Genomic DNA, 229,619 nt, shown 5'->3' with positions numbered 1-229,619 from the left:
CGATGCGCTCCTCGGTGAGGCCGGCGCTACGGTTCATGCTGCCGCTCACCGCCACCTGCCCGCTCTGCCAGGCGACGCTCACTCCGGCCAGCAGCTCGGGCTGCTGGGGGCTTCGCCTCAGCACAGCGTGGAGATCTCCGCTCGGCAGACCGCCATAAAAGCAGAGACTGTCGAGCACATGGATAAAGTCGTCGAACAGGAACTGACGCGGCAGCCCAGGCAGGGCATGCCTGTGTTTCTGCCAGTGAAGCTCGGTGAGCGGCTGGCTGCGGGCTTCGCTCATGGCAGGAAGATAGCGGCGGTTGAAGCCCACAAACAGCGGGCAATCCTGCGCCATAGCTAGGTTGGCCAGCGCCTCCACCTCGGCGGCGTTGTCACAGAGCGGCTTGTCGACAAAGGTGGGGATGCCTGCGCGCAGGCACTGCTCCGCCAGCTTGCCATGTACGGCGGTGGCGGCGTGGATCATCACGGCGTCCGGGCGGCTCGCAAGCAGCGCCTCCACCTCGGTAAAGCACTCGGCGATCCGGTACTGGCGGGCCAGCTTGTCCAGCACTTGGGGATTGCGGGTGCAGAGCAGCGGGGTGACTCGCTCGTCGCTCGCGAGCAGCGGCAGATAGGCCTTCTGGGCGATATCACCGAGGCCAATCAGGGCAATGCGCATGGGAACTCCTTGTCATGAGTGCGATGGCACAGGGTAACATCTCACTCGCACCGGGCACATCCAATGCCCTGCACACTGGCCGGTCACCGACCCCGTCAGGTGGGGAGTTTTCTTGCTGCCATCGGCTGGCTAAGATGCCCTCTTCCCGCGCTGACCCCATCAAGGAAGACCATGAACCACTCGCCCCTTCACTCTCTGTTTCGCTACAAGGCCTGGGCCAATGGCGAACTGCTGGATGCCCTCGCCACCCTGGACCAACTGCAATATCCCGAGGCGCACCACAATGCCCTGCGCATCTTCAACCATATCCATGTGGTCGATGCCATCTTCAAGGCCAATCTGCTGGGGGAACGGCACGGCTTCAGTGCCACCAATACACCGGAGACGCCGACCCTGGCGGCGCTGCGCACCGCCATCGGCGAACTGGATGGCTGGTATCTGGCATACGTTGCCAGACTGAGCCAGGCGGATGGCGAGGCCGTTCTCTCGTTCAACTTTGTGGATGGTGACAAGGGGCGGATGAGCCGCGAGGAGATGCTGCTGCATCTGGTCACCCACGGCGGTTATCACAGGGGGGCGATCGGGCGCATTCTGGTGCAGTGCGGCATCACGCCGCCGCGCGACACCCTGACCACCTTCTTGCATCGCAGCGAACCCGGGCGACGGGGTGGCTGATCGACAAAAATGCTGCTCGCAAAAACAAGAAGGGCGACTGATGTCGCCCTTCTTGTGTAACCAGCACAGATAGCCGTCCCCCATAGTGATTTAGGGTCTGCCACTTCCCACTCTCGCTACTCTGCCGATTTGGCCTGCTCTTTGGTATCCAGCCATTTACCCACTCTGGCCCCCAACTCGGAGCAGATCATGGCGCTGACCACAGCCCAGAGCAGCTGGTTGAAATCAAAGTTCGCCTGCTTCTCAAACAGCAGGGGCACCATGAGGTTGAAGGCAATGATCCCGAGCACCAGCCCGAGCCCGCTGCCAATCTTCTCTCTTCTGGATCTCGTTTTAATCGCCATCTGCTCACTCCTGTCGGGGATGACCGCTGCAATATGTATGGGGAAGAGGTCATTATCTCCTCCCCCTTAAATCAGCCGCCAAGATAGCAAAGTCACTGTCACCTGGCCGCTTTTGATTGCGTCTTGCTATGCGCTTTGATGACGCAGTTCAAAAAACGATAACTTTCTGATGGTTACATCAATTTTCATGCTCGCATAAGCGGCTTCGTTTGGCTTAGCATGACTATCGAACCTGTTGAGCTGCGATGGGTTGCTGCCCCGCTGATCAATGAAGCATGTTGGAAGCTGTCATCCACGGGCGGTAGCGTGAGATTTGGTAGCGTTACACCTTGCTCAAAAAGTGGATGTTACAGATTTCTATAGTTGAGGAATGTTATGTCTACTTGGTTAAAAACTAAAAGCGTCATATGGCAAGTGAGCCCAATAGCTGGTTTAGTTGCAGAATTAGCAGAGAAAGGGTCACAATTAATTTCGAGCGCATCTGAGAAAGGCGTTGCGGAGCTGGAAGATGAGGCCACAAAACAAACCATTCAAATGCGGTTTGCACAACAGCAGGCCAGAGTAGCTCAAGAGCTAGCAATCGCAAGACGTATCGACAATGCTGAAGAGGTCGAAATAGAAGAATATTATGACTTATCAGGAAAAGGTACTCTCGGCCTATCTTTAGATCAGAAGAAACAGACAGGAACCCTTGGTCTAGGTGGTGAAGGTCATCAGGTAACAAAGCGAATCTATCGTTTTAAGGGATGGAATCAACCTGACGGAGACGTTGAACAAAGCTTGGACAAGGAATAGCTATAGCTCAACCTAACTTAAGTATCATATAAAAATGGCACAGGAATGAGCCCCGTGCTCTCCCTACTATATCTCTGCAGCTATTAATTTAGACCCCCGCCTTTGGAACAAGCAGCTATCAGCTTGCTTGCTGAAACGATTAGGGGGAGTGGATTCAAGCTGATGCTTGCAGCAAAAAGGTTGGTGTCCCAGAGTCCCTGTCCAAGTAAAACTTAGCACACAAGAGAATCTGCTTACCTAGGCCCGATTGTCATGAGATAACGAATTAACATGCGTATTATAGACATATTTACCTTTCGGAGCGGCGATGGATATTTCTGCCAGTAAAATACTTCCCATAGATAATCTTAGTGAGTACAAAATTCATTTTGCTGTTTGGAATGGTGAAGAGCAACCACTGGATGTTTTTGTTCGAGACCCGGATGAATGGAAGGGTTGGAATAGTTGGCGCGGCAGCCGCAACGATTTTAGTAGAAAATATATATTCAGCTTAATTCGATATTATCATCAGTCCGATAAATGGCTCTTTGGTGGGATTTTCGAAGTCACCCATCGCAACTCTGAGTCATATACAGTTCAACTATGTGACCTTCACCATGAATACATTGGACGTCTCCTTCTTAACTATCCCGGTCCAGGTGTGAGAGGACGAGCCTTTTATCTCGAAAATCATTTCAACGAGCTAAAAATCGCACAACTTTTCGAAAAGACATTTGAAGGTGAAGCATTCTGTGGATACGAAAATGTTGAGCATGGCTTTTCACAAATTGAAGCAATTATCAAGCAAAGTAAGCCTGACTGGAAGGCTGCCCTTGAAAATGTAAAAGGTGTCTATCTGATAGTAGATAAAAGCAATGGGAAGAAATACGTTGGTTCTGCTTATGGTGACACTGGCATTTGGTCAAGGTGGGCTTCTTATATCAGTACAGGTCACGGAGGAAATGAGGAATTAACAAAGCTGATTAATGCCTATGGGTTCGAGCACGCACGTACAAACTTTCAGTTTTCAATACTAGAATTTCGCTCAATGAGAACAGACGACGAAACAATTAGAAATCGAGAGCAATACTGGAAGAGAGCACTTCAAACCAATGCTTTTGGCTACAACAGAAACTAAACACCTAAGACAAATTATATGTATTGAGTCTCTGGTACTAAGCCATAATATAAAAATCAAGTTCTGATATAGACAAGGGCGACCATCTGGTCGCCCTTTTTATTTTATATCACTTCCCAAATCAGGAATATCACCTTGCCGGTCGCTTGGCGCCATTGCCTTTGGCCGCGGGCTTGCCGCCATGGGCTACCGCTTTGGCACCCGGCTTGGCGGAGCCAGCACGAGTCGGGGCCTTGCCCTTATGGGCGGGTTTGCCAGCCGGTTTGCCTTGAGCTACCCCTTGAGCGGCGGGTTTGCCGTTGCCAGCCCCTTTGCTGAGCTGGGAGCCTACTGGCTTGCCATTACCCGCCTTGCCACCCTTGCTGGCGGCAGGGGTGTCGCTGCGAGGCTTGCCTTGGGCGGCGGCGGCCCCTTGCGCGCCTGCACCCTTACCGCCAGTGGCCTTATTGCCAGCCCCATTGCTGCGCTGATGGGTGATGGCGCTATGGCGGGTCAGGGCCGGTTTCAGCCCCTTGTTGATGCTGCGCTCGGCCTTGGCTTCGCCGCGCCCTTCCGGCGGCACCAGGCAGTTGGGGCCGTTACCGATGAGGTGGCCCTTGCCCATCTCGAGCAGGGCTTCGCGGATCATGGGCCAGCCAGCCGGATCGTGGTAACGCAGCAGCGCCTTGTGCAGGCGACGACGACGCTCTCCTTTCACCACGAACACATCCCCGCCCTGGCGGCTCACCTTGTTGAGGGGGTTTTTCTCGGTGTAATACATGGTGGTGGCGTTGGCGAGCGGCGACGGGTAGAAGTTCTGCACCTGATCCAGCTTGAAGCTGTTGGTCTTGACCCAGAGCGCCATGTTCACCATGTCTTCATCCGTGGTGCCCGGGTGGGCCGAGATGAAGTAGGGGATCAGGTACTGCTGCTTGCCCGCCTCTTTGGAATACTTGTCGAACAGCTCCTTGAAGCTGTAGTAGCTGCCCATGCCCGGCTTCATCATCTTGGAGAGCGGGCCCTCCTCGGTGTGCTCGGGCGCGATCTTCAGGTAGCCACCGACGTGGTACTTGGCCAGCTCCTTGATGTAGCGCGGATCTTCCACCGCTATGTCGTAGCGCACCCCGGAGGCGATCAGTATTTTCTTGATGCCCTTCACATCCCGCGCCTTGCGATAGAGATCGATGGTCGGGGTATGGTCGGTGTCCATGTGCGGGCAGATGGTCGGCCAGACACAGGAGGCGCGGCGACAGGTCTGCTCGGCCTTGGGGCTCTTGCAACGCAGCTTGTACATGTTGGCGGTGGGGCCGCCGAGATCCGAGATGACGCCGGTAAAGCCCGGCACCTTGTCGCGGATCTCTTCGATTTCTTTGATGATCGACTCTTCCGAGCGGCTCTGGATGATGCGCCCCTCGTGCTCGGTGATGGAGCAGAAGGAGCAGCCACCGAAGCAGCCGCGCATGATGTTGACCGAGGTCTTGATCATCTCGTAGGCCGGGATCTTCTCCTTGCCATAGGCCGGGTGCGGCACCCGCTGATAAGGCAGGCCGAACACGCCGTCCATCTCGTCGGTTTCCAGCGGGAAGGCAGGCGGGTTGACCCAGATGATGCGATCGCCGTGGGCCTGGGAGAGCGCGCGGGCACAACCCGGATTGGTCTCGTGGTGCAGGATGCGCGACGCATGGGCGTAGAGCACCTTGTCTTCCTTCACCCGTTCGAACGCCGGCAGCTTCACATAGGTTTTCTCCCACGGCTTCTGCTTCGGCGGCTGCACCAATACCGGCTTGGCCTCCTGCTCCACCGGCGCCGTGCCTTCGTCATCCGAGCAAGGCGCCCCTTCCATATAGGGGTTCATGATGGGGTCGATGCGGCCAATCTGATCCAGCTTGCTCGAATCCACCCCGCGCCAGCCCGGCAGCGGCTCCTTGCGGATCACGGCGGTGCCGCGAATGTCCTGCATGGTGTCGATGGTCTCGCCGTTGGCGATGCGGTGCGCCACCTCGATGAGGGGCCGCTCGGCGTTGCCGTAGATGAGGATGTCGGCCTTGGCGTCCAGCAGGATGGAGCGACGTATGGTCTCGGACCAGTAGTCGTAGTGGGCGATACGGCGAAGGGACGCCTCTATGCCACCTATGACCACGGGGACCTCCTTGAAGGCCTCCTTGCAGCGCTGGGTGTAGACCAGGGTGGCGCGATCCGGCCGCTTGCCGCCCACATCCCCCGGGGTGTAGGCGTCGTCGTGGCGCAGCTTCTTGTCGGAGGTGTAGCGGTTGATCATGGAGTCCATGTTGCCCGCGGTCACCCCGTAGAAGAGGTTCGGCTTGCCCAGGCGCATGAAGTCATCCTTGGATGACCAGTCCGGCTGGGCGATGATGCCGACCCGAAAGCCCTGGGACTCCAGCATGCGGCCGATAACCGCCATGCCGAAACTCGGGTGATCCACGTAGGCGTCACCGGTCACCAGGACTATGTCACAGCTGTCCCAGCCGAGCTTGTCCATCTCCGCTCTGGACATGGGCAGGAAGGGCGCAGTGCCGTAGCACTCGGCCCAGTAGCGGGGATAGGAGAAAAGGTGGGTAACCGGCTGCATTTTGAACACCTGGAACAATTCGGGTCGCGCATTATACCGGCAGAGACAGGCGGGGGCGATGGCTTTTTGCCCCCATAGAACAAGGGGAGAAGCGGCCGCCCTCAGAGAGAGGGGCGGGCCGGCATAAACCTGTGGTGGTGGCGCAGCAGCAGCTGATAGCCGCCGAGCAGGCACCAGATGAAGGCTGGCGCCAGGAAGATGGGGTGAGTGGCGAGGCGCAGCATCAACAGGCCCAGCAGGATGAGGGCGAAAGGGCGACTCTCGTAGAGCCACTGCGGCCAACCTCGCCGCCGTGGCTGGCGCGACTTGTCTGGCCTGCGATGGGCACTTCGCCTGAACCAGGCGAGCGACCCGGCCAGATAGAAGGCCAGCCCGGCCAGCAGCAGCGCAGGCTGCCCGGCAAGGCTCAACAGCAGCAAGCCGCTGCCCAGATAGAGAAAAGGCAACGGCTCGTAGATGGCGGATGGCAGCATGAAGGATGACCCCTGTGGGAACTGGTCATATGCTAACCAGCCCGGCCTAAGCCGCCACCTCTTTTGCATCCCGCCCCCCGGATGGGGGGCAGGATCAGGCCGCCGGCTTGTCCCGGCTCTCGGGGGCGGCCTCGCTGACCCGGGCGTTCCCCTCGGCCAACGCCTCGTCCACCAGCAGATCCCGCGCCCCCGTCATCCCCGCCCGTCTGGCGATCAGGTGATAGATGGCCGGCACTATCAGCAGGGTGACCAGGGTCGCGAGCGACAACCCGAAGAAGACCACGGTCCCCACAGCCATCCGGCTCTCATATCCCGCCCCCATGGAGACCATCAGGGGCACGGCACCTATGATGGCGGTGAGTGAGGTCATCAGTATGGGCCGCAGACGGCGCACCGAGGCGGCTATGATGGCCTCCTCGAAGGATTCCCCCCGCTGGCGCAGCTGGTTGATGAACTCCACTATGAGGATGCCGTTCTTGGTCACCATGCCGATCAGCATGATCATCCCTATCTGGCTGTAGATGCTCAGCTCCTGTCCCGTCAGCCAGAGGCCGAGCAGGCCGCCGAAGATGCCAAGCGGCACAGTTACCATCACCACGGTCGGGGTCAGCAGGCTCTCGAACTGCGCCACCAGCACCAGGTAGACCACCAGCAGGGCGAGGCCGAACACCATCACCATCTCCCCCTGGTTGTCGCGATAATCCTTGGACTCACCGGCGTAATCCACCGTCATGCCGCTCGGCAGATGCTCCCCTGCCCAGCCATCGAGGAAGTCGAGCGCCTCCCCCAGGGTGTGGCCGGGGGCCACGTCTGCGGTCAGGGCAATCGCCTTCTGACGCTGGTAGTGGTTGAGCCGCTGCGGGCTCGCCACCTGGGTGACTGTGGCCAGGGTGGAGAGGCTCACCATCTCGCCATTGGCGGCCTTGAGATAGATGCGGCTGACGTCCGAGATGCCGTTGAACTGGGTCTGGTTGGCCCTCAGGTAGACGTCATACTCCTCCCCCCTGTCCACATAGGTGGTCTGGCTGACGCCGCCGAGCAGGGCCTGCAGGGAGCTGGCTACTGTGGAGACAGGTATGCCGAGCTGGCTGGCCCGCTCCCGCTCTATGGTCACCTGCAGCTCAGGGGTCTTCTCGGCGTAGTCGAGATCCGGGGTCAGCATCAATCCGCTCTGGCCGGCGGCCTGTTGCAGCGCCAGCCCCTGCTGATAGAGTTCCGCATAGTCTGAGCCCTGCAGCACGAACTGCACGGCGGCGGTGGAGCCTCCTCTGAATCCTGGCTGGAAGGTGCGGATCATCACATCCGGAATGCCGGCCAGCCGCCCGCTCAAGCTACGGCCAAACTCGGTAGCGGTCTCGTCCCGCAGAGCCCAGTCGGTGAGCTGGATGATGACCATGCCGGTCTGATCGCCACCGCGCCCGAAGGCCGGGGTGCTGAAGCTCATGGCCTGCACCACCCCCTTGCCGAGCAGCGGCATGATGGCGGCCTCCACCTGCTGCATGTTGCGCTTCATCCGCTCTATGCTGGTGCCCTCTGCCCCTTTCACGAACACATAGATGACACCCCGGTCTTCGGTCGGGGTCAGGCTGGCGGGCAGCTTGCCAAAGAGGGCACCTATGCCCCCAAGGCAGAGCAGCAGCACCAGCGGCATCCAGACGGAGCGGCGCAGCACCCAGCCCAGCAACCGGCGATACTGTGTCTCCACCCGGCCGAGGCCCCGATCCAGCGCCGCCGTCAGGGCATTGGGCTTGTCCACGGCACGCATCAGCCAGGAGCCCATGGCCGGGGTCAGGGTGAGCGCCACCAGGGAGGAGAAGAGCACGGCTAGCGATAGCAGGATGGCAAACTCGGTAAAGAGTCGCCCGACCATGCCCTCCATGAAGGCGATGGGCACGAACACCATCACCAGCACGGCGGTGGTGGCCACCACGGCAAAGCCCACCTCCCGGGTGCCGTGCCAGGCCGCCATCAGGGGAGATTCACCCCGCTGCAGGTGGTGGTGGATGTTCTCCACCACCACTATGGCGTCGTCCACCACCAGGCCGATGGCGAGAATGAGCGCCAGCAGGGTGATGAGGTTGATGGAAAAACCGAGGTACCAGGCGCCGATGAAGGCCGAAATAAGCGACACCGGCACCGTAATAGCAGGAATGAGAGTGGTGCGCGCCTGCCCCAGGAAGAGGTAGAGCACGGCCACCACCAGCAGGGCGCAGATGGCGAGGGTCTCGTACACCTCGTCGATGGCCTGCTTGATGAAGACGGTGGAGTCATAGTCCACCTCCAGGGTGGCCCCCGCTGGCAGGAAGCGCTGCATCTCTGTCATCTTGCGCTCTATGCCCTGGGCCACCGCCAGGGGGTTGGCGGTGGATTGCGCGACTATGCCAATGCCTAAGCTCTCGCGGCCGTTGCGCTGATAGGCGCTGTCTTCATTCTTGGCCCCCACCTCAACATCGGCGATGTCCGCCAGGTAGATGCTCTGACCATTGACGGCCGTCTTCACCGGCAGGCCGCGAAAATCCTCGGCGCTGTGGTAGAGGCGGGCTATCTGCACCGCCATCGTCATGCTGTTGTTGCGGATCTCCCCCCCGGGCAGCTCTATGTTCTCCCGCTTGAGGGCATCCTGCACGTCGGCCACCGTGATGCCACGGGCCGCCATGTCGGCGGGGCGCAGCCTCACATACATCACCTGAGTCAGGTCACCGGAGAGGGACACCTCGCTCACCCCGTCCACCAGGCTCAGGGAGTCGACCAGCATGCGGTTGACGTAGTCTGTCATGGCGGTGCGGTCCATCTGGGTGCTGCTGAAGTTGAGCCAGATAGCCACGTCGCCGTTGCCGTTGTCCTTGGTGACCATGGGCTCGTCCGCCTCGTCCGGGAGCTTGGGCCGGGCGCGGGAGATGGCGTCACGCACATCCGAGGTGCCCTCCAGCATGTTCCAGCCGAGCTTGAACTCCACAGTGATGGAGGAGCGCCCCTTGCGGGTCACCGAGTTGATGTTCTTGATGCCGCTGATGCCGGAGAGCTGATCCTCGATGGGCTTGGTGACCTGGCTCTCCATCACCTCGGGGGCGGCCCCCTCATAGGTGGTGGTGATGGAGACGGACGGCGTCTGCACGTCCGGCATCTCCCGCACCGTCAGCTTGGCGAAGGCCACCAGGCCGAATACGGTGAGCAGGGCACTGATGACGACCGCCACCAGGGGGCGGCGCACTGACATATCGGAGAGCCACATCAGCCTTTTACCTCGGTCAGATCACGGACCAGGGCGCCGTCACGCAGGTTGACCAGCCCCTCGACCGCGATGCGATCGCCGACGTTCAGCCCCTTTAGCACCCACACTTCCTCGCCATGGGTATCCCCAAGCTCCACCGGAATGCGTTTCACCCGGCCGTCCGCCTCCAGGCGGTAGACGAAGCGAAGCTCCCCCGCATACTCCACCGACTGGGCGGGGATCAGGGTCATCTTCTGGGCAGGCAGGGAAAGATCTACATTCATCAGCATGCCGGGCCTCAGCTGGCCGCCGGGGTTGGGAAGTATGACCCGCGCCTTGATGTTCTGGGTTTCGTTGGAGATGCGGCTGTCGAGGGTCTCCAGCACGCCGGAGAAGGATTGATCCGGCCAGGCCGAGCTGGTAGCCGTCACCGTCATGCCAGGTTTGAGGAGGGAGAGGTAGCGCTCCGGCACCGCCAGATCGAGCCGCAATCTGGCCAGCTCGTCCAGGTGAAGCAGCACGTCGCCGCTGTTGACCAGGGCCCCTTCGCTGAGATCGATCAGGCTGACGGTGCCATCGAAAGGGGCCGCCAGGGTACGCAATGACAACTCATAGCGCGCCGCGTCGACCCTGGCCTGGGCCTGGGCCACTGTCGCCTCCTGCCCTTCCAGCTCCGAGGTGGTGATGGCACCGCGCGCCACCAGGCGGCGCATGTCCCGCAGCTTGCGGCTCTCGTCGCGCACGCTGGCACTCTGCTCGGCAAGTTCAGCCTGCTGCTTGCCCGCATCCAGGGCGATCAGGGGCTCCCCCTGCTTGACCCGCTGACCGGAGCGCACCGCAATCCTGACGATGCGCCCCGTGACCTCGGGGCTGACCACCACGGAGCGATTGGCCGCCAGCTTGCTGACCAGCTTGATGGAGGGCTCTGCCAGGCTCTGCCTGACAGTTTCCGCCCTGATGTTGACCTGTCTGGGCTCGGGCTTGCTGACCGGTTTGGCCTGCCGGAAATACCAGGTGCCGGCTCCCAGCAGCAGGAGAAGAGGAACAAGCCACAGCCATACGCGCATTTTCATCAAACAATCCATGCAAGGTAAGAGATAAGGAGAAGAGGGAACTTCATCAATGATGGCATCATGTTACCCCCTGACTATGCCGTGACTATGTATAAATGTGACAAAACGTAACAGCCCGGGGGATAGATCATCAAAATCACATCCAGTTGAGACTGCGCTTTTTTTCTGCCTTACACTGATGTGCCGCTCCCGTCATCTTCCCGGTGCCCCATGCCCACATTGCCCCATGCCTTTGCCAAATATCGGTTGCAGTGGCTGCTGCTGGGACTGAGCATGCTGTTGCTGCTGCTCGCCCTGCAGCACGCCTTGCGCCAGATCACCGAGCTGAACAGGCGTGACGTCATCAATGCCGCGGCCCAGCTCAGCAGCCAGCACCAGAGAATGGAGGCCTTTCTCGAGGCCATGCGCGGCCAGGCCGAAGAGCGGCTGCGCAGCAACCCCCAGTCGGCCCTCTCTCGCCAGCTTTATCCGGCGCTGCAAGCCGATTCGAGCGGCAACCTCAGCCTGGATCGCATCCCCGTCGATCTGCCCCCCGCCCTCATCGGCAACCTGACCGGGCTGGGCCCCTTGCCCGCCCCGGGCAGCGAACGGGAGGCCCGAATACACCTGGCGCTCAGCCTCTCTCCCCTGCTCGCGACCGCCAGCAAGCTGCTGGACAAGGCCGTGGCCTGGATCTATTTCACCAGCACCGACAACTTCATCTATCTCTACCCCTGGGTGCCCTCCAACCAATTTCGTTTCGACCCCGGCATCTACCACAAGTCTTACTGGCAGGAGGCACTGACCCGCCACCCGCCCGCCGAGCACGCCACGTTGTCGCGCCCCTATCAGGATTTTGCCGGCAAAGGGCAGATGATCACCCTGTCCCAGCCCATCACCCAGGTCGGGCAGATCATAGGCCTGCTCAGCATCGACATAGAGATAGCGACCCTGGAGCAGACCCTGCGCCGACTCTCCCCCCAGAGCGGCACCCTGTTTCTGGTCAATCAGCACCGGCAGATCCTGGCCAGCAGCCAATCCGGCACGGCGCCGCCCCTGAAACAGGAGGCATCACGGGCGGATTATCACTGGCAGCAGGGCGCCTTCCAGCTCGTCCATCCCGTCCCGGACACGCCGCTCATCCTGATCCACCGCATCGCGCTGCTGCCCCTGCTCGAGATGCTGCTGTGGCAATCGGCAACGGCGCTGCTCACCCTGCTCTGTCTGGTGGTGGCCATCTTCTCCAGCCTGCGATCCCGCCGTCTCAATCGTCGGTTGAACTACCTCTCCAGCCATGACGCGCTGACCGGCGCCTTCAACCGCCACCACTTCGATGCCTTCGAGCGCCGCCACATACTGGCAGGCAGCCGCCACATAGGCGCCATCATGTTCGACTGCGATCACTTCAAGCTGGTCAATGATCGCTTCGGTCACGGGGTGGGGGATCAGGTGCTGATCCGTCTGGTTCAGCTCTGCCAGCCTCTGCAGGACCTGGGCTGCACCCTGATCCGCTGGGGCGGCGAGGAGTTTCTGCTGCTGGTCACAGGCAAGGATCTCCCCCTGGCTCAGCTTGCCGAACAACTGCGGCTGCGCATTGCGGAACACGACTGGACCGAGATAGCCCCCGAACTGAGGGTGACCGTCAGCCTGGGCCATTGCCGCCAGGGCCCAGACGTTCGCCTGCAGGAAGTCATTCGCCGTGCCGATATTGCCCTCTATCAGGCCAAGGCCAATGGCCGCAATCGCAGCGAAGGCTGGCAGGGTGACGCACAGGAGAAGCAGGAGTAAGCTGGAACCCCAACTCACAACAGGAGACGCACTGTGGCACGAAAACCCCGCCTGGGCCTGGCCCTTGGCAGCGGCGCCGCCCGCGGATGGGCGCACATCGGCATCATACGGGCGCTGGAGCGCCTCGGTGTCAAACCGGATCTGGTGGCCGGCTGCTCCATCGGCAGTTTCGTCGGTGCCGCCTATGCCGCCGGCGAGCTGGACAAACTGGAGTCCTGGGTGCGCGGCTTCAGCCGCTTGCAGGTGATGGGGTTGCTCGATCCCGCCCTCTCCGGCGGCCTGTTCCGCGGTGACAAGGTGTTTGGCATCGCCGCCAACCACCTCGGCGATCCCGCCATCGAGAGCCTGCCGCTGCCCTTCGCCTGCGTCGCCACCGAGCTCGATACCGGCCGCGAGATCTGGCTGCAAGAGGGGCCCCTGCGCCAGTGCGTGCGCGCCTCCTGCGGCATGCCCGGCATTCTGACCCCGACCCGGGTTGATGATCGCTGGCTGGTGGATGGCGCCGTGGTCAACCCGGTCCCCATCTCCCTGGCCCGGGCCATGGGGGCCGAGGTGGTGATCGCCGTCAACCTCAACACTGACCTGCATCAGCCCTGGACAGACGAGCCGGACGAGCCCGCCCCGGGAGGGATCTTCAGCCAGTGGCTCGGCCGGGGAGAACCCAGCACCCCCGGCATGTGGGGGGTGATGACGGGCTCCATCAACATAATGCAGGAGCGGATCACCCGTGCCCGCATGGCCGGGGATCCCCCCGAGATCCAGCTCTGTCCGCGCCTTGGCAGCCTCTCCATCATGGACTTCCACCGCGCCAGCGATGCCATCAACGAGGGGGAGGCTTGCGTCGAGCGCAACCTGGACCAGCTCAAGGAGGAGCTCTCCCGACTCGGCCTACTCTGACGGCGCCATCGGGACACGCCAATGATAAAGAGCGCCATCAGGCGCTCTTTTGCTGTTCTGACCCCGGGGTCAGAACAGCCCCAGTCCCTTAAGCATGACGATCAGGATGAGCGGCGGCGACACGTAGCGGATAATGAAGAACAGGGGCTTGAGGATGGCCAGCTCCAGCTCGCCCCCATTGGTCAGCGCCGTCTTCATCCGCTCGAAGCCCCAGACCCAGCCCACGAACAGGCAAAGGAAGATACCGCCAAGGGGCATCAACACATTGGAAGAGACGAAGTCGAACAGATCGAAGAAGGTCTTGCCGGCTATCTGCACGTCCGCCAGCGTGCTGTTGGAGAGCGCACAGGTCGATCCGACCGCCCCCAGCACCAGCAAGTTGATCAGGGTCGCCCTTCTTCGGCTCATGTGGAAACGCTCGGAGAGCACCGAGACCGGCACTTCCAGAATGGAGAGCATGGCCCCCGTCGCCGCTATGGCGGAGAGCACGAAGAAGAGCACCATGAAGAGGTGACCGAACGGTATGCTGGCAAACACCGCCGGAATGGTGATGAACAGCAGGGAGGGACCGGCGGTCGGCTCGAAGCCGAAGGCAAACACCGCCGGGAAGATGGCGATCCCCGCCAGCATGGAGACGAAGAGGTCGGCGCACATCACCCGGACAGTGGTGAGCGGTATGTGCTGATCGTCCCGAAAGTAGCTGCCATAGGTCATCATGCAGCCCATGCCGATGGAGAGCTTGAAGAAGGCCAGCCCCATGGCCGTCAGCACCACGCCGGCGGTGACCTTGGAAAAATCAGGGGAGAACAGGAAACGCAGCCCCTCGCTCGCCCCGGGCAGAGTCAGACTGCGCACCCCGATCACCAGCAGCAGGATGAAGAGCACCGGCATCAGCCGCTTGGTGACGGCCTCTATTCCCTTCGACACCCCCATCAGCAATATGCCTCCCATCAGGGCCAGCACCAGCCACTGCCACAACAGGCTCTGCAAGGGATCCGTGATGAGCGAATTGAAGGCCGCGCCCGTGACGGCGGGATCAGTCGAGAGGATCTCGCCGCTGGCCGCCTTGAAGATGTAGGCAAACACCCAGGCCGCCACTTCGGAGTAAAACGACATGATGAGGAAGGCCGCCGTCACCCCCATGGCCGCGATCAGCCACCAGGGTTGCCCCTTGGGCGCCAGCTTTATGAGCCCGCTCACTGCATCGGATTTTGCCTGACGCCCCAGCATGATCTCCGAGATCATCACCGGCAGCCCCACCAGCAGGGTGGCGATGACATAGACCAGCAGAAAACCGGCGCCCCCGTTTTCCCCGGTCAGATAGGGAAATTTCCAGATGTTGCCCAGGCCTACCGCCGAGCCCAGGGTCGCGGCAAGCACGCCGAAGGTGCTGGTAAAACCATCTCTGGCTTTGGGAAGGGTATTGCTCATGCGTGTCTCGCTTTGTGGATCAGGGGCCTGAAATTAAAGGGTCGGAATTTTCCGGGGATTAATCCAGCTTGCCAAGGTGATTTAGTTGAAATCGCCACATGAAGCACACAACGCACTCTTTAATTAAATAAATGCCTGTTTTGACAAATAAAAAATGCCGCCTCGCGGGCGGCATTTTTATCAAGGCTCAGGCAATCAAGCCTTGGCAATATCGTCCGGACCGATCTGACCGATTTCGGCGACTTTCTTGTCGGCCAGCAGCCAGAGGGTGAACTTGTGCAGTTCCGGGTGATGAGCCAGGGCGACCAGGAAGGCGCCTCCAACTTCACGGTAACCCAGTTCATAGTTCTTCAGGGTAGTCGGGGGGACGCCCAGCAGATCGGCAAACTTGGGACGGCTCAGGCCAACCGCTTCGCGGATCTGACGGATCTTCTTGCCAACAGTTACGATATTTGAATTCATGTGTTCCATACTCCGTTCGGCGGATTCACTCCACCTTTATTTTTCGCGACGACTCGTAGTCAAGTGTATCAGTTTTGAACGGACTCGTTATGGTCGAGCCTCTATCTTTAATAAGCGTCTTTCGACGACAACCCTAACAAACCTCGGGGATGGTAATCGCAGAGTCGCTTCAGGTAAACAGTCTCGAAGAGAAACCTTTATTGTTGCCACGGCCATAACTCGTATAATTCGCCGGTTATCCCTTAAAGAGTATTCAGCATGGCATTTCCCGGCATCATCTCCCGACTTCACCCGGATTCAGACCCAAATTCACTCCCCCGTCAGCTCCGTCAGAGTCAGCAAACCCGGGCCGAGGCACTCTGGCTGCCCGCCGCCATGCAGAGCGAGGCCGCATCCGTACTGGCTTCCCTCCCGGACAAGTGCAGCCTCTATCTCGAGCAAGCCTCCCCGCTGCCCCTGCGCAGCCACGACGGCGTCCTGCAGCAAGATGGCAGCCTGTTGCTTGGCAATGGTAACCACATGACGCTGGCGACGGCGAAAGGGGATGGGGGACTGGTGCCCGAGCAGGGCCTGCAGGAGATGGCCCAGTGGCTGGAAGCCGGCCATCAACATTTCATCTGTTCAGCCGCGATTCAGCCGGTGGCCAGGGCCATCCTCAATATCTGGCCCCTGGACCCCTATCTCGCCCGTCATTTTTTACTCGGCTTCACACCCTTGCTGTGCGAAGCAACCGAGGCCGACTATCTCGCGGTTTTTGCGGCCAGGGACGCCATCGCGACCCCGCAGCACGCTTGGGTTGAGGCCTATATGAAGCTTGAGCGAAAGCTGCATCGCGCCTACTTGGATCACTAATAAATCCAGATAAACAGCCAGTTATCCATACGACACAATCTGCCCCACAGATTATCTGTGAGCTTGATCATGTTTTGAAATGAGCATAAAGTGCGCCACGTCATCGGAATGACATCGGCTGTTCGTGGCGAAGTATGCGCTCTCGATAGTGCAACTCGCTCACTTGTGCACCCAGATAACGTGCCTCCTGGATGGATCTAGGATCCCTGCTCGGCGCAACCCTTGTTGCCCGGCAGAGCCAGCAGCTTACATAAATTACAAAGTGCGAAGCACGTGAACAACGTGCCATCTCAACGAGGATTAATTTTATGATGAAAATGGCTCCTTCCCTGATCGCCATCGCCATGGCTGCCATGGGTGCAACTGCTGCACACGCCGCTGATGATATCTACTTCGGTGCCGGTGTCGGTGCAACTCACTTCAACGGTCTGAACAAGATCGAAGGCGTGAACGCTGGTGAAGAAGACGCGGCTGCTGCCAATGCCTTCGTCGGTTACAACTTCAACGAGTACTTCGGTTCCGAGCTGGGCTACCAGTACACCGGCCGTGGTAACACCGATGGCAACCGCTACGAGAGCCAGGGTGCCACCCTGTCCGGTATCGCTCGTCTGCCGCTGGGCAACGACTTCTCCCTGTTCGGTGAAGCTGGCGCCTACTGGGGCCACACCGACGGTATGGGCACCAGCGATACCAAGGTATCCCCGCTGGCCGGTGCCGGTGTGACCTACAAGGTCAACGACGCGCTGGATCTGCAAGCTCGTTACCGCTACATGTGGGACGTGGCTGACCTGCACGCCGACAACGTACGCTACAAGTCCAACCAGAGCGTTGCGACCCTGGAAGCCGTTTACCACCCGTTCCGTACTTCCTACGTAGCACCGGCTCCGGCTCCTGTTGTTGAAGAAGCTCCGGCTCCTGCTCCGCAGATCGTTGAGAAGAACTTCGCCCTGAACTCTGACGTGCTGTTTGCTTTTGGCAAAGACAGCCTGAAGGCCGAAGGCGTGGAAGCCCTGAACGCCCTGTACCAGCAGATCGTTGAGTTCCAGCCGAAAGACGGTAATGCCGTTGTTGTTGGTTACACCGACCGTATCGGTTCCGACGCTTACAACCAGAAGCTGTCTGAAGCCCGTGCCCGCACCGTTGCCAACTTCCTGGTCAGCAAGGGTATGGCTGCCAGCAAGGTTGCCATCGAAGGTCGTGGCGAAGCCAACCCGGTTACCGGCACCAAGTGCAACGGCGTAACCGCCAAGGCTCAGCTGATCTCCTGCCTGGCCCCGGACCGTCGCGTAGAAGTGCGCGTATCCGGCGTACAGGAAGTTCAGCAGTAATCTGATTCGCTCAGATAACGCAAAAAGGGGATGCCACGGCATCCCCTTTTGCATGTCTGTCGCCTCAAACGTCACCCTCTGTCTCATCACGCTGTACCTGCCCCCCTATCTGCTCAGGCCCCGCCCCCCCGTCGCGCCACCATAGTAGCTGCATATCTGTGCAGAAACTTGATCAAGCCGATTCAAAAGAATACAGTAGCTGCGCTTGTAAGACATTGGATGAACTATTAAAAGTGCCCATTGCCCGGTTAGTTGTCCATGGAGAAACAGCTTCATGAGAATCCAGGTTACCATCCATTTTTTATTCAAGCCGTCCGTGACCAGGTCACGGAATCGCAACATGACAACATGAAGTGTCATCTGCGATCGGTATAACAAAGAGTGCGCAGTACGCCCATAGCACGGCAACTCAACGAGGATAAAATGATGAAAATGAAAATGGCTCCAACCCTGATTGCTCTGGCTATTGCAGCCATGGGAACCTCCACCGCCCAAGCGGCCGATGACTGGTACACAGGTATGGGTGCAGGTTGGGCTTATGGCCATGACCTGGACTCCTTCGGTCTGGATGCTGACAAGGACGCCACCGCGATCTCCCTGTTCGGCGGTTACAACTTCAATGATTACTACGCGGCCGAGCTCGGCTACCTCTACGCCGGCAAGGGTGGCGTCGATGGCGTCGACTTCAAGACCCAAGGCGCGACCCTGTCCGGTCTTGCCCGTCTGCCGCTGGGTGACATCTTCTCCGTGTTCGCCGAAGGCGGTGCCTACTTCAACCATGTCAACGGCAATGGCGAGAGCGACAACGGTACCTCGCCGCTGGCCGGTCTGGGTCTGACCGCCAAGGTCTCCGACCTCATCGATCTGCAGGCCCGCTACCGCTACATCTGGGATCTGGGTGACGAGCAGAAGACCTGGAAAACCGACATGAGCGTCGCGACCCTGGAACTGGTGATGCACCCGAACCGCACCTCCTATGTGGCACCTGTGGTCGCCCCCGTGGTCGCCGAGCCCGAGCCTGTCATGGTCGACAAGAACTTCTCCCTGAGCTCTGACGTGCTGTTTGCCTTCGGCAAATCCACCCTGAAGCCGGAAGGTACTGCAGCCCTCAACACCCTGTATCAGCAGATTGTTGACGTTCAGCCGAAAGATGGCAGCGCCGTGGTGGTAGGTTATACCGACCGCATCGGTTCTGACGCCTACAACCAGAAGCTGTCCGAAGCCCGTGCCCGCACCGTGGCCGACTTCCTGGTCGGCAAGGGTCTGCCGGCAGGCAAGGTCGCCATCGAAGGCCATGGCGAAGCCAATCCGGTCACCGGCACCCAGTGTGACGGCGTCAATGGCAAGAACGAGCTGATCGCCTGCCTGGCGCCGGATCGTCGCGTCGAAGTGCGCGTCACCGGCGTGCAGGAAGTCAAACAGTAAGTTCAGCTGAATGCGGTCAATCCGCACCTGAAAAAAAGGGGCCGTACGGCCCCTTTTTTTGTTGTCCTCCCCGCCAGCCCAAGGCGGTGTCCAAGGCGCCACACTTGCCTGCTTCCTCACAAATTCTCCATATAGATGCGCCACTTAAGTGGTTAAACCTCTCATATCGCCTATACATAATGGTGGCTATACATAGCAAAGGGCTGGGAGCCCTATAACACCCAACATCGACGAGGATACGCGATGAACATAAGACTGAAACCCGTGTGGATTGCATTGGCATTGGCGGCGAGTGCCGCCCAGGCGGCGCCTGTTCACGACTGGTATATAGGGGCTGGGGGAGGCTGGGCCATTGCCCACGACATCAATGATTTCAGTCAGGATGTCGACAAGGACGCCACCGCCATCGACGCCTTTGTCGGCTACAACTTCACCGAGAACCTGGGCGCCGAACTCGGCTATCTGTCAACCGGTGACTGGGACATCGCCGGCAACGACTTCAACAGTCAGGGTGCCACCCTGTCGGTGATAGGCAGACTGCCCCTTGGCGACATCTTCTCGGTGTTCGCCGAAGGTGGCGGCTATCTCTACCACGTCGACTCCGTCAACGGCGGCGATGACAACCTGGCCCCCCTGGCGGGTCTGGGGCTGACCGCCAGGCTCACCGACTGGGTCGACATCCAGGCGCGCTACCGCTATCTGGTGCGGGTCGGGGACGATCCTGACAACGACAAGCTGGGCAGCGGCACCCAGCGCTGGGTCAGCGACATCAGCACCGCCACCATAGAGCTGGTGCTGCACCCCAACCGCACCGTGGCCGCCGTGCCGGTGGCCGCCCCCCTGGTGGTGACCCCGCCGCCGCCCGAGCCGGTGGATCAGACCTTCAACCTGAGTTCGGACGTGCTGTTTGCCTTTGGCAAGGCCGAGCTCAAGCCGGAAGGCATGGCCGCCCTGGACGACCTCTACCAGCAGATAGTCGACGTCAAGCCCAAGGATGGCAACGCCCTGGTGATGGGCTATACCGACCGCATCGGCTCGGATGCCAACAACCTGGCGCTGTCCGAGGCCCGCGCCAGCACGGTCGCCAACTTCCTGATCGGCAAGGGCCTGCCCGCCGACAAGGTGAGTATCCAGGGCAATGGCGAGAGCAATCCGGTCACCGGCACCCAGTGCGATGATGTCAAGGCGAGAGCCGCCCTCATCGACTGCCTGGCCCCGGATCGCCGGGTCGAGATCCGGGTGACCGGCGTGCAGGCCGCCGCACCAGCGGCCACCGAGCCCGCGGCCGAACCCGCTGCCGAGCAACCGGCACAATAACCCCTCATCCGCCTCTGCCGTGCACAAAAAAAGGGATGCTTACGCATCCCTTCTGCTTTTGCGGCCTCTTCGCTCAGAACGAAGTGCGACGATAGCGGCGGTATTCCGGCCGCCAGAAGTTCGCCTCTATGGCCTGGTCTATCACATCATCGGGGGTCTGCACTGCCTTGCCCTGCAGCATGGCGGTCTTGGCCACCATCTTGGCGATGTAGCGGGACACCCGATGAATATCCGCCAGATCCGGCAGCAAGGAGCCCTCTTCTCCCTTCACCAGGGGGGAGCACTCCGCCAGCGCCCGGCTGGCGGACATCAGCATGGCGTCGGTCACCCGGGTGGCGCCCGAGGCGATGACACCAAGACCTATCCCCGGGAAGATGAAGGAGTTGTTGCACTGGGCGATGACGTAGCGCTTGCCCTTGTACTCCACTGGCGCGAACGGGCTGCCGGTGGCCACCAGCACCTGGCCGTCGGTCCAGCGGATGAGATCCGCCGGCGTCGCCTCCACCCGGGAGGTGGGGTTGGAGAGCGGGAATATGATGGGGCGGCTGCAATGCTTGTGCATCGTCTTGACCACCTCTTCGGTGAAGAGGCCGGGCTGGCCCGAGACCCCGATCAGGATGTCGGGACGACCGTGCTCCATCACCTCCAGCAGGGAGATGTTGTCCCCCACCGGCCACTCCTTGATCCGCTCCAGCGGCTGGGAGAGTTTGCGCTGGAAGTCGAGCTGGTTGGGGATCTTGTCGGTGATGAGGCCGAACCTGTCCACCATGAAGACCCGGCCGCGAGCTTCCGCATCATTCAGTCCTTCGGCCTTCATCTGCGCCACTATCTGCTCGGCGATGCCGCAACCGGCGCTGCCCGCACCGAGGAAGGCGACCCGCTTCTCGGAGAGCTTGGCGCCCGAGGCCTTGCAGGCGGCGATCAGGCTGCCCAGGGTGACGGCTGCTGTCCCCTGAATGTCATCGTTGAAGCAGCACAGCTCGTCCTTGTAGCGGTTGAGCAGCGGGGTGGCATTGCCCTGGGCGAAGTCTTCGAACTGCAGCAGGATCTCGGGCCAGCGACGCTTGACCGCCTGGATGAAGGCATCGACGAACTCGTCGTACTCCTCCCCGGAGATGCGCGGGTGGCGCCAGCCCATGTAGAAGGGATCGTTGAGCAGTTGCTGGTTGTTGGTGCCCACGTCCAGCACCACCGGCAGGCAGTAGGCGGGGGAGATGCCACCGCAGGCGGTGTAGAGGGAGAGCTTGCCGATGGGAATGCCCATGCCGCCTATGCCCTGATCCCCCAGTCCCAGGATCCGCTCGCCGTCGGTGACCACTATCACCTTGACGTTCTGCTTGGTGGCGTTTTGTAGCATGTCATCGATCCTGTCCTTGTCCGGATAGGAGATGAAGAGCCCACGGGCACGGCGGTAGATGTTGGAGAACTCCTCGCACGCCTTGCCCACGGTCGGGGTGTAGATGACCGGCAGCATCTCGGTCAGGTGGTTGGTCAGCAGGCGATAGAACAGGGTTTCGTTGGTGTCCTGGATGTTGCGCAGATAGATGTGCTTGTCCATGTCGTTGCCAAACGCCATGAACTGGCGATAGGCGCGTTCCACCTGCTCTTCTATGGTCTCTATGTTCTGGGGCAGCAGGCCTTCCAGATTGAAGCTGCTGCGCTCCTCGCTGGTGAAGGCACTGCCCTTGTTGAGCAGCGGGGTCTCCAGCAGGGCCGGGCCGGCGTAGGGAATGTAGAGGGGACGTTTCTGATTATTATCTTCAAACATGGATCTGTACCTTGACTGTGTGGCCCGCCGATCCTATGGGCTTGGGCCAACAATTTCAAAGGGTTTGCACATCAGTGGCAACAGGTTTGCGACCCAGGCGACGAAAGGCGCCGGGGGTCTGACCAGTGAGGCGGCGAAAACGGTTCGCAAAGTTGGCGCCGTCACTGTAACCGACCCGGGCCGCCAGCTCGCCGAGGGGCCAGTTGGTATAGAGCAGCAACTGGCGCGCCTTGTTCATTCGAAGCCCCGTCAGCCAGGCCATGGGCCCCATGCCGAACACCTGCTGGCAGAGCCGATGCAGATGGGGCACAGAGCAGGCCATCTGGCTGGCGAGCAGGGCCACGCTCCAGGGCTCATCGAGGCGCGCCTCCACCCGGCGAAACAGCGCCTGCAGCCTGAGCTCTGGGGTGCCACGCACCTCCCCTTGCAGGGTTCTGTCCAGCAGGGCCAGCAACAGACTGAGCAGCTGGGGCTGCAAGGGAGATCGCACTCCTTCCCCCTGCATCAAGCTGAGCAGATGGTAGAGCTGCTCCCCCTCCTCCCCCTGCCAGATGCGGTGGCCGAGCCGGTGCAGATGCTGCCAGCGCGGCACGTCGTCCAGCAGGATCCAGCTGATCTGCCAGCGCTCGCCGATGAGCCTGAGCCCCCCCGGCACGGCCGCCGGCAGAAAGATGAGCGAACCCGCGGGGATGGGCTGCTCCCCCTGCTCCGTCAGCAGGGCCCCTCCCTCGTCGTGGCTCACCATCAGGATGTGAAATTCGGGTCTGTTGCGGCGAATGAGGTAGTGATCCCGCAAGCGGGAGAGGCCGGTCAGGAAGATGCCCGCCTCCCCCAGCAGGGGCAAGCCTTCGCGCCCCAGCATTCGCTCCTCGCAGCCGGGAGCTATCTCAAGACACTCGCTGACAAATGCCATAACGCCTCAACATGATAGTTTTGAACAAGAAAGCCGAGAGATGCTCACAGTGAAGCCTCTCGTATCAGCCCCTATCATACCCATGACAAACCTTGCTTTTCACATACCCGGTTAACATAAATGAATTATTGGCAAGCGATTTTAAAACAAACCACCGATCGTGAGTTCATGACCCGACTGTGGCGACTGGCCCTGCCGGTGTCGCTGCAATCCATGATGTTCTCCCTGCTCGGTCTCATCGATATCATGATGGTGAGCCAGCTTGGCACCACGGCTGTGGCGGCGGTCGGCTTGGGTAACCGGGTCTTCTTCTTCAATCTGCTGGTGATAGCGGGGCTCTCTGGCGGGGTCTCGGTGTTGGCGGCCCAATACTATGGCCGGGGCGAGCTGGCCGGGGTGCGCCGCTCCCTGGCGCTGGCCCTGGTGGGTGCCCTGCTGGTGAGCCTGCCGTTTGCCCTCATCTATGTGCTCTCGCCGGGCAGCGTGCTCGGCTTTGCCAGCCAGGATCCCGCGCTGCGCCTGCTGGCCGACGAGTTTTTGATGATCACAGGTGCCACCATCCTCTGCACCGCCATAGTCGTGCCCCTGGAGGCGGCCCTGCGCTCCGTGGGCAACGCGGCGGCGCCGACCCGGATCGGCATCATTGCCATCATCGCCAACGTCATCCTCAACTACGCCCTCATCTTCGGCAACTTCGGCTTCGAGGCCATGGGGGTCGCGGGATCGGCCTGGGGCACCACGATTTCACGACTGCTGCAGACGGCGCTGCTGCTTGCCTATGTGTGGCGCCAGGAGCCACGTCTGGTGCCGCGCAAACAGGACTGGTGGGACGCCTTTCGGCGCAAGGAGGTGGTGCGCTTCACCCTGATCGCCCTGCCGCTCTTGTTCCACGACGGGCTCTGGGCCTTCGGCATGCTGCTCTACGGCTTCCTCTATGCCCACCTCGGCACGGATTCCCTGGCCATCATGACCACGCTTGGCACCCTGGAGAGCATCCTCATCTCCCTCTTCTTCGGGCTGGCGGTGGCCTGCTCCACCCTGCTCGGCCACCGGCTCGGGGCCGAGGAGTACGAGGCGGCCTGGCAGCACTCCCAGCTGTTCCTGCTGCTCGCCCCCATAGGCGCCCTGCTGGTGGGGATAGCCGTCTGGCTGCTGCAGACCAACCTGCTGCAGTGGGTCGGCAACCTGCCGGGCGAACTGATGGGAGAAGCGGGTCAGGTGCTTGCCATCATGTGCCTCGGCATGTTGCTCAAGGTGTTCAACATGGTGGGCATAGTCGGGGTGCTGCGCTCGGGGGGGGATGTGAACTACAGCATCTTCATCGACATAGTCGCCATGTGGTGCATAGGCCTGCCGCTCGCCTGGGCGGCAGTCAGCCTGCTGGGCTGGCCTCTCTCCTGGGTGGTGGCAGTGGTGCTGCTGGAGGAGCTGTGCAAGGTGCTGCTGGTGCAGCGCAGGATCCGCCAGCGTCACTGGCTCAAGAATCTGGTGATGGGGTGACGGCGGCCCGCAGCCGGGCAAAAAGCGGGGTCATATCAATGACAGAAAATCCCCCCTTGCAGTATGCTAACCGCCTCTTCAATCAGCGGCGGGGCACACCACGCCCTGCCAGTAGTCGTTTAAGGAGACGCACATGCAACCACAAAAAGAGCTGATCACCGAGACTGCCCTGCTGGAGATGGCCAACGGCATCATCAAGAGCCATGAAGACTTCATCCACGGCATGCGTGCCGATTCGGTGGAGCAGAAGGGGGAGATCCTGGTGTTCAAGGGGGAGTTCTTCCTGGCCGAGGATGGCACGCCGACCGGCAAGACAATGGCGGTGTTCAACATGTTCAAGCTGCTGGCCCAGCAGTTGTCAGGCAAGTACCGGCTGAACTGATATAGCCACCAGACAAGATGCCGCCCTCAGGCGGCATCCGTCTTTGTGGGCCCGGGCTTGCCCGGCGTCTTCGCCAGCTCGCCCACCACGCAGTTGCGCCCCGCCATCTTGGCCATGTAGAGGCACTCGTCCGCCCGGTTGAGCAGCTCCTCGACGCTCTCCCCGCGCAGGGACAGGGTCAGGCCTATGCTCACCGTCACCTCCAGCAGTTCATCCGACGTCGGGCTCTTCACCAGCCGCGCCTCCACCGCTACCCTCAGTCGCTCGGCGACCCGTTTCGCCTGGGCCAGATCGGCGCAGTTGGGCAGCAGAATGGCAAACTCCTCGCCACCGTAGCGACCGAGCACCATGCCGGGCTCCAGCTGCTCCGCCAGGGTCGCAGCCACCTCCTTGAGCACGGCATCCCCCGCCAGATGGCCGAAGCTGTCATTGATGCGCTTGAATCTGTCCAGATCCAGCAGCAGCACGGCAAAGGATGCCTGCTTGCGGATCATGGTGACCCTGGCCTTCTCGAGCTGCTTCATCAGCAGGCGGCGGTTCATCATGCCGGTCAGCTCGTCCGTGGTGGACTCCCGATAGAGCTGCAGCAGCATGTTGAGCTGGCCGCACTGCACCCAGGCACTCGCCACAGTGAAGAGCCCCAGCAGCCAGACCTGGTTGAGGGTCTGCACGCTCAGCAGCGGCTGGCCCACCAGCAGCCAGTTGCCCGCCAGCATGGTGATCAGAATGCCCCCCGCCAGTTGCAGGCTGAGGGAGAGCGGTATGGGGAAGATGGCAAACAGGCTGATGAGCAGATAGGGGAAGGCCATGTAGCCCGCCTGCAGCTCCTGATCCGTCCCGAAGCTGTGCAGACAGATGAGGGAGAACAGCATCATCACGGCCATCAGGTAGCCCAGCGCCAGCCTCATGCGCTCGCGCTTGAAGTGGATGAGATACGAAAGAGGGATCAGGGGAGAGAGGGCCAGCAGGCAGAAGATCCTGACCTGAAACAGTTCGTCGAACTGGGTGGCGGGCAGGGTCAGCCAATCCACCAGCGCCCAGGCGGGCAGTCCCACCATCAGCAGGCAGGTGAGCAGGCGCAGACGCACCGTCATAAAGCCCATGCGGGTCAGGGTGAAATCTTCGGAGTGGGCACGGGCACTCCAGAACTCCGACAGCTTCAGCATCCGAGTCTCCATTTTACAACTGAGGGCTCATTCTACACCGTCCCTCCCTGGATGCATCAGCATGTCCCCTATTTATAACGAGAACTGCCTCACACAAACCGGCGGATCATAATTGCCGCGCGCAAACGTTTCAACCCATCGAAAAATAAACCCTCTATTGCTCCAATTAGCGCTGGTCAGCCCAGACTCAGCCACTAGAATAGCGCCCAATTTTCTCCCCCTCCCCACACTTAGAGGTATTTATGGAACAGGCTGCCGCCGTGCGCGCGACCCCAGAGACCCACCCCCCCAGGCGAGCCCACAGCGAACTCATCTACGGCATTGACGAAGTCCCACCCCTGCCCCAGACCCTGTTCGCCGCCCTGCAGCACATGCTCGCCATGTTTGTCGCCATCATCACCCCGCCCCTCATCATCGCCAATGCCCTGGGCCTCCCGGCCGCCGACACCCGCTACATAGTCTCCATGTCTCTGGTCATGTCCGGCATCGCCTCCTTCATCCAGACCCGCCGCTTCGGCCCCCTTGGCTCGGGCCTGCTCTCGGTGCAAGGCACCAGCTTCAACTTCCTCGGCCCCATCATCGCCTCCGGCCTCGCCCTCAAGCAGGCCGCCATGCCCACCGAGGATCTCCTGGGCACCCTGTTTGGCACCATGCTGGCGGCAGCCCTCACCATAGTGGTGATGAGCCGCTTCCTCCATCTGGTCAAGCGCATCATCACCCCCCTGGTGACCGGCATAGTGGTGCTGCTCATCGGCCTGACCCTGATCAAGGTGGGGCTCATCAGCATGGGGGGCGGTTATGCGGCCCTCTCTGACGGCAGCTTCGCCAGCCACAGCAACCTCTTCCTCTCCCTGCTGGTGCTCGGCCTCATCGTACTGCTGCAGCGCAGCCGCAACCCCTGGCTGCGCCTCTCCGCCATCATGATTGCCATGCTGGCGGGCTACGCCGTCGCCCTGCTGCTGGGCAAGGTCAGCCCTCCCACCTTCGAGGGCCCCCTGGTGATGGTGCCCATTCCGCTTCACTACGGCATCGGCTTTGACTGGCAGCTGTTCGTGCCGCTCGCCATCATCTTCGTGGTGACGGCGCTGGAGGCCATAGGCGACATGACAGCCACCTCGGACATCTCTGGCGAGCCGCTGGACGGACCCGTCTACATGGCGCGGATCAAGGGGGGCGTGCTGGCCGACGGCGCCAACTCCATGCTGGCGGCTCTCTTCTCCACTTTCCCCATGTCCACCTTCGCCCAGAACAACGGCGTCATCCAGCTGACCGGGGTCGCCAGCCGCCACGTCGGCCTCTTCATCGCCGCCATGCTGGCCCTGCTCGGCCTCTTCCCGGCGGTCGCCAGCCTGGTGCAGCAGATCCCCGAACCCGTGCTGGGCGGTGCCACCATCGTCATGTTCGGCACCATAGCCGCGGCCGGGGTGCGCATCATCTCCCGCGAGGAGCTCGACCGCCGCGCCCTGATGATACTGGCGGTGTCGCTCGCCATGGGGCTGGGGGTCGCCCAGGTGCCCGAGGTGCTGCAACACCTGCCGGAGCTGGCCCGAAGCGTGCTCTCCTACGGCGTCGCCACCGGCGGCCTGACCGCCATAGTGATGAACCTGCTGCTGCCCAAGCGCGTCACCGCGCAGGACTGACTCTCTCGTCAACAAACAGGTAAAGCCCCGCCGTGCGGGGCTTTACCTTGTTTGCCGCCCCGGGTACTGTGCAGGGCAGCCTCTGCCCAGGATGCCCTTGATGCCCTATACCCTGCTTCCCCCCCTGCCCAGCAGCCACACCCCGGATCAGATACTGGCCGAGGAGCAACGCTGGCTGCGGGACTGTGCCCATGACGGCCTGCCCCGCGCCCACCTCTGGCAGGCGCCCCAATGCCTGATTGTCACCCGCAAGGACATGCGTCTGCCCCGCTATCAGGCGGCCTGCGAGCAGCTCGCCAGCGAAGGCTGGCCCGTCCATGTGCGCGACAGCGGCGGCACCGCAGTGCCCCACGGGGCCGGCATCCTCAACCTCTCCCTGCTGCTGCCCCGTACCACCACGGATCTTGGCCACTACTACCGACTGCTGGGGGCGCCGCTGCTGGCCCTGCTGGAGGAGCACGGCCTTGAAGGAAACTATGACTTCGTGCCCGGATCCTTTTGCGACGGTCAGTACAATCTGGTGATCGGGGGTCGCAAGATCACCGGCACCGCCCAGCGCTGGCTGGCGCCGGGCCAGGATCACCAGGGCGCCGTGCTGGCCCAGGCCATGCTGCTGGTAGGGGGCGACGTGGACGAGGGCACAAAGATGGCGAGCCGCTTCTACGAGCTGGCGGGCGGGGAGCTGCGTTTCATGGCAGGAACCTCCACCACGCTGGCAAGCTGCATTGGCTGGCGCGGTGGCGACCAGGCCTTGGTGGACAAGGTGCGAGCACGTCTGGATAGCCTGCTGAGCGAGGGGCTATCTCCCTCACCCTGACCCTCTCCCGGAGGGAGAGGGAAAACGCCCGTCCATGGAAATAACGCCGCGCACAAAAAAGCCACGACCCGAGTCGTGGCTTTGCTTTTCCTGATTGGACGGGCACAGATTCAGGCCGTCTGCGGCTCGGGCTCGGCTTCACTATCCAGATCCCGGCTGAAGTAGGCGCGTGTCTCGGCGATCACCACGTGGCGCAGGCCGATGAGACCGATGAGGTTGGGCACCGCCATCAAGCCGTTGACGATATCTGCCAGGAGCCAAATCATGTCCAGATGGAGGAAGGCACCGCTCGCCACCAGCACTAGATAGATGAGGCGATAGGGCTTGATCGCCTTGACCCCGAACAGATACTCGGTGCAGCGCTCACCGTAATAGTTCCAGCCGAGGATGGTGGTAAAGGCGAAGAACAGCAGCCCTATGCTCACCAGATACTGGCCTATGTGAGCATCCAGCCCCTGGGCAAAGGCCTGGCTGGTCATGGCGGCGCCGCTCAAGTCCCCGCTCCACACCCCTGTCACCACCAGGGTCAGGCCTGTCATAGTGCAGATGATGATGGTGTCGATGAAGGTGCCTGTCATGGAGACCAGCCCCTGCTCCACGCAGGAGTCCGTCTTGGCCGCCGCCGCGGCTATGGGGGCCGAGCCCAGCCCGGACTCGTTGGAGAAGACCCCGCGCGCCACCCCGGACTGGATCGCCAGCATGATGCCAGCCCCGACGAAGCCGCCGGTGGCCGCATGGCCGGTAAAGGCGCTCTCGATCACCAGCATGACGGCATCGGGCAGCGCGCTGGCATTGTTTACCAGCACACCGGCGCAGGCGAGTATGTAGAAGATGGCCATGAAGGGCACCACCTTGCTCGACACGCTGGAGATGGACTGGATACCCCCCAGGGTCACCAGGGCCACTATCAGGGTCAGCACCACGGCGGTCGCCTCACGGGGCACCGAGAAGGAGAGGCTCATGGCGTCTGAGATGGCGTTGACCTGGGGGAAGGTGCCGATGCCGAAGAAGGCCACACCTATGCCGAACAGGGCAAACAGCTTGGCGAGCGGCTTGGAGCCGAGCCCCTTCTCCAGATAGTACATGGGGCCGCCCGCCATCTGGCCGTTGGCATCCTGCTCGCGATACTTGACCGCCAGCAGACACTCGGCGTACTTGGTGGCCATGCCGAACAGGGCCGCCATCCACATCCAGAACAGGGCTCCGGGGCCGCCGAGCTTGATGGCGGTGGCAACCCCGACGATGTTGCCGGTACCAATAGTGGCGGAGAGAGCGGTGCAGAGGGCGGCGAAGCTGGAGACATCCCCCTGCTTGCCCTGGCCCTGATCGCGGCCAAAGACCAGCTTGAGGGCGAGCGGCAAGCGCACCACCTGAAGCAGACCCAGACGCAGGGTGAGATAGATACCGGTCCCGACCAGCAGGATCAGCAGGGGCGGACCCCAGACAAAGCTATCGATGGCGGCGAGCGCCGATTGAATTGATGACATGCATCCTCCTTAAAAAACAACGATTAAGGAGGAGAAGGATGATCTTCCCATAGGTGTCGCGATCGGCCAGAGGCGATCGGATGCGGGCCAAGCCCAGGTACAACCATCCCATCCCCTCTGTCCTTTTGCCTGAGAGTTTCCGGCGCCAGCCAGCCCTTGTGGGTCGTCATGGTGCCTTGCTCCTTCGGCGCCCGATCTAACGGGTCTCTCCAGAGTATCGTCCAGTAGCAGTCCACACCGGTTGCCCGGTACCTGAAAGATTCACTTCTTCGGTGGATGGTCCCCCATCGCTCTCCTGCTACCTTCATCCGAACTAGTTTGGATTAGGAAGCGGGCATGTTAATCCAAAAAATGTGAGCTGTCTCCCACTCGGCCAGCCTCAGCGCCGCTTTTTTCTGCCCCGACCATGAGCGGAACACATGTTAAATGTTCGTTAACTATCAATAGCTTATGAGGACTTCTCTGCCAATGGCGCGCACCGGCTGGGGCAGACTGCCCCATATCAAGATGATGTTTCGTCTCGACCAGAAATACTTGCCAACATATCCAATCAAAATGCTTGCACACAAACTCAATAAGTCGATAATCCCGCGCATAACTAAGCACTTTGCAAGGGAGTTATGCATTGTGCCTGGTCGGTCCCTCCGGACCACTCGCCTGAGCCGGCCGTCGCCGGTTCAATCGCATATGGCTTGGGCATATCACGCCCCCTAAGGATGATCAAAAGAGAATGAACGAGACCCTGGTCGCACAAGATTACCGTCAGCTGGTTGAACAATTTGGCTCCCCCCTGCTGCTGCTCGACAAGGCAGCCGTCCGCAAACAGTATCGGGCCCTGGCCGCGGCCCTGCCCGATGTGCGCTTGCATTATGCACTCAAGCCCCTGCCCCATGAGGCCGTGGTCTCTGTCTTGAAGGAAGAGGGGGCCTGTTTCGATCTGGCCACCAATGGCGAAGTGGATCTGGTGCGCAGCCAAGGGGTTCGCCCGGGACGCTGCATTCACACCCATCCCATCAAGCGCGACAGCGACATCCGTTATGCGCTGGAATTCGGCTGCACAGTGTTCGTCTATGACAACCCGCTGGAGCTGGAGAAGTTCCTGCCCTACAAGGACGAGGTCAAGCTGCTGCTGCGCGTCAGCTTCCCGAATCCCGAGACCAAGGTCGATCTCTCCAAGAAGTTCGGCTGCACCCCGGAGCAGGCGCTGCCGCTGCTGCAACTGGCCCAGGCCAAGGGGATCAAGGTGATGGGGCTGTCGTTCCACGTCGGCTCCCAGGTGCCCCACGCCCGTCGCCACGTGCAGGCCATCGACGCCTGCCGCGAGATCATGGAGCAGGCCTGGGATCTGGGGCTCAAGCCCTGGGTGCTGGACATCGGTGGTGGTTTCCCGGTGGATTATGACGGCGGCGAGTTCGACATCGACGGCTTCTGCGCCCCGATCCGCGAAGCGCTGGCCAAGCTGCCCGCCACTGTGCAGAAGATCGCCGAGCCGGGCCGCTTCATCAGCGCGCCAGCCATGACCTCGGTCTCCAGCGTGATGGGCAAGGCCCACCGCGGCGACAAGATCTGGTACTACCTGGATGACGGCCTCTACGGCAGCTACAACGGTCAGCTCTATGACCACGTCACCTACCCGGTGAGCACCCCCTACGCCCAAGGCCCGCTGCACAATGCCGTGCTCTCCGGCCCCACCTGCGACAGCGTGGACGTGATTCGCGACGGCATCATGCTGCCGGATCTGGCCATCGGCGAGCTGGTCATAGGCCGGGTGATGGGTGCCTACACCTGGGCGTCGGCCTCCACCTTCAACTTCTTCCCCAAGGCGAGCATCCTCATCTTGGACAGCGCCCAGAAGCAGAAGCTGGTGGCGGTGGCCTGAACGCTTTGACCACGCCAGCAGCATAGAGAAGGGGAGCCACTTGCTCCCCTTCTTGTGTGTATCGTCGTGCCTGCATCAGAACTGGCTGGTCAACAGCCAACCTGTATAGGCGACGAAGATGCAGAGCAAGATGCCCCCTTCCACCCTGTTGATGCGGCCCTGTCCCTTGCGGCCCAGGCACATCACCAGCAGCAGCAGGGTCAGCCCCATCATCAGGCTCCAGTCGCGGGAGAGCACCGCAGGATCCACATCCAGGGGCGCTATGCCGGCTGCTATGCCGACCACCGCCAGGGTGTTGAACAGGTTGGAGCCGAGCACGTTGCCGAGGGCCAGATCGTGCTCCTTCTTCTTGATGGCCATCAGGGAGGAGGCGAGCTCAGGCAGCGAGGTGCCCACCGCCACTATGGTCAGACCGATGACCAGGTCGCTGATGCCGAATGCCTGGGCTATGGTCACCGCGCCCCACACCAGCAGGCGTGAAGCGCCGACCAGGAGTACCAGGCCCACGATCAACCAGAAGATGGCCTTCTTGAGCGGCATGGCCTCGCTGTCGATCTCCACGTTCACATCTTCGTCCAGGGCGTCTCCCTTGCCCTTGATCCCGGTCCAGATGGACCAGCCCAGCAGTACGATGAAGACGCCACCCAAAATGAGGGCGTCGCCACGCCCCAGGTGACCATCGATGAGCAAGGCACCGGTCAGCAGGGTGATGCCGAGCAGTATGGGGATCTCCTTGCGCACCACCTGGGAGGAGACGGCGATGGGGCTGATGAGGGCTGTCAGACCGAGAATAAGGGCGATGTTGGTGATGTTGGAGCCATAGGCATTGCCCAGGGCCAGGCCCGGGTTACCCTGCATGGATGCCAGGGCCGAGACCACCATCTCGGGAGCCGAGGTACCAAAACCGATGATCACCATGCCGATCAAGAGCGGCGGCATGCCGGCATAACGGGCAGTGGCGGCGGCGCCATCCACAAATTTATCCGCACTCCAGACCAGCAACGCCAGTCCGGCAATCAGGGCAACAAAAGCCAGGGTCATATTCTTCCATCTCATCGGCTGCAAACACGAGAGCCAGGGGTCAGCCTGGCTCCATCCAAAGGTGGCTCAGTGTAGCGAGCCGCCTTGCTATTTCAAGCTGAAATCAAACGATGATTAACAATTCACAAGGCGGCCAGCAGACTCTCGGCATCCGACACCTCGAACTTGCCGGGGGCCTCCACGAACAGCTGCTCGACCACGCCATCATTGGCGATCAGGGCAAAGCGCTGGGCACGCAGGCCGCCGAAGGCGCCTGTCTCCTTGGCAAGGCCCAGGGCCCGGGTCCAGCTGCCATCGCCATCCGCCAGCATGGTGATGGCGTCGGCATTCTGGGCCGCCTGCCATGCCTTCATCACGAAGGCATCGTTGACCGAGAGACAATAGAGGGCATCGACCCCCTTGGCCTTAAACTCGTCCGCCAGCACCACATAGCCCGGCAGATGGGCGTTGGAGCAGGTGGGAGTGAAGGCCCCCGGCACCGCGAACAGCACCACCTTCTTGCCCGCAAACAGGGCCTGGGTATCCTGTACCTGCTTGCCCTCGGCGGTGATAAAGGTAAATTCCCCCGCTGGCAGGGATTGTCCGACCGTGATCATGTTGTCTCGTCCTTAAGTGACTGAAAGAGGCCCAGTCTACTCCAACCCGGAAAGAGACGACACCGGCTCTCCTGTCGCCGCCCGCACCTCGCCCTTATTGCGATCGCCGTGCCTGCCAGGTGGCCATAACGAACAGGGAGTTCAACCTGCATTCGGCGGCCCGCACCTCGCCTTTACTGCAAGCGCCGCGCCTGCCAGGTGGCGATGGCGAGCAGGAAACCCAGGGGGAACTCGACGTCTCACGTCGCTCCCTCACCCGTGCCGCCGTGCCTGCCAAGTTGCGATGGCGAGGAGGGAATCCGGCGTGAACTCGGCGGCCCGCTCGGCTATCTCGGCCAGGCTCATCCAGTGCACCTCGCTCACCTCCTCCGCCTGGAGTTGCAGCGGCCCCTGATATTGGCAACTGAACAGACCGCCCCAGACCCGATAGCCTCCCCCGCTCGCCTCCCCCTCGGCGTAGAAGGTGCCGAAGTCGTGCAGGGGCACATCAAAGATACCCAGCTCCTCGGCCAGCTCGCGCCGGGCGGAAGGCTCCATCGCCTCCCCAGTGGTCACCACGCCACCGGCGCAGGCATCCAGCATGCCGGGGCAGAAATCCTTGCTCGGGGTGCGCCGCTGCACCAGGATTCGACCGGCCTCATCGAGCACCAGGATGTAACTGGCGCGATGGCGCAAATTTTCCTGACGCACCCGGGCGCGCTCGGCCACCCCGATCACCCTGTCATGCTCGTCTACTACGTCCACCCACTCCACGTGCGGCACCTTTGTCCAACCTGCGATGGCCGCAGTATATCGGGGCCGGGGCCAGGGGCGGCACTACTTTTTCAACGCCGGGAACAGGACGCCAGCCCGCCATAACAAGGATTCATACAAACCTTTATAAAGTGTCACATCAGTGTCACGGTGAGGCGGCATAGTGTGCCCTGTCCAAACAACAGGGTGTCTTGCCATGAAGGTGTTCAAGCAGTTGTCTCCTCGTCGAATTGCCCGCTATATCAAAAGCTTCCATCACGGCAGCTTCATGGTCGAGGCACTGGGACGATTCGAGTTTCAAGGGGGAGTCATCGATGTGAAGACGCTGGACTGCCGTCAGGCGCTGAGCCTGGCCCGGCAGATCAATCTGGCCGTGCGCGATCTGCGCACCACCACCCTGTTGCCGGGCTGACATACTCCTTTCCGTTTGTAGTCTGCTTTCATGCATGTCTTTGCCCGCCGCTCACCGAGCGTGCGGGCTATTTTCCATGGGACGGGCCGCGTCTGACCCGCATCAGTGCTGCAGGATCTGGGAGAGAAACAGCTTGGTCCGCTCCGACTGGGGATGGTCGAAGAACTGGTCCGGCACGTTCTCCTCGATGATCTGGCCGCGGTCCATGAAGATCACCCTGTCCGCCACCTGCTTGGCAAAGCCCATCTCGTGGGTGACGCAGAGCATGGTCATCCCCTCGTGGGCCAGCTCAACCATCACATCCAGCACCTCGCGCACCATCTCGGGATCCAGCGCCGAGGTCGGCTCGTCAAACAGCATCACCTGGGGATTCATGCAGAGACTGCGGGCGATGGCGACCCGTTGCTGCTGGCCGCCGGAGAGCTGGCCCGGGTACTTGAGGGCCTGCTCCGGAATCCTGACCCGGCGCAGGAAGGTCATGGCGATCTCCTCGGCCTCCTTGCGTGGCAACTGCTTGACCCAGATGGGGGCCAGGCAGCAGTTCTCCAGCACCGTCAGGTGGGGGAAGAGGTTGAAGTGCTGGAACACCATGCCCACCTCGCGGCGCACCGTCTCTATGTTCTTGAGATCCGAGGTCAAGGCCGTGCCCTTGACCAGGATGTCACCGCTCTGATGCTCCTCCAGCCGGTTGATACAGCGGATCATGGTGGACTTGCCCGAGCCCGATGGCCCGCAGATGACGATCTTCTCCCCCCTGCCTACCTGCAGATTGATGTTGCGCAGCACATGAAACTCACCGTACCACTTGTTGACGTCCTTGAGTTCTACCACAGCGTCCGTTTTCATCTCGAAACTACTCCTAATGCTTGTGACCGGTGTTGAGTTTGCGCTCCAGATAGATGGAGTAGCGGGACATGCCAAAACAGAACATCCAGAAGATCATGGCGATAAACACATAGGCCTCGGTGGAGAAGCCGAGCCAGGCCGGATCCGCCAGCGCCACCTTGGAGATGGCCAGCAGATCGAACAGCCCTATGATCAACACCAGGCTGGTGTCCTTGAACAGGGAGATAAAGGTGTTCACCAGGGAGGGAATGGTGATCTTGAGGGCCTGGGGCATGATGACCAGTCCCATCACCTTCCAGTAGGAGAGCCCCAAGGCTTCACCCGCCTCGTACTGCCCCTTGGGGATCGCCTGCAGCCCCCCTCTGACCACCTCGGCCACGTAGGCCGCCTGGAACAGAATGATGCCGATGAGCGCCCTCAGCAGCTTGTCGAGTTCCACCTCGCTGGTCATGAACAGCGGCAGCATGACGGAGGCCATGAAGAGCACAGTGATGAGCGGCACCGCCCGCCAGAACTCGATGTAGACGGTGGAGAGGCTGGAGATGACCGGCATGTGGGAGCGGCGCCCCAGCGCCAGCAGGATCCCGAATGGCAGGGCAACCACTATGCCCACCACCGCCAGCACCAGGGTCAGCATCAGGCCGCCCCAGCGGTTGGTTTCCACCACCTCGAGACCCGCCCCGCCGTGGATCAGCACGAAGGCGATGACAGGGAACACCAGCAGGGTAAAGAGCGCCAGCCAGCCCTTGCGCGGGGTGCGCGGCCAGATCAGCAGTGCCAGCAGCACGGCCAGACCGGCGAAGGCCAGATTGATGCGCCAATACTGGTCGACCGGGTAAAAGCCGTAGAGATATTGCCCCAGACGGCTCTCGATAAAGACCCAGCAGGCCCCGCCCTGGGCGCAGTCGGCACGGCTGCTCCCCTGCCAGTTGGCGGAGAAGATAGCCCAGTCCAGCGCAGACCAGAGCAGTGGCAGCAGCAGGTAGGCCAGCACCAGGGTCAGCAGGCCGTTCCACCAGTTGGGGAAGAGGTTCTGCCTGATCCAGGCGACCAGCCCCCGGCGATGATTGGGAGGCGGCAGCGCCTCCTGCAACTCGTTCACAAACATGACAGCTCCCTAGCGCTCGACCAGCGTCATCCTGCGGTTGTAGATGTTCATCAGGACTGAGGTGGTGATACTGATGATGAGATAGACCCCCATGGTCATGGCGATCACCTCGATGGCCTGCCCGGTCTGGTTGAGGGTGGTGCCCATGAACACAGAGACCAGATCCGGATAACCGATGGCGGTGGCCAGCGAGGAGTTCTTGGTGAGGTTCAGGTACTGGCTGGTCAACGGGGGAATGATGACCCGCATCGCCTGGGGAATGACCACCAGCCGCAGCGTCTTGGTGGGCGAGAGCCCGAGGGCGGAAGCGGCCTCGGTCTGCCCCTTGCTGATGGCCAGTATGCCGGATCGCACTATCTCGGCGATGAAGGCCGCCGTATAGATGGTGAGCGCCAGCAGCAGCGCCGCGAGCTCGGGCAGTACCGTCAAGCCGCCCCGGAAGTTGAAGCCTTGCAGTATGGGCACACTCCAGGAGAGCGGGCTGCCTGCCAGCAGGAAGGCGATGGCGGGGAGCAGGATCACCAGAGCGGCCACACTGCGCCAGAACGGGAAGATCCTGCCGGTCAGCGCCTGACGGCGCCTTGCCCAGCGGCTCAGCCCCCAGCTCAGGACGACTGCCAGCAGCAGGGCACAGATCACATAGCCAAATCCCTCTTCAAACAAGGGTTTGGGCAGATAGAAGCCCCGCACGTTCAAGAAGGCGAGCCCTCCCAGCTCCACGCTCTCACGGGGAGACGGCAGGGTGCGCAGCACCGAGAAGTACCAGAAGAAGATCTGCAGCAGCAGCGGAATGTTGCGGAAGGTCTCTATGTAGACGGTGGCTATCTTGGCCACCAGCCAGTTGCGGGACAGACGCGCTATCCCGAGCACGAAGCCGAGCAGGGTGGCAAACAGGATGCCGAGCACCGAGACCAGCAGGGTATTGAGCAGGCCGACCACGAAGGTGCGACCGAAGGTATAGGTCTCGTCGTAGGGGATCAGGCTCTGCAAGATGCCGAACCCGGCGGTGTTGCCCAGAAAATCGAAACCTGTGGTGATGCCACGGGTTGCCAGATTGGTCAGGGCATTGTTGATGATGTAGAACAGAAACGCGAGAACGGCCGCAATGGCCAGGCACTGGAAGATCTGCGCCCGCACCTTAGCGTCATACCACCAGCGGCCCTGTTCTTTCCTATGGTTTGATGCTTGTATCGCCATGAGGATGACTCCGACAAAGCCAGGGCAAAGGGGAAATGGGGGGCCAGGCCCCCCGACTGCAGTCTATTTAGCGGATGGGCGGGGCATACATCAGGCCACCCTTGTTCCAGAGCGCGTTGATGCCACGGTCGATCTTGAGGGGGGAGCCGGCGCCGACGTTGCGATCGAAGGACTCGCCGTAGTTGCCGACCTGTTTGACTATGTTGTAGGCCCATTTGTCATCCAGCCCCAGCACAGCGCCCTTGGGCTCTTCCAGCCCCAGCAGGCGACGGATGTCCGGGTTGGTGGATTTGAGCATCTCGTCCACGTTGGCGCTGGTCACACCGGCCTCTTCGGCGTTGAGCATGGCGTAAAGACTCCAGCGCACCACCTTGAACCACTGCTCGTCACCCTGGCGCACCGCTGGGCCCAGCGGCTCCTTGGAGATGACCTCGGGCAGCACCACGGCATCCTCCGGCTTGGTCAGCTTGATCTTGAGGGAGTAGAGCTGGGATTGATCCGAGGTCAGCACGTCGCAACGCCCCGCTTCGAAGCCCTTGACGGTCTGATCCGAGGTGTCGAACACCACTGGGGTATATTTCATGGCGCCATTGGCGCGGAAGTAATCCGCCAGGTTGAGCTCGGTGGTGGTGCCGGACTGGATGCAGACGGCGGCCCCGTCCAGCTCCTTGGCGCTCTTGACGCCCAGAGACTTGTTGACCAGGAAGCCCTGGCCATCGTAGTAGTTCACCCCGGCGAAGGTCAGGCCCAGCGAGCCGTCCCGGGTCAGGGTCCAGGTGGTGTTACGCGACAGCAAGTCCACTTCGCCGGATTGCAGGGCGGTGAAACGCTCCTTGGCGGTGAGGGAGACATACTTGACCTTGCCGGCATCCCCGAGCACGGCCGCGGCGACGGCGCGACACACGTCCACGTCCAGCCCGGTCCAGGTGCCTTTGGCGTCCGGGTTGGAGAACCCGGGCAGGCCATCACCGACCCCGCACTGCACGAACCCCTTCTTCTTCACGGCATCCAGAGTACCCTCTGCCCAGACATTGGCTGCCGCCAGCGACAGCACTATCACCATACCCGCCTTGTGTATCTGCTTCATGTCACTCTTCCCTGTGGTTTGATTCGAATTGGCACCCAAACCGAGCAAGATGCCATCGTTTCCCTGCTTTTTTGCAGCTTATCCAGCGCTTCAAAAACCTGTCAATCGGTGCAACCCGGCACAACAGTGGTGCAACAGCATAAAATGTTCGCGCGGGACGATATGCACTCTCAGAATCAAAAGTAGACCCTTATTCACCAAATAGCCTGCTGTTAAAAGCCATTCCCACTATGAGGATTATTTTCACAAAAAAATGGGGCGCACCGGGATGGGGCAGCGAAATCGGACTCCAACTGACTCATCAGGCTCACTTTTCTCTCGGCAAGCCCCAACGCGGGGAAGCTGGGGCAAATATTGGGCGACGTCGATATGGCGCTATGGCGGGGGGAGCACAGGCTCAAGCAGCCTATCTTCTGGCGGGAAACGAGGCCGGGATGAGGAGCCTCAAGATCGGGGCGCCGACCCTAGATAGGTACGTGGTTCAACCGCCGCGGGGACCGTCTTCAATCTCGGTGATGACGCCGTTTTCGACGGTGACGAACTGCATGAATTCGCTCCTGCCAAAGTTGTAGGTCCAGCGCTCGGCATACTTGACCGTCATCCGCGCCCCGAAGCCGTTTTCCTCGTAGCGGGTCAGATCCTCCTTGAGCATCGGCTGACCGCAGCGGATCAGCAGCTCGGCCGTGGTGTCCCCCTCGGTGAGCAGGGCGCTCTTGCAGCGCAGGGTGCCGGCATCCACCGGCAGCGTCGCCACCAGCAGCAACCACAGTATTGGCTTCATTTTGCGCTCCATTTGAACAACACTGCCCCTAGCGTGATGCACACCAGGGCAAACACCATGACCTGGGCCAGCATCCCCGCCACGGCCTGCCAGCCCGCCCCTTCCAGCATGACGGCGCGGGCCGCCTCTATGATCTGACTGAGCGGCAAGCGGGCTGCCACGGCCTGCAACCAGGGGGGAGACCCTTCCAGCGAGAACCAGACGCCAGATAAGAACATCATGGGCAAGCTGATGAGATTGAGCAAACCACTCGCCAGCTCCTCATTCTGAATGCGGGCGGCGATGAGCAGCCCGAGGGAGGCCATGGCGGTCCCGCCGACCAGGGCGATAAAGAGCAGCAGCCAGCCGGAGCCGAGCAGGGGCACATCCAGCAGCCAGTAAGCCACCAGGAAGACCAGCAGGCTCACCACCAGGGTGATCAGCACCCGCGACAGCAACTGGGCGCAGAGAAACTCGGCCGCCGACAGCGGGGTGGCTCGCAAGCGCTTGAGCACACCGTTCTTGCGATAGCGCACTATGACGAACCCGACCCCGAACAGGCCGGAGAACATCAGGTTCATGCCGATCACCCCGGGCAGCAACCAGTCGCCATAGCGGATGGCCCGTCCGCTCAGGGCCTCTCTTTGCAAGGGCTCCTGCACCGCCTGGCGCAGCAGGTATTCGGCCATGGCTCCCTGGGGGGCGTCCGGGTTGACCCAGTAGTGGCCGCGCGCCGGTGACAGCAGCAAGTCCAGCTGATGGTGGCGCACCTTGAGGACGCCTCTCGCCTCGTCGTCATAGGGGATGAGCTTGAGCAGCGGGATATGGGTCAGGGGCTGATAGGCCGTCGTCAGCTCCCCCACCACCCCTATCTGCACCAGCGGCTTGGGAGGGCCGGAGAAGATGAGGGAGAAGCCGATCACCAGCAAGAGCGGAAAAAGCAGGTTCCAGACCAGGGCCGCCCTGTCGCGCACGAATTCCAGGGTGCGGGCGTAAAAGAGGGCACCTATGCGCTTGAGTGCTCCCTTCATGTTCCGCTCCCAGGTCGAGATGACAAACCCAGTGGCCATGGCAAGGCTCGCGGGTAACAGAGCGCGACGACATTGCGCTTGATGGCTCCCTTCATGTTCCCCTCCTCGGGCTCGAATCCCGTCGAGATGGCAAGGCTTGCGGGTAACAGAGCGCGACGACACTGCGCTTGATGGGATTTTTCATGCGCCGCTCCGGAGGCTGTGGCCGGTCAGGTGCAGGAAGAGATCCTCCAGGTTGGGGGAGCGCACCTGCATGCCGGTCAGCGGTACCCCCAGACTCAGCAGCCGTGGCAGCAAGGTCGCCACGTCAGGGCAGCTCAGCTCCACCTGATCCCCGTGGGGCAGCAGCGGATAACCCAGGCTGGCGAGGGCCGGGTGATCCGAGAGGCGCACCAGCACGCCGTCGAAGTGCCGCGCCAGCAGGGCCGCCGGCGTGTCCAGGCTGAGCAGATGACCGTGATCCACGATGGCGATGCGATCGCACAGTTGCTGCGCCTCATCCATGTAGTGGGTGGTGAGCACCACCGTCTTGCCCTGGGCCTTGATCGCCTCGATCCGCTGCCAGAAGTGGTGACGAGCCTGGGGATCCAGCCCTGTAGTGGGCTCGTCCAGAAACAACAGTTCGGGGTCGCCGAGCAGGGCTAGGGCCAGCAGCAGGCGCTGACGCTGGCCGCCGGAGAGCTTGCGGCTGTCCCTGTCGATGAACTCGCCAAGGGCGCACAGCTCGATGAGCAGCTCCCGTGGCAGGGGGTTGGGATAGAGGTTGGCGAACAGGCGCAGGGTGTCGCGTACCGTCAGAAAATCCTGCAACGCGGTGTGCTGGAACTGGATGCCGATGCGGGAGCGATAGTCGGGGCCGCGGGGGGCGCCATGAAACAGGATCTGGCCGCTGTCCGGGGTGAGGATCCCCTCGAGCAGCTCTATGGTGGTGGTCTTGCCCGCCCCGTTCGGGCCGAGCAGGCCGAAACAGCTACCGGCGGGAATGGTAAAGCTGAGTCCGTCCACCGCCCTGACACCGGGAAAGTGCTTGATGAGATCGACGACTTCTATGATGGCGGCCATGGCCTGTCTCCCTGGGTGGCCGAGAGTGCGACGTCCTGACTATATCCAAATCTCCCGAGAAGACCATGGCTCATCCACCAGGGCGTGGCGGCGCGCAAAAACAAACGGCGACCCAGGGGTCGCCGTTTGCATCACACCAGCCGGATCACAGGATGTCCAGCAGCTCCACTTCGAATACCAGTGCGGAGTAGGGCGGGATGGAGCCGGCGCCACGGGCACCGTAGGCCAGATCCTGCGGAATGTAGAGCTTCCACTTGGAGCCAACCGGCATCATCTGCAGCGCTTCCACCCAACCGGCGATGACGCCAGTGACCGGGAACTCGGCAGGCTGGCCGCGGGCGACCGAGCTGTCGAACACGCCACCGTGGGTGAAGGTACCGTGGTAGTGCACGCGCACGGACTGACCGGCCACCGGCACGGCGCCCTTGCCTTCTACCATGACTTCGTATTGCAGACCGGAGTCGGTCACTTTCACGTCGGCACGCTTGGCGTTGTCGGCCAGGAAGGCTTCGCCATCGGCGGCGGCGGCCTTGGCAACGGCTTCCTGCTCTTCCTGCATGCGGGCGGTGATGACCTGGAAGGCATCATTGATATCGTCACGGCTGACCGCGAACTCCAGGCCATTCAGGGCATCTGCCAGACCTTGTTGCAGGGCAGGGATATCCAGACCGGCGAAGGCTTGCTGCGCCAGCTGATCACCCATGTTGCGGCCGATGCCATAGCTGGCCTTCTGTTCGATAGAGTCGTATTGGGACATTGAGATGTTGCTCCGGGTCCTGAGAGTAAAAGAGTCGAGATAATATCAGACTTTTTGGCGAGGTGCTGCCGGCTGCCGTCCTGATTTCCCCGCCTGTGGGAGAGACTTCACATCCCCCTCATCCCCGGCCCTTCTCCCGCAAGGGGAGAAGGGAGAGGCGACGACAACCACAGGCTGACTCAGGCGCGATCCAGCAGGGCCCGCACCGCGGCAACTTTGGCGCCGTCTGTGATATTGACCCGGCCATCGTCCGAAGTGCCCATGTTGACGCCGTGGGGCACCATGCCGCCCGGTCACACCCTGACTCAGGCGCGATCCAGCAGGGCCCGCACCGCTGCCACCTTGGCGCCGTCGGTGATATTGACCCGGCCATCGTCCGAAGTACCCATGTTCACTCCGTGGGGCACCATGCCACCGCGCCAGCCCATGCCGGACATGTGTACTTCGCTCACCCCGGTGAACTCGAGTATGGTGCGCACGTTGTCCGCATTGACCCCGGCGCCTGGCATCAGGCTGGCGCGGCCCGCCAGGGTCTGTTGCATCGCCTGCAGTGTCTCCAGACCCGCCAGGGCGGTCGGGGCATGGCCGGAGCTCAGGATACGCTCACAGCCGGCCGCCACTATGGTCTCCAGATCGGCGCGCCAGTTGGAGCTGAGATCGATGGCGCGATGGAAGGTGACCCCCAGGGGGCCGGCCGCCTCGACCAGTTGTTGCAACTGGGCGGCAGGCACCCTGCCCCCCTCGTCCAGCAGACCCACCACCACACCTTGCAAGCCTGCTGCCCGGGCCGCGGCGATGTCCAGCAACATGAGTTCGAACTCGGCGGCACTGAAGCAGAAATCCCCGGCACGGGGGCGGATCATGGCGTAGACGGGAATGGTGGCGTGGCGCGCCACCTGCTGCATGAAACCATAGGAGGGGGTGAGACCGCCCAGCCCCAGCGCAGAGCAGAGCTCGATGCGATCCGCCCCGGCTTGCTGGGCGGTGAACAGGGATTCCAGGTTGTCGATGCAGATTTCAAGACGGGTCATGATGACTCCTTATCCGGGGAGATCAGACCCAGTGCCTGATCTCATAAATTCAGCAGGGCGGCGCCACGCACGCCACCGGCGCCGCCGAAGCGGGCCTGGCGGATAGCCGGCAGGGCGACGCCGGGCAGCAGGTGGCCGGGCAGACGCTTGGGCAGCTCTTCATACAGGGCGGGCAGCCCGCTGAGGCCACCCCCCAGCACAACCACCTCGGGGTCTATCACCGAGATGGCGGTGGCGAGCCCGGCGGCCAGGATCTCCAGCCAGCAGTCGATGGCCGAGAGCGCCGCGGGTTCCCGGGCCTCGGCACGGGCGACTATCTGGTGACCACTGGCGCGCTCGCCGTTGAAGTGGTGATAGAGCCGCTCCAGGCCGGTGCCCGAGGCATAGGTTTCGAAACAGACCAGGCGGCCGCAGCCGCAGCGGGGACGGGGCAGGTCGGGATACTTCATCAATATGGTGGCCGGCAGCGGGTAATGGCCTATCTCCCCCGCCAGCCAGTTGCGGCCCTGGATGAGCTTGCCCGCCAGATAGACGGCGCCACCTATGCCGGTGCCAATGGTCACCCCCAGCGCACTCTCGGCCTCGGCGGCGGCCCCCTGGTGCACTTCGGACCAGAGGAAGCAGTTGGCGTCGTTGTCGACGCTGACGGTGCGTGCCAGTCGTGCGGCCAGATCCGCGCCCAGATGACGACCGTGAATGGCGGGCAGGTTTGCCGCCACTATGCTCCCATCCAGGCGATTGATGATGCCGGGAAACCCGATGCCGACGGCGCCTTTCGCGCCGAAGCGGGCGTCCGCCGCCTCGACCCGCGTCAGGATCAGCTGCAACAGCCCCTCGTAATCATTGCCGGGAGTGCTCATGCGCTCTTCGTGACAGAGGTTCAGGCCACCGTCATACACCGCGAAGGCAACCTTGGTGCCACCAATATCAAATCCGTAATACATGCCACACTCCCTTGCCGGTGAACCGGGTCACCTCAGTCTGTCCAGATGGGGCACATTGTATTAATTCGCAAAAAAAATAAAGTGACCATGGGCGAAAAACGGGAGCCAGCTCAAAGCAAACGGAACATTTGCCGCTGCAGACAGGGTTGTCCCAGGCTCGTCAGGGTGCGCTCCTGGCCGTCAAACACGAAGCCGCGGCGCAGGTAGAACCCCTCGCCGATGTGATTGCCATCGAGCAGCCATAGCCTGACGCACTCGCAACCGGCCCGGCGCATCTGCACCGCCACCGCCTGCCACAGCCGCTTGCCATGGCCCCGACGCCAGTGATCCGGGTGCAGATAGAGCGCCCGGATGCGCGCCGTCATCAGCCCCTCCTCGTGGACAGGGTGCCAATAGAGCAGGCCGATGACGACCTCGTCCTGGCAGAGCAGCATGGGGATGGGGGCCGGCTCGGCGAGCCGGCGGCGCCAGATCTGCAGATGCTCGGTGACCGCCAGCTGGGCCAGCAGATCCTCACCGAGCACGCCGCCATAGGCCGCCAGCCAGCTGGCCCGCTGCATCACCGTCATGGCGGCAGCATCGGCGGGACGGGCCAGACGCAGTGTTATGCCTTGCACTGGGGAGTCAACCCAGCGGCACGGGCCTGCCGATACAGGGGCTCTGCCTGAGCCTGTTGGGCCTGCAACTCGGTAATGCGGTTCTCATCGCTCGGGTGAGTAGAGAGCAACTGGGGCGGCGCCTTGCCCCCGGCGGCGGCACTCATGTTCTGCCACAGGGGAATCGCCTCGGCCGGATTGAAGCCGGCGCGAGCCATCAGATCCAGCCCCAACCTATCGGCCTCGCTCTCCTGAGCCCGGCCATAGGGCAGGGCGATCCCCACCTGAACCCCGAGCCCGAGCGCCGCCATGGTGGCACCGCCCCCCTGGCTGCTGCCGATGGCGGCATCGGCCACCGCCAGCCCTATGCCGGTCAGCTGATCCCGGGAGAGACGTTCGTTGGAGTGTTGTGCCAGCACGTGGGTCAGCTCGTGGCCGATGACGGTGGCGAGCTGATCCTGATTCTTGGCGACTTTGAGCAGGCCGCTGTAGACGCCAATCTTGCCCCCGGGCAGGGCGAAGGCGTTGACCTCCTTGGAGTCAAACACCACCACCTCCCAGCTGGTGATGCCATAGCTGGCAGGCACCTGGGCGGTGACCGCCTTGGCCACGCAGGAGACATAGGCATTCACCTTGGCATCCTTGCTTACCTTCTCCTGCTTCTTCATCTGCTCGAAGGAGTCGGCACCCAACTGGTTCATCTGCTGGGGGGAGAAGAGCAGCATCTGGCTGCGGCCGGTCGGCGACTGGGCACAACTGGCCAGCAGGGCGCTACACAAGGCCGCCAGGCCGAATTTGGACAGGGAAGATGCACGCATGAGAGGGTCCTTTACCGTGAAGTTGCCCTATTCTCGGGAATGCCGCCGTCCGGTGCAAGCCAGGCGCCACCCCATGCGACCAAAAAGATCCCGCAACGCCAAAATAAAAACGAGCCCGCTTGGGCTCGTTTTGGAGGCTCGTCTGTATAGAGTGCGAAAGCGGGATTACATGATACCCAGCTTCTTCAGGTCGGCCTGAACAATCTTGGCGGGAACCGGCACATAGCCATCCTTCGCCACTATGGTCTGACCGGCCTTGGAGAGCATCATCTTCACAAACTCTTGCTCCATCGGGGAGAGCGGCTTGTTCGGAGCCTTGTTCACGTAAACGTACAGGAAGCGCGACAGCGGGTATTTGCCGGTCAAGGCGTTCTCTGCGGTCGCTTCAACGAAGGTCTTGCCATCCTTGGAGAGCGGTACGGCGCGCACGCCCGAGGTGACGTAGCCGATGCCGGAGTAACCTATGCCGTTCAGGGAAGCGGAGACGGATTGCACCACTGAGGCGGAGCCCGGCTGCTCGTTCACGCCGCTCTTGAAGTCACCGTTGCACAGGGCGTGCTCCTTGAAGTAGCCATAGGTACCGGAGACCGAGTTGCGACCGAACAGTTGCAGGTCCTTGCTGGACCAGTTGCCATCCAGACCCAGATCGGACCATTTGGTGGCGGCCTTGGCTTCGCCGCACTTGAGGGTGCTGGAGAAGACGGAGTCAACCTGCTCCATGGTCAGCCCCTTGATGGGGTTGTCCTTGTTCACGAACACCGCCAGGGCATCGACCGCGACGCGGATGGCGGTCGGCTTGTAGCCGTAGCGCTTCTCGAATGCTTCCTCTTCACCGGCCTTCATGGCACGGCTCATGGGGCCAAACTGGGCGACGCCCTCGGTCAGTGCGGTCGGGGCAGTGGAAGAGCCGGCGGCCTGGATCTGCACGTTGACGTTGGGGTAGACGCGCTTAAATTCTTCGGCCCACAGGGTCATCATGTTGGCCAGGGTGTCCGAGCCCACAGAGGACAGGTTGCCCGAGATGCCACTGGTCGGGGTGTAATCCGGCAGATCTTTATCCACACCGGCAGCCAGGGCGCTGACAGAAAACAGGGTTGCTGCGGTGAATCCGATTACACCAGCCAGTTTGTTGAGTTTCATCCAATCTCTCCAAAGTTACAGAAGGCAATTGCCAATACATGGCGCCGATTAACACTGTCTTGCGGTGATCAAGCTGACTGCGTCAGTCAGCTTGTTGAGTTTTATCCGTCCCCTCTTTCCCAAGGTGACGCTGGGTCTGTTCTTAAGACGGCGCCAGTATCTGACCTGGCAGTGACAAATTTATGGAATTTATATGACACTTTGATGACATGGGCCCAGCGCGGCAAAAATGCCAAGGGGGCCGCTCTCGCCGCCCCCTTTTTTATTGCTAACCATTTGTCAATAAAGACTATTTTACCACCACCATCCTGGCAGGAATGAGGAAGCTGAAACGGCTGCCCTGGCCGACCCGGCTCTCTATCTCGAGCTGGGCATCGTGATGGCTCAGGGCATGCTTGACGATGGCGAGGCCAAGGCCGGAGCCGCCGGTGTGGCGGGATCTCGCCTTGTCGACCCGATAGAAGCGCTCGGTGAGCCGCGCCAGGTGCTCCGGGGCTATCCCCTCCCCCTGGTCCTGCACCACAAAGAGCGCCATGGCCCCCTGCTTGCGCCACTCCACCGTGATCTTGCGACCGGCCGGGGTGTAGTGAATGGCGTTGTAGACCAGGTTGGAGACGGCGCTGCGCAGCTGGTCCCTGTCCCCCTTCACGAACAGATTGGACTGCACCTGAAACTCGATCTGATGGGCACTCTCTCCCGACAGGGCCCGCGCCTCCTGCTCCAGCAGCCCCAGCATGGCGGGCATGTCCACCAGATGGGAGAGATCCACGGTCGGGGCCGCCTCGATGCGCGACAGGGTGAGCAGCTGATTGACCAGGTTGTCCATGCGAATGGTCTGCTCCATCATCACCCTGTGCGCCTTGGCCCACATGGCGGGGGGCGGCGGCTCCTCGGTCATCTCCAGGTACCCCTTTAGCACTGTGAGCGGGGTGCGCAGCTCGTGGGAGACGTTGGAGACGAAGTGCTTGCGGGTCTTCTCGAGGCTGCGCAGCCGGGTCACGTCACGCACCACCAGCATGGCCTGATCCTCGGCATAGGGCATGATGCGAAACTCGAGAAACTTCTCTTCGTTGATGGGGGAGCTCATCTCGAACGGCTCGTCATACTGCCCCTTGCCGAGGTAGGCGACGAAGCCGGGATGACGGATGAGGTTGCCGATGTGCTGGCCGGCATCCTCGGGCCAGCGAAAACCGAGCAACTGCTCCGCCAGCCGGTTGCACCAGAGGATGCTGCCGTCGGTGCGAAACACCACGGCGGCATCGGGCAGGGCCTCTGCCCCCTCCCGGAACCGGCGGATGAGCCCCGCCAGCTCGCGGCGCCGGGCACGGTGGCGCTGCTGCAACTTGTAAATACCATTGAAGATGTATTCCCAACTGCCGCTGCCATGGGGCGGCACCAGGCTGCGATCGTGCCACAGCCAGTCCGACAGCCGCTTCTGGAAGCGGTAGTGCCAGCCCAGGTGCAGCACGGTCGCCACCAGCAGGCAGAGGGAGAGGTGTTCTATCAACCAACCTACCAAGACGAAGGGGGCGTAGAAGAACGCCATTCGCCACAACTGTCGCCGCCAGGCGTAAGGTTGCAACATGTTATCCCCTAGAGACGGGTTGAGAAGCGGTATCCGGCTCCACGCACCGTCTGGATCAATCTGTCGTGCCCGGTCTCTTCGATCGCCTTGCGCAGACGACGGATGTGCACGTCCACCGTCCTGTCTTCCACATACACATTGGTACCCCAGACGTTGTTGAGCAGTTGCTCGCGGCTGTAGACCCGCTCGGGATGGGTCATGAAGAAGTGCAGCAGCTTGAACTCGGTCGGCCCCATGTCCAGCGCCTTCTCCTCGGCGCTGACCCTGTGGGAGACAGGGTCCAGCTTGAGCCCCTGCACCTCGATCACCTCGTCCACCGAGGTGGGGGAGACCCGGCGCATCACCGCATGCAAGCGGGCGGTCAGCTCCTTGGGAGAGAACGGCTTGGTGATGTAGTCGTCGGCGCCCGCCTCGAGGCCGCGCACCTTGTCCTCTTCCTCACCACGGGCGGTCAGCATCACCACGGGGATCTGGCGGGTCACCTCGTCCTGCTTGAGCTGCTTGATGAACTGGATGCCACTGCCGCCTGGCATCATCCAGTCCAGTACGATGAGCTCGGGGTAAGGTTCACGCACCTTCGCCAGTCCATCGGCATAATCTTCTGCCTCAACCGTCTCATATCCTTTTTGCTCGAGCACGAAGCAGAGCATCTCGCGGATTGGTGCCTCGTCCTCGACCACCAGAATTCGCTTAGCCATATCCCTTCTCTCTCCTCTGTGAAGATGGGTGCGCCAATTATTAGAACTTTCTGTGACACTTTTATGACTTTATGACAGGCGGGATGATAAACGTTTTCAGATTCAGTTGGCAGCAATGCGTTGCAGCAGGTCCCAGCGGTTGCCACTGATGTCCTCGAACACCACCACAGTGCCATAGGGCTCGTGGCGGGGCTGTTCACAAAAATGCACGCCGTAGGCCTGCATGCGCTGGTAGTCACCCCAGAAATCGTCGGTCTCGAGAAACAGGAAGACCCGGCCGCCCCCCTGCTGGCCGATGGCGGCCTGCTGCTGCGCATTGGCGGCCTGGGCCAGCAGCAGGGCCGACCCTGGGGCACCTTTCGGGGCGACCCGCACCCAGCGCTTGCCCGGTTTGCCCGGCTCGTCGAGGGGCGTGTCTTCCAGCAGCTCAAATCCGAGCCCCTCGGTAAAAAAGCGAATGGCCTGATCGTAGTCGGCCACCAGCAGGGTCAGGGCACCTAGGTGTTGGGACATGGGAAACTCCTTGACTGAAGAGGGGGGCCCGCGCCCCGGCTGGCGCGCATCATAACGGCTGGGAGGCCGGGGCTCCAGCCGCAATCACCTTAGCGAAGGCAAGGCCCTTAGTCGGTTGGCAAGCCTGCGCCCTAGCCCACCTCGACCCGGTTGCGCCCCCGTTCCTTGGCCTGATAGAGCGCCTCGTCCGCTCGCTTGAGGGTCAGCTCAAGGGAGTCCCCGCGCCGCTCCGCCACCCCGAAGGAGGCGGTGATCCTGAGCCCGAGGGGCCAGTCCCTGTAGGCCTCCAGCCCCCCCCTCAGCCGCTCGGCCAGCCGCTCTGCCCTCGCCTGCTCATGGTGCAGGCAGACCAGCACGAACTCCTCTCCTCCCCAGCGCACCAGGCGGCACAGGCTGTCACAATGGCGCAGCAGCTCGCTCACCATGTGCTTGAGCACCTCGTCCCCCATGGGGTGACCGTGGGTGTCGTTGACCCCCTTGAAGTGATCGATGTCGATATAGATGAAGGAGAGCGGCATCTCCCCCAGTTCGCTCAAGAGCTTCTCGCCACCGAGCCGGTTGAGGGCCCCGGTCAGGGGATCGTAGCGGGCCTCCTCCTCGGTGCGGCGGTACTGCTCGGACAGGCTCTGGCTGAGCGCCTCCGCCGCCAGCCGCGCCTCGCGAGCCTTGCGCAGCTTGTCTCCCATCAGCAGGTACTGGGTCAGAAACAGCAGTATTCCGTATATCAGCCAGCCCAGCAGCAGCTGGCGGTAGAAGTCCCCCGGCTTGCCCCAGCGGCCATAGAACTCCAGCTTTTCCAGGATCAACCTGTAGTCCCCCGGCTGCATCCTGTCGTCGGTGGCAAGCTCGATGGCATAGACATGGTGCAGATCCGCCCCCTGCTGCGCCAGCGGGATCCGGTACTGCTGCACCCACCAGGAGCTGGGGGCGAACACCTTGAGGGGGACATCCTGGATGCGACCGTAATCGTCGGGACGAAAGAGCACCTCGTTGAACTTGTGGGAGATCTCGTCTCCGGCTATCGAGTAGGCGGGATCATAGTTGCGCAGATAGAGGCGCCAGCTCTGCGGCTCGCTCCCCTCCGCCCTCAGCTTGACCCGCACGCCGTTGAAGTGGGAGAGATCCAGCCCCCACTCGGGGGCTGACAGGGTCAGGATCAGTTCACAGAAGGGGGAGCTGTGGCCCGCGCGCAGCTTGCAGTCGATGGCGGGCTTGTCGCCCCCAGGGATCAGCGTGGTGACCGATTGGCCCCCATGGGCGCGATCATCCTGGGCCCTGGCGACCAGGCTGGCCTGACTCAGGATGTCCAGCCGCCGCTCTGGCCCGAACTCGAACACCAAGATGGCCAGCAGACTGCCGAGCAGCAGGCTCCAGAACAGCATATTGGTCACGCGGGAATAGGATGGGGTCATAGCGATCACACCTGAAAAAGAGCTTTTACTCTACACCTTGTAATTCTGCACCGTGCTGATCCAGATCCAAGGTTATTACACGCGCCCTCATGGGCGCCGGGGCATTGGTCGGCTCAGCCCGCGTGCAGGGCGTCGCCTGCCATCCGCCGGGCTGAATCCTGTCGGCATTGCACCGCAAGAGGCGGACGCCAGCTCCTGGGGAAACGGGTTCCCGATGTCATCATTCCTTTCACCACTGAGCGCTCCATGCCATGGAAAAATAAAGAAAAATCATCGCAGAGCCCCAGTCTACACAAGCAAGCGGTGCGGCAACACCCCTATCCCTCTTCCCGCAGCGCCCGGTAGAGGGTGGTGCGGCTGATGCCAAGGCGGCGCGCCGCCTCGCTCACGTTGCCGCCACACTCCGTCAGGGTCTGCTGCACCCGCAGCCGGCTCTGTTCGCGCAAGGTGGTGACGCCCCGGGGAGCCGGCATGGCGGCCACCTCGGGCAGATGCAGGTGGGCGGGTTCAATCCAGCCCTGCCCTTCCGCCAGCACGCAGGCCACCTCCAGCGCCTGCTTGAGCTGGCGCACGTTGCCGGGCAGGGGATGGGCCAGCAGTTGCCGCTCCGCCTGCGGCGTCAGTTGCAGGGCCGGGTCCATCTCCGAGAGCAGGCGCCGGATCACCCCCAGGCGCTCGCCCTGGGGCCAGGCCCGCAGCGGCGCAAGCTGCTGGCGCCAGCCACAGATGCGGTAATAGAGATCTTCGCGAAAGCCACCGTCCTGCACCATGGCCGCCAGATCCCGGTGGCTGGCGCTGACCAGCCAGAAGTCCACCGGCTCGGGTCTGTGGCTGCCGACCGGGGTGACGGCGCGCTCCTGCAACACCCGCAGCAGCCGGGTCTGGGCCGGGAGCGGCAGCTCGCCGATCTCGTCCAGCATCAGGATGCCGCCGTGGGCGGCGCGCAGATAACCCTGGCTACCCTGGCTGCGGGCGCCGCTGAAGGCCCCGCCCACATAGCCAAACAGCTCGGCCTCCACCAGCTCGGCGGGCAGGGCGCCGCAGTTGACGCATACCAGGGGCTTGTCCCGTCGGCTCGACTGACTGTGCAGGGCACGCACCAGGTGCTCCTTGCCGCTGCCGGTCTCCCCCTCGATGAGCAGGGAGATGCCCCGCTTCAGCATCTTGAGGGGCACCCCGGCGGTAACGGCTGGCTGGGGCTGGTTTTCGGTTTGAATCACCACAGGTTCGGGCTCCAGCCGCAGGCCGCGGCGATCCCGCAGCAGCTGCTTGCCGTCAAACGGGTGCTGGCCGAGCCAGAGCCGTCCTGCCCGGTTGGCCCCGAGCAGCTCGCCCCCCTCCCCCAGCAGCAGGCGGGCGGACCAGAGACTCTGGGGCTCCAGATCCACCAGCCAGCCCGGCTGACGCGCCAGCAGGGCGTTTTCCAGGGTCATCGCCAGGAGCCGCACAGTGCCCAGCATGTCGCCGTCGTGGTGGGCCGCATCGGTGGAGATGTCGAGCACCCCGAGCAGTTGCCCGTCCGGCCCGAGCAGGGGGCAGGCGCTGCAACTGAGGAAGCTGTGCTGGGCGAAGAAGTGCTGGGCCCCCAGCACCTGCACCTCGCTCTGCTCGGCGAGCGCTGTGCCTATGGCATTGGTGCCCTTGCTCGCCTCCCCCCAGCGGGCACCGCTGCGCAAGAAGATCCGCTCGGCGTGGCGGGCGAAGCCATCGTCACCGCTGGCGGCCAAAATGGCCCCCTCACCGTCACACAGCAGCAGGCGACAGGGCCTGCCCGCCAGCAACTGGGCAAACAGCGGCAACACGAAGCGCTGGAAGCAGGTGATAAGGGTTCTGTGCTGCTCCTGGCGTGCCGACAGCTCCCCCTGGGGCAGCAGATCCAGCTCGGCGCTCTGCTGGCGCAGTAAGCCCTGATGCAGGCAACGTTGCCAGGAGCGCTGGATCGGGCTGGGACTGGGACTGGGAATTGACTGAGGTAACTCGCTCATCACGCCTCCTGTTCACACAGAACATGAATAGGGCCGGGGCTGGATTGGGGTAACTCGCTCATCACGCCTCCTGTTCACAAAGGGCACAGTGTCACGACCACTGTCCAGAAACGGCACAGTCTCATCGCCACGACCGGGGTCACTGGTTAATCAAGATACGCCGCCGCATCCCGTTTGATAACGTTTTATTAACTTTCGTCGCTCTGGTCAGACCCTCTGGCACGGCCCTTGCGATAGCAGCTGGTCACCGGCCCCGGGCCGGTCAGGACCACACACATAAGGATGATGAGATGATTTACACCGCTCCCGGTCAGGCAGGCGCCCTGGTCAGCTTCAAGTCCCGTTACGACAACTTCATCGGTGGCGACTGGGTGGCCCCCCGCGCTGGCCGCTATTTCGAGAACGTCTCGCCGGTGGATGGCCGGGTGTTCTGCGAGGTGGCCAGATCCGACGCCGCCGACATCGAGCTGGCGCTGGATGCCGCCCACAAGGCCTTTGCCAGCTGGAGCAAGACCAGCGTCACCGAGCGCAGCAACCTGCTGCTGCGCATCGCCGATCGCATCGAGCAGAACATAGAGGTGCTCGCCGTCGCCGAGACCTGGGAGAACGGCAAGGCGGTGCGCGAGACCCTGGCCGCCGACCTGCCACTGGTGGTGGATCATTTCCGCTACTTCGCCGGCTGCATCCGTGCCCAGGAGGGCTCGGCCGCCGAGCTGGATCAGCACACCGTCAGCTACCACTTCAAGGAGCCCATAGGCGTGGTCGGCCAGATCATCCCCTGGAACTTCCCGCTGTTGATGGCAGCCTGGAAGCTGGCCCCCGTGCTGGCGGCCGGCTGCTGCAGCGTGCTCAAGCCCGCCGAGCAGACCCCGGTCACCATCATGCTGATGATGGATCTCATCAAGGACATACTGCCTCCCGGCGTGGTCAACGTGGTCAATGGCTTCGGCGCCGAGGCGGGTCAGGCGCTGGCCACCAGCGACAGGATCCAGAAGCTGGCCTTTACCGGTTCGACCGAAGTCGGCGCCCATATACTGCGCTGCGCCGCCGACAAGCTGATCCCCTCCACCGTCGAGCTCGGCGGCAAGTCCCCCAACATCTACTTCGCCGACGTGATGCAGCACGAGAGCAACTACATCGACAAGGCGGTGGAAGGCATGCTGATGACCTTCTTCAACCAGGGGGAGGTGTGCACCTGCCCCTCCCGCGCCCTGGTGCAGGCCAGCATCTATGACGACTTCATGGACAGGGTGCTGGCCCGCGCCCGCACCATAGTGCAGGGCAACCCCCTGGACACCGCCACCCAGGTGGGCGCCCAGGCGTCCCGGGAGCAGTTTGACAAGATACTGAGCTACATGGAGATAGGCCGCGGCGAGGGGGCCAAGATGCTGATAGGCGGCGGCCCGGCCAAAGTGAGCGGCCTTGAGGGGGGCTTCTACATCCAGCCCACCATCTTCTCGGGCCAGAACAAGATGCGGGTGTTCCAGGAGGAGATCTTCGGGCCGGCCCTCGGGGTCACCACCTTCAAGGACGAGGCGGATGCCCTGGCCATCGCCAACGACACCCAGTATGGCCTGGGGGCGGGTCTCTGGACCCGGGACAGCAACCTGGCCTGGCGCATGGGGCGCGGCATCCAGGCTGGCCGGGTCTGGGTCAACTGCTACCACGCCTACCCGGCCCACGCCGCCTTCGGCGGCTACAAGAAGTCAGGCATAGGCCGCGAGACCCACAAGATGATGCTGGATCACTACCAGAACACCAAGAACCTGCTGGTGAGCCACGACATCAACCCCCTCGGCTTCTTCTGATCCTGCCACCCCTGATGACAAGGGCGCCCATGGGCGCCCTCTCTTTTTCCACCAGGCTCATCAGCCCCCTGGCTGGCCCAGTTGCTGGCGATAACGCTGGGGGGCGCATCCCTGCTCACGCTGGAACATGGCGATAAAGGCCGAGGTCGAGGTGTAACCGAGGCGCCAGGCTATCTCCTGCACCGGCATCTCCCCCCGCAGCCAGTCCAGCGCCTTGACCATGCGCAGCCGGGTGCGCCACTGGCCCAGGCTCATGCCCAGCTCCTTCTGGCAGCGCCGCGCCAGGGTGCGCTCGGTGCTGTGCAAGACCTTGGCCCATTCGGCCAGGGTGCGGTTGTCCTCGGGGGCCGCGTGCAGAGCGGCCAGCAGCGGGGCCAGCAGGCGGTCGCGACTCTGGGGCAGGTAGCTCGGCTGGCAGCGGGTGCGGGCCAGCTTCTCGATGAAGAGCGCCCCCTGGCGCGCGTCCCACTCGTCCTCCAGATGGCCGACCCGGCGCTGGGTAAAATCCTCCAGCAGGGCCCGCAGCAAGGGGGTCAATTCCAGCAACTGGGGTTCCCTTGGCAGGCGCGGGGCCAGCGCGTGGCTCACGTAGATGGAGGTGTAGTCCAGGGTCTGCTCGTTGAAGGCGCTGTGGGGCAGGTTGGCCGGCACCCAGATGAGGTAGTCGGCCGGCGCCACCAACCGCTCCCCCCCGACCTCCACCACCATGACCCCCAGGCTGATGAGGCTGAGCTGGCCCCAGGGGTGGGTATGCTCGGCGCAGGCGTTGCCCCCCTGGATCTGGCGGTAGCGAAAATAGAGGGGGTTGGGGTCGGCCAGCAGGCGATCCTGCTCGGCCAGGGTGAGGCTGCCCATGAAGATTGTCCCAAAGCGGTTATGACATGTCTTATTTACGCTACTTGCATCGTTCAAGACAAGGCTAGACTCTCGTCATCGTATCAAGGAGTGCCTATGCCCTTTCTCTTCCCCCTGCTCGCCATCCTGATCTGGGCCGCCAATACCGTGGTCTCCAAGGCCGCCGCCGGCGTGCTGGATCCCGCCGCCATCTCCTTCTACCGCTGGGTGATCGCCGCCCTGGCGGTCTCCCCCTTCTGCCTGCCGCAGCTGTGGCGCCGCCGCGCCGAGATCCGTCCCTGGCTCGGCAAGCTGCTGGTGCTGGCGGCCCTTGGCATGGTGCTCTACCAGTGCCTGGCCTACTACGCCGCCCACAGCACCTCGGCCACCAACATGGGGGTCATCGGCTCCCTCATACCGCTGCTGACCCTGCTGCAGAGCGCCCTCTTCTTCGGCCAACGTCCGGGCAAGCAGGCGCTGCTCGGCATGAGCCTCTCCCTGTTCGGGGTGCTCTGGCTGCTGGGTCAGGGCAACCCCCTGGCCCTGCTGCACGACGGTATCAATCCGGGGGACGGCCTCATGCTGCTCGGCTCCGCCAGCTATGCGCTCTATGGCCTGCTGATCCGCCGCTGGCAACTGCCGTTCGGCCCCTGGCTCAACCTCTATCTGCAGATCCTGCTGGCGGTGCTGCTGCTGATCCCGGTCGCCCTGAGTGCTGACTCCCTGGCGGTGCCCGCCGAAGGCTGGGGTCTGGTGCTGTTCGCCGGGCTCGCCTCCTCCCTGCTGGCGGCCTACTGCTGGATGCGCGGCCTCGCCGCCATGGGGGCGGAGCGCACCTCTGTGTTCATGAACCTGATGCCCCTGTGCACGGCGCTGATCGCCGTCATCTCCCTGGGGGAGCCCATCCATGGCCATCACCTGATAGGCGGCGGCCTGATCCTGACCGGCGTCATGATCTCCCAGTTCAAGCCGAGGGCACGCCCCGCTCTGGTGGAAGGGGCATAAGCCGGCGAACGCCGTTGCTGCGCAATGAAAGAAGGGAGCCTCGGGCTCCCTTCTTTCATCAGCGGGTTAGAACGGCCTCAGCTGCTCCTCCGCCAGTGGTAGCGCCGCTCGGGGCGACCGCGCTGGCCGTAGTTGAGATCCACGTCCAGCTTGTCTTCGGACTCCAGAAACTCCAGGTAGCGGCGCGCCGTTGTGCGGCTGAGTGACAGGCGCAGCGCCACCGTATCGGTGGAGAAGGCGGTGTCCGGCTCCCCCGCCAGCAGCTCCAGCACCTGGCGCAAGGTGATGGCGTCTATGCCCTTGGGGGTGTCGCGCACCTCCCTCGGCTGAATCCGTCCCTTGCCCATCAGGCGATCGAGATCGCTCTGCTCCAGCAGGCCGCGCTCGCACAGGCGGCGATGCAGGGTCAGGATCTCGTCCAGACTCTGCTGGATGCGAAACAGCCGCAGCGGCTTGATGATGTAGTCCTGCACCCCGAGATTCAGGGCCTGCTGTATGGTCTCCACGTCGCAGGAGGCGGTCACCATGACCACGAAGACCTCCCGATTGTGGCTGCGCAGCCGGTTCACCCACTCAAGACCCGAGCCGTCCGGCAGGGAGATGTCCACCACCAGCAACTGGGGTTCGGTGGCACGCATCATGAGATCGGCCTGGGCCAGGCTCTCGGCCCGCCCCAGCAGGGAGTAGCCCGGGGTCGAGGAGATAAGCTCCGCCAGGATGGCGCCGATCCGCTCGTCGTCCTCGATAACAAGAGTGAAAATTGGCTTCATGACTCACACCAATTGGTTTTTATTCAAATAGATACCGAACAAGGTGGTCTGCTCGGCGGTGCGGCGCCATTCTATCACACCCCCACGGCGGGCCACCGTCTTCTTGACCAGGAAGAGACCTACGCCATGATCGCCGGTCTGGCGACTGATCCCATAGTCGAACAGGTGATCCGCCAGCGCCTCGTCCACCCCCTCGCCGCTGTCCTCCACCTCGATCACCAGCCGACGCCCGAAGTCATCCACCGAGATGAGCACCCGGGGCACGCACCGCTGGCGGTTCGCCCAGGCGGCCCTGATGCCGTTGTCCAGCAGGTTGCCGATGCAGGTGATGAGATCCGCCGACACCTCGGCCGGGTACTCCCCGAGGGCCGAGCCGGGATCCAGCACCAGCTCGACTCCCAGCTCCCGCGCCCGGCTGAACTTGCCGAGGATAAGGCCGGCCACCGGCTTGTTCTCGATGGAGCGCAGCAGATCCTGCAGCATGGTCTGGCAGGCCTCGTTCTCCTGCTGGATCAGTTCCACCGCCTGATCCACATGGCCGAGCTGCAGCAGGCCGGAGAGGCTGCTCAGCTTGTTGGCGAACTCGTGGGTCTGGATCCGCAGCATCTCGGCATACTGGCGCAGGTGAGTCACCTGCATGCCGAGGCTGCCGGTGCCATCCGGTCGGCTGAAGATCAGCATGCGGCCCGGCTCGCGGCCGCTGAGATCCTGCCAGTGACCGACGAACGCCTCCCCCTGCACGGTGAAGTTCACCCCCCCCTGCTGGTTCAGGGCGGGCAACAGGCTGGGGGCCAGTTCGGCCAGGGATTGCCCCAGCAGGGCGTGGCGGCCGGTGCCCGGTAGCCGTAGCTGGTAGAAGGCCGCGCTATTGAGCATCTTGATGCGATGGTTGCCATCGAGGGCCACTATCCCCTCCGAGATGCCCTCCAGCACCAGATCCTGCTGGGCGAAGCGGTTGACTATGGTCTCCGGCTCCAGATCCAGCAGAGTGCGCCGCAGCCGGTGCTGCAACCAGAGCGCCAGCAGCAGGCCGCAGCCCAGCACGGCGCCGATGGCGCTGATGAGCAGGGCTATCCGCTCCAGATAGATGCCCTCCACAGTCCGCATCAGATAGCCCACCGCCACCGCGCCTATGGCGCGCCCGTCCGCCCCGATCACAGGCGAGAAGCAGCGGATGGCCGGGCCGAGCGTGCCTTTATCCCTGGAGCAGTAACTGCGCCTCTCCTGGATCGCCGGCCAGATGTCCTCGCCACGGAAGGTCGCACCGACCAGCTCGGGGGAGGGGTGGCTCAGGCGGCGGGCGTGCTCGTCCGTCACCACCATATAGGCGGCATCGGTGCGGCTGCAGATCCCCTGTACATAGTCCCGCAGGCCGGGATCATTGCCCTGCTGCAGGGCCTGCACCACCCGGCTGTCCGCCGCCAGCACCCGGGCCAGATCGCTCCCCTTCTCCTCCAGGTTGCTCTCCAGCAGGTGGCGGATGAAGAGGGCGAGCAGCCCACCCAGGATCAGGATCAGCAGCAGTGACAGCCCGAGGGAGAGGGTGACCAGTTGGTGACGCAGTTTCATCGATTAACCTTGCAAGCTCAGGAGGCGGACCAATAGTGCGGGCGCCACCAGGTCTGGTCAATGAGCGGCGCGGGATCACCGTCAAAATCCGCCAACCCCTCCTCGCGGGCGGTCAGGGCCACGGCCCTGGCGACCGCACGGGCCACCTCTCCCACCTGTTCGATAGGGGGCAGCAGCCGACCCGTCACCAGCGGATAGGCACCCACAGCCCGCACCGCGGCCAGCAACATGCCATCGCTGATGCGGCGCGCCTTGACCGCGCAGGCACCGAGGCCGATGCCCGGGAAGACATAGACGTTGTTGCACTGGGAGACCACCCGCATCTCCCCCCCTACCTCGACCGGGGCGAAGGGGCTGCCGGTGGCGAGCAGGGCGCGCCCGCCCGTGGCCCGCCACACCTGTTCCGGGGTCGCCTCGGCGCTGCGGGTCGGGTTGGAGAGCGGCAGTATGACGGGGCGCTCGCACGCCTCCCCCATGGCACCAAGCACCTGCTCGGTGAAGAGGCCGCCCTGGCCGCTCACCCCGATCAGCACCCCGGGGCGCAGCCGGGCGATGAGCTCGGGCAGGGAGCCACAGACCTCCTCTGCCGGGCGGGCGAAGGGCTGCTGGGAGGGGGTCAGGTTGGCCCTGTCCAGGCAGACCAGGCCGTCCTGATCGAACAACTGCACCCGCTCTGGACTGCCCGCCAGCCGGGCCAGCATGGCGGCGATGCCGCAGCCCGCCGAGCCCGCGCCGACGATGAGCACCGGCGTGTCGGCAAGGGTGCTTCCCGCCTGTTGCAACCCCGCCAGCACGCAGGCGGAGGCGACCGCCGCCGTGCCCTGGATGTCGTCGTTGAACATGCAGAGCTCGTTCCGGTAGCGGGCCAGCAGGTTGGCGGCATGCTTGCCGGCAAAGTCCTCGAACTGCAGCACCACCTGGGGCCAGCGTTTATGGATGGCCGCCACTACCTTGTCCATGAAGTGGTAGTAGGTCTCGCCGTCGATGCGCGGGGCCTGCCAGCCGAGGTAGGAGTCATCCTCCAGCAGGGCCGGATTGTTGGTGCCCACGTCCACGCACAGGGGCAGGGTGCGGGCCGGGTTGATGCCACCGGCGGCGCTGTAGAGCGCCAGCTTGCCGATGCAGATCCCCATGCCGCCTATGCCGAGATCGCCGAGCCCCAGCACCCGCTCCCCGTCGGAGATGACGATGACGTCCACCTCCTGCTCCACCGCAGTGAAGATGGCGTCCAGCTCGTCCCTGTCGTGCCAGGAGAGGTAGAGACCGTGGCTGCGCAGGTAGAGATCGCTGTGGCGCTGGCAGGCTTCCCCCACCACTGGGGTGTAGATGATGGGCAGCAGCTCCGGCAGGTGGTGGCGCACCAGATCGTAAAACAGCACAGGGTTGTCCTCCTGCAACTGGCGCAGCAGCAGGTGCTGATCGAAGGGGCTTTGCATGGCCGAGACCAGGCGGTAGATGCGGCGGCGCTGCTGGGAGAGGGACTCCTCCTTGTGGGGCATGCGCCCCATCAGCCCCTGACGCTTGCGTTCGGCATAGGGCAGGCTGGTGCCCATCATGATGTCGTTCATGTCGTTTTCCTGTATCCGGTCGTCACGCGAGCAGAGAGATGAGGGCGGTGGCCAGGATCAGCATCACGGCCCCGCCGAGGCGAGAAGAGATCTGGGCGAAGGGCATCAGCTTCATGCGCTGGGCTGCCGACAGCACGGCCACATCGCCCGTACCGCCCATGTTGGCCATGCACAGGCCACCGGTGATGGCCGCCTCTATGGGATAAAAACCTATCATGCGCCCCACCAGGGCCGCCCCCAGGGCGCCGCCGACCACAGTGGTCAGCACCATGATGAAGTAGTTGACCGAGAAGGCGCCGATAAGCTCGGGGATGCTGGTGTAGGCCACCCCTATGCCCACCAGCAGGGAGGGGGTGAGGTTGCTCACCACGAACTGATACCAGTCGGCGGCCGCCTGTTCATAACGACGGGGCAATACACCACTCACCTTGATAAAGGCCACCGCCAGTATCATCAGGGCGAAGGGGTGCATGGGGATGAAGTTGCCGAGCAAGGAGCCCAGCACGAACATGCTGGAGCTGATGAAGAGCCCGAGACCCAGGCTCTGCAGGGTCGGCGCCTCGGCCTGCTCGTCGGCGACGCTCTGGCTGTTTTCCTTGACCATCAGCTTGCCGTTACCGGTCAGGGAGGGGTAACGACGACCGAGGCGTGCCAGCAGGGAGCCCACCAGTATGGCCAGGGTGTTGGCGATCACCACGGCGGGCACCATGCGCGACAGCAGATCGGCGCTGGACATCTGCAAGGGGCCGGAGAGGATCTCCACCAGGGGCACGGCGCCGGCGCCCATGCCGCCACCCATGATGGGCAGGCCGATGAGCAGCACCGCATTCTTGAAGCCGTATCCCATCAGGGAGCCGACCAGGCCGACGCTGAGCAGCGCCAGGGCCACGCCCCCCAGGATCACCGGCAGGTAACGCATGGCGGCGTTTTTGAGCAGGGCGCCGCTCATGCCGAACACAGATCCGGTCACCAGGCTGGCGATGAAGAAGTTCAGAAAGCCCCCCTCCTTCATGAAGCGGGTTATCACCTCACCGGCCTCGACCGGCAGTATCCGGTACTCGAACAGCGCGGCGCCGCCGAAGATGGCGAGTATGGTGCCGCCCCCCAGGTATTCCCGTATGGGGGGGATCCGCTCGCCCAGCTCGCTCAGCAGGGTGCCGAGCACGAACATCAGCGCCAGGGCGCCGACCATGCCGAGCGGCAGGGAGCCGTTCCAGCCGGCGTAGAGGACGCAGGTGGCGAGCCCAAGGAAGATCATCATGGGCATGCCGGCGATCTGCTGGTCGCTCCAGGCGCCCTTCATCTGTACTGCGGGGGTAGAGAGGTTTTTCATTGTTATGCTCCAGCTTGTGGTGTGGCGCCACTCTACGTATCCCCTCCTGTGCTGTCGGTTAGCGGGCCTGCAAAGCCATATAAAAACATTGAAACCTTAAGCACCATTGCCCTCCCCGCGCCCCCAGCCCCGAAACTGAATGTGAGCTGAATCACGCTTTACTTAGCCTGCGAAATAAATATAATGCTTAGCAGGCTAAGTATGTGAGGTATCTGCCATGAAAAAGGATCTGGAGATGTTGCGCGAGCTCTCCCTCGCCGAACAGCTGGGGCGACTGCATCGGTTGTGGCGCACCGTGGCCGATATCGAGCTGGCCCCCTTGGGCTTGACCCATCCGCGCTGGACCGCGCTCTGGAAGCTGAGCCGCCTCGGCGGCCACCTCAGCCAGAAGACCCTGGCCGAGGCGCTGGAGATAGAGCTGCCCTCCCTGATGCGCACCCTGGGTCAGCTGGAAGAGCTGGCGCTGATCGAGCGCCACTGCTGCAGCCAGGACAAGCGCGCCCGCATCGTCACCCTGACCCCGGCCGGCAAGGCGCTGCTCGACAAGATCGAGGATCGCATCATGGAGGTCCGCCGGGATCTGCTGGCAGGCATCAGCCAGCAGGAGCTGGCCCAGTTTGAAGAGATAGTGCACCGCATCTCCGCCAATGCCCTCGGCAAGATCGGTGCCCAGCATGAAGAGAGAGAATAAGATGACCCCGGATCAACAATTCAAACGCTGGATCAAGTGGGCCATGGCCTGCTTCATCCTGGTGTTCGGCTACTTCCTGCTGGCCGACATCAAGATGCCCCTCACCCCCCAGGCCATGGCCACCCGGGTCGTCACCAAGATGGCGCCCCAGGTCAGCGGCAAGGTGGTCGAGGTTGCCGTGGTGAACAACCAGCACGTCAAACAGGGGGATCTGCTGTTCGTGCTGGATCCGGCCCCCTTCGAGCTTGCTGTCGAGCAGGCCAGACTCGCCCTGGATCAGGCCGAGCAACAGAATCGCCAGCTGGATGCGACCCTGAACGCCGCCGCCGCCGATTTCAGCTCGCTGCAGACCCAGACCGCCCAGAAACAGCGGGAGGCCGAGCGCATCGATACCCTCTATCGCCGCCACATGGTGTCTGAGCAGCAGAAAGATGATGCCGACAGCGCCGCCCGCACCGCCCGAGCCAACCTGCTGGCCAGCCAGGCCCGCATGGAGCAGGCTCGCGTCAACCGTGGCCTGGCCGGCGATGACAACCTGCTGCTGCGCCAGGCGCGCAACCGCCTCGCCCAGGCCGAGCTCAACCTCACCTACAGCCAGGTCCATGCGAGCCAGGATGGCATCATCACCAACTTGCAGCTCAAGCCCGGCAGCGTGGCCACGGCGGGCTCTCCCCTGCTGGCCCTGGTCTCGGAGCAGGTGGATGTGATCGCCGATTTTCGCGAGAAGAGCCTGCGTAACATCACCCCGCAGAGCCGCGCGCTGGTCGCCTTCGACGGCGAGCCCGGCCGCCTCTATCCGGCCCGGGTCGCCAGCCTGGACGCCGGGGTCAGCGCCGGCCAGTTCGACGCCAACGGCCTCTTGGCCAACCCCATCGAGTCCGATCGCTGGGTGCGGGATGCCCAGCGCTTGCGCCTGCACCTGACCCTGGATCAGTTGCCCGCCCATCTGCCGGCCGGGGCCCGCGCCACCGTCCAGCTGCTGCCGGACAACGCTCTGAGCGCGCTCTTTGCCCGCGGCCAGATCCGCCTGCTCAGCCTGCTGCACTACATCTACTGAGATGACGACCATGAACCTGTGGCACAGACCCCTCACCGCCAACGAGCTGCGCCAGTGTCTGCGCATCGCCTTCGGCTGCACCCTGGGGTTTGTACTGTGCAAGATCTTCGGCTGGAGCAACGGGGTCTTCTTCACCGTCACCCCGGTATTGCTGCTCGGCATGATCCCGGTGATGAACGGCCACGCCGCCCGCCAGCTTATCGCCTCCGCCGCCATGTGCGGGCTGGAGGTCGGCCTGCTGGGCGGCCTGTTCGGCAGTCATCCCGGGCTGATGACCCCCCTGGTCTTTTTGCTGTTCCTCTACCGCTTCGCCGCCATGTCCCGGGGCAGCCTCTTCCTGTTTGGCGCCAACGGCGTGCTCAGCCTCAGCATCATGCTGCACTTTGCCAGCTATCCCGGGACAGATCTGAACGATCTCATCTTCAGCAACCTCTGGGCCAGCATAATGTCGGTGCTCATCGCCTACCTGATGACGGCCCTGATCCCGGATGTGGAGGCGCGGCCCGCCCCCGCCCCCTCTCCCAAGGCGCCCCACCGAATGCGCCACGAGGCCCTGCTAGGTGCCAGCATCGCCACCCTGTCGTTCCTGGTATTCCAGCTGTTCGACCTGCGCGACTCCATGTCCGCCCAGGCGACCACCCTGCTGGTGCTCTTCCCCATGCACTGGGACGGGGCCCTGAGCTACGCCCGCAAGCGCGCCATGGGCACATTGCTGGGGGTGAGTTTCGGCATCCTGGGCCAGCTGGTGCTCTATGACTGGTCTGGTCTGCTGCTGCTGGTCACTCCCCTGCTCTGGCTCGGGGCCATGTTGTTCAGCCATGCCCATGTGAAGGAGGCGAGCGGCTCCGGGGTCGGCTTCGGCGCCCTCACCACCCTCGGCATACTGTTTGGCCAGTACCTGACCCCGGGCAACGATCTGGTGTTCAGCGCCCTCTACCGGGTGAGCAGCATCATGTTCGCCATCGTCGCCACCCTGCTGGCCTGTTATCTGATCCACCGTCTGCTCAACCGTTTCGAGGCGACCCGCTTCGGTTATTGATCCCCTTTCCAATGGCCAAGGATGTGCTGTCTTTCGCCCCGCAACCCTGCGGGGCGTTTTTTTGTGGCAAAGGTGCTGGCCTATGAGACTGCGGTGAATATGGAGAGCAGATCTTGGCTCTATTGAGTGACGATTTTGCAGCGCTGGCGATAAATGCCGAACCTGGCCGGAACCGTGCTACTGTGGCCCCTCACTCACCGGCCGATTGCGCTCTGCACCTGATGACAGGCTTGTCATGCAAAAGAGTCGCCAGCCAGGGCAGCCCTTGCCCACCTCTCACCCTCAACCTGATGTCGCCAGACCCGCTGTATCGACCCGATGCCATAAGGCGCATCCCTCCCTGTCGCAGCCGGCTCTCACTGTTGTTACTTGCATCCACCCATTTTCTGCGACAGCGGCCATTCCACGAGAACCAGCATCAAGCCTGCGGCCTGAGGCTGTGTTCTGGTTGGCGCCGCCCTGCCGCCCACACAGGACACATAGACATGATTGCCTACCTCATTCTGGTTCATCGCTATCCCGATCAGTTCAAACGCCTGTTCAAGGCGATTTACCACCACAGTAACCACTACCTGATCCACGTGGACAAGCGCTCTGGCCCCGAGCTGCAGCAGGAGATAGCCGACTTTCTGGCCGATTACCCCAACGCCGCCATGCTGCCCAGCAAGAATGCGCTCTGGGGCGGTTACAGCCTGGTGGATGCGGAGCTGCGCGGCATAGCGGCGCTGCTGGAGCAGAACCAGGAGTGGGAGTTCTTCATCAACCTGAGCGCCCAGGACTTCCCGCTGCGATCCCAGCGCGATATTCACGACTTCCTGCGCGAGCACAGGGGCAAGGATTTCCTCAAGGTCGCGGATCAGCGCCAGCACAGGCCCGACACCCTGCACCGCATCGATCACTATGTGACCGAAACCGCCCAGGAGCTGCTGTGCGAGCCGGTGAAGACCCGCCCCTATCTGGACGATGTGACCCCCTACATTGGCAACCAGTGGATGATACTGAGCCGGGCCTTCTGCGAGTTCGTCAGCCACAGCCCCGAGGTCGATCGCTTCAAGGCCTTCTACCGCCACACCCTGATCGCCGACGAGGGCTTCTTCCAGACGGTGATCATGAACACCAGCTATCAGGGCCAGATAGTCAACGATGACAAACGCGCCATCGACTGGATCCCCATGGGTGACATCAAGCTGCGCCCGCGCGACTACACGGTGGATGACGCAGACGCCCTGCAGCAAAGCGAGCACCTGTTCGCCCGCAAGTTTGACGAGACCATAGACAGCGACATCCTGGATATACTGGAGCGCGCCATGATGTGCCCCCTCGCCACACCGGACATCCGCCAGCCCGTACCGGCCTGACTCATAGATGCATCCGGACACTTACCGACGCGGCCAGCACTCATCAAGATTGCGACGCTGGCCCAAACTGTTAGGCTCAATGCCATATGACGCCGATTAAGGAGACAACATGAAACAGGCCAATTTGGCACTACTGGGTCTGGGTACCCTGACCCTGCTGAGCGGCTGCGATCTGGGCGCTGGCAAGCTGGGAGTCACGGGGGGCGATCCTGTCACCTATCTGTGCGAGCAGAACCAGAAGGTGCAGGTGCGCTACTTCTCCCTCTCGGACGAGAGCCTGAACTTCGTCAAGCTCTCCCTGCCCGATGGCAAGGACTACACCCTGCCTCAGGCGGTCTCCGCCTCCGGGGCCCGCTACACCGACGATCACGAGGTGGTCTGGTGGAACAAGGGAAAGGAAGGCTTCATGGAGATGCGCGATGAAGCCGGGGAGTGGCAGAGCCGCTACAACGACTGCAAGGAGCAATAAGCCCCGACAGCAACAGCTCCCCCGCACAATGACAAAGACCCCGGCCAAGGCCGGGGTCTTTGTCATTGGGGCTGCCCCTTGAGCCGGAAGCGTTGCACCACCTGGACGGGGATAGCCTCCGGATTCTGCTCGGCGACCCGATAGCGCATCTTTGACAGTGCCGTCAGGGCGGCCAGCTCCAGCATCCCAGCCGGCTCCGCCGCCAGTATCTCGGGGCTGAACAGATTGCCGTTGGAGTCGATGAGGTAGCGAATATCCACAAACCCTTCAACCGGCGCCTTCATAGGCCGTTTGAGGGGCAGGTTGAACTGCGTCACCTCCCCTTCCTGCACCCAGTAGAGACACAGCTCCTCCTCGGAGACCTCCCGTGGGGGCTGATTCAGCTTCACGGTGGGACTGGGGCTGGCGCAGCCACCCAGCATCAGGGCGGCCCCCAGCAGCACTATCTTCAAACCCATGCAACACTCCTTGTCCTGTGACCGCTCGGCTCCTTGAACGGTCGGCTTGACCAGGGGGCAGTGTCAACCAATCAGCCTCATTCAGGAATCCCCCATCTGGCGGGCGAGTCTCGCAGGCAATAAAAAGGCCAACCCGAAGGTTGGCCTCTGCTGCAAGGGAATGACTCAGGCGCGCTTGTCGCTGACCACCAGCCAGAGCGCGTGGACCATGCCGGGCAGGCCGCCGAGCAGGGTCAGCACTATGTTGATGAAGAAGTGCAGGCTTAAGCCCACCTGGATAAAGGCACAGACCGGCGGCAGGAAGATGGCCAGCAGGATCTTGAGCAGATTGTTCATCTCATGGTTCCTCATGAAAGATGTCATGTGATTCGGATGGGCTAACCATAAACAGCCTTGCCCACAACTGCAAACCACAGCGGACACCTTTCGCGCCTTTCTCACCCGGGATTGAGCCAGGGTTCAGCTGACGGAGGTCGGCGCACCCAGGAAGCGCAATCATCAGGCCAGCAGCTGGCAGGGGATCCGGCTCTTGTGCTCCCGATCCCGCCAGGCGTCGAGGTCGTGGATGATCTGGTTGCCGCTATCGTCACGCCAGCAGCTGGCAGGGGATCCGGCTTTTGTACTCCTGCTCACGCCAGGCGTTGAGATCGTGGATGATCTGGTTGCTGCTACCGCGCCAGAGCAGGCCGGGGTCGGCCAGCTCCTTCTCGAACTTGCCATCCACCAGCACATTCAGTAAGCAAACCAGCTCGCGCTGGGCCGGGCTGAGCTCGCCAAGCAGATAGCCGGTCCAGCACCAGATGTCCTTGCCGGGGCACTCTGCCCGCACCCGCTGCACCAGCGCCAGCACCTGGGGGACGTTGGCCGGGTGGAGCGGATCGCCGCCCGAGAGCGACAGACCCCGCCGTTTGATGCGCGTGTCGTTGAGGTCGCCAATGATGCGATCGCTCATCGCCTCATCAAACGGCTTGCCCCCATCGAGGCGCCAGGTGCTCTGGTTGTAGCAACCCGGACACTGGTGCTCGCAGCCCGACACGAACAGGGTGGCCCGGGTGCCGGGGCCGTTCACCACATCGACCGGGTAGTATTGGTGATAATTCATGATTGAAGGTTCTGGGTGTATTTGAGGTATTCCAGCAGATCACTCATAAAACGGACTCTTTCACTAGCAAGTGTCTGGAAATACTGATCTTCACTCCGGTTCAACATGAACAAGATCTTATCCCGCAGCAATTCTTCATCTAGTGCGTAGCCATGCTCTGACACATAGGCATGAATAAAACGATAGAAAAATTGGGTGTCATTAATATGCGCTTCATGCCAAGTGTCTCGCGCTACCCATTGCCTCAGCATTTTTTCCGACATCGGTTTTAGAAACATGAGCTCAACCTTCATAAAGTAAGACTCCCTGTATCACAGGGAGTCTTTAGCGATTTACATATGCTTGACCCGGCGCTTGACCTCTTCCTGCTTGCCCGCGTTGAAGGGGCGCGCATCCGGGCTGCCGAGGTAGCCGCAGACACGGCGGGTCACCGACACCTTGGCGGGGTCGTGGTTGCCGCAGCGGGGGCAGGTAAAGCCCTTGGAGGTACACTCGAACTCGCCGGTGAAGCCGCAGTCGTAGCACTCGTCTATGGGGGTGTTGGTGCCGTAGTAGGGCACCTTGTCATAGCTGTAGTCCCAGACGTTCTCGAGCGCTTCCAGATTGTGCTGGATGTTGGGGTACTCGCCGTAGCAGATGAAGCCGCCGCTGGCGATGGGCGGATAGGGCGCCTCGAATTCCAGCTTGTCGTAGGGGTTGACCTGCTTCTCCACATCGAGGTGGAAGCTGTTGGTGTAGTAACCCTTGTCGGTCACCCCGGCCACCACGCCGAACTCCTTGGCGTCGATGCGACAGAAGCGGGTGCAGAGGTTCTCGCTCGGGGTGGAGTAGAGGCTGAAGCCGTAGCCTGTCTCCTCCTTCCACTCGTCGGTGGCCGCCTTGAGCCGCGCTATGATGGCGATGGCCTTCTCCCGCAGCACATCGCTATCGAACAGATGAGTCTGCGTGCCGAACAGGGCGTTGATGGTCTCGTGCACCCCGATATAGCCCAGGGAAATGGAAGCGCGGCCATTTTTAAAGATCTCGCTGACGTTGTCGTCGGCCTTGAGCCGCACGCCGCAGGCACCTTCCATATAGAGGATGGGGGCGACCCGCGCCTTGACGCCATCCAGTCGCTCGATGCGGTACATCAGCGCCTGCTTGGCCACTCGCAGGGCCGCATCCAGCTTGTCCCAGAAATCCGCCTCGTCACGGGATTTGAGGGCGATGCGCGGCAGGTTGAGGCTGACCACCCCTATGTTGTTGCGCCCTTCATGAATGAGCTCGCCATTCTCCTCATAAGCGCCGAGGAAGGAGCGGCAGCCCATGGGGGTCTTGAAGGAGCCGGTCACCTTCACTACCTGGTCATGGTTGAGTATGTCCGGGTACATCCGCTTGGAGGCACACTCCAGCGCCAGCTGCTTGATGTCGTAGTTGGGATCCCCCGGCTTGTGGTTGAGGCCATCCTTGATGGCGAACACCAGTTTCGGGAAGACGGCGGTCTTCTTGTTCTTGCCAAGGCCGGCGATGCGGTTGCCGAGGATGGCCCCCTGGATCATCCGCGACTCCCAACTGTCACCTAGGCCGAAACCGAAAGTAACGAAGGGGGTCTGGCCGTTGGCGGTGTGCAGGGTGTTGACCTCGTACTCCAGGGACTGGAAGGCGTCGTAGCACTCCTTCTCGGTACGGGCCATGGCATAGGCGTCCACATCGGCAATACCCCACTCCTCGGCCACTTCACGGTGCTTCTGCCAGCTGATGGTCACATAGGGTGCCAGCACCTCGTCGATGCGGTTGATGGTGGTGCCGCCATAGATGTGGCTCGCCACCTGGGCGATGATCTGGGCGGTCACGGCGGTGGCCGTGCTGATGGATTTGGGGGTATCTATCTCCGCATTGCCCATCTTGAAGCCGTGGGTCAGCATCCCCTGCAAGTCAATCAGCATGCAGTTGAACATGGGGAAGAAGGGGGAGTAGTCGAGATCGTGGAAGTGCAGATCGCCGCTCTCGTGGGCCTGCACCACCTCGCGGGGCAGCATGTGGCTGATGGCGTAGTGCTTGGCGACTATGCCCGCCAGCAGGTCGCGCTGGGTCGGGATCACCTTGGAGTCCTTGTTGGCGTTCTCGTTGAGCAGGGCCGCGTTGGTCTGCTCCACCAGGCCACGGATCTCCTGGGCCAGCCGGCCGCGGGCCTCGCGGGCCTGATCCCGGTCGTGACGGTACTCGATGTAGGCGCGGGCGATGGCCTTGTCGTCGGAAGCCATCAGGTGGTTCTCGACCCGGTTCTGGATCTCGTGGATATCCACCTCACCCCGCCCTTCCAGCTCCTGACTGACCGCACTTGAGATACGCTCGGCCAGCGCCGGATTGGCCTGATTGACCGCTTCCGCCGCCCGGCTCACCGCCTCGGCGATCAGCTGGCCATTGAATGGTGCGCGACATCCATCACGTTTGATCACTACCGGTTTCATCGATTTTCCCCGCATTAAAGGCCTGGCAGCCACCCTGGGCTCACCCTTGTTGAGTCCCCTTCTCCACACCCTATCCCCGGCGCACATGCATTCAGCCGAGGCCTGAGAGGCCAGGGCTGACGCTGAGAGGAAGACGACTTATGCACAGCTTGATAACACTATATATGGGTATTTTTTTTATGCTAACCCCTATATGTGGTAGCTATTAGGCCCCAAAGCGATTGCCCGTTTCTTGATCCAGGACAGGTTTTGGAAGGAGTGGCGCAGTTCACAACCAGCGCCAAAAGAGGCTGTTTCTGTGCATCCCAGACGGGGTGCGGGCTGGCGCCCGATGAGGGGTGCCAAGAAAGAATGGCACCATCTGACAACAATTGACTAAGGCATCAAGGAGCCGGAACGCACATAATGGGTGCAGTGTCCTGCCAATGGAAGATGAACGTGACCAAGGTGTTGCTCTTGCTAGCCCTTTTCCCGCTCCAGTTGATGGCCGCCGAGATCCTGGTGATCAGCAGCTACCATCAGGCCAATCTGTGGGATCAGAGCTACAGCGCCGGCCTGAAGAAGCACCTCAAGGGCGAGCACCACATCAGCCACTTCTACCTGGATACCAAGCGCCAGCCTCACCAGACCCGGGAGCAGCTCGTCAGCCAGGGGATGGCGGCCTATCAGGCGCGCAAGCCGGCCCTGGTGGTGCTCGGCGATGACAACGCCATCAATGCCCTCGCCCGCCCCATCGCCGCCCTGGGCACCCCAGTGGTGTTTCTCGGCATGAACGAGAATCCCCGCCCCAAGGGACTGGTCGGCCATCCCCAGATCACAGGCGTGCTGGAGCGGCCTCTGCTCAAGCGCAACATCAGCGAGATGAGCCAGCTGATGGGGGGGCTGGGCAAGGCGCTGGTGCTGTTCGATGCGAGCGAGGTGTCGCGCACCGCCATCGAGGATGAGTTCACGACCCCCGACGAGCAGCGGGTCGGCCAGACCAGGGTCAACAACCAGCAGATCGATGACTACCGGCGCTGGCAGGAGGTGGTGCTCGCCAGTCGGCAGAACGGCTATGAAGCTATCTTCCTCGGCCTCTATCACACCCTCACGGACGAGCAGGGGCTGCATGTGAGCGAGCAGCAGGTGCTGGCCTGGACCAGCGCCAACAGCCCTGTGCCCCTGTTCGGTTTCTGGGAGTTTGCGGTGGGGCCGCACCGCACCATAGGCGGCCTGGTGCTCGATGGCCACACCCAGGGGGAGAAGGCGGCCGAGCTGGCCAATGCCATACTGGCGGGCACGGCGCCACAGGCTCTTTCACCCCGCGCCGCCCAGCGTGGCGAATACCTGTTCAGCAAGAGCGAGCTGGCACGCTGGCAGCTTGAGGCGCCATCAAGATGGCAGGGGCGGGTGACCTATGTCGACTGAGCCCGAAAACGACAGACCCGGCCATCTGGCCGGGTCTGTTTTATTGTGCGCCTGCCGACTCAGGGCTGGAGTGCCGCCTGCAACTCGGCTTCGGTCCAGACTGTGATGCCGAGCTCCTGCGCCTTGGCGAGCTTGGAGCCGGCGGCTTCCCCTGCCACCAGCACATCCGTCTTGGCCGACACAGATCCCGCCACCTTGGCCCCCAGGGCCTGCAGCGCCGCCTTGGCATCGTTGCGGGACAAGGTGGTGAGGGTACCGGTCAGCACGAAGGTCTTGCCGGCGAAGGGCTGATCGCTTGCCTCCTTCTTCTCGATGGCCGGCCAGTGGATACCGGCCGCCAGCAGGGCCTCCAGCACTTCGATGTTGTGGGGCTGACGCAGGAAGTAGTAGACATGCTTGGCCACTATGTCGCCCACATCGGCCACCTCGAGCAACTGCTCCACCGAGGCGGCACGCAGGGCATCCAGGGTGAGGAAGTGGTTGGCGAGATTGAGGGCGGTCGCCTCCCCCACTTCGCGAATGCCCAAGGCAAACAGGAAGCGGGGCAAGGTGGTGCTGCGGGCCTTGTCGATGGCCGCCACCAGATTGAGGGCAGATTTTTGCCCCATCCGCTCGAGACCGGCCAGCTGGATGGCGTTGAGGCTAAACAGATCCGCCGGTGTCTTCACCAGCCCCTTGTCCACCAACTGCTCCACTATCTTGTCACCCAGACCGTCCACATCCATGGCGCGGCGAGCGGCGAAGTGCTTGATCGCCTCCTTGCGCTGGGCCTCGCAAAACAGGCCGCCGGAGCAGCGGGTCACCGCCTCCCCCTCCAGCCGCTCCACCGCCGAGCCGCACACAGGGCACTGGGTGGGGAAGAGGATCGCGCGAGCATCCGCGGGGCGCTGGGCCTCTACCACGGCCACAATCTGCGGGATCACGTCCCCCGCCCGTCGCACTATCACTGTGTCGCCGATCATGACGCCGAGGCGTTCAATCTCGTCGGCATTGTGCAGGGTGGCGTTGGAGACGGTGACGCCGCCGACAAACACGGGTTTAAGCTTGGCCACCGGGGTCACGGCGCCGGTACGGCCCACCTGGAACTCGACATTCTCCAGCAGGGTCATCTCCTCTTCTGCCGGGAACTTGTGGGCCGTGGCCCAGCGCGGGGCCCGGGCCACGAAGCCCAGCTCCTGTTGCAGTGCTATGTCGTCCACCTTGTAGACAACGCCGTCGATCTCGTAGGGCAGCTCGCCACGGCGGGCCAGGATGTCGTCGTGGAAGGCCTGGCAGCCGGCAGCCCCCTCCTTGAGCTTCACCTCGGGACTGAGCGGCAGCCCCCAGGCGTTGAGCTGAGTGAGGCGAGCGAAGTGGGAGTTCCCCAGCTCGTCGCCGCCTACGCCCACGCCATAGGCGTAGAAGCTCAGGGGACGGCTGGCGGTGATGCGGGAATCGAGCTGGCGCAGGCTGCCGGCGGCGGCGTTGCGCGGGTTGACGAACACCTTCTCCCCTGCCGCCAGCGCCTTGGCATTCATCGCCTCGAAACCGGCCTTGGGCATGAAGACCTCTCCCCTCACCTCTAAACGGGCGGGCCAGCCCGAGCCCCGCAGGACGAGCGGAATGGCCTTGATGGTGCGCACGTTGTCGGTGATCTCCTCCCCCGTGGTGCCATCCCCCCGGGTGGCCGCCTGCACCAGCTGGCCGTCCACATAGAGCAGGCTTACCGCCAGACCATCCAGCTTGGGTTCGCAGCAGAAGGTGAAGTTCAGCTCGCGCTTGAGGCGGTCGCGCATGCGCTGCTCGAAGGCCTGCAGCTCTTCGTCACTGAAGACGTTGTCCAGGCTCAGCATGGGGATCTCGTGGCGCACCTGGCTGAAGGCCGAGAGCGGCTGGCCGCCGACCCGCACACTGGGGGAGGCCGGGGTTTTCAGCTCGGGATGCTCGGCCTCCAGCGCAATCAGCTCGCGCATCAGGCGATCGTATTCGGCGTCCGGCACCGTGGGGTTATCCAGCACATAGTACTGATGGCCGTATTCGGTCAGCAGCTCACACAGTTGACGGTGGCGGGAGAGGATGTCGCTCATGAAGAAGTCTCGAAGTGTGATGGAACAATCAGTCTGGGGCAGAAATGAAAATGCGGCACCGGGGTACCGCACTTTTCATTGCTGAAGCCCCACGGCACATCAGTCGCGGCTGGCCTCGTAGGCCGCCAGCTCATGGCGATAACGGGCAATGTCGTCGTCGCTCAGCGGGCTGCGCGAGGCATCGGTCAGCATGGCATCGAGATCGCTCGCCAGCTGATCCGCCGCCTGCAACATGTGCTCGAACGCAAAGGCCGCGTTGCTGCGCAGGGGCAGTTGCATGAAGAGGGACACACCTGGGGTGCTGAACTGCTCCATGCGGTAGGGATTGAAGGTGCCCGGCTTGACCATGTTGATCATGGAGAAGAGCACTTCACCCTTGCCGTTGAGATCTTCATGGCGGTGGAAGATGTCCATCTCGCCAAACTTGAAGCCCAGCGCCAGCAGGGAGGAGAGCAGGGTAGCCCCTTGCAGATCGTGACCAGGACGGGCCATCAGGTTGATGACATAGACGTCCTGCCAGATCTTCTCGACCGGCGGCAGCTCCTGGACGGGCTCGGCCACCTGGACCGGCTCTTCGTAGGCGGGCTCGTCATCATAATCGGGCTCTTCATACGCAGACACGGGCTGGGTATAGCGGGCTTGCGGCTGCGGCGCGGGCTCGCGGGCACCGAAGGTCGGCGCCTGGGCGTAGGCAGGCTCCACCAGCGGCTCGTCGTCCAGTGGCTGCATCATGGGTTCGCGCTGGGGGCGGGAGCGGTGCACCGGGGTACGGCGGATCACCTGGGCAGGCTTGCGTACCGGCGCGGCAGGCACCTCTTCCACAGGCTCGGCGCTCGGCTCCTCATACTCGTCTTCTTCTTCATAGACGGGCGGCGGCGTCACCGGACGAGGGGCTGGCTTGCGAACCACGGGCGGCGGCAGCTCGTCATCCTCGTCGTCATCGAAGGCGGGCACTGTGGCGGCACGGCGGGGTTCCGACTGATGGGTCTCGTCGCTGCGCAGCTTGGGCTCGGCACGACGGCCACCGCTGACCACGCGCACCTGGCCAATGCCATCGCTGTCAAACGCATCGCTGTCACGATCCCGTGACTTGGATTCCATCCGACCCAGGGGTTTTTCCTTGATCGGTGCCTGACGGTTCTTTCTGTTGCTCCACAACCCGTGAATGAGCAATGCCGCAATGGCAATACCGCCCAGGGCAACCAAGATGTAACGCAATTCCTGCATTAGCTGCTTCTCTTTCTAGTTTTGCTCAGCCAAAGCGACGGCTTCACCGATGTCAACCGACACGATACGAGAAACCCCGGGCTCTTGCATCGTGACGCCTATCAGCTGCTCGGCCATCTCCATGGAGACCTTATTATGACTGATGTAAACGAACTGTACTGTGCTCGACATCTCTTTGACAAGAGAACAGAAGCGACCCACGTTCACTTCATCGAGCGGTGCATCCACCTCATCCAGCAGACAGAAGGGTGCTGGATTGAGTCTGAAGATGGCAAAAACCAGCGCAAGGGCGGTTAGCGCCTTCTCCCCCCCGGAAAGCAGGGCAATGGTAGCATTCTTCTTGCCCGGAGGTCTTGCCATGATGTTCACTCCGGCTTCCAAAAGATCGTCCGAGGTCAGCTCAAGCCAGGCACTCCCCCCGCCGAACACTTTCGGGAACAGGGATTTTAAATCTTCGTTGACCTTATCGAAAGTGTCGCGGAAGCGTATTTGTGTTTCTTTATCAATTCTTTTAATGGCTTGGCTCAAGGTTTCCAGCGCCTGCTCCAGATCCTGGCACTGGTTTTCCAGGTAGCTTGCGCGGGTTTTCGCCTCTTCATACTCCTCCAGCGCCGCCAGGTTGATAGCGCCAAGTGCCTCCACCTGTGTCTCCAGGGTCTGGATCTCCTGGCGCAACTTGCCGCGATCGGCGGCGATCAGCACGGCCTGATCGAGATCCACCAGGCGCACTCCCAGCTCTTCGAACTGCTCGTGCAGTCCCTGTCGCCGGGTCAGGTTGCGCTCCCGCTCCAGTCTGAGCTGAGCCAGCTTCTCCTGCAGGGTCACCAGCTGCTTGTGGTCGGCGCTTCTGGCCTGCTCCAGCTCGGTCAGCTGACGCTCCAGCTCGGCGAGCCGCTGATGACAGGCCAGCTGCTGCGCCTCCAGGTTGCGTTGCTCCGCCAGCAGGGGCGAGATGTCCTGCACCGCCTGTGCGTCCGGCCCTTTGAGCTCGGCCAGTTCCAGCCCGAGCCGGGCCAGCTCCTGCTCGCGCAGGGCGATGAGCTGCGCCAGATTTTGCTGCGCCAGTTGCCAGCGCTGGCAGCTTGCCTGCTGCTGCTCCCGGCGCGCACGCGCCTCCTCCAGCGCCCGCTCGGCACCTGTGACCCCTTCCTGGGCCAGCAAGAGTGCCTCGGCAAGGGGCTCTCCCTGCTCCTGCAGCTCGGCAAGGTGCGCCTCTTCCAACTCGAGCCGCTGCTGGGCCGCGGCCAGTCGCTCGGCCTCCTCGGCCTGCTCCTTGTCCAGCCGGATCAGCTCTTCCCCAAGCTGGCCGAGGCGCAGCAGCCGCTCCTGACGCTGACCCTGCTGCAGGCTCCAGGCTTCCCGCAGTTGCTGCCATTGCTGCTCCTGCTCGCGCAGGGTGCGCTGGCTCGCCTCACAGGCGCTGTGCAAATGGGCACGATCGGCATCTGCTGCCTTCAACTGGGCATCCAGCTGAACCAGCGCCTGCTCCCCTGCAGTCAGTTCGGTGTGTAACCGCTCACGTTCACCGAGCAGCGCCAGGGTGCCGAGGGCGCCCCCCTGGCCGAGATCGGCCCAGTTCGGGCCAAACCACTCCCCCGCCGGGGTCAGCACAGACTCACCGGCCAAGAGGGATGACTGGCGGGCCAGGGCAGCCTCCCTGTCATCGGCCAGCCAGATGACGTTGAGGAAGGCGGGGATGTGCTCCCCCTCGAGCCGGGCCGCCAGGGTGCCGGGCACCGCTGGGTGAGCCGGGCCTATCCAGAGCCCGCCCTGCTCGAGGTTGCATTGGTCCCCCGGCTGGGCGGTGAGCCAGCGCCCGAGCACCTTGTCCAGCGCCTGGGCCCACTCGGGGGCGACCTGCAGCCGATCCGCCAGGGTGGCGCCCAGCATCTGCTCCCCCAGCATCTGATTAAGAGTGGTGAGGCGGGCGCCGAGCTCGCGCAGCAGGCCGCCCTGCCGATCCCGCTCTCCCTTGAGAGCCTCGTGGCTGGCCACGCTGGCCTGCCATTGCGCCTCCAGCTCCCCGTGGCGGGCCCGGGAGAGCTCCAGCTCGGCCGACAGGGCATCCAGCGCGGGTTGCAGACTCTCACCTTCCCCGCCGAGGGGGCCGGCCTGTTCATCCGCCAGCTTGAGTCGTGCCAGCCGGGTCTTGGCCTGCAGCTCCTGCAGGCCATTCACCTGGGTGCGGGTCTGGTTGAGCCTGCCCTGTGCCTGGCCGAGCTGCTGCTGCCACTGCTGCTGGCATTGGCGGGCCAGTTCCAGCCGCTCGCCGGCCGCGAGGCGAACGGCCTGCTGATCGGCGAGTAACTGCTCACACTGCTCGAGGCGCGCCGACTCCACCTCTCCCTGGAGGACGCCCTCGGCCTGCTGCTCCTGCTGGCTGGCCAGCTGGGCCTTGATGCCGTCGATGCGCTCGCCGAGGGCCTGACGCCGCACCTGCCAGTCGCGACCAAGCTCGGTCTGGTGAAGCTGCTGTTGCTCGAGGCGGGCGATGGCCTGGCCACCGAGGAAGATCTGCTGCTGGCGACTCGCCTGCTCGGCCTGGGCCTCCTGGCGGGCCACCGACAGGGTGACGTGACGCCCCTCGTCCGCGGTGCGCTTGGCATCGAGCGCCGCCAGCGCCTGCTCGGCCTGGGCCAGCTCGCTTTTGGCTTCGCCGAGGCGAGTCTCCAGCGCCCACAGCTCGGAGCCGATGAGTTCGGCCCTTGCGGCGCGCGAGCGGCCCTTGAGCTGCTTGTAGCGCTCGGCGGTTTCGGCCTGGGATTTGAGGTGCTCGAGGCGGGAGCCCAGCTCGCCACGAATGTCGCCGAGGCGCTCCAGGTTCTCCTGGGTGTGGCGGATGCGCTGCTCCGTCTCCCGGCGCCGCTCCTTGTAGCGGGAGACCCCCGCCGCCTCCTCCATGAAGAGCTTGAGGTCCGCCGGGCGCGACTCCACCAGCCGGCTGACGGTTCCCTGCTCTATGATGGCGTAGCTGCGCGGGCCCAGGCCGGTGCCGAGGAAGAGATCGGTCACGTCCTTGCGGCGGCACTTCTGGCCGTTGATCTGATAGTGGTTGGAGCCGTCCCGCAGCACCTCGCGGCGCACCGAGATCTCGGTATAACGGCCAAATTCACCGGGCACCCGGTTGTGGGGATTGTCGAACACCAGCTCCACCGAGGCGCGGCCATGGGGGCTGCGGTTGATGGAGCCGTTGAAGATGACGTCCGTCATGTTCTCGCCGCGCAGGTGACGGGCCGAGCTCTCCCCCAGCACCCAGCGCACCGCGTCGATGACGTTGGATTTGCCGCAGCCATTGGGGCCCACCACTGCGGTCATGTCGGCCGACAGTTCGATGCGGGTCGGCTCGACGAACGACTTGAAGCCGGCGAGTTTGATCAGTTTCAGACGCATGGCGGCCTATGTGGGTAGCGAAATAAAGAGGAGGCGGGCAGGCGACTTTACCAAATTGGAGGCTTGTTTGTAATATGCTGGCACCCTACCCCTTCATTGATGGATCTCAGATGAGCCAATCCCCTCACATGGTCAAAGATTCGGTCAGCGGCGCAGACTACTTCCTGCGCGGCTTCTCCCTCATCCGCCAGCCGGGCATCCGCACCTTCGTGCTGATCCCCCTGCTGGTCAACTTCGTGCTGTTCGCCGGCGCCTTCTATGCCCTGCTGCTGCAACTCGACGGCCTGTTCGCCTGGCTGCACCAACAGATCCCGGCCTGGCTCTCCTGGCTCGACTATCTGCTGTGGCCCATCGCCCTCATCACCATACTGGTGGTGTTCTCCTTCATCTTCAGCTCGGTGATCAACTGGATAGCGGCCCCCTTCAACGGCCTGCTGGCGGAGAAGGTGGAGCAGATCCTCACCGGCGAGGCGGTGAGCGACACCGGCATGCTGGACGTGGTCAAGGATGTGCCGCGCACCTTCAGCCGGGAGTGGACCAAGCTGAAGTACTATCTGCCCAAGGCCATCGGCTGCCTGATCCTGTTCCTCATTCCCGTGGTGGGCCAGACCCTGGCCCCTGTGCTCTGGTTCCTGTTCAGCGCCTGGATGATGGCAATTCAGTACATCGACTATCCGTTCGACAACCACAAGATAAGCTTCATCACAATGCGCGATGCCTTGAAGCAGCGCCGCGGCAAGTGCCTGAGCTTCGGTGCCCTGGTCACCCTCTTCTCCGCCATTCCCGTGGTCAATCTGTTCGTGATGCCGGTCGCCATCTGTGGCGCCACCGCCATGTGGGTGGATCAGTATCGCAGCGAGCAGCTCCGCCGCTAAGCCGCGCAGTCATAACCAAAAACGGGGGCATGGGCCCCCTTTTCATTACTTAATCTAATGCAAAGGTGAGAGTGCTTGTCGTGCCAGACCAGGCTTGTTAGGATGCGGGCCTTTCTCGCACCCTGGGATAACTCATGTTACATGCACTCTTCTTGCTCGGCCTGGTGGCCGAAGGGATGACTGGCGCGCTGGCGGCGGGCCGGCGGCGGATGGATCTGTTTGGTGTCGTCATCATCGCCTCGGCGACGGCCATAGGGGGAGGCACCATCCGGGATGTGCTGCTGGGCCACTATCCCCTGCTCTGGGTGGAGCACCCCGAATACGTGGTGCTGGTAGCCGGGGCGGCCATGGTGGGGGTCATCTCTGCCCCGCTGATGCGCTATCTCGGCAAGCTGTTCCTGGCGCTCGATGCCCTGGGGCTGGTGGTCTTCTCCATCTTTGGTGCGGCCCGGGCGCTCGAGATGGGGCACGGGGCCGGCATCGCCTGCATCATGGCGGTGGTGACAGGCGTCTTTGGCGGCGTGCTGCGGGATCTCCTGTGCCAGCGCATCCCGCTGGTGTTCAAGCGCGAGCTCTACGCCGCCGTCTCCCTGGTGACGGCCGCCCTCTACTGCTTGGCGCTGGATCAGGGCCTGCCCAATGACTGGGCCGCCTTCGGGGCCATCGGCATCGGCTTCGTGCTGCGGCTGCTGGCGGTGCGCTTCAAGTGGGGACTCCCCACCTTCAATTACCAGTACGCCACCCATTGAGCGCGCCAGTTTCTGGCCGGATTGGCTGGATTGCACGCAACAAAAAAGCGCCGGATGGCGCTTTTTTGTTGCTGATGACAGTGAAAACCTGACTCAGTTGATCCCTTCCGAACTGAAGAAGGTGGCCTTGTCGGCGATGAAACGGATCTTGATGTTCTTGCCGTCCCCACCCCAGACACAGCTGGTGGTGCCGAGCGCATCGTCGCAACGCTCCGCCTTGCCCAAGATGGCGCTCGCCTCGGCATAGGTGATCCCCATCTTCAGCTTGTCGTAGTTTTCCCGGTTCAGCTTGCTGCACCCGGTCAGCAGCAGGGCGATCAGCCCACCAAGCAAAATATGCTTCATCTGTCTCTCCTCTGGATAGTGTCCAGAGCCTAGCAGCTCGGGGCCACCCTGTGCCAACCCGTTACCAGCTCCGTACCGGCCCGGTATCGAGGTGGACGAAGTTGTCGGAGGGGTAGTAACCCACGCCGCCGACCTTGAGGCTCAGGGCCGCCTTGCGCAGGTGCGCCAGCTGCACGCCGGGGATGCGCACATCCACCGCCTGCCCCAGGGTGTGGTAGCTGTGTTTGGCGACCCCACGGCTGCGCTGGCGCTTCTGGCGATTGGTGGCCGGGGAGCGATAGCCCGAGATGAGCTGAATTTCCCCCTTGCGGCCCAGCTTGTGCTGCAGCAGAAACAGCTGATCGAACAGCTTCCTGTCGATATTGAACACTTCGTTGCGGCGATAGTCGCGGAAGATATGGTTGAGCTCCGCCAGGCCATCGTTCAGATAGCGGCCATTCTCCCAATAGCTGGCGTTGACCCGCTCGCCGGTATTGAGGTTGAAGAAGCTGAGTTCACGCCCTGTCGTGCTGCGGCTCGCCACGGCCGGGAACGACAGCAGGCTGGCCCCCATCAGGCAACCGGCCCCCAGCAGCAGACGGCGTCGGCTTATCTCTTGTTCCAGCATCCGTTGTCCGTCCATTCCAGAGTGAAGTAACAGTGGTGAATGAAAATGATACAGAGGCCGAAACTACCCGCCCGTAAAAGTCATGTCAAACCGCAAGCGCCCATGAAAAAGCCCGGCATGAGCCGGGCGCTTCACTCTGTGGCGGGGATCACAGCAAGCGGCTCTGGAAGCTCACTCGATCGAATCCGTAAATGTCATTGCGCAGTTGCTGGCGCCCCTCTTCGTCGATCCAGCTGCTCCAGTAGACGGTGAAGACAGGGATAGGTGTGGTCAACGGCAGCCACTTGGTCTGGGTCTCTTTCAGTATGCTGGCGACCTTGTCCGGCTGATAGCGGGAATCGGCGAGCAGCAGCTCGGCCAGATCGTCCGCGTGCTCGACCCGGATGCAGCCGGAGCTGAAGGCGCGCGCCCCCTGCTCGAACAAGGCCTTGCGCGGCGTCGAGTGCAGGTAGATGGCGTCGTTGTTCGGCAGATAGAACTTGTAGCGCCCCAGGGCATTGTGATCCCCCGGCTTTTGCCGCAACCGGTAAGGGAAGCCGGACGCCAGCGCATGGTGCCAGCCATCCTCGCTGAACTGCACCGGGTTGCCCTCGCCGTCGATCACCTCGAACTGCTCGCGATCCAGATAGGCGGGATCCCGACCCAGCTTGGGCAGAATGTCCTTGCTCAGGATGGAGCGCGGCACATGCCAGGCGGGGTTGAGCACTATGGAGCGGATCTCGCTGGCGAGGATGGGGGTGGCCCGCTGCTCCTTGCCGACGATGACCCGACTGGTGAAGACCTCGCTGCCGGACTCCACCACGCTCAGGCGGTAATCCGGGATGTTGACCAGCACGTAGCGGCCGGCGAGGTGATCCACCAGGTCCCGTCGCCACAGGTTGCGCAGCAGCAGGCTGGCACGCACTTGCGGCCCGGTATTGAGCCAGGAACGGGTCTGGCGGCCTATGATGCCGTCGGCGGTCAGGCCGTGGCGGCGCTGGAACTGCTTGATGGCCTGCTCGGTGTCCGCGTCGTAGAGGCTGTCCTGATGGGTGGGGGCACCATCCCCCAGCTCGTTGAGGATGGAGCGGATCTGCCCGAGCTCGGTGGCGCTCTCCCCGGCTCGCAGGGTCGGCATGTCCAGGGTCGGCCAATGCTTGGCCATGGGCATGGCCAGTAGCTTGCGCACTTCGTCGCGCACGGCCTCGTATTCGGCGACCTGGGGCCTGAGCTGCTTGACCTGATCTAGCAGGTTGTCACCCAGAGGCTCGTGGGCCAGGGGCTTGGTCAGGTCCAGCTTGAGGGTCTGCATCTGCTCGCGGGCGACCAGATCCATGGCGCGCCAGGCTTGCTGGAAACGCGCCAGCTTGCCGAAGGCTTCGTCATAGAGGGCACCGCGCCTGTCGGCCGGAGTCTTCTGCAACTGCTGCCAGAGCCGGTAGAAATCCGGGTGCAGCTGGGCAAGCACCGCCTCCTGCAGCTGCAGTTCGAGCTCATGGCGCGCCTGCTCTGCGGTGCTGTTCTGATACCAGTCATGCTGGATGCTGGGACTGGCCACCACCATCTGTTCTGTGCTGGCGTGGACCATGCCCGCCGGCCAGCAGCCCAGCCAGATAAGGTTTGCCAATGCCAACCAATACTTCTTACCCATGCTTCTTACCACGCTTACCTCATATCGGTTCACTTCGGCCTGTCAGGCGCCACGGTCAGGTGCCCATGATGCGTGAATGCTGGCGACTTTGCTAGCGGGCGGGCAGGTAACGGCGCCAGATGAGCGCATGCTCCTCGCTCTTGCCAACGGCCTCGAGCGCCTGGTTGAAACGCTGCACAAACTCCCCCGACAAGGTCTTCTTGCTCAGCATGAAGAAGGTCGGCGTCTCATAGACCCCCATGATATGGGGGACGACCTCCTCTGCCAGCCCCTCTCTCTTCAGACCCCAGGGAGTGGCCAGAATATCCCCAAGAAATCCGTCTATCCGTCCCAGCTGCAGCTTGCGATAGTTTTGCACGTCATTGACCTCGCTCACCTGGGCGCGGTAGCGCTGCAGCAGACGGGCTATCTCGGGGCCATAGTTGTAGTCCCTGGTCACCCCCAGCCTGTTGCCCCTGGCCAGCCAGCTCGCCAGATCCTGCTCCCCCTTGTCACCGGACTTGCGTACCCAGAGTGCCGTGCGCCCCGGGTTGTAGGCGTCGGAGAACCAGGCATAGCGCGCCCTGTCTTCAACGAAATAGGCTTCCATGGCGATGTCCAGCCGGCCCTGCTCCAGATCGTGCAGCCCCCGCTTCCAGGGACGCTCCAGATAGACGAGACGACAGCCCAGCCTGGCCGAGACGGCGTTGAGATAGTCGACCGCGAAGCCGCGCAGCTCACGGTGGCCGTTCTCCTGCTGGTAATAGTGATAAGGGGGCCAGTCGTCGAAACCGACGCGCAGGGGAGAAGTACAGAGCGGTTGGGCCAACAGCGAGTGAAGGGGCAGGCAGCAGAGCAGGCACAGAAGCAGTCTCATGAGTCATCCTTGACGGCGGGACGGCCCATCTTAATTCTGCCGAAGCAAAATGGCGACAGATCCTGCCACAGCAATGCGCAATATCAGCCATTTGCCTGATGAGGCCATGGGCAGGACAGGGCCCCAGGCCATGCTGCAAGCCCACCGCAAAGGCAGGATGCGCACGACCCCAAAGTCCCTTGGTCTGCAGGGGCATTGGGGGTTAATATGTGAGCAAATTTATTTTTGTGATCCACTATGCTTTTTTTGCAATTGGATTAGCATATGCGCGAATCCAGCCTACCTATCCGTCGGGCGTCGAGTGAGTAATATGACCTACAAAAAGTTCGGTTTTCTGGCTGCCATACTGGCATTGAGCGGTTTTTACCTTTACACCCTCTACCTGGCCGCTCACCCCAACGTGAGCCTGGCTTACAAGCTCTATTACCTGGAAGGCAAGACCCGCTTCTGGGAGCACAACTCCAGCATGACTTACCAGCCGGGCAACGAGCTCAACCTGACCAAACCGAGCCGCTTCCTCTCGAGCGAAGGCTGGGCCAAGAAGCCCAGTGCCGAAGGCACCCAGCTCAGTGGCAAGGGAGGCCTCTATTTCGTGCTGCCCAAGCAGCAGGCGCAACCTGAGCAGCTCACCATCCAGGCCAGGATCAACAGCCCGGAAGCAGGTACCCTGCTCAAGGTGGCCCTGGGTCATGATTTCACCACCACGGTCAAGCTGGCCAAGGCGGGCATCAACGAGATCCGGCTCAACCTGCCGGGCGACTCCCTGACGGCCGATCCCAAGCATCCCAACTTCCTGGCGCTCTCCGCTCCGACACCGCTCAACGTCCAGTCGGTACGTCTGACCGTCGCTCAGTGAAGCTGAAGTTCCCAGCAGTCGTCTTATAAAATAATTCTTTCAATAAGGAAGTTCCCATGTCCCGTGCCGATTTTCGACTCTCTCTGGTCGTTCCCGTTTACAACGAGGAAGAGAGCATAGACGCCTTCATCAGCGCGATAGATGCCGAACTGGCCCCCCTCAAAGACCGGCTTGAAATCGTGTTCGTCAACGACGGCAGCCGCGACCGCACCCGCGAAGTGGTCGAGCAGGCCATCGCCCGCGACCCGCGCGTGACCCTGGTCAACCTGGCCCGCAACTTCGGCAAGGAAGCGGCCATGACCGCAGGCCTGCATCAGGCCAAGGGCGATGCCATGGTCCCCATGGACGTGGATCTGCAAGATCCCCCCTCCCTCATCCTGGAGTTCGTCAAGCTGTGGCAGACAGGTGACTACGACACCGTCTACGGCATCCGGGTCGATCGCAGCGCCGACACCCCGATGAAGCGCCTCACCGCCGGCGGCTTCTACCGCTTCTTCAACGCCCTCTCCACCAGCACCAAGCTGCCGGAGAACGCCGGTGACTTCCGACTCATCGATCGCAAGGTGGTCGAGGCCCTCAAGCAACTGCCGGAGCGCAACCGCTTCATGAAGGGGCTCTTCGCCTGGGCCGGTTTCCGTGCCGTCGGCGTCCCCTACGAGCGTCCCGCCCGCCACGCCGGCGAGACCAAGTTCAACTACTGGAAGCTGTGGAACTTCGCCCTCGACGGCCTGATGAGCTTCTCCAGCTGGCCGCTGCGGGTCTGGAGCTACGTGGGGGTTGGCGTCTCCTTCATCGCCTTCCTCTATATCCTCAAGATCATCACCCAGGTGCTCTTCTTCGGCATAGACGTGCCGGGCTACGCCTCCCTGATGTCGGTGATGCTGTTCCTCGGAGGCATTCAGCTGCTGTCTCTCGGCATCATAGGCGAGTACATAGGCCGCATGTTCGTGGAAGTGAAGCAGCGCCCCGTCTACCTCATCGAGGGGATCTACGGCCAGTATGCCCAGCAGGACGCGGGCAAGCAGCCGGATGCGGCGGCAACCCAGAGTGAAAAAGCGCAGGATGCGGACAAGCAGGAGCCGGCATCCCAATGATCTCCCGCGAGGAATTCTGGCGGCTGGTTCGCTTCGGTTTTGTCGGCGGGGGAGCTACCCTCGTCGATCTGGGCACCTCCATCGCCCTGTTCCACACCTGGCCCGCCATCTCGGAACATCTGGTCACGACCCTGGCCTTTGCCATCGCGTTCTGGTTCTCGTTTTTCGGCCATCGCTACATCACCTTCCAGAAGCAAGGTGCCGCCAGCAAGTTTCTGCTGGTCGCCCTCTTCTCCCTGGCGGTGCGTAACCTCATCCTGAGCGGCCTGCTGTTTGCGGGTCTCTCCGGACTGCTGCCGGTGGTGATTGCCACCCTGACCGTTACCGTACTCACCTACATACTCTCTCGCGTCTGGGTTTTTGCCTGATGAATGACATGACCAATACTCCTCCCCTCGCCGGGGATGCACTCCCCTATCGCCCGTCACTGCGCATCAGCAGCCGCGACTGGCTGATGATCATCGCCGCCTTCGTGCTGAGCCGGGTGGCCCTGTACGGCATGGGCTATTTTGGTGTCCAGCTCTACGGCGCCCCCGACATAGGCCCGCTGCAAGCCTACTGCCAGTTCGACTGCGTCTGGTTCCAGCGCATCATAGAGAACGGCTACGACCTCTACCCGCGCTGGCTGAGCAAGGGCAACGCGGCGAACTGGGCCTTCATGCCGCTCTACCCCATGCTCGCCGGCGGTCTCTCCAGCCTGCTCAACATGGAGAGCCTGATCGGCCTGATGCTGGTGGCCAACATCGCCTTCTTCATCAGCCTGCCGCTGATGCTGCTGGTGCTGCGCCAGCTCAAGCTGGGGGACGACACCGCCCGCTTCGGGGTCTGGCTGCTGGCCTTCTCCCCCTTCTCCGCCTACTTCGTCTCCGGCTACACGGAACCCATGTTCATGGCGCTGATGCTGGGCATGTTCCTGTTCGCCTACCGCGAGCAGTGGCTGATGGTCGCCTTCCTCGGCATCTTCATCTCAGGGACCCGCAACCTGGGGGTCATGATGGTGTTCCCCGTGCTGATCCTGGCGCTGCAGGCCTATGGCTGGCGCGAGTTCTTCCGCTTCACCGAGCGGGCCTTCAAGGTGGTGTTCACCCTCTGGCTCATCCCCCTCGGCCTCTTCTCCTACATGGTCTACCTCTACCATCTGACCGGTGATGCGCTCGCCTTCAAGCACATCCAGGTCGCCTGGGGTCGCTACATGGACAGCCCCCTGGACTGGTGGCTGAGCGGCTTCGAGCTGGGCGGTCGCAAGGCCTACCTCTCCATCATGGTGATCTTCGGCTGGTGCCTGAACGGCTACCTGTTCAGCCAGAAGCGCTGGGCCGAGGCGACCCTGATGTTCATCTGCTGCACCATACCGCTGATGACAGGGCTCAACGCCATGCCCCGCTACATGTTCGGCCTCTACCCGACTCTGCTGGCCATAGTGCTGCTGGCCCATCGCTGGCCCGCCATCCGCCCTGCGGTGCTCTGCATCAGCGGCATGGTCGCCTCCTTCATCGCGGTGGCCTTCGTCAACTTCAAGTTCTTTACCGTCTGACGAACGCTCGCCTGCAGGCGAACAGCCCCACCTGAAAATGCCGGTCCATCGACCGGCATTTTTTATGGCCGCGACACCCGCTTCACACTTTTCCATTCTTGAAAACGTAACCATTTGAACTGACGTCACAAATCGGTGTTTTACCGGTCCAACCCCGGCCCTGCGCCCCCTAGAATGAGTGCCTCAACGGACCCCACTCAGCTCAAGGAATGGCCTATGCGTCCCTCGCCTCGTTTCGATCTCCGCCCCTCCTCCCTGTGGCTCGCCCTGCTGGCCACGCCACTGTTCGTCGGTCAGGCGCTGGCCGCCCCCGAGGTGCATCTCTATGTGGATGGCAAACCGGTGGCCGAGGCGCTGACGCTGGACAAGGGCACCATCACCCTGACCCACAAGCTGGACAAGGGCAGCCACCAGATCCGCATCGCCGATGCCGGCAACAGCTGCGGCACCAGCTTCGGGCCGACCGAGGTCAAAGCGCTCCCCTTCGGCACAGCCCAACCCATGGACAAGTGCAGCAAGGGGGCAAGCTTCAACCTGAGGGTGATGCTGGCGGGGGACTACGAGTTCACCTTCAACCCGGACACCCCCAGCCTCAAGGTGCTGCGGGCGACCAAAAAGAGCGAGTTCAAACGCCAGCCCCCGACAGAGCCCTGTATCGCCTGGGATGGTGGCCCGGTGACGGTATCGCTGAAAGGAGTCTGGCCCGACGGCACCCGGCTGCGGGATGCCTACTCCAGACAGGAGGCCGTGGTCACCCAGGGCAAGCTGACCCTGACCCCGAGCAAGGAGAGCGGCGGCCTGCTGCTGCTCGAACCGGTCAAGGCGGCCAAGGCGGCCCCCTTCAGCTGGGATCAGGCGAGCGTCTATTTCCTGCTGACCGACCGCTTCCACAACGGCGATCCCGCCAACGATCACAGCTTCGGCCGCCAGAAGGATGGTCAGGACGAGGTCGCCACCTGGCATGGCGGCGACTTCAAGGGGCTGACCGAGAAGCTCGACTACATCAAGAGCCTCGGCATGAATGCCATCTGGATCACTCCCATGGTGGAGCAGGTGCACGGCTTCATCGGCGGCGGCGAGCAGGGCAACTTCCCCTTCTACGCCTACCACGGCTACTGGGCGCTCGACTTCACCAAGATAGATCCCAACTACGGCGACGAGGAGAGCCTGAAGACCCTGGTGGACGAGGCCCACAAGCGCGGCATGCGGATCATCCTGGACGTGGTGATGAACCACGCAGGTTACGCCACCCTGGCGGATCTGCAGGATCTGGGGCTCACCGACCTCACCCAGAACAGCGGCAAGTTGCCGACCACCTGGAACCAGTGGCGCCCGAGCGGTGGCCTCAACTGGCATGGCTACAACCAGTTTATCGACTACCAATCGAGCGAGTGGAGCAAATGGTGGGGCCCTGACTGGGTGCGCGCCGGCCTGCCCGGCTACCCGCAACCCGGCACCGACGACGTCACCGGCTCGGTGGCGGGGCTGCCGGACTTCCTGACCGAGTCCACCAAGCCGGTGGGGCTGCCACCCCTGCTCACCGCCAAGCAGGATACCCGGGCCAAGGCGCTCCCCAACGCAAGCGTCAGCGATTACCTCATCGCCTGGCACACCGACTGGGTACGCCGCTTCGGCATCGACGGCTTCCGGGCCGACACCGTCAAGCACCTGGAGCCCGCGGTCTGGGCCAGGCTCAAGCAGGCGGGCACTACGGCGCTCAAGGAGTGGAAGGCCGCCAACCCGGACAAGGCGCTCGACGATCTGCCCTTCTACATGGTGGGCGAGGTGTGGGATCACGGGGTCGCCAAGGATTTCTGGTACCAGAACGGCTTCGATTCCCTGATCAACTTCGACTATCAGCGGGAGTTCGCCCTGCCCCAGGCCCAGTGCATGGCCGGTGCCGAGCCGACCTATGCCAGCTACGCCAGCCGCATCAACCAGGATCCCGAGTTCAACGTGCTGAGCTACATCAGCTCCCACGACACCAAGCTGTTCTTCGGCGACTATCAGGACGTGCCGCTGCAACGCAGAGTCGCCAACAGCTTCATGCTGCTGCCGGGGGGCATACAGCTCTACTACGGGGACGAGTCTGGCCGGGGTCTGGCCAAGGATGGCGGCGTGTTCGATCAGAGCGTGCGATCCGACATGAACTGGCAGGATCTGGGGAGCGGCGAGAAGGCCGAGCTGGTCAAGCACTGGCAAAGGCTAGGCCAGTTCCGCGCCGCCCATCCGGCGGTGGCGGCAGGCAGCCACAAGAAGCTGTCCGATGTTCCCTACAGCTTCGTGCGGGAGAAGGGGGAGGACAAGGTGGTAGTGGTGTTCGCCGGTCGGCAGCCGTAACAGGTCCCGCACCAGACAAACGAGAGGGGAGCCAGTGGCTCCCCTCTCTCATTGCACAGGCCCCTTCACCTCATGCCGGCTGCCGGGCGATGGCCGGCCACTGCAGCCGCGCCTTGACCAGGGTCTCCTGCCACAGGGGCCAGGCCAGCAAGGCTTGCTGATAGGCCCCCGCCTGACCGGGCAAGTCTATGCCGTAGCTCGCCAGCCGATAGGCCATCACGGCATAGAAGGCATCGAGGATCCCCGCCTCCTCAAAGTAGAAGGGCCCCCTCGCCTGGGACCAGAGCGTCTGCAGCCGGGCCAGCTCCCCCAGGGTCTCCACCGGGGGCTCGCTCTGGGTCGGCGCGCCGAGGAAGAAGGGCAGGCGACTGCGGATCTGGCCAAAACCCGAGTGCAGCTCGGCGCAGAGGCTGCGGGCCAATGCCCGCTCGGCCCTATCCACCGGATAGAGGTGGCGCGCCGGGCACAGCTCGTGAAGATACTCGGCGATGGCGAGGGAGTCGTGGATCCGCAGCTCGCCGTCATCCAGCCAGGGCACCAGCCCGGCCGGCGCCGTGCGCTTGAGCCGCGCCAACGCCTTGGCATCCTCCAGATCGAACACCTGCTCCTGCCACTCCAGCCCGCTCATGGCGAGCACCAGCGACGCCCGCATCGCCCAGGTGGAACCTGTGCCTACCGTCAATACCAAGGATCCCATTTATTGCCTCCTGCGTTGGGGTTGTTCGTGACCCGGCATCGGCCCCGCGGGCACGACATCTCATGGTCGCCTCACATTTGCACACCTGCGAGTTTGACCCCCTTGGGGAGCAGTGCTAGTTTGATTTTTCAAAACAATCAGTTAGCAAAAATGTGAGCAATGGACAGCCAATTTACCATCGTCATCGCAGATGACCACCCCCTGTTTCGGGGCGCCCTCTATCAAGCGGTGCACATGGCCATCGACGAGGCCAGGCTGCTGGAGGCCGACTCCATCGACAGCCTGACCCACCTGCTCGCGGAGCACCCCGAAGTCGATCTGCTGCTGCTCGATCTCAAGATGCCGGGGGCCAACGGCTTCGGGGGGCTGGCCTATCTGCGCGGCCAGTACCCGGACCTGCCCATCGTAGTTGTCTCCGCCTCGGAAGATGCCGCCATCATCCAGCAGGTACTGCGCCTCGGGGCCCTGGGCTTCATTCCCAAGTCGGTTCCCATGAAGGAGCTGGTCAGCGCCCTCAATACGGTGATCGGGGGGGATAACTGGGTGCCGGAAGGGATCTCCCTTCACCCCGAGTCCGAGGATGGCCCCGACTTTGCCAGCAAGCTGGCCAGCCTCACCCCCCAGCAATACAAGGTGCTGATCATGTTGCGGGACGGCAGTCTCAACAAGCAGATCGCCTGGGAGCTCAACGTCTCCGAGGCCACCATCAAGGCACATATCACCGCCATCTTCCGCAAACTCGGCGTCAAGAATCGCACCCAGGCGGTCATCGCCCTGCAGCAGATGGACATCAAGGACAACTAAGCGCCTTGTCACCCTCAGGGCCCATATCACTCCCACCTTCCGCAAACTCGGCGTCAAGAATCGCACCCAGGCTGTCATCGCCCTGCAGCAGATGGACATCAAGGACAACTGAACGCCTTGTCTCCACCACAACGACGGTTTGTTGCTCGACAATTAGCACGATCGTACTTTATGCTGCAGGACCCAGAGAGGAGAGTGCGATGAGCAAGGGCCGCCTGACCCGCGACAACATTTTGCAGACAGCCTTCGAGCAGGCGAGCCAGCAGGGGCTGGAGAGCCTGACCATAGGCTCGCTGGCCAGTGCGTGCGAGATGTCCAAGAGCGGCCTGTTCGCCCATTTCCAGTCTCGCGACAACCTGCAGATCGCCGTGCTCACCCATTCCGCCGAGGTGTTCCGGGAGCGGGTGATCCAGCCGGTGCGTCAGCAGCAGCACGGCACCCAGCAGGAGAAACTGCTGGCCCTGCTGCGGGCCTGGCTGGCCTGGAACCAGAGCTTTGCCGGACGCTGTATGTTCCTCGACGCCTGGACCTCGGCCCAGGAGGGGGAGGTGCAGCAGGCAGCCCGCCAGCTGGTGCGCTTCTGGCTCGACTACCTGGCTCGCCAGGTGGTGCAGGGCCAGGAGAAGGGAGAGTGGCGCGGGAACCTGGATCCCTGGCGCGCCGTCTACCGGCTCTATGGCCTCTATCTGGGAGATCAGGTGTTCAACGCGCTGGACTTGTGTCAGGATCCGGGCCGCCACTTCTGGCCCGAGGTGGAAGATCTGCTGACCAGCTGGCGCTGAGATTTTGCCTCTTCTTTTTAAAAACAGATAAAAAAGCACGACCGTTCGCACATAAAAACCACAGGATGACCATGAGCAGCAAGATCTATTTCAACACCCGCCGCGTCAGCCCGAGCAAGTTGCTGCTGGGGCTTGGCACCCGGTTGCACCACGCGCTGGCCCCGTCCCACGCCAAACGCACCGCCAGCAAGTTGCTGCTCACCCCGCAGCGCCCCACCCGTGAGGTCGCCGCCCCCGCCGGGCTGGTGCAGCAGGCCATCCACACCGGCGAGGGCACCCTGATGAGCTATCGCCTCGGCCAGGGACCGGTCTGGCTGCTGATGCACGGCTGGTCAGGCAGTGCCAGCCAGTTCTACCCGCTGATGAGCCATATCGCCGCCCAGGGCTTCACGGCGCTGGCCTATGATCACCCCGCCCACGGCCAGAGCGAAGGCAGCACGGGCCACCTGCCCCGCTTCGTGTGTGCCTTCGACGAGATCCTCGCCCGCGTCGGCCCGGTTCAGGGGGTCATCACCCACAGCATGGGGGGCGCCGTCACCCTCAGCAGCCGCCACCCCGCCCTAGACGCGCTGCCGCTGCTGCTCATCTCCCCCGTGCTCGACTACGTACCCCAGCTCTATGGCATGGTGGCCCGCTCCGGCTACTCCATCCGGCTGTTCGATGCCGTGGTCAAGGAGATCGAGCACGAATACCAGCATCCCTTGAGCACTGTGGACCCCCTCGGCCGGCTCGCCAATCGCGCCGGCCATGCCCTCATCGTCCATGACGAGGAGGACAGGTTTGCCCCCCATAGAGACTCGTTGCGGGCGGCAGAGGACGGCCGTACCCGGCTGGTGAGTACCCGTGGGCTCGGCCATGGCCGCATCCTGGCAAGCCCGCCTGTTTTCGCCGCCTTCGATCAGCTGACCCAGCCCAGAGGCACGGCCTGATCCCGCCGCACCGGTCGCCTCAAAAAATGATGAGGCGGCCCATTTTTATCCGGGATACAACGTCTTATAGTTAAATTGCGCGGTGGCAACCCGCCCTTGCAATCACAATAAGGCGCACCATCATGGCCAGACCCAATACAGCTCTTCTGCTCACCGGTGGTGGTGCTCGCGCCGCCTATCAGGTCGGCGTACTCAAGGCAGTGGCCGAGCTTTATCCCCGCAACCTCGGCATCCCCTTCCCCATACTGTGCGGCACCTCGGCGGGGGCCCTCAACATCACGGCACTGGCGTGCTACGCCTCCTGTTTTCACCTGGGGGTCCGCAAGCTGGAGTGGGTCTGGCGCCGTTTCGAGACCCATCACATCTTCGACTTCCGCCCCTGCCAGCTGCTGTGGCGCACCCTGTATCAGGGCTCGGCCGGTCTCATCAGCCCCCAGAGCAACCGCGCCTTCCACCTGTTCGACAACGCCCCCCTGCGCCGCCTGCTGGATCAGCTCATCGACTATCACCGCATCGATGACAACATCCTCTACGGCAGTCTGGAGGCCATCGCCATCACCGCCTCCGACTATGACGACGGCCTCTCCACCACCTTCTTCCAGGGGCGGGCCGAACACCTGCCCTGGGAGCGGGCCAGGCGGCGCGGCCTGCGCACCCTGCTCACCTCGGATCACCTGATGGCCTCGGCGGCCCTGCCCTTCGTCTTTCCGGCCACCCGCATCGGCGAGCGCTTCTACGGTGACGGCTCCATCCACCAACTGAGCCCCTTGAGCCCCGCCATTCACCTGGGGGCGGAGCGGATCCTGCTGGTGACCCTGGACTCCCCCCATCAGGGGAGCGCGGCCCCCCGTCAGGATCACCTGACCAGCTCCAACATCGCCAGCCACCTGCTCAACACCGTCTTCTCCGACACCCTCAATTCGGATCTGGAGCGGCTGGGGCGCATAAACCAGACCCTGTCGCTGATCCCGGCGCGGGAGCGCAGCCGCCTGAAGCTGCGCCAGGTGGAGACCTGCGTCATCAGGCCGAGCCAGGATCTGGATCTTATCGCCCTCGACTACCTGCCCAAGCTGCCGACCCAGTTACGCCGCCTGCTGCGGGTGCTGGGGGTGAACGGCCAGGAGAGCAGCAGCCTGGCCAGCTTCCTGATGTTTCACCCGGGTTACTGTCAGCAGCTGATAAGGCTGGGGTATCAGGATGCGCTGGATCAGCGCCAGCGCATCGAGTCCTTCCTCGACATCGAAGAGCGGATCCGCGAGGAGGCCTGAACAGGCTTGCTTCCACCAGGGGCGCCGCCCGGGCAAGGGCCCCTGAGCATGTTGAGGGCACAGCCTAGTGCCCCTCCAGCAGGCGCTGCTCCGCCTGCTCCATGGCCACGGCCGTCCCAAAGAGCACCAGCCGATCACCCGCCACCAGCCTCAGATCGGCCTTAGGCTCCAGGCTGCGCTCCCCGCGATGCACCGCCTTGATGCGCACCTCCCCCAGGGGCAGTTCCCGCACCCGGCGCCCCACAGCCCAGGCCTGATCGTGCAGCAGCACGGGGTGCAGCCGCTCCAGTAACTGATCCGTCTCCAGGTTGCCCGCACTCTGATCTCCCCAGTAGAAGCCGTGCAGGAAGCGGTACTGACTGCTGCGCTCGTGCTCCATGCGCCGGATCACCCGGCCTATGGGGATGTCGCAGTTGACCAGCAGGTGGGAGACCAGCATCAGGGCCCCCTCCTGGGATTCGGGGATCACCTCGAAGGCCCCGGCCTGCTTGTAGTGCTCGAGGAAGCTGTCGTCCCGGGTTCGCACCAGCACCTTGAGATCCCCCGCCAGCGCCCGGATCTGCATCAACATGGCATCGACCCGCTTGCGATCGTCGAAGGTGATGATCACCAGGCGGGCCCGCATCAGGCCGGCCGCCAGCAGGATGTCGCGCCGGCTGGCATCGCCGAACGCCACCTGCTCCCCCGCCAGCTTGGCCTCGCTCACCCGCTCGGGATCGAGATCCAGCGCGAGAAAGGGGATCTCCTCTAACTTGAGAAAGCGGGCGCAGGTCTGCCCGGTGCGCCCGAAGCCGGCGATGATGACATGCTGGTGCTTGCTGAGCCCCGACTGGGCGACCCCGGCGCGGGACAGCAGGGTAGCGTCGGTGAGGGAGTGGGCCAGCCCCAGGGCCCGCTGCACCAGCCAGGGGGTGAGAGAAATGGTGATGACGCCGATACCGATGAGCAGGGAGACCATCTCGTGACCGAGCAGGCCATGGTGGCTCGCCAGCGCCAGCAGCACGAAGCCGAACTCGCCGACCTGGCTCAGCATGATGCCGGCCGCCATGGCATCGCGCTTGCGCTCCCCCATCAGCCGGCCCGCCAGCAGCACCAGCAGCGACTTGCACAGGATGAGCCCGAGCACGCAGAGCAGCACCTGCCACCAGGCGTTCGCCACCAGCGCCCACTCCATGGTCATGCCTATGGTGATGAAGAAGAGCCCCAGCAGCACGTCCCGAAACGGCTTGATGTCCACTTCCAGCTGATGGCGGTAGTGGGACTCCCCCAGCATCATGCCGGCCAGGAAGGCCCCGAGTGCCATGGAAAGCCCCATCCACTGGGTCAGCGACGCCGCCAGCAGGGCCACCAGCAGGGTGCTGAGCACGAACAGCTCGTCGGAGCGCGCCCGGGCCACCTCGTGAAACACCATGGGCAGCAGCCACTTTCCCACCGCGAGCAGGACGATCAGGGCGAACAGCCCCTTGAGGGAGGCCCAGGCCACCTCCGCCAGCAGGGCGCTGCCCTGCACCTCGGGGCTGGCCAGTATGGGGATCATCACCAAGAGCGGCACCACCGCCAGATCCTGAAACAGCAAGACGCTCACCCCGAGCTGGGCACGCCGGGTATGGAGTTGCTGCAACTCCCCGAGCTGCTTGATCACCACGGCGGTGGAGGAGAGCGCCAGGGTGCCGGATACCACCAGCGCCTGGGGGAGACTCAGGCCCCACCACCAGCCGAGCCAGAAGAACAGCAATGAGGTGAGCAGCACCTGCAGACCGCCGACCCCCAGCACCAGCTTGCGCATGGCGAGCAGGCGCGGCAGCGAGAATTCTAGCCCGAGGGAGAACATCAGGAAGACGATGCCGAGCTCCCCTATGGTCTGCATCATGGCCTGCCCGGTGACGATGGCCGCCCCATGGGGGCCGAGCAGCATGCCGACGAACAGATAGGCGAGGATCACCGGCTGGCCCAGGCGTCGGAAGATGGCCACCAGCAGAACGGCGGAGAGCAGCAGGATCAACACATCGGCGTACACACATCCCTCCCTCTTATCTGTCCCCATGGCCCTAAGACGCTGCGCCTCAGGCCCCTGGCACCCTCCGATCATCGTCGCAGCGGGGCAGGACCCCGCCCTTGATGTTGACGCGCGGCCAGCGGCGCACGGGGTTGTTTGCCCTCCCATTTCATGTTGCTAAGCCTAGCCAGCCCCTTTGTTTTCCATCGAACATATTTTGGGCACGGGGATTGCAAGAAACCGGTCAATGAGTGGAGAGGTGTAAGGCTGCAACGTGGAAAACACATCGTCTTTGAACGGCTTCGGACATGGCATAGAGCAGTGGGTACAGCAGATGGAGCGGCTCACGCCGCTGACCGGGCAGGATACTTATCAGCAGCTTCAGGAGCTGCTGAGGCAACGGGATCTTGACGCCCTGCTGGCAATCTTTGCCGAGCGGGTGGCAAAGATTGTCCGGATCCACACGCTCCACCTCGACTGCGGTCAGCCCCACAGCCTCATCGCCCACGCCCCCCAGGCCCGGCAGGTGCTGCATAGCTACCGCTTCGAGCTGCGCGGCCAGCACGAGCAGTTGCTCGGACAGCTGCAATACGAGCTGGAGCAGCCCCTGAGCGACGGCCAGCGGCGGCAGCTGGGGCAATATCACCAGCTGTTCTGCCTGCCCCTGCCGCTCTATCTGCGGCTGAGCCGGCTGGAGCAGCAGGTGCGGCTCGATCACCTGACCGGGCTTGGCAACCGCTCCTATTTCGACGAGGCCATTGGCCGGGCGGTGGAGCAACACTGCCGGGAGCCCCACGGTCTGGTGCTGGTGCTGCTGGATCTCGACCGCTTCAAACAGGTCAATGACACCTGGGGTCATCCGGTGGGGGATCTGGTGCTGAGCCGCTTCGCCCAACTGCTGCAGGGCTGCATTCGCGGCACGGATCAGGCGTTTCGCCTCGGCGGCGACGAGTTCGCCCTGCTGCTGCAACCCGCCGATCCCGAGGCCTGGCGCCCGGTCTGGCTGCGGCTGCAACATGTGCTGCACAGCCACAAGGAGCTCAGCGCCTTCTCGGTGGGCTGCAGCCTGGGGGCCGCCAGCTGGCACTCGGGCATGGACGTGCAGCGCCTCTATGCCACGGCGGATGCCCACCTCTACGCCCGCAAGAAGGCCGGCGTGACAGGGCCGTCCGAATAGGGCGGCCTGGCGACATCGCGGCGGCGTTCAGTCACGAGCCGGGGCGACGGCTCGCCGCCAGTCTCCCTTGATGCCCCCCTCGGGCGCCAGAAATCCGTCGCAGACGAAGAGTCCGGCCACCAGCGCCACCTGCTCCCCGTAATAGAGGATGGGAATACGCCCCCGTTGCCAGGAGGGCACCCCGTACTCTTGCAGCAACTTTTTCAGGCGCCGGCTGCCAACCCGCCCCACCGGCTTGAGCATGACGCCGGACGCCACCTGAAAACGCACCGACAGGGGCTCGTCCTCCCGTGGCGGGCGCAGCCCTTCCCCCCCATCCGATGACAGCAGCCTGAAGGCCCCCAGTCCGTCCGGCAGGCGGAGCGTCTCCCCCACCCGGATGGGCAACACCTCCTCACGGGGGGCAAGGCCGGGCGGCACCAGGTGGAGTCGCCCCTGAAAGCGGCGGCACTCCAGCCCCTGCAGGCTCAGCCTGGGGTTGGCGTCTTCCCGCGCCAGCGCCACCTCCTGCCAGAGCAGCCCCAGCAGCTCCCTGGACGGCATCTCTCCCCCCTGGCGACGGATCCAGTGGCGCAGCAGGTTGTTGCGCCGTACCGGGGAGAGCGGCTGCAGCGCCTCGATGCGCAGCGCCTCCCCCTCCCCGGCCTGTTGCCAGTCCGCCTCCGCCAGCTCGCTGATCAGGGCCTCCTGCTCGGCGCACAGGGCCATGCTGCGCGCCGCCGTCTGGGCCATGGCGGGCCAGCGCGCCTTGAGCTGGGGAATGAGCTGCTGGCGCAGGAAGTTGCGATCGTAGCTCACATCCAGGTTGCTCTCATCCTCCACCCAGCCATAGGGCAGGGTCTCCGCCAGCGCCGCCAGCTCGGCCCGGCTGACCTCGAGCAGCGGGCGCAGCAAGCGGCCGCCGGCAAAGGGCTGGTTCGGTACCATGCCCGCCAGCCCCCGCAATCCGGCGCCCCGCTTGAGCGCCAGCAGCAGGGTCTCCAGCTGATCGTCCTGATGATGGGCGGTGAGCAGCCACTCCCCCTCCTCCAGGCAGGCGGCGAGACGCTGGTAGCGGGCCTCCCGCGCCTGGGCCTCCAGACTGTCGCCGTTGCCCCGTTGCAGTTGCACCCGCTGGATGATGAGGGGCACCGCCAGTTGCTGGCACACCCCTTCACAATGGGCCACCCAGTCGTCGGCATGAGGGCTCAGGCCGTGGTGGACGTGCAGGGCACGCAGGGCAAGGCCCTGCTCCTGGGCAAAACGCGCCGCCAGCACCAGCAGCACGGTGGAGTCGAGCCCGCCACTGAAGGCTACCAGCAGGCCCCGGGAACCTTCCGGCGCGGGCAGAGTCTGACAAAAACGAGAATAAACACGAGAAATCATAGGCTTCCCCTATACGACCAGGCCGATCTTAGCAGAGTCGGGCTTATCAAGCGCTAACCCGACTGCTAGAGTGAGTCTCCTCCCGACCTGGACCGGGACGCTGAGTAACCCTAATTGGAATAAGACAATGAACAATAAGAAAAGCATACTGGCCGCCCTCATCGGGCTGGCCTTGCTGGCCGGTTGCAGTCAGGGGCCGGACCAGGCAGACAAGCACTCCGGCCTCGCGCTGGCCAACATGGACACCCGGGTCAAGCCCGGTGACGACTTCTTCCGCTACGTGAACGGCCACTGGCTGGCCACCGCCAAGATCCCGGATGACAGGCCCGCCGACGGCGCCTTCTACCTGCTGCGGGACAAGTCCCTGGCAGACGTGCGGGTGCTGGTGGAGGGGCTGGACGGCAAGGCCGCCACCGGCACCCCGGCCCAGCAGATCCACGACCTCTACCGAAGCTATCTGGATCAGCAGACCCGCAACGCCAGGGGCACCACGCCCCTGCTGCCCATGCTTGGCGACATCGATCAGATCCATGACAAGCAGGGTCTGGCCCAGGCCTTCGCCCGTGCCGGCAAGCTGGGGGGCCGCGCCCCCTTCGGCTTCTGGATAGATGCGGACGCCAAGGCGCCGGACAGCTATGCGGTCTACCTCTATCAATCCGGGCTCGGCCTGCCGGACAGGGACTACTACCTCAAGCAGGATGCCGCCAGCCAGGCGCTGCGGCAGAAATACGAGCAACATATCGCCGGCATGCTGAGCCGCTTCGGCGAGGCGGATGCGGGGGCCAAGGCCAAGCGCATCCTGGCCCTCGAGACCCGGCTCGCCCAGATCCAGTGGGACAACGTCGTCCTGCGGGATCGGCAGAAGAACTACAACAAGGCCCCCATCGGCGAGCTCACGCGCCTCGCCCCCAGCATCGACTGGAACAGCTATCTGGATCAGGCCGGCCTGAGCGGCCAGCAGAGCCTCATCATAGGCCAGCCGAGCTACCTGACGGCCCTGGACGAGGTGATGAAGCAGACCCCCATGGGCGACTGGCAGGCCTACCTCAAGTGGCAGCTCATCACCGATTTCGCCCCCTACCTCGACAGCCAGACCGACGCCCAGAACTTCGCCTTCTTCGGCACCACCTTGAGCGGCACGCCCAAGCAGCGCGCCCCCTGGGAGCGTGCCCTCGGGGTACTGGACAACAACCTGGGGGAGGCGGTGGGCAAGCTCTATGTGGAGCGCTACTTCCCGCCAGAGGCCAAGGCACGCATGGAGCAGCTGGTGGAGAACCTGCGCACCGCCTACGGCCAGAGCATCCAGGAGCTGGACTGGATGTCGCCGGCCACCAAGACCCAGGCCCTGGCCAAGCTCGCCAAGTTCAGGCCCAAGATAGGCTATCCGGACAAGTGGAAGGACTACAGCGCCATCGAGATCCGCGCCGATGACCTGGTGGGCAACCTGCAGCGCGCCCGCGCCTTCGAATATGCCGACAGCCTGGCCCGCCTCGGCAAGCCGGTGGACAGGGACGAGTGGCACATGTCGCCCCAGACGGTGAACGCCTACTACAACGCGAGCAACAACGAGATCGTCTTCCCGGCCGCCATTTTGCAACCCCCCTTCTTCGACATGAGCGCGGACGACGCTGTGAACTACGGCGCCATCGGCGGGGTGATAGGCCACGAGATGGGTCACGGTTTCGACGATCAGGGGGCCAGATCCGACGGTGATGGCGTGATGCGCGACTGGTGGACGCCCCAGGATCTCAAGGAGTTCCGCTTCCGAACCAGCCGGCTGGTGGCCCAGTACAACCGCTTCGAGCCCATCAAGGGGCAGTACGTCAACGGCCAGTTCACCCTGGGGGAGAACATAGGCGATCTCGGTGGCCTCACCATAGCCCACAAGGCCTACCTGCTGTCGCTGGATGGCAAGGAAGCCCCTGTGCTGGACGGCTTCACCGGCGAGCAGCGCTTCTTCCTCGGCTGGGCCCAGGTATGGAAGGGCATGTATCGCCCCGAGCTGATGCAGATGCTGCTCGCCTCGGATCCCCACTCCCCTCCCGAGTACAGGGTCAACGGCGTGGTGCCGAACATCCCCGCCTTCTATGAGGCGTTCAACATACAGCCGGGTGACAAGCTCTATCTGGACCCGGCCAAACGGGTCAAGATATGGTAAACAGGGGATCGACAGGGGCTGGCCAAGCGCCAGCCCCTGGTCGGCCACAGACAAGGCGGGGGCCAGGCCCCTGCCCACTGACACCGCATCACAAGCAGCAACAAGGGTCACATCCATGAAAGCCTTACTCATTACTCTCGGCCTGCTCAGCCTGCCCCTGACCAGCCAGGCGGCGGAGGGATTCTTCCAGCAGCTGACGCTGCCTACGGGCCAGGTGCTCACAGTCAGCGAGGGGCGCGGCGAGCCCGCCTCCACCGGCAGCTACGACGTGCGCCTCTACTCAGGCGCCAACCCCGAGTTTCCCCTGGATCAGTTCATCGACGGCAAGGTGATGCCTCGCGATGGCAGCATCAAGGCGCTCAAACTGCTGGATCTCAACGGTGACAAGCAGCCCGAGCTCATCGTCCTGGTCGAGAGCGCCGGCAGCGGCAGCTACCAGAGCGCCGACGCCTTCACCATCAATGCGCAGGAGGGGCTGGAGAGCTTCAACCACGTGGAGGGGCTGGCCCCCAGTGACGATGTGATCCAGGCGCTCAAGACCCCCCGCGACTGATCCCTCTCATCTGATGCACCCGCATACCTGATTCAAGAGCCCCGCCCTGCGGGGCTCTTGTTTTGCCGGAGGCTACGATGAAGACCCCTTTTCACTGCCAGATGCCCCCATAACAGCCCGATATCCCCCCTATTCCCCGATAGACGGCTATTTTTTCTACGCCTATAATCGCCGCACCTGACCATAACGAAACACAAGGAGGTAAAAAATGGTTATCCAAGCGTGTCCGATGTTCTCGGCTCGCCTGTTCGGCACATTCGCCCGCTCTTGCCTGCATACCATCGCGCTGCGATAGCGGGTTCGAGCAAAGCCGACTCCTTCCACACCGAGACCTTTCTCGACCGTTGTCGCCAGCGCTCCTGATGACAGGGATTTCCGATCCCGCCATTTAAGAGAGCAAGAGCATGACGACACTGATGAGTACCCACTCCCTGCAGATGACTGCGGGACACCTCCCCTTGTTTGACCACATAAATCTCGGCATCCAGAGCGGCGATCGCCTGGGCCTGATTGGCGCCAATGGCTGCGGCAAGAGCACACTGCTCGCCCTGCTGGCCGGTGAGCTGCAACCCCATGACGGACGGGTGCAGCAGGCCGCCCCCTGCCGCTGCGAGTTCGTGGCCCAGCACCTGCCCCCAAGGCTGCAAGGGCTAGGCACCCGCGCCGTGCTGCAGGATGCCCTGGCGGGTGATCCCGCCGCCGACTGGCAGGTGGACAAGATGCTCACCGAGCTGCAGCTCGAAGAGCAGGCCGAACTCCCCGTCAGCGCCCTGAGCGGCGGCCAGCACACCCGGTTGCAGCTAGGCCGCGCCCTGCTGCGCCAACCCAACCTGTTGCTGCTGGATGAACCCAGCAACCACCTGGATCTGCCCGCACTGCTCTGGCTGGAGCAGTTCCTCCTGGGCTGGCGGGGCGCCCTGGTGCTGGTCTCCCACGATGCCCGCCTGCTCGATCGGGTGACCCGCGAGACCCTGATCCTGCGGGATGGACGACTCCATCGTTTCGCCCTGCCCTGCAGTCAGGCCAGGGTGGCGCTGGCGGAGGAGGACGAGCAGGCCCGCCTGCGCCGGGCCGACGAGCAGAAGGAGATCGATCGCCTGAGCGCCAGCAGCAAGCGCCTCGCCACCTGGGGGCGGGAGCATGACAACGAGAAGCTGGTGCGCCAGGCCAAGTCCATGGAAAAACGCATCACCCGCCTGCAGGAGGAGCAGAGCCAGGTCGCGGCGCCAGCCCCCTGGCGCCTCGAGCTGCACGGGCAGGCACTGCCCGCCAATGCCCTGCTGCGACTGGAAGCCCTGGAGGTGCACCCCGCCCCCGGCTTGCCGCCCCTGCTGCGGGCCGAGGATCTCTGGTTGCGGGCCGGCGACAGGGTCGCTCTGCTCGGCGCCAACGGCACCGGCAAGTCCTCCCTGCTGCGCCAGTGCTGGGGCGAGCTGCGCGATCAAGGGCCGGGTGAGGGCTGGTATCGCCACCCCGGCGCCAGCATCGCCTACTACGATCAGTCCCTGCAGCAGCTGGACGGCGACGCCACCCTGAGCGACGCCCTCTATCCCCTGGCGCCCTTGCCGGAGGTGACACTGCGCCAGGCCCTGATCCGCGCGGGCTTCCCCTACTCCCGCCATGGCCAGCGGGTGCACGCCTTGAGCGGGGGGGAGCGGGCCAGGCTGCTGTTTCTCGCCCTCTCCCTGGCGAGCCACCACCTGCTCTGGCTCGATGAACCCACCAACCACCTGGATCTGGCGGGCAAGGAGGAGCTGGCCGAGGCCTTGAATGCCTTCCCCGGGGGCGTCTTGCTGGTCTCCCACGATCGGGATCTGATCGAGCGCAGCTGCAACCGCTTCTGGCTGATCAGAGACGGCCGCATCCAGGAGGCCCACAGTGCAGAGCGGGCCTATGCCGAGCTGATCGACCACCAGCAGAGAGTGGTGGCTGAGGAGTCATCCGGGCACGATTCCCGCCAGGCCACTGCCTGCACTGAGGATGACGAAGAGGCGCTGCTGGCCCGCTGGTATGAGCTCGATGCCCTGCTGGCCGCCGATCTCGCCCGCAAGCCCAGGCACCAGACCCCGCGGCTGCAGCAGGAGTGGCGCCATGAGCTGGCAAGGCTGGCCGGCTTGCTCGGGCTTGTCGAATCATGAGCGCAGCAATGAACCGCCTTGGCCATCCCCCCCTGTTTGACTCAACACAAGCGGCCAGCCACGACTGGCCGCAAGGAGCCCCCATGACGTCAACTACGTCGCCAGAGATAAGGCTGGATCCCGTCATCGAGGCCGACCTGCCCCACATCTATCGTGGCCTGTCGGATCCGCGTGTCATCGCCTACTACGGCATCAGCTACGACAGCTTGGCAGAATGTCAGGCCCAGATGGAGTGGTACGCCGAGCTGACCCGCACGGGCCGCGGTGCCTGGCACCTCATTCGCAATCCGCGCACCAAAGAGCCGCTGGGAGCCATCGGCTACCACGATGCCGACCCGCAGCACAAAGGGGCCGAGATCGGCTACTGGCTCTATCCCGAACACTGGGGCAAGGGGGTAATGAGCGCGGCGCTGCGGTTGTGGCTCCCGCTCACTTACCGCACCACAGCGCTGCACCGGCTGCTGGCGGTAGTGGAGGAGCCCAGCCTCTCCTCCGCCCGCCTGCTGGAGCGAGCCGGCTTTCGCTACGAAGGCACGGCGCGGGAGTGCGAGTGGAAGGGGGATGGCTTCATCTCCCTTCGCCACTACGCCCTGCTGCGCAGCGACCTGCCAGACCTTTAAGCACCACCACATCTGATAGCCAGTAAAAAGCCCCGCACTGCGGGGCTTCTTTTGGGTGGTTACTTGATGGTGCAGATGTTGTCGGTGGCCAGAGTGCGGCGGCGTCTGCGCCGCCACAGGGAGAAGCAGCCGTAGCCCGCGCTCAGCACCACCGCATAGAGCACCTGGGAGGCGAGCGCCACCAGCACGGCCGCGCAGAGCAAGACGCTCACCCCCGCCAGCCCCTTGCCCATGCCGCCAAGCAGACGCCAGCCCGCCGCCATGCAGAGCAGATAGACCAGCACGAAGTTGCCGTTGGCGTAGCGGATGAGCTCATCGAGCGGCAGCTTGAGCCAGAGGATCAAGGTGATGGAGACCAGACAGATGGCGAGCACCCAGCACAGGGCATTGAGGGGCGCACCACGGGCCGAGAGGCGGGAGAGGGAGGCGGGCAGCTTGCCCTCCCGCGCCATGCTCCAGATAAGGCGCGCAAACCCTTGCAGGTAGATGTTGATGCTGGCAAAGCAGGAGAGGTAGCCGAGCACCGCCACCAGCCACTTGGCGGTAGGGCCGAACAGCAGGGAGAGCAGGGCCGGAATGGCGGTGGCATTGGTCGCCTCGTCCCCATAGAGACCGTATTTGAGCACCACCAGGGAGTGCACCCAGTAGATGAGCCCCGCCAGCAAGACGCCGCCGAGCAGGGCCAGGGGATAGTCCCGCTCCGGTCGCTTGAACTCCTCCCCCATGTGGGCGAAGGCTTCCAGCCCCACGAAGCACCAGAACATCACCGCCAGCGCCGTGCCCATGGCGGGCCATTCGGCGGCCGTCGGCAGCGGCTGGGCCCCGTCACGCCAGCCGAGATCCCCCTTGAACCAGATGAGCAGGGTCAGCCCCAATATGGCCAGGGCAATCAGCAGTTGCAGGTTGCCGGAGGAACGCGCCCCCCGCAGGCCGAGCAGGAAGACCCCAAGCAGGGTCAGCAGCTGGATGGCCCACAGGGTCCACTCCCCCATGTCGAACAGGGCGTGCCAGAAACCGGCGGCTATGGTGAGGGCGGCGGGCAGCCCCACCGGCAGCACCGCCAGAAACAGGAAGGCGGAGAAGCGCTCGGCGCCGTTGCCAAAGGCGAGCCCGATGAGGTGCGGCGCCCCGCCCGCATGGGGGTAGCGGCGACCGAGGCGGGCGAAGGTGAAGGCGATGGGCAGTACCAGTACGATGAGCAGCACCCAGGCCCACAGCGACGCGCCCCCCGCCAGCGACGCCGCTGTCGCCGGCACCACGAAGATCCCGGTGCCGAGCAATGAGGTGGCGAGCAGCCCCATCCCCTGCCAGAGCCCGAGATCCTTTTTCAACCCAGACATATCCTTTTGTCCTGTCTAGAAAAACATCCCGCCATGTTAGGCCGCCGCCACGGCTTTGTTAAGCACTCTGCGCCGCAAATGAAGAAGCCGCCTCTTGGGAGGCGGCTTCTTCATTCAACGGCGTAACCGGAATTATCAGGCAATCAGCTTGTAGATGATGCCGGACATGGCGATCAGGCCAATCAGGGTCACGAAGCCGTTGCTGAGATTGCCAGCGTATTTGCGCATGGCCGGGATCTTGGCGATGGCGTACATCGGCATCAGGAACAGCAGCATGGCGATGATGGGGCCGCCCAGGTCTTCGATCATGCCGAGGATGCTCGGGTTGATGGTGGCGATGGCCCAGGTGGTCAGGATCATGAAGACAGCGGTCACCTTGTTCAGCTGCTTGATCTCGACCTTCTTGCCCTTCTCGCGCAGCGCCTTGGCCATCAGGCCGTTCATGCCTTCTTGCGCGCCCAGGTAGTGACCCAGGAAGGACTTGCTGATGGCAACCAGGGCGATCAGCGGTGCCACTGTGGCGATCACCGGGTTGTCGAAGTGGTTGGCCAGGTAGGACAGGATGGAGATGTTCTGTTCCTTGGCAGCCGCCAGATCAGCCGGGGAGAGGCTCAGTACGCAGCTGAATACGAAGAACATCACAGTCATCACCATCATGACGTGGGCGCCCAGCAGTATATTGCTGCACTTCTTCTCGGCACCTTCACCGTAACGACCTTTGTTGTCCACCGCGAAGGAGGAGATGATCGGGGAGTGGTTGAAGGAGAACACCATGACCGGAATGGCCAGCCACAGGGTCTTGATGAAGTCACCGTTGAAGGCCTCGGACAGCGCAGGCGCTTCGGTCACTATGGCACCGTTCCAGTGCGGGATCAGGTAGAGCGCCAGGCCCATCAGGGTGATCACGAAGGGGAATACCAGCACGCTCATCGCCTTGACGATCACCTGGCCGCCGAGGCGAACGATCGCCATCAGACCCAGGATCAGCACCAGCGACAGAATGGCACGGGGAGGTGCCGTCATACCCAGCTGGTGAACCATCAGGCTCTCGACTGTGTTGGTGATGGCGACCGAGTACATCAGCAGAATGGGGTAGATGGCAAAGAAGTAGAGCAGGGTGATGAACTTGCCTGCGGTCTTGCCGAAGTGCTCTTCCACTACTTCGGTGATGTCGCCATCACGGGTAGAGCCGGACAGCACGAAGCGGGTCAGGCCGCGGTGTGCGAAGAAGGTCAGCGGCAGGGCCAGCACCAGCATGGCCACCAGCGGCCAGAGGCCACCGACGCCGGCATTGATCGGCAGGAAGAGGACACCGGCACCGATGGCGGTACCGTACAGGCCCAGCATCCAGACCAGATCGGCCTTGTTGATGCCACGGGAGGAGGCTTTGCTCAAGCTGCCTTCAACTGCAATATTCATGTCAGACATAGGGATGTTCCTGTCATCAAGGAAGGTGGATTCTTACTAGTCAGTGGGCATGGGCCCGGTTCCTCTCCCTGGAACACCTGCTGTTCGTCCTTTTTTATTCTCAGGCCCCGGCTATCCGGCCATCACTCCATGTGACAACCAAATTGCAACAAACGAAGGCATGAGATCGTGATGCTGAGGGTGTTGCTCGCGCCATTTAACAAACTGGCAACGGCCACCTCATCCGATGAGCTGACTCTAGTTAAAAGGCCCTATTAATCACAGCGTTTTTTTGAATTAATCAACCAAAGTTTGACTTCAGTCGCCTTTCAAACGAGCAAGATCACATTACAGGCCCCGTGCTGCGAAAATTTTTTAACAAATTAAAAATAGGTGGTGATTTTCAGCCCCCTGGGAATAGCAACAAAACAGTTACAATCCCCGCGACAGCGTGCCGATTGTCTCCCGTGCCCCCTTGGCGTACCCTTGGTTTTCCCCCACTGCCCCTTGCTGAACATGACCATCACCCGCACCGATCTTGCCGAACTGGCGGTATTTGCCGCCGTCGCCCGCCACCGCAGTTTCAGCCGGGCCGCCCTCGAGCTCGGGGTCTCGGCCTCGGCCCTGAGCCACTCCCTCAAGGGGTTGGAGAGTCGTCTGGGAGTCAGGCTGCTCAATCGCAGCACCAGAGCCGTGGTGCCGACCGATGCGGGGGAGCGATTGCTGACGCAGCTGCTGCCGACCCTGGGTCAGCTGGAGGAGGCGCTGGAGGAGTTGAAGCGTCATGGGGATGAGCCGGTCGGCAGGTTGAAGATCTGTGCCCCCAGGGCCGCCATCCAGGAGGTGCTGGCCCCAGTGCTTATCGACTATCTGGTGCGCTATCCGCGCATGCAGGTGGAGGTGGTGGAGCAGGAGCTGATGCCCCGTCTCATCGAGGATGGCTATGACGCCGCCCTCTTCTACGGCGATCTGCTGCCCCAGGAGATGATAGCCGTGCCCCTGGGCCCGTTGCAGCGCTATCTGGTGGTAGGCTCCCCCGACTACCTGGCAAGGCGCGGCATCCCCCTGCACCCCTCCGAGCTCAGCCAGCACGACTGCATCGGCTATCGCCTCACCCCTCATCACCACTATCGCTGGGCCTTTGCCGCCGACGGCGAGCTGCTGGAGATAGAGGTGAGCGGGCCGCTGACCACCAGCACTCCCGCCCTCTATCTGGGGGCGGCCGAGGCGGGCCTGGGGCTGGCCTACTGCTATGAGGAGGAGGTGAGCGAGGCCTTGGCGGCGGGTCGGCTGGTGACTGTGCTGGCCGACTGGAGCCCCACCTTTGCCGGCTTCAGTCTCTTCTACCCCAGCCGCCACCAGCTGGGCCACGGCCTGCGGGCCCTGATAGACATGTTGAAGGCCCACCATAGCCCGCGTGACTGATGAGTGATACTCATCAATCCATCAAATAAATACCGGATTATCAATGGAAAGCTAAGAATCTACACTGTGGCTTCGATCCCCGACCCGGCAGAAGCACAGATATGTCAGCCTATTTCATTCGCCGTCAGCGGGCCATGACCCGCCGTTTCTGGGGCTATGCCCTCCCCTCCATCATGGCCATGCTGGTCTCCGGCGCCTATTACCTGGTGGATGGCATCTTCGTCGGCCACTATGTGGGGGCCGCCGGTCTCGCCGGGATCAACCTGGTCTACCCGGTCATCATGGTGCTGATCGGCCTCGCCGCCATGGTCGCCATGGGGGCGGCGACCGCCATCTCCCTCCAGCAGGGGGCCAGAAACCTCGCCCTGGCCCGTCAGGCCCTGGTCAATGCATTCTGGCTGCTGGGGCTGCTGGGGATAGTGGCGCCGCTGCTGCTGCACCATTGGCACACCGACATCCTGCTGGCCCTGGGCATAGCACCGGATACCGAGACCTGGCAACAGGCCAGCGACTACCTCGGCTGGATAGGGGGCGGCACCCTGCTGCTGGCCAGCAACCTGGCGGTGCCCTATCTGCTGCGCAACGACGGTCGCCCCCGCCTCGCCATGGTACTGGTGAGCTGCGGCGCCCTGCTCAACATACTGCTCAACTACATCATGGTCGGCCGCCTGGGGCTGGGGCTGGTGGGCACGGCCCAGGCTACCCTCATCTCGGAAGGTGTGGTCAGCCTGCTTGGCCTTGGTTATTTCTTTACCTCCCACGCCAGGCTGCGCCTTGGCTGGCGCCAGCTGGTGCCCAGCTTCCCGGCCATGCCCAAGCTGCTGTTCACCGGGCTACCGAGCCTGATCGCCCAGTTCAACCTGGGGCTGCTGCTGCTGCTGCACAACAGCCAGCTGATGGTGCACGGCTCGGTCAAGGATCTGGCGGGCTTCACTGTGGCGGGTTACACAGAGGCGGTGTTCATCGTGATCCTGCAGGGGCTGGCCTTCGGCATCCAGCCGCTGATCAGCCAGGCCACCGGGGCCGGGCGCCTGCGGGATCTCAGATTCCTGATGGCCATGGGGCTCAAGATCACGCTGGTCTATGGCATGGGAGTCTGGCTGCTGATCCAGCTGCTGCCCCGCCAGGTCGCCATGCTCTACACCGGGGATCAGGATGCCGAGCTGCTGGCCGCCGCCGTCAGCAGCCTGACCCTCAACCTCGCCGCCATACCGCTGGAGGGGATCATCATGTTCGGCATAGTGCTGCTGCAATCCATGGCGCGCACCCGTCAGGCCCTGGTCATCTCGGCCGCCAAGACGGCGCTGCTGCTGCCCCTCATCTTCCTGCTGCCGCTCTGGTGGGGCCGCGACGGCGTGCTGCTGGCCCAGCCCGCGACCGTGCTGCTGCTGACCCCGCCGCTCTGCTGGCTGTTGTGGCGGGAGTGGCGTCGCCTCGCGCAGGCCAAGCCCCTCCGCCACCAGCACAGCCCCGCCCTGGCCAGCCGGGTGCTGGCCAGGGGGGAGCGGTTCGCCTCGACCGATCTCGGCTGACGGCTGAGGCGGCGCGGTGAACTGCCCCTCACCTTATGTACGTTAACGAACAGACAGCCCCCTTCCCCTCCCCCATAGTCTCAATGTTGCCAGCCCCCTTCCCCTGCGTTTGTCAGGCCGGGGGCGCGGCGACCCATCGCGGTTGCCGGCCCGGGAGCCCATAGCCCAGGCACAACGGCAGCCCCCCTTGCCCATGACCAGGGCAGGGTTTTCACTTCATCCGGCATGCCGATGACAGCAGCCCCGTCACCCCTTGCCTGCGAGGATTGCCCATGTCCCAACGGCCATGCAGTGGCGAGTCTGCCCCCGCCCTGAACGAGCAGGAGACGGCCCATGAATGAGTGGTTAGCCGGATGGCTTGGCGTGCATAGCGCCACCGGCCCCTGGCAGAGCAAGGAGCCCATTCGTGAAGAGCTGTTCGGCATAGAGCGGCTGGAACTCCATGCCACTACCCTGGCCGAGGCGCAGCCGGTGACGGCGACCCCCATCTCTGTGCCCTCCCTGCATCTGCGGCTCAAGGCCAACGAGGCCGTCCTCTCTCGCGCCTACCGGAGCAGCGCCGCCGAGCTCGAGCTGGGTCATGATCTGACCCACGCGGCCGAGTGGTTCCTCGACAACTATCACCTGGTCGAGGCCCAGCTCTACGAGATCCGCAGCAGCCTGCCCGGCGGTTACTACCGTCAGTTGCCCAAGCTCGCCGCCGGCCCCTTCGCGGGCTACCCCAGGGTCTTTGGCATCGCCTGGGCCTTCATCGCCCACAACGACAGCCACTTCGACGCCGAGATCCTGAGCCGCTTCATCCTCGCCTATCAGCGCGTGCAGCCCCTGACCATAGGGGAGCTCTGGGCCGTGCCCATCACCCTCAGGATCGTGCTCATTGAAAACCTGCGCCGCCTGGTGGAGCAGATCACCCTGGCCCAGCAGATCAGAGCCGATGCCGATGCCCTCTGCACCCGGCTGCTCGTGGAGGGCTGCGCCGTCTCGGCACTCAACGAAGACATCGCCTCCCGGGCGAGCGGCCCCCTCTCCGAGCTGTTTGCCGCCCAGCTGGTCAAGCAGCTGCGGGATCAGGACCCCAACACCACACCGGCACTCGGCTGGCTGGAGGAGCGCCTCACCCGGCAAGGCCTGTCGGTGGAGGAGGTGGTGCAGCATGCCCAGCAGCGCCAGGGCGCCTCCAACGTCACCATTCGCAACGTCATCACCAGCATGCGCCTCATCTCCGGCATGGACTGGAGTGAACTCGTCGAGGGGATGAGCCTGGTGGATTATCAGCTTCGCGCAGAGAGCCCCTTTGCCGAGATGGACTTCCCCACCCGCAACCTCTATCGCCAGGCCATAGAAGAGTTGGCCCGCTACTCCGACCACGACGAGCTGGCGGTCACGGCCAGGGTCCTGGCCGCGACCCGGCTCCCACCGGAGGAGCAGCAGGACGAGATACGGCGAAGAGCAGCGGAGCCCGGCTACCACCTGATCGCAGAGGGGCGACCCGCCCTCGAAGCCGAGCTCGGATTTCGCCCTCCCCTGCGCCTTCGCCTGCACCGCTTTTACGCCCGGCTCGGCATCCAGGGTTACATCGGCATCATCGCTTTGCTGACCCTCTTTCTGCTGGCCCTGAGCCATCGCCTGCTGGTCTCCCCAGATGAACCCTGGTCACTCTGGATGGGGCTTTTCTTCCTGTTTGCGCTCCTGCCGACCCATGCCGTGGCCCTGGCCCTGGTCAACTACCTCATCAGCGCGCACCTGGTTCCCAGCCCCCTCCCCGCCATGGATCTCACCCACGGCATCCCGCCCTCGCTGCGCACCCTGGTGGTCATGCCGACCCTGCTGGTGTCGCCATCCGAGCTGCTGGCACAGGTCGAGCAGCTGGAGGTGCATCATCTCTCCGGGGTCAGCGGCGATATCAGCTTTGCCCTGCTCAGCGACGGTGTGGATGCGCAGCAAGAGCGGCTGCCGGGGGATGAGGCCCTGCTGGTGGCGGCGCGCCAGGCCATTGCCCGGCTCAACGAAAAATATGGCCCTGGCCCCTCAGGGGATCGCTTCTGGCTGCTCCATCGCCACCGCAGGTTCAACCCGGGCGAGGGGTGCTGGATGGGGTGGGAGCGCAAGCGGGGCAAGCTATACGAGCTGAACCGCTTGCTGCGCGGCGCGGCGGATACCAGCTTCATGGCGACGGACGGCCAGCCCCCCGCCATCCCCCAGGGGGTGCGCTATGTCATCACCCTGGACGCGGATACCCGCCTGCCACGGGATGCCGCCAGCCGGCTGATTGGCAAGATGGCCCATCCCCTCAATCACCCCCACCTCGACGCCGGGCGCCAGCGTGTCACCCATGGCTATGGCATACTGCAGCCCCGGGTCACCCCCTCGCTGCCACTGGGTCAGGACGGCTCCTACTATCAGCGGCTCTACTCCGGGCCCGGGGGCATGGATCCCTATGCCGCCACCGTCTCCGACCTCTATCAGGATCTGTTCGGGGAGGGCTCCTTCACCGGCAAGGGCATCTATGACGTGGATGCCTTCACCGCCGCCCTGGCGGGGCGCGTGCCGGACAACAGCCACCTGAGCCATGATCTGTTCGAGGGGATCTTCGCCCGGGCGGGGCTCGCCTCGGATATCGAGGTCGTCGAGGAGTTTCCCTCCCGTTATGACGTCAGTGCCAAGCGCCAGCATCGCTGGACCCGAGGGGACTGGCAGTTGCTCGCCTGGATCTGCCGGCGTAGCCGCGGGCAGGACGCCCTGCCGCTCATCGGGCGCTGGAAGATGTTTGACAACCTCTGCCGCTCCCTGCTGGCACCAAGCACCTTGCTGGCGCTGCTGGCTGGCTGGCAGTTGCCGCTGGGCACAGCAACAATCGCCAGCCTCCTGTTGTTCGCCGCCCAGGCATTGCCCCTCTTCCTGCCGCTGCTCTTCACCCTGATCCCCCGCAAGCGGGACATCCTGTGGCGCCACTACCTGGGGATGGTCGGCCAGCGGCTGCAGCGGGCCTTCATGCAGGCCCTGCTCAGCCTGGTGTTTCTGGTCGATCAGGCCTGGCGCATGACGGATGCCATAGTGCGCACCCTGTTTCGCCTCTTCCTCTCCCATCGCCACCTGCTGGAGTGGACCACCTCGGCCCAGAGTTCGGGTTCACCGCGCCTGGCCTGGACCGGGTTTTATCGGCTGATGACGGCCGGGGTGGTACTGGCCATTGGGGTCAGCGGCCTCACCCTGCTGAGCGCCCCCGCCGCCTGGCCCCTGGTGCTGCCGGTCAGCCTGCTCTGGCTGCTGGCCCCGCTGGTGGCCTACTGGACCAGCCGCCCCCCCGACCTCACCAGGCAGATGAGCTGCACTCCCGCCCAGGCCGCCGAGCTGCGCCTGGTTGCCCGCCAGACATGGCGCTATTTCGAGACCCTGGTCACCGATCTGGACAACCAGCTGCCACCGGACAACGTGCAGGAGAGTCCGCAGGAGGTCATCGCCCATCGCACCTCCCCCACCAACATGGGGCTCTATCTGCTCTCCGCCCTGGCGGCCAATGATTTTGGCTGGGCCGGGTGCTGCGCCATCCTCACGCGGCTGGAAACCACCCTGGCCGTGATGCAGCGTCTGCCCCGTTTCAAGGGTCACTTCTTCAACTGGTACGATACCCGCAGCCTGCTCACCCTGGAGCCGGCCTATGTCTCTTCGGTGGACAGCGGCAACCTGGCCGGCCACCTGCTGGTGGTCGCCACCGGCTGCGATCGATGGCAGCAACAGGCGGGGGACAGCACCATTTGCAGCGGCATCCTGGATACCTGCCTGCTGGCGGAGCAGGCCCTGCAGGCTTACGCCATGAAGGAGAGCGGCCAGGTGCAGGCCCTTGTCGCCAGCCTCAAGGAAATCCGTGGCCAGCTCGCCCGCCCCCTGTCGGCAACCCACCAGCTCCCGGTGCTCGCCCGGCTGACGGTGCAAGCCAGCAACACGGCGCACCAGCTCGACCTGCAGGCCTGTCAACGGGAGGGGGAGGAGCTCCTCTTCTGGCTGGAGGCCCTCAAGCGGGTGGTGGCCGAACATCTGCAGGATCAGGCCGCCGACCCCGAGATGCGCCAGCGACGGCTGCACGCCCTGGCAGCCCAGGCCCGCGCCCTCGCCATGGGGATGGACTTCGGGTTCCTGCTCAATGAGGAGCGCCGCCTGCTCTCCATCGGCTACTCCCTCTCCGACAACCGGCTCGACGGCAGCTGTTACGATCTGCTCGCCTCGGAGGCGAGGCTGGCCAGCCTGTTTGCCATCGCCAAGGGGGATGTCGTCACCAGCCACTGGTTCAGGCTGGGACGGGCGGCCACCCCCCTGGGCACAGGGGCCGCCCTCATCTCCTGGTCCGGCTCCATGTTCGAGTACCTGATGCCCGCCCTGGTGATGCGGGCCCCGGTCGGCTCGCAGCTTGAGCAGACCAGCAGGCTGATCGTCGACGCCCAGATCCGCTACGGCCACGCCCTCGGCATCCCCTGGGGCATCTCGGAGTCCGCTTACAACGCCAGGGACATGGAGTTCACCTACCAGTACTCCAATTTCGGCATCCCCCAGCTCGCCCTCAAGCGCGGGCTGGCCGAGGACAAAGTGGTCGCCCCCTATGCCACCGGGCTGGCCGCCATGATCAACCCGGGGGCTGCCCTGACAAACTTCCAGCGGCTGGCCGCCATGGGAGGCCGCGGCCGTTACGGCTTCTACGAGGCCCTCGACTTTACCCCCTCGCGCCTGCCCGACAGCCAGCAGGTTGCCATAGTGCAGAGCTTCATGGCCCACCACCAGGGGATGACCATAGTGGCCCTCGCCAACGCCCTTCACGGGGGGCAGATGCGCGCCCGTTTCCATGAAGACCCCATGGTGCAGGCCTGCGATCTGCTGCTGCAGGAGCGGATCCCCCAGGACATGGCCATCGTTCGGCCCCACGCCGCCGAGATCAAGGCCTCCCTCACCCAGAGCGGCTTCGAGGTGAGCTCGGTGCGCCGCCTCTCCTCGGCCAGCCTGGGGGCCCCTGTCACCCACCTGCTCTCCAATGGCCGCTACTGCGTCATGCTCACCGGGGCCGGGGCGGGTTACAGCCGCTGGCGCCACATCGCCATCACCCGCTGGCAGGAGGATGCCACCCGCGACCACTGGGGCTCCTTCCTCTTCCTCCATGATGTCCAGAGCGGTGAGACCTGGTCCCCCTGCGCTCATCCTCTTGGCAACTCGGATCCGAAGGGAGAGGTAGTTTTCTCCGAGGATCGCGCCCAGTTCGTTCATCATCACGATCGCCTCACCACCACCCTGGAAGTGCTGGTCTCCGGTGAGGCGGACGGGGAAGTGAGGCGCATCTCCCTGAGCAACCGCGGTCGCCGCCTTCGTCATATCGAGCTCACCTCCTATGCCGAGCTGGTGCTGACCACACCGGAGGCGGATCGCGCCCACCCGGCCTTCAGCAAGCTCTTTGTGGTCACCGAATACCTGGCCGAGCTGGGGGCCCTGATCGCCACCCGGCGGCCCAGATCCCCCGAGGAGGAGGAGGTGTGGGCCGCCCACTTCATCATCGTCGAGGACCATCTGGCCGGGACCCTGCAATATGAATCCGACCGTGCCCGCTTCATCGGCCAGGGGCGCACCCTGGCCACCGCCCACGCCTTGCAGCGCCATGTCCCCCTCTCCAACACCACGGGCACGGTGCTCGACCCCATCTTCGCCCTGCGCCAGCGGGTCCACGTCCTGCCTGGCAGCAGCACCCATGTCGCCTTCTGGACCCTGGTGGCCCCCTCGCGACCGGCACTGCTCGATCTCATCGATCAGCATCACAACCGCCACGCCTTCCAGCGGGCCAAGACGCTGGCCTGGACCCAGGCCCAGGTGCAGCTGCACCATCTCAACATCCAGCCCTCCGACGGGGCCAACTTCCAGCGGCTGGCCGCCCCCCTGCTCTATGGGGATGCCCGATTCCGCGCCGCCTCGGCCACCATAGCCCGTGGCCTGACGCGGCAATCGGCCCTCTGGCAACAGTCCATCTCCGGGGATCTGCCCATCATGCTGCTGCGCATCGACGATGTGGAGGATCTGGCCCAGGTGCATGAGCTGCTGCTGGCCCACGAATACCTGCGGATGAAGCGGCTGGCCGTGGATCTGGTGATCATGAACGAGCATGTCTCCACCTATGTGCAGGATCTGCAAAACGGCATAGACACCGCAGTGCGCAGCAGCCAGTCCCGGCCGCGCTTCCATGCCGAGCTGGCCCAGGGCTCCGTCTACACTGTGCGCCGCGACCTGATGAGCGGCGAGCTGTGCGAGCTGCTGTACGCCGCGGCGCGGGTCGTGCTGATAGCGCGCCGCGGCCCCCTGCAAGAGCAGCTCGCCCGCCTCAAGGAGCCACCACCGCGGCCCTTCCCGGTCACCCCCGCCAAGGCCCACGGCCAGGCGCCCATCAAGCCCCCCCATCACCCCGAGCTGGCGTTCTTCAATGGCCTGGGGGGCTTTGCCAGGGAAGGGCGCGAATACGTCACCCTGCTCAGCGGCGAGCAGACCACGCCGGCCCCCTGGATCAATGTGATCGCCAACCCCGGCTTTGGCTTCCAGGCCTCCGCCCTCGGCAGTGGCTACACCTGGGCCGACAACAGCAAGGAGAACCAGCTGACCCCCTGGTCCAATGACCCTGTGACGGATCCCGCCGGCGAGGCCATCTACATTCGCGACGAGGACAGCCTGGCGCTGTGGAGCCCCACAGCCCAGCCCATCCACGACGGGGGCCAGTATGTCGCCCGCCATGGCTTTGGTTATAGCCGCTTTGAACACCAGGCCCACGGCATCCACAGCGAGCTGCTGCAATACGTGCCGGTGGCGGATCCCGTCAAGATTTCTCGCCTGACGCTTCACAACCTGACCGGCAACGCCCGCCGGCTCTGCATCACCTGCTATGCGGAGTGGGTGCTTGGGGCCTCCCGCGCTGCCAGCGCCCCCTTCATCACCACCAGGATGGACGAGCAGACCGGGGCCATGCTGGCCCGCAATCCCTGGAACGCCGCCTTCCCCGAGCGGGTTGCCTTCCTCGACCTCGGTGGCAGGCAGACCAGCTGGACCGGCGATCGCAGCGAGTTTCTCGGATACCAGGGCCAGCTCGCCGCCCCGGCGGCGCTGCAGGGTGGCCGGCCCCTGTCCGGCAGAACCGGGGCCGGCATAGACCCTTGCTCGGCGCTGCAGACTCACGTTGATCTGGCGCCAGGCCAACGGCTGGAGATCCTGGTGCTGCTCGGTCAGGGGGAGTCGGACGAGCAGGCCTCTGCCCTCATACTGCGCTATCGCCAGGATCTCGATGAGGTACTGGAACAGGTCGAAGACCAATGGCAGGGGCTGCTTGGCGCCGTGCAGGTCAAGACGCCCGATCTGGCCATGGACTTCATGCTCAACGGCTGGCTGCTCTACCAGACCCTGGCCTGCCGGCTCTGGGCCCGCTCCGCCTTCTATCAGGCGGGAGGGGCCTATGGTTTTCGCGATCAGCTGCAAGACGGCATGGCCCTGGGGTTCGCCGCTCCCCGGGATACCCGGCAACACCTGCTGCGGGCGGCGGCTCGCCAGTTTGTGGAAGGGGACATGCAGCACTGGTGGCTGCCCCACTCCGGTCAGGGGGTGCGCACCCGGATCTCGGATGACAGGGTCTGGCTGGCACTCGCCACGGCCACCTATGTGCGCAGCAGCGCCGATCACGCTGTTCTCGAGGAGCAGATCCCCTTCCTGGAGGGCCCCTCCCTTGGGCCGGATCAGCAGGATGCCTTCTTCCTGCCCCAGGTCTGCGAGGAGGTCGCCTCCCTCTATGAGCACTGTGCTCGCGGCCTGGATCAGGCCATGGCGCTCACCGGCAGCCTGGGGCTGCCGCTCATGGGATCGGGGGACTGGAACGATGGCATGAACCGGGTCGGCAGTGCCGGCAAGGGAGAGAGTGTCTGGCTGGGCTGGTTGCTGCTGCGCACCATCAGCCTGTTCGCCCCCCTGGCCCGGGCCCGTCACGACGGCCGTGCCGATCGCTGGCTGGCTCACGCCGAGCGGGTCGGGGCAGCCCTGGAGCAGCATGCCTGGGATGGTGCCTGGTATCGCCGGGCCACCTTCGACGACGGCACCTGGCTGGGAGCGAGAAAGAGCCCCGAGTGCCAGATAGACGCCATCGCCCAATCCTGGGCCGTTCTCTCCGGCGCCGCCGATCCGGCCCGGGCCAGGATGGCCATGCAGTCCCTGGAGCGGCATCTGGTGCGCTACGAGGAGGGCCTCTCCCTGCTGTTCAGCCCGCCCTTCGATACCCTGACCCAGGACCCAGGCTATATTCGCGGCTATCCCCCCGGGCTTCGCGAGAACGGTGGCCAATATACCCACGCCGCCGTCTGGGCCGTCCTGGCCTTCGCCCGTCTGGGGGAGACAGACAAGGCCTGCCAGCAATTTGCCCTGCTCAACCCCATCAACCACGCCCTGAACGGCTCGGCCATGGCGCGCTACAAGGTGGAGCCCTATGTCATGGCGGCGGATATCTACTCGGTCGCCCCCCATCAGGGCCGGGGTGGCTGGACCTGGTACACGGGGGCGGCAGGCTGGATGTATCAGGCAGGGCTCGACGGCATACTGGGCATCACACGTGAGGGGCAGGCTCTGCTCATCACCCCCAGGCTGCCCAGCGATTGGCCCGGGTTCAGCGTGGCGATAACCCTGGAGAACTGCCACTACAGGATAGAGGTGAGTGCCGAGCCCCCATCAGGGCAGCAAGGGGGAAGCGTTCGACTCGACGGCGTGCTCCTGGCGCCCGCCCCCCTGCCACTGCGCATCCCTCTTCAGGACGGGCAGCACAGGGTCGAGATCACGCTGGCGCGCTGACGGCCACCCCATGGCCGTCAGGGGAGGCTATCGGAGTTCGGGTATGGGGTGTATTCAGGGCTTGGGGACTATGGGCAGATAGGGCAGCAGCCGATCCGTCTCGGCCTTGACCACCGCATAGCATTCGCAGCTGAGCTGCTCCAGCTTGGGCCTGTCCAGCACTGTGATGTGACCACGGCGGTACTCTATCACCCCCAGCTTTTGCAACTTGCTCGCCGCATCCGTCACCCCCTCCCGCCTGACCCCCAGCATGTTGGCGATCAGCTCCTGGGTCATGGAGAGCTTGTCACCCGAGAGCCTGTCGAGGGAGAGCAGCAGCCAGCGGCAGAGTTGCTGATCGATGGAGTGGTGACGATTGCACACCGCCGTCTGCGCCATCTGGGTCAAGAGCGCCTGGGTGTAGCGCAACACCAGGTGCAGCATGTCGCCGTGCAGATTGAATTCGCTTTTGAGCAACTGCCCCTTCAGGCGGTAGGCATGGCCCGCACTCTGCACCAGGGCGCGGCTGGTGGTGCTTTCGCCCCCCATGAACAGGGCCACCCCGATCAACCCCTCGTTGCCCACCACGGAGATCTCCGCCGAGGCGCCGTCTTTCATCACATAGAGCAGGGAGACGATGCAGTCGATGGGGAAATAGACATGGCGCAGGGCGTCGCCCGATTCGTACAAGACCTTGCCCAGGGGTAAATCTATGTATTCGAGGTGCGGCAGCAGACGTGTGTAGACCTCGGGGGGCAGGGCCGCCAGCAAATGGTTCAACCGCGGATGATGCTCAGGCATGTCTCTCTCCAGGTGGCGACTCACACGAAAATTCAATCAAGGCTAAAGATAGGGCAAACCCACGACCTGGGCTAACGTATCGGCGCCATCACCACTGAACCGCCCGCAATACCCGAGCGGCCATATGTCCGTCATTCACACACTCCCTGTTATGTGTCCTAACGTACCGACACAACAATACGGATGAGGCATATTGAGGTCGTTCTGACACCCACAGACGCAGTGGGCGGCATGCTTGTTCGGGTGCCACTGCATCGCACAGCCAATCGCAGTCATTGCTCGACATCAAGGCGCAATGGGACTGCCACCCCATCCACCTAGAGATGCCAGAGGGAGCGCCCCTCCCCCGGCACACAGCGGATATGGAGAAATATCATGAGCCCAGCTGAAAAAAGCGCCTCAGTCACCAAAGAGGACGCCAGCGTCATCCCTGCCGGGGAGAAGAGAGAGGCAGACCATGCCGCTCATAACATCAACTCCACGGTGAAGCAGATGACCGAGAACACCCACGAGGCGGTCGACAAAGTCGCCAAGGCGGTCAATTCAACCGCCAACGTCTTGAGCGAGAAAGGCAATGAGATAAAGGAGGCCAGAGCCTCCAACCTCAAGGACCTGCGCGGCAAGATCAAGAGCAACCCCATGGGCAGCATCGGCATAGCGATCGCCATCGGCTTTATCGCCAGCTGGCTGCTGGCCGCCATTTTCTAGCAAAAAGCCCCCGGGCCCATCTCCTGGGTCCGGGGGCCATTTCATTCAGCCTGTGGCGCAAGCAAAAGAGATCCCAGCATCAGCAAAGCGACAGCAGGGATGAGTCTGGGGATATATGTGGATCAGGGGCGGCTATACCCGCCCCTTGTATTTTTGGTGGCTGCGTTTACGGCATCACTTCAAACGCAGATCATTTTTCACCGAGGTGACTCCAGCGACCCCGCTGGCCACCCTGCTGGCCTTGTCGATGCTCGCCTTGGAGCTGACAAAGCCACTCAATTGCACCACCCCTTTGAAGGTTTCCACATTGATTTCTGCCGATTTGAGTTCAGGGTCGGAAAATATCGCAGAGATCACCTTGGTGGTGACCACGGAATCATCGATATATTCTCCCGTTCCTTCCTTGTTGGCCGTTGAGGCGCAGCCCATGGCGATGGCAGCCAGCAACAGGGCGGCAACGAAGGCATTGGTAACATGGTTAGGGTTTTTCATGACGATCTGACTCCCTCTCGAGTGAACATGACGCTGGCAACATCTGGAGAATGACCAGCCATGGCGCCCTGCCTCTCACACCACAGAGCTGTTACCGTTGCTGCACGCTGACTGGCGCATTGACGGCAACCTGTATACCTGACAGCCAGGTTATTCCCCTTCCCCCTTCCCGTCTGTACGCTGGCGAACACAGCCGTCCTGCTTTTCCACCCGGGTTCCGCCGAACCCACCCCACTCAATGCCACGCACCATCAAGGGCGATAAGGCACCCCGCCAACAAGGCCCCAAGGTTCAGCCCAAAAAAGAAGGCCCCCGCATCAGCAGGGGCCTTCCGGCACTTTTCAGGCACTCTTCAGGGCACAAGGCCGGGCATCAGCAGTAGCCGTAACCCAGCAGGCGCTGGTAGCGCTGCTCCAGCAACTGGTCGCTGTCGAGCGGGCGCAAGGCAGCCAGGTCTTGCTTGATGCGATCCTTCAGGCGCTGGGCCATCAGCTCCACGTTGCGGTGGGCGCCGCCGAGGGGCTCTTCGACTATGCTGTCGATGAGTTTGAGCTCCTTCAAGCGCTGGGCCGTGATGCCCATGGCATCGGCGGCCACCGGCGCCTTGTCGGCGCTCTTCCACAGTATGGAGGCGCAGCCTTCCGGCGAGATGACGGAGTAGGTGGAGTACTGCAGCATGTTGACGCGATCGCCGACACCGATGGCGAGGGCGCCGCCGGAGCCGCCTTCACCTATCACGGTGCAGACCACGGGCACGGTCAGACCGGCCATGACTTTCAGGTTGCGGGCGATGGCCTCGGACTGGCCACGCTCCTCGGCACCCACGCCGGGGTAGGCGCCTGGGGTGTCGATGAAGGTGATGATCGGCATCTTGAAGCGTTCGGCCATCTGCATCAGGCGCAGGGCCTTGCGGTACCCTTCCGGGCGCGGCATGCCGAAGTTGCGACGGATCTTCTCCTTGGTCTCGCGACCCTTCTGCTGACCAATCACCATCACAGGCTCGCCGTCCAGGCGGGCTATGCCGCCGACGATGGCCTTGTCATCGGCGTAGGCGCGATCACCGGCCAGTTCGTCGAAGTCGGTGAAGATCTGCTCGATGTAGTCGAGGGTGTAGGGGCGCTGGGGATGACGCGCCATCTGGGACACCTGCCAGGCACCCAGATCGCCGAAGATCTTCTTGGTCAGCTCTTCGTTTTTCTTCTCCAGCCGACGGATATCTTCGCTGAGATCCACGGCACTGTTGTGCTCGCTCACATGGCGAAGTTCATCGATCTGAGCCTGCAATTCGGCGATCGGCTGTTCAAAATCCAGAAAAAGACTCATAGGGACAATAGATCCTCTAATCAAAAACCAATTCAACCCGCTCTCGTCCAAGCAGGACTCGCAAGTCATCTATCAGTTGATCGGTGGGCGTCACCCGCCACTCGGTACCGAGCGTCAATCGCGCCCGGGAGCCGGGCCGACGATAGTTTACCTGAACCGGACAGACTCCGGCACGGGCGGGCTCCAAAATCTCGCACAAACGCGGGAAAAAGCGTTCGTCAATGCGTTGTTCATCGAGGGAAATGCGGATCGCCCTGGCGAAACGCTCCCTCGCATCGTTGATATCCAGCAATTCGCGGGCCGACATTTTAAGGCCACCGGAGAAGTCATCAAAGCTGACCTGTCCAGAAACCACTAAAATACGGTCTTTTTGCATCAATTCTTCGTATTTTTCCAGCGCTTCACTGAACAGGGTCACATCCAGACGGCCGGATCTGTCGTCCAGGGTGAAGATCCCCATCTTGTTGCCGCGCTTGGTCACCATGCTGCGGGCCGCGATCACCAGCCCGGCTGCCGTGGTCACCGTATCCCGGGAGGTGGGATGCAGATCGCACAGACGGCCCGAGGTGTAGCGACGCAGCTCGCTGCTGTACTGGTTGATGGGGTGACCTGTGAGGTAGAGCCCGAGGGTCTCGCGCTCCCCCTCCAGCCACACCTTGTCGGGCCAGTGCGGCACGTTGGCGAACGCCTTCTTGACGTCGTCTATCTCCTCGGTGAGCACCCCGAACATGTCGACCTGCCCCACCGCCTGGGCCTTGGCGTGCTGCTCGGCGGCGCGCATGGCCTCTTCCAGCGTCGCCATCAGGGCGGCGCGGTGCGGGCCCAGTCGGTCCATGGCGCCGGAGAGGATGAGCTTCTCCATCACCCGCTTGTTGAGCTTCTTGATGTCGACTCTGTTGCAGAAGTCGAACAGATCCCGGAAGGGCCCGTCCTGATCCCGCGCGCTGAGAATCGCATCTATGGGGCCTTCGCCCACACCTTTCACCGCGCCTATGCCGTAGACGATGTGACCGTCCTCGTTGACCGAGAAGCGATAGCGGCCTGTGTTCACATCCGGCGGTATCACTGTGAGCCCCATGCGCTGGCACTCGTCCACTAGCGTCACTATCTTGTCGGTGTTGTCCATGTCGGCGGTCATCACCGCCGCCATGAACTCGGCCGGGAAGTGGGTCTTGAGCCAGAGGGTCTGGTAGGAGACCAGCGCATAGGCGGCGGAGTGGGATTTGTTAAAGCCGTAGCCCGCAAACTTCTCCACCAGATCGAAGATCTTGATCGCCAGCTCGCCGTCGACCCCGTTCTTGACCGCCCCTTCCTCGAAGCCGGAACGCTGCTTGGCCATCTCGGCGGGGTTCTTCTTGCCCATGGCCCGGCGCAGCATGTCCGCGCCGCCCAGGGTATAGCCCGCCAGCACCTGGGCTATCTGCATCACCTGCTCCTGGTAGAGGATGATGCCGTAGGTGGGCTCCAGTATGGGTTTGAGGCTCTCGTGCTGCCACTTCTCGTCCGGGTAGGAGATGGCCTCCTTGCCGTGCTTGCGCTCGATGAAGTTGTCCACCATGCCGGACTGCAGCGGGCCCGGACGGAACAGGGCTACCAGGGCGATCATGTCTTCGAAGCAGTCGGGCTGCAGCCGTTTGATCAGATCCTTCATGCCGCGGGATTCGAGCTGGAACACCGCCGTGGTCTCGAAGCGCTGCAAGAGCGCGAACGACTTCTTGTCGTCGATGGGGATGGCGGCGATGTCGACCGGCGGCTTGCCCTCCTTGGCCAGGCGCGGGTTGATCATGCCGAGCGCCCAATCGATGATGGTGAGGGTCCGCAGCCCCAGGAAGTCGAACTTCACCAGGCCCGCGTACTCCACGTCGTTCTTGTCGAACTGGGTAACAGGGTGATGACCGGAATCGTCGCAGTAGAGCGGCGCGAAGTCGGTGATCTTGGTGGGAGCTATCACCACGCCACCGGCGTGTTTGCCGGCGTTGCGCACCACACCTTCCAGCCGGCGCGCCATGTCGATGAGGTCCTTGACCTCCTCGTCCTGCTCGTAGAGCTCCGGCAGCTTGGGCTCGGCCTCGAATGCCTTGGCCAGCGTCATGCCCGGATCCGGCGGAATGAGCTTGGAGATGCGATCCACGAAACCATAGGCGTGGCCCAGCACCCGGCCCACGTCCCGCACCACCGCCTTGGCCGCCATGCTGCCGAAGGTGATGATCTGGGACACCGCCTCCCGGCCATACATCTCGGAGACGTGCTCGATCACCTCGTCCCGTCTGTCCATGCAGAAGTCGACGTCGAAGTCGGGCATGGAGACCCGCTCGGGGTTGAGGAAGCGTTCGAACAGCAGATCAAACTCGAGGGGATCCAGATCGGTGATCTTGAGGGCGTAGGCCACCAGGGAGCCCGCCCCCGATCCCCGGCCCGGGCCGACGGGGATGCCGTTGTCCTTGGACCACTGGATAAACTCCATCACTATGAGGAAGTAACCCGGGAAGCCCATCTGGTTGATCACCTTGAGCTCGATGTCGAGGCGCTCGTCGTACTCGCCGCGCTTGGCCGCGCGTACTTGCGGATCCGGGAACAGGAAGGCCAGACGGTCTTCCAGCCCCTCCTTGGACTTCATCACCAGGAAGTCTTCGGTGCTCATGTCACCGGTCGGGAAGTTCGGCAGGAAGTATTCGCCCAGACGCACAGTCACGTTGCAGCGCTTGGCGATCTCCACCGTGTTTTCCAGCGCCTCGGGAATGTCGGCAAACAGCTCGCACATCTCCTCCTGGCTGCGCAGGTACTGCTGCGGGCTGTAGCGGCGCGGACGGCGCTTGTCCATCAGGGTGTAGCCGTCGTGGATGGCGACCCGGATCTCGTGAGCATCGAAGTCATCGGCCCCGAGGAACACCACCTCGTTGGTGGCCACCACGGGCAGCTCGAACTCGGCGGCGATGGCCACCGCCATGTGCAGGTAGACCTCTTCATCGGGTCGGCCGGTACGCAGCAGCTCGAGGTAGTAGGCATCCGGGAAGTGAGTCCGGTAGAAGGCGAGGCTCTGCTCCACCATCTGACGGTTGCCCTTGAGCAGGAACTTGCCCAGATCCCCCTCGCGACCGCCTGAGAGCACTATCACCCCCTTGGCATGTTCGACCAGCCAGCCCTTGTCGATGACGGGGCGCCCCTGCACGTGACCGCGCTGGTAGCCGCGGGAGATGAGCAGGGTGATGTTCTGGTAGCCGTCGTTGTCCATGGCGAGCAGGGTGAGGCGGAACTGCTCGTCACCGAGCTCATCGCTCTGCACCCAGAAATCCGCCCCGACCAGAGGCTTGATCCCCTTGCCATGGGCTGAGCCATAGAAGCGCACCAGGCCGCACATGTTCATCTGGTCGGTCAGGGCCAGGGCCGGCATGTTGTTGGCCGCGGCGGCCGAGACGATGGGGCCAATCTTTTGCAGGCCATCGACCATGGAGAAGTCGGAGTGGACCCGCAGGTGGACGAAGCGAGGATCGGCCATGGTTATTCGATCCCCAGCGCCCGGCGCACCGGTTTGAAGCTCTGCCGATATTCGGGCAGGGGGCCGCGCTCGGCCAATATGGCGAGGTGTTCGGCGGTGGGATAACCCTTGTGACGGGCGAAGCCGTACTCGGGATGACGGCTGTCCAGCTCTGTCATCTCGGCGTCACGGGTCACCTTGGCGAGGATGGAGGCGGCGCTGATGGCAGCCACCAGGCTGTCGCCCTTGACCACGGCGCGCGCCTCCATGGGCAAGCTAGGGCAGCGGTTGCCATCGATAAAGACCAGCTCGGGTGTCATGGAGAGGCCCGCCACGGCGCGCTGCATGGCCAGCATGGTGGCGTGCAGTATGTTGAGCTGATCGATCTCATCCGGGGTGGCGCGGCCTATGGACCAGGCCAGGGCCTTTGCCTTGATCTCGCCATACAGGGCGAGGCGCTTCTTCTCGGAGAGCTTCTTGGAGTCGGCGAGGCCTTCAATGGGATTGGCGGGATCCAGGATCACGGCGGCGGTGACCACGTCACCCACCAGGGGGCCACGGCCCACCTCGTCAACCCCGGCAACCAGCTTGTCTTGTGGAATATCGATCGTCATATCACAGGCCTTGAATCAAAACCGGCCCCGCAGGGCCAGTATCAGCACAACATAACGCCAAAAGCGCGCCGCCAGCCACCCTAACTGTCGAGCAGCTCGGCCACCGCCTCGGCGGCCTGCACATCGGCGTTGCAGCGGATCTTCTGGTGCAACTTGGTGAAGGTGGCGATGAGCTCGCTGTTGTCGTGCTCCAGCAACTTGCTGACCTCTTCCACCAGATTGGCCGGGGTGCACTCATGCTGGATGAGCTCGGGCACCAGCATCCGGTCTGCCAGCAGATTCGGCAGGGAGACGTACTCCGTCTTCACCAGCCACTGGGCCAGCCAGTAGCTGAGCGGCTTGAGCTTGTAACCTACCACCATGGGCCGCTTCACCAGCATGGCTTCCAGCGCGGCCGTGCCGGACGCCAGCATCACCACGTCGGCGGCTATCATGGCCTCACGGCCCTGACCGTCCAGCAGCACCATGTCGAGATCCGGCGCCACTTCGGCCTTGATGGCGAGGAACTGCTCGCGCCGTGTCTCGTTCACCAGTGGCACTATGAAGCCGAGATCCGGGCAGTGCACCGTCAGGTGCTTGCACGCCTCGAGGAAGACGGGGGACATGAAGCCGACCTCGGCGCTGCGGCTGCCCGGCAACACCGCCAGCCAGCGGCGGCCCGGCTCCAGGCCGAGCGTCTCGCGCATCTCCTGCTGATCCGGCACCAGGGGAATGTCATCCGCCATGGTGTGGCCGACGAAGCGGCAGGGGGCATCGAAACGGTCGTAGAAGGCTTTCTCGAACGGCAGGAAGGCGAGCACCATGTCGGTGGCGGCCTTGATCTTGTGAATGCGGCCCTGACGCCAGGCCCAGACAGAGGGGCTGACATAGTGGACCGTCTTGATACCGGCGCGGCGCAGTTTCAGCTCCACCCCGATATTGAAATCAGGTGCATCCACCCCGACGAAGATGTCAGGAGGATTGGCAATAAAATGCCGCAGCAGCTCGCGGCGCACCTGGAGGATCCGGGGCAGACGTCCCAGCACCTCGCTGATACCCATGACGGAAAGCTCTTCCATCTCGAACAGGGCCTTGACGCCCAGGGCCTGCATCCGCGGCCCGGCGATCCCTTCGAACTGGGCATCGGGATAGCGAGCCAGCAGCTCGCGCACCAGACCGGCAGCCAGGATGTCGCCGGAGGTCTCTCCGGCGACTATGCCGATACGGATAGGCTTAGGCACGGATGATCCCGCGCTCGTTGCCCTTGAGGAAATCCACATAGAGCTGTACGGCCGGCTCGGTGGCCGCCATCTCGCTCAGTACCGGCAACACCTCTTCGATGGTCTTGCCGGAGCGGAAGATCTCCTTGTAGGCACGCTTGACGGCCGAAATGGCTTCCGCGCTGAAGCCACGACGACGCAGCCCTTCGGAGTTGACCCCGAACGGCTTGGCGTAGTTGCCGGCGGCCATCACGTAGGGAGGCACGTCCTTGTTCAGGGCGGCGCAGCCACCGACGAAGGCGTGGGAGCCGACGCGGCCGAACTGGTGAATGGCAGACAGACCGCCGAAGATCACGAAGTCACCGATGTGAACATGGCCTGCCAGGGTCGCGTTGTTGGCGAAGATACAGTTGTCACCGATCATGCAGTCATGGGCCACGTGGACGTTGACCATGAAGAGGTTGCCGCTGCCGACCCGGGTCAGGCTCTGATCCTGGGTGGTGCCGCGGTGCACTGTGCAGTTCTCGCGAAACACGTTGTTGTCGCCGATCTCGAGGAAGGTGCGCTCACCGGCGTACTTCTTGTCCTGGCAATCTTCACCTATGGAGGTGTGCTGGAAGATCTTGTTGCCGCGACCGATCTTGGTCGGGCCCTTGATCACCACGTGGGAAGCCACCCAGGTGTCGTCACCTATCTCCACCTCGGCACCGATGACGGTAAAGGGGCCGATTTCAACCCCTTTGCCGATCACGGCAGACTCATGGACGATGGCGGTATCGTGGATGATGGCAGTCTGGTCAATCACGGTTACACCTCGCGTTTGGCGCACATCAGTTCGGCGGTACAGACCACTTCACCGTCGACGGTGGCAACGCCGGTGAACTTGGCGATGCCGCGACGCTCCTTCAGGAACTCTACGTCGAGCACCAGCTGATCGCCAGGGCCGACCGGACGCTTGAAGCGGGCGTTGTCGATGGAGGCGAAGTAATAGAGCTCATTGGGGGACGGCTTGCCCACCATGGTAAAGGCCAGGATACCGGTCGCCTGGGCCATGGCCTCCAGGATCAGCACGCCGGGGAACACCGGCTTGGCCGGGAAGTGCCCCTGGAAGATCGGCTCGTTGAACGAGACGTTCTTGATGGCGCGAAGGGTCTTGCGCTCATCGCTGATCTCGTAATTTTCCACCTTGTCCACCATCAGGAACGGATAACGGTGGGGCAGCAGATCCATGATTTCCTGGATCCCCAGGCTTTTCTTTTCAGTAGTCAAAACAGTACCCTATACCAATCGTGATTATTCTTGATCCAGCTTTTTCTCAAGTCGGCTCAACCGCTTGTGCATCTCTTCGATACGCATCACCCGGGCGGCGGTCTTGCGCCACTCTTTATTGGTTTGCAGGGGGATGCCGGAAGAGTAGATGCCGGGCTCGGTAATGGGTCGCATCACCATGGCCATACCGGTGACGGTGGCCTGGTCGCAGATCTCCATGTGCCCGTTAAAGACGGAAGCGCCGCCAATGATACAGTATTTGCCGACCTTGAGACTACCGGCCATCACGGTCGAGCCCGCCACGGCGGTGCCGTAGCCAATCTCGACGTTGTGGGCGATCTGGCACTGGTTGTCGATGATGACGTTGTCCGCGATGCGGGTGTCTTCCAGGGCACCGCGGTCTATGGTGGTGCAGGCACCGATTTCCACCCGGTTGCCTATGGTCACGCCACCGAGCTGGGGGATCTTGATCCACTCGCCACGCTCGTTGGCATAACCGAAACCGTCGGCCCCGATCACTGTGCCGGCTTGCACCAGACAGTCCGTGCCCAGGGTCACGTTATGATACAGGGTGACGTTGGCCCACAACCGGGAGCGAGCTCCCAGTCGGGTATTCTTGCCAACGAAACAGCCCGGACCTATGCGGACATCATCCCCCAGCACGACGCCGGATTCGATGACCGCATTGGCGCCGATGGCCACTCTCTCGCCCAGTTGCACATCCGCCGCTATGACGGCACTCGGATGTATATCCGTGGCCGGCTGCGGTGTGGTGTCCAGCAGTTGGGCTACCCGGGCAAACCCCACATAGGGGTCTTTGAGCACCAGGGCATTGGTGGGGCAAAACGGCAGGTCCGCCTCAGTGATGAGCACGGCAGTCGCCTTGCTCTGCTCCAGGAAATGCCGGTACTTCTTGTTGGACAGGAAGGCAATCTCCCCCTCCCCGGCTTTTTCCAGTGTCGCTACCTTGCGGATTTCCCGGGTCCCATCCCCATGGACCTCGGCCCCCAGTTGCTGGGCCAGCTGTGCGAGAGTGAATGCCATCAATTAGTTGCTCTTGCTTACCTGAGAGATAACCTGGCTGGAGATGTCCAGCTTGCTGGCGGCATAGGGAGCAGCATTGCGCTCCAGCACCAGATCATAGCCATTGCTCTTGGCGATGGAATCGATGGCAGCCTGCACCTTGGTCAGGATCTTGTTGCGCTCTTCAGCCTGACGACGGCCGTTGTCCTGCTCGAACGCCTGACGCTTCTGGTTGAACTCCATCTGCAGCTTGGCCAGCTTCTCCTGGTTCTGCTTCTTCTGCTCGTTGCTCATGAAGGCTTCGTCCTTCTTGAACTTCTCGACCAGAGCCTGACCGTCGGATTCCAGTTTCTGCAGCTCGCGCATGCGCGGCTCGAACTCACCCTTCAGCTTCTTGGCCACGGCTTCACGCTGGGGCAGCTTTTGGAAGACTTCGCCCATGTCTACCACGGCGATCTTGGTCTCAGCCCAGGCGGAGCCCATACCGGCAGCCATCAGTGCAAAACTCAAACCAGCTACTTTCAACGCTTTATTCACACTTACTCCTTGGTCCCTCGGTCGAGGGCTACCTGATTTACCTGATTGTGCAAGCGATCTCTGGGACCGGCTTGTTACCTGGTGAGGCACGCAAGCTGCGCGTCCCATCATTGAATACCCCCACCGAAGTGGGGGAGCGTCCGCGCCCTTAGAAGGTACGGCCGATGTTGAAGGAGAAGACTTCGGTATCGTCCCCTTCGTATTTCTTGAGCGGTTGTGCAATCACGAACACCAGGGGGCCCATGGGGGAGAGCCACTGCAGTGACAGACCCGCCGACATCCGGATATTGGTGGGGTCAGAATAGTCCATCAGATAGTTACAGCCACTGAAGCAACGGTTCTGGTACTGACCATATTCGAAGGTGGTATCCCACACTGTACCGGCATCGATGAAGAAGCTGGTCCGCAGTTGGGGCTGGTAGCTTTCAGACGCGAACGGCGTCGGCACTATCATCTCGAGGGAGGCTACCGCCAGGGCATTGCCCCCCACCGAGCTGTCGGTGCCCTGGATCACGTCGTTACCGCCCAGGTTGTAGTAGTAGAGCGCCTTAGGACCGACGGTGTTGCTCTTGAAGCCGCGCAGGGTGTCGAAACCACCGGCGTAGTAGTTCTCGAAGAAGGGCAGCACGTGGTCGTAGTCACCGTTGCTGCCGTAGCCATTGCCGTAAGAGGCGCGGGCCTTGGCCAGCATGACCCACTGGTGGTCCGCATCAAACGGGAAGTAATGGGAGTCTTCGGCGTTGAGCTTGAAGTACTGCAGATCCATGCCAGGCACAGTCACCTTGGCGTTCACCCGCTGACGGTCACCCGCGGTCGGGAACTGGCCCTTGTTGAGGGTGGAGCGAGTCCAGCCGGCGGTGACATCCACTGTGTTGAACACCATGCGGTTGTCGCCGTCCAGGTTGGCCTGGTACACCTTCCAGAACTCATCCACCTGCACATAGGGGTTGGGCTGGGACAGCTTGTTGTTCTCGTAGCCAAGGCTGAAGTCGAGACGGTTGTTCTCGTTGACCGGGAAACCGCTGGAGAGGCGGAAGCCTATAGTGGTGTTCTCGTAGTCGACTATGTTGGCATCGGCCGCGCTGAACTTGTTGTAGTAGAGGCGGCCGCCCAGGCTGACGCCATCGACGGTGAAGTAGGGATCGTTGTAGCTGAGATCGATGTTCTTCGAGTAGTCGTTGGTGCTGGCGTTGATGCCGATCTTCTTGCCGGTCCCCATGAAGTTGTCTTGCTGCAGGCCCGCCTGCAGGCTCAGACCAGACTCGGTACCGTAGCCGATGCCGGCGTTGATGGAGCCTGCCGGTTGCTCCTTGACCTTGAAGTCCAGATCGACCTGATCGTCGCTGCCCGCCACCCGTTTGGTGTCCACTTCCGCGGTCTCGAAGAAGCCGAGGCGGTTGAGACGGGTCTTGGACTGCTCGACGTTGTCGGAGGAGAGCCAGGTGCCTTCCATCTGACGCATCTCGCGACGCAGCACTTCGTCCTTGGTGGTGACGTTGCCGCTGAAGTTGATGTTGCGCACATAGACACGGGGGCCCGGCTCTATGTTGACGATCAGCTCCACTTCCTTGGTCTGGTCATTGACCTGGGGGAAGGTGACCACTTTGGGGTAGGCATAGCCATAACGGCCGAGGAACTTGGAGAGCACCTCTTCGGTGTGGGTCACCTGGCTGGCGGAGTAGACGCTGCCCGCCTCTATGGGGATGAGCCCCTTCATATCGCCGCCACGGTCGATGAGATCGCCCTTGAGCTGCACGCCGGAGACCTTGTACTGATCCCCTTCCTTGATGTTCAGGGTGACGTAGACGCCCTTCTTGTCCGGGGTCATGGAGACTTGGGTGGACTCCTGGGCGAAACGTATGTAGCCGCGGTCCATGTAGTAGGAGCGCAGCACTTCGATGTCACCGGCCAGCTTCTGCTTCTGGTAGCGCTGATCGCCGGTGAAGTTCCACCAGGGCACATCGTCCTTCAAGGAGAGCTGGGCCAGCAGTTTCTCTTCCGGGAACACCTGGTTGCCGACTATGTTGATCTGCTGGATCTTGGCCGCTTCCCCTTCCACGAAGGTGAACTTGAGGTCAACCCGGTTGCGAGGCAGCGGGGTGACTATGGCCTTGACCTTGGCGGAGTACTTGCCCACGCCGTAGTAGAAATCTTCCAGTCCCTTCTCGAGGGAGCTCAGCACTGTGCGATCCAGGGGATCACCGACGCGGATGCCGGAGGACTCCAGGCTCTGGGTCAGCTGCTCCTCCTTGATGTCCTTGTTGCCGGAAAACTCGATGCTGGAGATGGTCGGGCGTTCCTTCACCACGACTTGCAGCACCTGGCCGTCACGATAGACCTTGACGTCCTCGAAGTTGCCGGAGGCATAGAGCTTCTTGATGGCGTTGGCCAGGGCCACCGAGTCCACGGAGTCACCGACCCGGACCGGCAGATTCAACAGGGCGGCGCCCAGGGTCACCCGCTGCAGACCCTCGACCTGAATGTCTTGCACCACAAAAGAGGCAGGGGCCGCCTGAGCCAGGAAGCTGGCTCCCAGCAGGCAACTCAACACCAATGCTTTTTTAACAGCCATTTTGTTCTTATGTGTCCTTGTTGATGCTCTAGCCTCAGAGGCGAGCGAAATCATTAAACAGCGCAATGCCCATCAGTAACATCAGAATGGCGGCGCCTATCCTGAACCCAATTTCCTGAATTTTTTCTGGTACCGGCTTGCCGGTGACTGCCTCGATGAGGAAGTAGACCAAATGGCCCCCATCCAGCACCGGCAGGGGGAACAGATTGATGATCCCCAGGTTGACGCTGATGAGCGCCAGGAAACCGAGGAAATAGACCAACCCGTAATCTGCGCTGCTGCCAGCCCCCTTGGCGATGGAGATGGGGCCGCTCAGGTTGTCCAGGGAGACGATGCCACCGATCAGCTTGCCGATCATGTCAAAGGTCAGCGTGATCAGGCTCCAGGTCTTCTGGACCCCATGCCACAGGGCTTGCAAAGGCCCATACTGTAACAGAACTCGATACTCATCCGGTAATGGAACCAGTTGCGGCGACAAGCCGACGAAACCGACCAGCTGGCCCCGTACTTTTTTCACATCCGGGGTCAGGGTCAGGGTCAGATCGCTGCCCTCGCGCTCCACCGTCACCTCCAGTGGCTGCTCCGGTGATTGCTGCACTCGCTCGACAAACTCGGTCCATTCGGTGATCGCCTGATCACCCACGCCCTTGATGCGATCCCCCACCTGCAGACCCGCCTTCTCGCTGGCGCTCGAGGGCACTATGGCCTGTACCACCGGCAGCACCTTGCCGCCGAGAGGGACTATCCCCAGGCTGCCGATGGGGGACTCTTTGTCCGGATCGAAAGTCCAGCTATCCAGCATCAGCGTCTTGTCGACGGCGTAGCTGGCGCCTGGCGCCTTCAGCTTGAGCTGTACCGATTTGTCACCCAGATGGCTGATGAGGGCATAGGTCACGCTCTCCCAGTCTCCGGTGGCCTCGTCGCCGACGCCGACGATCTCCATGCCAGGCTCTATGCCGGCCTGGGCCACTATGGACGCAGGGCGCACCTCGCCGACCACCGGCTTGACGCTCGGCACCCCTATCATGAACATCAGCCAGAAGGCGAACAGGGCGAACACGAAGTTCGCCATGGGGCCGGCCGCGACTATGGCCATCCTTGCCCAGACGCTCTTGTGGTTGAAGGCCTGTGCCTCCTCCCCCGGCTTGAGCTCATCGACCCGGCCATCCAGCATCTTGACGTAGCCACCCAGCGGGATCAGGGCCAGCACATATTCGGTGCCATCCTTGCCGATGCGGCGCCAGATAGCCTTGCCAAAGCCGATGGAGAAACGCTCGACCTTGACGCCGCAGCGGCGGGCTACCCAGAAGTGGCCAAATTCATGCACCGCCACCAGCAGCCCCAGGGCCACGATGAAGGCACCAATATTCCATAACAAGGCGCCCATCAGCCGATCACCTCGGGGTCATGTCCAGTTCGGCGCTCGAGGGCGTAGAGAGCGGCACCAGGCCACCACAGTCCGTTCATACGGCAAGCTCCTCTATCAGTTGCTGGGCATGGGCACGGGCCCTGCCATCCAGCGCAATCAGATCCTCCAGCGAACCTGCGGCACTGGTGCCCAGTGTCGTCATGATGGATTCGTTGACTCTGGCAATATCCATAAATCCAATGCGCTCTGCAAGAAAAGCCGCGACGGCCTCTTCATTGGCGGCATTGAGAGAGGTGGTCGCCGCCTGTCCTTGCAGGCAGGCCGCCATGGCCAGTGCCAGGCAGGGATAACGGGCGTAGTCGGGGCGGATAAAGCTGAACTCTCCGACACTGAAGAAATCCAAAGGTTCCACACCGGACTCAATCCTGGCCGGGTAGGCCAGGGCGTGGGCTATGGGGGTACACATGTCCGGGTTACCCAGCTGGGCCAGCACTGAACCGTCCTTGTACTGCACCATGGAGTGGATCACCGACTGGGGGTGGATCACCACCTGGATCTGCTCAGGGAGAGCGTTGAACAGCCAGCGCGCCTCTATGTATTCCAACCCCTTGTTGATCATGGTGGCGGAGTCCACCGAGATCTTGGCCCCCATGGACCAGTTGGGGTGCGCCACCGCCTGGGCCGGCGTGACTCTGGCCAGCTCGTCGATGTCGGTATAGCGGAAGGGGCCCCCTGAGCCGGTAAGCAGTATCTTGCTGATGCCCGCCCCGGCCAGATCGCAGAAGCCAGGCTCGCGCTGAATGGCCTCGGGCAGGCACTGGAAGATCGCATTGTGTTCGCTGTCGATGGGCAGCAGCTCGGCCCCATGGTGGCGCACCGCCTCCATGAAGAAGGCGCCGGACATCACCAGGGCCTCCTTGTTGGCCAGCAGGATCCGCTTGCCGGCACGCACGGCGGCCATGGTGGGTGCCAGACCCGCCGCACCGACGATGGCCGCCATGACGCTGTGGGCGTCAGGGTGAGCGGCCACTTCGCACAGGGCAGCCTGACCAGAGAGTACCCGGGTGGCGCAGCCATGGGTCTTGAGCCGCCCGGCCAGATCGCTGGCGGCGCTCTCATCCACCATGACGGCGAAACGGGGGGAGAATTCGAGACAGTCCCGCACCATGGCATCCACGCTGCGAGCCGCGGTCAGCGCCAGCACCTGCCAGCGCCCCGGATTCTGCCGCAGCACCTTGAGGGTGCTCTGACCGATGGAGCCGGAGGCTCCCAGAATGACCAGATTGCGCATCAGAACTCCTGACCGAGTAGCAGATAGCTGAGCAGGAAGACGGGCAGCGCCGCCGTCAGGCTGTCGATGCGATCGAGGATGCCGCCGTGACCCGGCAGCAGGGTGCCGGAATCCTTGATACCGGCCTCCCGCTTGAACATGCTCTCGGTCAAATCGCCGAGCACGGACGCCAGCACCGCCAGCAGGGAGCAGAGCAGCACCACCCCCATCTTGGCCGGCACGAAGCCCATGAACCAGGTCACGCTGATGGCCAGCACGCTGGCGGTAAAGAGGCCGCCCAGCATGCCCTCTATGGTTTTACCCGGGCTGACGGCCGGGGCCAGCTTGTGCTTGCCGAACGCCTTGCCGAAAAAATACGCGCCAGAATCTGCCGCCCAGACCAGGCCCATCACGAACAGCAGGATCCAGGCCCCCATCATGGGGTCGTGATAGAAGTTGTACCCACGGATGGCCACCAGGGACCAGAAGAAGGGCACCAGGGTCACCAGACCGAACAGGGACTTGAGCCAGACGGACTCTTTCCACAACCTGGCGCTGCGGGGGTAGCGCAGCACCAGCAGCAGCCCGAGCAGCCACCAGCTGATGGCGGTCCAGAGCACGCCCATCACCAGCGGATGCAGCTGGGGGATCCAGAGTTGCTCTACCGGCACCCAGAACAGGCTGGCACCGAGCAACAGGCAGAACACCAGCGGCAACCATTGTTGCGGCTGGGCAGAGACGAAGGCGCTCCACTCACGGCTGGCCAGCAGAAAGACCAGGGCTGCGAGCAGGGCAAAGAATTTCAATGGCAGGAAAAACAGTGCCCCCAACACCAGGGGTACTAACAGTAATGCGGTAATAATTCGTTGTTTTAGCAAAAGAAACCTCTCTCTTGGGAGCGGGGTTTAGCCGGTCTGTTGCGCGGCGATCAATTCCCGTATCTGTTCACCCGTACACCCGAAGCGACGCTCGCGAGCAACGAAGGAGGCAACTGCCCCGCTGAACTCGGCCTCGTCAAAGTCGGGCCACAAGACCGGGGTAAAATAGAGCTCGGCATAAGCAAGCTGCCATAACACAAAATTGCTGATGCGATGATCCCCGCCGGTACGGATCAGCAGATCCACCGGAGGCAGATCGGCCATGCAGACCTGACGTGCCAGTGCCTCTTCATCGACCGCCTCTGCATCCAGCTCGCCCGCTGCCACGGCGCGAGCCAGCCTGCGGGCCGCCTGGGCTATGTCCCATTGACCGCCATAGTTGGCGGCGATGTTGAGGGTGAGTCCCTGGTTGCCGGCGGTCAGGGCCTCGGCCTTGGCGATCTTGGCCTGCAGCCGTTCACTGAAACGGGCGGTATCGCCGATCACCTTGAGCCGGATGCCATTGCTGTGCAACTTGTTCACCTCGCGGCCAAGCACCGTCATGAATAGCTCCATCAGGGCATTGACCTCCCCTTCCGGGCGGCGCCAGTTCTCACTGGAGAACGCGAACAACGTCAGCGCCTCCATCTTGGCACGGGCGGCAAAGGCCACGGCCTCACGCACGGATTTCACGCCCGCCTTGTGGCCAGAGACCCGCATCTTGCCACGGTTCTGAGCCCAGCGACCATTGCCATCCATGATGATGGCGACGTGACGAGGCAAGGACGAGCTGGCGCTATCGCCTAGCGCTGCCAAAAGCGACATTCATTTCTCCCACAAAGACAAAAGCGCCGTGCAGGGGCACTACACGGCGCTCGTAATATACCTGTCGGAGGCTTAGATTTCCATTAGCTCCTTTTCCTTCGCGGCCAGGGCGTCATCCACCAGCTTGACGAAGGCGTCGGTCAGTTTCTGAATCTCTTCCTGGGCGCGACGGTCGTCGTCCTCGGAGATCTCCTTGTCCTTCAGCAGAGCCTTCAGGTCTGCGTTGGCATCGCGACGGATGTTGCGCACGGCAACCCGGGCACCTTCGGCTTCGGCACGGACTATCTTGGTCAGATCGCGGCGACGCTCTTCGGTCAGCGCGGGCAGCGGCACACGCAGAGTCTGGCCATTGCTGGACGGGTTCAGGCCCAGATCTGAGGTCAGGATGGCTTTTTCCACCGCCTGGATCATGGAGCGATCGAAGATGGAGATGGACAGGGTGCGGGCATCTTCTGCCACTACGTTAGCCAACTGTTTCAGAGGAGTGGCGGCACCGTAATACTCCACCTGGATACCGTCGAGCAGGCTCGGATGAGCACGGCCGGTACGGATCTTGGACATCTGGGTCTTGAGCGATTCTACGCTCTTGGCCATGCGGTCCTTGGCGTCGTTTTTAATCTCGTTGATCACAGTGGTTTTCCTTTTGGCGAACGAGCCGGCATGCGGCCCGTATCTATCTTGTTTACTGGCGTAATGGACAAGCGCGCCAGGCGGCTCAGGCTTGTCTTACTTGCTGACGTGGTGGATCAGGGTACCTTCCGGCTCACCCATGATAACCCGACGCAATGCACCCGGTTTGTTCATGTTGAACACCCGGATCGGCAGATCGTGGTCGCGGGCCAGGGTAAAAGCAGCAAGATCCATCACTTTGAGTTCTTTTTCAAGAACTTCATCATAACTCAGTTCTTGATAGAGCACTGCATCCGGGTTCTTGACCGGATCATCGGTGAACACACCATCGACCTTGGTGGCCTTGAGCACCACGTCGGCTTCGATCTCGATGCCGCGCAGGCAGGCTGCGGAGTCGGTGGTGAAGAAGGGGTTGCCGGTACCGGCGGAGAAGATCACCACCTTGCCGGCACGCAGCTGGCTGATGGCCTCGGCCCAGCTGTAGGAATCGCAGACACCCTGCAGGGAGATGGCAGACATCAGACGGGCATTCACATAAGCACGATGCAGGGCATCACGCATGGCCAGGCCGTTCATGACGGTCGCCAGCATGCCCATGTGGTCACCCACCACGCGGTTCATGCCCGCCTTGGCAAGACCGGCACCACGGAACAGGTTGCCGCCGCCAATGACCAGACCGACCTGAACACCCAGCTCAACCAGCTCTTTGATCTCTTGGGCCATCCGCTCCAACACCGCTGGATCAATGCCAAAACCCTCGGATCCTTGCAGGGCTTCACCACTCAACTTCAGAAGAACACGTCTGTATGCAGGCTTGGGATTGGTACTCATGTCACTGATTCCTGGTCATATAAAGACCGCGACATAAGTCGCGGTCTGGGGAAACGGAAAAACCGGTTCGATTAGGCCTTTTGAGCGGCCGCGATCTGGGCTGCAACTTCAGCCGCGAAATCGGTCTCTTGCTTCTCGATGCCTTCGCCCACTTCGAAACGGGTGAAGGAAACAACGTCAGCGCCTTCTTTCTTCAGCAGCTCAGCCACAGTGATGGACGGATCCTTCACGAAGGGTTGACCAGTCAGGGAAACCTCACCGGTGAACTTCTTCATGCGGCCTTCAACCATCTTCTCGGCGATGTCTTTCGGCTTGCCGGAGTTGATGGCGATGTCGATCTGAATTTCGCGCTCTTTGGCAACGACTTCAGCAGACACGTCTTCAGGCTTGACGAACTGCGGGCTGTTGGCAGCGACGTGCATGGCCAGATCTTTGGCCAGGTCGGCAGTACCACCGGTCAGCTTGGTGATAACACCGATACGGGAACCGTGTACGTAGGTGCCCAGGTTGTCACCTTCAACCAGCATCACGCGACGCAGGTTCATGTTCTCACCGATCTTGGCGATCAGGTTGGTGATGGTCAGCTCAACGGACTCACCGTTACCGAAATCGGCGGCCTTCAGGGCGTCGATGTCAGCAATTTTCTGGGTCGCGGCGATGTCGGCGATCTTCTGGCCCATGGCCATGAAGCTGGCGTCTTTGGCGACGAAGTCGGTTTCGCTGTTCAGCTCGATCATGGCGGCAATGTTGCCTTCGGTACGGGCGAAGATCACGCCTTCAGCGGCGATACGGCCCGCTTTCTTGGCGGCCTTGGCCTGACCGGATTTGCGCATGTTCTCGATGGCCAGCTCGATGTCACCAGCGGCTTCTTCCAGCGCTTTTTTGCAATCCATCATGCCAGCGGCAGTGCGCTCGCGCAGTTCTTTTACCAGGGCGGCAGTAACGTTAGCCATGTCCAGTATCCTCGGTCTTGAATTGACAAGAAACAGGGGCCACAAGGGCCCCTGCTAACCAATTACATCAGCTTGGTTAATAAGGGCTTTACAGTCCTTATCAATTACTCAGCTTCAACGAAGCCATCTTGTTCGGCTTGAACAACGATGTCCTGAGCGCGAGCTTCCAGTACGGTGTCAGCAGCAGCATTCAGGTACAGCTGTACGGCACGGATAGCGTCGTCGTTACCCGGGATGACATAGTCAACGCCGTCCGGGTTGGAGTTGGTATCAACGATGGAAACTACCGGGATACCCAGGTTATTGGCTTCTTTGATAGCGATGTGCTCGTGGTCGGCATCGACAACGAACAGAACGTCAGGCAGGCCGCCCATGTTCTTGATACCACCTAGGCTCTTCTCCAGCTTGTCCATTTCGCGAGTACGCATCAGCGCCTCTTTCTTGGTCAGCTTGTCGAAGGTACCGTCTTGGCTCTGGGTTTCCAGATCTTTCAGGCGCTTGATGGACTGACGAACGGTTTTCCAGTTGGTCAGCATGCCGCCCAGCCAGCGGTGGTTAACATAGAACTGGTCGCAACGCTCAGCGGCTTCTTTTACGGCTTCAGACGCGGCACGCTTGGTACCTACAAACAGGACCTTGCCCTTCTTGGCAGCTACGGAGCTGATGAAGTTCATGGCATCGTCAAACATCGGAACGGTTTTTTCCAAGTTGATGATGTGAACCTTGCTGCGGGCGCCGAAGATGTAGGACTTCATTTTCGGGTTCCAGTAACGAGTCTGGTGACCGAAGTGAACGCCGGCTTGCAGCATGTCGCGCATAGAAACTTTAGCCATTTTATACCTCTGTATTGGGGTTAGGCCTCCACACATCCCATGTAACCGACCCCAAAGGGGCACCCCGGTACAGGTGTCGATGTGTGTGTGTTGTTTGAGTAAGGGTGATGGCATGAGGACACAAGTTCCCCATTCCGGCGCGCTTTATACCATAACTTTGGTCAGGACACCACCAGATGGACCGCTAAAAATGGATCCCGACGGGGGCTGCGACCGCTTGATGACGTTGCGATGACGATCACACTGGAAGTAAACGGGGGTTGGGGATAAAATTTTGCCCTGATTGCAAACGCATCTATTTTTCATTACCTGATTGTTGGGCATCGGCAGGATGCGCAGTCGGGCCCCAAGAGAGATCCCATGTCCATTAAAATCAAGACACCGGAAGAGATTGAAAAGATGCGCATTGCCGGCCAGCTGGCCGCCGATGTGCTGGTCATGATCGCCCCCCATGTCAAGGCTGGCGTCACCACAGACGAGCTGAACACCCTGTGCCACAACCATATCGTCGAGGTACAGCAGGCCATCCCCGCGCCGCTCAACTATCACGGCTTCCCCAAGTCCATCTGCACCTCGGTCAATGATGTGATCTGCCACGGCATCCCCAATCACAAGAAGCTGCGGGAAGGGGACATCATCAACCTGGACATCACCGTCATCAAGGATGGCTACCACGGCGACACCTCCGCCATGTTCATCGTGGGCCAGACCACGCCCCTGCGTCGCCAGCTGTGCAAGGTGGCACAAGAGAGCCTGTACGCCGCCATCAAGCAGGTGCGTCCTGGCATGTGCATCACCGAGATCGGCGCCGTGATCCAGCCCATCGTCGAGCAGGCCGGTTTCTCCGTGGTACGTGACTACTGCGGCCACGGCATCGGCAGCGAGTTCCACGAAGAGCCGCAGATCCTGCACTACCGCAACGGCGGCAAGCTGGAACTCAAACCGGGCATGTGCTTCACCATAGAGCCCATGGTCAACAGCAAGAAGTATCATTGCCGCATCAATCCCAAGGATGGCTGGACCGTCACCACCAAGGACGGCGGCGACTCCGCCCAGTGGGAACACACCCTGCTGGTCACCGAGGATGGCTGCGAGGTGCTCACCCTGCGCCCCGACGACACTATCGACCGCGTCATCAAACACAGCTAACATCGAACCCCGGCCCTGACCTCAAAAGCGCCGGGGTTTTTACTGCCCGTTCCAGCCGTTTGCCTGCCACTTGTGTGTGAGATGCCATGGATGCCAGTCTGCTTTCCCCCCACCTGTTACCCGACGATCAGCTCACCCGTGACAACTGCAAGGAGTATCTGAGCCGCTTCCTTGTCTGGCTGCACGAGCGCTTCGATGCCGGCGACAACATCATCGAACTGGTGGCCACCCGCTCCGAATACATGGACGCGCTGCTGACCAGGCTCTGGCACAAGTTCGGCTTCGACAAGACCAGCCTGGCCCTGATCGCGGTGGGCGGCTATGGTCGGGGCGAACTGCATCCCCACTCCGACATCGACCTGCTCATCCTCTATGAAGGGGACGAGCTGGACGAGGTGCTGGGGCTGCGCATCGGCGAGTTCATCACCCTGCTGTGGGATCTCAAGCTGGAAGTCGGGCAATCGGTGCGCAACGTGAGCGAGTGCATCGAGCAGGGCCGCAGCGATATCACTGTGGCCACCAACCTCATAGAAGCGCGCTACATCACCGGGCGCCTGGCGGGGTTCGAGCAGTTGCAGGCCGCCACCCAGCCCCAGCACTTCTGGCCGAGCGAGGCCTTCTTTCGCGCCAAGCGCGAGGAGCAGAGCCTGCGCCACCAGCAGTTTCTCGGCACCGCCTACAAGCTGGAACCGGATCTCAAGAACAATCCCGGCGGGCTGCGGGACATCCAGACCCTGGCCTGGGTCGCCCGCCGCCACTTCGGCGCCACCACACTGTTCGAGATGACCAGCCACGGCTTCCTCAACCGGGCCGAGTACCGCGAACTGCTCGACTGCCAGAACTTCCTGTGGAAGGTGCGTTTCGCCTTGCACATGGCCATCAACAAGGGGGACAACCGCCTCTTGTTCGATCGCCAGCGCACCGTGGCCCAGATGCTGGGGTTCGAGGGGGAAGTCAACGGCCCGGTCGAGCAGATGATGAAGCGTTTCTATCAGACGGTACGGCGGGTCGCCGAGCTCAACGAGATGCTGCTGCAGCTGTTTGACGAGGCTATCCTCGGCAACACCGCCATGGATGTACGCCGCATCAGCGACGAGTTCCAGCTCCGTGGCCGCCTCATCGATGCGGTGGACTCCGAGCTGTTTGGCCGCGACCCCGCCGCCATACTGCGACTCTTCTACCAGATAGCCCAGCACCCGGACATCGCCGGCATCCACTCCGCCACCCTGCGCCAGCTGCGGGAGGCCAGACGCACCCTCAGCTGCTGGCTGCAGGACTTGCCCGAATGCCGTCGTCTGTTCATGGCGCTGCTGCGCCACCCCAACGGCATCGGCCAGCCCCTCACTCTTATGCATAAGTACGGGATCCTCGCGGCCTATCTGCCCCAGTGGAACCTCATCGTAGGCCAGATGCAGTTCGACATGTTCCACGCTTACACTGTGGATGAGCACACCCATCGCCTGCTCCAGAACATCCATCGCTTCCCGAACCCGGCCAGCCGCCAGACCCACCCGCTCTGCCACGAGGTGTTCACCCAGTTGCGCAAGCCGGAGCTGCTCAGCATCGCCGCCCTGTTCCACGACATCGCCAAGGGACGGCGCGGCGATCACTCGGAGCTCGGCGCCGTCGATGCGCTGGAGTTCTGCCAGTTGCACGGACTGGATCGCTACGAGAGCCGCTTGGTGGCCTGGCTGGTGCGCCATCACCTGCTGATGTCGGTCACCGCCCAGCGCCGCGACATCTACGATCCCGAGGTGGTCACCGACTTCGCCCACAAGGTGCGCGACGAACTGCACCTGGATCTGCTCTATTGCCTGACCGTGGCCGATATCTGCGCCACCAACGACACCCTGTGGAACGACTGGAAAGGCACATTGCTGCGGGAGCTCTACTTCGCCACCCAGAAGGCGCTCCGCCAGGGGCTGGAAAACCCGCCGGACATGCGCCTCAAGATCCGCGAGAACCAGCGTCAGGCCAGGCAGATCCTGGCCCAGCGCGAGGTGCCCGAGGAAGCGGTCAGCGCCCTCTGGAATGATTTCAAGGCCGACTATTTCCTGCGCCACAGCCCGGAGCAGATCGCCTGGCACTGCCGCAAGATCATCGCACACGGCGACAACCCGGCCCCCCTGGTGCTCATCGGCAAGCACCCCATCCGGGGCGGCAGCGAGGTGTTCATCTATTGCCGCGACACCCCGAATCTGTTCGCCACCGTGGCCTCGGCACTGGATCAGAAGAACCTCAACATCCACGACGCCCAAATCATGAATTCGCGCAACGACTATGTGCTGGACACCTTCATCGTGCTCGAACCCAATGGCGAGCCCATCAGCCCCAACCGCACCGCCACCATCAAGAAGGCGCTGGAGAAGGCGCTGCAGGAGCCGGGCAAGCTGGTGCTGCGCAACAAGCCCCTGTCACGGCGCCACCGCCAGTTCAGCGTGCCGACCCGGGTGGTCTTCCTGCCCCGCACTTCACCCACGAAGGGGGAGAGCCGCCACACCCTGCTGGAGCTAACCGCCCTGGATACCCCGGGCCTGCTGGCCCGCATCGGTGCCGTCTTCCAGCAGTGCGGCATCGAATTACATGCCGCCAAGATCACCACCATAGGCGAGCGGGTAGAAGACTTCTTCAGCCTCACCACCCTCGAAGGCGAGCCGCTGAACCAGGCCGAACAGCAGGCGCTGGAGGAGCGACTGGTCAATCAGCTCAACCCCCAGGAGCAGGGGGACGAGGAGGGGCGATAAGACCCGGGAAAGGCTTCACAAGACGCCGTTTATCGTTCTGATTTATCAATCAGAACAAGTGGTTGGGCCACTCAAGTACAATAAACCGCCTTTCTTTTGAAGAAATCGGCCAGAGCCCTTAAAAACGATTGGAAAAGTGTGATACAACAAACAGAATTTTTTAAAGGAAACCTGTCATGACCCAGTTGCAACAGACCATCGAAGCGGCCTTCGAGCGCCGTGATTCCATCACCCCCGGCTCCGTCGATGCCGCCACCAAGGCCGCCATCCTGGAGGCCATCGATCTGCTGGACTCCGGCAAGGCCCGGGTCGCCGAGAAGATTGCCGGTGAGTGGGTCGTCCACCAGTGGCTGAAGAAGGCCGTGCTGCTCTACTTCCGCATCAATGACAACGGCATCATCAAGGGTGACGACGCCCAGTACTACGACAAGGTTCCCCTCAAGTTCTCCGACTACACCGCCGAGCAGTTCAAGGCGGCGGGCGTGCGCGTGGTGCCGCCGGCCACCGCTCGCAAGGGCTCCTTCATCGCCCCCAATACAGTGCTGATGCCCTCCTATGTCAACATCGGCGCCTTCGTCGATGAAGGCACCATGGTCGATACCTGGGCCACAGTGGGCTCCTGCGCCCAGATCGGCAAGAACGTGCACCTCTCCGGCGGCGTCGGCATCGGCGGCGTACTGGAGCCGCTGCAGGCCAATCCGACCATCATCGAGGACAACTGCTTCATCGGTGCCCGTTCAGAAGTGGTTGAAGGGGTGATAATCGAGGAAGGTTCCGTCATCTCCATGGGCGTCTTCATCGGTCAGTCCACCCGTATCTATGACCGCGAAACCGGCGAGATCCACTATGGTCGCGTGCCGGCCGGTTCAGTGGTGGTCTCAGGCTCCCTGCCCTCCAAGTGCGGCAAGTACAGCCTGTATGCCGCCGTCATCGTCAAGAAGGTGGATGCCAAGACCCGTGCCAAGGTCGGCATCAACGCCCTGCTGCGCTCCATCGACGAGTGATCGACCAGCCATCATGGTAAAAGGGGCCTTTTGGGCCCCTTTTGATTTTGGCGCTCCTGTCACAGGCAAGCCACTGTGACTCGGTTAAGATAGATGGGTCAGGATCGTTTCAAACCGAGGAAGCCCGATGTACGAGAATCTGAAGAGCCTGGGGATCCAGGAGCCCACCTCAGTGGACAGCTATACCCTGCGCCAGGAAGCCAACCACGACATCCTCAAGATCTATTTCAAGAAGCAGAAGGGAGAGTTCTTCGCCAAGAGCGTCAAATTCAAGTATCCCCGTCAGCGCAAGACCATGCTGATAGACTCGGGCACCCATGAGTACAAGGATGTCACCGAGATCAACGCCAACCTCAAGTACGTGGTGGATGAGCTGGATAACCTGACCCAGGGCGTACACGTCGAGATCGATCAGGATATCAAGCAGAAAATCCTGCGCGACCTGCGTCATCTGGAAAAAGTGGTGCAGAACAAGATAAGCGAGATAGAGCGGGACCTGGAAAAACTCTAGGCAGTTTTCCCCCCCCCCAGCACAAGGCGCCATCAGGCGCCTTTTTTAATGCCGGTCCACAGGGAAGCCACCAACGCCCTCCCCCCGGATCTGCTCGGCCCCGCCCAGCGGGCTGACACGCGCCCAGCAAAAAGGGAGGCTTGCGCCTCCCTTTTCAAGAACTCTGATATTCAGGCAACAGGATTAGTTGCTCTTCATCCAGATGTCCATGTCGGTTTTCAGGTTGTCGGACTTGGTACCGAAGATAGCCTGCACACCGGAGCCAGCAACCACCACACCGGCAGCGCCCAGCTTCTTAAGACCAGCCTGGTCAACCTTGGCTACATCCTTCACGCCGACACGCAGACGGGTGATGCAGGCATCCAGGGAGGCGATGTTCTCTTTACCACCGAAGGCAGACACCAGGGCAGCAGACATCTCGTCTTTGCTTTGACCAACTGTCTCTTCGGCAGCTTCATCTTCGCGACCCGGGGTTTTCAGGTTCATGGCACGGATCACCACGGTGAAGACCACGTAGTAGATGACGGCGTAGACCAGACCCAGACCGACCAGCAGCAGCATGTTGTCGGCACGGGGTGATTGCACCACGAAGTCGATGAAGCCGTTGGAGAAGGTGTGACCGTGTACGACCCCCAGGGAATTGGTCAGGACGTAAGCCAGACCGGCCAGCAGGGCGTGAATGGCATACAGTACCGGTGCCACGAACAGGAAGGAGAATTCGATAGGCTCGGTGATACCGGTCAGGAAGGAGGTCAGGGCAGCGGAGGCCATGATACCAACAATCTTGGCGCGGTTTTCCGGCTTGGCAGCGTGAGCGATGGCAAACGCAGCGGCAGGCAGACCGAACATCTTGAACAGGTAACCACCGGCCAGTTGACCGAAGCCGTTACCGGCAGCGCGGGAAGCGTCATCAGCAGTCAGGAAGCAGGTCATGATGCCGTGTACGGTTTCGCCAGCGGCGTTGACACAGGTACCCGCCTGATAGAAGAAGGGGACGTTCCAGATGTGGTGCAGACCGAACGGGATCAGGGAGCGCTCGACCACGCCGTAGATACCGAAGGCCAGTACCGGGTTCTGGTTGGCAGCCCAGTCGGAGAAGGCACCGATGGCACCACCGATCGGCGGCCAGATGAAGGAGAGCACAACACCCAGGCCGATGGAGACGAAGCCGGTGATGATGGGCACGGCACGCTTACCGGCGAAGAAGCCAAGGTACTCGGGCAGCTGGATCTTGTAGAAGCGGTTGAACGCCCAGGCAGCAACACCACCGGCGAGGATACCCCCCAGCACACCGGTGTCTATGCTTTCGACGCCCATCACAGGTGCCATGACCTTCAGGGTCGCGACCATGATGCCGTAGCCGACGATGGCAGACAGACCGGATACACCGTCGTTATTGGTAAAGCCAAGTGCCACGCCGACGGCGAACAGCAGGGCCATCTGGCCAAACACTGAACCACCGGCCTGCTCCATCAGCTGGGAGACAATTTCCGGCAACCAGCTGAAGTGAGCCGCGCCCACCCCCAGCAGAATACCTGCAACGGGCAAGACCGATACGGGCAGCATCAGCGCCTTACCGACCTTTTGCAGATTAGAGAAAGCATTTTTTAACATGTGTGCGCTCCTGAATGGATTTTTTTCCGTCAACGACTCAGTGCAGCTATAGATGACGACCTTCTTCATCTGACGTTGTACTGGATGCGTTTCCCGGGTTGCTTATTTTGACCAACAGAATATAACCCAGCAGCTTTTAAAATGCCTGCACCGCACCCAAGGGAATAATAAATTTGGAGGAGAGATCACAAGATAATTAAATAAGGGGAAGGGAGGTAATCTTGAATATTATTTCGTATTGTTATAGTCACGCGGCAAAAAGAAAAGAATCACTTCAAAATAAATCACAGAGAAACGATATAATACTAAAGGAAACTTATTGTAACTCAATGTAACGCATTGATGTTTTATATTATCCAGTCTACCGATTAAAAAGGCCTCCAACAAGGGAGGCCTGAAATAAATATTAGTCTACATATATTCAGTCATTCAGTTTTTTTGTGAACGCTTCACCGCGTCAATAAAGACAGATTTCGCCTTGGTTGAACCGGCACGCTCGGCTTCACTCACGAGCTGCATCGCCTTGTCGATGTCCCCGGCCTTGACCGCTTTCTCGATCTGGCTGTTGTAGAAGGTCTCGGTCTCGCTCAGCATGGCGGGGGCCGGTGTGCTGGGGGTCGCGGCAACAGCGGCAGTAGTCGCCGCCGTCGCAGCCACGGCCGTCGTGGCCGGCTTGGCCTGACTCATCGCGACCTTGTCCGAATACTCGGGCTTGAACACGGCTTCCAGGCCCTGCCCCTTGGCCATGTCGACGACCTCGAGTTGCAGCAGGCCCCAGGGGGAATGGGGGATGACGGGATCCTTGATATCCGGCTCGACAGTGCCATTGGCACGGGCAAACGCCTTGGCGGGATGCAATATGGTGGTGCTGCCGGACAGTTCGTCGGCCGGGGCATAGATCACCATGTAGGTTTCGGTCGCGGGATTGCCCGGCATGCTGCGGTCCACGAACACCTTGCCTTCGATCCTGTCATTGTCGAGCAGGTGGGCTGGCTGATACGTGAAGACAGATTCACCCAGCACGCGGGTTACCTTGAACTGGGCATCCAGCATGATCACCTTGGGCACGAGTACCGTCTTGCTCACCTGGGAGGCCAGGGTGATGGCCAGATTGCCGGTATTGGCCGGCAGACGATAGGCGGCAAAATAGCTCATCCCCTCGTCAAATTGATAGCTGGGTTGCTTGCCATCCAGGGTCAGCAGCGTGTCCCCCTCCGGCAGGGAGACATAATTGAATTCGTTGAATGCCTTGCAGCAGCTCGTCGTCTGAGCGAGCGCCTGCTTGGCCTGGTCGGCATTGCTCAGGATGGAGGCGTGCTCTTGCACGGGCACTACCATGCTACCGGAACAACCGGCCAACAGCGCGGTAACCACGGCCGCGATAGACATCTTTACCAGTTTCATTCTTCTTATCTCCATAACCCGGTTGCCAAATCCTGCTAAACAAAACTGCCCCCATCAGGGGGCAGTGACTAACTTAACTGAAGATATTGCTTACCACCAGGCTTCTGCCTGGACGCCAACTTGCCAGGTGTCATCGGAGGTGCCACTTTCGAAGCTGTTCTTGCTACCGGAGCCATCGGCTTCGGTATCAGCCAGATAGGAAGCGAACACACGGATTTCCGGACGGGCCCAGAAGCTGGAACCGGCAGACCAGGCCTGGGCCAGGGTCAGCTTGTAACCGCCATCCTTGTCGCTGCCACCACTGGTGTAGCTGGTCTTGTCCTTGAAGATACCACCTTCAAAGATGGTCTTGTTGAAGTCATCCCACTTGTACATAGGACGGACAACGGCGGAGAAGGTTTGAGTCTCGTCGTGACCACTCCACATCTCGTTGCCTACACCGTAGACCAGCTGGTGACCCATCTCCCAGGAGTTGCCCATCGGGATGACGCCCCAGTTGATGATACGGTAGCCGTCGGCACCGCTTTTCGCTTCGGCACCGTACCAGGAGCCGTCACCGTAGTAGGCCATGGCCTTGGAGTAGCCTTCGGTACCGTACTGCAGCACAGTCTTGTTGAAGCCGCCAAAGATGCCCTGGGTCAGTTCGGCAGTCAGCATGACGCCGTTCTTCATGTTGTCGTTTTTCAGATCTTTCTGGGCTTCGGTCTCATTGACCAGAGCATACATGGCGCCCACTTCCAGGGAGCCGTCTTGCCACAGCGGGATGCCAGCATAACGCGCATCCAGGGTATTGACGTTCAGATCTTCGTTTTTCTGATAAGTCGGATCACCGTTGGCATCTACACCGGTCTGGGTGTACTGACCGAACACATCGGCCGCGCTGCGGTCGTTGCGAACCCAGGCGAAGGAGACCTTGCCAGGACCAGCCTGGATGCCTTCGATACCGGCGCCGGCACCGGAGATGTTCCAGTAGTAGAAGTCAGAGATGTGGATGTCGTGACGTTGGTAATAACGCTTACCGGCCCAGAGGGTGGCTTCCGGTGCAAAGCCCAGCAGGCCCTTGGCTTGTACGTTGAACTGACGCAGTGCGAAATCGGAGTCGCCGTTGCACTGTTTGGCATCGAAGTTACAGACGGTACCAGTGCCTTCCCAGTCATTGGAACCGTTGGATGCCATGGCAAACATGGAATCTACATAGAAAGTCTTGCCATCTTTGTTGAAGACTTCCTGACCCAGTTGCACTTCGCCGTAGGTATCATTTTCGTTACCCAGACGACCAACCTTGTTGACGTTGTATTTAACCATGTCCCCGTCACCGGAAACACCAACACCTGAACGGAAGTAGCCGTGGAAATCAACGGCGAAGGCGGCTTGAGAAGCCAGGGCAGCGGTTACTGCTGCTGCAATCGGGAGCCACTTTGCTTTCATTTTCATTTTCCTTATTCCCGCTGGGAGTGTGATCCTGATATTCAAGTTCTTATCACTGAAAAACGTTTCAGCGATAACCGGGGTCGATTATATGTAGCCAATTTCACGACAAACATGAGCTGATTCACAAAACGGTGACAAATCGCGCGGCCTCACCCCAGAGGACGCATATCAAGGCAAACAAAGCAAAAATAAGCAATAAAAAACCAATAATCACCAGCACAAAGAAAAATAACACCAAAGAAAGCGCTTTCAACTATTAATTTGCGATGAAGATTAAGTGATTAATCAGTCGCGCCGTGACGAAAACATGATTGAAATCGCTTTCAGTGCGGAACTTTTAATTTTCTGATGTGTCGCCGCTCTGATGAATATGGGTCTGAGGAATCCGATCTGGCGGGGGAAAATAACCCGATAAAGTGCGGGATATATTTCAAGGAAGGTTAAGTGAGTCCCAAAATAACACTCCCCCGTCAGCACGCTCACGGGGGAGAAATTTAAAATACGAAGGCAATCCGGCTAGAGTCTATTTTCCCAGCTTTTCAACCAGGCCAGCGCCGCGACCTCAGGCTCATCTTCCAGTGTCGCGTCTATCTCAAGGTGCGGTACCAGGGCATCGGCGGCCAGCTCCTGCAGCAGTTCATCGAGCCTGCGTCCGGCCCCGCAGAAGTGTTCATAGCTGCTGTCCCCCATGGCGATGAGGGCATAACGCCATCCCTTCATATAAGGAGCGCGATCGGCCAGGGCCGTGGCGAAGGGTTGCAGATTGGGAGGAATATCCCCCTGCCCCGTGGTGGCACTGACGATCAGCAAGAAGCGGGATGGGTCTATGTCGGTCAGCTCGGCTTCGTCGAAGAGCTGGCAGACATGCCCCTGGGCTTGCAGGTGATCCCGCAGTGTCTCGGCCACCAGCATGGCCGAGCCGTAGACGGTGCCGACCAGGATATCGATGTCGGCCATCAGCGACTCCTTGAGCGAAGCAGAGGGCCCAACTCTGGCATCATGCCCGGAGTCTTGGCCCCGGACAGGGTCTGGGTGCGCGGGGTTGCTGGCGGGGTATCTCGTTGAGCCATAAGTGGTTCCTCTGACAGGCGTGGCCTACAGCATGCCACAGCCCGGTCAGAGGCCACAAATGATGACGGGTATCAGGCGCCGTAGTCGCTCTCGCTGGCGGGCCACCCCAGCCTGGCGAACAAGCCCAGCACTTCCGGGCCGAGTGGCGCCTGGATCCGCATCGGCACCTTGAGCACCGGGTGCTCGAAGCTCAAGCGGTGGGCGACCAGCAGCAGCCGCTCGCAACCATAGTGCTCGCGAAAGAAGCGATTATGCCGACCATCACCATGGGTGGTGTCACCGACTATGGGATGGAACAGGTGATCCAGATGACGACGCAGCTGATGCTTGCGGCCCGTCTTGGGGAAGAGCCGAACCAGGCTGTAGCGGCTGGTAGGATGCTTCTTGGAAACGGCGTGGGGCAGCTCGACCTGATGCAGACGACGGAACGTCGTCACCGCCTCCTGGGCGGGGCGATCGGGGCTGCTCATGGCATCGGCTATCTTGTCCAGCTGCTCCTTGAGGGGATAGTCGATCAGCCCCTGCTCGGGGGCCCAGCCCCGCACCAGCGCCAGGTACTCCTTGTGCACCCGACGGGCGGCAAACGCCTCGGTCAGGGTCCGGGCCACGGCGGGATCGAGGGCAAACAGCAACACCCCTGAGGTGGGCCTGTCGAGCCGGTGCACGGGGTAGACGTGACGCCCCCCGATAAGATCACGGGTCATCTGCATGGCGAAACGGGTCTCGGCCTTGTCGAGCCAGCTGCGATGCACCAGCAGGCCCGACGGCTTGTTGACCGCCACCAGCCACTCATCCTGATAGAGCAGGGTCAGTTTCATGCCGCCACCCGGGTATCGCCAATGAAATACGCCGCGGCCAGGGCCCTTGGCTGGGCAGGCAGGGGATTGATCATTGCTCCACCACTTTTCCGGTCAGCAGCAGATCGAAACGACCGATGAGGCGCAGCAGCCCGGCCACCTCGGCCAGCTCGTCCTTGTAGGCTTCGCTCGCCATGGGATAGAGGGATACGCTGGTGGGCAGCGGCGCCTGCAGCAGCACCAGTTGCTCCATGCGCGGTATCAGCACGAACTGCAACCATTGATCGAAGCTCAGGGTATCGACGCAAAACGGCAGCTCGCTCGCCAGCGCCTCGGCCCCCGGATGTTCGGCTTGCCAGCGTTCGAGGCGTTGCAACTCGGCGGTGAGTTCACCCAGCAGACCGGCGACCAGCAAATATTGATTCATCTCGTCCTCTTCCTCGTCTCGACGATCATCCCGCTGCCAGAGGGCAGGGATCCCGTCTTCTTCAAACACGCGTGCCAAAAAGGGGCGTTACTATACACCGCCCCCGGGGTGGCTGCCATGCTGCCATCACTTTCATGGCCCGCACCGGCACCACTGGCTATCTGATGCAGCCTCCTTATAATCGCCCGCATCACATTTAGCCGGATGCCTTCATGTCTGCCATCAATACCCTGACCGAATTCCTGACCCAGGCCGAGACCCAGTTCCAGCTGTTCGACATGGGCCGCCAGGTGCGCCCGCTGGCGAGCGATCTCTTCGTTCGCATCGAACAGCAGCAGGAGCCCTACCCCTGGCCACTGCAACAGCATGCCTGGCTCGGCGTGCACTTCTTCCAGCCAGCCGAATCCAGGCACTACCTCTGGTTCCTCAAGTTTGCCCTCGACGAGCATGGCCTGCTCATCGCCAGCGGCCCCAAGCACTTCATGGATCAGGTGGTCGAGACCCTGGGCTACAAGCTCACCGGCGATCTGGACGAGGAGAAGGCGCAGCGACTGGCCGACAATCCCTACACCTTCCGGCCGGCCGAGGCCAAGATGGCCAGCCTGCATGCCAAGCTGGCCCGTCAGCTGGAGCAGGCGCCTTCCGCCTACTACGAGGCCCTCTGCCACTACCTGGCGGCGCCGGGGGAAGAGGGGTGGCAGGCCCTGGGGCTGCAAGGCTTCGCCGATCTGGCGGAGCGGCTGCAGGATGAACGCAATCTGGCCCTGGTGTGCAAGGCGCTGCCAAGGCTGCCTCAGGAGCCGCTCTACGCCCTGTGCCAGAGCCTGGAAAACGCCCCTCTGCCCCCGGCGCTGCAAGGTGCCTTGCTCGAGCGCATCGGCAAGGAGCAGGAGTGCGCCGACCCCAGTGCCGAGACCCTGGCCTACCTGTGCCGGGCACTGGCCTCCTGCTCAAGCAATGCCTTGCGCAGCAACAAGCTGCTGACCCTGCTGCACACCCGGCCGAGCCCGGCCCTGCTGCTCGCCATCGCAGGCCGTCTCTGGCCCGATCTGAAAAACCCCGAGCTGCTCGGACTGTTTCTGGAGCAGCTCGCCCTGCAGCCCACCCAGTTCTTCAATCAGGTCTTTGCCGAGCTGGTGACACTGCCCGCCCTGCGCAATGATATGCTGGCAAGACTGCGTGACCCCGAGCGCAGCGAGGCCCTCGGCCAGGCCATAGGCCGACTGTTCGCCTCGGTATAACCACTCTAGGTGGGGCTGTGCTTTCCCGGGGAAGCACGGCCCAGGCCATACATCACAGAAGGAACTCACTGATGGGAGAAATGCTTGGAATCTTGCTGCTGGGAGCCATCGGCTGGGCCTTCTGGCAACAGCGCCGCCAGGCGGAGCTGGCCTGGCAATATATGCGGCGCTACTGCCAGCATCACGATCTGCAACTGCTGTCGCTGGCTCGCACCCATCGCGCCCTGGGGCACAAGCCCCTGCGCCTGCTGACCTATTACCAGTTCGAGTTTTCAAGCGACGGGGAGAGTCATTACCAGGGTCAGCTCTGCATGCAGGGCTTGCATGTCGCCGGGGTCGAGCTGCCGCCCCATCGCCTCCCCTCCTAGCCCATAAGGGCAAGGCCGTGGCGGCTGGCTATAATTCTCGACAATCGCCCTTCAAGGAGACACGAGATGGAATTGCTGACCCATGACATGCCTGCCCTCTTCGCCCAGCTGGGCCTGGCCAATGACGAGATAAGCCTGCATCGCTTCATCCGCGAGCACCATCTGGACAATCAGACCCTGTTGCCAGAGGCCAGCTTCTGGAGCCCCTCCCAGGCCGTGTTCCTGCGTGACGCACTCTGGAACGACTCCGACTGGTCCGAAGCCATCGATCAACTGGACGTGATGCTGCGCCAGGCAAACTGAGCGGCCCGCGTCCCCCGCTTTTCCGAGGGCCGGGGTTTGAGCTTTGTGCCACTGATTCAGATCTCAATCGCCCTGGCTTCCTCCACCTCAACAAACTGAGCCTACCCCCTTGGCGCCGCTTTCCTGATGGACAGGCTTTGATTAAGCTCTGTGCCACCATCCGCAAGCAGCAAGACAGCAGCGCAGGAGCCAAGATGTCAGCCCAAGAGATCATCCAGATAGCCAACGAACTGAGTGCCAGGGGGATCCCCCCCTCCACCGCCATGGTCAAGGCCCGCCTCAGTCACCCAGTGCCCATGGCCGAACTGCTCAAGGTGTTGAGCCAATGGAAGCAACAGCCCCAATCGGCAGACCCAGCCCCGGCCAGCGCACCCGCCGCTGCAGCCCCGGCCCAGGCCATCGATTTGCAACAGCTGAGCGAGCAGCTCAACCGCCTCGAGCAGAAGGTCGATCGCCTGACCGCCCTGCTGCTCAAACAGCAGCCGGATTGATGCCTCCCCATGTATATCCTCGAACTCAACTTTGAATGTTACCGTGACACCTCCCTCGGCGAAGCCGAGCCGGCCATAGTCAACTACCTCGACATGCTGCGCTACCAGGGGCAGATCCTGGGGCGGGAGTTTCCCACCAGCATGCAGGATGGTGGCTTCGTCAGCCGGGTGGTCTGCCCTGAGCGGGACAGCCTGCACCCGGACAACCAGAGCGAACAGGTTGCGCTGGCCGAACAGGGCCTGCACCAGGCGGGGCTGCTGGCCCCCAAGCCCCACCTGCTCGGCATGGATCTGCTCTCCGACAGCACGGATCCTTGCGGCCAGGAGGGCGAGCGGCCGAGCTGGATGCTGCTCTACACCAGCTTTGTGCACACTTGCTCCCCCCTGCGCTGCGGCGATCATTTCGCCCCCATTCCGCTCTACCGTCTGCCCGCCATCGCCAACGGCGACCACAAGCAGATCATCAAGTGGCAGGAGGATTGGGAGGCCTGCGATCAGTTGCAGATGAACGGCTCCATCGCCGAGCACGCTGTGCTGCACGAAATCAGCGAGGTGGGCAGCCGCCTGCAGCGCCGGGGCAGCGATCTGGCCAGACGACTGGAGGGGCTCTGCGGGATCCCGACTTACTACTACCTCTATAGGGTCGGCGGCCTGAGCAAGGCGGCGGAGTTGGCACGCCCCTGCCCAGGCTGTGGCGGCGACTGGGCACTGGCAGCGCCACTGCACGAGATCTTCGACTTCAAGTGCGATCCCTGCCGGCTGGTCTCCAACCTCTCCTGGGACTTCAAGGACTAGCTCCTGCGCCGTTCCCCATGAAAGAAGGGCCCTGCCATCTGGCAAGGCCCTTCTCGTTCATACAGGAAGAGGGAAAACGGGTCCGCCTACTGCGGCAAGGTTTCCAGCCGCGCGAGAAAATCGGGCAGGGAGGGGGCCAGCACCAGACGGCGACCGGAGTCCAGCCACTCCAGCCACACCTGGCCGCTCTCGTTATCGAGCGACACCAGCGTCATCTCGTTGCGGGTGGTGGCAATGAAGAGCGAAGGGGTGCGCTTCAACTTGCGCAGCATCAGCAGGTGGCCGATGAGGTTCTCCTTGAGCAGATCCAGATCCGCCTCGTTCCACGGCAGTATGAGTTCGATGCGCAGCCCCTTGTAGGAGCAGGGGAGCGGGCGGCTGAACCAGTGGCCAAACAGGGCAAGGGCGCTCGGGTGCAGGGTCAGCTCCAGGGCATCGGCCATGGCCGTAAAGTCGGCGGGCACAGGGCGCCGGTGCGGACGCCAGGCCACCCTCCCCTCCCTGGGCTCATCCAGCTCGCAAGGGGAGCGCCAGTCGGCCTCCCACTCACACAGAGGCAGCCCTCGCCTCGCCTCGCCATCGCGCTGCCAGCGTAAAAAGAACTGCTCCAGGGCAGACAGGACTTGATCCGACATCGATATTCCCCACAATAGCGGCCTCTGATCGCCGCAAGAACCTGACCGAAAAATCCGGGCATTGCACCATCAAACCCTTTATCAGACAAGCGTGAGCAAACAAGCATGAGCAAACAAGAGAGATACGCAGGCGCCAGCGCGTTGCAGGGCCTGAGCCTGGGGCAGCAGTCTGCCTACATCAGCCAGTACACCCCGTCCCTGCTGCAACCCGTGCCACGCAGTCTGAACCGCGACGATCTCGGCCTTGGCGAAACGCTGCCCTTCCAGGGCTGCGACGTCTGGACCCTGTATGAACTCTCCTGGCTCAACGCCAAGGGCAAGCCCGTGGTTGCGCTCGGCGAAGTGGCTGTGCCCGCCACCAGCCCGAACCTCATCGAATCCAAGTCGTTCAAGCTCTACCTCAACTCTTTCAACCAGACCCGCTGCGACTCCCTGTCGGCGGTGCAGGCACTGCTGGCCAAAGACCTGAGCGCCTGTGCCGGGGCGGAGGTGAGCGTCACCCTCTTCCCTCTCGATCAGGCTCCACACCAGATAGCGCTGCTGCCGGGTGAATGCATCGACGAGCAGGACATAGAGATCGACAGCTACGAGTTTGACCAGACCCTGCTGCAAGGAGCCGCAGAGGCGGAAATTGTGGAAGAGACACTGCACAGCCATCTGCTCAAGTCCAACTGCCTGGTCACCAGCCAGCCGGACTGGGGATCCCTGGTGATCCACTACCGCGGCCCGCGCCTCAATCGGGAGAAGCTGCTGCGCTATCTCATCTCCTTCCGCCAGCACAACGAGTTCCACGAGCAGTGCATAGAGCGCATCTTCATCGATCTCAAGCACTTCTGCGCCCCGCAGCAGCTGACCGTCTATGCCCGCTATACCCGCCGCGGGGGCCTGGACATCAACCCCTTCCGCAGCGACTGGGAGCCGGTGCCCGCCAACCTGCGCCTCATCCGCCAGTAAGCCCGGCGCCACAACCCGGGAGATCAGGCCCATCACCCATGTCATCAATGAACTCTGGACGGGCGGGGGTGGGCTTGGATAACATGCCTGCACCTCGGTGCCGTTCTTAATCCAATGAATCAACTGTTTTTTCTGGCAATGATGATGTCCTCCCTGTCGGCTCCGGATCTGGATCTGGCCAAGGAGCAGTTGTCTATCGATCTGCAGCAGGCACAGACCCTGGTGCTGACCGATCCCGCCAGATGTGTCCAGATTGCCACCTCCTTCCTCGAACGCACGGCCAATAACCCCAAGCAAATCATCAGCAACCGTCAGGAATACGGCTATCGGGAGCCGATCCTGAGTTATGGCACTGCGACCCAGACCACGGGCGCCTACCTGCTTCAGGGCGAGTGCCTGCAACAGCTGGGACAGAGCCAGCCGGCCCAGGACTCCTTCGACAAGGGCATCGCCATGGCCGAGAAGGAGCAGCAGTTCGAGCTGCAGGCCCATGGTCTCTATCTCAAGATCCGCAGCCGGGAGATGCAGGAGCATGCCCCTGGTGCCAGCACTATGGCGCTCGAACAGCTGGACAAGCTGCTGACCAACCCCGGCCTCAAAGAGAGTCAGCTGCAGGTCTACAGCCGCCTGCTGCACGTCAACGCCAGCATGGAGGGGCGGCAGTTCGATCTGGCCAAGCGCCAGCTGACAGAAGCGCGCCAATGGGCGGAACAGGCCAAGAATCCCCTGGCCAGGGCCTGGGTCAGCGCCGTGGGAGGGGATCTCTATCAGGCGCTCGGACAGCCCCAGCTCGCCCTCGGGGAGTATATCGACGCCCAGCAGCAGGCCAAGAATCTGCAGGATCCCCTCTTCCTCGGCCTGCTGTCGAACCAGATGATCAGCCTCTATCAGGCGGAGCAGGAGCCGCAAAAAGCGCTGCAGTATGCCAACGAGGCGGCCAACTACTTCCATGCCCTCGGCAACCCCTCCCTGCTGAGCGACGCCCTGATAGTGCTCGCCCGGCTCAACCGGGATCAGGGGGAGATGAACATGGCGCTGGTCTACTTCTTCAACGCCCTGGATCTGCTGGGCGAGAACAACAACCGCACCCGCATCGCCCACCTCAAGTTCGAGATAGGCAAGACCTATCTGCAGACCGGCAACCTGACCCTGGCCCGCAACTACCTCAATGCGGCGCGCCAGTCCCACGAGCTGGGGGACGACAAGGAGTCGCTGATCGACACCCTGTTGCTGCTGGGAGAGCTGCACCTCAAGCAGCAGGAGGCGGGCATCGCCATCCTGCAGCTGGAGAATGCCCTGACCCTGGCCAACCGGATTGGCGACATCCGCCGCCAGTTTGAAATCTTCCGGCTGCTCGCCATCGCCTACGAGCAGAAGGGCTACCTCCAGCAGGCCCTCGAAAGCTACAAGAATTATCACCAGCGCAGCGAGCTGGTCCGCCAGCAGCAGCTCGATCTGGAGCAGGAGGCGGTCCGCGACAACTACGCCCAGGTGGAGCGGGTCCAACAGGTCAAGGAGCTGGAGCAGCGCCTCGACCAGAGCCAGCATCAGCAGGAGCGCTATCTCTGGACCAGCGTCAGCACTGGCCTGCTGCTGGTCCTGTTCATCTACCTCTTCTTCACCCTCTGGCTCAAGCTGCGGGTCGCCCGCCTCAATGCCAGACAGCTGGGCGAAGCCCTGCTCATCGAGCCGCGCAGCGGCCTGGCCAACTGGCAGCGACTGATGAGCCGCTGGCCTCGCGAGATGGCCAAGCGCCAGCAAAAATCCGATCGCTGGTACCTGAGCGAGCGCCCCACCAGCGAGTTTGACGACAAGCTCCACTACCTGCTGTTCCGGGTGCCCTTCCTGGTCAACAGCCTGGAGCAGCATGGATATCAGGTCAGCCGCGAGATCGAGCAGGCCTTCGGCCGCTACGTCAATCAGCTGACCCCTCAGGATGGCCGCATCTACGACCTGCGCGAGGGACACCTGCTCTATGTGGTGCCCCAACGCCACGTGGCCCAGTTGCACCAGCTGGCGCAGGAGCTGCTGGAGACCCTGGCCGCCTTCCCCTGCGAATACCCGCTGGACAGGCACATCAGCCTCGGCATCGTCAGCCATCCCTTCCTGCCCAAGGCGGCCATGGCCCTCGATCATCACGGCCTGTTCGACCTCTGTTATCTGGCGCTCTCGGGGGCCATGCAACTCAGCGACAAATACCAGCAGAGCGTCTGGCTGGAGCTGGCGGCCATCGATTGCCAACAGGCCGCATTTTTTAATGGCGATGTGTGGCAATGCTGCTTGATGGCAATTGACAAGGGACTGGTAAAAGTAAATTCTTCTCATGAAAAGCAATGGGTTAATTGGCTTTTGCTTTCACGGACGAAAGTGCCGGATAACCCATAACAAAAAGGTACTCAACGGGGTCTTTCATTGGCTTACTGTTGCTGGACGACACAAAAACGATAATGACAACAGGGCGACCTGCACAATGAATGATATCGCTGCCGTAACAGGACAACTGGCAAGACTCAGGGAATCCCTTCAGCAAAAACAGCAGGAGCTCGATGGCATGGCCACGTTCTCCGATGCCGAACGCACCCGCAGCATCCAGTTTATCGGCAAGCTGATGCAGGCCTGCCGTGGTCACGATCGTGAACTGGACAGCCGGCTCGCCAAGCTCAAGCAGAAGCTCGATGGCAACCCTCCCCTCTCCTCGCTCGACGTCGATCTCGCCGTCATCGAGAAGCTGTTGCAGCAACATGGCCACGCCATGGAGGAGTCCATCAGTCTGACCCGGGCCGCCATCGATCTCGGCAGCAAGCAGCTCAAGTCATTGAAGGGCTTTCCGGAAGATACCCGTCGCTCCCTCAAGGAGTTTCTCGCGAGCCCCGAGGGCTATGGCATAGGCGATCACCAGAAGAAGGTGATCCGCTTGCTGGAGTTCTACCAGCAGGCCATCAAGATCCAGCTGCTGCCACGCCAGCCACTGCTCGCCCCCGAGGTGGCCACAGAGCTCTCCAACCCGGCGCCCAGCGACTCCTTCGATATCAAGGCCCACGCCCAGATCTCCGATGAGCTGCAGCGGCTAATCACAGAGCTCGACTTTGCCGGCGCCGTGGGGGAGAGCCTAGCGGACATCCGCCGCCAGTTGCTGGGGGGCATCACCCCGCCCCTGCTGGCGGAGATCTGCCTGCAGATCATCGAGCTCATCATTGAGGGGACCCGGGAGGAGCGTAAATCCTCCCAGGCCTTCCTCAGCTCCCTCAACGAGAGCCTCTCCGCGGTACATTTCAACTTTACCGAGTCCCTGGACGAGGGGCGGGCGCTGCAAAATGCCACCCACCTCAGCGGCCAGGCGCTGGAGCGGGAACTCGCCGCCATCGATCACACCATGGCGACCCACAATTCCCCGCTGTCCCTCAAGGGCGCCATCTCCAGCCATCTGGACACCATACGCCGCCTGCAGCAGGAGCGGGAGGCCATGGCCAGCCGCGAGCGTCACCTGCTCACCCACCTCTCCAACATGGAAGCCAAGCTGCGACTGATGAAGGAGGAGACGGCCGAGTACAAGAAGCGGCTCACCATCCAGAAGCACAAGCTGTTCCTCGACAGCCTGACCCAGGTGCACAACCGGGCGGCCCTCGACGAGCGGCTCGAGCTCGAGTACAAACGCTGGCTGCGCTATGGCACCCCGCTGTGCCTGGCGATCATAGACATAGACCACTTCAAGAACATCAATGACAACTACGGCCACATGGCCGGGGACAAGGCATTGAAGGTGGTCGCCAAGGCCTTGCAGAACGCCTTGCGTGACACCGACTTCATCGCCCGCTTTGGTGGGGAGGAGTTCGTGGTGCTGCTGCCGAACATCAATCCGGACAAGTACCAGAAACCCCTGGAGAACCTGCGCCAGACGGTCAAGAGCATTCCGTTCCGGTTCAGAGACGCCAGGGTCGAGATCACCATCTCCATCGGCGCCACCCTGTTTCGCGAAGGGGACCACACCACGGACGCATTCGAGCGCGCCGACAAGGCACTCTACAGCTCCAAGAATCTGGGCCGGGATCAGGTCAATCTGGCCTGAACCCGGGTTGAACTGCGGCTAAAAAACAGGCAAACGCACCGCCCCCTATTCCCCTGCCCCACCCCTTGCCTCTACTATCGAAATCGAGGGATGCCATGGCATCCCGTTTTCTCCCCAGGGAAAGCACAACGATAACAAGCGAGTGAAAGGGGAAATTATGATTACACACATCAATCCCGTGGGCAGCATGGACCTGCTGTCCCAACTTGAGGTGGATCGCCTCAAACAGACCGCCTCCAGCGATATCTATCAACTGTTTCGCAACTGCTCGCTGGCGGTGCTCAACTCCGGCAGCCACACAGACAGCTCCAAAGAGATACTGGAGCGCTTCAAGTCCTTCGATATTCATGTGATCCGGCGCGAGCGCGGGGTCAAACTCGAGCTGTTCAATGCCCCCGAGCACGCCTTCGTCGATGGCGAGATCATCCGCGGCATCCAGGAGCACCTGTTCTCCGTGCTGCGCGACATCCTCTATGTCTCGACCCAGCTGGAGTCCAATCGCCTGGTCAACCTGACCAGCTCCACCCACATCTCCAATGTGGTGTTTGCCATACTGCGCAACGCCAAGGCGATCCTGCCCGGCGCCGATCCCAACCTGGTGGTCTGCTGGGGCGGTCACTCCATCAACGAGGTGGAGTACCAGTACACCCGCGCCGTGGGCAGCGAGCTGGGCCTGCGGGAGCTCAACATCTGCACCGGCTGCGGCCCGGGTGCCATGGAAGGCCCCATGAAGGGGGCCGCCGTCGGCCACGCCAAGCAGCGGGTGCGCAACGGCCGCTACATAGGCCTCACCGAGCCCTCCATCATCGCCGCCGAGCCCCCCAACCCCATAGTCAACGAGCTGGTGATACTGCCGGACATCGAGAAGCGGCTGGAGGCCTTCGTGCGTCTGGGCCACGGCATCATCATCTTCCCGGGCGGGGTCGGCACCGCCGAGGAGCTGCTCTATCTGCTCGGCATCATGATGCACCCGGCCAACGAGCGGCAGCCCATGCCCATCATACTGACCGGTCCGAAAGAGAGCGCCGACTACTTCCGCGCCATCGACGACTTCGTCAAGGCCACCCTGGGTGAGCCGGCCACCAGCCTCTACCGCATCATCGTCGGGGATGCCCCGGAAGTGGCGCGGGTGATGAAGGAGGCGATGCCGAAGATCCGCGAATACCGCAAGTCCGTGGGGGATGCCTACTCCTTCAACTGGTCCTTGCGCATAGAGCCGGAGTTCCAGCTGCCGTTCGAACCGGATCACGCCAGCATGGCGAGTCTGGATCTGCACCGCAACCAGCCGCCCCAGCTGCTGGCGGCGAACCTGAGGCGCGCCTTCTCTGGCATAGTCGCCGGCAACGTCAAGGAAGGGGGCATTCGCGCCATCGAGAAGAAGGGCCCCTTCAAGCTGCACGGCGACAAGGAGCTGATGCACCTGATGGACAGGCTGCTGGAGAGCTTCGTCAGGCAGCAGCGGATGAAGCTGCCTGGCAGCCAGTACATTCCCTGCTACGAAATAGTGAAATAAGGGCGCTGCGCCCGTTATGACAGGAGGGGCCCCAGGCCCCTCCTTCACTTCCCGGCCCTGGCGTCCGGGGTTAGCACGGCGCCCATCCCTTGTTACAATGGGCCGTCCCGACCGCCAAGAGTGCTCCCTGCCATGCAACACCCCAGGCCACACCTGCTCATCATCGATGCCCTCAACCTCATCCGCCGACTGCACGCGGTGCAGGCCCAGCAGGCGCTGACCCCGGCCCAGGCCCTGATCGCCACCCGCGCCAACCTCATCAACACCTGCAAGAAACTGCTGGCCGGCAGCGAACCGACCCACGCCATCGCCGTGTTTGACGGCGAGGTGCACAGCTGGCGCAAGGAGATCTATCCGGCCTACAAGGAGGGGCGCACCCCCATGCCACAGGAGCTGAGGGAGGGACTGGCCGACCTGCAAGACGCCTTCTGGGAGTGCGGTGTGGATGCCCTGCTCTCCCAGACCGACGAGGCGGACGATCTTATCGCCACGTTAGCCAGTGGAATTGCCCAGCACGGTGCCAGGGCCACCATCATCTCCACCGACAAGGGCTTCTGCCAGCTCATCTGCCCGCAGATCCGGGTCCGCGACTACTTCAACAAGCGCTGGCTGGATGAGGCCTTCGTGCAGCAGCAATATGGCGTGGCTCCCGAGCAGCTGGTGGACTTCTGGGCCCTGACCGGCATCGGTGGCTCCCATATCAAGGGGGTGCCGGGCATAGGGCCAAAGACGGCGACCCAGCTGCTGCTGCAATATGGCGATCTGGCCGCCATGCTGGACGCCTGCCAGCAGGAAGACGCCGGCAAGCCCCTGCTCAAGCTGCGCCAGCACAAGGATGAGGCCCTGCTGGCCCAGCGGCTGGTGCGGTTGCAGCAAGACATCCCCTTAGGCTTCAACCTGAGAGAGATCCGCTACCCGCCCGAGCCCGACTCGGAGGCGTGATCCCCGGCACACTATTCCCCGAAACAGGCCGTACCTGTTGACATAAATGGGAAAAATGTAAAGAAACATGGAGGAAGTGGTGCAAAAATGGTATAAAACCGCCGAATCCTCCCCCTCTGTTCCCTAGAAGTGGATACGTCTCATGTCAAAAAGAAAAATTACCGTCATTCCGGGCGACGGCATAGGCCCCAGCATCATCGAATCCGCCATCCAGATCCTGACCCACGCCGGCTGTGACTTTGACTATGACTATGCCGATGCCGGTCTGGTCGCGCTGGAGAAGCACGGCGAGCTGCTGCCCCAGTCCACCCTCGATTTGATTGAGAAGAACAAGGTCAGCCTGAAGGGCCCCCTCACTACCCCGGTCGGCGGCGGCTTCACCTCCATCAACGTCTCCCTGCGCAAGAAGTTCAACCTCTACGCCAACGTGCGCCCGGTGATCTCCTTCAAGGGCACCAGGAGCCGTTACGACAACATCGACATCATCACGGTGCGTGAAAACACCGAGGGCATGTACTCGGGCGCCGGCCAGAAGCGCAGCGATGACAACCAGAGCGCCGAGGCGATGAGCATCATCACCCGCGACGGGGCCGAACGCATCGTCACCTTCGCCTTCGAGCTGGCGCGCCAGGAAGGGCGCAAGAAGGTCACCATCATCCACAAGGCCAACATCCTCAAGTCCACCTCTGGCCTGTTCCTGGAAGTGGCGCGCGAGGTGGCCGTGCGCTATCCGGATATCCAGAACGAAGAGATGATAGTCGACGCCGCCTGCATGAATCTGGTGATGTACCCGGAGCGGTTCGATGTCATGGTCACCACCAACCTGTTCGGCGACATCCTCTCGGATCTCTGCGCCGGTCTGGTGGGGGGCTTAGGAATGGCCCCCGGTGCCAACATAGGTGAGGGCGCCGCCATCTTCGAAGCGGTGCACGGCTCGGCGCCGGACATCGCCGGCAAGAACATCGCCAACCCGACCTCGGTGATCCTCGCCTCCATCCAGATGCTGGAATATCTCGGCATGCAGGACAAGGCCGAGCGCATCCGCGAGGCAGTACGGGCGACCATCGAGTCCGGCGATCGGGTGACCCGGGATCTGGGGGGCACGGCCTCCACCAGCGAATTCACCCAGGCCATCATAGAGCGTCTATAAATCATATCTAACTGATTGATTTAAAAAGGGAGCTTCGGCTCCCTTCGTTTTATACCGGATCCCCCTATCTCCCTTGTCAGATGAATACTATGTTCATATGAGGGATAAGGAGATCCATCATGCGTGCTACTTTCATCGTGCTGATCTTCAGCAGCAGTACCATGGCATTAGACAGGCCCATCGACAACGCCTGGTTGACACCGCCCCCTCAGTACGAGCCGCCGGCCAAGCAGACCTGGCAGTCCAATATCGATACCAACGACCTGCTCAAGAGCCCCAAGCCGCTCTCCCTCGGCGTGGACATCATGACCGACAGCAATGGCACCCAGCGGGTCACCCCCTACCAGAAACTGAACCTGACGGCCGAGAAGAGCGTGAGCCTCTCCTTCGAAAAGCACAAACCCAGGATCAAGTTCAACGCCGGTGGCATCCATACCTCGGTCAAGCTCAGGGGGGACGGCGTCAAGATGCAGTTCAACCCCACCGACAAGACCATTCCGCTCCAGGTCGAGCTCAAGATCACCGATGACGAGTCCATGATGCGCTTCGACTATCGCTTCTGATGGCGCCAGAAAGCAAAAAACCGGACGGGGCTAGCCGTCCGGTTTTTATTTGGCGTCACACCAGGTGACGCGGGGGCCCTGCTCAGGACTTGGGTTCGAGCTTGGAGACCCAGAACTTGTTGTAGACGTGCACAGTGATCTCTTCGCGATCGTGGTAGAGCTGCTTGGCCTGGATCACGAACGCATTGTCGATCTCCTTGAGCATCTCCCGCAGCACCTCTATATTGTGCACCGCCTCGGCATAGCGCTTCTTCATCGGCAGCTTGAGGTTGAACATGGCCTCCTGGCAGTCGTTCTCGCGGAACCAGTCGGCAATCATGTGGACCACCCGCGCCGGCTTGTCCACCATGTCGCACACCAGCCAGTAGGTGTTCTTCTTGCCTGGCCGCCAGACGAAACCGTCGTCGCGAATGTGCTTGACCTGGCCGGTATCCATCAGGGACTGGGCCATGGAACCGTTGTCCACCGCGGTCACCATCATGCCACGACGCACCAGCTGATAGGTCCAGCCGCCCGGGCAGGCGCCCAGATCGACGGCCTTCATGCCGGAGGTGAGGCGCAGCTCCCACTCCTCCCGCGGCACGAACACATAGAAGGCCTCTTCCAGCTTGAGGCTGGAGCGACTCGGGGCGTCCGGCGGGCAGCGCAGGCGCGGAATGCCCATGTGGAATTCGGAGTTGTTGAAGGAGTAGGAGTACCCCAGCAACAGGTGATCATTGGCCATGAAGAAGGCGTGGAACACCGGACGGTGCGGCGTCTCCTTCTTGGTCAGGATCTCGTTGCCGCGCAGCGCCTGGCGCAGCGGCACCGTGAACTTGCGGCAGAAGGCAGAGAGCTCCTTCGCCTCGTTGGTGTCGGCCGTCTCCACCCGCAGATCGCCACAGATGGCATAGTCACGGGTCGCCTCTATGATGGGGGAAACCCGATCGGAGAGGTCCAGATCCTTCAGCTCATGGGTCACCACCAGCATCTGGCGGATGAAGATGAGCTCACGGAACGGCAGCTTGCGGGCCAGCAGATCGGCCTGCTCCTCGTCATACAGTTCGAAAATCACGTAACCGCTGTCGTCCTTGACCCGGGCGAAGCCGTAGCACTGCATGTTGCTGGCTCGTTCGGTGATCTCTGCCGCCGCCTCTTTCTCAAAACCCGGGCGGCAATAAAGCAGCAGATTATTCATTTTTTCCTCCAAGACGACAGCCGGCCCATATCAGAGCCGCCCATCCCAACATAAAACAGAGGCCACCGGCCGGAGTGATGAGCCCCAGCCCCTTGCTGCCAAGCAGCACCATGGCGTAAATACTGCCGGAAAATCCCAGGATCCCCAGCACAAAGGCAGTGCCCGCGAAGGTAATCACCTTGCTGCGCACGCCGCACCACCCCAGCACCAGCAGGGCCAGGGCGTGAAAAAACTGATACTGCACCGCGGTGTTGAACGCCGCCAGCAGTGAAGGGGCTATGCCGGTCGCCGCCAGCCCGTGAGCCCCATAGGCTCCCAGCATGGTGGCCGTCAGGCCGAAACAACCCGCCAGCACCAACCAATGTCGATGGACTTGCATCCTCTCTCCTCGTTCTCTGCGCGCGGCCATCCCTTCAGGCGTACCGGGACGGGGTCGCCGCGATAAACCCCTTGATCCGCTCCGCAGCCTGTCGCAGGTTCTCCTGCTCGCTCACGCCGCTGGCCTTCCTCGGCTTGAAGCCATGATCCCCATCGGTCAGCCAATGGACCGATACGGCGGGGGAGAAGGGGAAATCGGCCAGCTCGGCGCGAGAGCCAAAGGTGTCGCGCTCCCCCTGCAGCAGCAGGGTCGGCGTCGTGATCTGCTTGAGCACCTCACCCCGCCAGCGGTCGGGGCTGGCCGGGGGGTGGAAAGGATACCCGAGAATGAGCAATCCTGCAGCATTCATCTCGTCGCCCCCTTCGTGATAGAGCTCGGCCGCCATCCGCCCCCCCATGGACTTGCCTGCCAGGAACAAGCGGGGATGGGCAAACGCGCGCACCATCTCGCGCCAGTGGGCGAGCAGCACGGGCTGCCGGTCCGGCGGCCTGCGCTTGCCGTCCAGGGCCCGTTTGCTCATGTAGGGGAAGTTGAAGCGCACCACCTCGATATCCGGCCCCGCCAGCAGCCGCGACAGCTCGGCGAGAAAGGCATGATCCATGCCGGCGCCCGCGCCGTGGGCCAGCAGAATGCGAACGGGGGCGTCGCTCGCCCCCTCTCTTGTCACATCCATCCCCTCAACCATCGGCGAGACGGGCCCGGCGACGGGCCTCCTCCTGCTCCACCAGCTCCAGCATCCAGTCGCGGAAGGCCACTATCTTGCCCTGATCGGACTGCTGCTCCTGGCATACCAGGTAGAAGGCGTTCTTGCTCACCAGCACCTGCTCGAACGGGCAGATGAGGCGACCCGCCTCGATCTCGGGCTGGGCCAGCACGCTGTGACCGAGCGCCACCCCCTGACCGTGGATAGCCGCTTGGATCACCATGGTGGAGTGGCTGAAGATGGGCCCCTGGTTGACGTTCGGGGCGTCGATGTCGAGCTGGCGGAACCAGGCCTTCCAGTCGCGCCGGGAGGTGTCGTGCAGCAGGGTGTGCCTGGTCAGATCCTCCGGGGTGCGCAGGGGCTTGGGGCCGGTCAGCAGCAGGGGGGAGCAGACCGGGATCAGATACTCGGTGTGCAGCTTGTCCGAGCGCAGCCCGGGCCAGTTGCCACGGCCGTAGTAGATGGCCACATCCACGTCGTCGGTCAGGGATCCCTCGTCCATGTCCACCGCCTTGATCCGCACATCGATGTCGGGGTGGCGCTCGCTGAACTTCACCAGCCTGGGCACCAGCCACTGGATGGCGAAACTCGGCTGCAGGGAGACGGTGAGCGCCCCCTTGGCGCTGCGGGCCAGCAGCTTGTCGGTGGCCTCGGAGATGGAGGCGAAGATGTCCTTGATGTCGAGGAAGTAGCTCTGCCCCTCCTCGGTCAGCAGCAGGGAGCGGTTCTTGCGACGGAACAGCTTGATGCCGAGGTACTCCTCCAGCGCCTTGATCTGGTGGCTGATGGCGGCCTGAGTCACAAACAACTCTTCTGCTGCGCGGGTAAAGCTTAAGTGGCGAGCCGCTGCTTCGAATGCTTTCAGGGCATTGAGCGGGGGTAAACGACGAGACATGACACCAGCCGACGATGAGTTTTTCTAATGGGGCGCATTATAAATTGTCGGTTGCGGGTCGACCAGTGAATAAACATAATTCGCCACGCAATCCGTTGCCATATGGCTCACACCTTCTCTTCCATGTTGGTTTACATGTGGTTTTTGTGAGTGGGCCGACAGCGATTGTGGTGTTGTGTTTCTTCCTCTGCGGGAAGAAGGGCTAAATCAATGCGATTTAACCCAGTCTGTCATCTGAATGTGTTTGGCGCCTCCGGTTGGATGGCGCCTTTTTTCTTATCTCTATACCCTGAATTGCCCCACCAGTTGCTGCTGCTTGTCCGCCAGTTGCGACAACTCCCGTCCGTTGTCGGCCGAGGTGGCCGCCTCGGCCCTGATGGTATGGCTCACGTCGCGGATGTTGCTGACGTTGCGGTTGATCTCGTCCGCCACCCCGCTCTGCTCTTGCGCCGCCCTGGCTATCTGCTCGTTCATCTGATGGATGGTGGCCACCGCATGGATGATCTGCTCCAGCACGCTGACCGACAGCTCCACCTTGCCAAGGGTCAGACCCGCCTGACTGTGGCCCGTCATGATCGCCTTGACCACAGCCTCTGTGCCCGACTGCAGCTCGGTGATCAGCGTCTGGATCTCGACGATGGCATTCTGGGTACGGCCAGCCAGGTTGCGCACCTCGTCGGCCACCACGGCGAAGCCGCGGCCCTGTTCACCGGCCCGCGCCGCCTCGATAGCGGCATTGAGCGCCAGCAGGTTGGTCTGCTCGGCTATCCCCTGGATCACGATGAGGATGTCGTTGATGTTGTCGCTGTTGGCGGCCAGCCGCTCCACCACGGGCTTGGCGTCGCTGATCACCGCCATCAGCCTGGACATGGCCTGCTGGGTATCGGCGACCACGGACTTGCCCTCCTGCGCCGCCATGTCCGCCTGGTTGGCCGCGCTCACCGCCGAGCTGGCATTGCCCGCGACCTGCAGGGCGGTGGCGCTCAGCTCCTCGAACGCCGTCGCCACCAGATCCACCTCCTGATACTGGGACTGCATGCCGGCGCTGGTGCGCTCTGCCCCCTGCGCCGCCAGCGACGCGCTGGCCCGGGTACCGGCCACCGTATCGATCACCTGGCTGATGGTGGATTGCAGCTTGTCCAGGAAGTTGTTGAACCACTTCGCCAGCTCGCCGATCTCGTCATCACGGTGCAGGTCGATACGCTGGGTCAGATCCCCCTCGCCGCTGGCGATGTCCTTGAGGCGGGCCACCACGGTGCGAATGGGGGCGACGATGCGCTGAGCCATCAGCCAGATGCAGAGCAGGGCCAGGGCCGAGATGGCCCCACCGATCAGCAGCTGGGTGGCGACGCTGCGCTGGGACTGGGTCTCGAGCTCATCCTGCAGTTGCAGGGCAGAGGCGAGCACCACGGCGCGGGGCAGTTCGATGTAGATGCCCCACTGGCGATCCGTCCCGCGCATGCTGACCGGCACGAAGGTCTGCAGCAGGGCGCCATCCGGGCTCCAGCGCGTGACCACCTCCCCCTTGGCGAGCCAACCGTTGAGATCCGCCGACAGCCCCTGCTGATCCAGGGTATCCCCAAGGGCGACCTTGAACCCTTCGACCCCGGCCACCCGGCCCTCGTGACTGAGCAGCAGCACCTTGCCCTGACCGTCATAGAGCGTCTTGTCCATCTCCTCCACCAGGCTTTGCAAGGTGGCCAGCGAGATGTCGACCCCGACCATGCCGAGCAGGGTCCCCTGATCCAGCAAAGGGGCCGTCACCGAGGTCATCAGCACCTGCCGGGTGCCCACCTCGTCCACATAGGGATCGAGCAAACAGAGGGTACGGCTGCGAATGCTGCAGCTGTACCAGTCATTCTCCAGGCCACCGTGCTCGGACGGCTTGTCGTTGGCCAGCAGCGCCTCGTCCATCACCTCCAGGGTCACCTTGCCGTCGACTCTGGCCCAGTAGCTGGAGAAGCGCCCCTTGTCGTTGGCCCCGAGCGCGGTCGAGCCCTGATAGTTGTCGTCTTCGCCGTCGAGCTGATTGGGTTCGAATACCGCATAGACCCCGAGCAGATTGGCCGATGACTCTGCCGCGTCCTGCAACTGCTGGTTCACGGCATTGCGCAGCGCCTCGGAGTGAACGAAGTTGTCGGCCGCGTTCTTGCGCTGGAACAAAATGCCCTCCGCCAGCAGGGTGGCTCTGAAATAGGCCTCGTCGAGGTAGCTGGTCACTCTGGCCGCCTGGGTGGACCCCATGGCCTTCATCCAGTTTTCTGCCGCGTGCTGCCCCTCCAGGGTGGTGGAGGTGAGCACCTGCTCCTGCATACGGGCCGCATTGAAGAGGGAAGAGGCGACCAGTGCGGCGGCACTGGCCAACAGGCAACAACCGGCAATCAGGGTGATCCGTCCCTGAACAGAAAGAGAACTCATGCCACGATTTCCTAACGTCTACAGATGTGAACACTGTATCGGTTTTGGACACAAAAACTTAACTAAATCAGCTGAGATCCAGGCTCAGTTGATTGATTTCCCCGGCCCCGGGCAGTCCTACTACCAGACCGAGCAGGCGAATGGGTTTTCCTTGAGCCCGCAGCAACCCCTCGTGCAGCAGATCGTGGAAGCGGGCGGCCTGATAACTGCCCTTGCGATAGACTGTGGTCTGCTGAAAATCGGCGAACTTCAGCTTGATCCCCTGCCCCATCAGCGCCTCCGCAGGGCAGGCCCTGGCAAAGCGTAGCTCCAGCTCGGGGATGAGCCGGCTGAGCACCTCCCAGCAGGCGGCTTCATCCAGCACGTCGCTGGCCAGGGTCGTCTCCACGCCTATGGTCTTGCGGGTCCGCTGGGCCTGCACCGGTTGCTCATCGTGCCCCCAGATGCGACCGGCGAGCATCTCCCCCAGCTTGCCGAAGCGGCTCACCAGCTCCTCGTTGCCGAGCTGGCGCGCATCCTCGCAGGAGTAAAGCCCGAGGGACTCCAGCCGCTGGGCCGTCTTGCGGCCTATGCCGGGTAGTTTGCCGAGCGGCAGCTGGCGCACGAACTCGTCCACCTCCCGGGGCCTTATCACGAAGAGGCCGTCCGGCTTGCGCTGTTCGGAGGCTAGCTTGGCCAGAAACTTGTTCGGCGCCACCCCGGCCGAGGCGGTCAGTCCCAGCTCGAGGGCGATGGCGGCGCGGATCTCGGCCGCCATCAGGGTGGCGCTGCCGCCGCAGTGGGGGCTGTCCGTGACATCGAGGTAGGCCTCATCGAGTGAGAGCGGCTCCATCCTGTCGGTGTAGCGCAGGAAGATGGCCTGCAACTGGCGGGAAGTCTCCTTGTAGACGGCCATCCGCCCCGGCAGCAGCACCAGCGGCGGGCAGAGCTTCCTGGCCAGGGCGCTCGGCATGGCTGAGCGCACCCCGAAGCGGCGCGCCACATAGTTGCAGGTGGAGATGACGCCGCGCCTGTCGGCCGAGCCGCCGATGGCCAGCGGCACCTCCCGCAGGGCCGGGTTGTCCCGCATCTCCACCGCGGCGAAGAAGCAGTCCATGTCGATGTGAATGATCTTGCGCATGCCAGAGTCTGTTGAGCTGTCGGCGCCTGCCGCGTGGTTGGGTGCACCCGCCGCTGTCGTGACGAGGCGGCAACACTACTGTATGAATAACCAGTCAAGACCCCATGCTACCCCAGCCCTGTCATTTCTGCCAGCGCACGGGAGGAGACGGGCGGATAGACTCTCAAGGCACCATCCACATGAGACTCAAGGAGGAGAGAGATGAGAGCAATCTGGCCGGGACTCTGCCTGCTGCTGTTGCCGCTGACGGGCATGACCAAGGACCATCCGACCGCCGAGTGCAGCTGGCTGTTTGAGCGCATAGAGATACTGGAGAAGGCCATCAAGCAGGGGGACGAGCTGGGCACCAGGGAGGAGCTGGCGCAGAGGAAAGCGGAATTTAGCAAGAAATCCTGCCACAAATACGATTACTGAGTGCCATGAAAACGCGAGCCGACCCTGGGTCGGCTCGCGTGCATTCGATGCACCCGCACTCGGGTGCTCGCCCTCAGAGGATGCGGTTGTCCACCAGCATCTTGCGACGGGCCTCTTCCTTAGCCATCTTCTTCTTGCGGTTGTCGCAGGGCTCCGGGCAGTCACACTCCTTCTCGATCCCTATGGTGCCAAGGCCGCCACAGGAGCCGGAGATGGTCTTCTTCTGGAAGATGTAGCCGATGGCCATGGCCACCACCACCACCAGAAACACCCCGAAGGTGATCAGAAAGATCTGCATGGTATTACCCCTTTACTGTTTAACCAGATACGGCTCAACGGCATCCGGCGACAAGATTCTCAGGCAGCGCCACCCCGGTGAGTGATGGCGGTACCTGCACTGTTAACCGGGCTGCTTGGCCAGGTAGGGCTTGAAGGCATCCGAGTAAGCCTCCTCGAAACCCTGGTCCGTCTTGGTGATGACGAAGATGGCCAGACCCCGCTCCTTGGCATAGGCCAGGCTCTTCTGCGTTCCCATGACGGTCAGCGCCGTGGCCAGCCCGTCTGCCGTCATGCAGGAGGGGTGGATCACTGTGACCGACACCATGCGATGGGTGATGGGCTTGCCCGTCAGCGGATCTATGGTGTGGGAGAAGCGCTTGCCATCCAGCTCGTAGTAGTTGCGATAGTCCCCCGAGGTGGCGACACCGTTGTCCCCTGGCACTATCACTTCCTGCACCGAGCCGGCATTGGCGGTCGGCTTCTCGATGGCGACGCGCCAGGGGTGACCCTTGCCGTTGACGCCATTGATCCGCAGCTCGCCGCCGATCTCCACCAGGTAGTTGCGCGCCCCCAGGGATTCCAGGTACTCGGCCACCTTGTCTACCCCGAAACCCTTGGCGATGGCGGAGAGATCCACGTAGAGATCCGGGATGTCCTTTTGCAGGGTGTCGGCGTCGACCGAGGTTATCACATGCAGATTGCCGAGGCCCGTCTTCTGCCGGGTCTGGGTGATCAGCTCGTCGGATGGCACCTTGGTCGGTTTGGCATCCGGCCCAAAGCCCCACAGATTGACCAGGGGGCCCACGGTGACGTCCAGCGCCCCGCGGCTCTCGCGGCCAATGTGAATGGCCTCGGTCACCACCCGGGCCGTGTCACGGGAGACCACCAGCGGGGTATTGCCCTTGTGCTGGTTGAAGCGCGACAACTCGGAATCCGGGCGGTAGGTGGACATCTGATCGTTGACCCGCTCCAGCAGGACATCCACCTCGGCCTGAAGCTTGGCGGCATCCGTGACGGCGGCATCCGCCACCTTGATGGAGTAGTAGGTGCCCATGGTGCTGCCGGTGATGTGGATCTCCGGCTTGGATTGGACCGATTCCTGACCGCACCCAGTCAAGAAAAAGGCTAGCCCTAAGGCTAGCCAGGTCTTTACAACACTGTGCATGGATTAACCACCAAAGTCATCCAGGAGGATGTTCTCGTCTTCAACCCCGAGGTTTTTCAGCATGTTGATGACGGCAGCGTTCATCACGGGAGGTCCACACATGTAGAACTCGCAATCTTCCGGTGCCTCGTGGTTCTTGAGGTAGTTCTCGAACAAGACGTTGTGGATGAAGCCGGTGTAGCCATCCCAGTTGTCTTCCGGTTGCGGATCCGACAGGGCGACGTGCCACTGGAAGTTGTCGTTCTCGGCGGCCAGCATGTCGAAGTCCTCGACATAGAACATCTCGCGCTTGGAACGGGCACCGTACCAGAAGCTCATCTTGCGCTTGGTCTTCAGGCGACGCAGCTGGTCGAAGATGTGGGAACGCATCGGCGCCATGCCGGCACCACCACCGACGAACACCATTTCGGCGTCGGTGTCCTTGGCGAAGAACTCGCCGAACGGACCCGAGATGGTCACCTTGTCCCCAGCTTTCAGGCTGAAGATGTAGGAGGACATCTGGCCGGGAGGCGCAGTCCAGTTGCTGGGCGGCGGGGTCGCGATCCGCACGTTCAGCATGATGATGCCGAACTCTTCCGGATAGTTCGCCATGGAGTAGGCACGAATGATCGGCTCGTTGACCTTGGACTCCAGCTCGAAGATCTTGAAGCGATCCCAGTCCCCGCGATACTCCTCGGGAATATCGAAGTTCTTGTACTGCACGTGGTGGGCAGGAGCTTCGATCTGGATATAACCACCGGCGCGGAACGGCACGCTCTCCCCATCGGGGATCTGCAGCTTGAGTTCCTTGATGAAGGTGGCCTTGTTGTCATTGGAGATGACGGTACAGTCCCACTTCTTCACGCCGAAGATCTCTTCCGGCAGCTCGATGTCCATGTCGGAACGAACGGTGACCTGACAGGCCAGACGCTCGCCATGACGGGCTTCGCCCTTGCTGATGTGATCCAGCTCGGTCGGCAGTATGTCGCCGCCGCCAGCTTTCACCCGCACCTTGCACTGACCACAGGAGCCACCGCCGCCACAGGCGGAGGAGACGAAGATACCGCTGCCGGCCAACACGCCGAGCAGCTTGCCACCCGCCGGGCTGGTCACAGCCTTGGCCGGGTCGCCGTTGATGCTGATTGTCACGTCACCTGCGGTCACCAGCTTGGACTTGGCGAACAGAATGACTGCCACCAAGGCCAGCAGGATCACGGTGAACATGACCACACCCAGAATAATTTCCATCTATATTTCCTTTCCGATTACAGGGAAATACCAGAGAAGGACATGAAGCCCAGCGCCATCAGACCCGCGGTGATGAAGGTGATGCCGAGGCCACGCAGGCCTTCCGGAACATCGGAGTACTTCATCTTCTCGCGGATCCCTGCCATCGCGACTATGGCCAGCATCCAGCCTGCACCCGACCCCACGCCATAGACCACAGACTCCACGAAGTTGTAGTCACGCTGCACCATGAAGGAGACGCCGCCGAAGATGGCGCAGTTCACCGTGATGAGCGGCAGGAAGATGCCGAGGGCGTTGTAGAGCGCCGGGAAGTACTTGTCCAGCGCCATCTCCAGGATCTGCACCAGGGCCGCGATCACCCCGATGAAGGTGATGAAGCTCAGGAAGCTGAGATCCAGGCCGGAGACCAGGGCACCGTCTTTGAGCACGTAGTTGTAGATCAGGTTGTTGGCCGGAACGGCAACGGTCTGAACCACGATAACGGCAATCCCTAAGCCCATGGCGGTCTTTACCTTCTTGGACACCGCCAGGAAGGTACACATCCCCAGGAAGAAGGAGAGCGCCAGGTTTTCGATGAAGATCGAACGAATCAACAGACTCAGATAGTGTTCCATACCTTAATCCTTTGCCTCCACCTGCTTGGGATCCTTGGTGCGTACGCCCCAGATGATCAGACCAATGATGAAGAATGCACTCGGCGGCAGCAGCAGCAGGCCGTTAGGCACATACCAGCCACCATTGTTCACCAACGGCAGCAGCTCGATGCCGAACCAGGTGCCTGACCCCAGGATCTCGCGCACTGTGGCCACGGCCAGCAGCACGGCGCCATAGCCCAGACCGTTGCCGATGCCGTCCAGGAAGGAGGGCAGCGGGGCGCTCTTCATGGCATAGGCTTCGGCACGACCCATCACGATACAGTTGGTGATGATGAGGCCGACGAACACCGACAGTTGCTTGGAGATGTCATAGGCATAGGCCTTGAGCACCTGGTCAACCACGATAACCAGAGATGCAATCACCGCCATCTGGGCGATGATCCGCACGCTGTTCGGGATCTGGTTGCGGATCAGGGAGATGAACAGGTTGGAGAAGGCGGTGACCGCGGTAACGGCCAGCGTCATCACGAACGCCGTCTTCATCTGGCTGGTAACGGCCAGCGCGGAACAGACACCCAACACCTGCAGTGCGATGGGGTTGTTGCCGAGCACAGGCGTCAACAGCAATTTTTTCATTTCGCTCTTGTCAGCCATTGTTGATTTCTCCTGCACGTACCTTGGCCAGGAAGGGACCGAAGCCCTTGGGGCCCATCCAGAAGTCGAAGGTGTGCTGTACGCCATTACCGGTCAGGGTTGCGCCAGACAGGCCGTCGATTTCATGCTCGGAACCAGCCGGAGCATGGCCCTTGATCACCCGCAGCGCAGGCTGACCGTCCTGATCGAACAGCTTCTTGCCGACGAACAGTTCGCGCCAGGCCGGGTTCTCGATCTCGCCGCCCAGACCCGGGGTTTCACCGTGGTCATAGTAGGTGATGCCCTTGATGGTCTGGCCATCGGCCGCGACCGCCACGAAGGCATACATGGTGGACCACAGACCCTGGCCGTAGATCGGCAGAATGATGTTGTCGACCTTGCCCTCGGCATCTTTCGCGAAGAACACCGGGATCAGCTTGGAGATCTGACGCAGACCGGCCTTGTCGTCGGCAGGTGCCAGACGAACACTCTTGGCCGGATCTTTGGCCGCCAGCTTGGTGTCGAAGTTGTCGGCATCGCCGTCAACGAACTCACCTGTGGTCAGATCGACCAGGCGCGCTTCAATCTTGTCGCCATACAGCTGGGCCAGGTCACGCTTGGCCACAGAGCTGACATCGACACCGGCAACGGACAGTATGTTGCTTTGCTTGTCCAGCGCCTTGTTTTCCAGCTGAGCCGGACGCAGACCCACGGCGGCCACGGAGACCACGATGGAGCAGACCAGACACAGACCGGTCACTACGGCGAGAGTGCCGATGGTAGAGTCTTTATTAAACGCCACGTGCGATCCTCCGCTTGATGTTCGCCTGCGCCACGAAATGGTCAAACAAGGGGGCAAACAGGTTGGCAAACAGAATGGCCAGCATCATGCCTTCCGGGAACGCGGGGTTCACGACACGGATCAGCACGACCATGACGCCGATGAGGGCGCCGTACCACCACTTGCCCTTGTTGGTAAAGGCGGCGGAGACAGGATCGGTCGCCATGAAGGCCATGCCAAAGGCGAAGCCGCCCAGCACCAGATGCCAGTGCCACGGCATGCTGAACATGGGGTTGGTATCTGAACCGATGACGTTGAACAGCAGGGAGGTCGCCACCATGCCGATCATGACGCCGGCGATGATGCGCCAGGAGGCGATCCGCATGTAGACGATCATGGCCGCACCGATGAGAATCATCAGGGTGGAGACTTCACCGATGGAACCCGGCAGGTTGCCGAGGAAGGCATCCATCCAGCTGATGGCTTCGCCGGTGGCACCGTTGATCAGCGCCATCTGGCCGCCCTGGGCCCACTGGCTCAGGGCAGTCGCGCCCGAGTAACCGTCAACGGCCACCCAGACGGCATCGCCGGAGATCTGGCCCGGGTAGGCGAAGAACAGGAACGCACGACCCGCCAGGGCCGGGTTCAGGAAGTTCTTGCCAGTACCGCCGAACACTTCCTTGGCCAGCACCACGCCGAAGGTGATGCCGAGCGCGGCTTGCCACAGGGGCAGCTCGGGCGGCACTATCAGGGCGAACAGGATGGAGGTCACGAAGAAGCCTTCGTTGATCTCGTGCTTGCGCACCATGGCGAACAACACTTCCCAGAAGCCACCGACCAGGAACACTGTCAGGTAGATGGGCAGGAAGTGCGCCGCACCGATCAGCATCTTGCTGCCGATGCCGGCCACGGCCGGATCCAGCGAGGCACCCAGCAGGGTCGCTATGGTGTATTGCCAGGTATCGGCACCGGCCGCGCTGCCCAGATGGGCGATGGCGGCGATGGACTGGTTGCCGACGTTGTACATGCCCCAGAACATGGCCGGGAACACGGCCAGCCACACCATGATCATCATGCGCTTCAGATCGATCGCATCACGGACGTGGGCGGCATTGCGGGTCACGGACCCGGGGGTATAAAACAGGGTATACGCCGCCTCGAACAGGGCATAGTACTTGGCGTACTTGCCACCCGGCTCGAAGTGATGTTCCATATTTTCAAGAAGTTGCTTGAAACTCATCGCTTAACCTTCCAGTTCTATCTTGGTCAGGCACTCACGCAAGACTGGGCCGTACTCTGTCTTGCCTGGGCAGACGAAGGTACAGAGCGCCAGATCTTCCTCATCCAGCTCCAGGCAGCCGAGCGCTTGTGCGCTGTCGGTGTCGCCGGAGACCAGATCCCGCAGCAGCAGGGTCGGCAGGATGTCGAGCGGCATCACGCGCTCATAGTTGCCGATAGGCACCATGGAGCGATCACTACCGTTAGTGGTGGTAGTGAAGTTGATGAGTTTGCCCTTCATCAGATGAGAGAGGGTGGTACGGGTGATGGAGAACTTGTCGGCACTGGGTTTGACCCAGCCCAGGAACTCTTTCTCACGACCTTCACCCAGTACGCTCACCTGATTGTGGTAGCGACCCAGGTAGTCATGAACCCCTTCGGCCTTGGCACCGCTGAGCAGGGAACCGGAGATGATGCGATTCTCGTCCGCACGCAGCTCGTTGTTGGTCAGCTGGCTGATGCAGGCGCCCAGACGGGTGCGCAGCAGGCGCGGCTTGATCACGTTCGGGCCGGCCAGGGCGATCACCTTGTCGGTGAAGATCTGACCAGTGGTGAACAGCTTGCCGTAGGCGATCACATCCTGATAGTTGATGTGCCACTGCACTTTCTTGGCACCGACCGGGTCCAGGAAGTGGATGTGGGTGCCGGGCAGGCCGGCAGGGTGCGGGCCGACAAACACGGCTTCCTTGACCTGGGCCAGGGAGGCGTGCGGCAGGCTGGCTTCGCCCTTGCAGACGTGGACTGTGCCATCGGTCAGGCGGCTCAGCACGGCCAGACCGTCGAGGAAGGCCTGGGCCTGTTCCTTGATGATGATCTCGGCGTTGGCGGCCAGCGGGTTGGTGTCCATGGCGGTGACGAAGATGGCACGCGGGGCAGAGCCCACTGCCGGCACCTTGCTGAATGGACGGGTACGCAATGCGGTCCATTGGCCTGATGCGACCAGGATTTCCTGCACCTTGCTGCGCTCGAGCTGTGCCAGCTCGGCAGACGCAAAGTGTTCAAAGGTCACCTGTTCGTCAGAACCATCGATGTCGATGACAACGGATTGCAGAACACGCTTGGCACCACGGTTGATCTCAGAAACCACACCGGTGGCAGGGGCCGTGAATTTAACGCCGGGATTCTTCTTATCTTCGAAGAGCTCCTGACCTTTAATGACGCGATCACCTACTTTGACGAACATAGTAGGACGCATCCCCACGAACTCTTCGCCGAGTGTAGCAACACGGGTGATGGCCGGGCCATCGTAGATTACTTGCTCCGGAGCACCCAGCACGGGGATGTCCAGTCCTCTTTTAATTGTAATCATACTCACTTGCACTACCGTTAAGGGAAGACAGGTTGGTTAGCGCCGAGAAATACATCACGACGAGTTGTTGAATGAGCCCGTCAACATCGCGGTAAAATGTCGATAAAACAAACAAATCAGCAACATACAGGATCATTCAAAAGCGACTGAGTTTACCACCTTAGACAAGTCGGTCGCCACGCCAAATGGGGAAAATCCCCGTCCTATCACAAAATTAACCTCCAATGAATATTTCCCTTCCATCCCTGCAACCCGTGGTTTTAAAGGATTCTTTGTTTTACTACCCATATGGAGGTAATTTCACTTGCCTCAAAGGTTGATTAGAAAAAGTAATCATTACCCCGATCCAATGCGCTCTGGGCCGGGGGCTAGCGCCCCGGCCCTGTCGTGATAATTTTGTTAATTAATCGACAATTGGGTAATGAAAAGGTCAATGGCTCAGGCAAAGGGGGACTTGCTGACACAGCCCGGAGTCTTGGGGGCCTGCTCCCGGGCCTGCCACTCCGCCTCGGTATAGGTGTGCAGCGCCAGCGCATGGATGGCCCCTGCCAGCTCCTCTGCCAGCACGCCGTTGACCTGACGATGGCGCCCCAGCAGGCGCTGCCCCTCGAAGGCCTGACTCACCACTATGACCTTGAAGTGGCTCTCGGATCCCGGCTCCACCCTGTGCATGTAGCTCTCGTTGATCACTTCCAGATGACTGGGGGACAAGGCGGCGGCCAGTTTGGCCTCTATCTGTTGTTGCATGCTCACGGGCAAGACTCCCTCGTTGGATATCCGGCCATTGTAGCCAGGGTTGCATACCGGATGCATCAGGCCCGCTTTAAATAGAGGAAGGCCGGCGCCTCCTCGCTGCGGGCTGGTGAAATTCTCCGTCGCCGCTAGAATAGCGCCACTTTCCCTGCCTGCCGGGCAACACGGTACGGGCAGGCGTCATCTATCAGCAACACGTTGGACTCTAATTCTTATGCAAACCCTGCTCGACACTGCCCATTGTCGTCTGACCCTGTATCGCTACCCACGGCAGAGCCAGGATCCCCTGCAGGCCTGGGATGCGGCAGACGAGTACCTGATCAACACCCTGGCCGAGGAGCCGCTCGAGCAGGATGGTCCCGTCATCATCATGAACGACGGCTTCGGCGCCCTCGCCGCCTATCTGCACAGCCATGGCCCGGTCTGCGTGAGCGACTCCTATATCAGCGAGCAGGCCACCCTGGCCAATCTGGCGGAGAACGGGCTGGAGGCGAGCGGGATCACCCTGCAGGATGCCCTGGCCCCGCTGCCTTCAGCTCCTGCGCTGGTGGTGATCAAGGTCTCCAAGTATCAGGCGCTGCTGGAGCAGCAACTGCTGGCCCTGCGCCAGGTGGTGACCCCGGACACCCGCATCCTGGCCGCCGGCAAGGCAAAAGACATTCACAGCTCCACCCTCAAGCTGTTCGAGAAATACCTGGGGGAGACTCGCACCTCGCTGGCCTGGAAGAAGGCGCGCCTCATTCACTGCGAGCCGCAGGCCGATCGCCCTGACCTGACCAGTCCATTCCCGACCGTCTGGCCGCTGGAGGGCAGCGACATGCTCATCCACAACCATGCCAACGTCTTCTCGCGCACCAGCCTGGATATAGGCGCCCGCTTCATGCTGGACAATTTGCCGATCCACAGTGCCCGCAAGGTGATAGACCTTGGCTGCGGCAACGGGGTGCTGGGTCTCTCGCTGCTGGCAAAAGACAGCGAGGTGGAGGTGACCTTCATCGACGAATCCCACATGGCGGTCGCCTCGGCGCGGCTCAACGTCGAGCACAACCTGCCGGACGCCCTGCCGCGGGCCCACTTCATGGTCAACAACTGTCTCGACGGCGTGGCGGTCGGGGCAGCGGATCGGATCCTCTGCAATCCCCCCTTCCATCAATTGCAGGCGATCACCGATCACATTGCCTGGCAGATGTTCACCGACGCACACCGGGTGTTGCCTCAGGGGGGTGAACTCTGGATAGTAGGCAACCGTCATCTGGACTATCACAACAAACTCAAGCGCTTGTTTGCCAACGCACAAGTCGTTGCGTCGAACAGCAAATTCGTTATTTTGAAAGCCATCAAACGCTAAAGATAAAGCTAAAGGAAACCCATGATGAAAAAGTCACTCTTGCTGCTGGCCGCCCTGATACTGGGTGGTTGTGCCACCCACTGGCCGGAGACGGCGTTGCTCAATCCGCAAGTCATCCCCTCCAACCAGCAGTACTACTCTGGCAACCGCATCACCATGGAAGGGGTGGACAAGCGCGAGGCCGCCTATGTCTTCTCCATCAAGAAGAAAGAGAAGGCTCCCGTGCTGGTCAACAGCAGCCAGCCCCTCAACAACCTGCTGGCGGAAAAACTGGCGGAAGGGTTGCGCAGCCAGGGCCTCGAAGTGGGCAACAGCGGCACCACCAACCTGACCCTGGCCATCTCCACCGCCGCGGTCACGGTCGAAGAGAAGACCTTCACCTATGTCACCAAGTCCAAGGTCAGCCTGCAGGTGATCGCCGACTTCCAGGGCAACAAGCTGACCAAGCAGTTCAACATGTCTTCCAGCAAGGAAGAGCCGGGTGAGCCGACCATGGCCGATCTGGAGTCCACCCTGAACCAGCAACTGGGCAGCGTGCTGCAACAGATCATGGCCGACGAGGCTCTGCGCGGTTATCTCAAAGGCCAGCCTAGCTGAGCAAGGAGCATATAAATGAAGAAACTCTGGTTACTGGCCACCCTGATCGCCCCCCTGGCGTTCGCCGGACAAAAAGTCCAGATGGAGACCAACCACGGCAACATAGTGGTGGAGCTGGCCCCCAAGCAGGCGCCGCAGACGGTGAAGAACTTCCTGCGCTACGTGGCGGATGGCAGCTATGACGGCAGCCTGTTCCACCGGGTGATCCAGAACTTCGTGGTGCAGGGCGGGGGCTACAATCAGCAGTTCCAGCCGCTGCCGACCTTCGACCCCGTGGTCAACGAGTCCAGGGGCGGCCTGCCCAACAAGCGTGGCAGCATCGCCATGGCCCGCACCCAGGCTGTCGACAGCGCCACCCGCCAGTTCTACTTCAACCTGGTGGACAACGACAACCTCAACGCCAATGCCGGCGCCGGTTATACGGTGTTCGGCCAGGTGGTGCAGGGCATGGAGGTGCTGGACAAGCTGGCTCAGGTCCAGACCGGCTACAGCTCCATACTGCGCGCCAATGACGTGCCGACCAGCCCCATCATCCTGAAAAAAGTGGTGCTGCTGGCGGACAAATAACGCGGGACGGATCACATTCCACCACTGCGTAGCCCAGGTCACCGGCGCCCCTTTCTATACTCTGGCCTTGTCCGATGTGCACGGGACATGGCCAGGCAGAGAGAGGAGGTTCCGGTGACTTGTCACGATTACATTGCCCAACACGCCATTGAGCTGGCTCAGGCGGTTCGTCACTTTCTGGCACGAGAAATGCCCTATCGGCAGCTCGAGGATCTGAGCTGGCAACTCCTCTCCCGCTGGCAGGCGCTGCCCGCCATCCCCATTGACAAAGTACCCGCTACCGAGCAGGAGGGGGTGTTCTGGCACCTGCTCCACAGCCTGCACCTGTGGGACGAGCATCAGCTCATCACAGACACCTGGCTGCGTCAGCAACTGATGGCCTGCGCCAGCTTCCTCGTGGCCGAAGGGCCCTGTCCGCGTCACTGCATCGGCTCACGACCCTGAATCCCGGGCCGCCTCGTTCGGCTTGCCTTGGCTATCCCCCTCGAACCTGACAAAATGACCCCCTTTTCTCTGAGGAGTCAGGCAGTTGAACAATCTCCGCCCGCCCAGCCAAACCCCGGACCGCGCCACAAGCTGGCGAGACGCCCTCGCCGTCTATCTGGAAGCGCGGGTACTCACTCTGTTTGCCATGGGCTTCTCCTCCGGCCTGCCCTTGCTGCTGGTCTTCGGCACCCTCTCGTTCTGGCTGCGCGAAGCCGATGTCAGCCTGACCGACATCGGCTACATGAGCTGGGTGGCGCTGGCCTATGGCTTCAAATGGCTGTGGTCCCCCCTGGTGGATCGACTGCCGCTGCCGCTGCTCTCCCGGCTGCTGGGACGACGACGCAGCTGGATGCTGCTCTCCCAGGTGCTTATCGCCCTCTCCCTGGTGGGCATGGCCTATTGCGATCCCAAGACCCAGCTCGCCCAGCTCGCCCTGTTCGCCCTGCTGGTGGCGTTTTGCTCCGCGACCCAGGATATCGTCATCGATGCCTACCGCATCGAGTCGGCACCTGAGCGGCTGCAGGCGGCCATGGCGGCCTCCTACATGACGGGTTACCGGCTCGCCATGATAATGGCAGGGGCGGGCGCGCTGGCACTGGCGGCCTGGCTTGGCAGCAACGACAGCTACGACTACCGCGGCTGGCAGCTCACCTACCTGCTGATGGCGGGACTCATGTCCCTCGGCGTCATCACCACACTGCTCAGCCACGAGCCGGATATCGACCTCCATCGCCAGAACGAGCAACAGATGGAGCGCAAGGCGCTGCTGCTCGAGCGGGGCTGGCCCAAGACCCTGGCCGGGCTGGGTGCCTGGACCTATGAAGCCATCTGGTGCCCCTTTGCCGATTTCTTCCGCCGTTACGGCGGCTCGGCCCTGCTGATCCTGGGGCTCATCGCCTGTTATCGCATCTCGGATGTGGTGATGGGGGTGATGTCCAACAGCTTCTATGTGGATCTGCAGTTCAGCAAGACGGAGGTGGCCACCATCACCAAGGTGTATGGCGTCATCATGACGCTGGTGGGGGCGGCCCTGGGGGGCGTATTGGTGATGCGCTTCGGCACCCTGCGCATCCTGTTTCTCGGCGCCGTGCTCACCGCCAGCACCAATCTGCTGTTCGCCCTGCTCAACGAAGTGGGTCACGATCTGGAGCTGCTGACCCTGATCATCTCCCTGGACAACCTCAGCGCCGGCATTGCGACGGCGGCCTTCGTGACCTATCTGTCTAGCCTGACCAACGTCGCCTTCTCGGCAACCCAGTACGCCCTGTTCAGCTCCATCATGTTGCTGATGCCCAAGCTGCTGGCGGGTTTTTCCGGTCAGGTGGTCGAGCAGATCGGCTACAGCAGCTTCTTCGTCGGCACCAGTCTGCTCGGCATCCCTGTCATGATACTGATCATCATGGTTGCCAAACGAGGCGATGCTTTGTTACCACAAGCGGACAAATAGCAAGCGTTTGCGCCATTTTGGGGGTGATTAGATTCACAAAACCGGACAAAGTTCCCTGGCTCTTGTTTATCCGATGAATTTATTTGGCTAGAATCCCTTCCGCTCCTTGTGGGCAGGCTACGGAAAACCTCAACTAACGCACAAGAGACCAATAAAATGGCCAAATTTACCAAGACTCTGATCGCTGCCGGTCTGCTGGCTGCATCCGCCACTCCGGCCCTTGCTGCCGATTACAGCGGCGACATCCACAAGAACGACTACAAGTGGTTCCAGTTCAACGTGATGCACACCATCGATCAGCTGCCCTACAGCGAATCTGAAGGTGGTTACAACGATACCTACTTCGAAATGGAGTTTGGTGGCCGCTCTGGTATCTTCGATCTGTACGGTTACGTCGACGTCTTCGACATCTTCCAGAACCGTCACGACGACAAGCACAACCAAGACAACCTGTTCATCAAGTTCGCACCGCGTATCTCCATCGATGCCATGACCGGCAAAGATCTCTCCTTCGGCCCGGTGCAGGAAGTCTACATCGCCAACCTGATCAACGTGGGTGGTCCGGATGGTCTGTTTGAAGCCATGACCGGTCTGGGTGCAGACGTACAAGTGCCCTGGTTCGGCAAGGTTGGCATGAACCTGTATGCCCGTCACGTCAACGAAGGCGGCGGCGAGCAGGGCTGGAACGGCTATCAGTTCTCCATGAACTGGTTCAAGCCTTTCTACACCTTCTCCAACGGCAGCTTCGTAGCCTATCAGGGTTACCTGGATCACCTGTTTGATGCCAAGGACACTTCCACCGACGGTACCGCCATGTTCAACGGCCTGTACTGGCACTCCGACCGCTACGCCGTCGGTTACGGCCTGAAGTACTTCAACGACATCTATGGCATCCAGAACGGTTCCTACGGTCTGAAGACCACTGGTTTCGGCCACTACTTCTCCGTGACCTACAAGTTCTAATCGAACTCGTCACACGGACACAAAAAACCGGAGCAGCAGCTCCGGTTTTTTTATGGCGCTTCCTTGATGAGGGGAGTGACCAGGGCCCTCCCCCCTTCATCATCAATCGCGGAAGTTCTGGAACTGCATCGGCTGACCCAGCTCGGCGCCACGCACCAGTGCCATGGTCTCCTGCAGATCGTCACGCTTCTTGCCGGTGACGCGCACTTCGTCACCCTGGATGGCGACCTGCACCTTGATCTTGGAATCCTTGATGAGCTTCACCAGCTTCTTGGCGATCTCTTTCTCGATCCCCTGCTTGAACTTGACGTTCAGGTGGAAACGCTTGCCGGAGTGAACGCTGTCACCCACGTCCATTGAGCTGTTCTCGATGTTGCGCTTGAGCAGGGCTGCGCGCAGGATCTCGACCATCTGCTTGAGCTGGAAATCGGCGTCGGCTTCCAGCTTGACCTCTTCCTTGTTCAATTCGAAGCTGGCTTCCACACCACGAAAATCGAAACGGGTCGCCAGTTCACGATTGGCGTTATCGACGGCGTTCAACACCTCGTTCATTTTGACTTCAGAGACAATATCGAATGACGGCATAGCCGGGCTCCTCATGCTGTACTTCAGGTTGTGCTGACAAAGGGGCAAATCTACCAGAAAACCGGCAAATTTGCTGATTTCAATGGGATTGCTCTGCTAGAATCCCCTGCGCACAGGAATGGCGAGACCCGTTAGTGTCCGCCTAGCGACATCTTCACTTATCCCCGGTAGCGAGTTGCTCGGAACGCAGCCACTACCCTGATTGAGCCTCTCCATGCCAAGCGGATTACGCGACAACAACCTGAAAAACAGCCGACACCCCTCCTCCCCTCACTGGTCATTGCTGGGCTGCGGTGCCCTGGGCGGCGTCTTCGCCTCCTTGCTGACCCAAAGTGGCCAGCCGACCCGTGTCCTGCTGAGCGAGCGACACCGCGCCACCCTGCACCCCGGCATCGATTTCACTTCCCTCGAGGGCCACACCCAGTTGCTCGCCATCGAGCGGGGTTTCATCGACAAGCCCGGCACCATCCAGCGACTGCTGGTGATGACCAAGGCGGGTCAGGTGGTGTCGGCCCTGACGCCCCTGGTGGGCAAGCTGGCGGCAGGGGTTCCCATAGTGCTGCTGCACAATGGCATGGGCATAGCCGAACAGGTGGTGCAGCTGTTTCCGCATAACCCCGTCATTGCCGGTGTCACCAGCCACGGCGCCATGCAAAATGGCCACTTCGTGTTCCGCCATACCGGCAAGGGCGAAACCTGGCTCGGCCCGATCAATGAGGCCGCCAAGGCCCATTCCGCCCTGGCAGACCAGCTCGCCACCGCTCTCGGTCAAGCCGGCTGGGATGAGCAGATCCTGACCCGCCAGTGGCAGAAGCTCGCCATCAACTGCGCCATCAATCCGCTCACGGCGCTTTACAAGCTCAAGAATGGCGAGCTGGCCGGCCCGCGCTTCGCCGATGTGCTGCAACAGATCTGCGTGGAAGTGGCTGACGTGATGCAGGCCGAAGGCCAGCCGACTGGCAGCGACGAGCTGCTGCGCCGGGTGATGACTGTGGTGGAACTCACCGCCGACAATTACTCTTCCATGTATCAGGACATGGAGCAGGGACGTGAGACCGAGATCGAGGCCATCACCGGCTTCCTGCTCGGCAAGGCCGCCGCCCACGGCATAGCGGTGCCGGTCAATCAGGGCCTCTATCAGGCCGTCAAAGAGAAGCGCTGAGCAGAGCGGCACTGCCGGCGACTAAGGAGTGCAGGATGACAGTACTGGTATTGGTAGCCCCGGGGTCGGAAGAGATAGAAACGGTCGCCATCATCGACACCCTGGTGCGCGGCGGCATAGAGGTGGTGCTGGCCTCCTGCTGCCCCACGGGAGCGCGCCAGATCCGCGCCTCACGTGGGGTACAGCTGGTGGCGGATTGCCATCTCGACGAGCTGACCAGCCGCGACTTCGAAGCCATGGTCGTGCCGGGTGGTCTGCCCGGCAGCGAAGCTATCCGCGACACTCCCCTCGCCATCGACCTGCTGAGAGAACAGGCGGCCCTCGGCCGCTGGCGCGCGGCCATCTGCGCCGCCCCCGCCGTGGTACTGCACCATCACGGCTTGCTGGGGGATGCCAGCGCCACCTGTCATCCGGGCTTTCAGGCCCGCCTGCCCACCGCGCAACTGAGCACAGCCCGGGTGGTGCGGGATGATGCCCATCGTCTCATCACCAGCCAGGGTCCCGGCACCGCCATCGAGTTTGCCCTCGAATTGGTGCGAGTGCTGCGCGGTGATGAAGCCGCCCGCGCGGTAGCCGAGCCCATGGTGCTGCCATAACTTACGCTGGATAATCAAGAATGCCCCATGCGTTGCAAGGGGCATTCTTGTTTTCAGGTATGTAGCTCCTCCCCATACACACTGAAGAAAGGTCCGGGCTTTCCTGCCCCCACCTTGACTGCTAACATGCGCCCCCTATGCCTGTTTTGCGCACTGGCGTGACCGTCACGCCGCCCTAACTCCGTCCTTTGCGGCACCTGCCGCCTGACTCTGGTTGTCACAACCGGAGCGTGTTTGATCATCTGTCATATACCAATTCAACAATGTGATCCTGCCAGAATGCCACCTGACCCCGGGTCTGTGGCGACTTGCGACCATGGATCCTCAACAAGCGAGAAAATCCCCCCCATGCTGGAACGTGCAAGACAAGAGTGGTTCTCCAATATACGTGGCGACCTGCTGGCCGGTATCGTGGTCGCCCTGGCGCTGATCCCGGAAGCCATCGCCTTCTCCATCATCGCCGGAGTAGACCCCAAGGTTGGCCTCTATGCCTCCTTCTGTATCGCCGTGGTCATCGCTTTTGTCGGCGGTCGTCCAGGCATGATCTCGGCAGCCACAGGCGCTATGGCGCTGCTGATGGTGACTCTGGTCAAGGAGCATGGCCTGCAGTATCTGTTGGCGGCGACCCTGCTCACCGGCCTCTTCCAGATAGCGGCGGGCTACCTGAAGCTCGGCAGCCTGATGCGGTTTGTCTCCCGCTCCGTTGTCACCGGCTTCGTCAATGCGCTGGCCATCCTCATCTTTATGGCCCAGCTGCCCGAGCTCACCAACGTCACCTGGCAGGTCTACGCCATGACGGCGGCCGGCCTTGGCATCATCTATCTGTTCCCGCTCATCCCCGTGGTGGGCAAGCTGGTGCCCTCCCCGCTGCTGTGCATCGTCATACTGACGGCGGTGGCCATCACCCTGGGCATCGATATCCGCACCGTGGGCGACATGGGCGAGCTGCCCGATACCCTGCCCATCTTCCTGTGGCCCGAGGTGCCGCTCAATCTCGAGACGCTGGCGATCATCTTCCCTTACTCTGCGGGGCTGGCCGTGGTGGGTCTGCTCGAATCCATGATGACGGCGGCCATCGTCGATGACCTGACCGATACCCCAAGCGATCGCAATCGCGAGTGCAAGGGCCAGGGGATCGCCAACCTAGGCGCCGGCCTGATGGGGGGCATGGCGGGGTGCGCCATGATTGGCCAATCCATCATCAACATCAAATCCGGTGGCCGTGGTCGCCTCTCCACCTTTGTAGCGGGCACCTTGCTGATCCTGATGGTGGTGTTCATGGATGAGTGGATCCGCCAGATCCCCATGGCGGCCCTGGTGGCCGTGATGATCATGGTCTCTATCGGGACATTTTCCTGGGAGTCGGTGCGCAACCTGAAAACCCACCCCCTCTCCACCAGCATCGTGATGCTGGCCACAGTCGCCGTGGTAGTGGCTACCCATAACCTGGCGCTCGGAGTATTTGTCGGGGTACTGCTCGCCTCCCTGTTCTTCGCCAGCAAGGTCGCCCGCTTCATGCTGGTCAAGAGCGACAGCGAGCGAAAAGGAGAAGTACGCACCTATCTGGTGCGGGGCCAGGTGTTCTTCGCCAGTGCCGAGCAGTTCTTCGCCGGCTTCGACTTCAAGGAGGTGGTAGAGAAGGTGGTGATCGACCTCACCCATGCCCACTTCTGGGACATCACCGCCGTCACTGCGCTGGACAAGGTGGTCCTCAAGTTCCGCCGCGAGGGCACCGAGGTGGAGATCATCGGTCTGAACGAGGCCAGTGCCACCATAGTCGACCGCTTCGGGGTACACGACAAACCGGAAGAGGTGGAAAAGCTGCTGGCTGGCCACTGATCACAAGAAGGAGTCCAACATGACAAGCATTGTTGCCGGGATCGATGACTCACCTGCCCAGGCGGCGGTGTGCAACGCCGCCAGGGCCTAGACCGGCACGGCGCTGCCGTGCTCCTGCTGAGATAAAGAGCGAGGGGGGGGGGCCATGGCCACCCCCTTTTTCCTTATACAGGACTCATGCCCCCTCACTCGATGCGCCTGCCTTGCGCATCCACCACCCGCTCCCCCTCTTCCTTGGTGAAGGCCCCGCGCTGGGGGCTCGGCAGTATCTCCAACACCACTTCTGACGGACGGCACAGTTTGGTGCCAAGCGGGGTCACCACTATGGGGCGGTTGATCAGTATGGGATAGGACAACATGGCGTCGATCAGTTCCTCGTCGCTGAATCCCTCCCCGGCCAGCCCCAGCGCCTCGTAGGGGGGCACATTCTGGCGCAGCAGCACGCGCGCCGGCATCTCCATGGCGGCAATCAGTGCGACCAGGGTCTCGCGACTCGGTGGTGTCTCCAGATAGTGGATAACGGTCGGTTCAACTCCTGAGTTGCGGATAAGTGCCAGCGTATTGCGAGAGGTGCCACAGGCCGGGTTGTGGTAAATGGTGATCTGAGAGTCATTCATGATTAAGCCTCCGCTTTGACATAGTTACGCTTCATGCGCAGGGCCACGTTGACCAGACCGATCAGCACGGGCACTTCAACCAGTGGGCCTATTACACCGGCGAAGGCCTGATCCGAGCTCAGCCCGAATACCGCGATGGAGACAGCGATGGCCAGCTCGAAGTTGTTGCCGGTGGCGGTAAAGGCGATGGAGGCGTTCTTGTCATAGGGAATACCCAGCTTCTTGCCCACCAGGAAGCTGGTGAAGAACATCAGCACAAAGTAGATCACCAAGGGCACGGCGACCCGCAGCACATCCATGGGCAGCTCAACTATCATCTCCCCCTTGAGGCTGAACATCAGCACTATGGTGGCCAGCAGGGCGATAAGCGTGATGGGGGAGATGGCCGGAATGAAACGCTCGGTGTACCACTTTTCTCCTTTAGCCTTGACCAGATAGTGACGGCTCAGAAAGCCTGCCAGGAAGGGGATGCCGAGATAGATGAGCACACTCTCGGCGATATCCAGCATGGTGATGTCCACCGCGAAGCCTTGCAGACCGAACAGGGGCGGCAGCACTGTAATGAACAGCCAGGCCATGAAGCTGTAGGTGAGGATCTGGAAACCGCTGTTGAGGGCCACCAGACCAGCACCGTACTCCTTGCTGCCGCCGCCGAGATCGTTCCACACCAACACCATGGCGATGCAGCGCGCCAGGCCTATCAGGATGAGACCCACCATGTAGCCCGGCTGATCATGCAAAAACACCAGGGCGATGACGAACATCAATATAGGGCCCACCAGCCAGTTCATCACCAGGGAGAGGGTGATGGCGCGGCGATCCCGGGTCATGGCGCCCATGGTGCCGTAATTCACCTTGGCGAGCGGCGGATACATCATCAGGATGAGGCCTATGGCCAGCGGCACGTTGGTGGTTCCGACCGACATCGCCTCGTTCCACTGGGCCACCTGGGGGAACAGGTAACCAATCCCCACCCCAATCGCCATGGCGACGAAGATCCAGAGGGTGAGATTGCGGTCGAGAAAACTCATTTTTTTGCTGACGGGCAGATCGCAGCAGGCTGTTGTACTCATCACGAGACTCCATGAGGATTGGATGAAACGGGCGGCTGATGGCGGGGCAAACCGATTGAAATCAACGCCGCCAACAGGATAAAGAGGGTGGAGATCCAGAGGCAGGCCTCGAGACCATAGAGCTGGAACACCAGGCCGGAGAGCAGGGTGCCGAGCAGACGCCCCAGGGCATTGGCCATGTAATAGAAGCCGACATCCAGCGATACCCCGTCAGAGCCGGCATAGCTGACGATGAGGTAGCTGTGCAGAGAAGAGTTGATGGCAAACAGAGCGCCAAACACCATCAAGCCGCCCACCAGACTGATGGCCGGATGCACCTCATAGTGGAGCGCCAGGGCAATCAGGGCCGGAGTCAGTGCCAGCACCAATGCCCAACGCATCGCAGCCTTGCCATCGGGTACCCGCCCCTCCCGCTTGCCGGTAAAGCGAGGGGCCTGGGTCTGAACCACACCGTAGGCGATGATCCAGAGCGCCAGGAAGCCCCCCACATACCAATGATCCCAGCCAAAGCTGGATGCGAGGTAGACAGGCAGCGCCACCACAAACCAGACATCCCGGGCACCAAACAGGAAGAGACGGGCCGCCGACAGATAGTTGATGGCGCGGCTCTTGGAGAAGATCTCGCTGAACTTGGGCTTGTTCTTGGCTTTGCCGAGATCCCGTTTCAGGGTCAGCATGCTGACGCACCACACCAGCGCCAACGCCAGGGCCATGACCAGCACGGCCCCCTGAAACCCGATCAGGGTCAGCAGGGCGCCACCGAGGAAAAAGCCCATCCCTTTCAGGGCATTCTTCGAGCCGGTGAGGAGTGCCACCCACTTGTAGAGCTGACCCTGCGCCTCTCCCGGCACCAGCAACTTGATGGAGCTTTTGGCGCTCATCTTGTTGAGGTCTTTGGCTATCCCCGAGAGCGCCTGCGCCCCCATCACCCAGGGCACCGTCAGCCAGAGGGTTGGCACCAGCAGCATGCCCAGTGCCAGTACCTGGAGGGCCAGCCCTATGTTCATAGTGCGGTTGAGCCCGAGGCGAGCGCCGAGCCAGCCCCCCACCAGATTGGTCACCACCCCGAAGATCTCGTAGAAGAGAAACAGGGAGGCGATGGCCAGCGGGCTGTAACCGAGCCCATGGAAGTAGAGCACCACCAACATGCGCAGAGCGCCGTCGGTCAGGGTAAAGGCCCAGTAGTTGCCGGTCACCAGCAGATACTGGCGAGCCTCGGGGGAGAGTCGGGTCAGTGCCATGGCCGGGTTATCCTTGCGCCTTGTCCATCCGGCCAACCATGCGCATCAGCTCGGCGGTACGGTTGGCATAGCCCCACTCGTTGTCATACCAGGCGTAGATCTTCACCTGGGTGCCATTGATCACCATGGTGGAGAGTGCATCTATGGTGCAGGAGCGCGGATCCGTCTTGTAATCCACCGACACCAGGGGGCGCTCCTCATAGCCCATGATCCCCTTGAGCTCGTTCATGGCGGCCGCCTTGAGCAAGCCGTTGACCTCGGCTTCGGTAGTAGGGCGGCTCACCTCGAACACGCAGTCGGTGAGGGAGGCGTTGGCGAGCGGCACCCGCACCGCATGACCGTTCAGCTTGCCCTTGAGCTCGGGGAAGATGTGGGTGATGGCGGTGGCAGAACCCGTGGTAGTGGGGATCAGGCTCAGGCCGCAGGCGCGGGCGCGGCGCAGATCGGCATGGGGGGCATCCAGTATGGTCTGGGTGTTGGTGATGTCGTGGATGGTGGTCATGGAGCCGTGCTTGATGCCGAGCTGCTCGTGGATCACCTTCACCACTGGCGCCAGGCAGTTGGTGGTGCAGGAGGCCGCCGTCACTATGGGGTGCTGCGCCTTGTCATAGAGGTGGTGGTTGACCCCCATCACTACGTTGAGGACCCCCTCTTCCTTGACCGGAGCTGTCACCACGACCCGCTTCACCCCTTGCGCCAGATAGGCATTGAGCAGGGCCTTGGTTTTCATCTTGCCGGAAGCCTCGATCACCACATCACAGCCGGACCAGTCGGTCTGGCCTATCTCCTTGTTGCGAGTGCAGAGGATGCGATGGTTGCCTATCACCATCTCGTCTCCCTCGGCGCTGGCTTCATGATGCCAGCGGCCATGGACTGAATCGAAGGTGATGAGGTGTGCCAGGGAGGCGGCATCGCCAGCCGGGTCATTGATGCGCACAAATTCCACATCCGCCCAGTCGAAGGCGGCGCGAAATGAGAGACGGCCCATGCGGCCAAAACCGTTGATACCAACTTTGATAGTCATGCTGTTTTCCTTAACCGGCGAATGAGTAGTGGGTATTGAGGTAGTGAACGTGGGGCGCCAGGGTCAACGCCTTGGGGCGCAGCCCTTGCACCAGCGACTTGACCTGTGTGGGGGCGTAGCCCGCCTCCAGCAGCAAGATGGCTGCCATCAGCCCGGTACGACCCGAGCCGCCACGGCAATGAATGGCCAGGGTCTGGCCCGCCGCCAGGCGAGCCAGCAGCGCCGTCTTATGATTGGCAAAGGCGGCGGCAAAGGGCGCCTCGGGGGCGCAATCGTCCTCCACTGGCAGTTGGAACCAGGCCAGCCCCAACGCGGCGCACTCGGCGGGCAAGGTATCGGCCTTGAATTCGCTAAGCTCGGCATCGGGCATCATGGTGACTACCGCATCGGCCCCGGCGGCTTGCAGGGTCTTGAGGGAGGCTTGCAGGGAAGCCTCCTTGGTGCCAGGACAGGGGGTGAAGATAAGGCGGGCGCCATTATCTAGGTTCAGGATGTCAAAGGGGTGCATGATAAGCAGCGGCTCCATGTCTCATTGAGAACATCAGATTGGTTGGTGAAAACAGGTTGTTGGTACCCAGTGCTGGTGGCCGCAAGCCGCGACCACGCAAGCATCGTCTCACCCCTCCTTGTGGGCAGGGTGACATAAGTCTTGCAGGGCCTTGACGCCGACCGGCTCGACCGCCAGCAAGGGCACCACTGCATAACGCTTGGCATGCTCCTCCTTGACCGCTTCGATATGGGGCTGCTGGCGATAGGCTCGCTGGGCAAGCAGGGGGGAGCTGACGCTGGCAGGGGCCAGCATGTGATTGACTACCCAGGCCCAGGGCTCGATGCTGGCGCGGCGCAGGTCGGCTTGCAAGTTGGCCGCCTCCTGTACCGGGGTGGGCTCGGGCAGGGTGACTATCATCACCTTGGTCTGTTTCGGGTCTTGCAGTTGCATCATGGGGGTGGTGAAGTGCATCCCCTTGCCCCCCATCTGGCGGGCAATTTCCCTGTGATAGGCACCGGTCGCATCGAGCAGCAACAGGGTGTGGCCGGTCGGCGCCGTATCCATCACCACGAAGCGCTTGCCCGCCTCGCGAATGATCCGCGAGAAAGCCTGAAACACGGCGATCTCTTCGGTACAGGGGGAACGCAAATCTTCTTCCAGCAGGGCGCGGCCCTGTGCATCCAGACTCGCCCCCTTGGTGGCCAGCACCTGGGCACGGTAACGCTCGGTCTCGGCGTGGGGATCGATACGACTGACCTCCAGGTTCGGCAGTGCCCCTGCCAGTGTCTCTCCCAGATGGGCTGCGGGATCTGAGGTGGTCAGGTGAACCGGCAACCCCCGACTGGCGAGCTCCACCGCCACTGCTGCCGCCAGAGTGGTTTTACCCACACCGCCCTTGCCCATCAGCATGATGAGCCCGTGGCCATCGCTGGCCAGCTCATCGACCAGTTGCGTCAAGCCGGGATGTTGCTGGTCCTGTGACTCGGCGGCCGGGCGTTCGACCTCGAGGTTCCCGTTGACAGGCGCTGCGCCGAGTAACTGGCGCAGGCTATCGACCCCAACCAGATTGGTCGCCAACAGCGGCACTCTGTCTTGTGGCAGGCTGGCCAGCAGCGCTGGCATTTGAGCCATAGCCAGCTGCTCTCGTTGCCACAGGGCGGTCGCCAAGGGGTCATCAACCAGTTCACTTTCCGGGAAGATGCCATTGATAACCAGCTGCTGATTGGCAAGGCCTATGGTCGCCAGTTCGTCATGGGTACGCGCCACTTCCCGCAAGGTAGATGCTTGCGCCCGGGTGACCAGAATCAGCCGCGTTTTCTCTGCATCGGACAAGGCAGCAACAGCCTCGGCGTATTGGCTGCGCTGTTTTTCCAGTCCAGCCAAGGGCCCTAAACAGGAGGCATCGCCCTTGCCTTGCTCCAGAAACTCGCTCCACGCACCCGGCAACTGCAACAGACGTATGGTGTGCCCGGTGGGGGCCGTATCGAAGACGATATAGTCATATTCTGCCAGCAACGCCTTGTCGGTAAGCAGGGCCGTGAATTCGTCGAAAGCGGCGATCTCTGTGGTGCAGGCACCGGAGAGTTGCTCCTCGATGCTGCGCACCACGCTCTCGGGCAACTTGCCGCGCACCGGGCCAACGATCCGCTCCCGATAGGCTTGTGCGGCGGCTTGCGGGTCAATCTCCAGTGCTGACAACCCACTGACCGCCGCTATGGCGGTAATCTTGTTGCCTATCCGGGTATCGAACACCTGGCCTACGTTTGAGGCCGGATCCGTGCTGACCAGCAGTACCCGTTTGCCACTGTCACACAAGGCAACCGCACTGGCACAGGCCAGCGAGGTCTTGCCCACCCCGCCCTTGCCGGTGAAGAAGAGAAACGGCGGTGCATCATGGAGAAACGAGTAGTTCAGAAACGAGGACATGAGAGACTCCTATCAGAAACGACGAGGCAAATGACCGAACAGAGAACTTGCCAGCCAGGCAATGACGCTTAGCAGCAACCACTGCTACCGGAGCAGCAGCCACTCTTGACGATCCCCTTGATGACGCCCGCTTTGCTTGGCTCGACATCTGACGGTTCGACTTCTGTGCCATCACTTCCCGGGGCTTTCGGCAACGCCAATCCTGCATAACGGATCAGTTCAGCGCGGCTGGGGTAACGACCTGTGAGTACCACCTGACCATCCACCAGGGTCACAGGCAGTCCTTCTTCCCCGGTCAGTTCCAGGAAGGAAGCCACTGCCGGGGTCTCGGCGAAGACCAGGGGTTGTTGTGCCAGGTTGAATCGGTATAGAGAGCCACCCTGCTGCTTGAGCCATTCGGCATCACCGGCAAAGGTCACCAGCGCCTGATCAACCTCTGCGCCACATACCCCGCTGGAACAGCACAGGGCCGGGTCGAATACTTGTATCAGTCTCATGATCTACTCCTCATTGCAGCAAGGCTGCGCAGGCAACACATGGGGCGAGCAGCCGGATTCGGCCCTCATCACCCCGCAGGCTTCCGGATGACCGGCGCAGCACTCCTCGGTGAGGTAGCCGATAAGACTCAGCATCAGGGGAATGTTGGCGCGATAGCGCAAAAAGCGCCCCTCCTGCTCCACCGAGAGCAGGCCCGCGTGCAGCATGGCTTTCAGGTGAAACGAGAGGGTGTTGGGGGCTATGTCGAGTTCGCTGGCCAGCTGGCCGGCGACCTGACCTTCCAACCCGGCCTTGACCAGCAGACGCCACACATCGAGGCGAATGCCGGATGCGAGGGACTCGAATACCTTGGTGGCGATCTCTTTGTTCATGGAACTTCCCCTTCATTCACTTCATGATTTCAACTATACAAGAATTATTGAAATGATCAACATGGCCAGAGCCTATCGTCGATCTCCTCACTCCCTCTTGTCGTTCACACAACACTCCTCGCGGAAAAACGCGATGATCTCTTCCAGCACCTCGTATTGAGAGACGCACAGCAGGGTGCGGCTCTCCCGGTTCTGCTTGACCAGCCCGACCGAAACCAGGGCCGCAATATGATGGCTCAGGGTCGAGGCGGGAATGGCGAGCTGCTTTTGCAAGTCTCCCACGGGCAGGCCTTGCTCCCCGGCCTTGACCAGGTGCTTGAAAATGAACAAGCGAGTCGGGTGACCCAACTCTTTCAATGCCTTGGCGACCGCTTCCAACTCCATGCTCCAACCCTCTTCATAGATGACATTTCGATATTACCAGAAATATCTTGACCACCCACATACTTCGATTATTTTAGAAATATAGTCAAACTCAAGAGGATATGAAGATGAATGACTGGTTAACCATGCTGACGGATGCATCTCGGATGTTTGTGTTCCTGGCCGTCGAACTCTCGGTGCTGTTCCTGGTGATCAGTGCCGCCGTCAGCCTGATCCGCCAGAAGATCCCCGATACCAAGATCCAGGCCATGCTGGGGGCTCGAAAAGGCAGAGGCTATTTGATTTCGGCTCTACTGGGTGCCCTGACCCCCTTTTGCAGTTGCTCGACCATCCCCATGCTGCGCGGACTCCTGTCCGCCAAAGCCGGTTTCGGGCCAACCCTGACCTTCCTGTTCGTCTCGCCGCTGCTCAATCCGATCATCGTCGGCCTGATGTGGGTCACCTTCGGCTGGAAACTGACGGTCCTGTATGGCGTTATCGCCGCCGGCGTCTCTGTACTGGCGAGCATGCTGCTGGACATGCTGGGATTCGAGCGTCATATGATTGACCCCAAAGAGGCCAAGCAAAGCAGCTGTGGCACGGGTTGTGGCACCACGACGAGTGAAGCTGCCAGTGTGAATGCAACAGCTTGCTGCTCAAGCAAGGCTATCAAGTCAGTAACACCGCTAAAGGCTCAGGCATCTTGCCGGCCCTCACAACCCGAGGCCACGCCAGCCATCTCTTGCTGCGCAGACGGCACTGGGGCCCTGACTCAGGCGCCGGTGAGATCCACGGCCTTCGCCAAGGCGCGGGCGGATGCCTGGCAACAATTCAGGGAGGTGCTGCCCTACCTGCTGCTGGGGGTACTCGTCGGGTCATTTATCTACGGCTTTATTCCGGCAGAGTGGATAGCCGCCCACGCCGGGGCTGACAACCCGCTGGCGATCCCATTCAGCGCCGTTGTGGGCATTCCGCTCTATATCCGGGCAGAGGCCGTGATCCCTCTGGCATCTGTGCTGCTGGGCAAAGGGATGGGCATGGGGGCTGTGATGGCACTCATCATCGGCAGTGCGGGGGCCAGTCTGACCGAGGTGATCCTGCTCAAGTCGATGTTCAGAACCCCCATGATGGTGGCATTCCTCACCGTGATCCTGGGAATGGCCATCCTGATGGGTTATCTGGCACAAGGACTGTCTGCGGCCCTGGCCTGAGATCGGCCGCACCGACGCGGTGAGATGGAGGAAGAGCATGGCGTGGGCGAAGGGACGGGAGCTGAAAACTCACAGACCAGAAAAAGCCATCCCAATCAATCGGATGAACTTGGGTATGTGGAGAAGGGCATAACCTCGCTCATCCATCGCTGCGGATCAGGCTTCCCGCACCACACCCGCAACAGATAAAGGAGGAGGCTGGCAGGAGTCATGGCCTGTCGTCAGCGGCCAGGATGGGCCAGGAAAGCAGGAATGTGGTGCCGCCCCACCCGTTGGGCTGGCAGAGGGCACTGCCGCCGTGGGCCTCGGCAATGGCCTTGACCACGGCGAGCCCGAGCCCGCTGCCGCCGCTCTTGCGCGAGCGCGACGGATCCCCCCGGCGAAACGCATCGAAGATATAGGCAGCAACCTCCTCGCCGATGCCTGGACCTTCATCTTCCACGCTCAGAGTGCACAGGGCACCCGAGCGTTGCAGGCGCACTGTCAGCATGCCCGGCACCGCGTGCTTCTGGGCATTTTCCAGCAGGGCCATCAGGGCCTGACGGATGCGAAGTGCATCGCAACAGACATGAAGTTCGGCATCGAGCTCCCGCTTCAGCATGAAACCGCTCGCGGCCAGGGGGCTGGCAAAGGCGTCAAGCACCACACTGAGCTCGTCTGCCAGACTGACCTCTGAGCGTTGCAATTCCAGGTGGCCACTGTCGTTGAGACTGAGTACCCGCAGGTCTTCGATCAGGTGGGTGAGGCCCTCCACCTGACGCAACAAGCTTTCGAAGAGTTCGCGCTCTGGCAAAAATACCCCTTCGGCCAGCCCCTGCAGGCGGCCGCGCAAAATGGTCACGGGAGTACGCAATTCGTGGGCGATGGCGGCATTCCAGAACTCCCGCTCGCGGGTCATGCTCTGCAGCCGCTCGGCCATGGTGTTGAAGTCGCGCACCAGTTGCGCCGTCTCCCCTATTGCCTGTTCATCGATCGGCACGCGGGCGTCGAGCCTGCCCTCTGCCACCTCTCGCAGGCTGTTTGCCACCGAGTTGAGGGGGGTCAGGATGCGGCGAGAGAGGCGCGCCGCCACGTACAGCGCCATCCCCAAGGCGATGAGAATGGTAGAGCCGACCCAGATCATCTCCACCCTCGAGGGTATCCAGCTCTCGGAGATGCTGCCGGGCAGGTAGGTCACGGCGATGGCATAAAACACATAGGTGCCGATCACTGCGAGGGAGATGATGCCAAGCGCCATCAGGCCCAGGGCGTGGATGATCTGCCTGCGCAGGCCTGGTGCCGGTTTCATGCGTCGCCACCGAAGCGATAACCGACCCCCCAGACACTGGCAGGTACCCCCTGGATGCCGTGGGCCTCGAATTTCTTGCGCAGCTTGCTGATGTGGCTGTCCACAGTGCGTTCCTGGGTATCCCCTTCGGGCAGGCAGTGGGTCAGCAGCTCGGCGCGGCTGAACACCCGTTTCGGCGCCCGCATCAGGGAGGCGAGCAACTTGAACTCGGTCAGGGTCAGCTCCAGCCGCTGTTGCCCGTCATCGCGGCAAATGCTGGCTTCGTGACTCTCCAGATCGATCTGGAAGGGGCCGACCCGCAGCACCCGGGCAGTGGCGGGGGTTGCGGCCTTGGTGCGCCTGAGCACGGCCTGAACCCGGGCCACCACTTCGGCCGGGTTGAAGGGTTTGACCACATAGTCATCCGCCCCCATGCGCAGCCCCATCAATTTGTCGAGGTCCTGGTCCAGGGCGGTCAGCATGATCACAGGCGTGTCGCCACGGGCCCGGATCTCGCTGAGCACCTGCCAGCCATCGAGCTGCGGCATCTGTACATCCAGCAGCAGGAGATCGGGCTTGAATGCCTGGTGCATGGCCAGGGCTTCGCGGCCATCGGCGGCATGAAGAGTACGCAATCCGTGACGTTGCAGGTAAGCGGCGAGGATGTCGGCGATCTCGGCTTCATCCTCTGCAATCAGTACCAGTGACTGGGCCGCCGGGCTGGCGGAAGCAGGAAGATACGACATGGTCGGACTCGAAAATGGTGGGCTTGAACTTTATCACCGCCTCCATGGATTCTCCACAAAGCCTCGAATCATTCGCAATAGCCCCTCTCCATAATGCCCGCTCGATGTGCTCTCGCGGCAACAGCACGCCGGGGAGACGGTTTAACTAGGTGAGTATGATGTTTGTCAAACAGCGGTATGCGGGCACCCTGCTTGCAGTCATTGCCGTATTCGGGTTGGCGGGTTGCGATGGGGCGCCGCAAGCGCAAGATGCGCCGGCCCCCCTCCAGGTATCGGTGATGACGCTGGCAGGAGAAGATCTTGTCATCAGCGAGGATCTGCCCGCCCGGGTGGCGGCGCTGCGCAGCGCCGAAATTCGGGCCCAGATCAGCGGCATAGTGCAGCGCCGCCTGTTCGAGCAGGGCGCCGAGATCAGCGCGGGTACAGTGCTGTTCCAGATAAACCCGGCCCCCTTCAAGACAGACGTCGACAGCGCCGCCGCGGCATTGCAGCGGGCCGAGGCCGTGCTGGCGCGCGCCCGCATCCAGGTTGACCGCCTGGTGCCGCTGCTGCGCACCGAGGCCATCAGTCGCCAGACCTATGACGACGCCCTCTCCCTGCGGGATCAGGCGGCCGCCGACGTGGCCCAGGCCCAGGCGACCCTGGCACGGCACAAGCTGAACCTGCAATTTGCCAGCGTAGAGGCCCCCATCGCCGGGCGCATCGATCAGGCCCTGGTGAGCGAAGGTGCCCTGGTGTCGCCGACCGATGCCACCCCCATGGCCAGGATCCAGCAGATCGATCAGGTCTATGTCGATGTCCGCCAACCGGCCTCTGTGCTGGAAACCCTGCGCCAGCAGGCAGGCTCAACGGCACCTGAACTGGCGGTGGAGATCCTCGGCAGCGATGGCAAGCCGCTCGGCATGCAGGGGCACATCCTCTTCTCCGGCATCGAGGTGGATGCCGGGACCGGCGACGTGTTGCTGCGAGTACTGGTGGATAACCCGGAGCGGCGCCTGTTGCCCGGCCTCTACGTGCAGGCCCGCATTCCCCGGGCTCACTACGCCAGCGCCCTGAGCGTGCCCCAGCAAGCCCTGGTGCGCACATCGGGCCAGACCAGCGTGTGGGTGGTGGATGGCCAGGGGCAGGCACAGCAGGTGCCGGTCAACACCGCTGAACTGGTGGCGCGCCAGTACCGCATCGCGTCCGGGCTCAGCGCCGGGCAACGGGTGGTGATCGAAGGGATCGACCGCCTGACCCCGGGGGCGCAGGTCATTGCCCATCCCTGGCAACCACCCGCCGTCAGCCAGCAGGCTGATGGTGGCATCCGCTGAATCGGAGACATTCCATGCCGCAGTTTTTTATTCATCGCCCGGTATTTGCCTGGGTGATCGCCCTCTTCATCGTGCTGGCGGGGGTCATCGCCATCCCCAAGCTGCCCATCTCCCGCTATCCCTCGGTGGCGCCGGTGTCGGTGACCCTCTATGCCACCTATCCGGGCGCCACGCCGCAGACCCTGAACGATGCCGTGGTGAGCCTTATCGAGCGCGAGCTGTCGGGGGTGAAGAACCTGCTCTACTTCGAGTCGTCGGTGGATGCCTCGGGCAGCGCCCAGATCACCGCCACCTTCAAGCCGGGCACAGACCCGGATCTGGCCCAGATGGACGTGCAAAACCGCATCAAGGCGGTCGAACCTCGCCTGCCGCAAGCGGTGCGGCAGAACGGTCTGCAGGTGGAGTCCGCCTCTTCGGGTTTTCTGATGATGGTCGGCATGACCTCGCCGGATGGCCGCTTTGATGAGGTCGCCCTGAACGACTACATGGCGCGCAATATCGTTCAGGAGCTGCGCCGCATCGACGGCGTGGGACGAGTGCAGCTGTTTGGCGCCGAGCAGGCCATGCGCATCTGGGTGGATCCGGGCAAGCTCTCCGCCTATGGGCTGACCATAGGCGAGGTGGCGCAGGCCATCGAGCAGCAGAACGTCCAGATAGCACCGGGGCGCGTCGGTGACGAACCCGCCCTGCCGGGACAGCGCCTGACGGTTCCTCTCAGGGTACAGGGGCAGCTGACGGCGCCGGAGGAGTTCGCCGCCATAGTGCTGCGGGCCGGCGCCGATGGCGCCAAGCTGGTGCTGGGTGATGTCGCCAGGGTCGAGCTGGGGGCGCAATCTTACACCTTTTCCAACCGGGAGAACGGCGTGGCCGCCACCAGCGCCGCCATCCAGCTCTCCCCTGGCGCCAACGCCGTGCGCACCGCCGATGCGGTGCGCACCCGTCTCGCCCAGCTCGCCCCTACCCTGCCGGCGGGCATGGTCTACTCGATCCCGTTTGACTCGGCCCCCTTCGTCAAGGTCTCCATCGACAAGGTGATCCACACCCTGCTGGAAGCCATGGTGCTGGTGTTCCTGGTGATGTTCCTCTTCCTGCAGAACCTGCGCTACACCCTGATCCCGGCCATAGTCGCCCCCATCGCCCTGCTCGGCACCTTCGCGGTGATGCTGCTCGCCGGTTTCTCGATCAACTCCCTGACCATGTTCGGCATGGTGCTGGCCATCGGCATCATAGTCGACGACGCCATAGTGGTGGTGGAGAACGTCGAGCGCCTGATGGCCACCCGGGGACTGTCACCCCGAGAGGCGACCTCGCAGGCCATGAAGGAGATCACCGGGGCGGTGATCGGCATCACCCTGGTGCTCACGGCTGTGTTCATCCCCATGGCGTTCGGCAGCGGCTCGGTGGGGGTCATCTACCAGCAGTTCACCCTGTCGATGGCGGTGTCAATCCTCATTTCGGCCTTCCTCGCCCTGACCCTGACGCCGGCACTGTGCGCCACATTGCTGCGTCCGGTCAGCCCGAGCCATCATGAGAAGCGCGGCTTCTTAGGTGCCTTCAACCGGGGTTTCGAGCGGCTCACCGCAGGCTACTGCGCCCGGGTGACCCGGCTGGTCGGGCGCAGCGGACGCATGATGGCGGCCTTCGTTGCCCTCTGCGCCGTGCTGGCCATCGCCGCCGCCCAGTTGCCCTCCTCATTCCTGCCGGACGAGGATCAGGGCTACTTCATGACCTCCATCCAGCTGCCGACCGGCGCCACCAGCGAGCGCACCCTGGCGGTGATCAAGGAGTTCGAGGCCCATGTGGCCTCTCGAGAGGCGCTGGACACCAACCTGGTGGTGCAGGGCTTCAGCTTCTCCGGCGCAGGCCCCAATGCCGCCATGGCCTTCACCATGCTCAAAGACTGGGATCAGCGCCATGGTGCCACGGCCGCCGAAGAAGCAGAGCTGGCTCAAGCGGCCATGGCCAACAGCAGGGAAGGCACAGTGATGAGCCTGTTGCCACCGGCCATCGACGAGTTGGGCACCTCTTCGGGTTTCACGCTCTTCCTGCAGGACAGGGCCAATCGGGGGGAAGCCGCGCTGCTGGCCGCCCAGGCGCAACTGCTGACGCTTGCCGCCGACAGCAAGGTGGTGAGCGATGTCTACCCTGACAGCCTGCCCCCCGGCGAGAGCATTCACCTCGAGATCAACCGGCAGAAGGCCGAGGCCATGGGGCTCTCGTTTACCAGTGTGAGCAGCACACTGTCGACCGCGATGGGGTCGCTTTACGTCAACGACTTCCCCAACGGCGGACACATGCAGCAGGTCATTCTGCAGGCCGACGCCAAGGCACGCATGCAGCTCGACGACGTGCTCGGCCTGCGGGTGCGCAATGCCAGCGGCGGCATGGTGCCCCTGCGGGAGGTGGTGACACCGGTATGGAGCGAATCCCCGCAGCAGATGATGCGCTTCGAGGGCTTCCCCGCCGTGCGTCTTTCCGGGAGTGCCGCACCCGGGATATCCAGCGGCGCCGCCATGGAGGAGATGGAGCGCCTGGTGGCGCAATTGCCGCAAGGCTTCGCCCTGGCCTGGACGGGGCAGTCGTTGCAGGAGCGTCAGTCAGCGGCCCAGGCCCCCATGCTGATGCTGCTGTCGGCGCTGGTGGTCTTCCTGGTGCTGGCGGCGCTCTACGAGAGCTGGTCGATCCCGCTGTCGGTGATGCTGGTGGTACCGCTGGGGTTACTCGGCACCGTCGCCGCCGTGATGCTGCGCGATATGCCCAACGACGTCTTCTTCAAGGTGGGCATGATCACCATCATCGGTCTGTCGGCCAAAAACGCCATCCTCATCGTCGAGTTTGCGCGCCAGTTGCACGCCGAGGGGCGCACGCTGATAGACGCGGCTGTGACTGCAGCACGCCTGCGTCTTCGCCCCATCCTGATGACCTCGCTGGCCTTCACCCTGGGCGTGGTGCCGTTGATGCTCGCCAGCGGCGCCAGCGCGGAGACCCAGCATGCCATCGGCACCGGCGTGTTCGGCGGCATGATCAGCGGCACCCTGCTGGCCATCTTCTTCGTGCCGGTCTTTTTTGTCTTCGTCATCGGCACCCAGGAGCGCTTTCAGGTCTGGCGGGCCCGGCGAGTGCACAGGGGGGAGCAATGATGCCAGTGTTGCAGCCCACCTTCCTGCCCTGCGGCCTGAACGAGGGCAGCCAGACAGCGGGGGTTGAGGTCAGCGCAGCCAGCCCCGTTCATTCATCATTACGGAGGAGTCAATCCATGTTCTCTGACACCCAACGCCGCTGGCTGGTGCTGCTGGCCGTCATGCTGGCCTTCCTGCCGGTGGTCATCGACATGACCATATTGCACATAGCCGTGCCTTCCCTGACCCAGGCCCTGGGCGCATCCGCGACCGAGGTACTGTGGATCATCGACATCTATCCGTTGCTGATGGCGGGGCTGCTGGTGCCCATGGGCACACTGGCGGACCGCATCGGCAACCGGCGTCTGCTGCTCACCGGGCTGGTCATCTTCGGGGTCTCTTCCCTGCTTGCCGCCTTTGCGCCGACGCCCGCCATGCTCATAGGCGCGCGGGTGCTGCTGGCCCTGGGGGGCGCGATGATCATGCCCTGCGTGCTTGGCACCATACGTCGCACCTTCGAAGACCAGGATGAGCGCGCCATGGCGCTGGGCTAGTGGCACGCGAATACGAAAAGGCCCATCTCAATCAATGATTGAGATGGGCCGTATAGATGGCGGAGGAGGTGCCCGCCGTAATTAAGTCCAATCAACTCCACACCAATCCAGCAAGCCATTTACTATCAGTATATTAGAAACAAACACAGTCCAATCCATCCCAATCACATATTACCACTGCGCATGCTTGGTGGCATACTGAGTGGCATATTCAATTCTCAAGGAGGTTACCTGATGGCAATCCTCACCGATACCAAAGCCCGCAACATCAAGCCTGAAGATAAGCCCCTTGCTCATGGTGGCGTCACCGGGTTGACGCTACACCCCTCTACCATCAAGGGCAGAGGAAAGTGGGTGTTCCGCTATGTCAGCCCACTGACGAAGAAACGACGTAACGCTGGCCTCGGGACTTACCCCGAGATCTCTATCGCTGACGCTGCTCGAGACGCCCAGGCAATGCGGGAACAGCTGGCGAATAATCTGGACCCACTAGAGATCCGGCTGCAGGAGCAGAACAAGCCGAAGATCCCGACGTTGGAAGCATCCGCCAGACTCGTCTACGAAAGCTTGTTACCTGGTTGGAAGAACCCAAAACACGGCAAGCAATGGATCACCACATTGGAACAGTATGCCTTTCCTGCAATTGGCACTATCTCCATTGATACCATCACCCCAGCTCATATCGCTTCCGTTTTGCAACCGATATGGCTGACGATCCCGGAAACGGCAAGCCGTGTTAAACAGAGGCTACACGCAGTCATGGCTTGGGCATGGGCCCATGGCTATACCTCTGCAAACCCAGTGGATGTGGTAAGCCACCTATTACCGGCTCAACCCAGCAAATCTGTGCGTGTAGAACACCAGCCTGCAATGCCTTGGCGTGATATCCCTGCATTTGTGCAAAAACATCTGAGAACAACGCAACAGTACGATGTAACCCGCTCCATGCTGGAGTTCTTGATCCTGGCTGCTTGCCGTTCAGGTGAAGTCAGAGCCATGAAGTGGTCAGAAGTCGATTTGGAGGCAAGGGTCTGGACTTTGCCTGCCGAGCGTATGAAAGCCAAACAACAACATCGTGTTCCGTTATCTCTTCGTGCCGTCGAAATCCTGAAAGGGTTAAGGGGATTACATGACGAGTTGGTATTCCCATCCCCCAGAGACCAAGTACCGCTCTCAGACACAGTGTTGACGATGTTTCTGAGAAGAGCCAAAGCAGGGAGTTGCACACCTGGCCGAATGGCCACTGCTCATGGCTTTCGTTCTAGCTTTCGAGACTGGTGCAGCGAGCAGGGCTATGCGCGGGATCTCGCTGAACGAGCATTAGCTCACACAGTGCAGAACAAGGTAGAAGCCGCCTACCACCGCACGGACTTGCTGGATCAGCGGCGTCCAATGATGGATGCGTGGGCTGAGTTTGTATCCGGTAATTCACCAACTGAATAAGAAGGAAGCGGCCCACCAAGGCCGCTTCCTTCTATGTTCTTTTTTTTAGCTTTTCTTAGCCGTTGATGACATCTTGCCAAACCAGTGCTCAGAGAGTTTCTGCGCTTGTTTGACTTCCGGCTTGGTCATCGCGGCCTCGAGTTCATCACGGGCCCGTACAGCCTCAGGCATTCCTTCTGTCGCCGCCAGTGACAGCCAAGCATAAGCATGCACCCGGTTACGAGGTGCCCCCAAGCCTTCCTCACGCAATGTCCCCATTCGGTATTGGGCTTGGCGGTCGCCCTGCTGGGCCGCTAGGCGATACTGCTTGAGAGCAAGCGCGTAATCCTCTTTTCCCCCTTGTCCCAGACGCAGCATTTCACCGTAGGTGTACTGGGCGAGAATGTGTCCTTGTTGGGCGGCCTTGGCATAACTGGCTCTGGCCTGCGCCAGTTCACCTTATTTATGCTGTAAATCCACCAGCTCGAACAACGCCTTGGGTACGCCACCGTCAGCAGCCTTCCCTAACCAATAGATCTGCTGTTTCCGGTCTACCTGCAGCACCCGCAGTAGATACTGCTGCCCACCCTTGCTGGGTACTCGTTGCTCATCGAACACAACGATCCCGGACAACGCTCGAACCCTGGCAAAATCTCGCTCTATGGACCAAGGCGAGACGCCAAACACGTCTGCGGCTTCACGGGCGCTGATTGCTCGCGGCTGTTCGTGCAGCCAATGTGCTTACTTGCAAGTAACGCGGCAAAGGTGGATTCGGATTGATAGACATGTAATTCCGTCATTACGCTGGGTGATGGGTAGGCACATTGGACTACCCATGGAGCAATTTGTTCAGGTAATCACAATAAACTTCCTGGCTAACTACTTGTCAGCAAGGCTTGGGCTTCGTCGCGTATCGCACAATATCGCTGTGTGAGGAGTGATCGTTTTTCAACTCGCCAACCGCCATATTTAGCTAGCCAGCGCCTGGGGCAACGTGGATCCCAACTATCAATGGCTTCGCGTAATCGCGCATCCAAATCGGTACGCTCTGCGTCTAAGGAAGGTGCGAATAAGCGGGGAAATTCTTCTCGGCTGACTCAGTCATTTCATTTCTTCATGTTTGAGCCGTTTTTTCTCCCGTAAATGCCTTGAATCAGCCTATTTAGACCGTTTCTTCGCCATTCCTGATTACCCATGACCCTCAGCCAGCTTCAAGAGCCGATATGGCATCGGAGGGCTTGCCACGACTGCATGCCCCAATTCAACCAACATGCTCTTGAGGTCAAAACGATGATTAAACCGGAAGCAGTATTCCGCAAGATGCCTTGGTAAATGCTTCGCTCCGAGCGTATGGCAACTGCCCCGCAGCGAGTTTTTCACATTTCCTATCATCGTGTTTACCCAGTTGAATGCCGGATGATCCAGCCAGTCCAGGTTGCCCCCGGTGACAACACCCAGGTGCTCACAATTGGCCTCCTTGACCGCTTTGAAACAGGCCAATCCATCGGATATCACCGCGCTACCACTGGCAATATGCCGTTTTGCCCAATCAGCAACGGACTTGGTTTTGAAACCATCGACCACCGTCATCCGCATCTTGATTGGATGTCCTTCCTTGTTCAGGGCCACTGCTGCCACAAACGGCGTCTTGCCTGCCGCGCCCCGACCCCGTTTGCCACCACGGCGCTCGCCACCCCAGTAGACATCATCGAGCTGAATGATGCCGCTGATGGGCTGCTTGTCATCGGACTCTTTCATGGCTTGCAGCAGCTTGTGCTTGAGCATCCAGGCGGTGTCATATTTGACGCCCAACTGGCGCTTTAGCTCCATCGCTGACAAGCCTGTTTTGGTTTGTGACAACAGGTGCATTGCCAGAAACCACTTGGTCAGTGGGAGCTTGGTGTTTGCGAAAATCGTATTTCCAGTCAATGACATCTGGTGACGGCAGTGATTGCATTGCCACACACGTGGCCGCCTTCTCAGGCGACAACAGGTCTTGTTGGCACATTCAGGGCAGACAAAGCCGTTAGGAAAACGCCAAGTGAACAGCGCATTTTCGCACTGAGCCTCAGTGCCATAGTCCTTGAGAAACTCAAACAGGCTGTAGCCTTTCTGGAATTGGATTTTGCTTTTGGCCATGATCTCGCACCTCGATAACTGTACGTAAGATCAGTATAGTTCGTGGTAACTGACTGCTAATCATGGGTAATCAGGTCGCCATTTAAGGCGTTATTCCCAGTTTTTAGTGAGATCTCTCCCACTGACGTATCATTTGGTCCGCCCGAAACAGGTTGGCCAGCGTGAATAACATCGCCAGTTGGTTATCGTTTTTCAGCAACCCCTTGTATCTGGCTTTCACGAAGCCGAACTGTCGCTTGATGATGCGAAATGGGTGCTCCACCTTGGCCCGGATGCGGGCTTTCATGTATTCGATGTTGATGGCCGTTTTGTTCTTGCGTGGATGCTGTTTCAAGGTTCTTACCTTGCCGGGGCGCTCGGCGATCAGCCAGTCCACATCCACCTCGGCCAGCTCCTCGCGCTGTGGCGCCCCTTGGTAGCCGGCATCGGCTGAGACAAATTGCTCCTCTCCATGCAGCAGATTACCCAGCTGATTGAGGTCATGCTCGTTGGCCGCGGTGGTGACTAGGCTGTGGGTCAGGCCACTCTTGGCATCGACACCAATGTGGGCCTTCATGCCAAAGTGCCACTGATTGCCTTTCTTGGTCTGATGCATCTCCGGATCGCGTTGCTGCTCTTTGTTCTTGGTCGAGCTGGGAGCCTCAATGATGGTGGCATCGACCAAGGTGCCTTGAGTCATCATGACGCCTGCTTCGGCCAGCCAGCGATTGATGGTCTTGAACAATTGGCGGGCCAGTTGATGCTGCTCCAGCAGGTGGCGGAAATTCATGATGGTGGTGCGGTCCGGCAAGGCGCTATCCAGGGATAACCGGGCAAACAGACGCATGGAGGCGATTTCGTACAGAGCATCTTCCATCGCGCCATCGCTCAGGTTGTACCAATGCTGCATGCAGTGAATGCGTAGCATGGTTTCCAGCGGATAAGGTCGCCGGCCATTACCAGCCTTGGGGTAAAACGGCTCGATGACTTCCACCATGTTTTGCCATGGCAGAATCTGCTCCATGCGGGACAAGAAAATCTCTTTTCTGGTCTGACGGCGCTTACTGCTGAATTCACTGTCGGCGAAGGTAAGTTGATGACTCATGATGAACCCTGTTCCATGGCTCCAGATGACAAACATGATCTCATATCAGGGACTTGTTCGCACCTTCCCTAAGTCTTTTACATGTACAGGACCTTAAGCGGCGAGTCCATTTAAAACGCCTTCCAAGGTCCTGTTCTGTATCGACTTTCTCTGCTTGGTTCGGCAGGCGTTCTTGGCCAAATAATCGGCAGCCCATTCCAATCTTTCCCTTATTTCTGTCAGCGCCCTATGGGCCACTGCTTCCAATAGCGGTAGCCACCACGTCGCACTGTTCTTCGACGCTTTCAGCATCGATAGCGCCCCACTCATCACACTCTGCGCGACCCGTCTCTTCATCACCAGCGACAGCAGGCTCGTCCACACCAACCCCTCGGCAATCGCTTTCTCGCCCGTCACAAACCCCTTGAGCCGGTTGTGCGATTTCCACTCTTTAAATAACAACTCCACCTGCCAACGGCAGCGATACAGGCTCATCACCTGCTCTGCTGACCATGCTGCTCGCGGTAGGTTCGTCATCCACAGACAGAACCGCTTTTCCTCAGCAAACCAGCGCCGGATCAACCGGTACTCGACCTGGCCGGACTTCACCACCATATCCAGTACCTCGGCCCGACAGCGTCGCCGTCCGGCCTCTCTCAGAGATAGTCCCGCCAGCTTGGGTACTTCCCGTCCATCACCGCGCCAGGCTTGGATTATCTTGGGGTTCAGGCTTTTCGTGCCGCGCACCAGATAAAATCCGCCAGCGTCGTTCACCTGCTCAAACCAAGCCCTGTCAATGTAACCTGCGTCAGCCAGCAGCAGGCAGTTGGTCAGCGTGTGGGCTTCAGGCAGAAATTGCCGTTCCCCTGCGGTATCGGCAGACACACTCATGCACAACGGGCTCTGCTCCGACAGTGACATGGTCATATGGCACTCGATAGCTGCCGGACTGATGGTCTTGAACCGGCCGGGAAAATCAGCAGCAAGGCGCCGATGCACCGCAAAGGAGGTGCCATCGTGCAGTAACACCTGCTTGAACGCGCCGAGGGAGGCTGCTTTGAGTTGATGGTCGATACGCAAGGCGATGGCCCGCTCGACCAGGGCTTTCATAAACAGGGCAAAGCTCTCTTTGCGCAGCTGATTGTGAAACGGTTTGTAAGAAACCTGATGGGTGTTTACCAGTTGCAAGGCATTGAAATGGCGGTGTAAACCGGCAATGTCATTGACCTGGTCGCCTCCCATGGCCCGCAGCAGTGCAGGTACGAGCATGGCTGGGGTAATGGCACGCTGACGCAGACAAAACTTGCAGAGCCGAGCAATGCGCTCGAGTGCGGCGGGAGCCAAGAGTTGCTCCAGATAGTAATTAGCGTTGATAATAGTCATAGGCTTCGCGCGTGTTGATTTTGTTTGGCGATAAAATCAGATCACAAACGAAGCCTTTTTTATATCTATTTCAATTGGTTGCCGCTAAAGATCCTGTACATGAGTGAGGGTTATGGTGGCTATATGCTGGATATTGCTATTCAGATGACAGCCATATGGGGAAGATTACAGGCGCCTGAAATAACAGCAGAGTATGGAGTGACTACCACGGCTGGAGGTTGGCACGGGCTGATCCCCTCTCCCTTTGGGAGAGGGTTAGGGTGAGGGGAGCTGGCTGACCGGGTGTAGCAACCAGGCGGCATTACACCGCTGAATCTTCAGTTATTGAAATTCCACGCGATCGGCAGTTCGACGTCGAAGATAAGTGCATCCCCGTCGAGGCGAAAGGCCAGGCTGGTCTGGTGCTGGTCGTATTCGTTGATAATCAGGCAGCTCTCGGCGAAGTTGGACTCGTAGTTGATATGGGCCACTCCTTCACGGCCGTCAGCGAGTTCGATGCTGAGCACCCGCAGCGGGTTCTCCTGACTGAGGTTGACCCGGGTGTCCCCCACGTCCACCAGCCGTTCCAGCAGAGGGAAGAAATCTTGTCTGTGGGTCGTTATGGCCTGGGTGATGGCCTGCTCCAGCTCAGCCTGGGTGGCGAAGGGGCCGCCGAGTGGGTAGCGGGTCTGGATCCTTTCCTGAGTCATTGCGTTTCCTCCTGAACTGAGATGTGGCAACAGTTTGGCCGCTGCAGTGACCTGTCATGTACAGGATCTTTAGCTACAACCAATTGAAATAGATAGAAAAAAGGCTTCGTTTGTGATCTGATTTAATCGCAAAAAAAAACCGACACGCCCGAAGCCATGACTATTATAAATGCAACCCAGTACCTCAAGCAACTTCATAGCTCTTCTGAACTCAACCGGATCGGTAAATTTACCGGTTTTTGTCAGCGACTCCGGGATATCCAGCCTGCGAGACTACTCCCGGCTCTGCTCTCAGGGCTTGGTTGCGACAAGGTGGATGGTATTGCTGGTTTGCATCGCCATTTCAATGCGTTGCAGCTCCATGATACTGACCAAATAGCGTATAAACCCTTTCACAACCAGTTACGCAAGCAGGGTTTTCCCTTGTTCATGCGCGCACTGGTTGAACGAGCCATCGCCTTACGCCTCAAGGAGTGTCTACCGGACGCCCACGGACTGGCAGGCTTTGAGCAGGTACTGCTGCAGGACGGGTCGTCATTCGCGTTACATCCGCAATTGGCAGAACATTTCCCGGGCCGATTCAATAAGCACAGCCCCGCTGCGGTAGAGTGTCATATGACCATGTCCTTGCTGGACCAGTCGCCGATATCGATGAGTATCACGGCGGATACCGAATCGGAGCGCAAGCATCTTCCGGCCGCAAATTCGTTAAATAACAAACTGTTATTGGCGGATGCCGGTTACATCAGCCGCGAGTACTTTGCTGATGTGACCAAAGCCAAAGGAAGCTATCTGGTCAGAGGGAGTCAAAATCTCAATCCCAAAGTACAGGCAGCTTACCGACAGGACGGCAGGGAAATGCCCAAGTTACTCGGAAAAAAGCTCAAGGATATCGATCGGAGAAGCTGCAGAGCCGAGGTTCTGGATCTGGATGTGAGTTCGGGAAAGTATAAATATCGACTCATAAGACGTTGGTTTGCAGAGGAAAAACGGTTCTGTATATGGATGACCAATCTTCCGCGTGAGCGATGGCCAGCCGAGAAGGTGATGGCATTGTATCGTTGCCGTTGGCAGTGCATATTCCGGCCGATCATGAACACCAATTCCGATTCAACGTGAACACCATTTCCGGACCAATGTGAACGCTCATTCCGGTTCAACCTGAACACTTCGCCCCTCCTTTCCGGAAACAGTGTTCAACATCCCGGAATCACTGTTCACATTCACCGGAATCATCCTTAACGCATTGATTTAAAAACCTTTGATACGCTCTCCCTTTTGCCAGGGAAGAGCCTATGTCTGCCAAGAGGATTGCAATGCGTAAAATTCGTGAAGTACTGCGACTGCGGCTGGAAGCTGACCTCTCTGTTCGCCAAATCAGTATCTGTACCAAGGTCAGTGTCGGCTCCATCCAGAAACTCCTCAAAAGTGCCCAGGCGCTCGGCCTTACCTGGCCCTTACCTACCGAGCTTGATGATGGCCGACTGGCTGCCCTGTTCTATCCGCAGGCCGATACCACCATCTCGGCCCGCCATGTTGTGCCGGATTGGCCCTCTGTCCATCAGGAGCTCAAGCGCAAGGGGGTCTCCAAACAGCTGCTCTGGGAGGAGTACACCCAGCGCTATCCCAATAGCTGTTACAGCTACTCCCAGTTCTGTGACCGTTACAAGTCCTGGTGTCAGTTGCAAAAGCGCTCCATGCGCCAGATCCACAAGGCGGGGGAAAAGCTCTTTATCGACTACTGCGGGCCCACGGTGCCCATCGTGTCGCCGACCACGGGTGAGGTCCGTCAGGCACAAGTCTTTGTCGCCGTGCTCGGTGCGTCCAACTACACCTTTGCCGAGGCCACCTGGTCACAGTCACTGCCGGACTGGCTGCAAAGCCATGTCCGTGCCTTTGAGTTTTTCGGCGGGACACCGGCACTGCTGATCCCCGACAACCTCAAGAGCGGTGTCAGCAAGGCTTGCCGATACGATCCCGAGCTCAACCCCAGCTACCAGCAGTTGGCCGAGCACTATCAGGTGGCGGTGATGCCAGCTCGTCCTTACAAGCCCAAGGACAAGGCCAAGGCGGAGGTGGGTGTGCAGATCGTCGAGCGCTGGATCCTGGCCCGTCTACGCCATCAGACCTTCTTCTCGCTTGCCGAACTCAACCAGTGCATCCGTGCCTTGCTGAACGAACTCAACGAGCGTCCGTTCAAGCAACTGCCCGGTAACCGACGTGACGCATTTGAGCAGTTGGACCGCCCGGCACTGGGACCACTGCCGGTGCATCCCTATCGCTATGTCGCCATCAAAACGGTCAAGGTCAACATCGACTATCACGTCAGTTATGAGCAGCACCATTACTCGGTGCCACACCAGTATGTGGGTCAGCAACTGGAGCTCCATGCGGGCGATACCCTGCTTCAGGTCTATCACCAGCAACAGCTGGTCGCGAGCCATCCACGTAAAACCATCCCGGGGATGAGCACGCTCCCTGAGCACATGCCGGAACGTCACAGCAAGCAGCAACGCTGGACCCCAGGGCGTCTTAAACAGTGGGCTGCTGACATCGGACCGAGCACCTTGTGCTGGGTTAGCGAACGGTTGGAAGAGAAAGCCCATGCCGAGCAGGCATACCGACTCTGCCTGGGGCTGCTGAGTCTTAGCCGGGAGTATCCGCCATCACGGGTTGAAGCCTGTTGCCAGTTGGCCAACCGGGAAGGTCTGGTGCGACTCAAACAGCTCAAGTCGGTGCTGACCAGTGGCCGCGACCAACTGCCCGCAAGCCCGCTGAGCTACCCAGAGTTACCGCAAGAGCACGAGAACATCCGTGGCCCCCAGAGCTTCCACTAAAGAGGATACGTCCCATGACCCAACAAACGCTGACCCGCTTGAGACACCTGAAACTGACCGGCATGGCGGATGCCGTGCAACAACAACTGGAACAGGCAAGTACCTACGAAGGGCTGCCCTTCATCGAGCGGCTAAGCCTGCTGGTCGAACACGAACAACTGAGCCGGGAGCAGCGTAAACAAGCTCGGCTGGTCAAGCAGGCGAGGCTCAAACTCCAGGCCACGGTGCAAGAGGTGGACTACCAGTCTGCACGCAACCTGGAGCGGTCACAGGTGGCAAACCTGGCCCAAGGAGAGTGGCTGCGCCGGGGCCAGAACCTGCTCATTACCGGCCCCTGTGGCTGCGGAAAAACCTACCTAGCCTGTGCGCTGGGCTACCAAGCCTGTCAGCAGGGGCACAGCACTCGTTACTACCGGCTGCCGCGTCTGCTACTTGAGCTGAGCCAGGCCAAGGTAGATGGCAGTTACGCCAGACTGCTGGGTCAACTGGCAAGGATAGAGCTGCTGATCCTGGATGACTGGGGACTGGAAGCGGTGAATGCCGAGCAGCGCAACGCCCTGCTGGAGATCATGGATGATCGGTACGGGAAATACTCGACGGTCGTGGTCAGTCAGCTGCCAACGGAAGAGTGGTACGCGAGCTTGGGGGACAACACTCTGGCAGATGCGATCCTGGACCGGCTGATGCACAACGCTCACCGGCTGTCACTGAAGGGAGAATCGATGAGAAAGAGGAGAAGTGAGTTGACCCAATCTGAACACTCGAGTTAGAAACGGGGTGACGTGAGCGCGTTAAGGATCAGGGTGTTCACGTTGGCCGGAATGGCTGTTCAACTTCGCCGGAATACGCAGGCAGATCGAACTGTTGTTCAAAGAGCTGAAATCACATAACCGGTTGAAGGCGTTCGCGACACGACAAAAAGCGATAGCGGAAGGCTTGATCTGGGCTAGTTTGCTGGCCTTGCTGGTCAAACGTCGGCTGGCGCTGACGCTGATTGGCAGCGCGGAGTTATCGATGCTGAAGATTGCCAAAAACAGCGCGCTTTGGTTAATGCCGATATTGGCGAGCATCATCCATGGTGCGTGGCAGGAAATAACAGAGAAGTTGGAGTGGGCAATGGTGTATTTATCCAAAAACGGCAAAAAGAGTAGGCAGAGAAAATCCAAGCAAAACAACACGTTAGACGGTATTATTAATTCGCTTGCCGCTTAAGGTTCTGTACATGAAGTCTTTTATGGCTGGCATCAGGATCGGCTATGAGGAACTCGGTGGTTATCGTAGTGCTGACGAGAGGAATTGAACTGGTGACCTACTGAGCTAAGCCAGCATCATGCGCATGCTAAAGGATGTTTTGAATAATGTCATTAGAGCTGGCCTCTGTCATGCGACAGATCATTACCGAATATTCCTGGTTCGTCACAACGAGAGCTGGCACTAATTAGCCACGAAGCACGTAAAAAGAAAGGCCACACCGTGAGGGCATGGCCTTGTCTATTTAGATGAGGAAGTCATCCAGCTGACGACCTTGCTCGAGTTGCTCAGCCAAGAACTTGGGTGTACGGCCCTGACCGGTCCAGGTTTTCTCTACGCCATTTTCAACGTAACGGTATTTCGGGGGCCGAGGTGCTCGTTTCGCTTTAGCCGCAGTCGCTGCTGCTGGGGCACAGCCTACCAACTCAGTCGGGTCAATACCAGCCTGAGCCAACATCGCTTGGAACTCAGCCAGCTTTTGCTGACGTTCTGCATTGGCTGCTTGCTCTTTCTCTGCGTGCTCCAGACGCTCCAGATAAATCGATTCAATCTTCTCGTGGGCTTCTTGGAGTTGTTCCAGAGACAACTCACGCATTGCTGCACGTAGACTGCGGATGTTCAGCAGCACTTTCAGAAATTCACTCATAGATATCCTTTAATTAAATATGCAGGGATTGTTCTATAGCATACTAATGAGCACTGACGTGCTCAAGCGTCTTATCGTACTTGACTGCAACCGAAGTTGCGTTGTCCATCAACAACCTTCGTTCTTTGTTTACTCAGATAAGCCATACGAAATAAAAATGCACTGAAATTTTCATCTAAGTTTCGCGCTGAATTACGGTCAAACTTGTATTGTGGATTTACAGGGAAGTTAACCAGCGTTGCATTATCAGGGTATGGGAGGCCCAACGCGCTGCACCACGCCTTCTGGATCCGAGTTCCCATGTTGTTGGCATCATAATCCCGATAATCTCCCAAGAAGGCATAAACATCTTTGTTAAATAGCAACATCAGGTGGTAATGTGGTGATGCCGATGACTCCTGCTCCCGACACCAGATAACGGTTGGTAATGACGGTAAACCACGCCGTTTCTGACGGTAATGGTCTGCACGTAATTGGCTTTTCAGTGACTCCATAAAGCGAGTGATCACTGATGAATCTGAACGCTGTAAACAAGTCAGCGTATCCGTATCATCTTCAGGCGACTCACTAGCAAAACGCAGATCCACACGCAGAGCATAAACACGAGGATACCTAGCCAAGGTACCGGAAACGACATCCAGGCTACGCCTCAAATAAGTACTATTCATAGGGCCGTAACTATCTGTGTATAATTTAGTAAGTGCTTTCATCTTCAATACTGAATTTTTTAAGTGATTCAACATAGGAGTCCCTACCTTGGTGAATAGACACGGAGGTATAGTTATTGAATTAAATAAATAGATGTGCTTTTTGCTTAAGTAAATACACCATGCTCTGGATGCTATCCATAGTGGTACATGCTTAGAGGCATGTAGTCTTCATGCTCCTCTCATCGTTAGATTGCAAGCTATAGATGCATGTATTGTTAGTAGTGTGCATGGCTATGGATGTATATAAGAGTGTATGTATTACTATATGTATTACTATATGTATTGCTATATATATTACATATACCGCATCATGGCTTATTTAAATAAACCCATACACTCCTCAATCAAATGGACATATATACTAAAATATAAACATAGGGTTCCTGATTCAGATGCAGTTATGATACCGCCCTATATAACAACACTCTTAAGTTACTTAAGCGGAGTACTGCAATCAGTTAATACTGAACCTTGATGTATGGGAATGGTGCAACCATTAGTGTCGGAGCTTATTTCTCATGTCAATCAACGGTCTCTCAAACAGTTCAACTGATGGTATTCCTGAATGGCGTCTTCCTTGATATTCTACTAGCTCGCTAACATAAATTTTATCACGGGTGCGGACTAAAGAGCGCCTAACAATCCTAGGGTATTTCTTCCAAGATAAAGAAATATAAATTGACTGTTTCTTTTTAAAGCAAATGATATCTCCTCGAGCAATAAGAACTTCTATTGCATCTTCTAGCTTACCCGAATTACGTACACAATGCGGGCCACTTCGTCTAATGTCACTTTTTAAAAGCAACACATTATCCCAGTTATGAATAATCCACTCCAGTAACTTATTCACATGTGTCTCGTCCACGAACTCCCGAGCCTCGGGCGATCTAAAGATTATTAATGCTTGATGCAAATATATTTCAGCCAGTTCAATGGCAGTCTGCATAGTCTCATGAGTCACAAGTGCGTTTCTGTAGTCTCTATTTTTAAACACATGAAGTGCCGCCGCGATTCTCGAAGCCTGCTCCATAAACTTTGAACCAAAATCTTTATAGTGTTCCAAATATTCCCCGCCCCTCATTGCGTATTCAATGTCATTAAACTTGTCATTCCAAATTTTCTTAGCACTCTCTGTTAAATTCAGGCAATGACGTTCCTTGCCTTGTGCTCTCATCTCGAGCCCTTCTTGCAGTAATGCATCAATCCTTGAGCTAAATCTACCTAATTTAATTTTATCATCTAGTGATGCGCTCTCATCTCTATCTTCTTGACGATAGCCAATCTCGGACTCAGGCTCACACAGTAGAATTCGAGCGTCTAATCCAGAGCTCCTCATCGCATCACCATTACTATCTCTGAATGTTCTATATATATCAGGCTGGATTTGCATGCTCAAAGTCAAACGAGCACCTTCAATATGAACTTCAGGGGCATTGGCTCTGTCAACACGTATAGTTTGACCTGACCATAGTGAGTTAAACAATGCATTATCTTTCATCAAGTCACTCGACAGTAGTGTCCCAGCTTCATCGGACACCAGAGCTAATGACGTATTCTTCCTAGATAACATCGACTTCAGCTTTGCGACTGTTATATCCTCAGCTAAAATCCTCTTAACTACCGGAGCTATAGGAATATTTGTATGGTGAGTGTGCCATGCCTCTATTAAAATGGGCTGCTCATCACCTTTTTTACACATCTCATTTAATTCCTTACTTAACACTTTTTTCTTCATATTCCACAATTCCAGTTCGATCTGATATTTCTGCTGTGCAGCATCTACCTGCTCAGCCAAGCATTTTTCAAATTCACGAACTGGTTTCATGAGAAGCTTATCGACCGTACTTTTTCTCTCACCAGAAGCCGCTAGAATTAGAATGTATAGCGATGCCGGGATTTTCATTTCGCTTTTGGGGCTAATATCTACCAACTGCTGCGATGCGATAGCCATTACAGACAACATTTGAGTCAAGATCATAAATCTCGGGGCCTTTGTTCTATAGGCGACGACATCCAGTGGATCCCAAAGGGACTTATCTAACCTCTCGATGACATCTTCAATGGCTCTATGTTGATTCATTTTTGACCTCCATGATTTGACTACTTTGCGACCTGGTTACGATCCATCGATTGACCTCGCTCTGACGCCAGCCTATGGCTGACTTGCCAAGCTTTATCGCCTTGGGAAAGCTGGGGTCATGCCGAGCAGACTTGGCGTTTAGCTTGTCATAGATTGTTGATCTAGCGAGGCTAATCATCTTTGTAAGCTCCGGCATCCTAATGATGCGGTCTATTACTTCTTGCATTACGTGATGTCCTTCTAACGTCTGAGTGGATGAGCTCGCATTATGGTGGACCTCGGGGTAACGTGTCAGGGGGACAAACTACGGACCCAAAAGGTAAATCATGAAAAAGCACCCCTTCGCAGCGCTAATCTATTCGATTGAAAAAACTCTTGGGCTCAGGACCAAAGCTCGCCCAAACGAGGAGGCTAGCAAAGCTAGTTTTGATTCACACCGTAAAGAACTACAAAATGTAGTTTTATCAAAAACAGACCACGAAAATTGCTTGCCAAGGTTAGAGAAAATAATTAGGTGCCTGCACATAGGCTGCAATTTACCATCAGAAATGATGTCCAATCACTTTGATATAGTTGAAAATATATATACTGCTATAGCAAGGCAACCTAATGTTTTTGATGTATTCTACGATGAACCACTTGAAAATTACATTAACCACGCATTAATCCCTTTAGTGTGTGTCGACATCCATATTTTTAAAATGCATGCGAATGAACACTCTATCTATTATCATCTTGATCGTCTCCTTTTCATGGAAAATTTAGTTTCCCTTGATGGGGATACACAAAAACTCAACAAAAATACGGCTCAGCGGTATATGCGGGAATATATTCAGCATCACTTCGAAAAACATTCTGAAATACTAAAAAAAACCAATTTAAGCAATGCAAGCCTGTTAATGCCAGAACTACTTTCTTATTTAGGGGAGTTTTATAAGAAAGGCAACCAAACATGTGCAAAACTACATGATAAACTTGAGTTTTGTAGTGAAAGGCTTTCTCGTGAGAATATTGACACTTCGTTATTCAGCATACAACCAATAATCTCTGCTTACACTGCCATAATAATCTTGCAGGACATAGCAAATAAAACAGGCATGATTGCTCATTTATACAACACATATAACATTCTTATTGAGAAACAAGACCCACTACTTGACGATTTACATTCAAGTGTTCATGCAGCACTGAGTGAAAACTATGACAATATAATTCTTAATGAATCATCCATTTACTTGCATGATAGTAATACACTGGAAATATTTACAAGCAGTAAAAGGAGGGTATATTTAGAAAAAATAACATATCACATATTTGAATTATTTGGGTTTTGCATTCTATCTAATATAGAGCACGATTTGATGCCATTATTGGTAGCAGAGTCATATTTAGGTAAGATGATCTCACTTCCTCCTAAATTTTGCATTCCTATGGATATTATAGATGGTGGAGCTTCATCAGATACTAAAGATAGTCTCTTTGAAGCACACACTCTCATATTTAATAATGTTAATGTAAAATCCATCACTAAATTAATGCATGATGAACCTAATAAGCTTAAAAAATTCTTTATGCAATACATACCTCTCATTGAGGCACTTGACTGCATAAAACGTAATGAGCCTGATGCTGCATTAAATATAATTAATAATGTGCAGCATGAAAGTCTTCCATTGTTTGGGTTTATTAAGCATTCATTGGCAGTGCTTAAAGTCGGATTGATGCTCAGACTTAAAAGAGAAGAAGTAAAGCATATGTCATTAATGCCTCAAGTCAACGACATTATAAATCATCAAGGGATTGTTTTAATCCCTATCATTCCATCATTTCATGTATCAATAGAGAATGACATCTCATGGCTTTCTGAAGTTGAGTATATAGAACACTCTCTCATTTTTGGTGGCAATACGTATAATTCTATTATTGCACAAGCAATCTACTGTTATAATTTCACCATAGCACGGCACACCACTCATTACAACCTTCTTACAGACTACGCAGATCAAGGTATGATGAAAGCAAATCTTAAAGATATTAATTATGCATCAGCGTTAATCAATCACGATTTATTGACACGGCTAAATACAATATCAGGAAACATTTTGGCTGCGCTTAAAGAAATACACTTTGATGTAAAACCTGACATTTTTGTAAGAGATTTAATTAGAGGAAAACATATATCTATGACAGATGTAACTGATAATCTAATCCACTGTGTTGCAGGTTCTTCTCTCGGGGTATGTCTACTGGATTATTTAAGCATTATTTTCTTTTTCTCTGTCCCTGGAGATAATGTTGAAAACATTATAGCATTGGGTAAGAAAACTAAGGTCGTAGAGTTACTGTTCAGGTATCAACATCCTTTACATCCTGTAACTAAATAACTGATCCTAATTGTGATACACCCGCTTTAGTCCATGCTTGCCGCCCGGAAACGGTGCGGCAGTGTCCATAAAGTAGTAAACCTGCTCCAGTAAATCATCCATGTTTTTGCACTGATGATTCCGGGTTATCGTTTCGTGCAGTGCATGCCACAGTTTTTCAATTTTGTTATGCCATGGGCTATAAACCGGCAAGAACAGTAACTTGAACTTTGGGTTGTCACTCAGCCACTTCTGCGTTTTTTTGCTCTTGTGGATGATGTAATTATCCACGATTAACCGAATGCTCTTAGCCCGACGATATTGGCCTTTAAGCTTTTCCAGCAACTCAATAAATAAGTCACTGGTCTTGCGCTCGCCACCTACATAAACGATTTGCCCTGTCTGGCCGTGTAATGCTCCCGCCAGATAATGTTTCTTGTTCTGTCCTGGTGTTGCTACCTTACGCTGTTCGCCACGGAGCCCCCAATCTGCACCGATTTTAGGATTCAGATGGATATCCACTTCATCCTGGTAAAACACCGGGTGGTCAACACTGTTATCTGCCAGCGCCTCCCGGATAGCCGCCAGTTTCTCCTTTTTATCCGGGTCTTGGATATAAAGCGTTGGCGCAGCTCGCCGCCAGACAATTCCTGCTTTGGGCAACCAGCGTCTGATTGTTGAACTGTGGATCTGAATGTTGCATAACTTGTTCAGTAACAGCGCAAACAACTCAGTACTCCAGCGTGAACGCTGATATCCAAGCGTCCTTGGCGTGTACTTCAGCAATATTTTCAGCACGCCACAGATAAAATCCCGATTCTGCCTAACGGGGCGACCAACGCCTTTAGTTTTTAGACCATCAACACCGGCAACGTCATACCATTTCAACCAGCGGTTAAGCGATGAGCGGCCAGCTTGCAGTAGGCTCGCAACCTCTGACTTGGTTTTACCTTTCAACACCAGCAAGACGGCATTCGCACGGCGGCAAAGGTCTCTATCTCGTGTTTTATGAATAATTTTCTTTAACCTGCGCGTTTCAGCGCCGTACAAAAATGCTATTTTGTTCATACTCAATGCGTTTGTGGGTTTGGTTTGTTTGACGACTGATCTGATCGCGCAAACCGCATTGAGTTCCCTTACCTGAGTGATCTACTATTTCGCACAGTTATTTAGTGACAAGCCCGGAGTGGTTGAAGGTCTAAAACAAAGAATAAGGGCTTACAACTTTAGTAAACAAAGGACGTCATCAATAGCAGTGATATAAAAAGTTATCTTTGCCGCCCCGATAAGGCTTTACGGGGCGACTAAGTCTCACCCAACCGACAATTCCGATAGTTTCAGAATAAGCTTTGAGTTTTCTAAGATTGGAATTACTACACCACAGCACGTACTCGAGATACTACAAATAGCTTTTTGGTAGGACCGATACCGAATAAATATCCATAATACATCAGGAGAAACTTTTTTTAATTTTCTGTAACCGGTCATAAATCAGTGGCGGATAATTTGCATGATATTCACCACACTCTGGGCAATGCTCTTGTTTTAAGTACGCTTGATTGTCGAGATCTTGATAAGGAAAAACGCTGAAGAGAAGTTCGTGCTGCATAAGCGTTTTATAAAAACTCTTATGATAAGGTGCAATCTCGCTGTCTTTGATTTTGTCGAAATATAGGTCAACGCTGTTCAAAATGCTCATAATTTCTTTAACCCCGTCGAACCTTAAAATGTCGTCATCTTTGTGAATATCAACATCTAAGCTCTCTAGATCCTCAATGAAACATTTAATCGCTCGCCGGGAATGCAAAAGGATCATTTGCGACTTGCCATCAATCATCTTTTCCTGATCGTAGCTAAAATTTTTAATGTTTCTTTCGACGAACATATAAAGTTCGTGAAGCTGATTCAACTCGTGCCTCAGTTGCTCCTTCGTATATTCCTTTTCGATTTGCTGATGGAGGATGCCATTAGCGTCAATCTGAGCTTTTAACACCAGAAAGAGAAGCACTGAACCCAGAATTTGTACAAATGGGCTTGAAATACCTCCAAGAACATCTCCTATTTCGCCATAACCTTTCAAATATTGCAGCGGAAGAAGAGGTGCAAACAAAGGGATAAGCAGGCAAGCCGCACCACCAATGACTATGACCCAGAAAGCTATTTTGGTAACAGGAGAGTTATAGATATTCATTTTTACACCTTTTCAGAATTTTCTTTTCTGTACGCGCTAGGAGTTTTGCCAATTTTTTTCTTAAACAACTTTTGAAAGTGTTCATGTGCCGGATACCCAATGGCTTCACTCACTTCGGGAACAGACTTACCGGATTCTTTAAGCAGCTGCTTTGCTTTTTCAAGCCGACAATAGGTTAAATAATCAAGAGGTGTCATGCCTGACAGCTCCTTAAATTTGACGCTGTAGCTCGTACGCGACATCCCCGCAATCCCGGCGAGATCGTCAAGACCCCATTTTTTATCGAGACTATGATGAATAGCCTCCAAGGTTTTGCTGAGTTGCGGATTTTCGATCAGTTTGAAGAATCCAGCATTTTTATTGGATTTGTACATGTGGATTCTTAACGCTTGCACGAAGATAATTTCGGTCAGCTTTCTGACTAACGTGTTGCTTCCAGGAAGCCCTGATTTTGCTTCCTGCTCTATAATACTTAAAAGCATGGCAAGCCAAGGCGAGTGGGAGTTATCAGCACTCTTGATATGCACGACATTTGGCAGCGAATTTAAGAATGGATGATCGGGTCCGCCATTAAAACAAAAATGTCCGCAAACGACGTTGGCTTTGAGCTTGCTCTGATCACCGTATTCCAAAACTTGAGCTTCGGTGAGGTTGGCTTTAGCTCTAAATTCGACCGCAGGCTCGGCCTTGATTTTTGGTGCACTGGCCATGGTGTGCTCCATCCCTTTGAAAAAGATCAAAATATCGCCCTGCTCCGCCAATGCTTTAAGTTTAAGTTTTGGCACCTCATACCAAAACTCGCCATGAGTCACGATGTGAAATCTCGCTAGATTCTCTTCCTGCGGGAGGCTGATGCCCCAGTCTCCCGCAAATGAGGTTCTATACCAGTAGCTGCTAGTAAGCTCTACCTTATCTAAAATTTCACTGAGAACATCCATATATAGCTCCTACGTAAACTGTCCAATAGGTCATGTTATACGAACTATTGAACATATTATATCTATTTTACATGCTGTAAAGTCAGTCTAATCAGTAAGTGGATGAAAACTAAGGAGGCTTTATGAAACTAGATTATGTGATCGTTGCCGGAGGGTGTTTTTGGGGTCTCGAAGACCTCCTTAGGAGTCTGGACGGTGTGACGTCAACGAAGGTGGGCTACTCTGGCGGAGATTTTGATGATCCTACCTACGCCGATATTATAACAGGGAAAACGGGGCACGCCGAAGCGGTTCGCGTGGAATACGACCAAGACGAAATATCTCTCGAAGAGATTCTACATTACTTTTTCAAAATCCATGATCCGACTACGAAGAATCGCCAAGGAAATGATGTTGGCACTTCGTATCGCTCGGCAGCGTTCTATCGTGACGATGCACAGAAAGCGATTATCGAAAACGTGATTGATGAGGTCAATGAGATCGGTCGCTTCGAGAATGAAGTGGTCACGACCGTCACCCTGGAAAAAGAATTCTACGACGCTGAGGCATATCACCAAAACTATTTGCAGAGGAATCCCAGCGGATACTCTTGCCATTTTGAAAGAGACTAAATCATGAACCAAATGAACGAGGAAAAAATGAAAGCACTTAAGAATGTTGTTATTTATACGAAAGACCATTGTCCATTTTGCGCACGCGTGAAGAATTACCTAACTGCTGAAAAGGTCGATTTCAAACAAATTCGCGTAGACGACGATCCGAAGACTTACCTGGAGTTGAAGGAAAGAACAAATCTCCAAACTGTACCGCAAGTTTTTGTGGATGGAGAATTCATTGGTAGTGCTACAGACTTCTTCTCGTGGATTGATAGCTAAAGAGTGAACCCTAAAATAAAGGAGCAAATATATGTTCAATTGGAAAAGCATTTACAACTACCTGGATAACGGCACTCCCGCGCCTCCCAAAAAAGTAGAAAAGAGCGAGGAAGAGTGGAAAGAAATTCTGACGCCAGCGCAATTTCGGGTCATGCGGATGAAAGGCACCGAACGCGCGCACACCGGAGAACTCTGTTCATTTTATGAAGCTGGAAGGTACGCCTGTGTGGGCTGCGACACCGAACTCTTTGACTCGAACCTAAAGTTCGATTCGGGAACGGGATGGCCGAGTTTTTCTGAGCCAGTCGCAGACAACGTAATTCAATATGAACTGGATACGACCTTCGGGCGCAGAATCGAAGTGCTATGCAATGTGTGCGAAGCCCATCTGGGGCACGCTTTTCCAGACGGTCCTGAGCCATCAGGGGTCCGATTCTGTATTAACTCGGAGTCATTGAAGTTTGTAGAATAATTTTTAAATCGAGGGGGTTTATGAAAGTGAACCTTTTGAAAAAAGGAGCCGTTCGTGTTGATTAAGCTGTTCGGTCATAAAGACTGCCATAAAACCAAGATTTACCATTCGTACTTGCAAGAAAAAGGGAGCCAGTTTGTTTTTTTGGATGTTCATGAAGACGACGCGGCTGCTGATGAACTGTGCTCCCTCTATTCGAACGGAAAGCTGAATTTCCCGACAATAGTGGTTGGGACAAAGAAGCTGAGAAACCCCAAGTTCAAGGACCTTGACAGGTGGTTGGAAGCTTCAATGAAATAATGAGTTTTTTAGAATTATTAATAACTTAATAAGCAGTAAGATCAATGATTACAGCAATTTTCCGCAGTTGTGTTACCAAGAAACATGCTGCGGAGTTTTAGCAAAGATACTTCATCAAGCTGGTGTTGGAAAACGTGGTCTTATCGTCGTTTGCACGGCGTGAGGAATGGGAGTGGCTTCAATTTTTGAAAGTTAGGTGAAAAATATGTCGGATCTAAAAATGAATAAAGAAGACGGTGTTGAAAGCTATGAATTTGCAACCCCTGAAGCAATCGAAGAAGCATTGAAAATCGGGAAGCTTAGTCAAACGGTTTTCGGCATGGGTTGCTTTTGGGGACCGGATTCTAATTTTGGAGGGACGCAGGGAGTAGTGCAAACACGTGTTGGCTACGCTGGAGCATCAACTCTGGATCCGAGTTACCGCAACATCAACGGACACGCCGAAGTCGTCAGAGTGATCTACGATAAAGACCAAATCAGCTACAGGGAACTTCTTGGAAGTTTTGAATCATGGTCTGTTCATGGTAGAAAGCAGGGCCAGTATCGCCAGATACTTTTTGTTTTTGATCTGGAGCAAAAACAAGTAGCTGAAGAACTGATTCAAGCGATTGGAAAGGAGAAATCTCCCGAGGTGATTGAGGCCGGAGAACAAAATGGTTATTTTTGGCCCGCCGAAGATTACCATCAAAAGCATCGTCTTCGCAGAAACAAACAGCTTGTAAGTCTTGCAGAAGTAGATTTCGGTCCTCGCTGGGATGAACATCTGTATTTTACTAAATTAAATAGTACCGATAGAAAAGGCTTCAGTCTCTCAAGCTGGCTAAAAAAGTTGTCTCCGGAAATGCAGAAAGCTTACCGAATCGGTTAATCTGAAATTGCAGCTGGCTAAAGAACTCTATTTTCTATATGTAAAGAATGTGACGATCTCCTTCACATGGAGTCCAAGAGAGCATAAAAAATCTGTGTAAGTCGCATTACCCATGTATTTGAAAGGAATAAATAATGCCAATATCAGACCAGCTTATCGACCGAAGCAAGACCTCAGTTTTTATGAGGTCTTGAGATCAGCGCAGCATGAACAGATCTCTTACAGTGTGGCGAACACACTGGTTTGATTGCGGCCTTGGGTTTTAGCTTTGTATAACATCTGATCGGCGACTTCGAGCAACTGCTTTTTGTCGTCAAATAAATCAGCGCTGGCCAAACCTATGCTGACCGTTAATTGTCGTAATAACCACTCATGGTTAGCCACTACCAGCCTTAACTTTTCCAGTGTTTTATTTGCGGACGCTGTGTCTGTGCCTGGCAGGATCAGCACAAACTCTTCACCACCATAACGGGCGAAAAAGTCATAGTTCCTGCTATGGCGCTGAAACAGAGCCGCGACTTGACTCGGTGCCTCATCTCCTGCGGCATGACCATAGCTGTCGTTAAAACTCTTAAAGTGATCAATATCAATCAATGCCAGTACAAAAGATTGTCCTGTTCTTTGCCAGCGAGCAAATTCAGCTTCAAACTTGAGGTCAAAAGCTCTTCTGTTGTTCACCCCTGTCAGCGCATCCGTCATGCTGGTATTATGTAATTGTTCGCCGACTTTTTTCAGCTCCAGTATGGCGATCACTTGTCTGGACAGAGCCTGCAAAGAGCTTATCTGCCGCTGGTTCAGCTGCTTAGGAACATGATCATAGACACAAATAGTACCAATCACTGCACCTTCGGGATCAATCAGCGGCGAGCCAGCATAAAATCGGTAGCCAGGTCCTGAAATCACCATAGCATTGGTACTGAATCTGTGATCTAAAGTAGCGTCAGGGACCACCATTACCGCATCAGGTGTTTCCATTGCATACACGCAAAAGGACTCTTTAATTAATACAGAGGTACGCGAAATACCAACTTTTGCAATTAGATTCAGCTTTGTGTCATCGGTTCGCGTCACCATAGCCACTGGTGCATCACAGATATAACACGCCAGTTCAGTGATATCCCGCAGGTTCTGATCTGCTTCAGCAGGTGCTTTTAGTGTGGTTTCTGCACTAGCTGTTTGAGCTAAACTAAAGGTCATGTACTTCTCCGTTTTTCTACTGCATTTTTCAAAGATCCTGCATAGAAAAATGAATTAAATCGTTGATTTAACTCTAAATAGCTGTTCCGAAT

Annotated in this window: 203 protein-coding genes, 4 pseudogenes and 1 riboswitch (1 of these 208 running past the window's edge); of the genes and pseudogenes, 85 read left to right on the top strand and 122 right to left on the bottom strand. The window is 60.8% G+C overall.

Annotated features, from left to right (window positions below; translation table 11 throughout):
• Positions 1-661 carry the 5' portion of a Gfo/Idh/MocA family protein gene (locus tag G4923_RS08735; RefSeq protein ID WP_163136630.1) on the bottom strand. Its footprint begins 248 nt before the window's first position, so the window shows 661 of its 909 coding nt (coding positions 1-661); the start codon lies at positions 659-661; its stop codon lies off the left edge, out of view.
• A 171-nt stretch (positions 662-832) separates the two neighbouring features.
• On the opposite strand from G4923_RS08735, the gene G4923_RS08730 reads away from it, so the two are divergent.
• The gene (locus tag G4923_RS08730) at positions 833-1,336 is read left to right on the top strand and encodes a DinB family protein (protein ID WP_163136628.1); all 504 of its coding nucleotides are present in this window, start codon (positions 833-835) and stop codon (positions 1,334-1,336) included.
• Positions 1,337-1,452: 116 nt separating this feature from the next.
• Here G4923_RS08730 and G4923_RS08725 read toward each other — a convergent pair whose 3' ends face one another.
• Entirely contained in the window at positions 1,453-1,680 is a 228-nt protein-coding gene (locus G4923_RS08725) for a hypothetical protein (RefSeq protein WP_163136626.1), read from the bottom strand.
• A 375-nt stretch (positions 1,681-2,055) separates the two neighbouring features.
• Between G4923_RS08725 and G4923_RS08720 the strand changes: the two genes are divergently transcribed.
• Together G4923_RS08720 and G4923_RS08715 are read left to right on the top strand one after the other, a co-directional pair.
• The gene (locus G4923_RS08720) at positions 2,056-2,475 is read left to right on the top strand and encodes a hypothetical protein (RefSeq protein WP_163136624.1); all 420 of its coding nucleotides are present in this window, start codon (positions 2,056-2,058) and stop codon (positions 2,473-2,475) included.
• 307 nt (positions 2,476-2,782) lie between these two features.
• Positions 2,783-3,592 (top strand): GIY-YIG nuclease family protein, encoded by an 810-nt coding sequence (locus G4923_RS08715; RefSeq protein ID WP_163136622.1) that lies wholly within the window; start codon positions 2,783-2,785, stop codon positions 3,590-3,592.
• A gap of 130 nt (positions 3,593-3,722) precedes the next feature.
• On the opposite strand, the gene G4923_RS08710 is transcribed toward G4923_RS08715, so the two are convergent.
• From G4923_RS08710 to G4923_RS08695, 4 genes are all read right to left on the bottom strand, one after another.
• On the bottom strand, positions 3,723-6,161 hold the full coding sequence (locus G4923_RS08710; protein WP_163136621.1) for a YgiQ family radical SAM protein: 2,439 nt from the start codon (positions 6,159-6,161) through the stop codon (positions 3,723-3,725).
• A gap of 101 nt (positions 6,162-6,262) precedes the next feature.
• The gene (locus tag G4923_RS08705; RefSeq protein WP_163136619.1) at positions 6,263-6,634 is read right to left on the bottom strand and encodes a hypothetical protein; all 372 of its coding nucleotides are present in this window, start codon (positions 6,632-6,634) and stop codon (positions 6,263-6,265) included.
• A 94-nt stretch (positions 6,635-6,728) separates the two neighbouring features.
• Entirely contained in the window at positions 6,729-9,866 is a 3,138-nt protein-coding gene (locus tag G4923_RS08700) for an efflux RND transporter permease subunit (RefSeq protein WP_163136617.1), read from the bottom strand.
• Positions 9,866-10,918, bottom strand: coding sequence for an efflux RND transporter periplasmic adaptor subunit (locus G4923_RS08695; protein WP_163136615.1), 1,053 nt, complete (start codon positions 10,916-10,918; stop codon positions 9,866-9,868). Before G4923_RS08695 ends, G4923_RS08700 begins: the two co-directional genes overlap by 1 nt.
• Positions 10,919-11,128: 210 nt before the next feature.
• Between G4923_RS08695 and G4923_RS08690 the strand changes: the two genes are divergently transcribed.
• Both G4923_RS08690 and G4923_RS08685 read left to right on the top strand, forming a co-directional pair.
• Complete coding sequence (locus G4923_RS08690; protein ID WP_163136613.1) at positions 11,129-12,685, top strand: sensor domain-containing diguanylate cyclase; 1,557 nt, start codon at positions 11,129-11,131, stop codon at positions 12,683-12,685.
• A gap of 33 nt (positions 12,686-12,718) precedes the next feature.
• The gene (locus G4923_RS08685; protein ID WP_163136605.1) at positions 12,719-13,582 is read left to right on the top strand and encodes a patatin-like phospholipase family protein; all 864 of its coding nucleotides are present in this window, start codon (positions 12,719-12,721) and stop codon (positions 13,580-13,582) included.
• 69 nt (positions 13,583-13,651) lie between these two features.
• Here the strand turns inward: G4923_RS08685 and G4923_RS08680 are convergent, their stop codons facing one another.
• Both G4923_RS08680 and G4923_RS08675 read right to left on the bottom strand, forming a co-directional pair.
• Positions 13,652-15,013, bottom strand: coding sequence for a sodium-dependent transporter (locus tag G4923_RS08680; RefSeq protein WP_163136603.1), 1,362 nt, complete (start codon positions 15,011-15,013; stop codon positions 13,652-13,654).
• Between the two features lie 195 nt (positions 15,014-15,208).
• Complete coding sequence (locus G4923_RS08675) at positions 15,209-15,475, bottom strand: helix-turn-helix domain-containing protein (RefSeq protein WP_005298604.1); 267 nt, start codon at positions 15,473-15,475, stop codon at positions 15,209-15,211.
• A 258-nt stretch (positions 15,476-15,733) separates the two neighbouring features.
• On the opposite strand from G4923_RS08675, the gene G4923_RS08670 reads away from it, so the two are divergent.
• The 4 genes from G4923_RS08670 (at position 15,734) to G4923_RS08655 (ending at position 20,397) form a co-directional block, all read left to right on the top strand.
• The gene (locus G4923_RS08670) at positions 15,734-16,327 is read left to right on the top strand and encodes a hypothetical protein (RefSeq protein ID WP_163136601.1); all 594 of its coding nucleotides are present in this window, start codon (positions 15,734-15,736) and stop codon (positions 16,325-16,327) included.
• Positions 16,328-16,635: 308 nt separating this feature from the next.
• A complete protein-coding gene (gene ompA, locus G4923_RS08665; protein WP_025327822.1) occupies positions 16,636-17,655 on the top strand; it encodes a porin OmpA in 1,020 nt (339 codons plus the stop codon).
• Positions 17,656-18,081: 426 nt separating this feature from the next.
• Positions 18,082-19,080: an OmpA family protein gene (locus G4923_RS08660; RefSeq protein WP_163136599.1), complete on the top strand. Its 999-nt coding sequence runs from the start codon at positions 18,082-18,084 to the stop codon at positions 19,078-19,080.
• A gap of 243 nt (positions 19,081-19,323) precedes the next feature.
• On the top strand, positions 19,324-20,397 hold the full coding sequence (locus tag G4923_RS08655; RefSeq protein ID WP_163136597.1) for an OmpA family protein: 1,074 nt from the start codon (positions 19,324-19,326) through the stop codon (positions 20,395-20,397).
• Positions 20,398-20,470: 73 nt separating this feature from the next.
• Here G4923_RS08655 and G4923_RS08650 read toward each other — a convergent pair whose 3' ends face one another.
• Both G4923_RS08650 and G4923_RS08645 read right to left on the bottom strand, forming a co-directional pair.
• Positions 20,471-22,165, bottom strand: a complete 1,695-nt coding sequence (locus G4923_RS08650) for an NAD-dependent malic enzyme (protein ID WP_106886137.1) — start codon at positions 22,163-22,165, stop codon at positions 20,471-20,473.
• Positions 22,166-22,220: 55 nt separating this feature from the next.
• Positions 22,221-23,078 carry a helix-turn-helix transcriptional regulator gene (locus tag G4923_RS08645; protein ID WP_162520036.1) on the bottom strand — a complete coding sequence of 286 codons (858 nt, stop codon included), beginning with the start codon at positions 23,076-23,078 and terminating at the stop codon, positions 22,221-22,223.
• A gap of 120 nt (positions 23,079-23,198) precedes the next feature.
• Between G4923_RS08645 and G4923_RS08640 the strand changes: the two genes are divergently transcribed.
• Together G4923_RS08640 and G4923_RS08635 are read left to right on the top strand one after the other, a co-directional pair.
• On the top strand, positions 23,199-24,578 hold the full coding sequence (locus G4923_RS08640) for an MATE family efflux transporter (RefSeq protein ID WP_163136595.1): 1,380 nt from the start codon (positions 23,199-23,201) through the stop codon (positions 24,576-24,578).
• 133 nt (positions 24,579-24,711) lie between these two features.
• Positions 24,712-24,960: a DUF2498 family protein gene (locus tag G4923_RS08635; protein WP_025327828.1), complete on the top strand. Its 249-nt coding sequence runs from the start codon at positions 24,712-24,714 to the stop codon at positions 24,958-24,960.
• 26 nt (positions 24,961-24,986) lie between these two features.
• Here G4923_RS08635 and G4923_RS08630 read toward each other — a convergent pair whose 3' ends face one another.
• Entirely contained in the window at positions 24,987-26,126 is a 1,140-nt protein-coding gene (locus G4923_RS08630; RefSeq protein WP_111909983.1) for a GGDEF domain-containing protein, read from the bottom strand.
• 242 nt (positions 26,127-26,368) lie between these two features.
• Here G4923_RS08630 and G4923_RS08625 point away from each other — a divergent pair, with 242 nt between their 5' ends.
• Complete coding sequence (locus G4923_RS08625) at positions 26,369-27,766, top strand: nucleobase:cation symporter-2 family protein (protein ID WP_163136593.1); 1,398 nt, start codon at positions 26,369-26,371, stop codon at positions 27,764-27,766.
• Between the two features lie 100 nt (positions 27,767-27,866).
• A complete protein-coding gene (locus G4923_RS08620; protein ID WP_163136591.1) occupies positions 27,867-28,583 on the top strand; it encodes a lipoyl protein ligase domain-containing protein in 717 nt (238 codons plus the stop codon).
• A gap of 110 nt (positions 28,584-28,693) precedes the next feature.
• Here the strand turns inward: G4923_RS08620 and G4923_RS08615 are convergent, their stop codons facing one another.
• On the bottom strand, positions 28,694-30,070 hold the full coding sequence (locus G4923_RS08615; RefSeq protein ID WP_163136589.1) for an alanine/glycine:cation symporter family protein: 1,377 nt from the start codon (positions 30,068-30,070) through the stop codon (positions 28,694-28,696).
• A 107-nt stretch (positions 30,071-30,177) separates the two neighbouring features.
• A riboswitch (glycine riboswitch) is annotated at positions 30,178-30,293 on the bottom strand.
• A gap of 507 nt (positions 30,294-30,800) precedes the next feature.
• Here G4923_RS08615 and G4923_RS08610 point away from each other — a divergent pair.
• Positions 30,801-31,949 (top strand): type III PLP-dependent enzyme, encoded by a 1,149-nt coding sequence (locus tag G4923_RS08610; protein WP_025327832.1) that lies wholly within the window; start codon positions 30,801-30,803, stop codon positions 31,947-31,949.
• Between the two features lie 75 nt (positions 31,950-32,024).
• Here G4923_RS08610 and G4923_RS08605 read toward each other — a convergent pair whose 3' ends face one another.
• The 3 genes from G4923_RS08605 to yfcD all read right to left on the bottom strand — a co-directional run bounded on the left by G4923_RS08605 (position 32,025) and on the right by yfcD (position 34,339).
• Positions 32,025-32,990, bottom strand: coding sequence for a calcium/sodium antiporter (locus G4923_RS08605; RefSeq protein WP_111909978.1), 966 nt, complete (start codon positions 32,988-32,990; stop codon positions 32,025-32,027).
• Positions 32,991-33,112: 122 nt separating this feature from the next.
• Complete coding sequence (locus G4923_RS08600) at positions 33,113-33,586, bottom strand: peroxiredoxin (RefSeq protein WP_163136587.1); 474 nt, start codon at positions 33,584-33,586, stop codon at positions 33,113-33,115.
• A gap of 252 nt (positions 33,587-33,838) precedes the next feature.
• A complete protein-coding gene (gene yfcD / locus G4923_RS08595) occupies positions 33,839-34,339 on the bottom strand; it encodes an NUDIX hydrolase YfcD (RefSeq protein WP_163136585.1) in 501 nt (166 codons plus the stop codon).
• A gap of 196 nt (positions 34,340-34,535) precedes the next feature.
• On the opposite strand from yfcD, the gene G4923_RS08590 reads away from it, so the two are divergent.
• On the top strand, positions 34,536-34,751 hold the full coding sequence (locus G4923_RS08590; protein WP_163136583.1) for a DUF1107 family protein: 216 nt from the start codon (positions 34,536-34,538) through the stop codon (positions 34,749-34,751).
• 102 nt (positions 34,752-34,853) lie between these two features.
• On the opposite strand, the gene G4923_RS08585 is transcribed toward G4923_RS08590, so the two are convergent.
• The 19 genes from G4923_RS08585 to G4923_RS08495 form a co-directional block, all read right to left on the bottom strand.
• On the bottom strand, positions 34,854-35,597 hold the full coding sequence (locus tag G4923_RS08585; RefSeq protein ID WP_005328952.1) for an amino acid ABC transporter ATP-binding protein: 744 nt from the start codon (positions 35,595-35,597) through the stop codon (positions 34,854-34,856).
• Between the two features lie 13 nt (positions 35,598-35,610).
• The gene (locus G4923_RS08580; RefSeq protein WP_111909974.1) at positions 35,611-36,705 is read right to left on the bottom strand and encodes an amino acid ABC transporter permease; all 1,095 of its coding nucleotides are present in this window, start codon (positions 36,703-36,705) and stop codon (positions 35,611-35,613) included.
• 9 nt (positions 36,706-36,714) lie between these two features.
• Positions 36,715-37,902: an amino acid ABC transporter permease gene (locus tag G4923_RS08575; RefSeq protein ID WP_205596959.1), complete on the bottom strand. Its 1,188-nt coding sequence runs from the start codon at positions 37,900-37,902 to the stop codon at positions 36,715-36,717.
• 67 nt (positions 37,903-37,969) lie between these two features.
• Complete coding sequence (locus G4923_RS08570) at positions 37,970-38,989, bottom strand: amino acid ABC transporter substrate-binding protein (RefSeq protein ID WP_106886125.1); 1,020 nt, start codon at positions 38,987-38,989, stop codon at positions 37,970-37,972.
• A gap of 481 nt (positions 38,990-39,470) precedes the next feature.
• Complete coding sequence (locus G4923_RS08565; RefSeq protein WP_139438182.1) at positions 39,471-39,770, bottom strand: DUF2845 domain-containing protein; 300 nt, start codon at positions 39,768-39,770, stop codon at positions 39,471-39,473.
• On the bottom strand, positions 39,767-40,780 hold the full coding sequence (locus G4923_RS08560; protein ID WP_163136581.1) for an ABC transporter permease: 1,014 nt from the start codon (positions 40,778-40,780) through the stop codon (positions 39,767-39,769). The genes G4923_RS08565 and G4923_RS08560 overlap by 4 nt, the downstream gene beginning before the upstream one ends.
• A gap of 180 nt (positions 40,781-40,960) precedes the next feature.
• A complete protein-coding gene (locus tag G4923_RS08555) occupies positions 40,961-41,842 on the bottom strand; it encodes an ABC transporter ATP-binding protein (RefSeq protein ID WP_163136579.1) in 882 nt (293 codons plus the stop codon).
• Between the two features lie 145 nt (positions 41,843-41,987).
• On the bottom strand, positions 41,988-42,599 hold the full coding sequence (locus G4923_RS08550) for a BamJ family beta-barrel-assembly machinery protein (protein ID WP_139744978.1): 612 nt from the start codon (positions 42,597-42,599) through the stop codon (positions 41,988-41,990).
• Between the two features lie 179 nt (positions 42,600-42,778).
• The gene (locus G4923_RS08545) at positions 42,779-42,883 is read right to left on the bottom strand and encodes a copper homeostasis protein CutC (RefSeq protein WP_080973328.1); all 105 of its coding nucleotides are present in this window, start codon (positions 42,881-42,883) and stop codon (positions 42,779-42,781) included.
• Positions 42,884-42,904: 21 nt separating this feature from the next.
• On the bottom strand, positions 42,905-43,630 hold the full coding sequence (locus G4923_RS08540) for a copper homeostasis protein CutC (RefSeq protein ID WP_025327844.1): 726 nt from the start codon (positions 43,628-43,630) through the stop codon (positions 42,905-42,907).
• Positions 43,631-43,671: 41 nt separating this feature from the next.
• The gene (locus G4923_RS08535) at positions 43,672-44,574 is read right to left on the bottom strand and encodes an ROK family protein (protein ID WP_163136577.1); all 903 of its coding nucleotides are present in this window, start codon (positions 44,572-44,574) and stop codon (positions 43,672-43,674) included.
• Between the two features lie 110 nt (positions 44,575-44,684).
• Positions 44,685-45,191, bottom strand: a complete 507-nt coding sequence (locus G4923_RS08530; RefSeq protein ID WP_163136575.1) for a GNAT family N-acetyltransferase — start codon at positions 45,189-45,191, stop codon at positions 44,685-44,687.
• A complete protein-coding gene (locus tag G4923_RS08525) occupies positions 45,179-45,988 on the bottom strand; it encodes a M48 family metallopeptidase (protein ID WP_042648620.1) in 810 nt (269 codons plus the stop codon). Before G4923_RS08525 ends, G4923_RS08530 begins: the two co-directional genes overlap by 13 nt.
• A 165-nt stretch (positions 45,989-46,153) precedes the next feature.
• Positions 46,154-47,128 (bottom strand): PstS family phosphate ABC transporter substrate-binding protein, encoded by a 975-nt coding sequence (locus G4923_RS08520; RefSeq protein WP_025327848.1) that lies wholly within the window; start codon positions 47,126-47,128, stop codon positions 46,154-46,156.
• Positions 47,129-47,417: 289 nt separating this feature from the next.
• Entirely contained in the window at positions 47,418-48,713 is a 1,296-nt protein-coding gene (gene phoR, locus G4923_RS08515; protein ID WP_106886121.1) for a phosphate regulon sensor histidine kinase PhoR, read from the bottom strand.
• An 8-nt stretch (positions 48,714-48,721) separates the two neighbouring features.
• On the bottom strand, positions 48,722-49,411 hold the full coding sequence (gene phoB / locus G4923_RS08510; RefSeq protein ID WP_041206225.1) for a phosphate regulon transcriptional regulator PhoB: 690 nt from the start codon (positions 49,409-49,411) through the stop codon (positions 48,722-48,724).
• Between the two features lie 102 nt (positions 49,412-49,513).
• The gene (locus tag G4923_RS08505; protein WP_139744974.1) at positions 49,514-49,924 is read right to left on the bottom strand and encodes a VOC family protein; all 411 of its coding nucleotides are present in this window, start codon (positions 49,922-49,924) and stop codon (positions 49,514-49,516) included.
• Positions 49,925-50,055: 131 nt separating this feature from the next.
• Complete coding sequence (locus tag G4923_RS08500; RefSeq protein WP_163136572.1) at positions 50,056-51,336, bottom strand: GGDEF domain-containing protein; 1,281 nt, start codon at positions 51,334-51,336, stop codon at positions 50,056-50,058.
• Between the two features lie 317 nt (positions 51,337-51,653).
• Positions 51,654-53,321 carry a sigma-54-dependent Fis family transcriptional regulator gene (locus G4923_RS08495; protein WP_163136570.1) on the bottom strand — a complete coding sequence of 556 codons (1,668 nt, stop codon included), beginning with the start codon at positions 53,319-53,321 and terminating at the stop codon, positions 51,654-51,656.
• 290 nt (positions 53,322-53,611) lie between these two features.
• On the opposite strand from G4923_RS08495, the gene exaC reads away from it, so the two are divergent.
• On the top strand, positions 53,612-55,129 hold the full coding sequence (exaC, locus tag G4923_RS08490; protein ID WP_163136569.1) for an acetaldehyde dehydrogenase ExaC: 1,518 nt from the start codon (positions 53,612-53,614) through the stop codon (positions 55,127-55,129).
• Between the two features lie 60 nt (positions 55,130-55,189).
• Here the strand turns inward: exaC and G4923_RS08485 are convergent, their stop codons facing one another.
• Positions 55,190-55,984: an AraC family transcriptional regulator gene (locus tag G4923_RS08485; RefSeq protein WP_163136568.1), complete on the bottom strand. Its 795-nt coding sequence runs from the start codon at positions 55,982-55,984 to the stop codon at positions 55,190-55,192.
• 96 nt (positions 55,985-56,080) lie between these two features.
• Between G4923_RS08485 and G4923_RS08480 the strand changes: the two genes are divergently transcribed.
• Positions 56,081-56,968: a DMT family transporter gene (locus tag G4923_RS08480; protein ID WP_163136567.1), complete on the top strand. Its 888-nt coding sequence runs from the start codon at positions 56,081-56,083 to the stop codon at positions 56,966-56,968.
• Between the two features lie 77 nt (positions 56,969-57,045).
• On the opposite strand, the gene G4923_RS08475 is transcribed toward G4923_RS08480, so the two are convergent.
• Genes G4923_RS08475 through G4923_RS08460 form a run of 4 tightly spaced genes read right to left on the bottom strand, consistent with a single transcriptional unit; the run spans position 57,046 to position 62,208 of the window.
• Positions 57,046-57,738, bottom strand: a complete 693-nt coding sequence (locus G4923_RS08475; protein ID WP_042649489.1) for a response regulator — start codon at positions 57,736-57,738, stop codon at positions 57,046-57,048.
• Between the two features lie 3 nt (positions 57,739-57,741).
• Positions 57,742-59,307 carry an ATP-binding protein gene (locus G4923_RS08470; RefSeq protein ID WP_163136565.1) on the bottom strand — a complete coding sequence of 522 codons (1,566 nt, stop codon included), beginning with the start codon at positions 59,305-59,307 and terminating at the stop codon, positions 57,742-57,744.
• 17 nt (positions 59,308-59,324) lie between these two features.
• Complete coding sequence (locus G4923_RS08465; RefSeq protein ID WP_163136563.1) at positions 59,325-60,875, bottom strand: NAD-dependent malic enzyme; 1,551 nt, start codon at positions 60,873-60,875, stop codon at positions 59,325-59,327.
• Positions 60,876-60,897: 22 nt separating this feature from the next.
• Positions 60,898-62,208, bottom strand: a complete 1,311-nt coding sequence (locus G4923_RS08460) for a 2-hydroxycarboxylate transporter family protein (RefSeq protein WP_163136561.1) — start codon at positions 62,206-62,208, stop codon at positions 60,898-60,900.
• A gap of 217 nt (positions 62,209-62,425) precedes the next feature.
• On the opposite strand from G4923_RS08460, the gene slyA reads away from it, so the two are divergent.
• The 5 genes from slyA to G4923_RS08435 all read left to right on the top strand — a co-directional run bounded on the left by slyA (position 62,426) and on the right by G4923_RS08435 (position 66,822).
• Positions 62,426-62,899, top strand: coding sequence for a transcriptional regulator SlyA (gene slyA / locus G4923_RS08455; RefSeq protein ID WP_042040713.1), 474 nt, complete (start codon positions 62,426-62,428; stop codon positions 62,897-62,899).
• A gap of 1 nt (position 62,900) precedes the next feature.
• Positions 62,901-63,956, top strand: a complete 1,056-nt coding sequence (locus G4923_RS08450) for an HlyD family secretion protein (RefSeq protein WP_106886112.1) — start codon at positions 62,901-62,903, stop codon at positions 63,954-63,956.
• 10 nt (positions 63,957-63,966) lie between these two features.
• On the top strand, positions 63,967-64,995 hold the full coding sequence (locus tag G4923_RS08445; RefSeq protein WP_163136559.1) for a DUF2955 domain-containing protein: 1,029 nt from the start codon (positions 63,967-63,969) through the stop codon (positions 64,993-64,995).
• 485 nt (positions 64,996-65,480) lie between these two features.
• On the top strand, positions 65,481-66,353 hold the full coding sequence (locus G4923_RS08440) for a beta-1,6-N-acetylglucosaminyltransferase (RefSeq protein ID WP_163136557.1): 873 nt from the start codon (positions 65,481-65,483) through the stop codon (positions 66,351-66,353).
• 109 nt (positions 66,354-66,462) lie between these two features.
• Positions 66,463-66,822, top strand: coding sequence for an MliC family protein (locus G4923_RS08435; protein ID WP_163136555.1), 360 nt, complete (start codon positions 66,463-66,465; stop codon positions 66,820-66,822).
• A gap of 62 nt (positions 66,823-66,884) precedes the next feature.
• On the opposite strand, the gene G4923_RS08430 is transcribed toward G4923_RS08435, so the two are convergent.
• The 5 genes from G4923_RS08430 to nrdD all read right to left on the bottom strand — a co-directional run bounded on the left by G4923_RS08430 (position 66,885) and on the right by nrdD (position 70,832).
• Positions 66,885-67,280, bottom strand: a complete 396-nt coding sequence (locus G4923_RS08430; RefSeq protein ID WP_163136553.1) for an energy transducer TonB — start codon at positions 67,278-67,280, stop codon at positions 66,885-66,887.
• Between the two features lie 165 nt (positions 67,281-67,445).
• Positions 67,446-67,616: a YqaE/Pmp3 family membrane protein gene (locus G4923_RS08425; RefSeq protein WP_025327864.1), complete on the bottom strand. Its 171-nt coding sequence runs from the start codon at positions 67,614-67,616 to the stop codon at positions 67,446-67,448.
• 250 nt (positions 67,617-67,866) lie between these two features.
• Complete coding sequence (gene nrdG / locus G4923_RS08420; RefSeq protein WP_163136551.1) at positions 67,867-68,382, bottom strand: anaerobic ribonucleoside-triphosphate reductase-activating protein; 516 nt, start codon at positions 68,380-68,382, stop codon at positions 67,867-67,869.
• Positions 68,379-68,675 (bottom strand): hypothetical protein, encoded by a 297-nt coding sequence (locus tag G4923_RS08415; protein WP_240455275.1) that lies wholly within the window; start codon positions 68,673-68,675, stop codon positions 68,379-68,381. Before G4923_RS08415 ends, nrdG begins: the two co-directional genes overlap by 4 nt.
• A 39-nt stretch (positions 68,676-68,714) precedes the next feature.
• Complete coding sequence (gene nrdD / locus G4923_RS08410; protein WP_163136549.1) at positions 68,715-70,832, bottom strand: anaerobic ribonucleoside-triphosphate reductase; 2,118 nt, start codon at positions 70,830-70,832, stop codon at positions 68,715-68,717.
• Positions 70,833-71,264: 432 nt separating this feature from the next.
• Here nrdD and G4923_RS08405 point away from each other — a divergent pair, with 432 nt between their 5' ends.
• Positions 71,265-72,239 carry an ABC transporter substrate-binding protein gene (locus G4923_RS08405; protein ID WP_106886106.1) on the top strand — a complete coding sequence of 325 codons (975 nt, stop codon included), beginning with the start codon at positions 71,265-71,267 and terminating at the stop codon, positions 72,237-72,239.
• 59 nt (positions 72,240-72,298) lie between these two features.
• Here the strand turns inward: G4923_RS08405 and ligA are convergent, their stop codons facing one another.
• The 3 genes from ligA to G4923_RS08390 form a co-directional block, all read right to left on the bottom strand.
• On the bottom strand, positions 72,299-74,305 hold the full coding sequence (gene ligA / locus G4923_RS08400) for an NAD-dependent DNA ligase LigA (RefSeq protein ID WP_163136547.1): 2,007 nt from the start codon (positions 74,303-74,305) through the stop codon (positions 72,299-72,301).
• Positions 74,306-74,404: 99 nt separating this feature from the next.
• Positions 74,405-75,532 carry a cell division protein ZipA gene (gene zipA, locus G4923_RS08395; RefSeq protein ID WP_163136546.1) on the bottom strand — a complete coding sequence of 376 codons (1,128 nt, stop codon included), beginning with the start codon at positions 75,530-75,532 and terminating at the stop codon, positions 74,405-74,407.
• Positions 75,533-75,547: 15 nt separating this feature from the next.
• Entirely contained in the window at positions 75,548-78,922 is a 3,375-nt protein-coding gene (locus tag G4923_RS08390; RefSeq protein ID WP_163136545.1) for an AAA family ATPase, read from the bottom strand.
• A 110-nt stretch (positions 78,923-79,032) separates the two neighbouring features.
• Here G4923_RS08390 and cysZ point away from each other — a divergent pair, with 110 nt between their 5' ends.
• Both cysZ and G4923_RS08380 read left to right on the top strand, forming a co-directional pair.
• Positions 79,033-79,797 (top strand): sulfate transporter CysZ, encoded by a 765-nt coding sequence (cysZ, locus tag G4923_RS08385; protein WP_139746297.1) that lies wholly within the window; start codon positions 79,033-79,035, stop codon positions 79,795-79,797.
• 134 nt (positions 79,798-79,931) lie between these two features.
• Positions 79,932-80,546, top strand: coding sequence for a trimeric intracellular cation channel family protein (locus tag G4923_RS08380; RefSeq protein WP_163136544.1), 615 nt, complete (start codon positions 79,932-79,934; stop codon positions 80,544-80,546).
• A 93-nt stretch (positions 80,547-80,639) separates the two neighbouring features.
• On the opposite strand, the gene G4923_RS08375 is transcribed toward G4923_RS08380, so the two are convergent.
• The 4 genes from G4923_RS08375 to G4923_RS08360 form a co-directional block, all read right to left on the bottom strand.
• Positions 80,640-80,891: a DUF3862 domain-containing protein gene (locus G4923_RS08375; RefSeq protein WP_106886101.1), complete on the bottom strand. Its 252-nt coding sequence runs from the start codon at positions 80,889-80,891 to the stop codon at positions 80,640-80,642.
• A gap of 61 nt (positions 80,892-80,952) precedes the next feature.
• The gene (gene mepK / locus G4923_RS08370) at positions 80,953-81,498 is read right to left on the bottom strand and encodes a peptidoglycan L,D-endopeptidase MepK (protein ID WP_163136542.1); all 546 of its coding nucleotides are present in this window, start codon (positions 81,496-81,498) and stop codon (positions 80,953-80,955) included.
• A 148-nt stretch (positions 81,499-81,646) separates the two neighbouring features.
• Entirely contained in the window at positions 81,647-83,128 is a 1,482-nt protein-coding gene (locus G4923_RS08365; protein WP_106886099.1) for a L,D-transpeptidase family protein, read from the bottom strand.
• A gap of 91 nt (positions 83,129-83,219) precedes the next feature.
• Positions 83,220-83,984, bottom strand: coding sequence for a substrate-binding periplasmic protein (locus G4923_RS08360; protein ID WP_106886098.1), 765 nt, complete (start codon positions 83,982-83,984; stop codon positions 83,220-83,222).
• Positions 83,985-84,294: 310 nt separating this feature from the next.
• Between G4923_RS08360 and G4923_RS08355 the strand changes: the two genes are divergently transcribed.
• The 5 genes from G4923_RS08355 (at position 84,295) to G4923_RS08335 (ending at position 89,808) form a co-directional block, all read left to right on the top strand.
• Positions 84,295-84,840: a hypothetical protein gene (locus G4923_RS08355; RefSeq protein ID WP_025327877.1), complete on the top strand. Its 546-nt coding sequence runs from the start codon at positions 84,295-84,297 to the stop codon at positions 84,838-84,840.
• Positions 84,841-84,896: 56 nt separating this feature from the next.
• Entirely contained in the window at positions 84,897-85,934 is a 1,038-nt protein-coding gene (locus tag G4923_RS08350; protein ID WP_106886097.1) for a glycosyltransferase family 2 protein, read from the top strand.
• Positions 85,931-86,302, top strand: coding sequence for a GtrA family protein (locus tag G4923_RS08345; RefSeq protein WP_005324511.1), 372 nt, complete (start codon positions 85,931-85,933; stop codon positions 86,300-86,302). Before G4923_RS08350 ends, G4923_RS08345 begins: the two co-directional genes overlap by 4 nt.
• Complete coding sequence (locus G4923_RS08340) at positions 86,302-87,468, top strand: hypothetical protein (RefSeq protein WP_106886096.1); 1,167 nt, start codon at positions 86,302-86,304, stop codon at positions 87,466-87,468. Before G4923_RS08345 ends, G4923_RS08340 begins: the two co-directional genes overlap by 1 nt.
• Before the next feature lie 216 nt (positions 87,469-87,684).
• Positions 87,685-89,808: an alpha-amylase gene (locus tag G4923_RS08335; RefSeq protein ID WP_163136540.1), complete on the top strand. Its 2,124-nt coding sequence runs from the start codon at positions 87,685-87,687 to the stop codon at positions 89,806-89,808.
• Between the two features lie 70 nt (positions 89,809-89,878).
• Here G4923_RS08335 and G4923_RS08330 read toward each other — a convergent pair whose 3' ends face one another.
• Positions 89,879-90,505 (bottom strand): glutathione S-transferase, encoded by a 627-nt coding sequence (locus tag G4923_RS08330; protein WP_163136538.1) that lies wholly within the window; start codon positions 90,503-90,505, stop codon positions 89,879-89,881.
• 159 nt (positions 90,506-90,664) lie between these two features.
• On the opposite strand from G4923_RS08330, the gene G4923_RS08325 reads away from it, so the two are divergent.
• From G4923_RS08325 to G4923_RS08305, 5 genes and pseudogenes are all read left to right on the top strand, one after another.
• Complete coding sequence (locus tag G4923_RS08325) at positions 90,665-91,309, top strand: response regulator (RefSeq protein WP_163136536.1); 645 nt, start codon at positions 90,665-90,667, stop codon at positions 91,307-91,309.
• A gap of 10 nt (positions 91,310-91,319) precedes the next feature.
• Positions 91,320-91,421 (top strand): annotated as a pseudogene (locus G4923_RS08320) (DNA-binding response regulator); the annotation flags it as partial.
• Positions 91,422-91,509: 88 nt separating this feature from the next.
• Positions 91,510-92,091, top strand: coding sequence for a TetR/AcrR family transcriptional regulator (locus G4923_RS08315; protein WP_163136534.1), 582 nt, complete (start codon positions 91,510-91,512; stop codon positions 92,089-92,091).
• 71 nt (positions 92,092-92,162) lie between these two features.
• A complete protein-coding gene (locus tag G4923_RS08310) occupies positions 92,163-93,020 on the top strand; it encodes an alpha/beta hydrolase (RefSeq protein ID WP_163136532.1) in 858 nt (285 codons plus the stop codon).
• A 122-nt stretch (positions 93,021-93,142) separates the two neighbouring features.
• Positions 93,143-94,288, top strand: a complete 1,146-nt coding sequence (locus G4923_RS08305) for a patatin-like phospholipase family protein (RefSeq protein WP_163136530.1) — start codon at positions 93,143-93,145, stop codon at positions 94,286-94,288.
• Between the two features lie 64 nt (positions 94,289-94,352).
• Here G4923_RS08305 and G4923_RS08300 read toward each other — a convergent pair whose 3' ends face one another.
• Complete coding sequence (locus G4923_RS08300) at positions 94,353-96,305, bottom strand: monovalent cation:proton antiporter family protein (RefSeq protein WP_162627148.1); 1,953 nt, start codon at positions 96,303-96,305, stop codon at positions 94,353-94,355.
• Between the two features lie 313 nt (positions 96,306-96,618).
• Here G4923_RS08300 and G4923_RS08295 point away from each other — a divergent pair, with 313 nt between their 5' ends.
• Positions 96,619-97,461, top strand: coding sequence for a GGDEF domain-containing protein (locus G4923_RS08295; protein WP_205597033.1), 843 nt, complete (start codon positions 96,619-96,621; stop codon positions 97,459-97,461).
• Positions 97,462-97,488: 27 nt separating this feature from the next.
• On the opposite strand, the gene tilS is transcribed toward G4923_RS08295, so the two are convergent.
• Positions 97,489-98,826, bottom strand: coding sequence for a tRNA lysidine(34) synthetase TilS (gene tilS, locus G4923_RS08290; RefSeq protein WP_163136529.1), 1,338 nt, complete (start codon positions 98,824-98,826; stop codon positions 97,489-97,491).
• Between the two features lie 127 nt (positions 98,827-98,953).
• Here tilS and G4923_RS08285 point away from each other — a divergent pair, with 127 nt between their 5' ends.
• The 4 genes from G4923_RS08285 (at position 98,954) to G4923_RS08270 (ending at position 104,295) form a co-directional block, all read left to right on the top strand.
• Positions 98,954-100,984, top strand: a complete 2,031-nt coding sequence (locus G4923_RS08285) for a M13 family metallopeptidase (RefSeq protein ID WP_163136528.1) — start codon at positions 98,954-98,956, stop codon at positions 100,982-100,984.
• Positions 100,985-101,099: 115 nt separating this feature from the next.
• Positions 101,100-101,537, top strand: coding sequence for a PliI family lysozyme inhibitor of I-type lysozyme (locus G4923_RS08280; protein ID WP_163136527.1), 438 nt, complete (start codon positions 101,100-101,102; stop codon positions 101,535-101,537).
• A gap of 404 nt (positions 101,538-101,941) precedes the next feature.
• A complete protein-coding gene (locus G4923_RS08275) occupies positions 101,942-103,675 on the top strand; it encodes an ABC-F family ATP-binding cassette domain-containing protein (protein WP_163136526.1) in 1,734 nt (577 codons plus the stop codon).
• 83 nt (positions 103,676-103,758) lie between these two features.
• On the top strand, positions 103,759-104,295 hold the full coding sequence (locus tag G4923_RS08270) for a GNAT family N-acetyltransferase (RefSeq protein WP_163136525.1): 537 nt from the start codon (positions 103,759-103,761) through the stop codon (positions 104,293-104,295).
• 59 nt (positions 104,296-104,354) lie between these two features.
• Here G4923_RS08270 and yjeH read toward each other — a convergent pair whose 3' ends face one another.
• Together yjeH and G4923_RS08260 are read right to left on the bottom strand one after the other, a co-directional pair.
• Positions 104,355-105,635: an L-methionine/branched-chain amino acid transporter gene (gene yjeH / locus G4923_RS08265; RefSeq protein ID WP_163136523.1), complete on the bottom strand. Its 1,281-nt coding sequence runs from the start codon at positions 105,633-105,635 to the stop codon at positions 104,355-104,357.
• A 135-nt stretch (positions 105,636-105,770) separates the two neighbouring features.
• Positions 105,771-107,063 carry an HAAAP family serine/threonine permease gene (locus G4923_RS08260; protein WP_162520220.1) on the bottom strand — a complete coding sequence of 431 codons (1,293 nt, stop codon included), beginning with the start codon at positions 107,061-107,063 and terminating at the stop codon, positions 105,771-105,773.
• 495 nt (positions 107,064-107,558) lie between these two features.
• On the opposite strand from G4923_RS08260, the gene G4923_RS08255 reads away from it, so the two are divergent.
• The 3 genes from G4923_RS08255 (at position 107,559) to G4923_RS08245 (ending at position 118,840) form a co-directional block, all read left to right on the top strand.
• Positions 107,559-108,467, top strand: coding sequence for a LysR family transcriptional regulator (locus G4923_RS08255; RefSeq protein ID WP_163136521.1), 909 nt, complete (start codon positions 107,559-107,561; stop codon positions 108,465-108,467).
• Between the two features lie 101 nt (positions 108,468-108,568).
• A complete protein-coding gene (locus G4923_RS08250; RefSeq protein ID WP_240455274.1) occupies positions 108,569-109,999 on the top strand; it encodes an MATE family efflux transporter in 1,431 nt (476 codons plus the stop codon).
• 333 nt (positions 110,000-110,332) lie between these two features.
• Positions 110,333-118,840 carry a GH36-type glycosyl hydrolase domain-containing protein gene (locus G4923_RS08245; RefSeq protein ID WP_163136519.1) on the top strand — a complete coding sequence of 2,836 codons (8,508 nt, stop codon included), beginning with the start codon at positions 110,333-110,335 and terminating at the stop codon, positions 118,838-118,840.
• Between the two features lie 54 nt (positions 118,841-118,894).
• Here the strand turns inward: G4923_RS08245 and G4923_RS08240 are convergent, their stop codons facing one another.
• Positions 118,895-119,620 carry a Crp/Fnr family transcriptional regulator gene (locus G4923_RS08240; protein ID WP_106886082.1) on the bottom strand — a complete coding sequence of 242 codons (726 nt, stop codon included), beginning with the start codon at positions 119,618-119,620 and terminating at the stop codon, positions 118,895-118,897.
• Between the two features lie 375 nt (positions 119,621-119,995).
• Between G4923_RS08240 and G4923_RS08235 the strand changes: the two genes are divergently transcribed.
• Positions 119,996-120,328: a hypothetical protein gene (locus tag G4923_RS08235; protein ID WP_163136517.1), complete on the top strand. Its 333-nt coding sequence runs from the start codon at positions 119,996-119,998 to the stop codon at positions 120,326-120,328.
• A 174-nt stretch (positions 120,329-120,502) separates the two neighbouring features.
• Here G4923_RS08235 and G4923_RS08230 read toward each other — a convergent pair whose 3' ends face one another.
• The 18 genes from G4923_RS08230 to rpsB form a co-directional block, all read right to left on the bottom strand.
• On the bottom strand, positions 120,503-120,820 hold the full coding sequence (locus tag G4923_RS08230; protein ID WP_111909933.1) for a BON domain-containing protein: 318 nt from the start codon (positions 120,818-120,820) through the stop codon (positions 120,503-120,505).
• A gap of 372 nt (positions 120,821-121,192) precedes the next feature.
• Entirely contained in the window at positions 121,193-122,143 is a 951-nt protein-coding gene (accA, locus tag G4923_RS08225; protein ID WP_025327902.1) for an acetyl-CoA carboxylase carboxyl transferase subunit alpha, read from the bottom strand.
• 16 nt (positions 122,144-122,159) lie between these two features.
• Entirely contained in the window at positions 122,160-125,639 is a 3,480-nt protein-coding gene (gene dnaE / locus G4923_RS08220; RefSeq protein ID WP_139745758.1) for a DNA polymerase III subunit alpha, read from the bottom strand.
• A 2-nt stretch (positions 125,640-125,641) separates the two neighbouring features.
• Positions 125,642-126,232, bottom strand: coding sequence for a ribonuclease HII (rnhB, locus tag G4923_RS08215; RefSeq protein WP_111909931.1), 591 nt, complete (start codon positions 126,230-126,232; stop codon positions 125,642-125,644).
• Positions 126,233-126,312: 80 nt separating this feature from the next.
• A complete protein-coding gene (gene lpxB / locus G4923_RS08210; RefSeq protein ID WP_163136515.1) occupies positions 126,313-127,452 on the bottom strand; it encodes a lipid-A-disaccharide synthase in 1,140 nt (379 codons plus the stop codon).
• Complete coding sequence (gene lpxA / locus G4923_RS08205; RefSeq protein WP_106886076.1) at positions 127,445-128,236, bottom strand: acyl-ACP--UDP-N-acetylglucosamine O-acyltransferase; 792 nt, start codon at positions 128,234-128,236, stop codon at positions 127,445-127,447. Before lpxA ends, lpxB begins: the two co-directional genes overlap by 8 nt.
• 2 nt (positions 128,237-128,238) lie before the next feature.
• Positions 128,239-128,700, bottom strand: a complete 462-nt coding sequence (fabZ, locus tag G4923_RS08200; protein ID WP_010673414.1) for a 3-hydroxyacyl-ACP dehydratase FabZ — start codon at positions 128,698-128,700, stop codon at positions 128,239-128,241.
• Between the two features lie 24 nt (positions 128,701-128,724).
• Positions 128,725-129,744 (bottom strand): UDP-3-O-(3-hydroxymyristoyl)glucosamine N-acyltransferase, encoded by a 1,020-nt coding sequence (lpxD, locus tag G4923_RS08195; protein ID WP_106887881.1) that lies wholly within the window; start codon positions 129,742-129,744, stop codon positions 128,725-128,727.
• 3 nt (positions 129,745-129,747) lie between these two features.
• Entirely contained in the window at positions 129,748-130,260 is a 513-nt protein-coding gene (locus tag G4923_RS08190) for an OmpH/Skp family outer membrane protein (protein WP_025327908.1), read from the bottom strand.
• Between the two features lie 148 nt (positions 130,261-130,408).
• Positions 130,409-132,832 carry an outer membrane protein assembly factor BamA gene (gene bamA, locus G4923_RS08185; protein WP_111909928.1) on the bottom strand — a complete coding sequence of 808 codons (2,424 nt, stop codon included), beginning with the start codon at positions 132,830-132,832 and terminating at the stop codon, positions 130,409-130,411.
• Between the two features lie 34 nt (positions 132,833-132,866).
• Positions 132,867-134,219, bottom strand: coding sequence for a sigma E protease regulator RseP (gene rseP / locus G4923_RS08180; RefSeq protein WP_163136512.1), 1,353 nt, complete (start codon positions 134,217-134,219; stop codon positions 132,867-132,869).
• Between the two features lie 76 nt (positions 134,220-134,295).
• Complete coding sequence (gene ispC, locus G4923_RS08175; protein WP_163136510.1) at positions 134,296-135,492, bottom strand: 1-deoxy-D-xylulose-5-phosphate reductoisomerase; 1,197 nt, start codon at positions 135,490-135,492, stop codon at positions 134,296-134,298.
• Entirely contained in the window at positions 135,492-136,349 is an 858-nt protein-coding gene (locus G4923_RS08170; RefSeq protein WP_111909925.1) for a phosphatidate cytidylyltransferase, read from the bottom strand. Before G4923_RS08170 ends, ispC begins: the two co-directional genes overlap by 1 nt.
• Positions 136,350-136,376: 27 nt before the next feature.
• On the bottom strand, positions 136,377-137,153 hold the full coding sequence (uppS, locus tag G4923_RS08165; RefSeq protein ID WP_025327913.1) for a polyprenyl diphosphate synthase: 777 nt from the start codon (positions 137,151-137,153) through the stop codon (positions 136,377-136,379).
• A gap of 72 nt (positions 137,154-137,225) precedes the next feature.
• Entirely contained in the window at positions 137,226-137,783 is a 558-nt protein-coding gene (gene frr / locus G4923_RS08160) for a ribosome recycling factor (RefSeq protein ID WP_106886072.1), read from the bottom strand.
• A gap of 96 nt (positions 137,784-137,879) precedes the next feature.
• Positions 137,880-138,614, bottom strand: coding sequence for a UMP kinase (pyrH, locus tag G4923_RS08155; protein WP_025327915.1), 735 nt, complete (start codon positions 138,612-138,614; stop codon positions 137,880-137,882).
• Between the two features lie 71 nt (positions 138,615-138,685).
• On the bottom strand, positions 138,686-139,567 hold the full coding sequence (gene tsf, locus G4923_RS08150) for a translation elongation factor Ts (RefSeq protein WP_025327916.1): 882 nt from the start codon (positions 139,565-139,567) through the stop codon (positions 138,686-138,688).
• A 104-nt stretch (positions 139,568-139,671) separates the two neighbouring features.
• Positions 139,672-140,400 (bottom strand): 30S ribosomal protein S2, encoded by a 729-nt coding sequence (gene rpsB, locus G4923_RS08145; protein WP_025327917.1) that lies wholly within the window; start codon positions 140,398-140,400, stop codon positions 139,672-139,674.
• A gap of 360 nt (positions 140,401-140,760) precedes the next feature.
• Here rpsB and map point away from each other — a divergent pair, with 360 nt between their 5' ends.
• From map to G4923_RS08125, 4 genes are all read left to right on the top strand, one after another.
• Positions 140,761-141,549: a type I methionyl aminopeptidase gene (map, locus tag G4923_RS08140; RefSeq protein WP_106886071.1), complete on the top strand. Its 789-nt coding sequence runs from the start codon at positions 140,761-140,763 to the stop codon at positions 141,547-141,549.
• An 86-nt stretch (positions 141,550-141,635) separates the two neighbouring features.
• A complete protein-coding gene (gene glnD, locus G4923_RS08135; protein WP_163136508.1) occupies positions 141,636-144,293 on the top strand; it encodes a bifunctional uridylyltransferase/uridylyl-removing protein GlnD in 2,658 nt (885 codons plus the stop codon).
• A 176-nt stretch (positions 144,294-144,469) separates the two neighbouring features.
• Complete coding sequence (gene dapD / locus G4923_RS08130; protein WP_163136506.1) at positions 144,470-145,297, top strand: 2,3,4,5-tetrahydropyridine-2,6-dicarboxylate N-succinyltransferase; 828 nt, start codon at positions 144,470-144,472, stop codon at positions 145,295-145,297.
• A gap of 127 nt (positions 145,298-145,424) precedes the next feature.
• Positions 145,425-145,808: a DUF3461 family protein gene (locus G4923_RS08125; RefSeq protein ID WP_005330793.1), complete on the top strand. Its 384-nt coding sequence runs from the start codon at positions 145,425-145,427 to the stop codon at positions 145,806-145,808.
• A 183-nt stretch (positions 145,809-145,991) separates the two neighbouring features.
• Here the strand turns inward: G4923_RS08125 and ptsG are convergent, their stop codons facing one another.
• The 6 genes from ptsG to G4923_RS08095 form a co-directional block, all read right to left on the bottom strand.
• Complete coding sequence (gene ptsG, locus G4923_RS08120) at positions 145,992-147,422, bottom strand: PTS glucose transporter subunit IIBC (protein ID WP_005330791.1); 1,431 nt, start codon at positions 147,420-147,422, stop codon at positions 145,992-145,994.
• 429 nt (positions 147,423-147,851) lie between these two features.
• Positions 147,852-148,826, bottom strand: coding sequence for a MalM family protein (locus G4923_RS08115; protein WP_162627145.1), 975 nt, complete (start codon positions 148,824-148,826; stop codon positions 147,852-147,854).
• 90 nt (positions 148,827-148,916) lie between these two features.
• Positions 148,917-150,254 carry a maltoporin gene (locus tag G4923_RS08110; RefSeq protein ID WP_111909922.1) on the bottom strand — a complete coding sequence of 446 codons (1,338 nt, stop codon included), beginning with the start codon at positions 150,252-150,254 and terminating at the stop codon, positions 148,917-148,919.
• A 519-nt stretch (positions 150,255-150,773) separates the two neighbouring features.
• Positions 150,774-151,214: a flavodoxin gene (locus G4923_RS08105; protein ID WP_106886067.1), complete on the bottom strand. Its 441-nt coding sequence runs from the start codon at positions 151,212-151,214 to the stop codon at positions 150,774-150,776.
• A 185-nt stretch (positions 151,215-151,399) separates the two neighbouring features.
• On the bottom strand, positions 151,400-152,146 hold the full coding sequence (truC, locus tag G4923_RS08100; RefSeq protein WP_139745750.1) for a tRNA pseudouridine(65) synthase TruC: 747 nt from the start codon (positions 152,144-152,146) through the stop codon (positions 151,400-151,402).
• Positions 152,147-152,216: 70 nt separating this feature from the next.
• Complete coding sequence (locus tag G4923_RS08095; RefSeq protein WP_025327927.1) at positions 152,217-152,552, bottom strand: YqcC family protein; 336 nt, start codon at positions 152,550-152,552, stop codon at positions 152,217-152,219.
• Positions 152,553-152,764: 212 nt separating this feature from the next.
• On the opposite strand from G4923_RS08095, the gene G4923_RS08090 reads away from it, so the two are divergent.
• The 5 genes from G4923_RS08090 to G4923_RS08070 all read left to right on the top strand — a co-directional run bounded on the left by G4923_RS08090 (position 152,765) and on the right by G4923_RS08070 (position 155,750).
• Positions 152,765-153,793 carry a DUF3549 family protein gene (locus tag G4923_RS08090; protein ID WP_163136504.1) on the top strand — a complete coding sequence of 343 codons (1,029 nt, stop codon included), beginning with the start codon at positions 152,765-152,767 and terminating at the stop codon, positions 153,791-153,793.
• Between the two features lie 71 nt (positions 153,794-153,864).
• Entirely contained in the window at positions 153,865-154,161 is a 297-nt protein-coding gene (locus G4923_RS08085; RefSeq protein ID WP_025327929.1) for a DUF3301 domain-containing protein, read from the top strand.
• A 66-nt stretch (positions 154,162-154,227) separates the two neighbouring features.
• Positions 154,228-154,464, top strand: a complete 237-nt coding sequence (locus G4923_RS08080; RefSeq protein WP_025327930.1) for a DUF2789 domain-containing protein — start codon at positions 154,228-154,230, stop codon at positions 154,462-154,464.
• A 194-nt stretch (positions 154,465-154,658) separates the two neighbouring features.
• A complete protein-coding gene (locus tag G4923_RS08075) occupies positions 154,659-154,955 on the top strand; it encodes a hypothetical protein (protein ID WP_163136502.1) in 297 nt (98 codons plus the stop codon).
• Positions 154,956-154,964: 9 nt separating this feature from the next.
• The gene (locus tag G4923_RS08070; RefSeq protein ID WP_163136500.1) at positions 154,965-155,750 is read left to right on the top strand and encodes a Zn-ribbon-containing protein; all 786 of its coding nucleotides are present in this window, start codon (positions 154,965-154,967) and stop codon (positions 155,748-155,750) included.
• Between the two features lie 86 nt (positions 155,751-155,836).
• On the opposite strand, the gene syd is transcribed toward G4923_RS08070, so the two are convergent.
• Positions 155,837-156,385: a SecY-interacting protein gene (syd, locus tag G4923_RS08065; RefSeq protein WP_163136498.1), complete on the bottom strand. Its 549-nt coding sequence runs from the start codon at positions 156,383-156,385 to the stop codon at positions 155,837-155,839.
• A gap of 105 nt (positions 156,386-156,490) precedes the next feature.
• Here syd and queF point away from each other — a divergent pair, with 105 nt between their 5' ends.
• The 7 genes from queF (at position 156,491) to G4923_RS08030 (ending at position 165,573) form a co-directional block, all read left to right on the top strand.
• Positions 156,491-157,339, top strand: a complete 849-nt coding sequence (gene queF / locus G4923_RS08060; protein ID WP_163136496.1) for an NADPH-dependent 7-cyano-7-deazaguanine reductase QueF — start codon at positions 156,491-156,493, stop codon at positions 157,337-157,339.
• A 114-nt stretch (positions 157,340-157,453) separates the two neighbouring features.
• Positions 157,454-159,724 (top strand): hypothetical protein, encoded by a 2,271-nt coding sequence (locus G4923_RS08055; protein ID WP_106886061.1) that lies wholly within the window; start codon positions 157,454-157,456, stop codon positions 159,722-159,724.
• An 85-nt stretch (positions 159,725-159,809) separates the two neighbouring features.
• Positions 159,810-161,405 (top strand): GGDEF domain-containing protein, encoded by a 1,596-nt coding sequence (locus G4923_RS08050; protein WP_163136494.1) that lies wholly within the window; start codon positions 159,810-159,812, stop codon positions 161,403-161,405.
• Positions 161,406-161,562: 157 nt separating this feature from the next.
• Complete coding sequence (ppnN, locus tag G4923_RS08045; RefSeq protein ID WP_106886059.1) at positions 161,563-162,918, top strand: nucleotide 5'-monophosphate nucleosidase PpnN; 1,356 nt, start codon at positions 161,563-161,565, stop codon at positions 162,916-162,918.
• 132 nt (positions 162,919-163,050) lie between these two features.
• Positions 163,051-163,860, top strand: a complete 810-nt coding sequence (xni, locus tag G4923_RS08040) for a flap endonuclease Xni (protein ID WP_163136492.1) — start codon at positions 163,051-163,053, stop codon at positions 163,858-163,860.
• Between the two features lie 142 nt (positions 163,861-164,002).
• On the top strand, positions 164,003-165,010 hold the full coding sequence (locus G4923_RS08035) for an isocitrate dehydrogenase (RefSeq protein WP_111909914.1): 1,008 nt from the start codon (positions 164,003-164,005) through the stop codon (positions 165,008-165,010).
• Between the two features lie 119 nt (positions 165,011-165,129).
• Positions 165,130-165,573: a hypothetical protein gene (locus tag G4923_RS08030; protein WP_111909913.1), complete on the top strand. Its 444-nt coding sequence runs from the start codon at positions 165,130-165,132 to the stop codon at positions 165,571-165,573.
• An 82-nt stretch (positions 165,574-165,655) separates the two neighbouring features.
• Here the strand turns inward: G4923_RS08030 and rlmM are convergent, their stop codons facing one another.
• The 6 genes from rlmM to dinB all read right to left on the bottom strand — a co-directional run bounded on the left by rlmM (position 165,656) and on the right by dinB (position 172,265).
• On the bottom strand, positions 165,656-166,750 hold the full coding sequence (gene rlmM / locus G4923_RS08025) for a 23S rRNA (cytidine(2498)-2'-O)-methyltransferase RlmM (RefSeq protein WP_025327941.1): 1,095 nt from the start codon (positions 166,748-166,750) through the stop codon (positions 165,656-165,658).
• Complete coding sequence (locus G4923_RS08020; protein ID WP_043130931.1) at positions 166,743-167,129, bottom strand: DUF423 domain-containing protein; 387 nt, start codon at positions 167,127-167,129, stop codon at positions 166,743-166,745. Before G4923_RS08020 ends, rlmM begins: the two co-directional genes overlap by 8 nt.
• Positions 167,130-167,163: 34 nt before the next feature.
• The gene (locus G4923_RS08015; RefSeq protein ID WP_111910055.1) at positions 167,164-167,802 is read right to left on the bottom strand and encodes an alpha/beta family hydrolase; all 639 of its coding nucleotides are present in this window, start codon (positions 167,800-167,802) and stop codon (positions 167,164-167,166) included.
• A 4-nt stretch (positions 167,803-167,806) separates the two neighbouring features.
• Complete coding sequence (locus G4923_RS08010) at positions 167,807-168,727, bottom strand: transcriptional regulator GcvA (protein WP_025327944.1); 921 nt, start codon at positions 168,725-168,727, stop codon at positions 167,807-167,809.
• Between the two features lie 282 nt (positions 168,728-169,009).
• Positions 169,010-171,145: a methyl-accepting chemotaxis protein gene (locus tag G4923_RS08005; protein WP_111909912.1), complete on the bottom strand. Its 2,136-nt coding sequence runs from the start codon at positions 171,143-171,145 to the stop codon at positions 169,010-169,012.
• A 67-nt stretch (positions 171,146-171,212) separates the two neighbouring features.
• The gene (dinB, locus tag G4923_RS08000) at positions 171,213-172,265 is read right to left on the bottom strand and encodes a DNA polymerase IV (RefSeq protein ID WP_111909911.1); all 1,053 of its coding nucleotides are present in this window, start codon (positions 172,263-172,265) and stop codon (positions 171,213-171,215) included.
• 201 nt (positions 172,266-172,466) lie between these two features.
• Here dinB and G4923_RS07995 point away from each other — a divergent pair, with 201 nt between their 5' ends.
• Positions 172,467-172,679 (top strand): hypothetical protein, encoded by a 213-nt coding sequence (locus tag G4923_RS07995; RefSeq protein WP_005330720.1) that lies wholly within the window; start codon positions 172,467-172,469, stop codon positions 172,677-172,679.
• 73 nt (positions 172,680-172,752) lie between these two features.
• Here G4923_RS07995 and nqrM read toward each other — a convergent pair whose 3' ends face one another.
• The 9 genes from nqrM to G4923_RS07950 form a co-directional block, all read right to left on the bottom strand.
• Positions 172,753-172,977 carry a (Na+)-NQR maturation NqrM gene (gene nqrM, locus G4923_RS07990; RefSeq protein WP_005330718.1) on the bottom strand — a complete coding sequence of 75 codons (225 nt, stop codon included), beginning with the start codon at positions 172,975-172,977 and terminating at the stop codon, positions 172,753-172,755.
• 102 nt (positions 172,978-173,079) lie between these two features.
• Positions 173,080-174,123 (bottom strand): FAD:protein FMN transferase, encoded by a 1,044-nt coding sequence (locus G4923_RS07985; RefSeq protein WP_111909910.1) that lies wholly within the window; start codon positions 174,121-174,123, stop codon positions 173,080-173,082.
• Between the two features lie 3 nt (positions 174,124-174,126).
• Positions 174,127-175,350, bottom strand: coding sequence for an NADH:ubiquinone reductase (Na(+)-transporting) subunit F (gene nqrF / locus G4923_RS07980; protein WP_042654097.1), 1,224 nt, complete (start codon positions 175,348-175,350; stop codon positions 174,127-174,129).
• A 17-nt stretch (positions 175,351-175,367) separates the two neighbouring features.
• Positions 175,368-175,964: an NADH:ubiquinone reductase (Na(+)-transporting) subunit E gene (gene nqrE, locus G4923_RS07975; protein WP_005330713.1), complete on the bottom strand. Its 597-nt coding sequence runs from the start codon at positions 175,962-175,964 to the stop codon at positions 175,368-175,370.
• A gap of 3 nt (positions 175,965-175,967) precedes the next feature.
• Complete coding sequence (locus G4923_RS07970) at positions 175,968-176,600, bottom strand: NADH:ubiquinone reductase (Na(+)-transporting) subunit D (RefSeq protein ID WP_042654098.1); 633 nt, start codon at positions 176,598-176,600, stop codon at positions 175,968-175,970.
• On the bottom strand, positions 176,593-177,381 hold the full coding sequence (locus G4923_RS07965) for a Na(+)-translocating NADH-quinone reductase subunit C (protein ID WP_163136490.1): 789 nt from the start codon (positions 177,379-177,381) through the stop codon (positions 176,593-176,595). Before G4923_RS07965 ends, G4923_RS07970 begins: the two co-directional genes overlap by 8 nt.
• The gene (locus G4923_RS07960; RefSeq protein WP_042649549.1) at positions 177,371-178,600 is read right to left on the bottom strand and encodes an NADH:ubiquinone reductase (Na(+)-transporting) subunit B; all 1,230 of its coding nucleotides are present in this window, start codon (positions 178,598-178,600) and stop codon (positions 177,371-177,373) included. The genes G4923_RS07965 and G4923_RS07960 overlap by 11 nt, the downstream gene beginning before the upstream one ends.
• A 3-nt stretch (positions 178,601-178,603) precedes the next feature.
• On the bottom strand, positions 178,604-179,947 hold the full coding sequence (locus tag G4923_RS07955) for a Na(+)-translocating NADH-quinone reductase subunit A (protein ID WP_111909909.1): 1,344 nt from the start codon (positions 179,945-179,947) through the stop codon (positions 178,604-178,606).
• 438 nt (positions 179,948-180,385) lie between these two features.
• On the bottom strand, positions 180,386-180,694 hold the full coding sequence (locus tag G4923_RS07950) for a BolA family protein (RefSeq protein WP_041204526.1): 309 nt from the start codon (positions 180,692-180,694) through the stop codon (positions 180,386-180,388).
• Positions 180,695-180,914: 220 nt separating this feature from the next.
• On the opposite strand from G4923_RS07950, the gene G4923_RS07945 reads away from it, so the two are divergent.
• The 6 genes from G4923_RS07945 to G4923_RS07920 all read left to right on the top strand — a co-directional run bounded on the left by G4923_RS07945 (position 180,915) and on the right by G4923_RS07920 (position 186,108).
• Positions 180,915-182,048, top strand: a complete 1,134-nt coding sequence (locus G4923_RS07945) for a methyltransferase (protein WP_163136488.1) — start codon at positions 180,915-180,917, stop codon at positions 182,046-182,048.
• 24 nt (positions 182,049-182,072) lie between these two features.
• The gene (locus tag G4923_RS07940) at positions 182,073-182,645 is read left to right on the top strand and encodes a YajG family lipoprotein (RefSeq protein ID WP_106886051.1); all 573 of its coding nucleotides are present in this window, start codon (positions 182,073-182,075) and stop codon (positions 182,643-182,645) included.
• 15 nt (positions 182,646-182,660) lie between these two features.
• Positions 182,661-183,212 (top strand): peptidylprolyl isomerase, encoded by a 552-nt coding sequence (locus tag G4923_RS07935; RefSeq protein ID WP_106886050.1) that lies wholly within the window; start codon positions 182,661-182,663, stop codon positions 183,210-183,212.
• A gap of 114 nt (positions 183,213-183,326) precedes the next feature.
• Complete coding sequence (locus G4923_RS07930; RefSeq protein WP_106886049.1) at positions 183,327-183,656, top strand: hypothetical protein; 330 nt, start codon at positions 183,327-183,329, stop codon at positions 183,654-183,656.
• 85 nt (positions 183,657-183,741) lie between these two features.
• Entirely contained in the window at positions 183,742-185,145 is a 1,404-nt protein-coding gene (locus G4923_RS07925; protein ID WP_111909906.1) for an AmpG family muropeptide MFS transporter, read from the top strand.
• A gap of 156 nt (positions 185,146-185,301) precedes the next feature.
• Positions 185,302-186,108 carry a nucleoside-specific channel-forming Tsx family protein gene (locus G4923_RS07920; RefSeq protein ID WP_025327958.1) on the top strand — a complete coding sequence of 269 codons (807 nt, stop codon included), beginning with the start codon at positions 185,302-185,304 and terminating at the stop codon, positions 186,106-186,108.
• 102 nt (positions 186,109-186,210) lie between these two features.
• On the opposite strand, the gene G4923_RS07915 is transcribed toward G4923_RS07920, so the two are convergent.
• Positions 186,211-186,693: a YajQ family cyclic di-GMP-binding protein gene (locus G4923_RS07915; protein ID WP_106886048.1), complete on the bottom strand. Its 483-nt coding sequence runs from the start codon at positions 186,691-186,693 to the stop codon at positions 186,211-186,213.
• A 214-nt stretch (positions 186,694-186,907) separates the two neighbouring features.
• On the opposite strand from G4923_RS07915, the gene G4923_RS07910 reads away from it, so the two are divergent.
• The 3 genes from G4923_RS07910 (at position 186,908) to G4923_RS07900 (ending at position 190,290) form a co-directional block, all read left to right on the top strand.
• The gene (locus G4923_RS07910; RefSeq protein WP_163136486.1) at positions 186,908-187,855 is read left to right on the top strand and encodes a ketopantoate reductase family protein; all 948 of its coding nucleotides are present in this window, start codon (positions 186,908-186,910) and stop codon (positions 187,853-187,855) included.
• A 35-nt stretch (positions 187,856-187,890) separates the two neighbouring features.
• Positions 187,891-188,451 carry a DJ-1 family glyoxalase III gene (locus tag G4923_RS07905; RefSeq protein ID WP_163136484.1) on the top strand — a complete coding sequence of 187 codons (561 nt, stop codon included), beginning with the start codon at positions 187,891-187,893 and terminating at the stop codon, positions 188,449-188,451.
• Positions 188,452-188,799: 348 nt separating this feature from the next.
• A complete protein-coding gene (locus G4923_RS07900) occupies positions 188,800-190,290 on the top strand; it encodes a SulP family inorganic anion transporter (RefSeq protein WP_163136482.1) in 1,491 nt (496 codons plus the stop codon).
• Positions 190,291-190,475: 185 nt separating this feature from the next.
• Here G4923_RS07900 and arsC read toward each other — a convergent pair whose 3' ends face one another.
• The 9 genes from arsC to G4923_RS07855 form a co-directional block, all read right to left on the bottom strand.
• Positions 190,476-190,907: an arsenate reductase (glutaredoxin) gene (arsC, locus tag G4923_RS07895; RefSeq protein WP_163136480.1), complete on the bottom strand. Its 432-nt coding sequence runs from the start codon at positions 190,905-190,907 to the stop codon at positions 190,476-190,478.
• A gap of 2 nt (positions 190,908-190,909) precedes the next feature.
• Entirely contained in the window at positions 190,910-191,980 is a 1,071-nt protein-coding gene (arsB, locus tag G4923_RS07890; RefSeq protein WP_163136478.1) for an ACR3 family arsenite efflux transporter, read from the bottom strand.
• Positions 191,980-193,221, bottom strand: a complete 1,242-nt coding sequence (gene arsJ / locus G4923_RS07885) for an organoarsenical effux MFS transporter ArsJ (RefSeq protein ID WP_163136476.1) — start codon at positions 193,219-193,221, stop codon at positions 191,980-191,982. The genes arsB and arsJ overlap by 1 nt, the downstream gene beginning before the upstream one ends.
• A 7-nt stretch (positions 193,222-193,228) precedes the next feature.
• Entirely contained in the window at positions 193,229-194,245 is a 1,017-nt protein-coding gene (locus G4923_RS07880; protein WP_163136474.1) for an ArsJ-associated glyceraldehyde-3-phosphate dehydrogenase, read from the bottom strand.
• 10 nt (positions 194,246-194,255) lie between these two features.
• Positions 194,256-194,753, bottom strand: a complete 498-nt coding sequence (locus tag G4923_RS07875) for a phosphatase domain-containing protein (RefSeq protein ID WP_240455273.1) — start codon at positions 194,751-194,753, stop codon at positions 194,256-194,258.
• A 108-nt stretch (positions 194,754-194,861) separates the two neighbouring features.
• Positions 194,862-196,661 (bottom strand): arsenical pump-driving ATPase, encoded by a 1,800-nt coding sequence (gene arsA, locus G4923_RS07870; RefSeq protein ID WP_163136470.1) that lies wholly within the window; start codon positions 196,659-196,661, stop codon positions 194,862-194,864.
• Between the two features lie 68 nt (positions 196,662-196,729).
• Positions 196,730-197,158 (bottom strand): arsenite efflux transporter metallochaperone ArsD, encoded by a 429-nt coding sequence (gene arsD, locus G4923_RS07865; protein WP_163136468.1) that lies wholly within the window; start codon positions 197,156-197,158, stop codon positions 196,730-196,732.
• A gap of 3 nt (positions 197,159-197,161) precedes the next feature.
• The gene (locus G4923_RS07860) at positions 197,162-197,530 is read right to left on the bottom strand and encodes an ArsR/SmtB family transcription factor (RefSeq protein ID WP_025327981.1); all 369 of its coding nucleotides are present in this window, start codon (positions 197,528-197,530) and stop codon (positions 197,162-197,164) included.
• A gap of 87 nt (positions 197,531-197,617) precedes the next feature.
• Positions 197,618-197,914 (bottom strand): ArsR/SmtB family transcription factor, encoded by a 297-nt coding sequence (locus G4923_RS07855; protein ID WP_025327982.1) that lies wholly within the window; start codon positions 197,912-197,914, stop codon positions 197,618-197,620.
• A 107-nt stretch (positions 197,915-198,021) separates the two neighbouring features.
• Here G4923_RS07855 and G4923_RS07850 point away from each other — a divergent pair, with 107 nt between their 5' ends.
• Complete coding sequence (locus G4923_RS07850) at positions 198,022-199,104, top strand: permease (RefSeq protein ID WP_163136466.1); 1,083 nt, start codon at positions 198,022-198,024, stop codon at positions 199,102-199,104.
• A 208-nt stretch (positions 199,105-199,312) separates the two neighbouring features.
• Here G4923_RS07850 and G4923_RS07845 read toward each other — a convergent pair whose 3' ends face one another.
• Both G4923_RS07845 and G4923_RS07840 read right to left on the bottom strand, forming a co-directional pair.
• A complete protein-coding gene (locus G4923_RS07845) occupies positions 199,313-200,392 on the bottom strand; it encodes an ATP-binding protein (protein WP_163136464.1) in 1,080 nt (359 codons plus the stop codon).
• A complete protein-coding gene (locus G4923_RS07840; RefSeq protein ID WP_163136462.1) occupies positions 200,389-201,117 on the bottom strand; it encodes a response regulator in 729 nt (242 codons plus the stop codon). Before G4923_RS07840 ends, G4923_RS07845 begins: the two co-directional genes overlap by 4 nt.
• A 155-nt stretch (positions 201,118-201,272) precedes the next feature.
• Between G4923_RS07840 and G4923_RS07835 the strand changes: the two genes are divergently transcribed.
• From G4923_RS07835 to G4923_RS07815, 4 genes are all read left to right on the top strand, one after another.
• On the top strand, positions 201,273-202,430 hold the full coding sequence (locus G4923_RS07835) for an efflux RND transporter periplasmic adaptor subunit (RefSeq protein WP_163136460.1): 1,158 nt from the start codon (positions 201,273-201,275) through the stop codon (positions 202,428-202,430).
• 14 nt (positions 202,431-202,444) lie between these two features.
• The gene (locus tag G4923_RS07830; RefSeq protein WP_163136458.1) at positions 202,445-205,570 is read left to right on the top strand and encodes a multidrug efflux RND transporter permease subunit; all 3,126 of its coding nucleotides are present in this window, start codon (positions 202,445-202,447) and stop codon (positions 205,568-205,570) included.
• 116 nt (positions 205,571-205,686) lie between these two features.
• A complete protein-coding gene (locus tag G4923_RS07825) occupies positions 205,687-206,103 on the top strand; it encodes an MFS transporter (RefSeq protein WP_205597024.1) in 417 nt (138 codons plus the stop codon).
• A 234-nt stretch (positions 206,104-206,337) separates the two neighbouring features.
• A complete protein-coding gene (locus tag G4923_RS07815) occupies positions 206,338-207,546 on the top strand; it encodes a tyrosine-type recombinase/integrase (RefSeq protein ID WP_103859016.1) in 1,209 nt (402 codons plus the stop codon).
• Between the two features lie 45 nt (positions 207,547-207,591).
• Here the strand turns inward: G4923_RS07815 and G4923_RS07810 are convergent.
• The 5 genes and pseudogenes from G4923_RS07810 to G4923_RS07790 all read right to left on the bottom strand — a co-directional run.
• A pseudogene (locus G4923_RS07810) lies at positions 207,592-208,095 on the bottom strand (tetratricopeptide repeat protein); the annotation flags it as partial.
• 618 nt (positions 208,096-208,713) lie between these two features.
• Positions 208,714-209,664 carry an IS1595-like element ISKpn3 family transposase gene (locus G4923_RS07805; RefSeq protein ID WP_005342491.1) on the bottom strand — a complete coding sequence of 317 codons (951 nt, stop codon included), beginning with the start codon at positions 209,662-209,664 and terminating at the stop codon, positions 208,714-208,716.
• 103 nt (positions 209,665-209,767) lie between these two features.
• Positions 209,768-210,748, bottom strand: coding sequence for an IS5-like element IS5 family transposase (locus tag G4923_RS07800; protein WP_085044655.1), 981 nt, complete (start codon positions 210,746-210,748; stop codon positions 209,768-209,770).
• Positions 210,749-210,841: 93 nt separating this feature from the next.
• Complete coding sequence (locus G4923_RS07795; RefSeq protein WP_011191342.1) at positions 210,842-212,110, bottom strand: IS4-like element ISApu1 family transposase; 1,269 nt, start codon at positions 212,108-212,110, stop codon at positions 210,842-210,844.
• A 317-nt stretch (positions 212,111-212,427) separates the two neighbouring features.
• A complete protein-coding gene (locus G4923_RS07790; protein WP_004099020.1) occupies positions 212,428-212,799 on the bottom strand; it encodes a hypothetical protein in 372 nt (123 codons plus the stop codon).
• A gap of 156 nt (positions 212,800-212,955) precedes the next feature.
• On the opposite strand from G4923_RS07790, the pseudogene G4923_RS07785 reads away from it, so the two are divergent.
• From G4923_RS07785 to G4923_RS07770, 4 genes and pseudogenes are all read left to right on the top strand, one after another.
• Positions 212,956-213,903: pseudogene (locus G4923_RS07785) on the top strand (IS4 family transposase); the annotation flags it as partial.
• A 191-nt stretch (positions 213,904-214,094) separates the two neighbouring features.
• Positions 214,095-215,636: an IS21-like element ISAs29 family transposase gene (gene istA, locus G4923_RS07780; protein ID WP_001274811.1), complete on the top strand. Its 1,542-nt coding sequence runs from the start codon at positions 214,095-214,097 to the stop codon at positions 215,634-215,636.
• A gap of 14 nt (positions 215,637-215,650) precedes the next feature.
• Positions 215,651-216,406, top strand: coding sequence for an IS21-like element ISAs29 family helper ATPase IstB (gene istB, locus G4923_RS07775; protein WP_000194037.1), 756 nt, complete (start codon positions 215,651-215,653; stop codon positions 216,404-216,406).
• A gap of 76 nt (positions 216,407-216,482) precedes the next feature.
• A pseudogene (locus tag G4923_RS07770) lies at positions 216,483-216,848 on the top strand (IS4 family transposase); the annotation flags it as partial.
• A gap of 283 nt (positions 216,849-217,131) precedes the next feature.
• Here the strand turns inward: G4923_RS07770 and G4923_RS07765 are convergent.
• From G4923_RS07765 to G4923_RS07750, 4 genes are all read right to left on the bottom strand, one after another.
• On the bottom strand, positions 217,132-217,533 hold the full coding sequence (locus G4923_RS07765; protein WP_113070549.1) for an H-NS family histone-like protein: 402 nt from the start codon (positions 217,531-217,533) through the stop codon (positions 217,132-217,134).
• 71 nt (positions 217,534-217,604) lie between these two features.
• On the bottom strand, positions 217,605-218,276 hold the full coding sequence (locus tag G4923_RS07760) for an inovirus Gp2 family protein (protein WP_163136456.1): 672 nt from the start codon (positions 218,274-218,276) through the stop codon (positions 217,605-217,607).
• 463 nt (positions 218,277-218,739) lie between these two features.
• Positions 218,740-220,323 carry a YfjI family protein gene (locus G4923_RS07755; RefSeq protein WP_163136454.1) on the bottom strand — a complete coding sequence of 528 codons (1,584 nt, stop codon included), beginning with the start codon at positions 220,321-220,323 and terminating at the stop codon, positions 218,740-218,742.
• A complete protein-coding gene (locus tag G4923_RS07750) occupies positions 220,310-220,549 on the bottom strand; it encodes a helix-turn-helix transcriptional regulator (RefSeq protein WP_163136452.1) in 240 nt (79 codons plus the stop codon). The genes G4923_RS07755 and G4923_RS07750 overlap by 14 nt, the downstream gene beginning before the upstream one ends.
• A 100-nt stretch (positions 220,550-220,649) precedes the next feature.
• Between G4923_RS07750 and G4923_RS07745 the strand changes: the two genes are divergently transcribed.
• Complete coding sequence (locus tag G4923_RS07745) at positions 220,650-222,707, top strand: hypothetical protein (RefSeq protein WP_163136450.1); 2,058 nt, start codon at positions 220,650-220,652, stop codon at positions 222,705-222,707.
• A gap of 6 nt (positions 222,708-222,713) precedes the next feature.
• On the opposite strand, the gene G4923_RS07740 is transcribed toward G4923_RS07745, so the two are convergent.
• The 3 genes from G4923_RS07740 to G4923_RS07730 form a co-directional block, all read right to left on the bottom strand.
• Positions 222,714-223,754 carry an IS630 family transposase gene (locus tag G4923_RS07740; protein ID WP_163136448.1) on the bottom strand — a complete coding sequence of 347 codons (1,041 nt, stop codon included), beginning with the start codon at positions 223,752-223,754 and terminating at the stop codon, positions 222,714-222,716.
• Between the two features lie 382 nt (positions 223,755-224,136).
• A complete protein-coding gene (locus G4923_RS07735; protein ID WP_011711659.1) occupies positions 224,137-224,877 on the bottom strand; it encodes a hypothetical protein in 741 nt (246 codons plus the stop codon).
• A 2-nt stretch (positions 224,878-224,879) separates the two neighbouring features.
• Positions 224,880-225,815, bottom strand: a complete 936-nt coding sequence (locus tag G4923_RS07730) for an AraC family transcriptional regulator (protein ID WP_069785041.1) — start codon at positions 225,813-225,815, stop codon at positions 224,880-224,882.
• A gap of 122 nt (positions 225,816-225,937) precedes the next feature.
• Here G4923_RS07730 and msrA point away from each other — a divergent pair, with 122 nt between their 5' ends.
• From msrA to G4923_RS07705, 5 genes are all read left to right on the top strand, one after another.
• On the top strand, positions 225,938-226,426 hold the full coding sequence (gene msrA, locus G4923_RS07725) for a peptide-methionine (S)-S-oxide reductase MsrA (RefSeq protein ID WP_069785042.1): 489 nt from the start codon (positions 225,938-225,940) through the stop codon (positions 226,424-226,426).
• Between the two features lie 3 nt (positions 226,427-226,429).
• On the top strand, positions 226,430-226,690 hold the full coding sequence (locus tag G4923_RS07720) for a glutaredoxin (protein ID WP_005403706.1): 261 nt from the start codon (positions 226,430-226,432) through the stop codon (positions 226,688-226,690).
• Between the two features lie 31 nt (positions 226,691-226,721).
• A complete protein-coding gene (gene msrB, locus G4923_RS07715; protein ID WP_005403705.1) occupies positions 226,722-227,162 on the top strand; it encodes a peptide-methionine (R)-S-oxide reductase MsrB in 441 nt (146 codons plus the stop codon).
• A 54-nt stretch (positions 227,163-227,216) separates the two neighbouring features.
• Positions 227,217-227,462: a glutaredoxin family protein gene (locus G4923_RS07710; protein ID WP_011711656.1), complete on the top strand. Its 246-nt coding sequence runs from the start codon at positions 227,217-227,219 to the stop codon at positions 227,460-227,462.
• A gap of 220 nt (positions 227,463-227,682) precedes the next feature.
• Positions 227,683-228,330, top strand: coding sequence for a peptide-methionine (S)-S-oxide reductase MsrA (locus G4923_RS07705; protein WP_223846397.1), 648 nt, complete (start codon positions 227,683-227,685; stop codon positions 228,328-228,330).
• A gap of 219 nt (positions 228,331-228,549) precedes the next feature.
• Here the strand turns inward: G4923_RS07705 and G4923_RS07700 are convergent, their stop codons facing one another.
• The gene (locus G4923_RS07700) at positions 228,550-229,527 is read right to left on the bottom strand and encodes a sensor domain-containing diguanylate cyclase (protein WP_163136446.1); all 978 of its coding nucleotides are present in this window, start codon (positions 229,525-229,527) and stop codon (positions 228,550-228,552) included.
• Between the last annotated feature and the right edge of the window lie 92 nt (positions 229,528-229,619).

Origin of the sequence: Aeromonas rivipollensis (assembly GCF_010974825.1) — a bacterium.
GTDB classification, from domain to species: domain Bacteria; phylum Pseudomonadota; class Gammaproteobacteria; order Enterobacterales; family Aeromonadaceae; genus Aeromonas; species Aeromonas rivipollensis.
Note: the sequence above shows the minus strand (reverse complement) of the source record. Positions and strands in the feature narration are given on the sequence as shown.

Excerpts from the sequence above, each read along its gene's own strand:
- G4923_RS08730 (WP_163136628.1), top strand. The coding sequence starts at position 833 with ATGAACCACTCGCCCCTTCACTCTCTGTTTCGCTACAAGGCCTGGGCC.
- G4923_RS08725 (WP_163136626.1), bottom strand. The coding sequence starts at position 1,680 with ATGGCGATTAAAACGAGATCCAGAAGAGAGAAGATTGGCAGCGGGCTC.
- G4923_RS08720 (WP_163136624.1), top strand. The coding sequence starts at position 2,056 with ATGTCTACTTGGTTAAAAACTAAAAGCGTCATATGGCAAGTGAGCCCA.
- G4923_RS08715 (WP_163136622.1), top strand. The coding sequence starts at position 2,783 with ATGGATATTTCTGCCAGTAAAATACTTCCCATAGATAATCTTAGTGAG.
- G4923_RS08710 (WP_163136621.1), bottom strand. The coding sequence starts at position 6,161 with ATGCAGCCGGTTACCCACCTTTTCTCCTATCCCCGCTACTGGGCCGAG.
- G4923_RS08705 (WP_163136619.1), bottom strand. The coding sequence starts at position 6,634 with ATGCTGCCATCCGCCATCTACGAGCCGTTGCCTTTTCTCTATCTGGGC.
- G4923_RS08700 (WP_163136617.1), bottom strand. The coding sequence starts at position 9,866 with ATGTGGCTCTCCGATATGTCAGTGCGCCGCCCCCTGGTGGCGGTCGTC.
- G4923_RS08695 (WP_163136615.1), bottom strand. The coding sequence starts at position 10,918 with ATGAAAATGCGCGTATGGCTGTGGCTTGTTCCTCTTCTCCTGCTGCTG.
- G4923_RS08690 (WP_163136613.1), top strand. The coding sequence starts at position 11,129 with ATGCCCACATTGCCCCATGCCTTTGCCAAATATCGGTTGCAGTGGCTG.
- G4923_RS08680 (WP_163136603.1), bottom strand. The coding sequence starts at position 15,013 with ATGAGCAATACCCTTCCCAAAGCCAGAGATGGTTTTACCAGCACCTTC.
- G4923_RS08675 (WP_005298604.1), bottom strand. The coding sequence starts at position 15,475 with ATGAATTCAAATATCGTAACTGTTGGCAAGAAGATCCGTCAGATCCGC.
- G4923_RS08670 (WP_163136601.1), top strand. The coding sequence starts at position 15,734 with ATGGCATTTCCCGGCATCATCTCCCGACTTCACCCGGATTCAGACCCA.
- ompA (WP_025327822.1), top strand. The coding sequence starts at position 16,636 with ATGATGAAAATGGCTCCTTCCCTGATCGCCATCGCCATGGCTGCCATG.
- G4923_RS08660 (WP_163136599.1), top strand. The coding sequence starts at position 18,082 with ATGAAAATGAAAATGGCTCCAACCCTGATTGCTCTGGCTATTGCAGCC.
- G4923_RS08655 (WP_163136597.1), top strand. The coding sequence starts at position 19,324 with ATGAACATAAGACTGAAACCCGTGTGGATTGCATTGGCATTGGCGGCG.
- G4923_RS08650 (WP_106886137.1), bottom strand. The coding sequence starts at position 22,165 with ATGTTTGAAGATAATAATCAGAAACGTCCCCTCTACATTCCCTACGCC.
- G4923_RS08645 (WP_162520036.1), bottom strand. The coding sequence starts at position 23,078 with ATGGCATTTGTCAGCGAGTGTCTTGAGATAGCTCCCGGCTGCGAGGAG.
- G4923_RS08640 (WP_163136595.1), top strand. The coding sequence starts at position 23,199 with ATGAATTATTGGCAAGCGATTTTAAAACAAACCACCGATCGTGAGTTC.
- G4923_RS08635 (WP_025327828.1), top strand. The coding sequence starts at position 24,712 with ATGCAACCACAAAAAGAGCTGATCACCGAGACTGCCCTGCTGGAGATG.
- G4923_RS08630 (WP_111909983.1), bottom strand. The coding sequence starts at position 26,126 with ATGCTGAAGCTGTCGGAGTTCTGGAGTGCCCGTGCCCACTCCGAAGAT.
- G4923_RS08625 (WP_163136593.1), top strand. The coding sequence starts at position 26,369 with ATGGAACAGGCTGCCGCCGTGCGCGCGACCCCAGAGACCCACCCCCCC.
- G4923_RS08620 (WP_163136591.1), top strand. The coding sequence starts at position 27,867 with ATGCCCTATACCCTGCTTCCCCCCCTGCCCAGCAGCCACACCCCGGAT.
- G4923_RS08615 (WP_163136589.1), bottom strand. The coding sequence starts at position 30,070 with ATGTCATCAATTCAATCGGCGCTCGCCGCCATCGATAGCTTTGTCTGG.
- G4923_RS08610 (WP_025327832.1), top strand. The coding sequence starts at position 30,801 with ATGAACGAGACCCTGGTCGCACAAGATTACCGTCAGCTGGTTGAACAA.
- G4923_RS08605 (WP_111909978.1), bottom strand. The coding sequence starts at position 32,990 with ATGACCCTGGCTTTTGTTGCCCTGATTGCCGGACTGGCGTTGCTGGTC.
- G4923_RS08600 (WP_163136587.1), bottom strand. The coding sequence starts at position 33,586 with ATGATCACGGTCGGACAATCCCTGCCAGCGGGGGAATTTACCTTTATC.
- G4923_RS08590 (WP_163136583.1), top strand. The coding sequence starts at position 34,536 with ATGAAGGTGTTCAAGCAGTTGTCTCCTCGTCGAATTGCCCGCTATATC.
- G4923_RS08585 (WP_005328952.1), bottom strand. The coding sequence starts at position 35,597 with ATGAAAACGGACGCTGTGGTAGAACTCAAGGACGTCAACAAGTGGTAC.
- G4923_RS08580 (WP_111909974.1), bottom strand. The coding sequence starts at position 36,705 with ATGTTTGTGAACGAGTTGCAGGAGGCGCTGCCGCCTCCCAATCATCGC.
- G4923_RS08575 (WP_205596959.1), bottom strand. The coding sequence starts at position 37,902 with ATGGCGATACAAGCATCAAACCATAGGAAAGAACAGGGCCGCTGGTGG.
- G4923_RS08570 (WP_106886125.1), bottom strand. The coding sequence starts at position 38,989 with ATGAAGCAGATACACAAGGCGGGTATGGTGATAGTGCTGTCGCTGGCG.
- G4923_RS08565 (WP_139438182.1), bottom strand. The coding sequence starts at position 39,770 with ATGAAGCCAATACTGTGGTTGCTGCTGGTGGCGACGCTGCCGGTGGAT.
- G4923_RS08560 (WP_163136581.1), bottom strand. The coding sequence starts at position 40,780 with ATGAAGGGAGCACTCAAGCGCATAGGTGCCCTCTTTTACGCCCGCACC.
- G4923_RS08555 (WP_163136579.1), bottom strand. The coding sequence starts at position 41,842 with ATGGCCGCCATCATAGAAGTCGTCGATCTCATCAAGCACTTTCCCGGT.
- G4923_RS08550 (WP_139744978.1), bottom strand. The coding sequence starts at position 42,599 with ATGTCCCAATACGACTCTATCGAACAGAAGGCCAGCTATGGCATCGGC.
- G4923_RS08545 (WP_080973328.1), bottom strand. The coding sequence starts at position 42,883 with ATGGTGCCCCACGGCGTCAACATGGGCACTTCGGACGATGGCCGGGTC.
- G4923_RS08540 (WP_025327844.1), bottom strand. The coding sequence starts at position 43,630 with ATGACCCGTCTTGAAATCTGCATCGACAACCTGGAATCCCTGTTCACC.
- G4923_RS08535 (WP_163136577.1), bottom strand. The coding sequence starts at position 44,574 with ATGTATTACGGATTTGATATTGGTGGCACCAAGGTTGCCTTCGCGGTG.
- G4923_RS08525 (WP_042648620.1), bottom strand. The coding sequence starts at position 45,988 with ATGCGTGCATCTTCCCTGTCCAAATTCGGCCTGGCGGCCTTGTGTAGC.
- G4923_RS08520 (WP_025327848.1), bottom strand. The coding sequence starts at position 47,128 with ATGAAACTCAACAAACTGGCTGGTGTAATCGGATTCACCGCAGCAACC.
- phoR (WP_106886121.1), bottom strand. The coding sequence starts at position 48,713 with ATGTTGCAACCTTACGCCTGGCGGCGACAGTTGTGGCGAATGGCGTTC.
- phoB (WP_041206225.1), bottom strand. The coding sequence starts at position 49,411 with ATGGCTAAGCGAATTCTGGTGGTCGAGGACGAGGCACCAATCCGCGAG.
- G4923_RS08505 (WP_139744974.1), bottom strand. The coding sequence starts at position 49,924 with ATGTCCCAACACCTAGGTGCCCTGACCCTGCTGGTGGCCGACTACGAT.
- G4923_RS08500 (WP_163136572.1), bottom strand. The coding sequence starts at position 51,336 with ATGACCCCATCCTATTCCCGCGTGACCAATATGCTGTTCTGGAGCCTG.
- G4923_RS08495 (WP_163136570.1), bottom strand. The coding sequence starts at position 53,321 with ATGAGCGAGTTACCTCAGTCAATTCCCAGTCCCAGTCCCAGCCCGATC.
- exaC (WP_163136569.1), top strand. The coding sequence starts at position 53,612 with ATGATTTACACCGCTCCCGGTCAGGCAGGCGCCCTGGTCAGCTTCAAG.
- G4923_RS08485 (WP_163136568.1), bottom strand. The coding sequence starts at position 55,984 with ATGGGCAGCCTCACCCTGGCCGAGCAGGATCGCCTGCTGGCCGACCCC.
- G4923_RS08480 (WP_163136567.1), top strand. The coding sequence starts at position 56,081 with ATGCCCTTTCTCTTCCCCCTGCTCGCCATCCTGATCTGGGCCGCCAAT.
- G4923_RS08475 (WP_042649489.1), bottom strand. The coding sequence starts at position 57,738 with ATGAAGCCAATTTTCACTCTTGTTATCGAGGACGACGAGCGGATCGGC.
- G4923_RS08470 (WP_163136565.1), bottom strand. The coding sequence starts at position 59,307 with ATGAAACTGCGTCACCAACTGGTCACCCTCTCCCTCGGGCTGTCACTG.
- G4923_RS08465 (WP_163136563.1), bottom strand. The coding sequence starts at position 60,875 with ATGAACGACATCATGATGGGCACCAGCCTGCCCTATGCCGAACGCAAG.
- G4923_RS08460 (WP_163136561.1), bottom strand. The coding sequence starts at position 62,208 with ATGAAAAACCTCTCTACCCCCGCAGTACAGATGAAGGGCGCCTGGAGC.
- slyA (WP_042040713.1), top strand. The coding sequence starts at position 62,426 with ATGAAAAAGGATCTGGAGATGTTGCGCGAGCTCTCCCTCGCCGAACAG.
- G4923_RS08450 (WP_106886112.1), top strand. The coding sequence starts at position 62,901 with ATGACCCCGGATCAACAATTCAAACGCTGGATCAAGTGGGCCATGGCC.
- G4923_RS08445 (WP_163136559.1), top strand. The coding sequence starts at position 63,967 with ATGAACCTGTGGCACAGACCCCTCACCGCCAACGAGCTGCGCCAGTGT.
- G4923_RS08440 (WP_163136557.1), top strand. The coding sequence starts at position 65,481 with ATGATTGCCTACCTCATTCTGGTTCATCGCTATCCCGATCAGTTCAAA.
- G4923_RS08435 (WP_163136555.1), top strand. The coding sequence starts at position 66,463 with ATGAAACAGGCCAATTTGGCACTACTGGGTCTGGGTACCCTGACCCTG.
- G4923_RS08430 (WP_163136553.1), bottom strand. The coding sequence starts at position 67,280 with ATGGGTTTGAAGATAGTGCTGCTGGGGGCCGCCCTGATGCTGGGTGGC.
- G4923_RS08425 (WP_025327864.1), bottom strand. The coding sequence starts at position 67,616 with ATGAACAATCTGCTCAAGATCCTGCTGGCCATCTTCCTGCCGCCGGTC.
- nrdG (WP_163136551.1), bottom strand. The coding sequence starts at position 68,382 with ATGAATTATCACCAATACTACCCGGTCGATGTGGTGAACGGCCCCGGC.
- G4923_RS08415 (WP_240455275.1), bottom strand. The coding sequence starts at position 68,675 with ATGAAGGTTGAGCTCATGTTTCTAAAACCGATGTCGGAAAAAATGCTG.
- nrdD (WP_163136549.1), bottom strand. The coding sequence starts at position 70,832 with ATGAAACCGGTAGTGATCAAACGTGATGGATGTCGCGCACCATTCAAT.
- G4923_RS08405 (WP_106886106.1), top strand. The coding sequence starts at position 71,265 with ATGAACGTGACCAAGGTGTTGCTCTTGCTAGCCCTTTTCCCGCTCCAG.
- ligA (WP_163136547.1), bottom strand. The coding sequence starts at position 74,305 with ATGAGCGACATCCTCTCCCGCCACCGTCAACTGTGTGAGCTGCTGACC.
- zipA (WP_163136546.1), bottom strand. The coding sequence starts at position 75,532 with ATGCAGGAATTGCGTTACATCTTGGTTGCCCTGGGCGGTATTGCCATT.
- G4923_RS08390 (WP_163136545.1), bottom strand. The coding sequence starts at position 78,922 with ATGCGTCTGAAACTGATCAAACTCGCCGGCTTCAAGTCGTTCGTCGAG.
- cysZ (WP_139746297.1), top strand. The coding sequence starts at position 79,033 with ATGAGCCAATCCCCTCACATGGTCAAAGATTCGGTCAGCGGCGCAGAC.
- G4923_RS08380 (WP_163136544.1), top strand. The coding sequence starts at position 79,932 with ATGTTACATGCACTCTTCTTGCTCGGCCTGGTGGCCGAAGGGATGACT.
- G4923_RS08375 (WP_106886101.1), bottom strand. The coding sequence starts at position 80,891 with ATGAAGCATATTTTGCTTGGTGGGCTGATCGCCCTGCTGCTGACCGGG.
- mepK (WP_163136542.1), bottom strand. The coding sequence starts at position 81,498 with ATGCTGGAACAAGAGATAAGCCGACGCCGTCTGCTGCTGGGGGCCGGT.
- G4923_RS08365 (WP_106886099.1), bottom strand. The coding sequence starts at position 83,128 with ATGGGTAAGAAGTATTGGTTGGCATTGGCAAACCTTATCTGGCTGGGC.
- G4923_RS08360 (WP_106886098.1), bottom strand. The coding sequence starts at position 83,984 with ATGAGACTGCTTCTGTGCCTGCTCTGCTGCCTGCCCCTTCACTCGCTG.
- G4923_RS08355 (WP_025327877.1), top strand. The coding sequence starts at position 84,295 with ATGACCTACAAAAAGTTCGGTTTTCTGGCTGCCATACTGGCATTGAGC.
- G4923_RS08350 (WP_106886097.1), top strand. The coding sequence starts at position 84,897 with ATGTCCCGTGCCGATTTTCGACTCTCTCTGGTCGTTCCCGTTTACAAC.
- G4923_RS08345 (WP_005324511.1), top strand. The coding sequence starts at position 85,931 with ATGATCTCCCGCGAGGAATTCTGGCGGCTGGTTCGCTTCGGTTTTGTC.
- G4923_RS08340 (WP_106886096.1), top strand. The coding sequence starts at position 86,302 with ATGAATGACATGACCAATACTCCTCCCCTCGCCGGGGATGCACTCCCC.
- G4923_RS08335 (WP_163136540.1), top strand. The coding sequence starts at position 87,685 with ATGCGTCCCTCGCCTCGTTTCGATCTCCGCCCCTCCTCCCTGTGGCTC.
- G4923_RS08330 (WP_163136538.1), bottom strand. The coding sequence starts at position 90,505 with ATGGGATCCTTGGTATTGACGGTAGGCACAGGTTCCACCTGGGCGATG.
- G4923_RS08325 (WP_163136536.1), top strand. The coding sequence starts at position 90,665 with ATGGACAGCCAATTTACCATCGTCATCGCAGATGACCACCCCCTGTTT.
- G4923_RS08315 (WP_163136534.1), top strand. The coding sequence starts at position 91,510 with ATGAGCAAGGGCCGCCTGACCCGCGACAACATTTTGCAGACAGCCTTC.
- G4923_RS08310 (WP_163136532.1), top strand. The coding sequence starts at position 92,163 with ATGAGCAGCAAGATCTATTTCAACACCCGCCGCGTCAGCCCGAGCAAG.
- G4923_RS08305 (WP_163136530.1), top strand. The coding sequence starts at position 93,143 with ATGGCCAGACCCAATACAGCTCTTCTGCTCACCGGTGGTGGTGCTCGC.
- G4923_RS08295 (WP_205597033.1), top strand. The coding sequence starts at position 96,619 with ATGGAGCGGCTCACGCCGCTGACCGGGCAGGATACTTATCAGCAGCTT.
- tilS (WP_163136529.1), bottom strand. The coding sequence starts at position 98,826 with ATGATTTCTCGTGTTTATTCTCGTTTTTGTCAGACTCTGCCCGCGCCG.
- G4923_RS08285 (WP_163136528.1), top strand. The coding sequence starts at position 98,954 with ATGAACAATAAGAAAAGCATACTGGCCGCCCTCATCGGGCTGGCCTTG.
- G4923_RS08280 (WP_163136527.1), top strand. The coding sequence starts at position 101,100 with ATGAAAGCCTTACTCATTACTCTCGGCCTGCTCAGCCTGCCCCTGACC.
- G4923_RS08275 (WP_163136526.1), top strand. The coding sequence starts at position 101,942 with ATGACGACACTGATGAGTACCCACTCCCTGCAGATGACTGCGGGACAC.
- G4923_RS08270 (WP_163136525.1), top strand. The coding sequence starts at position 103,759 with ATGACGTCAACTACGTCGCCAGAGATAAGGCTGGATCCCGTCATCGAG.
- yjeH (WP_163136523.1), bottom strand. The coding sequence starts at position 105,635 with ATGTCTGGGTTGAAAAAGGATCTCGGGCTCTGGCAGGGGATGGGGCTG.
- G4923_RS08260 (WP_162520220.1), bottom strand. The coding sequence starts at position 107,063 with ATGTCTGACATGAATATTGCAGTTGAAGGCAGCTTGAGCAAAGCCTCC.
- G4923_RS08255 (WP_163136521.1), top strand. The coding sequence starts at position 107,559 with ATGACCATCACCCGCACCGATCTTGCCGAACTGGCGGTATTTGCCGCC.
- G4923_RS08250 (WP_240455274.1), top strand. The coding sequence starts at position 108,569 with ATGTCAGCCTATTTCATTCGCCGTCAGCGGGCCATGACCCGCCGTTTC.
- G4923_RS08245 (WP_163136519.1), top strand. The coding sequence starts at position 110,333 with ATGAATGAGTGGTTAGCCGGATGGCTTGGCGTGCATAGCGCCACCGGC.
- G4923_RS08240 (WP_106886082.1), bottom strand. The coding sequence starts at position 119,620 with ATGCCTGAGCATCATCCGCGGTTGAACCATTTGCTGGCGGCCCTGCCC.
- G4923_RS08235 (WP_163136517.1), top strand. The coding sequence starts at position 119,996 with ATGAGCCCAGCTGAAAAAAGCGCCTCAGTCACCAAAGAGGACGCCAGC.
- G4923_RS08230 (WP_111909933.1), bottom strand. The coding sequence starts at position 120,820 with ATGAAAAACCCTAACCATGTTACCAATGCCTTCGTTGCCGCCCTGTTG.
- accA (WP_025327902.1), bottom strand. The coding sequence starts at position 122,143 with ATGAGTCTTTTTCTGGATTTTGAACAGCCGATCGCCGAATTGCAGGCT.
- dnaE (WP_139745758.1), bottom strand. The coding sequence starts at position 125,639 with ATGGCCGATCCTCGCTTCGTCCACCTGCGGGTCCACTCCGACTTCTCC.
- rnhB (WP_111909931.1), bottom strand. The coding sequence starts at position 126,232 with ATGACGATCGATATTCCACAAGACAAGCTGGTTGCCGGGGTTGACGAG.
- lpxD (WP_106887881.1), bottom strand. The coding sequence starts at position 129,744 with ATGGCATTCACTCTCGCACAGCTGGCCCAGCAACTGGGGGCCGAGGTC.
- bamA (WP_111909928.1), bottom strand. The coding sequence starts at position 132,832 with ATGGCTGTTAAAAAAGCATTGGTGTTGAGTTGCCTGCTGGGAGCCAGC.
- rseP (WP_163136512.1), bottom strand. The coding sequence starts at position 134,219 with ATGGGCGCCTTGTTATGGAATATTGGTGCCTTCATCGTGGCCCTGGGG.
- ispC (WP_163136510.1), bottom strand. The coding sequence starts at position 135,492 with ATGCGCAATCTGGTCATTCTGGGAGCCTCCGGCTCCATCGGTCAGAGC.
- uppS (WP_025327913.1), bottom strand. The coding sequence starts at position 137,153 with ATGTCGCTTTTGGCAGCGCTAGGCGATAGCGCCAGCTCGTCCTTGCCT.
- pyrH (WP_025327915.1), bottom strand. The coding sequence starts at position 138,614 with ATGAGTACCAATCCCAAGCCTGCATACAGACGTGTTCTTCTGAAGTTG.
- tsf (WP_025327916.1), bottom strand. The coding sequence starts at position 139,567 with ATGGCTAACGTTACTGCCGCCCTGGTAAAAGAACTGCGCGAGCGCACT.
- rpsB (WP_025327917.1), bottom strand. The coding sequence starts at position 140,400 with ATGGCTAAAGTTTCTATGCGCGACATGCTGCAAGCCGGCGTTCACTTC.
- map (WP_106886071.1), top strand. The coding sequence starts at position 140,761 with ATGTCCATTAAAATCAAGACACCGGAAGAGATTGAAAAGATGCGCATT.
- glnD (WP_163136508.1), top strand. The coding sequence starts at position 141,636 with ATGGATGCCAGTCTGCTTTCCCCCCACCTGTTACCCGACGATCAGCTC.
- dapD (WP_163136506.1), top strand. The coding sequence starts at position 144,470 with ATGACCCAGTTGCAACAGACCATCGAAGCGGCCTTCGAGCGCCGTGAT.
- G4923_RS08125 (WP_005330793.1), top strand. The coding sequence starts at position 145,425 with ATGTACGAGAATCTGAAGAGCCTGGGGATCCAGGAGCCCACCTCAGTG.
- ptsG (WP_005330791.1), bottom strand. The coding sequence starts at position 147,422 with ATGTTAAAAAATGCTTTCTCTAATCTGCAAAAGGTCGGTAAGGCGCTG.
- G4923_RS08115 (WP_162627145.1), bottom strand. The coding sequence starts at position 148,826 with ATGAAACTGGTAAAGATGTCTATCGCGGCCGTGGTTACCGCGCTGTTG.
- G4923_RS08110 (WP_111909922.1), bottom strand. The coding sequence starts at position 150,254 with ATGAAAGCAAAGTGGCTCCCGATTGCAGCAGCAGTAACCGCTGCCCTG.
- G4923_RS08105 (WP_106886067.1), bottom strand. The coding sequence starts at position 151,214 with ATGGCCGACATCGATATCCTGGTCGGCACCGTCTACGGCTCGGCCATG.
- truC (WP_139745750.1), bottom strand. The coding sequence starts at position 152,146 with ATGAAACTGACCCTGCTCTATCAGGATGAGTGGCTGGTGGCGGTCAAC.
- G4923_RS08095 (WP_025327927.1), bottom strand. The coding sequence starts at position 152,552 with ATGAATCAATATTTGCTGGTCGCCGGTCTGCTGGGTGAACTCACCGCC.
- G4923_RS08090 (WP_163136504.1), top strand. The coding sequence starts at position 152,765 with ATGTCTGCCATCAATACCCTGACCGAATTCCTGACCCAGGCCGAGACC.
- G4923_RS08085 (WP_025327929.1), top strand. The coding sequence starts at position 153,865 with ATGGGAGAAATGCTTGGAATCTTGCTGCTGGGAGCCATCGGCTGGGCC.
- G4923_RS08080 (WP_025327930.1), top strand. The coding sequence starts at position 154,228 with ATGGAATTGCTGACCCATGACATGCCTGCCCTCTTCGCCCAGCTGGGC.
- G4923_RS08075 (WP_163136502.1), top strand. The coding sequence starts at position 154,659 with ATGTCAGCCCAAGAGATCATCCAGATAGCCAACGAACTGAGTGCCAGG.
- G4923_RS08070 (WP_163136500.1), top strand. The coding sequence starts at position 154,965 with ATGTATATCCTCGAACTCAACTTTGAATGTTACCGTGACACCTCCCTC.
- syd (WP_163136498.1), bottom strand. The coding sequence starts at position 156,385 with ATGTCGGATCAAGTCCTGTCTGCCCTGGAGCAGTTCTTTTTACGCTGG.
- queF (WP_163136496.1), top strand. The coding sequence starts at position 156,491 with ATGAGCAAACAAGAGAGATACGCAGGCGCCAGCGCGTTGCAGGGCCTG.
- G4923_RS08055 (WP_106886061.1), top strand. The coding sequence starts at position 157,454 with ATGAATCAACTGTTTTTTCTGGCAATGATGATGTCCTCCCTGTCGGCT.
- G4923_RS08050 (WP_163136494.1), top strand. The coding sequence starts at position 159,810 with ATGAATGATATCGCTGCCGTAACAGGACAACTGGCAAGACTCAGGGAA.
- ppnN (WP_106886059.1), top strand. The coding sequence starts at position 161,563 with ATGATTACACACATCAATCCCGTGGGCAGCATGGACCTGCTGTCCCAA.
- xni (WP_163136492.1), top strand. The coding sequence starts at position 163,051 with ATGCAACACCCCAGGCCACACCTGCTCATCATCGATGCCCTCAACCTC.
- G4923_RS08035 (WP_111909914.1), top strand. The coding sequence starts at position 164,003 with ATGTCAAAAAGAAAAATTACCGTCATTCCGGGCGACGGCATAGGCCCC.
- G4923_RS08030 (WP_111909913.1), top strand. The coding sequence starts at position 165,130 with ATGCGTGCTACTTTCATCGTGCTGATCTTCAGCAGCAGTACCATGGCA.
- rlmM (WP_025327941.1), bottom strand. The coding sequence starts at position 166,750 with ATGAATAATCTGCTGCTTTATTGCCGCCCGGGTTTTGAGAAAGAGGCG.
- G4923_RS08020 (WP_043130931.1), bottom strand. The coding sequence starts at position 167,129 with ATGCAAGTCCATCGACATTGGTTGGTGCTGGCGGGTTGTTTCGGCCTG.
- G4923_RS08015 (WP_111910055.1), bottom strand. The coding sequence starts at position 167,802 with ATGGATGTGACAAGAGAGGGGGCGAGCGACGCCCCCGTTCGCATTCTG.
- G4923_RS08010 (WP_025327944.1), bottom strand. The coding sequence starts at position 168,727 with ATGTCTCGTCGTTTACCCCCGCTCAATGCCCTGAAAGCATTCGAAGCA.
- G4923_RS08005 (WP_111909912.1), bottom strand. The coding sequence starts at position 171,145 with ATGAGTTCTCTTTCTGTTCAGGGACGGATCACCCTGATTGCCGGTTGT.
- dinB (WP_111909911.1), bottom strand. The coding sequence starts at position 172,265 with ATGCGCAAGATCATTCACATCGACATGGACTGCTTCTTCGCCGCGGTG.
- G4923_RS07995 (WP_005330720.1), top strand. The coding sequence starts at position 172,467 with ATGAGAGCAATCTGGCCGGGACTCTGCCTGCTGCTGTTGCCGCTGACG.
- nqrM (WP_005330718.1), bottom strand. The coding sequence starts at position 172,977 with ATGCAGATCTTTCTGATCACCTTCGGGGTGTTTCTGGTGGTGGTGGTG.
- G4923_RS07985 (WP_111909910.1), bottom strand. The coding sequence starts at position 174,123 with ATGCACAGTGTTGTAAAGACCTGGCTAGCCTTAGGGCTAGCCTTTTTC.
- nqrF (WP_042654097.1), bottom strand. The coding sequence starts at position 175,350 with ATGGAAATTATTCTGGGTGTGGTCATGTTCACCGTGATCCTGCTGGCC.
- nqrE (WP_005330713.1), bottom strand. The coding sequence starts at position 175,964 with ATGGAACACTATCTGAGTCTGTTGATTCGTTCGATCTTCATCGAAAAC.
- G4923_RS07970 (WP_042654098.1), bottom strand. The coding sequence starts at position 176,600 with ATGGCTGACAAGAGCGAAATGAAAAAATTGCTGTTGACGCCTGTGCTC.
- G4923_RS07960 (WP_042649549.1), bottom strand. The coding sequence starts at position 178,600 with ATGAGTTTCAAGCAACTTCTTGAAAATATGGAACATCACTTCGAGCCG.
- G4923_RS07955 (WP_111909909.1), bottom strand. The coding sequence starts at position 179,947 with ATGATTACAATTAAAAGAGGACTGGACATCCCCGTGCTGGGTGCTCCG.
- G4923_RS07950 (WP_041204526.1), bottom strand. The coding sequence starts at position 180,694 with ATGCAACAACAGATAGAGGCCAAACTGGCCGCCGCCTTGTCCCCCAGT.
- G4923_RS07945 (WP_163136488.1), top strand. The coding sequence starts at position 180,915 with ATGCAAACCCTGCTCGACACTGCCCATTGTCGTCTGACCCTGTATCGC.
- G4923_RS07940 (WP_106886051.1), top strand. The coding sequence starts at position 182,073 with ATGAAAAAGTCACTCTTGCTGCTGGCCGCCCTGATACTGGGTGGTTGT.
- G4923_RS07935 (WP_106886050.1), top strand. The coding sequence starts at position 182,661 with ATGAAGAAACTCTGGTTACTGGCCACCCTGATCGCCCCCCTGGCGTTC.
- G4923_RS07920 (WP_025327958.1), top strand. The coding sequence starts at position 185,302 with ATGGCCAAATTTACCAAGACTCTGATCGCTGCCGGTCTGCTGGCTGCA.
- G4923_RS07915 (WP_106886048.1), bottom strand. The coding sequence starts at position 186,693 with ATGCCGTCATTCGATATTGTCTCTGAAGTCAAAATGAACGAGGTGTTG.
- G4923_RS07910 (WP_163136486.1), top strand. The coding sequence starts at position 186,908 with ATGCCAAGCGGATTACGCGACAACAACCTGAAAAACAGCCGACACCCC.
- G4923_RS07905 (WP_163136484.1), top strand. The coding sequence starts at position 187,891 with ATGACAGTACTGGTATTGGTAGCCCCGGGGTCGGAAGAGATAGAAACG.
- G4923_RS07900 (WP_163136482.1), top strand. The coding sequence starts at position 188,800 with ATGCTGGAACGTGCAAGACAAGAGTGGTTCTCCAATATACGTGGCGAC.
- arsC (WP_163136480.1), bottom strand. The coding sequence starts at position 190,907 with ATGAATGACTCTCAGATCACCATTTACCACAACCCGGCCTGTGGCACC.
- arsB (WP_163136478.1), bottom strand. The coding sequence starts at position 191,980 with ATGAGTACAACAGCCTGCTGCGATCTGCCCGTCAGCAAAAAAATGAGT.
- arsJ (WP_163136476.1), bottom strand. The coding sequence starts at position 193,221 with ATGGCACTGACCCGACTCTCCCCCGAGGCTCGCCAGTATCTGCTGGTG.
- G4923_RS07880 (WP_163136474.1), bottom strand. The coding sequence starts at position 194,245 with ATGACTATCAAAGTTGGTATCAACGGTTTTGGCCGCATGGGCCGTCTC.
- G4923_RS07875 (WP_240455273.1), bottom strand. The coding sequence starts at position 194,753 with ATGCACCCCTTTGACATCCTGAACCTAGATAATGGCGCCCGCCTTATC.
- arsA (WP_163136470.1), bottom strand. The coding sequence starts at position 196,661 with ATGTCCTCGTTTCTGAACTACTCGTTTCTCCATGATGCACCGCCGTTT.
- arsD (WP_163136468.1), bottom strand. The coding sequence starts at position 197,158 with ATGAGACTGATACAAGTATTCGACCCGGCCCTGTGCTGTTCCAGCGGG.
- G4923_RS07860 (WP_025327981.1), bottom strand. The coding sequence starts at position 197,530 with ATGAACAAAGAGATCGCCACCAAGGTATTCGAGTCCCTCGCATCCGGC.
- G4923_RS07855 (WP_025327982.1), bottom strand. The coding sequence starts at position 197,914 with ATGGAGTTGGAAGCGGTCGCCAAGGCATTGAAAGAGTTGGGTCACCCG.
- G4923_RS07850 (WP_163136466.1), top strand. The coding sequence starts at position 198,022 with ATGAATGACTGGTTAACCATGCTGACGGATGCATCTCGGATGTTTGTG.
- G4923_RS07845 (WP_163136464.1), bottom strand. The coding sequence starts at position 200,392 with ATGAAACCGGCACCAGGCCTGCGCAGGCAGATCATCCACGCCCTGGGC.
- G4923_RS07840 (WP_163136462.1), bottom strand. The coding sequence starts at position 201,117 with ATGTCGTATCTTCCTGCTTCCGCCAGCCCGGCGGCCCAGTCACTGGTA.
- G4923_RS07835 (WP_163136460.1), top strand. The coding sequence starts at position 201,273 with ATGATGTTTGTCAAACAGCGGTATGCGGGCACCCTGCTTGCAGTCATT.
- G4923_RS07830 (WP_163136458.1), top strand. The coding sequence starts at position 202,445 with ATGCCGCAGTTTTTTATTCATCGCCCGGTATTTGCCTGGGTGATCGCC.
- G4923_RS07825 (WP_205597024.1), top strand. The coding sequence starts at position 205,687 with ATGTTCTCTGACACCCAACGCCGCTGGCTGGTGCTGCTGGCCGTCATG.
- G4923_RS07815 (WP_103859016.1), top strand. The coding sequence starts at position 206,338 with ATGGCAATCCTCACCGATACCAAAGCCCGCAACATCAAGCCTGAAGAT.
- G4923_RS07805 (WP_005342491.1), bottom strand. The coding sequence starts at position 209,664 with ATGGCCAAAAGCAAAATCCAATTCCAGAAAGGCTACAGCCTGTTTGAG.
- G4923_RS07800 (WP_085044655.1), bottom strand. The coding sequence starts at position 210,748 with ATGAGTCATCAACTTACCTTCGCCGACAGTGAATTCAGCAGTAAGCGC.
- G4923_RS07795 (WP_011191342.1), bottom strand. The coding sequence starts at position 212,110 with ATGACTATTATCAACGCTAATTACTATCTGGAGCAACTCTTGGCTCCC.
- G4923_RS07790 (WP_004099020.1), bottom strand. The coding sequence starts at position 212,799 with ATGACTCAGGAAAGGATCCAGACCCGCTACCCACTCGGCGGCCCCTTC.
- istA (WP_001274811.1), top strand. The coding sequence starts at position 214,095 with ATGTCTGCCAAGAGGATTGCAATGCGTAAAATTCGTGAAGTACTGCGA.
- istB (WP_000194037.1), top strand. The coding sequence starts at position 215,651 with ATGACCCAACAAACGCTGACCCGCTTGAGACACCTGAAACTGACCGGC.
- G4923_RS07765 (WP_113070549.1), bottom strand. The coding sequence starts at position 217,533 with ATGAGTGAATTTCTGAAAGTGCTGCTGAACATCCGCAGTCTACGTGCA.
- G4923_RS07760 (WP_163136456.1), bottom strand. The coding sequence starts at position 218,276 with ATGTTGAATCACTTAAAAAATTCAGTATTGAAGATGAAAGCACTTACT.
- G4923_RS07755 (WP_163136454.1), bottom strand. The coding sequence starts at position 220,323 with ATGAATCAACATAGAGCCATTGAAGATGTCATCGAGAGGTTAGATAAG.
- G4923_RS07750 (WP_163136452.1), bottom strand. The coding sequence starts at position 220,549 with ATGCAAGAAGTAATAGACCGCATCATTAGGATGCCGGAGCTTACAAAG.
- G4923_RS07745 (WP_163136450.1), top strand. The coding sequence starts at position 220,650 with ATGAAAAAGCACCCCTTCGCAGCGCTAATCTATTCGATTGAAAAAACT.
- G4923_RS07740 (WP_163136448.1), bottom strand. The coding sequence starts at position 223,754 with ATGAACAAAATAGCATTTTTGTACGGCGCTGAAACGCGCAGGTTAAAG.
- G4923_RS07735 (WP_011711659.1), bottom strand. The coding sequence starts at position 224,877 with ATGAATATCTATAACTCTCCTGTTACCAAAATAGCTTTCTGGGTCATA.
- G4923_RS07730 (WP_069785041.1), bottom strand. The coding sequence starts at position 225,815 with ATGGATGTTCTCAGTGAAATTTTAGATAAGGTAGAGCTTACTAGCAGC.
- msrA (WP_069785042.1), top strand. The coding sequence starts at position 225,938 with ATGAAACTAGATTATGTGATCGTTGCCGGAGGGTGTTTTTGGGGTCTC.
- G4923_RS07720 (WP_005403706.1), top strand. The coding sequence starts at position 226,430 with ATGAACCAAATGAACGAGGAAAAAATGAAAGCACTTAAGAATGTTGTT.
- msrB (WP_005403705.1), top strand. The coding sequence starts at position 226,722 with ATGTTCAATTGGAAAAGCATTTACAACTACCTGGATAACGGCACTCCC.
- G4923_RS07705 (WP_223846397.1), top strand. The coding sequence starts at position 227,683 with ATGAATAAAGAAGACGGTGTTGAAAGCTATGAATTTGCAACCCCTGAA.
- G4923_RS07700 (WP_163136446.1), bottom strand. The coding sequence starts at position 229,527 with ATGACCTTTAGTTTAGCTCAAACAGCTAGTGCAGAAACCACACTAAAA.